Source organism: Roseimaritima multifibrata, from assembly GCF_007741495.1.
GTDB classification, from domain to species: domain Bacteria; phylum Planctomycetota; class Planctomycetia; order Pirellulales; family Pirellulaceae; genus Roseimaritima; species Roseimaritima multifibrata.
On the sequence record NZ_CP036262.1, the window covers coordinates 3,229,599 to 3,460,284 of the forward strand.

Consider the following 230,686-nt stretch of genomic DNA (forward strand, 5'->3'; position numbering starts at 1 on the left):
CGAACTGGTCGGCTGGATCCGCAAACAGGATGGGAGACACGCTATCCTGAATAAACCGTATTGGTTGTCCCCTGCTGAATTCGATCAGGACGGAGATTGCGGGCTGTCCGATCACGAAACGATCGAACGCTTGACCAGACATTTTCAGGAGGCTGCTCATCCGGTGCTGGTCAGCCATTTATGCGAATCCGATGGATTGTGGCAAGAAACATCGCGGACCTTTGTTGTGCCTGATCACTGGCCGGGGACAGGGTGATTGTCCTGCATAGGGCTCCGCTGACGTTCGACTTTAATTTTGAAATGAATCCATTGAATGGGGGAAACGATGTCTAGGATCTTCGCCTTGCTGTTGGGGACGTGCTGGTTGGCCGGATCGGTGCTTGCCGATCAAACCCAACCCGCCCAGCCGTCCAAGCCGAATGTGTTGTGGATCTATGTCGATGATATGAGCGACTGGATGGGATGTTATGGCGATTCACTCGCTTTGACGCCTAACATTGATTCGCTTGCCGAGGGAGGCGTCCTGTTTGAGCGAGCCTACATGCCCGCTCCGGTGTGCTCGACCACAAGATCGGCCTTGATCACCGGAACCATGCAGACAAGTTACGGCTTGCATCAGCATCGCACGATGATCAAAGAGGAATTGGCCGAAGGACTACTGACAGTTCCCGAGCTCTTTCGCCGTGCCGGTTACTTGACCTTCAACGAAGCGAAGGATGATTACAATTTCAAACGTGAGCGGTCGCTGATGTATTCCCCAGAATTTGAGCGGCCAAAAATAAATAGCCATCTGGTAGGGCGGGATCTGTCGTGGCTAAAACAACTTCAAGGCAAATCGTTCTTCGGACAGATCCAACTGAAGGGAGGCAAGTTTGGAGGCGAAACCGGAGCGAAGTTCCCCGCCGACAGTTTGGTGGCCGACGATGCGGTGTCCGTGCCACCACAGTATCCGGACCATCCCGTTTTCCGAAACGCGATCGCAAGACACTACGCTCAGATCGCCGAAACAGATGCTCAGGTAGGTGCCATCATTACCGCCCTGAAGGAATACGGGCTCTGGGAGAATACGTACGTCTTCTTCTTTACCGACCATGGAAGTCCGTTGCCGCGTGCGAAGCAGTTCTTATATGAGGAAGGGACCAAAGTTCCACTTATCGTGCATGGGACCGAATCCGATTCACTGGTGTCCGGGGGGGCATCCCGCCGGAGTGATTTGGTTAGTGGGATCGATATCACAATGACTTCGCTTGCCCTTGCCGACATTGCCATTCCGGACTTTATGGAGGGGAAGGATCTTTTTGCGGACGATTATCAGCCGCGTACCTATCTGATTTCTGCGAGAGACCGGATGGGGAACGCGATCGATCGCATTCGCTCCGTCAGCAGTCAGCATTTTCGATACATCCGAAACTACAAAACCGACCGAGCCCTCTTTCAACCGCAATACCGTGATGGATACGCGACCTTCGAAACGTTTCAGAAAATGCGCCGAAGAAATTTGCTCAGCCCGGTACAGGCATCGTATTTCGATTCTGAAAATCGTCCGGCGGAAGAGTTCTATGACCTTCGCGACGACCCTCACCAAGTCGTCAACTTGGCCGAAGATCCAAAGTACGAAACGGCGATTGCGGATCATCGCCGTTTCCTCCACGAGTGGGAGGAAGCGACCGATGACAAGGGACGCTATCCGGAAAGCAAAGAGTCACTGAAAGAGGTTTTTGAACATGCCGCGGGAAAGTGTGTGGCTCCGGAATTTGATTTTTTGCGTACCCAATAGCCAGTGCAGTCGCCGTTGGAAAGTTGAGTGACGCTTGCAACCGGCAAGGCAGGCATCGCCGGCGCTGTTTGGTTTCACGTTATTCGGCGGCGGCCAGTGACCGGTTAATCCATGCCCACACTTCAGATCGCGCCGAACTGGGAGGAAGCAGCCAACGGTCCGTGTGTGCTGATTTGGCTATCGAATTGGGAAACGCCCCCAAAATCTCGTTTGCGTTGATCTGCATAAATGACACGTTGTCGGGGGCGCCAATCGTTTGCTTGACAAACGAACGCGTAGCACGGATATCGCCGTTCTGAATGACAAGCAGCGGTCGATTTCCGATTCTTTTCAGCCGGGAGGCCGCCCGATGTTGGTATTCGGAAAGCGGTTGGCCCCACTCGGTTCCGCCCCACGACCGGACTCCGTCAAAATGATCATGCGTGACCATGATTGTCCAGAGTTTGGCGATTTCAGCATCATGGAGCCCGATGTAACTGACTCCGATAGCGCCTCGGGAAAAGCCACACAGGATCACCGCATTTGGGTCAGCGTTGTAGGTTTGGATGATCCGTGGCACGTTTAACTTGGCATACTCGACCGTCGCCAATTCGTCGCCCCACCAGGTCACTTCATTCTTCTGGTGATCAGCAGAAACGTAGGGAAGGGAAACCCAGATACATTTCCCGGCGGTCAATCCGTATCCCAGGGCTGCGTCCTCCGTTTGCCCTGTCGACCCGGACTGAGGGAACCGGTTGCCGGTGTATTCAAAGATGATCGGATACTGCTTCCCTGTTGGAGTCCAACCGGGAGGAAGGTAGATCGTATGGAAGACAGACGTCGACGCGAATTCAGGAGCCTTCACGACGACCCGTTTGCCAGCTGCTGGATCGCCTGAAGAGATGCCTGGGATCTCAAGCACCTGTTGCGAATCGACGTCCAGCGGTTGGTGGTCGCTTGCTTGTATGCCAAGTGCGGCATAGACGGCGATCGTTAGCACAAGAAGTCTTTTGTGCATGGTCAGGTCATCCCAAGATTCAGAGGTTTCAAGCGTAGACTTGAATTCTAATCTCGCAGAGACCCGACCAGCAAATTTGACGTCGACGCCGCCGGTCGATCACGACCGGCTGGTCGCTATTGTTGGCTAAAGGTCTGTCCGCGGAGGCTGTCGTCGCCACTCTCGTCGACGATGGCATCCAACGCGCCACTAAGCACATAGCCGTCCAGACGCGTGCGTGCTTGTGCCAGCCGGGTCTGGGACTTCAGGTACTGCAGGTTCGTATCGTAGTAGGTGCGGCGAGCGACCAGGACTTGGACGAAGCTGGTCTCCCCGGCGCGGTAGGCTGTTTCAGCCAGCTTAAGTCCTTCGGCCGCGTTGGGAAGGATTTCGTTGTTGTACATCGCGACCGCTGCGAGGGCGGAATCGTATTGCTGCGAAACGATTGCAATCCGTGCCTGAATGGAGTTTTCGATTCGTTGGACTTCGCGGCACGCTCGCATCAATTCGCCTCGAGCCGCTGAAAGATTGCCCTGGTTGCGGTTGAATACAGGGATCGGGGCTCCGACTTGAACATTGATAAATCCGGAATCGGTACCGTTATCGTGACCACCTGCAAGATTGAAATCGAAGTTCGGAATGGCTTGGATTTCCTGCCGGTCGATATTCGCTCGAGCTTGGCTGACCTTTGCTTGGGCCGCCTGGTACTCAGGGCTGGAGTAGACCGTTGTGGCGGTCAGTTCCGTCCAGTCCATGGCAACGTCGGTTTGTGGCAAAGTACCGATCAGGGGTGTGGGGCTAAGGTGAGGGCTACCCGCCAGGGCCGCTAGTTCTCTCCAAGCCGCAGAGTACGCGATTTCAGCTTGTTGCAGCACCAGATCGATTTCGTTCTTTTGAACCTTGGCCTGCACGATATCCAGTTGCGATCCTTCCAGTGCCTCCTTCCGCAGTTCCGAAAGTTCCAGACCCTTGTTGGCAACCTTTTGGAAGTCCTGAACCAATCTCATTCTCTCTTGAGCCGCCAATGCGTCGTAAAACTTAACGCGAACATCGGTGGCAACGCGATACTTCTGAGCTTCCAAATGCAAAAGCTGTGTACGCAGGGCCCGGTCGAGGACACGTCGATTCAGTTCAAGTTTGTCGGCGGTGATGATGGTCTGGGAAATGAAGACGGAGTGTTGATCGGTTCCCTCATCATCCAGTTGCGAACCGCTATATCCAATGGTTGGGTTAGCACGTAAACCAACCTGCGTTCGAAAGCCAGCCGCTTTGCGAGTCGTAGCGACCAAGGCACCGATGGTAGGGTTGTTGGTCAAAGCGAGGGATTCAAAGGCCTCAAGCGTCATCCCACTTGTTGGCTGAGCAGCCGGTTCGGAGTCGGCAGGGAACGGTGGGTCAGCAATCGTGAAGGGAACAAGCGCGGTCAGGTTGGACGCTTCGAAACCGCTGGCTTGAGCTACCGCGTTGGCTGTCTCCGAATCACCTGCCGAGGGTTCGCTCGCATCATGCGCGGTTTGCTGGATCGCTGTCGCTGCAAGGTCCTTTTGGGGAGCCGGTGGTGCGAACTGCGGCGGTATGTCGGCCGTCGTTTCGACCGCGGATTCGGTTCGGTCGAACTGGAATCGCTCGGCGATGGGGCGCATGGTGGAACAACCGATAAAGCTGGTTGTCGACGTGCACAGGATGATCTGAAATAGTCTTTGCCGTCCGATGTTCATATGGTTCACTTAGAGGTAGAGGATCTGTCCAAAGCGGAGTTCGAATCTTTTCGCCCTCTGGCTTGCTAGATCCTCAAGTGGAAACGGACCTGACGACTTCGAGAGGCAGCGCAATTGGACGGTTCGTGTGGCGTGTGTAGCGAACGACGAACGATTGGCTCGGGATACGATGCACAATCGCATGCTGCAGGAGGCTGTGTCCTGCGTTTGAGTTCGTCCCGTTCCACCACCGCGTTCGTGGCTGTCGACCGGCCGTCACAAAGCGGACACTGAGGCTTGTGTGGGGAGCGATCGCGGACGGAACAATGATCCGCGCCGGCCGCACCACCAGCAGCGTTGCATCCGGACGATCGATGGGCCGCGCAGTCGCATCCAGACATCTTGAACTGGTTGTTCAGGTGCGAGTGCGGACATCCATGACAAGAAATGGGAACATCGGCTAAGACCGATGCGATGGCCACGGCTAGGAGGGTCAATAAATGGATTGGTTTTCGCATCTTTGTTCGCCTCCACGTTTATTCGATAGCTGTTAGACCGTCTGGTAGCGGTTGTCCTAGTTGTTCTTCGGAGAAGGATGGTGTTGATCGATTGTTTTAAATGCATTTTGATTAAAGGGAGGATGCTCGGATGCCGCAGGACCAACACAATCGTTAAACTTCGCTCTTTGAGAATCAGAACAAGACGCGGGGATTCGTCCGATCTTGATGATCTAATTTCTATATGCTGGCGTTTTTAGAAAGGTATTCTGCCGATGAGTGAGCGAATTTCGGTTCTTCTGATGATTGGATCGCTGGCTGGTGGAGGCAGTGAGCGTCAGATGATCGGGATTGCGAAAATGCTTGATCGAACCAAATTTCGCCCTGTCCTGTTTTTGATCTACGCCTCAGGAGAACTGCTGAAAGAAGTGCCTGCGGACGTGCCGGTTTATGCCTACTGGCAGGACCAAAAGCCGTTTCGGTTCAACTATCCTGGCCGAATCCTGCGCGATCAGAAACGCTATTTAGAAAAGGTGCTTCGCAAGGAATCGATTGATGTCCTCTATTCCAGGACCTATCCAATGGCCTTGGTAGCCGGTCCTGTCACAAAGCGTTTGGGAGTTCCGCATTTACCGACGATCGTGGTCGACCCCGCGTCGATGCTTCGCGATTCGAAAGAACGCTGGATGCGGCTGAAGCTTTTGTTGCTAAAGCGGGCCTACCACGACAGCGAACTAGTCCTTACGGTTTCCGAAGGAGTTCGCGAAGCGGCGATCGCGTTTTACGATTTGCCCCCTCCGCATGTGCGAAGAATGATCAATTCGCTTGATCTAGAGCGTCTGGACCGATTGGCTGAACAACCATTTGACCATTTTCGGCCCGGACGATTTCACATCGTTCACGCCGGCCGCTTCGTGTCGCAGAAGGGGCATCGCTATCTGTTCGAAGCGATCGCCGAACTGGTGCGGCGAGGGCATCGCGAACTGTCGGTTCACTTGTACGGCGAAGGGCCCGACCAGGATTCGCTGCAGCAGTTGGTTGCGAAGCTTGGGCTGCAGGATCACGTTGAATTGAATCCCTACTTGGTCAACGTCCTGCCCGCGATCAAGAATGCCGACTTGTTCTGTTTGCCTTCACTGTACGAAGGAATGCCCAATGCTTTACTGGAAGCGGTTGCCCTCGGGATACCGGTTGTTTCTACCGACTGTCCTAGCGGCCCCAGGGAAATTCTGAATGAGGGAGAACTGGGAAGACTGGTCCCCGTCGCCGATTCCGTAGCGATGGCCGACGCCATCGCTGAGGTGATTGAGAACAAGCAGGCGGCTTTCGAATGGGCCGCGCGAGCCAAAAAAGAGATTCGTGCCCGATTCGATCCCGCGGCAGTGACGCCAGTTTTGGAGCAAATCCTCGAATCGGCAGTCGGGTCCTAGCGAGGCGCTGGACGGCTTGTGCAGGCTTTCATCGCTTCGAAACCTTCGGTGGTGAGCGAGTACCCACCCTTAAAACTTTCCGAAACAAGCAGGTCTCGGTCCGTCAGTGTTTCCAACGATTCGCGATGACGATCTAGGTCCGGTCCGTGGAAGCAAAGCATCTGACCGGGACGCATCAAAAATTCGCGGAAGACTCGGAGAACATTTTCTTCGCGGGTGGTCAGTGGAGCGTTGGGATTCAAGGTCTTTGCTGCGCGAGCCATAGAGAATGCCACATCAAGATTTATTGGGAGTTTGTTTGACGTTACCCATTCTACCTCGAACGCTAGCTTCGGAAAAGGATTAATCCTCGCTCGCAACGGCGATATCCGGTAAACAACTTGCCCGGGGATCCCCTAAGCCGACTGGTTGGTACAATTTGCCAAACCGAAGAAATGGCCCCAGCTGGCGGTTCACTGGCCGTCGGTTTTCGGTGATGTTGCGTACCCTTTTTGTCCTAAAGTCCTTTGTTTTGGTTCCCGATGACGATTTACCAATTGGGCGAGAAATGTCCCAAAATTGACCCCTCCGCCTATATTGCGGCCGAAGCGACGATCATCGGAGACGTCGAAATTGCCGCGGATGCGAACGTTTGGCCAGGAGCCGTCGCTAGAGGGGATGTCGAACCGATCCGCATTGGGGCTCGATCAAGTGTCCAGGACAATGTGGTGATGCACACCGACCCAGGATTTCCATTGCATATCGGCGAAGATGCGACGATCGGACATCAAGCAACGCTGCACGGGTGCACGATCGGACGCGGCGCGTTGGTCGGCATGCAGGCGGTCGTGTTGAATGGGGCCGAAATCGGCGAAGGATCGCTTGTCGCTGCGGGGGCGCTGGTCACCGAGGGCAAGTCCTTCCCGGCTCACAGTCTGATCCTGGGATCGCCCGCCAAGGTCGCCCGTCCTCTGAGAGAAGACGAAATCAAAAACATACAGGCGTTAGCTGCCAGGTATGTTGAACGAGGCAGAGACTACCGCGAGAACTTGAAACCGGTGACACCTCAGGAATAATTTGGTGTCGGCGGTTGGTAGTCATCGATATCGATTGATCGAAACCAATCGATTGTTTTCTGAAGGCCTTCGGAAAGGGGAGTGGTTGGTTCCCAGTCCAGTTTTTCTTTTGCCAGTCGAATGTCGGGCCGGCGACGCGTCGGGTCGTCGGTAGGAAGCGGTTTTTGGACCAGCTTCGATTCGCCTCCGACCTTCTCCATAACCATTTCGGCAAGCTGCCGAATCGTAAATTCGCCTTGGTTGCCGATATTGACCGGGCCTGCGAACCCTTCGGAATTGTTCATCATTCGGACGATGGCTTCGACCAAGTCATCACGATAGCAGAACGATCGAGTTTGCTCGCCGTCCCCGAAAATGGTGATCGGTTCGTTACGCAGAGCCTGCCGGATGAAGTTCGAAACGACACGTCCGTCGTAAGGGTGCATCCGTGGTCCGTACGTATTGAAAATGCGGACGATCCGAGCATCGACATTGTTGCTGCGGCGGTAGTCCATGCAAATCGATTCCGCCGCTCGCTTCCCTTCGTCGTAACAGGCGCGAGGGCCAATCGGGTTGACGCTACCGCGGTAGGATTCAGGCTGCGGATGGACGTCCGGGTCGCCGTAGACTTCGCTGGTGCTGGCTTGCAGGAAGCGAGCTCCACAGCGTTTGGCGATTCCCAACATGTTGATCACTCCCATCACGGACGTTTTCATCGTCTTGATCGGGTTGAACTGGTAATGGCCCGGAGCGGCCGGGCAAGCCAAATTGTAGATCTGGTCGACTTCTAAAAAGATCGGCAACGTGATGTCGTGACGAATCAGTTCGAAATTTGGGCGATTTAGAAGATGAACGACGTTGCTTTTTTGACTGGTGAAGAAGTTATCCAAACAAATGACGTCATGTCCTTCTTCTACCAAGCGTTCGCAAAGGTGAGAACCCAAGAATCCGGCACCGCCGGTCACCAAAATACGATGAATCATGCTAACAATTTTGGAATGAGTATTCGTTAGGACCGGCTAACGAGTGCGGTTCAGTACTATTCTGCTTAGATAGCACAAGGCTACTCGGTTCTGGCGGTGACGCAATCGGGCTAGACCGGACAAGCCGATTTTTGTTATCGGTGGCTTCAATCTGCCTCGGAAATCGTTGCCCCTCGCTGACGGCTTTGGCCGGCAGGATTTCGCTGAACACCGCAATTGCCATGAAAAACAGAACGCTCCCGATCCTTGCTGGCCTATTGTTCCTCTCGTCGGCTTGGACAGCACCCGCTTTCGCCCAGTCGGCTTTGCCGCAGGGCCCGTCCTTTCGCCTGGAAACGGAAATCTATGATGCCGACGGAAATACCCCGTTAGCACGGCATAAAATATTGTTTGATTCGGGCGTGATCTACGATTTGGAAGAGATGGGGGGCACCATTCAGACCATTTTCGATCCAACTCGCGAACGGGTCGTCCTGTTAGACACCAAAGCCCAGTTGCAGGCCGAGCTTTCGACTCAGCAGTTAATCGATGCAACCGTTCAGCTTTCCGCTGCCGCTAGGCAGAACAGCAAGGCCGCGGCGTTTGGTTTGGATGCAGAGGTGGTTCAAACCGGGGATCAATACGCCGTCAAATTCGGATCTTGTAAGTACGAAACGACCACACAGGAACTGTCTCGCCCTGAATTCGCCCATGCCTATCACGAATTAACGGTCTGGGCGGCCCGCTTGAACGTCCTTCGCCGAGTCGGCGTACCTCCTTTCGGCCGGATGGCACTGGGCGAAAAACTGTCCGCAGCCGGCCTTGTCCCGCTTGAATTGACGCTAAGCATCGACGAGGGATCGAAGGTTCAACGCTACCGAGCTCACCATTTAGTAATCGAGACCCTTTCGGAACTGGATCGTCGAGCGATTCAGAAAGTCGGTGACAACCTAGCCAATTTCCGAAAAGTCAGCTTAGAAGAGTTCCCCTCGGAATCGTAGGATCGGCTGGTTGTCGCAAAGAGCATCTGCCATGGTCGCAGACCTCCACAAACATCTGCCGCCCTCCGGGCTAAAGGCTTGTTTCGGTATCGAACCGGTGGTTCGCACCACCGGCAAGTATCTGTCGCCCTCCGGGCTAATAGGGCGAACCGAGTTCCAGCCGGCAGTTTATATCGGCGCCCGGCCAGCTTTGTCGTGCCACAGAGCGGTTTCCATCGGTGGAGATCAGACTGATCTCCACAAGCCCATTCCTTGGCCAGAACAAAACTTGGCTAGCCCGGAGGGCGACAGATACTTGCCGGCGGCGTCAGCCGCCGGATACCCTGCTTGAGCATTCTCAGCCCGGAGGGCGGCAGAACATCTGCCACCGGCGCCAAGCTCTACAGATTCTGCCGCCCTCCGGGCTAATGGGGCGAACCGAGTTCCAGCCGGCAGTTTATATCGGCGCCCGGCCAGCTTTGTCGTGCCACAGAGCGGTTGCCATCGGTGGAGACCAGACTGATCTCCACAAGCCCATTCCTTGGCCAGGACAAAACTTGGCCAGCCCGGAGGGCGACAGATACTTGCCGGCGGCGTCAGCCGCCGGATACCCTGCTTGAGCATTCTCAGCCCGGAGGGCGACAGAACATCTGCCATCGGCGCCAAGCTCTACAGATTCTGCCGCCCTCCGGGCTAAAGGCTTGCTTCGGCATCGAACCGGTGGTTTGCACCACCGGCAACCATCTGCCGCCCTCCGGGCTAATGGCTTGCTTCGGCATTGAACCGGTGGTTTGCACCACCGGCAAATATCTGCCGCCCGGGCTAATGGGGCAGTTATGCTGCCCCACGGGGTAGCATTATTTTGCTTTGGGGAGCTCGCACAGTTCTACCCAGTGACCGTCAGGGTCGATCAGGAAGGATTGCTGCGCGCCATCGGGACGCGTCTTGCGCGGCACTCGGCTGGCACCATGCTTTTCTAATTCTTTGCTCAGGTGAGCATCCCAAGCGTCTAGGTCTTCGACTTGGATTGCGATATGCGTTCCTCGGTGCCCCGAGTGAACATCCAGCTCGCGGTCTCCGATTAGATGGAGTTCCTGGTCGGTTCCGACCCGGAACCAAGCCCCTGGGAAATCAAATGCGGGTCGAGGCAGAACCTCCAACCCCAGTGCATCGCGGTAGAAAGCGATGCTACGTTCGACATCGGTAACGTGCAGGGCGACATGGTTCAGGTTGATCGTGCGCATCGTTGTGCCTGGACGAGAGTGGCGGTTGGCTCCGCCCGTGAGATTTTCAATCGTCAGCCCGGCGCACCTAGACGCCGAGCTGCGATTCGAACAGGTTGCCTAAACGTCTTTCCAGACTCGTTGTTTCGCACTTGCCAGGACGGCATCGCAAACTTTTTGCGTTTCCAGAGCATCGCGGAAATTGGGGCTGAACGGAGCGTCCGATTCCAGCGATTTTAGAAAATCGGCTACCTGATGAATAAAGGAGTGCTCGTAGCCAATCTGTAGTCCCGGTACCCACCAGTTGCCCATGTAGGGCTGGTCGCCATCGGAAACGTGAATGCTTCGCCAGCCGCGAACAATGCTGTCGTCGGCGTGATCGAAGTACTCCAGGCGGTGAAGGTCGTGCAAGTCCCAGCGAAGCGAGGCTTTTTCGCCGTTGATTTCAAGGGTATACAACGCCTTGTGGCCGCGAGCGTAACGGGTCGATTCAAACAGTCCCAGTGAGCCGTTGTTGAAGTGGCAGAGGAAGCTGCAGGCATCGTCGATCGTTACTGGGATTTTTTCGCCAGTGTCGGCATGCGTCCGTTCTTTGACAAAGGTTTCTGTCATCGCGGTGACGTCTTTGATCCCGCCGTTTAACCAAAGCGCGGTGTCGATGCAGTGAGCCAACAAGTCGCCGGTTACGCCGCTGCCAGCAGCTTCTGCATCCAGTCGCCAGGTGGCGGCACCACCGACAGGGACATCGGCGTTGATCGTCCAGTCTTGAAGGAAGTTGGCTCGGTAATGAAAGATCTTCCCTAGCCGTCCTTCGTCGATCAGTTGTTTGGCCAAGGAAACTGCGGGGACACGGCGGTAGTTGTACCAAACCATGTTTGGAACGCCGGCCGCTTCGACCGCTTCGCACATTTCTTCGCCTTCGGCGGTATTCATGGCGAGCGGTTTTTCGCAGAGAATCATTTTCCCTGCTTTGGCTGCTTCGATTGCGATCTCTTTGTGAAGGTTATTCGGGGTGCAGATATCGACTGCGTCGATGTCGTCCCGTTTCAGCAAAGCTCGCCAATCGGTTTCGATCGATTCATATCCCCAGTTCTTGGCGAACCCTTCCGCTTTGTCGCGGTTGCGGGCACACAAGGCCTTCAGCACGGGCTTGTATTCACAGTCAAAAAAGTTGTTGGCTTGCTTGTAGGCATTCGTGTGGGCTTTGCCCATAAAGCCATAGCCAATCATTCCAATGTTCAACGGTTTCATCAATTTTTCCTGTGCAAAAGTAGTCTGTGCAACGTGTGGGGTTGAGGGTTCTATTCTTGCCAGCCATGGGCGGCTTGGACTTCCAGCATCGACGCCAGGATCTTGTTCCAAGTGTCAGGTTTGGTCATCACCTCGTTGGGGAACATGCAACCGTCCCAGCAGATGTGTTTGATGGTTTTTAGGACGTCACCATGCTCGTCCCGCAGCCAAAAACCGGCATCCTTGGCGATATCCAATTTTCCGTTCGGGTCGTCTGGAAGGCAGTGACGACCGGTCTTGTCGTGGCTTCCCGTTCCATGCACGCTGGCGTCGTTTTGAGCGACGTGGAAATCGATCGTCCAGGGTCGCAGGGCGTGGGTCAGTTCCTTAAGTGCCGCCTCTTTGGCAGCCGTATCGCTCCAGTCAAAATCGGACGCGACGATGGCATCTTCTGGGGCGTTGTATCCCATCAGATAAAGCAGCGTGTGAGCCATGTCGGCTTGGAAGCCAAGGCGTTCGGGGTGTCCGACTCGCTCTAGCAGGTCGACCATTTTTCGCCAGCTTTGCATCCCGCCCCAGCAGATTTCGCCTTCGGCGGCCAAGCGTTCGTCGTACTCTTCGGCGATATCGCAAGCTGCTTTAAAGGTGTCTGCGATTTTGGACTGATTGCCTTCAGGATCTTTGACCCATTCCGATACGGACGACGCACTGTCCAGGCGAATGACTCCGTGCGGCCGGACGCCGATCTGACGCAGTTTTTGGCCGATTTGGCATGCCTTGCGGACCTGCGTTAAGAAGGCTTCAACCTCTTCGGGGCCGCCCATCGCAGGCCCACCACCGGTCGGTTCCCAGACCGGGGCAACCACGGTCCCGATGTCAAGGTTTCGTGAACGAACGCGCTCCGCTAGGTCTTCTAGTTCCGCATCCGTTGCGTCGATCGAAACGTGCGGATCAAACAGGAATAGGTCGACCCCGTCGAATCGGCGACCGTTGACTTCGGCACTGGCCGTCATGTCCAGCAACTGATCCAGTTCGATAATCGGATCGTCACCTTCGCCACCTTTGCCGACGACACCGGGCCAAGCTGCGTTGTGAAGTTTAGGGAAGTTATTCATTGCACACTCACAAGGGGAAAGGGGATTCGACTCATTCAGCCGCCAGATTCGCGAGCACCGTGGCGGAGTTATTCGGCCGCGGCACTCATGTTTAAGGCATCAACTTATCCTGCAGTCGCTCGGCAAAACTGTGAGTGGAATTTCCAGCCACAGTCTCCAAATTGCAACAAATCAACAGGCTCAGCTACCCGCTTTGGGGATGTTGTTGCCATGGACATCAGGGCCGAAGTAACGCAGGCCTACCAGAGGCTCACTGCCGGTGTTTTCGATTTGAACACCGTTGGTGGCGGCTTCGTGGGAGATAAAGACTTCGTCTTCGGTGTTTTCGCCGAAGTGGATCATCGCTGGAGTCTGCAAGTTCAAGGCGCCCATTTTGCCTTTACCTTGGACGGTGATCCATGAACTGGCGCCTGGATCGTTCAGGACGCACTTCGCACCCGGTTGGATGGTCAGTTCTTTGGCGCTGAACAACTGCTGTTTATCAACGGTCCCGTAAACGATCCACAAGTCTTCAAATTTGTCTCCGCTGTTGGCTTCGTCGCGGATCGGTTCCAAGTAATTGGAGTTCTTGAAATGGGTGTCCACATTGCGTTCCCAGTCCAGTTGTCCGACGATGAAGTCGAGGTCTTGGTGCTTTTCTTCTGGCATGTCCTTCACCAGCAACGACCAAGGGACATAACGTCCTTCGACGATCGACTGATACATGCCGAAGACATCGCTGCCCCACTGGGGTTCGTAGGTGCAGAGGCTGCCCGGAGCGTGCAGAACGCCTGGAGGGATCAACCAGCCGGTGCCTCGTTTCAGCCGATAGGCACGCGACAGATCAAGGATTCCGTTGTCGCCGGCATTCCAGTTTTCCAGGCACTTGCGGACATCTTCCTTGGTCGTTCCTGGTTCTAGGCCCATGAACGTATAGGCAAAGTTATTGTCGACGTTGTTCAGTTGAGGTGGGAAGTAATAGCTTTCGGGCTTCCCTTCTTGACCAACCAGTTTCGCATCTTCAAACGATTGATGCATATGGTGAGGAATCGGGCCCATGTTGTCGAAAAATTTCGAATAGACAGGCCAGCGATTGTACTTGTCGGCGATTGCGGAACCGATCAAGCGGGCACCCGCTTCTTCGACTGCGTCCTTGAGGAGGAACTTTTTGCCTTCAAACAGGCAGAAGCTAAGTCCTTCGTGCCAGACACGTCCCTCATTGGCCGCTTCGGTGGTACTTCCGAACCAGCGTTCGTCGATGCCACCGCGGTCGGCGCCGAAGCGGTAATAGTCACCTGGGTGCAGTTTGATCCTGCGTCCCGGGTGAAGAAAAGACCGTGGTACCCACGTTGGAGTCAGGCGGAGCAGGCCACCGCCAGCATCCAGAGCCGAATCAAGCAGAGATGCGACGCTGTCGCCTTTTACGAGGCCTTCGTCCAAAGCGATATTCATAGAGCCATATTCCAGTGAATCATTGAGTATGTGGGAGCACGATCGTTCGCTCCCTGTCAAAATTGTCTTTTGGTTTTTGGGGGTGCAAAACCAACCGTAGCTTGGCTGGGACGGAAGGCTTACACCCGCCGCGGTTTACCGCGGATGGGAGTGTTGTAAGCGGCCGGGGCGGACTTTTCAAGTCTGGGAACCGTTAGGGGGCCCTAGTGTTGCTATGTGATTCCGTATCAATTTCGTAACCATCGAGCGAATTGTAGTGGTTTTACAGGTTACAATATGGTTTAGGTTTCCCCTTCAATCTCCCGGGCCGTGCGAGGGCTACTTCGTGGCCTAGGATTAGATTGGTGGTCGGCTGAATACCGCCAACAGCACGTTCAGATTTATCCTCCCCTACGGATGCACTACCGATGATGCACTGTTTGATTCCGACATCGCTATTTGCTGCGACAGGTCGGGCAATTCTTACGCTTGCGACTCTGGCGGTTCCAGTGGTCGCTGTTGCCGCAGATTCCCTTCCCGAATTCAGTAAGGTTTCTGAGGGGTACGAAGAAATCGCCCCCAGTGATCAGCAGGATGTTAAAGGGCTGTTCAAGGTTTGGAAGCGAGAAAAAGACGGCCAGGTCATCGGGGAACTTCCTAAGAATTTTGCAACCAAAAAATATTTCCTCGCGCTGACCGTCAGTAGCGGAGACAAATACGCGGGGCTCCAGTCGGGCGATTGGGTGGTTCAGTGGCGTAAATATAACGATCGATTAGCGCTGATCGCACCCAATTTGACGATTCGTGCAACGGGGGATGATGAGGCCAAGGCGTCGGTAAAACGTCTGTTCACCGATCAGGTTCTGCTTGATGTGCCAATCCTTGCGACCGGCCCATCCGGTGGCCCCGTGGTCGATCTTGATTCATTGCTTGTCGGCAATGCAACAAAGTTCTTTGGCAACAGTGTTCGTGTAACCAACCCAAGGTTGGTCGCGCTTAAACAGGCAAAAGTCTTTAAGAAGAATATCGAATTGGCTTTTGAAATTGTTGGTGCATCCAGCAAGCTGCAGACCATTCACTATTCCATTAGCGAAGTTCCAGCGACCAACAACGGTTACACACCACGGGCCGCGGATGAACGAATCGGGTACTTCACAACCAGTTTCACCGACCTTGGTAAATACGATGATGATGAAACTCGAATTCGTTACATCAACCGCTGGCACCTTGAGAAACGTGATCCAAAGCTGAAGTTGAGCCCTCCCAAGGAGCCGATTCGGTTCTACATCGAACACACTACCCCCGTTCGCTACCGACGTTGGATCAAAGAAGGGATCGAATTCTGGAACAAGGCGTTTGAAGAAGTCGGCTTCGTCGATGCAATCGTGGTCGAGTACCAGGATGCTGCGACCGGTATCCATATGGAGAAAGATCCCGAAGACGTTAGCTACAACTTTGTCCGCTGGTTGAACAACGATGTGGGAACCGCGATCGGTCCCAGTCGCGTGCATCCCGAAACCGGGCAGATTTTAGACGCTGATATCATCCTGACCGATGGCTGGATTCGCCATTTCCGGTTCAATTACCACGACCTGATGCCCCAGTTGGCGATGGAGGGTATGGGCCCCGATACGTTGGCGTGGTTGGCCGAACATCCTAGCTGGGATCCTCGAGTCCGTTTCGCGTCTCCTTCGAAAGCGTTGCATCTTCGGCAGCAAGCGGCCATGGCAGGCAGTTTGCCGGCATCGGGTCACCCGTTTGCCGCTGCGGATCCGATGTTGCTTGGCGATGACGAGTACGACGGCCTTTACGGTCGCGTCAGTCAGAAGAATGGCCTTTGCATGGCCGCCAGCAGTCGAGGCATGGAAATGGCCCTGGCACGCATGAACTGGGCGTTGACCTTGCTTGATGATAAAGCGAACGACGACAAGAAGAAGGATGATGGCGAGGAGAAGAAAGAAAAGACTGACGAAGAGAAGAAAGAGGAAGTGACAAAGTCCGACAAAGATAAGGATGAAGCCAAAGAGGACGAATCGCTGCTGGACGGGATGCCCGAATGGTTCGTTGGCCCCTTGCTGGCTGACTTGGTGGCACACGAAGTCGGACATACGCTCGGTCTGCGGCATAATTTCAAGGCGTCGGCAATGTTGACGCTGGACGAAATCAATAGCCGCGATGTTAAAGGTAAGAAGACCATCACCGCTTCGGTGATGGACTACACCCCGATCAACTACCGGTATGAATCGGGAGAGATTCAGGGCGATTACGGCATGATCGATCTGGGCCCGTACGATTTCTGGGCAATCGAATATGGGTATGTCCTGGATGCGAAGAAGTTGCCAGGCATCTTGGAACGATGTACCGAACCAGCCCTCCAGTTTGCTACGGATGAGGACACCTCCGGGCCCGACCCGTTGGCAAGGCGATACGATTTCGGACGCGACCCGCTGGCGTTTGCCAACGAGCAAACCAAATTGGTGCAGTTGTACCGCGAACGAATCCTTGACGAATTTGTAGAGGATGGAGACGGGTGGGGAAAAGCTCGTCGCGCTTACGAACTGACCCTTGGTCTGCAGGTTCGCATGATCAACATGATGGCCAATTGGGTAGGTGGTACTTCCATCCATCGAGATCGCAAAGGCGATCCTGGTGATCGTGATCCTGTTGAAGTTATCCCTGCGGAGCAGCAGCGTGAAGCTTTGAAGTTTGTCATCGATCAGGCCTTCAATGACCAAGCTTTTGGGCTGAACCCCGAATTGTTGGCTCGAATGTCTGTCGATAAATGGTTGGATTCAAGTTCCCGTTCGCAAATCGCTACCGAAGGGGCTTGGCCGATCCATGATCGAGTCTTGGGTGTGCAATCAAGTGCATTGACTTTGTTGATGAATCCGACCACCCTGCGTGGTGTTTACGACAACGAGCTGCGTGTTGCAGCCGATGTCGATGTGCTGACTTTGCCGGAATTGCTTAACACGATCTCCGAAGCGACTTGGGCGGAACTATCCGCTGAATGTCCTGAGGATCGTGATGACCGTCGTCCGATGATCAGCAGCTTGCGTCGCAATTTGCAGCGTGAGCACGTTGAACGCTTGCTCGATTTGGTCCTGGCAACAAAGAGTCAGGGTGCAGCATCCAAGCCGATCAGCAACCTGGCTCGCCTGCACTTGAAAGAACTGCAAGGCAACATTCAGAAATCGCTGGAATCATGCGGTGACAAAATGGATGTCTATAGCAAGGCTCATCTTTCCGAACTGGACGAGCGAATCGGAAGCGCTTTGAAAGCGGGCTATACCTATGGTTCGGCGAATGCCGGTGGCGGAATCATGCAGATCCGGTTTGGGCAACCAACGGATCAGTCTCGCGACCAGGTTTTTCCCCAGTAGGAAAAGCTAAAAACCCAGGCGATCTGGTTCGGCATGTGCCGGGCTAGGGCCGCCGAGACGTTTTACGAAACACCACCCGGTTTCATTTAAGCCGGGTGGTTTTGTTTTGCCTTAAACGTGTTCTTCCGTCAGGGCCTTGCCCGTATTAATTCAGGTTGGCCTGCGAGGCGGTGGTGTTTTTAGAGTCGCCTTTCGCTCAAATCCCAATCCGCTGCGTACGTTTTGATGTTGCGCTTTTGGGAGTTGGCTACTTTGCTTCCGCCGGGCTTGTCCCGGTCCGGGGCAACAACTGGCAGCTACCCCCATGCCTCTTTGCCATTTCATCCTTCTCCGCCAGCCCCAAATCGCCTAGGCGATTTGGGGCTGGCGGAGAACAGCCTTTTGATCGCCCAATAAGGTAGTTGCCAGTTGCGAGTTCGCCGGGGCAAGCCCGGAAGCGGAACTCTTGATGCTTGGAGCTAAAAAGGTGCTGGAATAGTCGAATGATTTGAGGCATCAGCGAGAGTGCGGAAGACAGGACGATTGACCACAGCAATCACCTCAAAAGCGCAACCTCAAAATGCGTAAGCGAGGGATAACGGTCTGCTTATTCTATCCCTGGCTTACGCAGCGGGTTGGGATTTGAGCGGAAGGCGACGATCACTGAATCAGCACGTCGCGATCCGCGCGGCAAGTTCATTCGGTTTTCTATGCGGTTGCCGGACGTCTCGCGCCGTTCCGCTAAGAAAGTCGATGCCGTTGGGCTTCCGCGTTGAGGTGGGCTGGCGTCCCGTTGTTTAGCGGGCGTTGGAGATTTCGAATTCGATGCTCGACTGGCCGTATTTTTTGCCTTTCAGATCTTCCATGGTAAGTTCCATTCGGTACTTGCCATCAGCCAGTTGGCTGGGAAGGTGTAGACGATAGGCGATGAAGTAGTCACGTCGGTAGTTGTTACAGACCTGTTGGTCCGTTGGCAAAACCTTTTCCGCAATCCGTTTGCCAGAACTATCGAAGATCTCGTAAGAGCCTTGCAGTTGTGTTTCGTAGCCGGTGCTAAGCCGCTCCGCTGCGAAGCTATCGACTTCGCTGTAGAGGATGACCTGTTGTCCGGGATTGAACCGCATCGAATCGAACGTCTTAATTCGGCCGTACGATTCGACGTCGGTGCAGAAGGCAAGGTTGCGTACTTCCAATGTTCCTGTGGCTGCAGCGAGGTGGCTGACCGCTTCACGCAGTTGAGGAAGTGCGGTGGTCCATCGCCGTTGGGGGACTGGGTGACCTTGTGGGTCGATCGCGGTCCAGAGGGCTAGGACTTGATTGCGGAAAAATTCCTGTTCGCTGCTATCCAGTCCTTCGATCGGTTCGACCGCTTCGTCGATGCGACCTGCAAGCACCAGTTGCAGGCGATACCGCATGGCCTGCCGCATCTTGTTCGTGTCGTTGTCGTCCGTCGGGGCCGCCGACATCTGTTCCAGCAGGCTGGCCATCAAAGCCGCTTCGGAAACGGGGGCTTTGGGGGCGGCGGGCGTCGGTGTGGCTAGTTCGGCGGTAGGTTCGGTGGGTGCTGGCTCAATCGGAGATTCCGGCTGAGGTTCTGGGACGCCGGCGGGGGCTGCAGGTGGTTCGGCAAGGTCGGCGACTGTTTCTGTCGTCGCGGACTCGCTGCTGTGCGAAGTCGGCACCACGAATCCTGAAGCCGCGATTTCGTCGCTGATCGCTGTTCGGAAGGCGTCGGCGTTGGGGGCTGCTTGTTGGCTCTTTGAATCTTCTTTCATTGCGTCTGTAATGTTCGCAATGGTTGTCGTTTCGTTTGGCAGTTCTAGCGGCCGGTCGAACGGGTCGAGGTCAAGATCGGATTGTGTCGGCAGGTCGGGTAGCGGGTTGACCTTAACGTTCGATTGCTGCGATGCCAGCATCCTCCGGCGAGCCGCTTCTTGGACTTCGGGACCGGCATTCTGGAACGCTTGAAGCAGTGCTTCTGAATCCGCCAATGTCCCGCCGTCGATCGAGGCATGGGTATCGCTCAAGCTGGAACTAACCGCTGTCGATTCCGGAACCGCTGGCTTTTGACGTTCGGCCAAAAGGGTTCTTGGCTGTTCCGCAGCCTGTAGGGCTTCGGGACTGTTTTCGGTGACACGGACCGATCGATCCGCTAGTGGGCTTTGGCAGCCACAAGAGAAAACAATCAAAAGACCGCAGGTCAAATAAGCAGTAGGACCGCTGGAGTGCATCCGTGCCTCACGCAGTGGGTGTTTTAAGAAACGCAACGTCGCGGAAACTATCGAAAGCGTGCCGTCAAAGCAATAGCGATACCGCTTGTCGTTTGCTAACAATCACCAAGCTGGATCGTATTTTGGCCGCCAAAACGCTAGCAAATTGACCTGCCAAATGTTTTTTATTTTGACCTCCGTCGATTTCGCGTGGCTGGCAGAAGCGAGATGGCGGTTTCGGCGTCCTGGTTGGCCTTCGTAATCTGCGTAAATCTCCATGGCAACGGATGCCGGTATTTTGCTAACTACGAACTTCATTCCGTATCAGTATCGCTCAAGCCTGGGGATTCTCTCAGGTCACCAGTTTTTCCAGGAGTTCAAGGATGGCTTTCCGGCAAGATCAATGGCGTCGTCAATTTGTGACCGCGTTCATGCTAATTGGTCTTTGTTCCAGCTTGGGATATGCGCAACCTTTGCCAGGGCAGCAGCCTGTTTTCCGTCAAGCATACGAATCCGCTCCCGAACAAGAACGGAATGCCGCCGATGCTTCGCCGGTCGCTGCCAACCAAATCGCGTTGGCTGCAAACACAAAAATCCCCGAATCGACCGGAGCCCATCCTCTTGAGCCTGCGTTGAAGATGGCCCGCGAAAGCTTGCAGCATATTCAGGGTAACGTTGACGATTACACCGCGTTATTTGTCAAGCGATGCCGAGTCGATGGGGTGCTGCCTGAAATGCAGTACTCCAACGTCAAAATTCGAAATCGCAAAGTCGAAGCGGGGAAAATCAAGGTGCCGTTATCGGTGTACATCGATTTTCTAAGACCCGCGAAGGTTCGTGGACGCGAAGTGATCTGGGTTGAAAACAAAAACGATGGAAACATGGTCGTTCATGAGTCTGGGCTAAAGAATTTCATGAATGTCAATTTGGCTCCGGATAGCTACCTCGCAATGCGTGGGCAGAAACACCCGATTTCAGAAATTGGCATCGAGAACCTTGCCGTCAAACTTATCGAAACCGGTGAACGCGATTTGCAGTATGACGAATGCGAAGTCAAATTTTTTAACGACGCAAAAGTTGGCAAAGAAGTTTGCACGATGCTACAGGTGATTCATCCTGTTGAACGCGCTCATTTCGATTTCTATTGTGCACGGGTCTACTTCAGCAATGAACTGAACATGCCGATTCGCTATGAGTCTTGGTCATGGCCGGAAACTGCCGATGGGAAGCCTGTCTTGGAAGAAGAGTACAACTACGTCAATGTTAAAGTGAATGTCGGTCTGACCGACAACGATTTCGACACGGACAATGCTGAATATCGATTCTGGTAAAGACCGTCCATTTATCCTGCGGCGCCCATTCAGGTCGGACCGGCTGAAGCTTTGTTTGGACCGCTTGGGAAAAAGTCGCATCTTGTTTTGCACAAGGATTGTTTTCGGACGCTACTGTCGCTGTAGCGAAAGCGTCTCTAAGTGATTGACAGGGTTCGTGGGACTGCAGGTGATTGCTTGACGTGTTCCGCCTGGGAGCCGAGCGTTTGGGGCGATTCGATCCAGTCGAATGGATCCCCCGACGAACTTCCAGTCCCCGGCTGGAATGCGAAACGCCTACACGATTTCGTCATAGACGGATACTTCGTCGATCAGCAGTTGGAATCGGCGAAATTTCAGCCGTGAATCGAAATCGATCTGCAGTCGAGCTGGGTGCAGCGTGATCATCGAATCCGCTGTCCCGTTAGGGGAGGCTATCGGAGATCCCTGTTCTTGGCAGACGGGGATTTGGAAATCGATAGTTCTCTGTAAGGTGAGCCAGCTGATCTGCGACCAGAGTCTTTGCCCATTCAGCGAAATGCGTTGAAGGAACCACCAGCCGTTGTAGATCAGGATCCCCGTAAACGGACCGGATAGCTCGATCTCGCGGTAGAGGAATCCACCTTTCCGCCTCAGGGCGTTGTCGCCGTAGATCACTCCCTTGTGGATAACCGAAGGCGGACTCTGGTAGGGATTGGATGACGAGCTGGGGGACATTGCTGCTTCGGGACTTGGGTGGTGGTTTACAAATGGGCTTTGTTGACCAAACTGGTGCATCATCCGGTCCCTCGCCGACAATGTCTAGGAGTTTCTATGATCGATCTTCGTAGTGATACCGTTACCAGACCAACCGCCGAGATGCGGCGAGCCATGGCGGATGCGGTGGTGGGCGATGATGTGATCGATATCGATCCGACCGTCGCGGCGCTTCAAAGCGAAACCGCGTCGCTACTGGGAAAAGAAGCCGCGTTATTCATGCCCAGCGGTTCAATGGCCAATCAAATCGCAGTCCGTGTTCACTGTACACGAGGAAGCGAGTTTCTGTGCGAGGCCGATTGCCATATCTATCAGTACGAACAAGCTGCGTTTGCACAGTTGTCGGGGTTGGTGGCCAAAACCATTCAGGGAGACAGTGGTATTCTTCTCCCCAGCCAGCTGAGTGACCAGATTCGTCCGCACAACGATCATATGGTGCGGACGGAAATGATCACTCTGGAAAATACGCATAACCGAGGTGGTGGCACGATTCAGCCATTGCAGACGGTGATCGAAATTTGTGAATGGGCGGAGAAAAACGGACTTCGGCGCCACCTCGATGGGGCTCGGCTTTGGAATGCGATCGAAGCGACCGGCGTCGATGCGAAACAGTGGGCCGACCCATTCGATTCGGTGAGTGTCTGTTTTAGCAAAGGGTTGGGAGCCCCGGTCGGGTCGGTTTTGGCCGGTTCAAAGCCGTTTATCGCCGAGGCCCGTCGGACGCGTAAATTGTTCGGTGGTGGAATGCGTCAAGCCGGTATTATTGCCGCCGGAGCACTGCATGCGCTTCGGCACCATCGCCCGCGACTGGCCGTTGACCATCAGCATGCTCAGCGTTTGGCAGCGGCAGTGGAAGAATGTCCCGGCCTTTCATTGGGCGCCGCCGGGGTTCAGACCAATATCATCTTCGCTTTTATCGATCCGGCTTGGGGAACGGCGAAACAGCTGGTGGACCTGCTTCGTGAAGAACAGGTTGCGTGTATGGCAATGTTGCCCCAAGCGATTCGTCTGGTGACTCATATGGACGTTGATTCAGACCAGATCGATCGAGCCGCCGAGGCACTGCGAAAAATCATGGCTTCGGGGCCGGGAAGTGACGCTTCCGGATGCAAGTGAACGAAGCTCCGGATTTTTCGCGAAGGAGACTGACGCTGCTTTCTTTGGGGTTGGCGGTGTTGACGGTTGCCCTGCGCTGGTCTTTTTGCCACGAAAGTTTGTGGGTCGATGAACTTCATTCGGCGTGGGCTGTGTGGGATGAATTGGCTTTGGTGTCGGAGCGAAGTTCCGCGGGGAATCAGACCCCTTGGTACTTTTGGGGGCTGTGGGCTTGGAAGCAAATCTTTGGAGGCTCCGAAGTCGCTTTGCGGGCACCTTCCTTGTTGGCCAGTGCGATTTCTGTATTTGCGATCACCTGGGCGGCCGCGGTTCATTCGCGCCAATTCGTTGTTGGCTTGCTGGCAGGCGGCTTGCTGGCCGTTGAATTCCGCGCGGTCGAATTCGGCACGGAGGTTCGCGTCTATGCGCTCTTGATCGTGTTGTCGATCTTAAGTGCACGTGGATGGTTGACCGTTTTAGAAAGTTCGGAAAGTAGTGACGCGGTGGAAACGCCGTGGTCGCTGCCGTGGTTCCGCAAGGTTGCGATGATTTGGCTGCCTGGATTTGCCGCGGTCCTGCTCCATCCGACCGCTGCGTTGACCGTTGGCATGTTGGCCGCAGTCGGCGGTGTTTTGGGCATCACGACGCAAAAAAGAGTACGAACGGCGATCTACGCCGCCGCAGGAAGTATTGGGTTTGTGTTGTTGGCACTGGCTGTAAACGGGGTTGCGGTTCGTAACGTATGGTCGATTCGTCATCAGTGGGCTCAATTCGCGATCCCGCGATCAGGGATTGAACTATATCGAATGTGGCCGTGGCAACTTGTCATTGCGGCGGTTCTCGCTTTGATTGTCGTCGTCGTCGGTTGTCGTGTGTTCTGCGGGAATAGGGCGAAAACCGAAGGGACAAAACAACCGAAATCAAACGCAGCGCTGTTGTGCCTGGGGACGGTGCTGGCAGCGACGACGCTTTGCTGGGTGGTTGCCTTTTTGGAATGGTTGCCAATGTGGCATGTGAGGTATTTGATCGGGTTGTTACCCCTGATGATGTGGGGGACCGCGGATCTATGGGGAATCGTATTCGCGAAGATGAATTGTACGCGGATGCGGTTCTTGACTGCTTCAATGAATGGAGCCATCGCAGTCTGTTTGGTGGGATGGTTGGTTCATAGCCAAGGGACATGGTGGCTGTGGATGCCGACCAAACCAAATGTCCCCAACGTTGTCTTGCGAGGCGAAGATTGGCGAAGTGCGATCGCCTGGTTGCAAGATCACCGTCAAGCGAACGAGCCTGTCTACCTGGGGGCCGAGCTGATTGAATCGAGTCTGTTGACCGATGGAGTCGAAGATGCCTCCGCCGATCGCTTAAAGGAATACCTGTTGTTCCCGACTTCAGGTCCGTATGCAATCGACGTGAAGGAGCCCCTTGGTTTGGCGTTCCTCAGCATGCGATCTGATTTAAAACGGATTCTAGCTCCGTCGCCGCAGCAAGGGGTGAAAGTGCGATGGCTGGTCTACCGCATGGACGAAGCCTCTGTGGAACAGGCCTACAACCAAGCAAACCTGCCCGACATCGCCAGCCCAGCGATCGCCCGAACGAACGGGGCAACCGAAGCATTTGGCGGCGTCACGATCGTCCGCTTAGAAACGCAAGCGGAAGAGTGAACGCGGTGACGTATTGCCGGACTGTCCACGCTCTGGCGAGCGTAGCGACTTTTTAGTGTTGCCTTTCGCTTCGCAAAAGTAGCATTCGGGGAACGTTCTTTCACGCAGTGAAAGACGACTATCACCAAATCAACAGCCTCGATGCAGGATGTTGTTAACTGCGTTGGCTGTAAAAGAGCGAAGGCCAAAACTCTCCAGGCAGATCTGTCTGCACCGGAAAGGTTTTGGCCTTCGTTGGTTCGAATTGGCGTCGCGGATTATTTATGCGATACGCAGGATGGACTGGCCGATGGGCCGGCGAACGATGCGGAGACGCTTGCGCTCAGGTCCAGGTCGTATTGAATGCCGTCGCGTGTGTAGCTGAGCGAGTAGTTGAACGACTCACTCCCTAAGCGACCACCAAGGATTGCTGCGACTGGGTTGGAGTATCGAGTGAAGCTGCTGAAAAGGTTGGCAAACCCGTTCGAAGCACCACCGAAGTTACCGCCTCCGTAAGATCCGCCACCGGTGTACGAGCCGCCGAAGCCGCCCGAGTTGGATGAGCCGCCGCCGAAACGTCCGGCTCCGTATCCAGCGTTTCCGTAAGCACCAGCGAAGGAGCTTCCGAAGAATGAGCTTCCGTAGCTGTGGCTATTGAAGCTACTTCCGGTGTAACCACCGAAACGTCCGCCTTGATGGGCGTGCCCAAAACCGCCACTGCGGTAGTGACCACCGATTCCTGAAACGGCAGCAAGTTTGCTGTAGTGATCGCTTTTGCCCCAGCCGCTCTGACCGTGGCCGGAACCCTGTCCGACGCTCGATCCTTTGCCGCCGCTCCAGCCGTTCGACTGACCAAAACTTCCGCCTTGGCTATACGAAGGAGCGTAGGTGGTGCCGACGTATTTAGGCTGAAGATAGGTTGGCTGCTTGTAAATCGGGGCGGCGACATAGGTCGAGTAGACCGGCTGCACGACCGTCGAAATGACAGGCTGGATGATCTGCTTGATCGGCTGAATCACCGGTTGGGTGATGTGCTGATAAATGGTTTCCGTTTTCGTTGGCAAAACCTTTGTCGGCAACGTCGTCGACGAACCGGTGCTGGTTGAACCGTGCGATTTGGAATAAGACGACTGGTCTAGAAGTCCTAACTTTGCTTTTGCCAACGTGTTGATGCCAATGGCATTGGTGAGAGACCCGGTAGCCTCTGCAACCGTTGGAGCGGCAACCATGGCTGCCGTCGCAAGCAGGAAGGTGATTCTGGATTTCATTCTTGTGACCTTAGTCGTTTAACCGGATCGAGCACTTAATCAGTGCGTGGTCCGGTGCAAAAGCTGTGGTTTCATGATGGCTCCACAAAATGTGGAGAGGTTAAACCTTGCAGATAATGTAAACCAGTTAAAACAGGAGTCAATCGTAGAATAGGTAGAATCGCGACAATCGGATGATTGGGGGCAGGCGATTTGTTGTGAAGGATGCAAGATTTCTTCAACGATCTCCGCTTTGGCCGCTAGAATTGTCCCTCGACCGAAACGCTCACGGGACGCGTTTTTCACGCCTAAATGCTAAGTTTTAACCATGCGAAGGGAATCGGCCGCGACGCCTCATTCGTTCAAAAAGCGGATTCTCTTCCGTTTTTTGGCTGTCTGTGTGGCGCTAGCCCCTTTTGTGGCGGTGGAGTTGGTCCTGCGAATCTGGATGCCACTTCCTACTCGGCAATCCTTTGGTGGGGTGGATGATGACCCCCTTGTCGATTTGCATCAGCTTCGGCCCCTTTTCGAACCGTCGCCTGATCGGACGGAGATGCAAATCGGTCCGCAGCGGAGCAACTTTTTCCAGCCCGCCAGTTTTCAGCAAACCAAGCCCGAAAACGGTCGACGGATTTTTGTACTTGGGGGATCGACCGTGCAGGGACGTCCCTACGCGACCGAAACAGCATTTCCGAAACTGCTCGAAATTGAACTGTCGACTGCCTTTCCCGATATCGACTGGGAAGTAGTGAATTGTGGCGGAGTCTCCTATGCGAGCTACCGCTTGGACGTCATTGCCGCAGAGGTGCTGCGTTACGCGCCCGATGGACTGGTCGTCTACACAGGGCACAATGAATTCTTAGAGGATCGCACGTATGCGGGTTTTCATGCGATCCCTCGTCCCCTCGCCCGTGGATACGCGTTCGCTGCAAGGTCGGAATTGGTGCGACGCCTGGCCTGGATCGTTCGCCCCTCAGACGATCAGGAAAGGGCGGGGACCGCTGCGCTAATTCCTGAGGAAGTCGACGCACGCTTGGATCACGCTGGCGGATTGCAGGATTATCAGCGAAATCTAGACCATCATCGATCGGTTGTCCGACATTTCGAATTGACGCTGCGGCGGATTGCCGACCGCTGCCACAGGGCAAACGTCCCCCTTCTCTTGTGTGTACCCGCTTCCGACATCGTGGAGACCCCTCCGTTCAAGTCAACGCTTCCTGCCGACACGACGCCTGCGATGCAATCGCTTTGGCAACGGATGCATGATCCGGATCAATCGCCGGAAGTTCGCCTAAGGATGGCCGAACAGATCTTGGTGACCGATCCCGAAAACGCTGCGGCGAATTACTTGCTGGGGCGAGCAGCTTGGGAGCAAGAAGATTACGAAAACGCGGCTGCCTATCTGCTAAAAGCTAGAGACTTTGACGTTTGCCCGCTGCGGGCAACTTCTACGATGGAACAGATCGTTCGGAATGTGGTCCGCGAAGCCCCGAAGGATCAGGTTATTCGCCTGCTTGATGTGCCGCAGCTGTTTGCCAGCGAGGCATCCAACGATGTTTGTCAGCCCGCATTGTTTGTCGATCACGTGCACCCTCAAATTCATGGCGGCCACACACGAATCGCGGCGGAACTGTTCACACAGCTGAGCAGTATCGGTCCGCTTGGGCTGACCTCCTCAAAGGCTTCTTCCGAAGATCGTACGGCTGCGGTCAACGCCTACCTTGGCGGGATCAACGAAGCCTACTATCACCGCGGGAAGCAGCGGATCGAAGGGCTAAGGATGTGGGCAAAGGGGAGGGCGGGCGGCGACGGGAGCGACCGGTAAGGTAAAGCGGATGTTCGGTCGCGGACGTTCGCTACGACCGTTGCAGGCTTGAGAGGATTTCATCGCGAATCGCTTCGACAGAGGCTTGGTTCTCGATCGCGACGGTCGTCGTTTCCCCTAAACTGCGGAGGAAGGTTTCCTGCCTTCTGGCAAGCTGCCGCGTGTGGGCTTGAACCCGTTCGATCGTCTCATCCAGATCGACGCCATCGTTCAGATGATCGATCACTTCGGCGTACCCAACGGCCTGCGTGGCGGTATGGCTGAGCGGTTTCGGCGATTGAAGCAGACGTACGGTTTCCTCAACCAAGCCCGCTTCAAACATCGCGACGACGCGTTGGTCGATTCGCAGATGGAGCTGTTCTCGCTGACGCTGGCAGGCGAACACGCGGCACTCGGTCGGCAAACAGCGCTGCTCATGTTGCAGTTGGCGGTGGCTGAGCGGTTCGCCGGTCAGGAATGCGACTTCTAGGGCGCGCGTCATGCGGCGGACATCGTTGGGATGCAGGCGATGTGCGGAGAGGGGATCCACTTGGATCAGGCGGTTGCGAAGCGCCTCCAGGCCGTAGGTTTTTACATCGGCTTCGATCTGTTGTCGAAATTCCCAGTTCGCTGGCGGCCCCGGATCAAAGCCTCGCAAGATCCCCTTTAGATACATCGGTGTCCCCCCCACAAAGATCGGAGTCCGTCCGCGTTCTAGGATGTCCGCGACCGCTTTGTGGGCGGCTCGCAGATAACACGCCACGCTGAAAGGCTCGGTCGGATCGACAATGTCGACCAAGTGGTGGGGAACGGCGGCTTGCTGGGCGGCAGTCGGTTTCGCCGTTCCAATGTCCATACCGCGATAGACCGCCATCGAATCGAGCGACAGGATTTCTCCGTTTAACGATTCTGCCAACAACATCGCAAGTTCGGATTTGCCACTTGCGGTTGCACCTGTAATGACCCAGCACTTGTCAATTAGCGGAGGAAAGACGTTTGGGGCGGTCATGAGCTTGCAGTTCGTCAAGATTCGTATTGTCTGCCGAGTCTGTGAAACGCCAATCTTGGACGGGGCGCTTCAATTGTTCAAGTCTGGTTGACGGCGTTCACCCTGACAGTCTGTATCTACGGTACACTGGATGCTAGGTCGCGGGACGGTTCATCCGGGAGGCGTGCTAAGTGAATTGGAGAGCGAATGCATAGGCGAACTTGTTCCATTCTAGTGGTCTGGCTAGCCCTTTCTTTGGGGGGGATTGGTGCCGCCGTTGTCACGGCCGCCGATTTTGGCGCGGCACAGTCTCACTTTGATGCCGGTGAGTACGAAGCTTGCAACGAAATTGCCGCCGATGCGGTGGAGGCAGGGATTTGGAACGTCCGCTGGCCGATGCTGCTGATCCGTTGCCAGCTGACAACGGGCCAATACGCCGAAGCGTTGGAGACGTTCGAAGCGGCCAACAAACGGTTCACCTTCAATGCCTTACCCCTGCAAATCATGGGGATCGAAGTTTACCGGATGAATAACCTGCAAGAGCAGGCGGAACAGGAACGGGCGCGGATCGAAGGAAAAATCCGCCAGTCCCTGGGACGTTTCATGAACAAAGACAGTCTGTTGGCGATCGGACGGTACCTCGCAGATCAGGGGGAAGATGCACGGAAAATCTTAGAACTCTTCTATGACCGCGTGATTGAAAGCGATCCGAAATTTGCCGACGCGTACGTTGCGGCAACCGAGTTGGCGTTGTTGAAAAATGATTTCAAACTGGCGGCCGAAAATATCGAAACGGCGATCAAACTAAGTCCCGATGATCCTCAGCTTTACTTCTTAAAGGCGAAGGCCTGGGAACCGACCGATTCCCAGCAGGTAGAAGCAGCCCTGCAAATCGCGCTGGACAAAAACCCCAAACATATCCCCAGCTTGTTGTTGCTTGCCGAAAGAGCCATCGATGGTGAGCAATATCCTAAGGCGGAAAAGCGATTGGCCGAAATTCTGACAATCAACCCTCGCTTCCCCCAAGCGTTTGCGTTCCGAGCGGTGATCGCCCATCTACAAGGGAATGAAAATCTGGAAAAAGAAGAACGTGCGGCGGCGTTGGAAATCTGGGAACAGAATCCCGAAGTCGATCATTTGATCGGCCGTGAATTGTCTCAGAAGTACCGGTTCGCCGAAGGGGCTGAGTATCAGCGGCAGGCGCTTGTGCTGCAGCCAAGCTCTTCGCGGATCGCGTTTCAATTGGCTCAGGACCTTCTTCATTTGGGCGATGACGAAGCGGGCTGGGCGCTGGTCGAACAGACTCAGGAACAAGACCCCTATAACGTCGTTGCCTTCAACTTGATCAAGCTGCATGACGCGCTGGCTGACTACGAAGTGCTGGAAGAGGATGGCATTTTGCTGCGAATGGATAAACGCGAAGCCGCCATCTACGGCGATCAAGCGATGCAGTTGTTGCAAGCTGCGAAAAGCACCCTTTGTGCGAAATACGAAGTGCAGCCGGAGAAGCGTGTCATCGTCGAAATCTTTCCAAGTCAAAAGGACTTCGCGATTCGGACATTCGGTCTGCCTGGTGGCGAAGGGTACCTGGGAGTCTGTTTCGGGCGTTTGATCACGGCCAATAGTCCTGCATCGCAGGGGGCGGCCCCGGCGAATTGGCAATCGGTGCTATGGCATGAATTCTGTCACGTCGCAACGCTGGAAAAAACTCGCAACCGAATGCCGCGATGGCTTAGTGAAGGTATCTCCGTTTACGAGGAACGGCAGCAGAACCCTCGCTGGGGCGAACAGATGAACCCGGTCTATCGAGAGTGGATCCTGGGTGAAGAATTGACGCCTGTTAGTGAACTGAGCAACGCGTTTTTGACGCCCAAAAGCGCACTGCACGTTCAGTTTGCCTATTACCAGTCATCGCTGGTGGTCGATTTCTTTGTCGAACGCTATGGGCTGCCCGCATTGCTGAAAGTTCTGACCGACCTGGGCGCGGGGATGCCGATCAACGAAGCCCTGCAACGTCACTCGGGGTCGCTTGATGCATTGAACGCGGAATTCGCCGCTTACGCAGCGGAGATCGCAAACGCATACGGTCCCGAAGTGGATTGGGAGCGACCCGAACAACAACCGCTCGATTCGGAGCTGGCAAAGGCGTTGCTAAAGGAATCTCCGGACAACTACTGGGCGCTTCGCTTTCTTGCCAAACAAGCGGTGTCGGAACAAGACGCTGTCGCCGCTGCTCCGTACCTGGATCGATTGGATGAACTGCTTCCAGAAGATGTTTCCGACGGTTGTGCAACAGCGCTGCGAGCGGAACTGGCCCAACAAGTCGGGGATGGACCGAAGGAGCGTTCGTATCGTCAGCATTTGGTTGATCACCGTCCGGCGGACCTTGTTTCGCTGCGTCGTTTAGCAGAATTGGCTGCGGAGGAAGAGGACTGGCAGGCGGTGCGGAATGCTGCGGAAGCGATCCTTGCGGTCCAGCCTTTGTTACCCGATGGGCATCAGTGGTTGGCTGATTCTGGACAAGCGAACGAGCAGCCCGCCGATGTGGTTCGCGGCCTGCAAGCGCTTTCGAATCTGGATCCGGTCGATCCGGCGGGACTCTTTTTCCGCTGGGGAGAGGCTTTGCTGCAAATCGACCAACCGGCTGCGGCCAAACGAAAACTACTGATCGCTTTAGAGTATGCGCCTCGCTATCGCGACGCCTATCGGTTGCTGGATACTATTCCCTCGGAAGTGGAAAAGGAATCGCCATGAATCTATCTCTTCCTCTTATTTCCAAGCGATTGCTTGTGGTCGCCTGTTTAGGGATCGGGCTTACCGCCGCGACCGTGGTTGCCGTTGCCCAACGCGGCCGATTTCGCTCCGATTACCGAAACGTTGGTCGCAATGGCGTTCCTGATTGGGACGTTGATCGTCAGATGGAAATGGACACGTTCACGTTTGCACGCGTCCGGTACAATTCTTTCGGTCGAAGGGGGGGCTGGGACGTTGACTACCCCGACAGTGATCTCAATTTTTCACTCCGTTTGCAGCAGTTGACGTCGCTTAAAGTGAATCCAAATCCAAAGGTCTTGGATTTGACCGATCCAAAACTGTTCGATTACCCGTTCCTATATCTGATAGAACCGGGCGCAATGTTTCTTTCGCCGCCCGAGGTCGCTGCGCTCCGAAGGTACCTGCTAAATGGCGGTTTCTTGATGGTCGATGATTTTTGGGGGGACCAAGAATATGCCGTCCTCGCTGAAAATTTGAGCCGTGTGTTCCCGGATCGTGTACCCGAAGAAGTCCCGCTGGAACATGACATATTTCATTGTGTGTATGACCTGAAGGAACGTCCTCAAGTCCCTTCGCTGAACGCGGCCCGCCCTGGCAATTTTCATGGTGAATTTCGCCCTGGTTCCGATACCAGTCGAGCTATTTATCGGTCGATCACCGATGACGAGGGGCGGATCATGGTCTTCATCTGCCACAACACGGATCTCGGCGATGGCTGGGAAAGGGAAGGGGAGGACGCTTGGTACTTCGAAGAGTATTCGGTAAAAAAGGCCTACCCGATGGGAATTAATATCGTTACTTACGCCATGACTCACTGAGCCACCCGCCGATGCTTTCCGCGAAAAATATCTTCAAATCCTATCCCACCCCTGCGGAACCGCTGGAAGTCCTGCGGGATGTTTCGCTGGAATTGGACGCGGGCGAACGTTTGGCGATCGTGGGGCCAAGCGGTGCAGGCAAAAGTACGCTGCTGCAGATTCTGGGGACGTTGGATGCACCGACGTCGGGGACGGTGCAGATCAACCAAACCGATCCTTTTCAATTGTCCGAAACCGAGCTGGCTCATTTTCGTAATCGCCAAATCGGATTCATTTTCCAGGACCACCATCTGCTGCCACAGTTGACCGTTTTGGAAAATGTATTGATCCCGGCGCTGGCCATTGGCCGTCCGTCAGAAGAGACCATTCAGCATGCAACGGATTTGCTGGAAAGGGTTGGATTGGCTTCGCGATCGACTCACCTGCCCGGCGAACTTTCGGGTGGAGAAAAAGAACGTGTGGCGGTGGCTCGGGCGCTGCTGAACCGTCCCACCCTGATCCTTGCCGATGAACCTACCGGCAACTTGGACAGCCATACCGCTCAAGCGATAACCGATCTGTTGCTGAAACTGCAAGCGGAAGAAAACGCGATTCTGGTTACGGTCACTCATAGCAAGGATTTAGCCGCCGCGATGGGCCAGCAGAAAACACTGCTGGACGGACGGTTGTCATGACCGACAGTGGAACGCTGTAAAAAATCTAGTTTCAGATTCAAAACGCATTTTAGGCCCGTTTTCAGCTCCCGTATTGTGTAATATGGGAACTTGAAAACCCGAAGTTTTGTTTCTGAACAAGAGAATAGACGGCGAAAAAATCAGCATGAGTGCAATGAACAAAATCGTTTTGATGGGGGCGTTCCTCTCCCTGTCCGTAGGAAGCATGATGACTTCGGCCGCCCAGGCCGACTCTCCGCCCAACGTGGTGATGTTGATCAGCGATGATCAGGCTTATGACGATTATTCGTTTATGGGCCACCCCAACATCGAAACACCTCGGCTGGATCAACTGGCAAAGGAAAGCCTTACTTTCCGTAGAGGGTACGTCCCCAATAGTCTCTGCCGGCCATCCTTGGCGACGATCATCAGTGGCCTTTACCCGCATCAGCACGGGATTGTCGGTAATGATCCGCCTTATGCGGCTGGCCCCGATTCACCTAAAAACAAATTTGCCGACCCCAAATATTTGCCGATTCGAAACGCTTATCTTCAGCACATCGATCGGATGAATACCTTGCCCGATCGCTTGGCACCATTGGGATACGAGAGCCTCCAAACCGGTAAATGGTGGGAAGGTAATTTCAGCCGTGGCGGTTTCACACATGGGATGACCCACGGCGATCGCACCAAAGGTGGACGTCATGGCGATTTGGGTCTGGATATCAGCCGCAAAGGTATCGATGCGATTGATACGTTTTTGGACGAAGCGGTCGAAAACAAGAAACCGTTCTTCCTGTGGTATGCGCCGTTCCTGCCTCACACGCCCCATAACCCACCTGCTCGCTTACTAAATAAGTACAAGCAAAAGACCGATTCGGTTCCATTGGCGAAGTACTGGGCAATGTGCGAATGGTTTGACGAATCTTGCGGAGAGGTGTTGGATGCGCTTAGTGAACGTCATTTGGATGAAAACACCATCGTTTTGTATGTCACCGATAACGGTTGGATCAATCAGCTGGATTCCAGTCGCTATGCACCCCGTAGCAAACGAAGTCCCAATGAACGGGGCGTTCGGACGCCGATCATGATTCGCTGGCCAGGGCACGTCAAACCGATGATGGACGACAGTTCGCTTGCTTCGTCGATCGATTTGGTGCCAACCGTACTGAATGCTGTCGGGTTGCCTGCTGCCCCAGAATTGTCGGGTATCGATTTGCTGGATCCCAAAGCGGTCGAGAATCGCAAGACGGTTTACGGTGATATCTTTGAGCACGATATCGTCGATATGACCGACCCCGATCCGAGTCTTCGATACCGATGGGTGATTCACAACAACTGGAAGTTAATCGACCCCGCGGCACAGATGAATGAAAAGCCTCAGCTATACAACCTCGCCAGCGATCCCAATGAGGATAAAGATGTCTCGGCATCGCATCCCGAAGTCATGGCGGATCTCCAGAAGCGTCTAGATGCTTGGTGGACTCCGAAGGGTCACTAGGAACATTCAGGGCACGCTTTTGCTGTGTAGGCCGATGCTGTCGATTCGGAGGACCTGCACTTAATCGGTGACGGTTTCCGAATGGGGCGTGAAAGTCCGCGGCGCGACGGGTGCCGTCGTGACAATCAGGCAGCAGGCACCACCGTCTGGCGACGGTGGCTACGGCAGTCACGTAGCTACGCTCGCCAGATCGTGGACCGACCGGCGATACGTCACGGATGGATTTCACGTTCCCAGGAATCTCGCGACAGTGTTGGCTGGCTGGGGAGGCCTTGTTCGGCGAAGGAGACTCGCTGGACGTCTGAGGACGTTGACTTTATTTTGGCGTTATCGGATGCTCTTCTATCGAATTTTCGCCGCGGTGGGGGGATCTCGGTCGTAGAAACAATGGGCAGCTACCGATACCTAGACGCCCAACGCTATTGTCCTCCGCTAGCTTCGATGCTTCAGCGTTGCCGGCGAATCATGTCTCAGGCCGAACGCAGGCGGCCGTGCAAACGGGGCACCGTAGATCTTCGCCGCTTCTTGAATCTTTAAAGTTGCGTAACTGCAAAACCTCAAAAGAACCGTGAATTCCGATCATCGCCGGCTCTGGGATTATTATCTGCCGACGGGGACATTCACGTCACCTGAATCGATTAGTTTAGGGCGTAGGCGTGGCAAATTTTTGCTGGGCCAATACCATTGGTAGTTTGCCGGTTTCACCTAATCACTGCGACGCTGAAAATGTTTTACGTAGTTCTGTTGGTGTTTCTATTTATCGTGCTCTTTACGCTGGAATTTTTTATTCCCAGTGGAGGCGTTCTAGGGATTTTTGCTGCTGCGGCTTTGGTTGCGGCGATCATTATCGCTTTTACACACAGCGTAAACTTGGGCGTCGGCACGCTGGCTATTGGCGGTTTGTTGGTGCCGTCACTCTTTAGTGTGTTGATTCGCGTTTGGCCTCGTACTCCCGTTGGCAAACGGATGCTGAATTCGCCTATCGTTCAGGACCGATCTTCCGAATCGAATCCATTGCTCCATCAGGTGGGGATCGCCAAAACCGATTTGCTCCCGAACGGCAGCATCATTGTAAATGGGCGTCGATTGGATGCCGTCAGTCCCGGCTTTGCGGTCGATCGGGGGGCGGTCGTCGAAATCTACAGCGTGGACGGAGGGCGTATCCATGTTCGGCCAACGGATCGCCCCCTAACGAAACAACAGGGGCCCGATGTTGAAGGGGGAAGTGAGACCGCGTCGATGCACGATAATGGCAGCGAATCACCGCATCCCAGTCTGGAAACCCCTCTGGACGATTTTGGGTTAGAGGATTTCTTGGAACCGCCTACCTAAAGGCTGCAAGGGGGGCCCATTGGGGACGATGCGACGCTTTGCATTTGGTGATTGTCGTCAATCGCTCAGGACGTAAAAAACAATCCTTGGCGGTTCCCCAGTGGGATTGCTGCTGCTGCTGCTGCTGCTGCTGCTGCTGCGCGAAGAGGCATCAAAAAATCCCAACACGCTGCGTCAGCGAGGGATTGCGTTCCCGGTCCCTCGCTGACGCGGCGGGTTGGGATTTCGAAAGCCTGCGAGCTCGGAGAGACAGCTGCTTTAAATGCAATGCCAACAGCTTCCGAGACCACCAACGCGTCACTGATAGATTTGACGTCCCCCTGTGAAAGCTGCAGGGACTATCGTCTGACGACGGTAGCTACGGCAGAGAGGTCGCTACGTCCGCTGTGAGTGAACGCTCCCGCAAAGCTGCTTTCGCGGGCCGGAAGGCTACATTTTTAGGACCTTCTGGATGGCATCGCGACGGTCTGTGGCCTGCTTGGTCAATCGCGGCATTTTGGAAAGATAATTGAATTCTTCGTTCAGCAGGGCCAACCATCGAGGATCGCGTCGCTTGAGCAAGTGAGGGCCGAAGAGGACTTGAATTTCGGGGTTCTGATTGGGGTAGGCCGGGTCGCTGGTTTCGCTCGAACGTTGTAGGACCAGGATGTTGTAGGGCCAGTGTCCAATCGCCAGTTGTTCATCAATCAAGTGGAAATTGCTCTCCAGAGCCCATTGACGCACGTCCTCGGGACACCGATTGGGTTGGATGATCAGGCGGTCCGGGAGCCGAGCGGGAGCGGTTTGCAGGATGCGGACGATCGTGGCAGCTCCCATTCCGCAAATGCTTAAACTGTCCGCTTCGCCCGGCCGCAAACCGAGGACTCCTTCTGCAAACCGGACGTCCGCGTTCAGCCCAGCGAGCGTCGCTTGCGAATTTCGCCAGGGCTGGACTTTGTTTTCAATTGCGATCCCTTGTTCGATTCGCCCGGCCGTCAATAATGCTTTTAACAGATATGCGTGATCCGAACCGATGTCCGCATGAACACGGCAGCGAATTTGCTTGGCAACCGTTTTTAGGCGTTCGTCTAAGCGAGGCATCTGCGAATTAATTCAATGTATTGGAGGAAACGATCAGCGATGGAATGGTCCAAACTACCTGCCACACGAATGGTATGCCCCACCTGTCAACGTAAGTTTTTGCTCGATGAAACGAAAACGCCACCGTTCTGCAGCGAACGATGCCAGATGATCGATTTGGGCCGCTGGCTAAAGGAAGAAAACGGACTTCCTTTTGAAGGGGACCCTGGCGACACACCGGTGGAGTATCGCGAATAAGTGCTTCAGTGTTAGAGTGCTTCAGTATTATTGAGAGGTCGCACGGAGCCGAGTCACTATCGCGGAAGGACCTTTCCGATGGACCAGGTCTTTGTCCAGCGGATTTAGGTCTTTGTAGTACTGATGGAGCGATTCACGCTGTTCACTTGCGTCGGCCGATTCCTGTTGTGCATCAAGTGCCAGCACTAGGTAAGACAATGCCAAGGTTTGGAATACAGGCTGTAGCTGACCATCCTTGAGGATGTCCCGCATCAGTTTTTCCGATGCCTTCCATTCGCCTCTTTGCTGATAAAGCCTAGCAAGTTGAAGTTTGGCTTTGAGCGCGTATTCGCGGTTCGATTCACTTTCGCTGGGCGGATGTAATTCCCAAACCGCTTTCCATGCGGATGGTTGATCAACACTGGCCGCTTCCAAAAACTGGGCGGTTGCAGAATCCTTTACGGTCACCTGAAAAGAATCGGCTGCCAGCAGTTGGCGGATGGATGGCGGAGACCAACTGGCAGCAAATGCGGCTCCACTTAGCAGTCCGATCAGTGGCAATAGCCACAGTATCAGATTCCGCCAAACCGTGGTCCGCTGGTAGTTGGCGTGACTGTCGACCGCATACTGAAGCGCCATAGAAGCGGAGAGCTGGATCGTTGATTGGGAAAGCGATGACGCTTGATTGGTAACCCCCATTCGGATCGCTTCGGAAAGCTGTTGAGGCGTTTGGAAGCGACCTTCTGGATCTTTGCAAAGAAGCTTTTCAACGATGGTTACAAGCCAATTTGGCAAATCGTCACTGGCTCGACCGGCAATCAGACTTGGCGGGGCTTCGTGCAAGTGTTTTACTGCCATCGCAAGTGCATCATCCGCTTCAAATGGAGGCCGACCGGTCAGCAGGTGAAACATTGTGACTCCTAGGGAGTACATGTCACTGCGGATATCAACCGCTTTCCCTTGAACCTGTTCGGGGCTCATGTAACGAGGGGTCCCCATCGTCAACCCGACTTGGGTTAGTTCGGTCACCCCATCGCCCCCTTGCATCCGTGCCAGCCCGAAATCGGCGACTTTGATTTCGCCGCGATTGCTGACCATCACGTTTTCTGGCTTGATGTCGCGGTGAGTGATGTTGGCATCGGCGGCTGCCGACAGGGCCTCGGTGACGCCGATCAAAATCTTGATCCCATCGACAACCGAAAACGCCCCTTCCCGTTCCAGCTGTTCGCGAAGGTTGCGCCCGTCGACAAACTCTTGCACGATGTAGTGATGGGAATTCTGTTCCCCGACTTCAAATACCTGCACGATATTCGCGTGAGACAACCTTGCCACCGCACGAGCTTCGCGGCGGAAGCGTTCGACGTATTTGGCGTCTCTCGAAAGATCGCGGCGCAGTACCTTGATCGCAACTTGCCTACCCAGCGAAATCTGTTGGGCGACGTAGACGTCGGCCATCCCACCACGGCCAAGCCGGCGGAGGATTTGATAATCACCGAGTAGTTGCCCGGTAAGTTCCACACTTCCGTTTTCGTCCTGCGGACTTTTCGGAGGCTCTGCCCTCAATGGCGCATGTTCCGGGGTGACTCCCTTTTCCGGCTGATTGGGGGAGGACCCTTTAGGGTGATCTTGAGAATCGGTCATTCGGCCGCCGATTGGTGAGAGTCCAGGGACGATGGGGGCTTCGCAGCGGGAGGCGTGATTGCGACAACCTGATTTAGATTTCCGCTCCGGAAGCCTTCCATATCGACTGTTACGAATGAAAAGCCGATTTGTTTCAGGGCTTGAACCGTCTTCTGCCATCCTTCCGATTCTAGCAGTTGTGGCAACTGGCGATGGGCAATTTCGATCCGTGCCAAATTGTCCGCGTGGATTCGGACTCGCAGTGGAGAAAACCCTTTCGCCGCGAGAAACGTTTCGGCTTGTTCCACCATTTTTAGACGCTCGGGGGTCACTTCCACTCCGTAGGCAATTCGGCTGGAAAGGCAGGGGGACGCTGGAGCATCCCAAACCGATAGTCCCCAGTAAATCGCCAGCTGCCGGACGCCTCGTTTGTTGATCCCCAGATCGGCTAACGGTGTCCGTACGGCGACTTCACGCCCCGCTTCGATACCGGGACGGTGGTCCCCAAGGTCATCGGAGTTCGTTCCCGAAATGATGATTTCTGTTTGATTTTCTTTCGCGATATCACGAAGTCGCCGATACAACGTTTCTTTACAAAAGTAGCACCGTTGTTTGTCATTGCGGATGTATTCCGGACGGTCGGTTTCACTGGTAGCGACCGTCAGGTGCTGGATCCCGATTTGTCGTGCAACGTCGCGAGCGATTCGCAACTGCTTTGCGGACAGGCTTGGGCTGACCGCGGTGACCGCGATCGCCGATTCAGGCAAGACACGTGCCGCGGCCGCGGCAACGACCGCGCTGTCGACTCCACCGGAAAACGCAATGATGCATTTCCGATAGGTCGAAATATGTCTACACAATTTCTTCGCGATCACCGCGACGGATTCGGCAGAGTGAGAAGCGGACTGCGAAGGAGAAATCGTCACGAATACCTACAGGTCGGAAGACGGATCTGGAGTGGATCAGGAACCGAATCCCTTTCCTATGCGCCGGGCGAAACCGAGTCTTTATGTTAGCACGAATCGCTTTGGTAGGGAGGGTTCGCTAAGCTTCACAAATCGGTTCGGTAGGAAATAGACCGTCTACCTGTAGTGAAGGTCGGGCATCGCGCAATAGTGCAAGGTAGGACCAGACCACCCGACACAACCGTTGGACCCTACCGAGCCGTTTCAAGTTCGCGCCCGCTGCGTTCAACGAACTAGAAATCGAGGGATTGGAGGAAAGAATGGCGGCATTCCAAACCCTCCGAAAACCGCCGCTGACCACAAAGGTAGGGCCGGTTCGCCGTATCGAACGAGGACCTCGGCAACCCTTTCTAAGCAGCGGCGATGGGCTCCTTTGAGGGGCGATTGTGCAATGCCGCCCGCAGGTGCCAAGTCGATGGCATTGGGCGACCGTTGCCTGGAAAGACTGTGATTACCTGTCGGAGCGGCCGAATTCGGCTCTTACCCAGAAACCGCAATCCAATTGGCGGTGGTGCGGATCGATCAGTTCGGCGCGACGTGTGGATACCGACAGCCCTTCGCCGAACCTGTCTCGCAGCCAGCGAACAATGTCCCTGCCTTCAATCTGTTCGCTATGGCCTGTGATCAACATCGCCGTCCGAGGCCCGCTAAGCAATTGAATGCAGTCGGACAGCAATGGCCACAGGTCACGCTCCAGACGCCAGGCACTCCCTTTGGGGCCGTGTCCGTAGGCGGGGGGATCCAGGATGATCAATTGATAATTTCGTTCTCTCCGTAGTTCCCTTGCGACGAACTTCCGTGCGTCGTCGGTCATGAAGCGAACGGAGTCGCCAAAACCGGCCAAACCCGCCGCCACTTTTGCGGCATTCACATTCGGTTTTGCGGCGTCGACATGCGTTACCTTGGCTCCTCCAGCCGCGGCTGCAAGCGAACTCGCTCCCGTGTACGCAAACAGGTTCAGGGCGGAATCACAGCCAAGTTTCTGGGACGTTTCCGCTATCCACTGCCAGTTGTCGTATTGTTCGGGGAAGAGCCCCAGATGACCGTATGGCGTTGGTTGGACCGGCATGGAGAATCGACCGCAATCGATCTGCAAGTCCTCGGGCCAGGGGCGGTTGAACGTCCAACGGCGTTCGCTTTCGTGGTACCGCGCATCGACGCCGTCCCAAGTCGCTGCGTACTTGGGATGTCCGGCGGCCGCGGGCGACGGTCGGTCGATCACATAACCGGCTAAAGATTCTAGCTTTCGACCACGACCAAAATCGAGTAGTTGATAGGAGGACGCCACCGCTCTTATTCGTCACCCAAAAGGGCCAACGTATCGTCCACGGCACTTGGATCGATTTCCGATGTCCCTTCTTCTGTCAGATAGGTCTCCGCGGTCGCAGGCTGTGTGCCCGGTTCTGCGACATCGGCCATCGCAGAGTCGATTGCGTCGGTTCGCTGCTGAGCAATGGATGCCAAACTGCTAGACGTTTCAGGATTGTTGACGGAAATCGATTGGTTTTGACCCAAATTGACCGTCGGAACGACTCCGTCCCCAAGGCTGGCGGAGCTTTCTCCTTGTGGCTGAGATTCGCCGCTTGCCAATTGGGTACTGTCGGAGGTGGCGGCAGCGGTCGTTGCAAAGGCTTGTTGCAGATTGACTCGCAGCAGACGAACGTCATCGGAAAGGCCACGCACTTCATGATCGCTGGTGTCGCTGTCGATGTCGACCACTTGATGAACGCGTGTCCCGGAATCGTCGGTGACCGCGATATCGATTTCGGTCCCATCATCATTCATCGTAATGACCGGGTTGGTCAAATCTGAATTCTGTCCTGTAGGGAGCACAAACAGGCTTGTCTCTCCGGGAGAAACCGCCGCGAAGGTTCCTCTTGCCGGCGCCAAAGCCGCGGTGTCACGAAGCGACAGGAACGAAGGATGAATCTCTCCGATGAAGATCGCTTCCGCTTCACGGTCGCCGTCGGCTTCCGCACTTTCGAATGCAATCTGCTGAGCATCTTCGTTGCCAATCAAAAATGGAATCGCTGGGACTTCGACTTGGTAGCTGCCCGGCGCTTGGTCGGCAAAAGTGATCAAACCTGTGTTTGGGTCCGCGACTGCCGATACGCTAACGGAGTCGCCGAATTGAGTCGTGCCGGTCAACTGAGCCGTTAGAATCAGCCCACTATTCGGTAATGGCGCGGAGAAGACGAAATCCCTGGGGATGTAGTCCAAGACCGAGACGGTGATCACGCCCGTTGCGGTCAGGCCGCCCGCATCGGTAACGGTGTAGGAAATCGTTTCGGTTCCGACAAAACTTGCTGAGGACGGAGTGTATTGAACGGATTTGCCGTCCGCAGCGATCGATGCGGTCCCGCCGCCAGATGGAGTCCCAACGCTGGTGATCGTCACTACCTCGCTGGCACCATCGACGTTCGTCCCCGCATCGGAGGGGACGAAAACGGTCACTCCGCTTCCGCCTTTGACGATGCTTGTCGTTACATTGCCCCCCGGAGGCGCGTCGTTGGAACCGGTCACGGTAAAGGTGATGGTCCCTACTGCGGTCGCCCCGTTGGAATCGGTGATGGTGTACGAAATATGTTCCGATCCGAAGAAGTTGGCTGCGGGAGCATAAACAACTCGCGTACCGTCGCTCGACAACGAAACCGAACTTCCGTTGGAAGAAGATCCGACCGACGTGAGCGAAAAGGTTTCGTCGGGGTCGTCGTTAGAATCGTTTGCCAGGACGTCAAATTCCGCCGCTGCGGCATCTTCTTGAACGGTGAAGGCATCATCGACAGCCGTCGGAGGCGGGTTGGCGGTCGACACGCTGACCACGATGGAAGCCTGGCTGGTAAGCGTTCCGTCTGAAATCGTGTAGGTGAAAGTATCGCCACCGCTGAAGTCCGCGGGCGGAGTGTAAAGAATCGCTCCGCCACCCGCTTCAATCGTGATCGTCCCGCCGGCGGTAGAAGTACCGACGGCCGTGATCGTCAAGGTTTCACCCGTATCGGGCAGGCCCGAATCGTTGCTAAGCGGGGTCAGGCGATTGGCGGTTGAATTGCGGTCGACAGTAAACGTGTCGGGGACCGCGGACGGTGGGTCGTTAACCGCCGTTACCGAAATGGTTGCCGTCGCGGTTTGCTCGACTCCATTGGAATCTTGCACGACATACGTCAAGGTTTCCGTTCCCGAAAAATCGGATGCAGGCGTGTACTGAACATTGCCGTTCACCACGCTTGCGGAACCGCCTGAATCGGGAGTGCCGACACTTTTCAGACTTAGCGTTTCGCTTCCTGAATGGATGACATCATTTGCAACGACATCTAAGCTGTTGTTGGTGCTGTCTTCGGTGACCGTGAAGGAATCGTTTATGGCACTGAATGACGCGCTGATGGCCAAACTTACGCTGCCGAAGGCGACCTCATCAAATTCGATATCGTCTTCTTGGTTTAGCAACAAAAAGTCGGTTCCGTTGGTGTCCGGTTGGTTGGACGCAAACGTAATCTGCCCACTCTGTTTTGCGGTAAAGCGGATCGTGGCAATTTCTAATAGCGGCGGGTTAACGACGTTCAAGCGGAAACCACCAAGCTCGTCGATGATTCCATCACCGATCGTGCCCTGTACCAATGTAGGGACCAATTCCGTGTTGAATGTGATCGGGTTATCGGCGATCGGTTCCGCTAAAGCACTGTCGAAGGTGATGTCGGTGTAGGCACCAAACACGCCGTCGGCGAACGCATTGGAACGATTGTCGTTCGCGCTAAAATGAAGTAGGAAGTCCTGCCCCGGTGCCACCGAACTGATCGCGTTTCCGTCAAGGTCGGTCACCGTCAGGACAATCGACCCGATGGCCGCCGATTGGACTTCCACTTGGAAAGCTTGCGTTCGTGTATTCCCCGCACTGTCGGTCAGCGTAACCGCAAAAGACTGGCTTCCAAGTTGAGATTCTGTTGGAGTCCATTCGATTAAACCGGTCGCGGAATCGATGATCGCTCCGGTGGGGGCGGATGCTAAACCGTAAATCAATCCGGTTCCCTCTTCGGGATGCACAAGGTTGGCGGTGTAGAGCGATCCAACGTTGGCGGATTGAGGGATCGCGGCCGTGATCGTCGCCGGTGAGACGTTGTCGAACACCAGATTCAGGGCCGGGCTTTCGGCACTGTTGACGTTGTCACTGCCCCGTTGCCGAGCGGTGACGCTGTAGTTGCCGTTCCCAAGAGTTTCGAAGTTCTGCGTCGTGATCGAGACGGTGTCGCTGGTTGCCGATCCAATGCCGACGACCGTGCCGTTAACCAACAATTCAACAGTCGATCCAGGGCTGACGCCCGTGACGTTAAACGTCAGCGACGATGCGCCGGTGACGTTGTCGGTTGAACTGGTTCCGGTATCGCTGGCAGACGCAAGGTCGACCGACGTTGGTGCTCCGGTTGAAAACGAAACCGAAAGAAATTGGATGTCGATCGGAGTCGAATTGACGGTTGGCTGGGTCGCGTTGGCGTCCGGACGGACGGCGACACCAAGGTTGACAGTTCCTGAAAAACCGGCGGGTGGAGTGACGGTTACCAACCCGGTGGCGCTTACCGAGACGGTCGATCCGGAGGTGTCGGTTGCATCAATTTCCGCGATGTATTCGACCGCGTCCGCTTCAAGGTCGGTTGAGGAAAGCTGGAACTGCGCGGGGGTTCCTTGCGGGGCGACAACTTCAGGGATGTCGGCGAGGTAAGGTTGCGCATTGTACGTGTCCGCACCGACCGTCACGTTCACAACTTGACTGTACGAATTGCCGTCGGAATCGGTCACTGTAAAAGTAACCGTGGTGCTACCGGTTGAATTCCCGGTCGGGCGAAGCATGACGACCGAGTTTTCGGTATCGGTGAAAATGGTCGCTGATTCGAAAACGACCGGAGTGTCCGGCAATTTGTCGGCATTGACCGATACCCGGCTGATCCCTTCACGAACCTTTTCGCCTTCAACCAGCTGACCGAAAACGGAGTGGTTGAAGTCCAGTTGTTGGGCGTTCCCCTCCAGGATAAAGAACTGGCTGTCGTTGGTGTCGTCGGTCGATTTCGCGTAGGACAAAACCCCTCGCGTTGTGTGCTGCAATTCAGGATGGTACTGGTCGTCGAAATCGCCGAGGGTGGAACCGCCGGTTCCGTTGCCATTGGGGTCGCCACCTTGAAGGACGAAGGTGTTGTCGACGCGATGGAATGTCAGGCCATCATAAAATCCTGACTGAGCAAGTTCGATGACTCGCGAAGCGGGGCGTTCGGCTCGCTGTTCGAACAGCTCGAAGACCATTTCGCCATAGCCTTCCACGTTCAGTCGAAGACTGCGGTTCCCTTGCAGGACGATCGCTTCCAGCATGTCCGGATCGGCTACCGTTGCTGTCACGGTCAGCGGTCCGCCGTTGGGGTCGTAAGCATCGATGGGAACGTGAATCGGTGATCCGATGGCGACCGTTTGGTCTTCAACGTTGGCAAACGTTGGGTCTTCCGATTGAGGGATCGTGATTCCCGCATGGTCTGCGATCTGTTGCAACGTTAACAGGCCGGTTACCCGAGTCTGAGCATCAAAATCCCAGGTTGGATACACGGTGATCCCGTTTGCAGTGGCAACGGCATTGGGTTGTTGGCTGCCGTCGGTGACTTCAACAAACGGCAATTCGTTCTTGCCATCTTCGAACAGTTCTTTCTGAGCCGTACAAACTTCACACCAGTCGGCACCGTAGAAAACGACCCCTTGGTCTTTCAACAGTTTCGCAAAAGCGACCAAATCAACTGCTGGTTCGCCCTGAGCCGTTGAGTTGACGATGGACAATTGATCACCAGAGGAGCCGTCGTTCTGGTCGGTTTCTCCAATTCCGTTGGTCGAGAATAGTTCCACATCCCCTGCCAGCATCTGGCGCCCTTCAAGGGACTCAAGACGCAGGCCACGGCGTTTCGTTTCACCACTCGTACTGGTCGAATTACCCATCAGCAGGCGGCGCAAAAACGAGCGGCCACGGCTTCCAGCGGAATTGGAGCTAGCGAAATTGGACTTGGCGACCTGGGAGTTTCGTGGCGTCTGTGTCACGCTGAAAACCTGCAGAAAAAGGACTCGGTTTGGGCTGAATACCATCATGCCAGCCTACTTCCGGGAACCAGAAAAAAGGGTCCCGTACAGTTGGTTATATAGCTCTCGACAAAGAACACGCAGCATATTCAGTTAAATCATTGCAAACGTTACGGCTTAACATCGGGCTGCAACGTTAGACGCCAGCAATTGCGTATGGTTCCCGGATTTCAACGGGCGGTCCCGAAGAGGGGGAGGCTGGTTGCTTGCGGCGGGGGTGGCGCCGGCCCGAAGAAAGGGCTTTTTCAGTTCGTGTTGCGGGACTCGTTGCCTCGTCCACTACGTCAGGGAATGATGCAGCGTTCCAATGCTGGGTGAAGCGGTCCTATCTTGGTAGGAGACGTTTCAGCAAGTTAGATGAGTCCGCCAAGCCGTCCTGGTCCCATTTGGCTTTGCTACTGAAATCCCGCAAAACGGACGCAAATAGAATCGCACATCCAGCGGGAAAGGGGACGCTTTATCGTACCGGCACGCCCGGTACGGCACGCTTGCTGTCAGCAAGGTCGCGCTCCGTACCGTGGCCAGGATTTCAGTCACCGATCGAGACTAGACCTTGGTCAGCAGGTCTTTGATACCTGTCGACAGGATCGGGTCGATTGCAGGGGCACACCAGGCAACGCTTGCGGCATACCCGCCCTGCGGGAAGGCGTCCGCCGTTGGAATGTACCACGGGCCTCCGTCTCCATAGGCGGCGCAGGCAACGAATCGGTCTGGGGCTTCGGCTTGAGCCCGCAGTTGGTATTCGATGAAGCTTTCCGATGGTAGGTGGATCAACGAGACGTTGTTGAGGTGCAACCCACTAAGAGTAACCGGGATCTTCTTTTTGATTCGGCGTGACCACGCCACAGCGTAGGAAGGACGATTTCGATTGACGACGCGTTCTCCGTGATCGGAAATCTGTTGCATCAGTTTGTCTTCGTCTACCGAAGGATTGACCGGTGGCAAAATGTCTTTTGTCACCCAGCTGACCGAAGTGATCTCTTTCGGTTCTAACGCCTCTGAGGATTTCTGCATCCCGGTAAGGATCCGGTTCATCAGGATGGGACGCATTTCCTTCGAACCATCGTTGTACTTTCCTGCACCGATATTGCCGCCGCAGCCATTGAAGTACATGTGGGTGCAATCGGGTTCGGCGATTTGCATTTGTTTTCTAGCCAAACCGCAGAAATCCGAACTGACTCGACCGTCGCCGTAGTAGCTCATCGGATGGCAAGCGTAGTAGTAACAGGCTGCCACCTTTTTGTCTCCGTTGTAGAACGCTACCTGTTTCAGCATTGGGTCGATCAGACCTTCAGGATAAATCTGGTGCGCTGGCGATTTGGAACTGCTGCCTCGCTGCGAACGTACTTTTCCATCCAGCCCAATCAGCCTGCGGTTTCCGGCAACCTTTTCGACTTCCGCTTGTCCGGTAGCAACGTGGGTGACTGGAACCGTCGATTCCAATGCCTGTTGGGCTGCGGACTTTGCCGATTTCAGGCAGTTATCGAAGAAAGCTGGCTCGACCGTTAATGGCAGGTCCCCTTGGGCGGTGAGGATTTCATTGGCGTCCAAGCAGGCAAACGGTGCGTTGTGTTGGTGCACGCAGTGAACGGTGACTCGATCGATCGTGGTTCCCGCTCCATCTGCTAATGCTTGACGCCATTTGATATGGGCGGAGTTAAGCAATCCGGTCCAGTCGACGACACAGACCACGATTGGTTTTCCGCAGCCCTGCAGGACGTAGCCAATCGCTTCCAACGGATCGTCAACGGCTTCCACTGGTTTGATCCAACCTCCGCAAAGTGGATGTCCTGTTGGAGGAGTGACGTCGAATCGAAACAGACCGATGCTCAGTTTTCCCTCTTTTTCCGGGGCGGGGGCCGCGGCGGATGCCACGCTTGCGGCAATGCTTCCCGCAGCCGTTCCTGCGATCATGGTTCGGCGGTTGAATGAGCCATTAGAAGAATTGGGCATCGATGTTGCTCCAGTGAGGTACGCAAGGAAGGAAAATTGAGAGGAAGGGAAAACGCGGGGAAAGGTAGGATACAGCAGCCGCGAGGAGGCCGTGGTCCATGCTGGTCGAATCGTGCGGCCAGCTTGGATGGGGAAGTGGAGGGGAGGGCGGAGGTGGGAGAGCGGTGGCGGTGTTGATATGGATTGCGGTTGATGCGTTTACGGCGGACCAATTGTGTTACAGATCGTTACCAACTGGTCCCTTGGGGTTTGCTAATATAGGGGGGCTTCGTTTCAAAAATCCTCGCTGGGGCTCTGCCGATGAACCGCGCTTCGTTGTTTCGATTTATGTCAGTCTTCGTTGTCGTTTTGTCGGCGGCAATTATTGCCCCAGGAACGGCTGCACAAGCCCAGGGCAGTGGAAAGGCTTCCAATCCTGAAAACTTGAGCGAATCGATCGGCCCACTGTTGTCGATTCTCTCGGGCAATTCCGAAACGTTTGCAATCACCGCCGGAATCGATGTTCAAATCGATGACCGAATTCAACACGTAGACGCTCGATTGGTCCGCTTTGACAGCGAATCTTTCGACCTTCAACTTACGCACTCCGACTACAGTTTGCAAATTCGTCGACGTGCGAATGAGACCGCCTTTGCACTTCCTCACCATAAAGTTGTGTTTACGGGGGCTGGAAAGCTCGTCGGCGACGACCAGCTGGCACCGGGGGGGATGGCGGCAAGACTAATTGGATCGGGATCGGTCGTGGCCTTGTACGCGCCGGTGATCCTTGGGGGAGACCCCGCGGTCGTGTCGCAGGTGTTGACCAATTTAATCGACACCGAATTCGATTCGAGCCAGAACCGATGGCAATTCGATGACGATTTCTCGATGCAATTTAGCAATCAAAATCGAAATGTCGCGATTCAAGTGGATGGCGAACACTCGGCGGTTGTCAAAATTGAAACCAATCTGCCGGCAATGTCCGACGTCAATGACTGGCCCGGATATCAAATGGTTTCGTTGGAACGAAAAGAGATCGAGCGAACGCTTGCCCGAGGCGTCCGTCGAGCGATGGAGATTCTGCTTCCCTCACGCCAATTGACCAACCCGCCAGAACAGAACAAGACGGTTGAACATGGAGAATTGCGTTGGCAGGACGGGCAGCGTGTGGTGCTACTGCATGGGACGCCGGAGGAAGTTGGGTTTGCCCACGGGCAGTTGTTGAACAAAGAAGCACAACGGTGTATCGATTCCGTTCTCTATACCTTTGGGACGGTCAATACGATCCGCAACGGCACCTGGTTTCGCAATGATTTAGATCAGGCCTATCAGAGGCTCGCTCCTTTCATTCCAGAGGACCACCAAGCCGAAACGTTTGCGTTTGCTAAGGCGATGGAACTGGAACCCGAAACGGCTCAGGCGATCAACGTCTTTCCTGAATTGTTTCATTGCAGTGGATTTGCTCTGTTCGGTAAGGCAACGGTCGACGGAAAACTACTGCATGGGCGTGTTCTGGACTATATGACAACGATTGGACTGCAAGATTCGGCGACCACATTTATCGTTTCGATCGATGGGAAGCACGGGTTCGCGAATGTTGGTTATGCCGGATTCATTGGTAGCGTCAGCGGGATGAATGACCAGTCGATTTCGTTGGGTGAAATGGGAGGTCATGGAGAGGGCCAATGGGATGGTGTTCCGATGGCGACCTTGATGCGGCGTGCCCTGGAAGAATGCAGTACGCTGCAGGAAGTCCAACAGCTTTGGGAAACCAATCCACGGACCTGTGAATATTATTATGTTTTCGCCGACGGTAAGACCAACGAGGCGGTGGGCGTGATGGCGACTCCTGATTTGTTAAAATTCGTCCAGCCTGGTGAGGCGCACGAACTGCTGGGAGAAGGGATCGAAGACGCGGTCGTTTTGTCAGCGGGAGGAAGGCTTAAAACGTTGCGTCAACGCGTGCAGGAAAAGTACGGTAAGGTCGATGTCGACGTTGCCAAGTGGTTGATGAGCCGACCGGTGGCGATGTCTTCGAACTTGCATAACGTTTTGTTTGTTCCTCAAGACCTGATCTTTTATGTCGCGAACGCCAGCCATTCCGAACCGGCTGCGAACCGCCCCTATGTAAAAATGGATTTGGAGGCGTTGCTGAAATCGATGCCATCCCCGACGCTTTCTCCGTAATTCTTGTTTGGGAAGGAACCGAGGCACGGTTGCCTGCGGTTTGCAGTGAAAACGACTCTTGCTGTGTGGAATGCGATGCGTACTTTGCTTTTCCTGGTTTGCCTACTTTCGCCACTTTCGGTCTCTAGATCGGAGGCGGCGGAAAGTCTGGTATTGGATTCCTCCGAATTTTCTGCTGAAGATTCGCTGAAGGTTATTTCGGATCCGTCGGGGGACGCGACTGCCTGCTTGTCCGGACTGGCGTGGCCTCCAGGAAAGTTTATGGTTCAAACTGCGCCTCCCGTTTCACGGATGGCAGATGCATTGATTTCGTTTCCCTCACCGGTTCCCAGCGGAGATGCGAGGAATGACCGGGTTACCATGGAGTGGCATGCCGCTCGTGACAAAGAAGGGAAAATCGCGACCCGCCCTGCAGTCGTTGTTGTCCATGAATCCGGTTCCAAAATGGCGGTGGGACGTCTGTTTGCCATGGGGTTCCAAGCCAGTGGTGTGCATGCGTTTTTGATTCATCTGCCCTACTACGGCGAACGCTTAGGCTCTAATCAAAAACATGATCGCGTTCACTCTTTGGATTCGATGATTCAAGCGGTCACCGATGTGCGCAGAGCACGCGATGCGGTCGCTGCTCTACCCTTTGTCGAAAAACAACACGTCTCCGTCCAAGGGACCAGCTTGGGCGGGTTTGTGGCCGCGACGAGCGCCAGTTTAGATAGTGGTCCGGCCGGATCCGGATACGAGAACGTCTTTGTTCTATTGGCGGGTGGGAATCTGATAGACGTGATTCAGTCCGGTAAACGAGATGCCGCAAAATTCAAAGAGCGTTTGCTTCAGGCCGGTTTTGAAATGGAGCAGATTCGGGATATCGTTTACAACGTGGAACCGCTGCGGATTGCTCATCGCCTGAATCCGAAACGGACCTGGATGTTCACGGCGAATCAAGATCAGGTTGTCCCGCTAAAAAATGCACTCGCTTTGGCCGAACGTATCGGCTTGGAAGAGACGCACCATTTTCGCTTTGATGCGGACCACTACTCGGGAATCTATTTCGTCCCGATCGTGCTGAAAGATATGGTCGGTGCGATTGAAGCCTCGGCGGAGCCTGCCCCGCAATCGAGCTCGCTAGATTCTTAGCTCGGATTGTTTCGGGGGGAACGCGAACCTCGGTATTTTTTGTCTGCGACAAGTCCAGTCACTGACGAAAATACGGTACGATGTCGCCGAAACAAAAACGCCGCGACACGAATCGCGCTCTGTCTAGATTGAATTCCGGCCAGGTTGGTCGTTCGAATCCAATTCACGGCAGCCTTTGGTAAAACGTCAGGAAAAGGCGAATGGATGGTTCCAATGTTTAAGACAAATGCACCTCAAGATCTTGAGGAATTGGAAGAGCGGCTAAGTTGTCCGTCCGCTGCACTGGTCAATGAAATGGCTCAAATCGAGGGAGACATCTTGTTCCTCGGTGCTGGTGGAAAATTGGGGCCTTCGATCACGCGGATGGCGAAACGGGCGACTGACGAAGCGGGGGTCTCACGTCGAATTATTGCGGTATCAAGATTTTCGAACCAAGCGGCTCGTGAGCAATTGAACGCGTGCGGAGTGGAAACGGTTGCTGCCGATCTGATGTCCTCCGAACAACTCTCTGCACTTCCCGATGCAGCCAATGTCATCTTTATGGCCGGCCATAAATTTGGGATCGCTAACAATCCATCCAGTACTTGGGCGATGAATTCGTACCTTCCCGGTCGAGTCATGGAGCGATACAGCGACAGCCGTATCGCGGCGTTTTCAACCGGCTGCGTGTACGGGCTGAGTCCACTCACTCAGGGTGGCGCTATCGAATCCGATCCGCTGTTGCCGACCGATGAGTACAGCATGAGCTGCATTGGACGGGAACGAATGGTCGAGCACTTCAGCAAAGTAAACCAGACTCCCGCGACCATCCTGCGACTGAATTATGCGGTTGAAATGCGGTATGGGGTGTTGGTCGATATCGCCAGTGCGGTCTTCACCGATCAGCCGATCGATTTGACGATGGGATACTGCAATGTGATTTGGCAAGGCGATGCAAATGCGATGGCGTTGCGTTCCTTGGCCCTTGCCGATACCCCTGCATTCGCCATTAATCTTGTTGGACCTGAACTGCTTAGCGTCCGCAGAATAGCCGATAGTTTCGCACAAATTTTTGGCAAAGAAGTCCGGTTCACAGGGACGGAATCCCCCGAGTGCTTGCTCACCAATGGGAACCTTTGCCAGCAGGTCTTTGGGTACCCTCAAGTACCGGTGCAGGCGGTGATCGAGTGGACGGCCGAATGGATTCGCAGCGGTGGTCAAACCTTAAATAAGCCGACCGGTTTTCAAGTCCGCGATGGTAAGTACTAAAGCCCCAAAACAAATAATCGCCGCTTGATTTAGCAACCCGCTGTGTTGCGGATTGCTGTTTTAGTCGGAAGGGGAGAAAGATTGCAACCTTTCTCGCCGCCAAGGTAGTTTTAAGGTGCGTTCTTTCGCGGGGGACGTGAAATCAATTGGTTACGGTTTCCGAGTAGGGACCACCGTCTGGCAACGGTAGCTACGGCAGTCACGTAGCGACGCTCGCCAGCGCATAGACAAAACGGCAATAAGTCACCTATAAATTTCACGTCCCGAGCGAAATTCGACAAACCGTAAATCAACAAGATGTTCGGCAAGACCAACGATCCACTGGTTGGAAATCACCGAGCAAAGATCGGCTTCCAACCCTCGATAGTAGGATTGGAACGCAGATTTTCCCAAAGCAAAATGGGACGCTACCCCGTTCGCCAGCTTGTACGATTTGGGTCGTGTCGTTTCGCTTAGTTTTCATTCTGTAACACGAATAACGGATTCCGATGGACCATTCGACCCGCAGCCAACTTCTTGAAGGAATGGTGATTCCCGCTTCTCCATTGGCGCTTACCGCCGAGCGGAAAATCGATGTGCAGCGTCAACGTGCACTGATTCGGTATTACGCCGACGCAGGAGTTGGCGGGGTTGCCGTTGGCGTGCATACAACACAGTTTGCGATCCGCGATCCCAAGCATTCGCTCTTTCAGCCGGTGCTGGAAATCGCCGCCGAAGAGCTTCGAAATCAGGAACAACGGCTCGGTCGTCCTCTGCTGCGAATCGGTGGGATCGTGGGAAACACGAAACAAGCCGTTGCCGAAGCAACCTTGCTTCGCGATCTGGGATTCCAAGCTGGGTTGCTAAGTCTAGCGGGTCACTCAGCAAATTCGGTGGATGATTTGATCAACCACTGTAAAGAGGTCGCTGCCGTGATCCCCGTGATCGGTTTCTATTTGCAGCCAGCGGTCGGCGGAACACTGCTTTCGTATGAATTTTGGCGACGGTTTGCGGAAATTGAAAATGTCGTCGCGATCAAGATGGCACCCTTCAATCGCTACCAGACATTGGATGTGGTTCGTGCGGTAGCCGATTCGGGACGTGAAGACATCGCGATGTATACCGGCAACGATGACAATATTGTGATCGATCTTTTGACCGAGTATCGTTTTCCTACGCGGGAAGGGACGAAACGCATTTCAATCGTCGGCGGTCTGTTAGGCCATTGGGCTTGCTGGACCAAAAAAGCTGTGGAGTTATTTGACCGCTGTAAAACGATGCGAAAGGAATCGATGATCCCCAGGGAGATGCTGTCGCTTGCTAACGAGGTAACCGACTGCAATGCCGCATTGTTTGATTCGGCCAATGCATTTGAAGGCTGCATCCCTGGGATTCACGAAGTCCTCCGCCGCCAAGGTTTGTTGGCGGGAACTTGGTGCCTAGACCCCAACGAAAGGATGGGGCCCGGCCAAGCGGACGAGTTGACTCGCATCCAGGAATCTTATCCGCACCTCACCGATGACGAATTTGTCAAAGAGAATCTTGATCGATGGATGTCTTAGCGTTCGGTTGAAGATCGACGTTTTGGTCGTTCCGGTAAGAGGGGGGCAGGGCAACACTACTGGCGGAGCGGCGTGAGCCGCCCGGCAAGTACGCGCGGTTTCCAGCGCGGTGGCCGGACGGCTTGCGCTGTACCGCTAGGAAGGGATTCGGGCAACAAATATTAGCGGAGCGGCGCGAGCCGCCCGGCACGTGCGCGCGGTTTCCAACGCAGTGGCCGGACGGCTTGCGCCGTACCGCTAAGAAGGGATTCGGGCAACAAATATTAGCGGAGCGGCGCGAGCCGCCCGGCACGTGCGCGCGGTTTCCAACGCAGTGGCCGGACGGCTTGCGCCGTACCGCTAAGAAGGGATTCGGGCAACAAATATTAGCGGAGCGGCGCGAGCCGCCCGGCACGTGCGCGCGGTTTCCAACGCAGTGGCCGGACGGCTTGCGCCGTACCGCTAAGAAGGGATTCGGGCAACAAATATTAGCGGAGCGGCGCGAGCCGCCCGGCACGTGCGCGCGTTTTTCAGCGCGGTGGCCGGACGGCTTGCGCCGTACCGCTAAGAGGGGATTCGGGCAACAAATATTAGCGGAGCGGCGGGAGCCGCCCGGCACGTGCACGCGGTTTCCAGCACGGTGGCCGGACGGCTTGCGCCGTACCGCTAAGAGGGGATTCGGGCAACAAATATTAGCGGAGCGGCGCGAGCCGCCCGGCACGTGCGCGCGGTTTCCAGCGCGGTGGCCGGACGGCTTGCGCCGTTCCGCTAGGAAGGGGGCTTGGGCTCATGCCCCGTTTTGTTTAATTGTTGCCGCTAGACGATCAAATCGTGCACGACTTGTGCGGGGCGATTTGCGGTGATGATCTGTTCTTGGTTTCCGTGTGGATAGACCACTTCTTCATGGTTCAAACCAAACAGATGCATTACAGTCGCTTGGAAGTCATTTGGGGTGACCTTGTTCTCGATAACGTGGTGTCCAAAGTCATCCGTCTTGCCATACGTCAAACCGCCGCGAACTCCGCCTCCGGCCAGCCAAATGCTGAATCCCTGGCCATTGTGATCGCGCCCTGCTTTCTCTGGGGTTCCATGTTCCTGAGTGACCGGCAACCGCCCGATTTCTCCGCCCCAGTGAACCAAGGTTGAATCCAACATCCCTCGCTGACGAAGATCGGCGACCAATGCCGCTGCCGGCTGGTCGGTCTTTTTACAGATCGATGTCAATCCGGTTTTGATGCTGCTGTGATTGTCCCAAGGCTGACCGCTGTGGAACAATTGCACAAACCGAACGCCCCGTTCAACCAAACGTCGCGCCAACAAACAACGTGTGCCGTATTCGCGAGTCTCTGGGCGATCCAATCCGTACATGGTATGCGTCGCGGCGGTTTCTTGCGAAATATCCAAGGCATCTGTCGCCGCGGTTTGCATTCGGGCCGCAAGTTCATAGCTGGCAATGCGAGCTTCAAGATCCGATTCGCCTGGATGGGATTCCAGATGCTTCTGGTTCAGTTCTTGTAAAAAATCAAGATTCTGACGTTGGAATTCGCCCGCTAAATGTGGAGGCGGTTGCAGGTTGAAAATTCTAGGTTCCTTGGGCCGCAGGACGGTCCCCTGGAACATCGAAGGCATGAACCCATTGCTCCAGTTGGTCGCACCATCGACGGGATGCCCACCAGGATCTGCCAAGACCATAAAAGCTGGCAAGTCTTGAGACTCGCTGCCCAATGCGTAGGTCAGCCATGAACCAAAGGTTGGCCGTCCCAGCACCGCTGGAATTCCGCCATGGAAGTAGCGGATCGAAACTTCGTGACCGTTCGCTCCGGTGTGCATGCTGCGGATCATGCAAAGGTCGTCGACGACCCCCGCGGTATGTGGCAATAGTTCAGACAACTCCATGCCGCACTGGCCGTGCTTTTGGAATTGAAAGGGGCTGCCAAGTAGTTTTTTGCTCGCTTCATTGACAAACGAAAACTGGATGTCGCCGGTGTAATCCGTCCCATCGTACTTCGTGAGTTCCGGTTTGGGATCGGTCAGGTCCATGTGCGATGGACCACCGTGTTGGAACAACGAAATCATCGCCTTGGCACGTGGCTCAAAGTGCGGCTTTCGAGGTAGCAGATCGCTTGGCGGCGTCGCTTTTAGGACAGGGGGCTTCGCCATTGCGGATTCTTGAGCCAGCATCCATTGCAACGCCAAAGCACCCACACCCATTCCGGTTTGTTGCAGGAATTGGCGGCGGGTACCGGGGACCTTAGGGGAATCCATCGTCAGTCGCTCCGGAGTCATTCGATGTAGAGAAATTCGTTGGAATTGAGCAGCATTTGGCAGATGTTGACAAGGACTTGCTCTCCCCGCGAGCGGCCTGGCGATGTGCCTTGGCGATCACGAGACATCAGTACTAATTGATCGGCAGCAAAACGAAGCGCCATTTTTAACTCCGCTTCGCTGGCGGCGCGGGACAGAACAACTTCCCATGCCGCATTGATTTGGGCAGGTAGCAATTCAAGGTCCGATTCAGGGCCATGAAAATCGGCCACCGAGTCATAGGGGATCGGTTTTGCATCGGTTGGCGTGAAAGTCAATTTGAGCGGCCAACTGAAGGAGTCGGAAGTTTCATTGGCGATGCAATCGGTGACAAAGTCGATCGTTTCGCCAGCCTTCACTGCAAACGCTGGCACCGGGGTCTGCACCGGTCTGTTTTTGCTTTGCCAATCACCTTTCATTCCGCTTGACGAAAAAATACGCGAGCGGACGCCGTCTCCATTTGCACTGCCATGCTGCAGTGTTCCTGCAATGCTAAGTTGTCCGTCGGTCGGTGCGGTCCATCGACGGATCGCGGGGTGGGCGGGATTTCCAGGATGCCCGCCGCTGGCGTTAAGGATGGTCCAGCCGAATTTAGCGTCCGGAGCCGTTGGGCCCCCTTGCCATGAAGAGCCTGTGTAATGAGGCAGGTCGACAAAGTCGTTGATCACGCCAGCCTTCTCGTCTACTTTGCCGGATCCGTAACGCCAAGCGAGCGGCGGCATTTCTGGTAACCAGGATGCTATTGCCTGATCACCGGTAGGTGCTGTTTCGGCAGCTCGCTTGATCGCTTGGTCCGCGACCATGCCAGCTTGCTCGAGAACGAAAGCACCATTCAGCATCATCAATGACTGAGGCGCTACGGTCGTGACGGTCCGCACATCACAGTTGACACCCATCACCGGTGCATCAAACGTTTGCAACATGCCAACCGGTTGGCTTCGGCGGACGCGCGCGTATATGCTCCGCCGCGGTTGGCTAGCGTCGACGCGAACTTGCCCGGTTTCATCTTCCGCAACCGCTACCGGAGGCCCATAAAATTTCAGGTCAAGACTCCCGGAAACTGCCAGCATCGAATCACGCAGGATTTCGGCGTCAACGCGTTGTAGTGATTTGCGCCAATAGAATTGATTCTCCGCATCGATCGCTTCCCCTTCCGGCCGACGCAAAGAGCTCTGCCGCCAGGTTGTTGACGTTAAAATCTGCCGGTGTAGCCGTTTTAAACTCCAGCCATGCTTGACGAAATCGCTCGCCAACCAATCGAGCAATTCCGGGTGTGACGGCTTTTCGCCTAAACGCCCGAATTCGCCCGGTGTCGCTACGATGCCGTGCCCGAAGTGGTGCATCCAAATCCGATTGACGATGGCTCTAGCGGTCAACGGATTGCTTTCGGCTGTCAACCATTTCGCGAATGCCAGACGCCGGCCCGTCGTCGGTAGCTGAGGATCATTTACCGGGAACGTTACACGAGATCCTTCGGCGGAAGCGACCGTTAAGCCTGCAGGTTCAATAACTTGTTTCGGTTGATTGAAATCGCCACGGTGAAACAGATGGCTGACGGGAACATGGTTTGCGGGCTCGACGAACGCTTGGACGAATTGTTCGACAGGTTTGGAAGCTCGCAACTCGGCAATCTTTGCGTCGAATTTTTTCAATTCGGCAGCGGCGTCGGGGCGGTATTGATACAGAACACCGGGGGTGATGTTGATACTTGGATTATTGGCCAACAATTTGCTTTGTTCCGCATCCCGTTTGTCCTTTGGCGTTTCATAAGCCGTCCGCAATTGGGAACGGAGTGGTTCCTCGAACTTCAGCAGTTCTTGCTCGAACACCTCTTGGATGAACACCGTTTGTTGGGCGGCACGCTCGGCAGCCACACTGCTGACTTCGCTCTCAATCTTTGCTGCCGCAGCGCGATCTTGCTCGGTCGCGAGGGAAACCAACCTTGCAGCGGGCGGTTTCCAGGCCTGCCAATCCAACGCCGGTTCGAAAACGGCTCGCAGGGAAAAGTAGTCCGCGTGTGAGATCGGGTCGTAGCGGTGGTCGTGGCACTGGGCGCAGTGAACGCTCGAACCAAGCAACGTTGAACAAACAATTTGCAGCGTGTCGGCGATGACTTTGTTGCGAGCTTCGGGACTGTTGTCGCCGCTGCCCGTGCCGTCGGCTGCCATTCGCAGGAACCCGGTGGCGGTCAGCAGTTCAATCTGGCGCGGCGTCCAATCGCCTTGCTTGGGGCCAGCGATTTCATCGCCCGCAAGCTGTTCGTGGATGAATTCGTCGAATGGCTTATCTTCGTTTAAGGCTTGCGTCACATAATCGCGGTAACGCCATGCCCATTCCCGGTTGCTGTCGGCGACCGTGTAGCCGTCGCTATCGGCGTATCCCGCTGCATCTAGCCAGTGCCTGCCCCATCGCTCGCCATAGTGCGGCGACCGAAGCAATTCATCCACCAAGTTTTCAAACCAGAGAGGATCTTCGTTGTGCAGCCATGGTTCGATTTGCTCGATTGTCGGTGGCAGACCAAGCAAGTCGTTATAGACGCGTTGTACCAGCGTGAATCGATCTGCATCGTCAGAAAAGGTCAATCCGGCAGGCATCTGTGCGGCGATCAACGCATCGATGGGGGAGCGGATGCTCTTATTGTTTACGTAGGCCGGAACGGACACTTCCGCGATCGGTTGATAAGCCCAGTAGTTCCGCTCTTCTTCGGTGATCGGAATCCCTGGTTCCAGTGTTTTGGGTTCATCGCGCAGGGTTGCTGCGCCGGCTCGTATCCACGCTTCTAAAATAGCGATTTTTTCGTCAGATACCCGGGCATCGCCTGGGGGCATATCGCCGTCACGGACGCGTTGCAGCAACAAACTGACATCCGGGTCGCCCGGGACAACGGCTTCACCTGAATCGCCACCGGAAATCATTAGGTGGACGAGACGCAGATCCAGTCCGCCTTCCAATTCTTCCACGGCACCATGGCAATCGAAGCAGTACTCACGCAAGATCGGACGGATCTCGGTTTCAAAGTGAGGGGGCTCGGCAGCGTACGTCGATCCGCACGCGAGTACGAACAGACAGCTGACCACTACAAAACGATGGGGGCATCGTGAAGCCAACCAGAAGTGCATGGCGTCAATACCGATTCGGCGGGGCTGGGATTACGAGGCAGGTTTTCAGGCGGGGCTAGTCCAGTATGTGAACTAGACCATGTATTATGACGCCACTCACCACCGATATCAACGGCTTAAGGGACTATCTCGCCCAAAGGGATGCTTGGTCAGAAAGTTCCCGTGTTTTAGTGACCGTCGCCGGTGTCGCTCATGCTGGTTCCTTGAGAAACCCTGCGATCTAGGGGCCGGTGAGCAAGTCATTCGCCCAGTCCATTGGCAACTGTTGCAGTGAATTGGCGAGAGTGGCAGACCACCAAGCGGTTGTGGTTGCGAGATCGGCTTCCGTGTATCGGCGGAACGTGGGCACGGTGGCGTGGGTGGGCAGGACGGCGACATCAATCGGACAATCGACATCCGTCACGCTGGTGCGGGTGGCATCGAACGCCAACAGTGCCAAACCAATGGCCGTCTTCAGCGTCGTCTCGTGCGTCAACAGGCGGTCTAGGATGGGCTTGCCATAGTACGTACGTCCGATCACGAAGTACGGCGCGTCTTCGGCGGCTTCGATCCAGTTGCCTTCTGGGTATACGTAGAACAACTGCGGCATCGCATCGCCGAGTAGCCGTCCGCCAATGATCGCGTGCGAGTTGAACTTGTGGTTGGTGGACTGTAGGGCTTCACCGTCTTCGGCTTTGACACGGCGTAACTGCTCGCCGAACCGGTTGGCGACTTGATACAACCGATCGACGCCCTGAGGATCATTCCGCAAGGATTCATCCAGATAGATAATCGCTTTGTCGCGTACCGATCGCAGACCGCTGGTCATCGTGAACAGACTTTGACCATTGTGCTGGAATTCGGACAGCTTTTGCTTGTTCGATTGCTCGCCACCGCGGACGATGCGGGTGTCCGCCAGGGCAACGATTCCCTCGCGGACTTTGATACCGATACAAAATGTCATATTAAACTGACCGCCGTTTCCAAGTTTTTGGGGTCGAACAGGTCATCACCGGATTGTTGCTCGTTGGCCCACACTTCCATTTCGGTGCTTATTGTACTGCCTTTCGTCGGTACTTAACGCCCGTCGCCCGTGTATTTCATGGTGGCCCCTTGTGGCGCCTGCGGCCAAGGCGTTTCGCCTGGTGCCCATTCGGCGGGCTGGGTTTTGCGGATGGTTTCGACCAAATCAACCAGCCAGTCCGGGGCCTGCTTGTTTTCAGCTTGACCATAGACGTAGGGGAGGGGAGGGTCCATCAACAAGGTCTTTTCTCCTAGCGGCGGACGCTGGGCGGACAACTGATTCAGGCGGTCGGTTAGTTTTTTCACCAATAGAGGGTGTTCCGCTGTGATGTCGTTCTTTTCCGTTGGATCGGTCTTGATGTTGTATAGGGCTTGTCCCATCAACTTGAAGTCGCCGCTCCGGATCGTAGGCAGACGCACGCTACCACCCACTTCAAAAACGATTTCTGTGCGAGGGCTTGGTTTGCCTTTCAAAAGGACGTCGCTCATGTCCATTCCGTCGATCTTGTAGGGGCCTTCTACTGTGCCGCCCGACAGTTTGGCGAAGGTTGGAAGCATGTCGACCAAGTGCATCAAACCATCGTTCTTGGTGCCGGCTTCGATGCGTCCGGGCCATCGCATTACACACGGCACTCGCACCCCGCCTTCAAATGTCGTGTTTTTTGTGCCACGAAAAGGGTGGTTCATTTCTTCGGTCAATCCACCGTTATCGTTTGCGAAAACGACCAACGTGTTGTTGCTGAAACCATTCTGATCGACAGCGCCGATGATTCTGCCGATCGCGTCGTCCAGACACTTTAGGGCTGCCTGCCGGGCAGGGTATTGATCGGTGTAACGAGGGACTTCTTCAATTGGTCCATGCACTGCGTTGAAGGGGACGTACATGAAGAAGGGTTGATTTGCATCTTGTTGCATATTGGCGATTGATCGTTCGGTAAGCAAACGGACCACTTCATTGGCGATCAGGTCGGTTGTGTAACCCTGTTCCTGCAGAGGCTGTTGATTGCGGTGCCAGTCGTAGACGGCATACTTTGCCGGAGCGTTATGCGGAATCGTGTAGTGGTTGTAATCGATGCCCCAGGCATAATGCCCGTACTGGTGATCGAAGCCTTGCCCCATCGGCAGATTCTCAGGCAACCACTCGCCGCAGTGCCACTTGCCCGTGATGCTGGTGAAGTAACCCGCCTCGGAGAGCATTTCTGCAATGGTCTGTTCGTCGGTTGCCAACGCGTGGATTCGCCTAGTTTCTTCGCCCCGTTCGTTTTTGGCCAACGTCAGACCAAGCTTTTTTAAATAGCTGGGCTTGCCAAAGTCCTCGCTTCGCCAGTCCATCCAGTTGCGAAAAGCGTACCGGCCGGTGAGCAATGCACCGCGGCTAGGGGCGCAAACCGAGTGGGCATAGAACTGAGTCAGCTGCACTCCTTGAGAAGCCAGTTTATCGATGTTGGGGGTCAATTCGGGATCGCCACCATTAAACCCAGGTTCTGACCAACCCATGTCGTCACTCAGAATGAAAACGATGTTCGGTGGTTCGTTTGATTCGGCTTTTAGTGGCTTACTGCAGAGGGTTTGTGAGACTAATAAAGCAAATGCGGGAATGGCAAGTGCCGTCATTTGGTGTAGCAAGTGACGCGGAAGTGTTCGGCGGGAACCGAACAATCGTTGACTATTCGCCAGCGTTTTGACAAGGAATCTGCACATGTTGAATCCTCTTCTTGGGATGGTGGATGCTGCTTGGACTTTCAGTCAGCAGTGTCGCTAGCGTAGTCGTGGTCCAGCGCAGATGAATGCTCCGCACGCAAAAAGCAGGGGACCGGGGGCGGCAAACCGTGTATCGATCCTTGGATGACAAGAAACGTAACTTGGTTGCTAACCACAGTGTCGTCTCTGTCATTTCAAGAGTCAATTCTCGGCAGCAATCGGGCTGTCGCGAAGGTCGAATTCAAATGGCAAGGAATCGAAAATCCGATCGCCAGCAGCACGGATATTTGGCACTGGAAGTGAATCGATTGCTGCCTGGAATCTCGCATGGGACGTGAAAAAAAGGTGCGAGTGAGGTCGCATGCCGCCGAAATCCTAACTCACTGTGCAGCGGCATGTTGTTTTGTGATTGTGATTAAATCAACAAGCCGGCAAGCGAGTGACCGAAAAAGCCGACCGCTAGCTCTCCTTTGCGCATCTTGATGTTGCGCGTTTTGGGGTTGGTTACTTTGCTTCCGCCGGGCTTGTCTCGGTGCGAGGCAACAACTGGCAACTACTCCCATGCCTCTTTGCTATTTCGTCTTTCTCCGTCAGCCTTTTGATCACCCAATACGGTAGCTGTCCATTGCGAGTCCGCCGCGGCAAGCCGGGAAACGGAACTCTGGATGCTTGCAGCTTAAAAAAGTGCTGGAATAGCCGAATGATTTGAGGCATCCGCAAGAGTACGGAAATCAGGGCGACTGATCACAGCAATCAACTCAAACGCGCAACTTCAAAGCTTGCGGAGTGGGTTGGGATTCTGGTCTCTTGCCACACCACCGCGATCCGCTAGGAATCCGCCAACTTATAAATCGCACGTCCCCAGCGATCCGTTTAAAACAACTTTCCGAATTGCTTGATGGTGTGAGCTGGCTTGCGGTGCGGAACCGTTCAGACAATTGTCTTACAATGTGGGGCTTCGCCGCTCGGAAGTGCGAGCGGCGCCCCCTGTTTACTGTCGCCCCGTACGCGAGGGATTCCCGTTTGATCCTTTGCTCACGCGTCGAGGTATGATATTACGGACTTGTTCCGCAACGCCTTTCCCTTTTAATCGTCGGACGCATTGAATGAAGACGCTTTCACTCGCTGCACGCTTAATCTCTTCTGCTTTCGCTCGTACTGGCATATTGATCGCCTGCGTAACTGCGCTGTGGTGCGGTCCCGCTGTTGATTTGCATGCTGCTGAATTGCTCGTTGGAGCTGCACGTACCACGATCACGCCCGACGAACCCGTTGCACTATCGGGGCAGTTTCATACGCGGGTGGCCAAGGAAGTGGAAAGCCCCTGCACAGCAAACGTCCTGGTGTTGGAATCACGCGACGGTGATAAGTCGTTGGAGACGGCTATCATGGTTTCCTGCGACTTGGTGGTCATCCGTGAGGACGTGCAATCGCGGATCCGCACCGCAGTCGCTGCGAAGCTTCCCGAAGTCGATGTGCAGAAACTGTTCGTTAACGCGACGCATACGCACACCGCTCCGGTGATGGTCGAGGGCAAATATGTGCTACCTGCCGAAGGGGTGATTCAGCCCGCGGAGTACGTTGACTTTCTTGTGGAGCAGGTAAGCGGCGCGGTCGCGGAGGCTTGGAATGGGCGCAAACCCGCCGGTGTCAGCTGGGGGTTGGGGCAGGCTGTTGTGGCCCACAATCGCCGCGCAGTCTATGCCAACGGTTCGGCAGCGATGTACGGCAAAACGAACAAGCCCGAGTTTCGTGGCATCGAGGGATACGAAGATCATGATATCGACGTCCTCAGTTTTTGGGACGCCGAAAAGAAGCCGTTCGCGATGGCGGTCGATGTGGCCTGTCCCTCCCAGGAAGTCGAAGGTCGAAGAGCAGTCAACGCCGACTTCTGGCACGAGACCCGCGAATTGCTGCGGAAACGCTACGGTCAGCAACTTGACGTATTGGGTTGGTGTGGCGCAGCCGGCGACCAGTCGCCACACCTGATGTACAACCGGGCAGCCGAAACGCGAATGCTCAAACTGCGCGGCCTCACTCGCCTAGAGGAGATCGCCCGACGACTGGACGTGGCAGTGGAGGAAGCCAACTCGGCTGCCCAGAACGATATTCGCACCGACGTCAAAATGGTGCATCTGGTGCGAACGCTTAAACTTCCGGTTTGGATGGTCACCGAAGCCCAGAACGCGGCGGCCCAAGCTGAGGTCGATCGTCTTTCCAAGGATCCAGCGAACCAACGCAGGATGAATTGGCAAAAGAAGGTTACCGACCGGTACAAGGAGCAGAAAGAAGGTGATTTGTACGAGCGACAATTCCACGTCATCCGACTGGGGGACATCGCCATCTGCACCAATCCCTTCGAACTGTACACCGATTACGGCGTGCAAATTAAGGCCCGCAGCAAGGCAGTGCAGACGTTTGTAATCCAGCTGACCGGTGAGCAATCAGGGACCTATCTGCCGACAGTCCGTGCGGTCGAAGGGGGCAGTTACAGCGCCATCCCGCCAAGTTGTCCCGTCGGCCCCAAAGGAGGTCAAGCTCTGGTTGACCAGACGGTCGAGGCAATCAACTCTTTGTGGGACTAGTAAATTTGACACTGGTCAGAGGGTCATCGTCCGATTTGTTTTGATCATGATTCTCAGCGATTTTTTGTGCATTGATTTCCATACGACCCAGAGACGACATTATGCCCGCTACGTTTCGACAACGGTTTCTTTCCGGCGAACGCTTGCTGGGGACGTTGCTGAGCATTCCGTCCGGCGCTGTTGCCGAAATTCTTGCGGATACCGGATTTGACTGGCTGTTCGTGGATGCAGAGCACGGACCGCTAGAAGTCACCGAATTGCAAACGATTCTGCAGGTGGTCAGCCGCCGTGTCGCTTGTTTGGTGCGAGTCCCTTCGCAGAATGAAATCCCAATCAAGCGGGCGCTCGATCTGGGGGCGGCCGGCATCATTGTGCCTCAGGTCAATACGGCTTCGGAAGCCGAACGGATTGTCCAGCTCAGTCGTTATGCTCCGCTAGGTGCGAGGGGGGTGGGGATTGCGCGAGCCAGCGGTTACGGACTGAACCTGAAACCGTATGTTGCCACGGCCAACGACACGACAACCTTAGTCGTGCAGGCCGAGGATATTCGGGCCGTCGAAAACATCGAAGCGATTGTCAAGGTTCCTGGCGTCGACGGCGTCCTTGTCGGGCCTTACGATCTGTCGGCAAGTATGGGGCTGATGGGGCAGATCGATCACCCAGACGTGGTCGCGGCGATTGACCGCGTGACCGAAGTCTGTCAGGCGGCCGATATGAAACTCGGCATTTTTGGCGTCACCAGCGACTCCATTGCTCCATATCGCGATCGCGGCTTTACGCTGCTGGTAGCAGGAGTTGATACGATTGTTCTGGGCCACGGGGCCGCTGAATTGTTGCAGCAAATGAAGTCTTAATCATCGAGGATCAAACAACATGAGTTCAATGAAACCTTTTCTAAATCGAATCATCCCGCTCTTACTATTTCTCTCAATTTGTTTGACAGGAAATCTAAAGGCGGAGGACTTGCCGTTTCTGGAACCGCCGCAGTACATCGGTCCCGCCAAGGCGTTGCAGTCTGTGACGAATCGGGCCTTCGCGGGAATTCCAAGCCTCGCCGTTTCAAACGGCGGGCGGCTTTGGGCGACGTGGTATGCCGGCAAGACACCAGGCGAGGACCAGAACAACTACGTCGTCCTTAGCACCAGCGGGGACGGCGGGGCCACATGGAAGGAAGTGCTTGTGGTCGATCCAGATGAAGCGGGGCCGGTTCGTGCCTATGATCCGGAATTGTGGATTGCACCGGATGGAAAATTACGGCTCGTCTGGGCGCAAGCGGTGGGACACCTGGGAGACATAGCCGGAGTTTGGTTTTTGGAAATCGAAGATCCCGACGCAGCACAACCACGCTTCGGCAAACCGAAGCGGATTACCGACGGTGTCATGATGTGCAAACCACTGGTCCTGTCGACTGGCGAATGGGCATTGCCGGCTTCGACCTGGCGCGCGACCGATGAAAGCGCTCGGATGATTGTCTCGGCCGATCAGGGCAAAACATGGACGCGTCGGGGCGGTTGTAATGTCCCTAAGAACGTTCGAGCGTTCGACGAACACATGTTTATCGAGCGGCGTGACAAATCGATCTGGCTGCTTGTCCGCACGAAATACGGAATCGGCGAGAGCGTCTCCACCGATCGGGGAAAAACGTGGCCTGAACTGACTCCCTCGACGATCGCTCATCCCAGCGCTCGCTTTTTCATCCGGCGGCTCGCGTCGGGCAATCTTCTGCTGGTCAAACACGGCCCTATCGACAAGAAAACAGGCCGCTCGCATTTGCTGGCCTTTGTTTCCAAGGACGATGGCAAGACTTGGTCCGGCGGACTGATGCTCGATGAACGAGCAGGCGTCTCTTACCCGGACGGACAACAGGACGCCGACGGCGTTATCCACATCATCTACGATTACAATCGCACCAGCGACCGGCAGATCCTCTTTGCCAGTTTCCGTGAAGAAGATGCCGCTGCCGGCAAAGCTGTCACGGACTCGGTGAAATTGCGTCAACTGGTCAGCCAAGCGTCCGGCGGGCTGGAACGCAAGAAGGGAACGCCGTCTCCGGTCAAGAAACATAAAGACGGCAAAGCACTCAAGATTGAACCGGCGGGCGCACTCGCCATCGACGACGTTGCTGTCCATTCGTTCGATGTTGGCGCGACGCTGTTTACGGACCGAGGCTACACGATCGCGGAACGCCCCAAGGCCCTCGAAGGCACAGACTTTCTTCGCGTCCCGTTGGAAGGAAAGAAGGCGGTGCGTTGCGTGCGTGCCGGGATGGTCTATTTCTTAAGCCCAGAGCCCGGTCGAAACGGGGACAGCCAAAGCCAAGTATTGCTCGATCAAGGATTTGAAAAGGTTGCGTTGCCAGAGACGCGCCTATTCGATCCCAATCGTTCGGCAAATTATTGCACCCTTTATCAAAAGCAATGCAAAAAATCGGAGTCGATCGAATTCGGCAAATGGGCGGTCCCCGTCTTTTTTAGAAAGTAACCAATGGCGATGAATGCACGGTTGGAAAGACGCATGCTCCCTGCTGTTTTTCGGTTGCTCTGGATCGCGGCGCTGGCCTGCCTAGTCGCGGGATGTCATTCCGACGCAGAGTTTCCCTCGCGGCCGGTCACCTTGATCTGTCCCTGGTCTGCAGGTGGCGGAACCGACCGGTTAGCGCGTCAGGTGGCGGTTTTGCTGGAAGGGGAACTTGGTGTGCCGGTCAACGTGGTTAATGCAACCGGCGGCGGAGGCGTGACCGGGCACACCCGTGGTGCGGTGGCGAGTCCCGATGGCTACACCCTGACCATTGGGACGGTCGAACTGAACATGCTGCATCACCGCGGGCTTAGTGCAGTCCGACCGGCCGATTTCGAACCCCTTGGATTACTGAATCAGGATAGCGCCGCGATTTTCGTGCGTGCAGATTCCAACTGGATGTCCCTGGCCGATCTGGAACAATCGATCGCTGCGGCGCAGCGTCCTCTGAAGGCGTCGGGTACCGCGGCGGGAGGCATCTGGCATGTCGCCATGATCGGCTGGTTGGCAATGCGGGACCTGCCAACCGATAAGGTCACGTGGATCTCGATCAATGGCGCGGCACCGTCACTGCAGGAACTGATGGCGGAAGGGATCGATTTGGTATCCTGCTCGCTTCCGGAGGCAAAGCCACTGCTGGAAGCCGGCGAAATCCGCTGTCTGGGGGTGATGTCCCCACAGCGTTTGCCGGCGTCACCGGAGATACCAACGTTCGCCGAACAGGGGATCGACTGGAGTCTTGGAAGCTGGCGCGGCTTGTTATATCCCAAAGGGGTGCCCCCCGATCGCCTGGCAACGATGCGGACCGCTGTAAGAAATGTTTCACGCAGCGATGAATTCACGCGGTTCATGCAACAGTCCGGTTTTCATATCAGCCTTGCGGAGCCAGATGTCTTCACCGAATTGATGGATTCGACGGATCGTCGTTTTGGCGAAACGTTAAGCACCCCGGTGTTTGCCGAGGCAAATCGTGCCGCTGTCGGAGCATGGTTTTTTCCCGGACTATTAGGCGTGCTGGCGCTGCTCGTTGTCGTATCTGGATTCAAAAGTATCGGGTCTGCGGATTCAGGCGGCGTCGCAAGGAAAGGACCGATCATTTGGGTCGTTGTCGGGGTGCTGGCTTTTGTATGGCTCAGTCCGGTTGTGGGTTACTTAATCGCCACGGGGATTCTGCTGTTCGGTTTGATGTTCGCGTTTCGGGCTGGTCGCCGGACTGCGGCCGTGGTGACGCTGGTCGCCCCGCCGCTGCTCTACCAGATTTTCTCTGGGTTTCTCGGCGTCCCTCTGCCCTGGGGATGGCTCGGCTGGTGATGCCGGGCGGGATGAATCCATGAACGATCGAACGTTGTGTCGTAAAATGAAGCCGATAGACTTTTTAATCTGGGCGCTCTGCCTGGGAATGATCAGGAAATGAGCGAAGAGTTTCTCCAAGCGTTGAGCGACGTACTCGGACGTTGGGACATCTGGTTGATCGTCCTCGCGTCGGCGGTCTACGGCATCTTCGTCGGCGCGATTCCGGGGCTTACGGCAACGATGGCGGTGGCCCTGTTTGTCCCCATCGCCTATTGGATGGATCCGGTCGCGGCGCTGGCAGCGATTGTCACGATGGTGGCATGCGCGATTTTCTCCGGGGACCTGCCAACGGTTCTACTCCGCATCCCGGGGACTCCGGCATCGGCAGCCTATGCGGACGACGCGTATGCGTTTTCCAAGCGGGGAGAAAGTGAGCGTGTCCTCGGGCTGACGCTGCTGTGTAGCGCGTTCGGTGGTCTTGTGGGAGCGGTCGTGATGATGCTGGTGGGCCGCCAGTTGGCGCGGGTCGCCAGTTGGTTTTCCGTTACGGAGTATTTCTGGCTCTACCTAGTTGGCTTGGCCTGCGCGGTGCTTGTCGCCCATGGTCCGAAGAGTAAAGCCCTTTTGAGCCTGCTGCTAGGACTGTTCTTTTCCACCATCGGTCTCAGTGCGGCGCACATGGAACCTCGTTTCACCTTCGGCATTCCGTCACTGTATCAGGGGATCTCTTTCATTCCGGCAATGATCGGATTGTTCGGTCTGTCCGAAGTGTTGCTGATCCTGTCCAAAGGGGACGTTCGCAGTCTGTCCGCAACCAATCCGTCGCATCCGCGGCGCCGTTGGACTGCAGTACTTGCGTCCACGTTTCGTGAATTCGGCGATCGCTTCCGCCACCACAAGGCAGGCACGGCGCGGTCCAGCCTGCTTGGCATTCTCGTTGGCATGCTTCCCGGCGCGGGCGCCGATATCGCCTCGTGGGTGTCATTCGCCGCATCGAAAAGAGCCGCCTCCAGCAAGGATCTTACCGAGACTGAAACAGAGGCTCTGCATAGCATCGGTGACGCGACTACGGCGAACAATGCGGCTCTGGCGGGGAGTTGGATTCCGACGCTTGTGTTCGGGATTCCTGGGGATTCAATTACCGCGATCGTGATCGGGGTGCTGATGATGAAAAATGTGACCCCCGGTCCTCAAATCTTTGACGAGCAAAGCTCTCTCGTCTTTTCGATTTATCTGATCTTCTTTTTGGCGAATCTGATGTTGATTCCCGTTGGCTTTTTGGCGATACGGTTAAGCGGCAATATTTTAAGCATCCCCCGAGCGATTTTGTTTCCGATGATCATCGTGTTTTGCATCACGGGTTCGTTTGCGCTTAACGGCAGTTCCTTCGATGTTATCACGATGCTGATGATGGGACTGATCGGGTTTCTGCTAACCCGTCGAGGTTTCCCGCTTGGTCCTGTCGTTCTCGGGATCATTCTGGGAGGTCCCCTCGAAGAGCGATTCGTGCAATCGCTTACCGCATCCGAAGGGAGCCCCCTCGGGCTCGTCAGTCGACCGCTTTCAATGGTGCTGGCGTTCGTTTTCGTTGGATTTGTGGTTGCGATTTGGAGCTCCTCGCGGCAAGAGCGTCAACGCGACTCCGATACTGGTCTTCCCCCTTCGTGATGTGTCGTTTTCGAAACCATAACCCGCTGCCGGTTTAGTGATGGTCGTCTTTCGCTCGGGACCTGAACTTTATAGGTGACGATTTATAGCGTCGCCCCTTCGGGCCCGCATCCTACTTGAAGAGTTCCGTTTCCGGGTTCGCCCCGGCGGGCGCACGACTGGCAGTTATCCACATGCGCGATCGAAATGCGTTTCTTCGCCAGCCCGTAACGGGCCGGCGCACCATCAAGACGCAACTTCAAAAATCACGCGTCGGGTCACCGATTTCAATGCATCAAATAGGAACATCAGACGTGTCTATTTGAGTCATTCCGGAACGAGATCGGACGACCAACGGCCGCACAGTACGCGTAACTCAATGGACCCTTTCCCTTACTTCTTGCTTTCGATGTACTCTTGAACCTGTACCGGGACGTCGGTGCAAATGGCGTCCACGCCTAGGCCAAGCCCGAGGAAATAGTCGCCAAGGTTGTGACCCGGCCAGCCGGTTACAGTGAAACCCTGCTTCTGGGCTTGTTGGACGGCAAGGCGAGTGGTGCCTTCCATTTTAGCGGCGATTCGCTTGGATCCGATGGCCTTCGCCGCTTCCATCAGTTCGGGAGTCAGGGGGCCGCCCTTGATAAGCATGATGTCTGCTTCGGGATCGAGCTGTTTGATGGCTTTTAACGGGCGTTGATCAAACGAGGTGAAGATGTAGGTCGAACCATCGGGAACGAAGGCGGTGACAGCCTGGTGTAGTTTTGCCACGTAATCTTGGATGCGTGAATCGGAATAAAGATCTTTGTTGCTGGTCTTCATTTCGAATTCCACATACATGCCAGGTTTATCCTTCAGGTAGTCCAGCAGGGTATCTAAAAACAACAGCGGTTCATTTTGTTTTTTGGATCGGATTTTTTTGGCTTCTTCTGCGGTCAGATGTTCCACGGGCCCACTGCCTTGGTGCGTGCGATCTAGCGAATCATCATGCAACACGACCAGTTCCCCGTCGCTTGTCATTCGCACGTCCAATTCATAACCTCGGATCCCTTTCTCGTAGCTGCTCTTAAAAGCGAAGAAGGTGTTTTCCTCGAATTCATGTGCTCCTCCGCGATGTGCAAAATGGAAGGGCTTCTTCTCGTCTGCATTCGACTGCGGTACCCAGACGAAAAGTGGAAGACTGAGCAGAAAAATTGATTTGAGTGAGTTCATGAGATTGCTAGTGACTTCGGTATGGAGTGAATTTGCGAAGACATAATTCTAAACGCAATTGGGGCGGCTGAACAACGAAAAGTCGTTCGCGCAAAAGAGCGGCGATGGGAATGCCGTGGGCGGTAAGGCGGATGGGGCCCAAATCATCCAAGTCTTTTTCCGAATTGCCAGCCTTGGCAGCAAGTCATCAGCGGCGGTCACTTTGTAAAGCAGAATATCCCGCGGTTTGAGTGAGCATCACCGGGCCACTGAACCGGGTAAGCTTGTGGAGCGTTCCCGGGGAAAAGTTTTAGAAGCTGTGATGTTCGGCGCGTCTTCTGCTGCGGACACCTTCCTTGTCTGAACGATTTGTCAGTGAAGGCGCGATGTCGCAGCAAAATGCGAATCAGGTCAGGATGCGACGATCTGCTTGTAGGCGCGGCCCTCGTTTTGATCGATCCGTTCCGGGCGACCTTTGTGAGAATAAACCAATTGTTTATGGTCGACGCCCATCAAATGCAGGATGGTGGAATGAATGTCGTGGACATGCAGGCGATCTTCTACTGCATGCAGTCCCAGGTCATCCGTCGTTCCGTAGGCTTGCCCACCTTGGACTCCACCGCCGGCCATCCACATCGTGAAACCTGTTGGATTGTGGTCGCGTCCATTTCCTTTTTCGCTCATCGGTGTGCGACCGAATTCGCCTCCCCACACGACCAGTGTTTGATCCAGCAGACCACGTTGCTTCAGGTCCTGAAGGAGTCCTGCAACAGGTAGATCCATGCCACCGCACATCTTCGAGTGATTCCCTTCGATATTGGAGTGAGCATCCCATTTGCTACCCGCTCCGTGGTAACACTGGACAAATCGCACTCCACGTTCGACCAGTCGACGTGCCATTAACAAGTTGCGTCCATACCCTTCTGTCTTCTTATCATCGATACCGTACAACTTGTGCGTCTCGGCGGATTCTTGCGACAGGTCGACTGCTTCGGGAGCATGCGACTGCATTTTGAATGCGAGTTCAAAACTGCGGATACGGGCGTCCAGATCCGAGTTGTCCTCCCGTGATTCGGCGTGCTCACGGTTCAGACGCGAAAGCAAATCAAGTTCTTTCCGCTGCTGCGCTGTCGCGATATTCTTGGGAGGTACCAAGTCTGCGAACGGAGCCCCTTTTCGCTGCATCGTGGTCCCTTGATAGATCGCTGGCATGAAACCGGTACCCCAGTTTCGAGCCCCATTGATCACACGGCCACTCCCTTCTTGCATCACAACGAAGGCAGGCAGGTTTTCGTTTTCGGTACCAAGTCCATATGTCACCCAACTGCCGAGCGATGGTCGTCCGGCGAACTGAGTTCCTGTGTTCATTTGGCAGATCCCGCCAGAATGGTTAATACCATTGGTCCAACAGGAGCGGATGACGGCAAGTTCGTCGGCCATCTTTGCAGTGTGAGGCAGCCAATCGGACATCCACAGCCCACCCTCTCCATGCTGTTTCCATTTTCGTTTTGTCGCCATGATCGGTGAATCGAATTCGCCCATCGCCGTGATCACGCGACCAAAACTTTCAGGTATCGGTTCCCCGGCCAATTTGTCGAGTGCGGGTTTGGGATCGAACAAGTCCAGATGACTTGGGCCCCCATCCATGAACAGGAAGATTACGCTCTTCGCTTTTCCAGGATGATGCGTCAACTTGGCAGACAATGGTGATTTTGGCGACGATGTCGCGGCGTTTGCTTCGCCATTTTGCAACATGCCCGCCAAGGCCAACGCACCGAAACCTCCACCAGCCTTTAAGAGCATCTCTCGACGAGAGACAACATCGCGGCGTTCTTGATCAATCGACATAAATCACCTCATTGGAGCAAAGGAGTGCGTGGATCAGTGCAATGCGTGCTTGCATCGCAGGTGAAGCGGACGTCGCTTCGCTATCAGCCACCATGGCATGATGCTGATTTCCCGATTGATCCTGACCTAAATTCTTGACGTCTGTAAATGCAACATCAAACAGCGACTGAGACGTATCCGGTTGATCGGCGAACAATTCGTCCTGGTTTAATGCTCGCTGTTGAAGACGAACATTTTGAATCAACCCATCCCAAAGATGATGTTTGCCGCGACCACCAATTTCAATCGCCTGCTTGGATTGCACATTCCAGCGTGCTTGGTGAGCGACTTGAGCAACTTCTGGTTTGGCATCTGGTTTCGACAGATCCTTCAGATAGAACGTGATGCCTTCCTTGGCAGGGTTGTCCAAATCGATGGACACCGCGACGGAATAAGGCTTGTTCAATTCAAGCCGCAGGTTCGAAGCGACGACTTCGTATTCCGGTTTGCCGTTCGGATCCGTTCGTGAACCGATCAGCTGCAAGATCAAGTTGCGAGGCTTATAGCCACTCTTGGTGGAAGTCACTCCGAGCGACCAGCCAGGCTGAGAATTATTGCCGGTCCAGCCCGCGACGATCGTTCGCACGGAAGCGTCTGGGTACAGTGACTGCAGCATGACGGTCGCTTCAATTGTAAAGTCACCACCGCTTTCGGGATCATGCAACTCCTTCAGCGGGCCGACTTGGATAGACGTAGGTTTGTCGGGACTTAGCTGGATCGCGGAACCACCACTGGGTATCGCGGCAAGTCGATTCGGTGGTGTCGGGATCTTTGCATCCGCTTCATACGACTTGATGAACTCGGATGCTATCTCCAGTTCTTCAGGTCGGGGCGAGCGGAAATAGAGCCGCTGATAGGCTTCCTCCACCAGCGATTCAAGGCTGCTAGAGCCGGCGTTCGCGGTTAGTTTTCTCGCTCGATCGTGCAGCCACGGATTGTTCATCATCAGCAGCGATTGTGGCGACGTCGTCGTGCGGTGCCGTTTGCCTTGGCTTTCGACGCGGTCAGGAAAATCAAATACAGCCAACAATGGATCCAAGGCGTTTCGTTTAACCCTTTTGTAGACCGCTCGTTTTCCCGTTCCCATTTCATCACTGGCCGCGAGGAAGCAATCATGGATTTCTTCACCCGAGAGACGTCGCGGATTCTGACGCCACAGAAGGATATTTTGCGGGTCGAGCGCCGCTAGTTGATCGTCCATCTGACGTTCAGACGATTGTCGATAGGTCGCGGACGTCAGAATTAGACGGTGCAATTTTTTCATGCTCCAGCCGTCCTGCATGAATCGGTTGGCGAGCCAATCGAGCAATTCAGGGTGCGATGGCGCTGTTCCCAGCCGACCAAAATCACTGGTGTTCTCCGCCAGTCCACGTCCGAAGTGTTGTTGCCAAACGCGGTTGACCATGACTCGAGCCGTCAGCGGATTCTCTTTACTGACAATCCAGTTTGCCAGCGCGGTTCGCCGACCCGTCGATTGCAGCGCTTCAGCAGGAGGCTGTATTTCAGGGGTTTCGTCCCCTAAGACCACAGGGAATGCAGGCTCGATTGGAGTTGTGTCGTGCGAATCGAGAATGAAAGTTGGCGGTGCTTCGGGGCCGACATCGCTGGCGACGAATTTGATCGTCGGGAGAGGCTCTGGCTTCAAATCATCGAATTTCGCCAGCTCTTGCAATAGTTGTTGACGCTCGGCTTCTTTGGCCTCACCAAGCGCTTTCGGCAGTTCATCAGGCTTCAACACCAGTTGACGCATCATCAACGCCACGATTTGGTATTCGTAAGGACTGATCTCGTCACGTCGACTAGACGCGAGAGCTTGAATTTCCTTGGTGAACATTTTGAAGCCCTGACCACCTGCTTTCTTCAGCAGCATGGGCGTTTCGATTTCGTGCAGGCGTCGCCGGATGTCTTCGGTCGCTGCCTCCCAGATTTTCTGTTGCTCGTAATGCTTTGTGCGAGTGGAAATATCCGCAATCGGTTGGTCTTCGCGTGGTAGCAGAGGTGTAAAGAAAGAACGGAGGGCGAAGTAATCTTTCTGCAGTAGAGGATCAAACTTGTGATCGTGGCAGCGGGCACATTTTAGGCCTTGAGCCAAGAAGACATCGGACGTTGTTTCGGTAACGTCATTCAGAATTTGCGCCCACTGACCCTCGACGTCACGTTGGTTGTATTCGTAAATCCAGTGGCGTAAGTACATCGTGCCGATCAAGGCATCTCTGTTTCCCGGGTCGACTTCGTCGCCGGCAAGTTGTTCCAGTACAAAACGGTCGTAGGGTTTGTCTTCGTTAAATGACCGGATCACATAGTCACGGAAGTGGTGGGCTTCCGGACGCGCATGGTCCGCGTTGTATCCATCCGAATCGGCATAGCGGACGAGGTCCAGCCAGAATCTTGCCTGATTCTCACCATAGGCGGAACTTTCAAGAAGCTGATCGACAAGCGATTCGTACCATCCCTCTTCGCTCTCCAGCATCGCAGCGGTTTCATTGTTGGGAGGCAATCCTGTGATTGCAAAATGAACTCGCCGAGCAAGTTTTTTCGGCTTGGCTTCGGCAGCAGGGCTGACGCCATTCTGGACCAAACGCTGGAAGATAAAGTTGTCGATTTCGTTGCGACACCAGCCATTGTCGTCCACTTCGGGAACCGGGGTATCTCCAACAGGTTGATAGCACCACCAGTCGCGATCTTTTTGGTCGATCTTCGCAACTTTCTTCAGTTGAAGACCGTTGGGCCAGTCCGCTCCGGCAGCCACCCAGGCTGCGATGCCGCCCACAAGTGAATCTTCTAGTTGACCACTCGGAGGCATTTCGAACGATTCATAACGCAGGGCTTCAAGCAGCAAACTTTCATCAGGCTTTCCGGGAACGACCGCAGGACCGGAGTCGCCTCCTTCCAGCAAACCTTCCAGAGTGGTCAGGTTAAGGCCACCCTCTTGTTTATTGTCGTCATGACATTTGATGCAGTTCGTCAGCAGCATTGGTCGAACGTGTTGCTCGAACTGGTCCCGTTCCGCTGTAGTTGGTTCTTCAGCGATGGCAGGAAGTCCGCAAGCAAGCAGCGACGTTATCGTTAGAACGACAGGAAGGATTGACGACGATAGCCAATCCAAGCCGAGGCGAGAGGATCGTTTGAGAACATTCCCACGGTCATGGGCTAGGTTACCAGCCACTTGAGTGAGGTGTTGTCCGGCAATTTTCATTCTAATTCTTCCTCTGGCAGGCCAGCGATGAAAACAGGGTCGACATAATGACCATCGTCAAGAGCGTCCTGAATAAATAGTCCTTCGGCGACCTCACCGCTCGCATATCCCAGGTCCGAGAGATCAATCCCGACGGCTAGGCCGCGAAATTTGTTGCTTTGTTGTTGCGATGAAGTCTTCAATGAATCGAGATCCTCGAGCGATCTCGCCGTTTCCGCAAAAAAGTGAACATGGAAACCCGTCAATACTTTTGTTTCGGTGGATTCCATTGTCAGGTCGTATTTTCGAATCGTGTACGACTTCAGCCCGTCGCGGAACTTAAGCGGGCTGACGTGGAACGGATCACCATCAAGAGGGGTTCCGAATGTTTGTAAATCGAAAAGAATCACATCCGCTCCGGGACCATTGACGACCGGGCGGTCGAATCGAATTGCCATTCCAGGCGTTCCCGCATCCCCTTCCAAGACCGGATCGGTGGTCAGTGGGTCGACGCTCCCAGCAGGATTGATCACGCCCGTAACCAGGCTGTTGTCCACAAGAGACTTAAGTCGCTGCGATGGGAGGGTGACCCCGCCACAAAGGAACGGTCTAGCCTTGGTCGCTTTGAACGAGGTGATCCGAGCAGGAATTAGGGAATCAACGGGAAGCTGAGTTACTTTGCCGCCACGTTGAACGGTCACGCTGATCAAGTTTTCAGCACCTCCGTCCGGTCCAAGGGTTGTCTCATAAGAAACAACGCGGTCAGGCAATTGGCGTCGGTAGGAATTCGCTTCAAACGGGACCTTCTCATTCGCGTAGGCCCCTGCTGTCACAAACCTTTTGGCTTCCCCGCCGGCTAACCGTTCCACCGAATCGTCGGCATCGGATGAGTCTGCCGTTCGTTGAACGTTATAGATATCTGCCGCCCCTTCGATTACTTGCACTTCCGTTTCACTTGTTTCGCCGACGTTCACGGAAAACCGGGTCCCTCGATCGACCACGCGGGTCACCGGCGTTTCCACAAGAAAGCCTTCGGCTCCCTCGGGTGCGTGCACCGAGCAGCGACCGACATCCAATACCAAACTCTCGTTTGATGAAACGTGAAATACCGCTGGTCCTTCAAGGATCGCCGAAGCCCCCGTAGGAAACAAAATCTCAACAAGACCGCTCATGAGTACGTACTCACGCTGCGGCGGGAGCACTTCACCCACAGGCGGAGAAAGTTCGCCGAAAAATTTCGCATGCGAACTACTGGCAAGGTGAACTTGTCGCTCTGCGATGGCATTACCGAGTGGCTGCGATTCAACAACCGCAACCTGGCCCTTCAGTCGAAATGCGAACAGTGTGACAGCGACAAGAATCAACGCGGCCAAAATCCAAGCAGGCTGAGAGACAGTAAAGTAATTCCTTCGCTTCTCCTGCTGTGAGGACTGCAAAGTCGCATCTTGAGTGTCGACCTGCGACATCACCTGGCTGACGAATTCACCCTGGCTTTCCGGTAACTGGGCTAACGTCTGGCGAACGAATGCATCTTGTCGCGAAGGGGACTCCGCCGCAATCAGTCCAAGTAGCCGATGCGTTTGCAATAAGTCAGCGGCGCGCGGAACGAAGCCTTCGTCAGAGGAAAGCAATTGGTGAAGTTCCTCAAGCCCATTCTCGTCAAGCTCACCCTCTAGGTAATCCGTCCATAGATCGGCGAAACGATCTTCGTTAATCATGAGGGCACTCCTTCTATTTTAAGGCTTGCATCCATGCAGTCCTGTGCGAACTCACTTCCAAATGATCGCTTATCTTGGCGCAGCAATACCCTGAAAACAGCCGTTTCACCATGCGAAACAGGCTGCAGTGCAACTGCGACTTTTCGATCATCGGGTATGGAGTTAATGCTCATCTCATTGGGATATGGCAGCAGGGCGGGAAAGGTTACCCCCCAATTCCGCTTTTCTTCAAAAAAGCTCGATTTATCGCTTCCTAATTGAAAATTTGGATTTTTTACACGTCATACGTACCCCAGTGTTGACTGAAAAATCAGTTAGCTTTTCCGCAGGCATTGGTCGCACGGCGTCTTGGACATCAAAATCGCAGTATCGCCGGTGCAGTTGTGGTTCACCGCGGTAAAGGCTGCGGATAATGAACAAGGGGCGATATTGTAGAACAATTGTTCGGCATTGCGAACGTTGGCGGCGGTTTAAGGGCTAGAATCCGTCCACATCCGCTCCCATGACGCCGGTCAGCAAAAATGTGCAACCGTCCAGCGGCGTTCGTCTTTGGCGACGTGAAGCCTCACTGTGAATGCCGTTCTGGTTGGTGGAATCGGAATGCACCCGGTTTTTGCTCGATTCAAGCGATTGCAAATGGAGAAAACATGGTTTCATTGAGATTTCGGAAGAAAGAAAATGAAGCGACTGCGTTGCAGAGGCGGATGATGCCTGCGCGGTTGGTAACTTCATCATAATCACGCCAGGATGTCCTTTACGATCTTTCCTTCCACATCCGTGAGCCGGTAGTCACGCCCGGCGTGCCGGTAGGTCAGTTTTTCATGATCGAATCCCATCAGGTGCAGGATCGTGGCATGGAGGTCATGAACGTGGACCGGTTTGTCGACCGCGCGGAGCCCGATGTCGTCGGTGGCTCCGTGAACGACACCCGATTTGACGCCAGCACCAGCTAGCCACGAACTGAAGGCCCATGGGTGATGTTCACGACCTTTCGCTTCCGCCGTATTGTTGAAGGGAGTGCGGCCGAATTCCGTGGTCCAGACGACTAGCGTATCGTCCAACAGACCGCGGCGTTTCAAATCCTTCAGCAACGCGGCGATGGGTTGATCGACGTTTTGGGCCAGAGGGACGTGAGTCATCATGTCGCCGTGCGCATCCCAGTTTCCTGACGAACCGGTATCGATCAGTTCCACAAAGCGTACGCCCCGTTCGACCAAACGCCGAGCGGCGAGGCACTGCCAGCCAAACCCGGACGTTTGGCCTCGCTGTAAACCGTAAGTCGCCAGTGTTTCATCGCTTTCTTGTTTCAGGTCGAACGCATCCGGGACGGCCATCTGCATCCCGAAAGCGGTTTCGAAGGTCCGCAATCGTGCGGCCAACAATGGGTCCGCATCGCGAGTGGCAAGGTGGGCTTCGTTGGCCTCGCGGAGGGCGGCGAGTTCCAGTTGCTGGCGATCGGCCGGAATCCGCGGTGCAACATTAGCCACCGGGTCTGCGCCAGGAACGACAAGGGTCCCCTGATGCGCACCGGGCAGGAAGTCGCTGGCGTAGACCTGTGTGCCGGCATACGTCTGTTTCGGTGCGATAACCACGAATCCGGGTAGGTTTTGATTCAGGGATCCCAAGCCATATGTTGTCCATGATCCGAGGCTGGGACGCGACTGTGTGAAAGACCCCGTATGCATCCCGAGTGTGGCGTTGTAGTGGTTCGAGTGCGACGTATGCATCGAACGAATCAACGCGATGTCATCCACACACGATGCGATGTGAGGAAACAGGTCGCTCACCTCCGTGCCACATTCCCCGCGTGGCGAAAATTCCCACTGGGGGCGTTTCAAATAAATCCGTTCATAGCCGGCTCGCCCCTTGATTTCGGGATGGTCGGCTTTGATCTCTTTGCCGTGACTGCGAACGAGTTCCGGCTTCGGATCGAAGGAATCGACGTGCGACACGCCTCCGGTCATGAAAAGGAAAATCACCCGCTTCGCCTTCGCGGGAAAATGAGGCTCGCGAGGCGCAAGCGGACCAGCTTCCTCGGCCATCAACTGCTGCATGATACCGGGAAACAATATCGATCCGGAGACCGCAGATTGCACAAATTGTCGACGATTTTGAAAGGGACGTTTCATCCGTCTTGGAACCTTTGAACAATGATTGTCCGATTGGAAATCGAACCGTTTGGGGACGCAGTCGCTGCTGATGTGGTTAGTCCAGGTGTAGGAATTCATTGCTTGCCAGCAGCACCCGTGTCTGGGCCGCCCATTTTTCGTCCTGGGAACCAGGGTAGCTGGCGATAAAGGCTTCCACGCGATCTTGTTCGGCAGAGGAGGGCGGACGTTGAAATAAGGTTCGGTAAACCTCTGTCGTTCGCGCGTGGTCGTCGGTCAGCTTCCTCAGACGCGTTGCCAGGGCGGCAGCGGAATTATGAAAAAACGGGTCGTTTAGGAAATACAGAGCCTGCGTGGGAACGGTGGTCATCTGCCGCTCGGGCGTGCTGGCGTTGGGATCGGCGCCGTCAAACAAAGCGAGAAACGGATGCCTTCGCTGACGCTGCACCATCAGATAGGCACTTCGTTTGGTGGTGTCATAGACGGCGTTGAACGGAGTGTGCTGGCTAAAGGTCCACGTCGATTCCGGTGGAAACGGGTGCGCTTCGGCGGGTGTGGGATCCAGTTCTCCGGAGGCCACAAGCAGGCTATCACGGATCTCTTCCGCGTTCAGTCGGCGACGGTTGAAGTGAGCGAGCAGACGGTTGTCAGGATCGGTCGCCGTTGGCGAAACGCTACGCCGTTGATAGGCCGCCGTGTGGATAATCAGTCGGTGCATCGCTTTCACACTGTAACCACTGGCAACGAACTGCGACGCCAGCCAATCGAGTAACTCGGGATGGGTGGGCGCCTCACCGCGGGACCCGAAGTCGTTGGGAGAACGGACGAGGCCATGTCCGAAGTGCCACTGCCAGATGCGATTCACCATCACTCGTGCAGCGATCGGATGATCTGCGATCCAATCACCAAGTTGTCGCCGACCGCTTCCAGCACCCTCGGGAACCGAATCGCCGCCGAAGACGGACAGCCAACGGCGAGGCACCTCGTCGCCCAATTTTTCCGGATCACCACCCTGCTGAATACGTGCGTTTGCCGGGGGCGAATCCACCACGGCATAAGCGACGGGAATCACCGGCGGAGGCTCGGTTTCGCCAGCCCCGGCCATCGATGCCGTTCCGATCCGGGTGAGCGCTGGGCCGATGTCGGGCGCAGCGATGTGATCCAGCTGAAATGCGACGCCATCCAGTTCAGCGGGATGCACGTCTGCCACCCGGCCCGCAATGCTGACCTGGCCGTCCAGCGGGCTAATCCACGCGACCGCGACCGGGCGGTTTGCCCCCGGATGGACAAAGAACGACTCCGCGGCCAGCTCCGTCCAGACCATCACCGGTTGGTCGGCCGTGTTGACGAACACCGAAGGCTCGCTGCCGATACTCCATTTTTTCAATGCGAGGTTTCCGTTGATCGAATCGCTCTTCTCGTTAAGAAACTTCGGGCCGTCGGTCACTTCAAGGAAGCACCAGTTGCCGCCGTCGTTTCCGTTCTGCGGATTTTCCTGCGTTAGGATTTGAATGAAATCGCTGACCCTCCATTTGCGTTGGGTTCCGGCGGTTTCGGTGATTGTCCATTCCACCAGCGTGGAATCTCCGCCATGCCCTGCGTTTGGCGAAACGGTCAGCTGAAGAATCTCCCCCTTTCGCACGTGGATGTGCTGCAGCGATTGACGCGCGCCCTCAGCGAAAGAGACCGACGCTCCTTCATTGATATGCGACGATGAGAGCGTGTGCGTCGTCTCCTTTGCAAGGACGCTGATGGTTTTCGATTCGGCAGCGATCGATTCCATCCGCTGTTCTTTCTCGGCTTCGGCGACTGCGATGCGAGCATTCCAAGGTTTCATCAACGCATCCACGCCCGCCTGAGGAAGCAGCGGTACCAGGTCGCGAGGCTGTCCTATCGGTTCACAGCCTGGGAAAGCGAAGCGAGTGCTGCTGAAGATGCCGGAGAGCGCGTAATAGTCCGCCGCCGTGATCGGATCGTACTTGTGATCGTGGCAGCGAGCACATCCCGTGGTCAGCCCCAGAAAATTTTTGCCCAGGTTGTCGATCACATCCTCGTGCATGAGATGGATGTCTTTATCGATGTCGTGGCCGAAACGCCGCGCTATCGCGAGGTAGCCGGTGGCGATGATACCCTCACCTCGCTGCGTCTGGTCGCCGTTGGCACATAGAATGTCGCCGGCCAGTTGCCAGCGAACGAAGTCGTCGTAAGGCATGTCACGGTTGAAGGCGGCGAACACCCAGTTTCGATAACGCCATGCGTGGGGCAGCGGCCGGTCGGTGTTCTCGCCCGCCGTATCGGCATAGCGAACCACATCCAGCCAATGACGGCCCCATTGCACGCCGTACTGCGGAGACGCTAGAAGACGTTCGACAACATTCGTGAACGCATTCAGTGATTGATCTGCGATAAAGGCGTCGACTTCCGCGGGAGTCGGCGGCAGGCCCGTCAGGTCGTACGTTGTCCGTCGAATCAGCGTTCGCTTGTCGGCGATCGATTCGGGTTCCATATCGTGTGCTTTAAGTTCACGCAGGATGAACGCATCGATTTTCGCAGGGGTCGGCAATTCCTCAGCTGTCGGCAAGGGTTGGAAGGCCCACCAACTTTTGGCGTCTGTCAATTTCATGCCGCCCAATTTCGGAGCAGCGACGCGCGGATCGTGCGCGCCCATGGCGACCCATTTGGTAAGGAGATCAATTTCGTCATCCGTAAGCTTGCCTCCCTTGTCGGGCGGCGGCATTTCCAGCGAACCGTAGTTCACTGCCTCGACCAGCAGGCTGTCGCCCGGCTTCCCCGGCACAATCGCTGGTCCCGATTCGCCTCCCTTCTGCCAGCCCGCGCGAGTGTCCAGCGAAAGGCCCCCCATGGTCTTTGTGCCGCTATGGCACTCGTAACAATGTTTGATTAGCAGCGGCCGCACGTTCGATTCGAAGAACGCGTCGTCGTCCGCTGCATCGGTGGGCGCAGTGACCAGCAGGAAGGCTGTCAAAAGTAAACAGAGTCTTTCGATCATAAGCCTGATTTAGACCTCCTCGAGCATGGTTTTCGCGTCGCCGAACGTCTTTGGATGGACGTCCATTTTATCCATCATCGAAAGGAATAGCCTGCACAATTGTCGTTCTGGTTTTTCCTTGTAATCCAGGACGCGGCCTCCCTGGATGCGGCCGCCGGCTCCGCCTAACAGGATCACTGGCAGCTGGTCGTTATCGTGTTTCGCGCCGGCCATCATGCTGGAACAGTGCATCAGCATCGTATTGTCCAGGAGCGTTCGCTCACCCTCTTGAATGGAGTCCAATCGTCCAGCGATGTATGCCACCTGCTCCATGAAGAACTGATTGACTTTCAGCCAGTCCTCGCCGTCGGAATGTGACAACAGGTGATGGATCATGTAATCGATCCCGTGCTGAGGTTGTTCGACGCTCTTTAGATTCGGGAACCTCAGGGCGCTGTGATCGTTATTCAGTTTCAGCGTCGTGATCCGCGTGGTGTCGGTCTGGAATCCGAGCACCAGGATGTCGCTCATCAGTCGCATGTGTTCGGCGATGTCCTGCGGGATGCCGTCTGCGGGGCGGCCCATGTTCGGTTTGTCGAGAGTCGGACGCCACCCCTGAATGTCGCCTCGTATTCCAGCGTTTTCGATGCGGGTTTCTACTTCGCGGACGGAATCAAGATACTCATCCAGTTTGCGTTGGTCGCCGATACTGATGCGGCGTCGTAGGTCCTGTGCGTCCGCCAGCACCGCGTCCAGTACGCTCTTGTCTGCGGCGGCGACCTCGTCTTTGAACAGGCGGTCGAATGCGAGTGCAGGATAAAGCTCGAGCGGCGTCGGCGTGGTGGCTGAATTCCACGAAATGTGCGAGCTATACAGCATTGAGTAGTTCTTGTGGACCGACGGGTTGGAATGTTCGCAGCCCAACACCAAGCTTGGCACCTTTGTCGATCGCCCGTAGCTTTGCGCCAACAATTGATCGAAGCTTGTTCCCGATCGAATCTCGCCGCCCGATGCGATCGGCGCACCGGACAGGATGTTCCCGGTCTGCGAGCTGTGGATATTTCCCTTCCTCGCTTCTTCATGATAAAGGCCACGAACGAATAACAGCTTCTCGCGAAAATCGCTCAGCGGCGCAAGCGCCTTGCCAAGTTCCATCTCGCGGCCTTCACCCTTCGCCCACCAATGTTGCGAATGAAAACCGTTCCCCGAGAACAGCACGGCCAAACGAACCGGCGCTTCGCTAGCCGATGCGTTCGATCGCGGTTGGTCGCCCCAAACATTGAACGATTCCAACCACGGCAACGCCATGCTGACGCCCACACCACGTAGAAAGAAGCGTCGCGAGAAATGATGTTGGTTCATGTTGGTTGTTATTGGGGATTTGATGAAATGGTGAGGGTTGGTTCAAATTGTTGTCCGCGGATTTTGCGGAACTGGGGACTTCGGACGATTTGTTCAATCGCGGTGCTGATGCGATAGTCGTTCGATTTGAGTTGCTCGATTAGGTCGTCCAGCAGTGGTTTGTCTGACAGCTGCACGCTTCGTCCCAGAGAATAGCCGAGTAGTTTGCGGCAGAATTGGCGGAGGAAGTCGTCTTGACGTTGCTCCAGGAGGTACGTTCGGAGCCCATCCATACCATTTAGCTCGCCTCCACCTGGCATTTTTGCCAGGGTGTCGATCGGAAGTCCGGCGGCATCTTTGCTGCGTGATCTGCCAATCGCATCAAACCCCTCCAAGGCGAACCCAAAGTGGTCGATACGATCGTGACAGCGAGCACAACTGGGGTCACTGCTGTGACGTGCGATCATTTGACGTTCCGTCAGACCTTCGGGAGCTTCGTCCGGCAGGATTGGCACGTCTTTGGGCGGTCGTGGAAGTCTCTCGCCCAAAAGGACTTCGCTGATCCAGTTGCCTCGCAAGATCGGGCTGGTGCGTGATGCACCACTCTGCTTCGCAAGCGTCGCGGCAAATCCAAGCATGCCTCCGCGACCGTGAGCTCGCATGCCGTCGACTCGCTGCCAGTCGTCGACCGGTAATTCTTTGCCCGGAAGGTCGATGCCATAGTGTTTGGCAAGGGCGGCGTTCATGAAGGTATGGTCGGCATCTAGCAACGACAAAATCGACCGATCTTCCTGGAATAGATCCATCAGGAAACGAACCGTTTCTTCTTGCATCTCGTCACGCACATCGACGAACGTGGGGAAATGCCGCTCGCTCTTTTCATCCAAGGTTTCCAGATCGCGAATGTGCAGCCATTGGCATCCGAACTCGGTCGCCAGTCGTCGAATTTTGGCGTCCTTCAACATGCGACGGGTCTGTGTGATCAGTACGTCGTCGGAATGTAGTTTTCCGGATGCGGCGACGGCGCGTAGTTCTTCGTCGGGAGCCGAAGACCACAGGAAATAGCTCAGCCGCGTCGCCAGTTCCCAGTCGCTGACCGGCGCGGAAGTCGAACCCGCTCCGGCCGCCTCGCCACGATATAGAAATGCAGGCGACGTCAGCACCCGCGACAAAAGCAGCCGGACCGCATCCTCGTGGTCGACGTCTTTCGTTCGCAGTGTTTGATAAAGTTCGTGCAGGGCCTTCGTTTCCGGTTCGGTCAGCGTACGTCGCCAAGCCTTCGACGCAAAATCGATCACGGCCTGAACCTGGACCGGTTGGACTTCCACAAGCTGTTTTCGAAACTGCTCGGCGCCTCGCATGATCGGTTCCCGCAGCGGCTCCAGACGTTTGTCTCCGTGCGGGGCATCGGGACCGTCCTGGGTCGAATACTCCCAGATCTGTTCGAATGCGTCGACCAATGTGAGTGCGTCTTGACTGACAAAATGCAATTCCGCCCACAAACGATCCAGCGTTGCGTGTTGTTGATCATCCAGCATCAATTGCGACAGCAGGCTGTCTTCGCGGTGAAACAACGTTAGGGTCACCACTTCGTCGACGGGGACGATGGTCGTGTAACAGACGGCGGCGGGAAACAGCTGACGGAAATCTTGAAATGCCGCTTCGAATCGCTGGCGGGCCTCGCTTCCATCGTGCACTAACACGGGAGCAGCGAACGCCATCGACGGCAAGCTGGATGTCCATGCCCCATTCAGTTCCTCGGAGTTGCTCGAACTGGGACGCAGCGGCGTGATGGCCGGTTCCGTGTTGGTTACCTGGACCTGAACGCTCGCTTCGCCACCGCTGGTCGGATGCAGACGTCCTTCCACAACGAACTCTGCGCCGTCGACTAGGGACGCGGGAAGGCGGATTTCCAATCGTGACGGAGCCTGCACGCACAGACTTTTCGCAGCGACGTCACCGTCGCTGGGATGTTTGCCAAAAAGGGCTGGATCGATACCGTATGGGGAATCGGATGTGTTGTCTTGCATGTCGATGGGCAAACGGAATGCTGATGCCAGCAGCGGCCCCGTGAACGACAGCAGTTGTTGATGGGCTGTTCGATCGGGCGAGTCGGCTGGAAGCGTTTCGAATTCCCGCTGAAGGAGGTTCTGCACTTCAGCAGCGAGACGCGAGCGTTCTTCGGTATCTTCACTGCGACGCCACCGATCCAATAGCGACTGACTGGGAAGGTTCGCCGTAACGGCGTCCGTTTCCGGTTCACCAAAGAAATGCCAGACTTCGCGATTGCCAAATCGGTCGGCGTGTGGATTGCCTGCCAAAATGTCGGGGACGACGTCTTTGGCCAAATCCCATTCTTTCTCCGCACTCTGGATTGTCAATTCGATCGCCGTAAGATCGCAGACGTGGCTTCCCTGGCCCGGACCAATCACCAGTGTGACCAGGTCGCCAGCCTGCACGTTCACGTTTTCGAAACGTCCCACACTGCTGACTTCGTTGCCTGATGTAACACCACCGGCAAGCGAATCCCGTCGGTTCCCTTTCCGAACTTCAAGTTCCCAAGTCACTCCATTGCCGCAGGCGGTGTGCGCATCCTGAACGCTTCCGCTGATCGTGACGTTTCCCGCTTCCGGACAACGCCAGGCAATCACCGATGAGAGAGTCGGCGAGGGGTGGGTGGCAATGCTGTGTGGCTTCATTGTGCCAGGAATTTGGACCGTCGCATCGGATGAATTTGCGAGCACGCTATAGGCCTGTTCGCCACTCCAACCTTTGATGAAGTCGTAGCTGGCTAGGCTTTCCGTTTTTCCGGTGAGGAGTGTCCCGATTTTCGCCTCGCCCGTTGCGTTGACGCCAAGATAGCTAAGCCAATTCGAAAGGAGTTCACGATCGACGCCATGCTTTTTCGCAAGGGACGCAATATCGACAGGTTCTTGTGACAGCTGGGCCTCATGTGCGGCCGCCAGGCATTGAGGCACCGTCGAAGCGATGGCTTTTCGCCGTATCGTCAGCTGATGGACTAGGCCACGCAAATCCTTTAGAGGCACATCAGGCTTTCCGGCGGAAACAATGCGCCCGTTTTCCCACAAGGCAAAGTCATGCTGATTGCCGTCGCCCGCATCGTCAGCCGATAAATAGATCACGATGTCCCCACCGTCGGCAGGCGCTGCCAGCTTCATACGGAACTCCTGTTGCGACGCAAGCGGCGTAACGGGCTCCATCCATGCCTTCGGACCACCTGCTTTTCCCAGATGGCCGATGTTTGTGAATCGCCATAGAGAGTGCTGCCACGGTTCGATATCCGCGACGGTCAGTTTTCCGTTTCGCCACTTCGCACGCAAGCTGTCAAAAAGCAACGACGGCTGTTGGTCATCGAGCATTTCCCATAGGAGCCCGAGATACTTGGCGTTTAAGTTGTCGTCGCGGGCGACTGAGTCGATGGTCATGGTTCCGTCGGCAACAGCATCGCGGTGCTGGAAGAGTGCCGCAAGGCATTTTTCCAACGGAATGCGCCCGCCGCCGTTGTGCACGACGCCCGTTCCCCCGACGTTTGTTTCTTCGTCAATGGTCACGGTAAACCGGCGATAGAAATCGCGGATTCGGGCCAGCGATTCGTTCGTCCAATCACGCCGCGAGGTGGACGGCGAAAACCGCATCCCGCTTGGCAGAAGTACCACGTGATCGGAAACCTTTTGCGCCGCGTCTAGGTATTTTGTCAAAAAGGAGGGAGACATCACCAAAGCCGCCCCCGTGTTTGTGAACCCCTCGCCGGCAGCTCCATCGGCGGGAAATTGCTTCGCCGGATCAAGCGATGCGATGCCCGTTAGATCACGCAACGTGTAGGTGTACTCCCTATTCGAAAGCCGCCGCAGTACGACTTCACCGGGATCGCCAGCACTGGCGAGTGCCAATTGATTTAATTTTTCCTGCAGCACCGTTGTTAGTTTCAACTTCAGCGGATCTGGCAGTTGCGGTTCATCTTTCGGAGGCATTTCGCCATCGGTAACCTGAGCCAGAACCTGCTCCCAAATTTTGGGATGGACTTCATCCGTTTGCGATTTCGCAAACGGTTCTAAATCCAACTCGCCCTCTTTCCGTTCCGTCGAGTGACATTCAACACAGTACTGACGCAGGATAGGCTGGATCGTCTGTTCGAATTGTCCCTCCGCGCCATTTGCGGTGCTGACCAGGAAAAGGGCCATCGCGATAAGGGGGCAACCCAACACACGAATCCTCCGGTCCGGCGGTAGAGTCCTCCAGCGTTGAAACGTTAAACGCCTTTTCCATGCTTTCGAACAAAATGGAACGACAGCTGCGATAGGACGCTCGGCACTTTGTGGAGGGGCGATTGCCACACCGGTTTCGCGATGATTCGGGGGGGGCTGAGTCATACTGCAGCGCTCCTGAGCGGTCCCGATGGATGCTCGACGGTTGCGGAGGGGAGGGACGTGGGGGGAGCTGTTTCTGGAGGCAACCGAAATGCGATCGCTAAAGCACTTGATGTGCGTGTGGAACTTCTAATGGGACGTCTGAACGCGATTGGATTCAGTTCCGTTAGTAACCGTTTGATAGTGGTCGATGTTAGCAGAAGTTGTCTGCTGATGGGGCGAACATTCATGTCTCCAGCTCCGCCATCGGAAGCCATTCACGCCAACTGAGGATATGTTCGCGTGTCAGTTTTTCGCAGGCGGCGGCGGAGCGGTTTTGGAAACAATCCAGGATCCCTTCGTGTGAACCAGCCGTGTCGACGCGTGTGTCCAATTCCCGGTCACGATGCTGCTGGTGCAGATAGCCCAACCAGAGTTCCAGTTCGGTACGGAGGGAACGCCACAATTTCAGAAGCCGTGTGTTACCGGATGCTTCCACGATCAATTGGTGAAAGTCTAAATCTAACCGGGTAACTTCATTCAGCGAATTCGCCTTTCGGGTCGCCGAGATGTTGTCTGAGAGCAATTGCTGCTGTTTTCGGCTAAGCGGAAAAGCCGATCGCGCTGCGGCCGGTTCCAGCAATAGTCGCATCGCAAACAGTTCTTCGAAATCTTGAGGGGTCAGCTGTTTGACGACCGTCCGTCCGGTCTCGGTAAACTCGAGCAGTCCGTCTCGCTCCAATGCCGCAAACGCCTCTCGCACCGGCACACGGCTAACCCCCAGACGCTTTGCCTCGGCGGCTTCGGCAAGGCGAGTTCCCGGAGGAAGTTGGCCGTCAAAAATTTCCTGCCGCAGACGATCCACAGCGGAAGCGGCAAGGGTAGAAGTATTTGTATGCATCATTCGGTATACCATACAGGGAAACGGTATACCGTCAAGTAAATTCTATTCTTTACCCTGAAGAGACGTTCTAGCGAGCGTGGATACGCTCGCTGGAGCAACGGGGCCGTAACCAGCCGCCGCTCAGCGATGGTCGCTGCGTTCGATCCGTCTTAGTCGGACGGATGGTCGCCGACCGCGGTTGACCGAGGTTGGTAGAGCAGCCAGTAGGCTGCGGGGATGACAATCAACGTAAAACTGGTCGATGTGAGAATGCCGAAAATGATCGCCCAAGCGAGTCCCGAGAAAACGGGGTCTAGCGTGATGACCCAGTTTGCCAGCAGCGTCGTCCCTGCCGTCAACAGAATCGGCCGTGTGCGAACGGCGACGCTCCGGATGATCGATTCGCGAAGATCGTGTCCTTCGGCTTCGGCTAGGTGAATGAAGTCGATTAACACGACAGAGTTTCGGACGACGATGCCTGCTAGCGCGATCATCCCGATCATCGCAGTGGCGGTAAAGAAGACGGGGTTGGGATGACCACCAATGGGCTTGTCCATGATGGCATTTAGTAGCCAAAAACCGGGCAAGATGCCGATCATGGAAAGCGGTATCGCGGTCATGATTAGCAATGGCAGAAGACGCGATCCGGTTTGAAACATCAGGATTATAAATATTCCCAGTAACGCTGCTGCGAATGCGAGTCCAAGGTCGCGGAATACGTCCAACGTGATGTCCCATTCACCTTCGCCGGACCAAACAATCGAGTATCCACTTGGAACAAACCAAGGAACACCACCGCCCAATTTCAACCAAGATCGTTCGTCGAGCGGGATCGGTTGGACGCCGTCGGCGACTGCTGCCGGATCCGAGTTTACGGTGATGTTTGTCGTGCCACCGGTGCTCAGCGGCATCGGCTGGCGATCGTGCTCGATATCCATGATCGCATCGGCTGGCGGTCGTCCCGCGACTTCGGCGTACACATAAACCACACGGCGGAGGTTTTTGTGATAGATCGTTTTGTCTTCGATGGTTTGTCGGAATTTACCTAGCGACCCTAGCTGGACGATTTGCCCTTCGTTGCCTTGGATGTAGATCTCTTCCAATTCGTCGAGTGCCGAACGGTTTTCGCGTGGTAGTTTCAGTTCCACCCACAGCGGTTCGATTTCGCCGGGCAGGTGCATGACCGTCGCCTTGTTTCCGCTCAACACAGCCTCGACGGTTTCTGCAATCGTTTGCGTTGAGATCCCTGACAGTGCCGCCTTCGGTTTGTCGGTTTCAAACACGAACCGTGTTTGGTCATCTTCGGCACTCGTGTCCAAATCGACCAACCCAGGTTCAAGCTCAAGACGCTTTTTGACGTTCCTAGCAAGGGCGATTTGTTGCGAGTAGTTACTTTCGGGCGGACCGTAGACTTCCGCCACGATCGACGACAGCACGGGAGGACCCGGCGGGACTTCCACCAACTTGACGTTTGCATTCATCGAATCGGCCAGTTTGCCGATGTCGTCGCGAATCCGCAGAATCAATTCATGGGATTGCTGAACACGATGGTCTTTGTCAACCAGATTGACTCGGATGTCAGCGATATTGTTTCCTTGGCGAAGAAAGTAATGCCGCACGAGGCCGTTGAAGTCGATTGGCGAACTGAGCCCCACGAAGACTTCATAGTCCTTCACCTCGGACAAACCACCGACGTAGTTGCCCAAGCGACGGGCCACCGCGTCGGTTCGTTCGAGGGTCGTCCCTTCGGGCATGTCGATGACCAACTGAAATTCGTTTTTGTTGTCATACGGCAGCATCTTGATCGGGACCATGCGGAACACCGGCAACAACATCGCCGCGATCAGCATGACGCCGATTGCCAGCAACACGCCGTAAGCCATCCCGCGTCCTTTCAAGATCGGCGAAAGAACCAATCGCGAAAGTCGGTACAGCGGCATCTTGGTGATGTCGTATTCACTGGTCTCTTTCGTGTCGTTCAGTTTCTTCAGCGATACCATGGACAACCATGGTGTGATCACGAAGGCGACCAGGGTAGAGATCGTTACCGTCAGTGGGACGTTTAACGCCATCGGTCCCATGTAGGGCCCCATCATGCCGGTGATGAACGCGAGTGGAAGGAAGCTTGCGATGATCGCCAGTGTCGACAGCAATAATGCCGGGCGAACTTCCTGGACGGCCCGCAAGACAGATTCGCGCGGAGGCAAGATTTTCATTGCAAAGTATCGGGCAATGTTTTCGACGTCTGTGATCGGATCATCAACCAACAGCCCCAGCGAGAGGATGAGAGCGAACATCGTGACTCGGTTGATCGAGTACCCGACCATCAGATTGATGAACAGAGTCAAACTGTAGCAAACCGGAATCGCGAGCGCGATCACCAGTGCTGGGCGCCAGCCCATTGTCAGTCCGATCAATCCGATCACTGTCAGGACGGCAACCGCCAACCCTTCGACCAGCTCGTTGACTTTGTCATTTGCGGTTTCGCCGTAGTCGCGGGTGATGCGGTATTTCACTCCCGTCGGGAGATGCGATTCGGCAAGGCTTTCCATTTTTTTGTGGACCGCGCTGGCGACTCGTACCGCATTGCTGCCTTTGCGTTTGGCAACGGAGATATTGACGGCAGGGAATACGTCCGACTTGGCAGAGGATGGGCGTGTCGCCGATTCCAAAGACTGGTCGCCGGGCCCAAATCCGACCCAACTGTAACTCTCCGCTTCGGCTGGCCCGTCGATCACCGTCGCCACGTTCTTCAAGTAGACCGGGCGGCTTCCGTTGACGCCGACGACCATTTCATTCAGTTCGTTGGCATTGCGGAAAAACGTTCCGGTTTCCACATGGAACGATTGATTTTGTTGCTCAAACTGGCCGTTGCGATGCGTGACATTGCTGGCCCGCATCGCTTCGGCAACCTGCAAAGGCGAGAGTTGATGAGCTGCCATACGTTGAGTGTCCAGTTCAACGTTGATGCGTCGAGGTCGTCCCCCGATTACTTCGACGCGATTTGTGTTCGAAATCGACTGCAATTCGTGTTGCAGTTCTTCGGCAATCCGGCGCAGTTCATGGTCACCGTAGCGTTCGGGTTGCTCGGACCAGAGAGTGGCGATTACGATCGGCACGTCATCAACTTCGATCGGTTTAACGACCCACGACTGGACCGATGGCGGAATCATGTCGATGGATGAATTGATTTTGTTGTATAGCTTTACCAGCGAATCTTCACGATCTTCGCCGACGTAGAACCGTACGGTGACGGTGCACGACCCAGGGCGTGACATCGAATAGACGTATTCAACCCCGTCGATCTGGTACAGCAGTTTTTCGATGCGATCGGTGACCTTGCGTTCGACTTCGAACGCCGAAAGCCCTGGAGCCGAAACCATCACATCGGCCATCGGCACAACGATTTGGGGTTCCTCTTCACGAGGCGTCAGGTATAGCGAGGCGGCCCCCAACATCAGCGAAATCACGATCAACATGATCGCCACGTCGCCGCGGAGGAAGACTTCCACAATACGAGTCAGAAGCGGGGAATCGTCCGATAGGGCTTGCGGATCACTCATTGTCGACGTCTCCTTCAGACGAGCCACGATTGTCGTCTGAATGCAGCACCACCCGTTCCCCTACGTCGACGCCGCTTAGAACTTCTTGCCGTCCTGGCATTCCCAGGTTGCCGGTTTTAATCATACGCCGCTCAACGATTCCGTCAGGCAACACGACGTCCACGAATTCCAATTGCCCGATACGCACCACGGCGTCGGTGTTCAGGCATAGGTGGCGACGAATTCCTGCAGGAATCAGCAATCGACCGAACATCCCTTCGTACAAGTCCTCTGATTTTGGAAGGCTCGCTTTCACTAAGAAGGATCGGCTTGGTGCGTCCGCCTGCGGAACGATTTCGTCAACGGTAGCGCGGTAGACTCGGTTCAGTGCGTCCACTTTCACATCCAGTTCGTCGCCGGGCCGCAATTTCACTGCCAGATGTTCCATGACCGGAGCCTCCAGTCGCAGCGAGGTTTCGTCGTAGAGCGTTAGGATCGGCTGCCCGGGTTGAGCGATGTCGCCTGGTTCGGCGGTGCGGTCGACAATTCGGCCGCTTTTCGCTGCGGTCACGGTCGCGTACGAAAGCATGACTTCCGCCTCGCGGACGGCTTGCATCGCACGGGCTTCGTCAGCGATGGTCACCTGAAGGTCCCGGCTAGCGTCGTCGAAATCCGATCGCGATGCTGCGTTCTGTTCCTGCAGTGACTGCACTCGCTCAAATTGCTTTTCTGCCTGCTCGCGATTCGCCGTAGCGGCTTCCAACGCTCGCTTTGCTTGAGCCAATCGGCTTTGGTATTCCTGGTCGTTTAAACGAATGAGCGTTTGCCCCTTTTCCACTTGATCGCCGGCGGTGACCGTGATCTCTTCGATGGTTGCCATCAGCTTGGCCGAGACAATCGTCCGGCTGGATGCCTTCAGAGTCCCGATCGCTTCTTCAATCGTTTCTTTGTCGACTTCATGAACCGTGTCCGTTGTTTGGTTGCCTAACCTCCCGCCCGCTTGAGGCTGCCAGCCCGGTTCGATCTTTTTCTCGAACATTCCCGACAGCCAAGCAACTGTGGCGATGAGGACGCCCATCGCTGCGATCATGCCGATCACCTTCGAGAGTCCGAAGAAGTTTTTTTTGAGGGCTAGCTTATTCAAAATTCCGTCTCTCGATTGGATGACTTGATACCACATTCAACTGGAGGGTCCGAACGGAATGGTTTCTCAGGCCATCCGTCGACTTCGTTGAAGTGCATTTCAGGTCCGTCGGGTAGGGCACTGTCTTTTGTCAACGCATTTCTTTTGTGCGTCGCCTAATTATGTTCGCGTCACAGTCGACGGGGTTCTTGGATCGTTTGGCTTTGGCTTTGCGGTTGGGGAATCCGGAAACGCGAAAGAGGCTTCAACGTTTGCAACGGACCACTCGATCGCAGCCTGCGAAGGAATGGGCGGCTGGAATTAACTGGCAGGTTTCTCGACCCAGAACCACCCACGCAGTTCGCCCTCTTTGAAATCGGTTGCATGATCGTTTGGATAGAGCTTGGCCAATTGGCTACTGATCATTGGAGGCATCTGATCTTTCGGACCATGGCACATCAAACATTCAGCCTTCAATTTGATCGGAAGCAACGCAGCCGAATTACCATTGGTGAGCGACACAAACTGCGGCGTGTCTACCTTGGCCTCCGTCATCGCTTTGGCCCAGGCTGGCGGTTGATTATTCGGATTTCGTAGTCGTACGCCCGTCCTACCAATTTTAAGGGCGTGGCTTTCACTGACATCTGCGGCCATTTGGGGAGCCTCTTTCTGGCATACCTCAATCGCACCGGCCGGCCCCTGGTTGCCCATCGCTTCGGTCAATCGGCCGGAGAGCGTTTGAAACAACGCGTCCTTTGCCGCAAGCATGGCTTCCTTCTGTTCGTCGGAAGGTGTTTCGCCTTCAATGATGGCGACGGTTGCGGTTTCCTCGACCGCAGCTTCTTCAGCGACCGGAGACTGTTCCTTTTGGCAACCAACGTTTCCCAGTAAAACAACTCCCATGGCCGAAAGCACCCATAGGGAGACGGTTAGTCGTACGTTCATCAATATTTTCCCCGTTGAAGAACGACCCCGATTTCATGCTTCCCCGACGGAGCATCGCAAACGAATTGAAGTCGTATTCTTAAGCCAAATTCTCAGCCATTCCGCATTCACTTGGAATGAAACCTGTTCGTATTTCAAATCACGTTGCACGCCGCATACCGAACACTCACGATCCGAGATTTGTGTCTGTAAACGGAGTCACGCAGGCTTTTCGCTTGGGGGGAGCGTGCGGTTTGCAACCACAAGGTGTGCTCATGCGGACAGATAAGGCCGCGCCGAGGAACCAAGATCCTTCCGGCAACGCTCGTGCATCGACACTGTAAACAACGCTTGAGAACTTTCCGGGCTCCTTCGCAAAGACGCCAGGCATGAGGGGAAACGCATTTCGATTGCGCAACCGGGTAGCTGCCAGTGGTCAGCCCCCGGCGCAAGGCCGGAAACGGAACTCTTCGGTAGGCTCGGAGGGGCGAGGGAAGCCAGACTTTCGTCGCTTATAACCTTCAGGTTCCTCGCGAACGAACGTCCTTTTGCGGAGCTACTTTCGCGAAGCGAATGGCTACAATCTTTCCCCGCTTTTCCATTAAATAGACAGGTTGCGAGCCGTCCGGCAATCGGACTGAAAACACAATAAATTCGCTGGTCGTGATGCGTCGGTCCGCTATGAAAACCGCCCGTCGTGCCAAAGTCGCTGGCATTGGGCGGTTGGTCTGCGTTACGAATCGGCAGACAGCGATTCGTGTTCGTGCTAACTTTATTTGGCTTCGGTGGAGAGCGAGTCTTTCAGTTGTTGGAAAGAAGCTTTGTGAAGCGTTTCGTGTCCCCCGTCAAAAATTTTCAACGATCCGAACTTTGCCGTTTTCGAGAAAACCACTTGGCGATCCTCTAGCATTTCCGTATCGGTTTGGGCGGGAACGTTTAGCGATAGCAGATCGACTAATTCTTCCGGGGAAACCGCGTCCTCGGGCGAACCATAGTGTTCGACCAAACGGTTCCAGAAACGGATCGAATGCGAGATGGGAACGCTACCGGTTCGGCCATCTAACAGACCCGCATAAATACGAATCTCCGATGGTGCTTCGGCCGGAAAATCCCAATGAATGGGGGAGCGTTTTTTGCATTCGGCGGTATTAAGCGATCCGGCTGTTTTGGTACCAGACGGGGAAGTACTTGCGATCACATCATCGGCATACTTAGACCCTCGGCGGCGGGATTCGTGATACCAGTCTTCGATGTCCGAAATCGGCACCCATGCTTGGCAAGCTTGCAAATCGTGTTTGGAACGCAGAAAGAAACCGAGTGTTGCCAAACCGCCGCCCGAGCCTCCCACAACTAAAATGTTTTCGCGGTCCACGTTGCCGTGTTTCAGGGCGTAGTCAATCGCATCATCGATGTCCGCAAGGGCTTTGTCGCTCATGCAGGCGTCGAAACTGCGATTGGGACCGCGGAAGTTGGGATGGACGTAATTCCAGTCCGCAGCGATCGCCATTTCTTCAAACGGAGTTTTCTGGCGAAAATCACCCGACCAGCTATGCAGGGCAACGATCAGTGGCGCCGGCTTTGATTTGGTGGTTGCGTAGAATTTAGACGGTTGAACCGATTGATCCACCGTGGAAACGATCTCAACTTCCCGGGCCTTGGGAGGGGAAGGTTTGGGCGACGGACTCCCTTTCGCGTTGATCGCGTCTTTTTTGAGGGCGTCGGACGCGACCGATGGGGATTCGAATCCGAGCGACAGGCCAGCGGCCAGACCCAGGACTAACAACGGGAGGAATCCCGATCGCTTCGATGTTGCAAATTCTGTTAGACGGGCGTCGTGATCGGTGGGGCGGTTTCGTTGCATAGTGCTTGGATCGTTTCGAAGAGCTTTTCGGGTTGAATCGGTTTCGAGATATACGCGTCCATCCCCGCTTCTTTGCAACTGGCCCAGATTTGATCATCGCTGTGAGCCGTCATTGCAACGATCGGGAATCGCCGCGCGCCTGTCGGTATGTCTCGCATCCGTATCATTCTAGTAGCTTCGATGCCGTCCATGCGAGGCATGTCGACGTCCATTAAGCAGATGTCGAATTCTTCCTGGTCAGCGATTTCGACCGCTTCGACTCCATCTTTCGCAAGGACGGCGACGTAAGCCTGCATTTCGAGGATCCCGGAAATGACCTCGCGATTGATTACTCCGTCCTCGGCGACCAAAATTCGAGGACTGCGAGTGCGTGAGGGAGGATCCGTCGACACCGGTTCGTTGAACGTCTCCGTCGGTTCAGGCGATCGTTCTATTATCGTTTCGTTTTTAGGGGCAATTGCCGGAACCGGGGCGTCGTCGTCGGACACCTGGCGTCGAGGATATTGAAGCATCTCAGCCGCTGCGGCAAGGATTTCCGGACACATTGCAGGTGACCGAATCTCGGTAAGCCATGGGACGGCGGGAACCGACGCGGTCGACGTTCCCGAACGTATCCAGAGGGTCGGCGTTTTAGTTGTACTGCAGTGATTCCAAACTTGGTCCGGAATTTCACCACTGCAGATAATCAAATCCAATTCACTCTCCAACATCGTGTCGATGGTCGAGGGAGACGTATCCGCTGGATTTGGTGAACATGCCATCGTTTTCGCCTGAACCGGTTTCAACGCATTGGCGATGGCATGCTGTGATGCCGGCAGGGGATCGATGATCATGATCTGTGGAGGCGGAAAGATTGCGATCGGTTCAACCAGTCGGTCCTGGTTCACCGTTGGCATCACCAAGGTAACGGTGAACGTACTGCCGTTGCCGAATTCACTTTCGACATCGATCGTACCTTCCATTCCCTCTGCCAATTCGCGGCAGATTGCCAATCCCAGACCCGTTCCGCCATACCGCCGCGTCATACTGCTATCGGATTGGGAGAAAGATTCGAAGACCTTATCGATATGCTCATGCGCGATGCCAATTCCGCTGTCCTGGACAGTGAACTGAATCGTGCTACTGCGACTGCTTTCCTCAACCGTGCGAATCGCCAAACAGATGTGTCCGGTTTCCGTAAATTTGATCGCATTGCCGACCAGGTTCATCAGAATCTGACGAATGCGAGAGGGATCGCCGATGACCGTACGTGGGAGGAATGGATCGAGATCACAGACCAGTTCCAGATTCTTCTGCCAAGCGGACGCCGCTAACAGGCGACAGACTTCCCCGGCGACCTGGGATAGGTCGGTTGGGATCTGTTCCAGTTCCATCTTGCCCGCTTCCAATTTGGAGAAGTCAAGCAGGTCGTTGATCAGTGTCAACAACGATTGGCCGCTCAGTTCCACTGAATTTAGGTAGCCAATCAAACGTGAATCCTCGGTCGCTTTCGAAGCTAGGCACGTCATTCCAAGAATACCGTTCAGCGGAGTTCGAATTTCATGGCTGATGGTCGCCAAGAATCGACTTTTGGCTTCGTTTGCGGTGTTCGCTTGAACGATGGCTCGCTTTAGGTTGTCCTCGGTAGCAAGTAATTGTTCGTTGCTGACCGTCAGTTGGCGAGCGCGATCTTCAGCGGCCTGAGTTCGTTCTAAGACCCGTTGTTCCAAGGTGTCGTTGATTTGCTTCAAGCGAAGGAAACCATCCGCGTTTTCTAATGCCGCACCAGCGATCGTTGTCACGAAATCTGCGATGCGCTGCTCGTCGCAACCGTAGAGGTCTTTCAAATCGTAGTGAGTTACCAAAATGATGGCGACAGGATCCCCATGGAATGCAATGGGAGCCGCGATGGCGCTTCCCGTCGTCTCATGGAGTGGTGACGGATCGGGAGCGGTGCAGACCGCCTGGTGGGTCGCGAGTGCTTGTTCGATCAAATGATTATATTTTGTGACCCGGGCCTGGGCTCCGGAATCATCGATGTCTTCGGATAGGATTTCGGTGGTAATCTGATCGCCACTGACCTGGATTTTGACGATGTCGACATGTTGTCCTCGAAGCAACCGCCGTGCGGCGTCTCGAGCCTCGGCGTAGACCAGATCGGCCGAAAGTGCCTGAGCGATACGTCGGCCCGACTTGAGGACGTTCGAAAATCGATCCGCAAGCGATAAGTTTGCGGTCTGCGTTGCGGTTTGCGGCGACGGTTCTGTACTCGATGAATAGAGCGATCTTAGATGCTCCAGGCGTCCCGCCAATGTTTCCGGAAAACCATTTTTGGAAGAGTCGCCGAAATGATATAGTTCATCGAAAGCTTCAAGCGTTTCCAGTTCTTCGCATGGCATCCCCATTCGCGAAGCGACCTTTTGGCTTTTAGCAAAACAGGCGTGTGCCGCTCGCGTTTTGCCTTGGATGGCATTTAGGATTCCAAGTTCGCGCAAAGCATGCGGAAGGTCACCGGGGAACTTGCGAGCCATTGCGACGGCTTTTCGAATCGCCTTGTTGGCAGCCTTGAAATTTTTCTTGTAGCGGCGACCATCGCGGCGATTCGTTGCTTCCAGCCGCAGCCGGTAAGCGGTTCCCAGCCAAACAAAGCAAGGGAAGATGTAGGTGTTTAAGCTCCCCGCGTTGTTGCAGTAATCGATCGCATTCCTGAGCGTTTTGATGGCGTCGTCGATCCGGTTGTGATGCAGCAGAACACGGGCGAAACCAAGTTGTGTCTGTGCGTGGCTTTGGGCGTCCGGACGGTAACGGGCCGCTTCTTCGGTGATTCGCTCTAGCGGGAGGGTCTCGGGCAAGGCTCGAGCCCAGACGTCCAGGATAATACCAGTCGACTGGCGGTCGCCGACATTTCGGGCGGATTCGTAGACTTGGATCGCGGTGGTTACCGCTTCGTCCAGACGACCGGTTCGGTAGAGAGCATTGGCCTTTTGGTATTTGGCCATGTTCATTTCCCACACGTCACCAGTTTGCCGTAGCAGTTCAACGGCGCGTGAGGAGTCGGTGATCGTCGCTTCGTAATCACCTTCGGCTAATTTGACAACGCCTTTATAGTCAAGGCTTTGCCCTTGGCCCCACATATCCTCCTTTTCTGTTCGGATCTCCAGCGAACGGTCCAGGTAATGGTTTGCTCGCGTAAACCACCGCACCAGACTCATCGCAGGGCCGTGCTCGCTATAGACAAGTGCCAAGGTTAACGAAGGCGGAAAACGCTCGGCGTCGTTCATTGATCGCAGGTGATTGCTTAGCGTCCACAATTTGTGGCGGCTGAACCAATAGACGTGGGAGAGCCGGCTGAGGAGCTGCAAACGAAGTTGATCAACTTCTGAAAGTTCCTTGTTGCGCACAACCCAATGGGCGGGGAGAAGGCTATGGCAAGTTTGCACAACCGTTTGCACAACCAGACTGCCAAGCATCGCTGCGAAGGTCTTGGGAACTTGAACCCCGATCGCCGTCAAAGCCAACTCATAGTGCGTTGCGGCATCTGCAAACCGACCACGCTTAAAAGCCACTTCGCCGATCTTTTGTTGAACCCTGGCCTGATCGTGTCGGTCATGGGCGATTTCGAGAGCCTTGAACAGGTATTCGGAAGCCTCCTCGTACTTGCCCGCAAGTAAACAAACATGCCCCAACCGTTCACAAACGATGAACTCCGCTAAAGGTGCGTAACGCTCGACCCATTTTAACGCGATGCGAAACTGGTCATACGCGACCGATAGCGAGTAACGCTGACGCGCAATGTTGGCGGCCTGCATCGCGGTTTCAAACGCCTTCAGACCCTTTCCGGCGGCATCATAATGATGGGCCAGATCAAAGTAGTTGGTCGGATCGTGTTTCAGGAGAAAACGGACGGCACCGAGGTGGATGTATTGTTGTTCATCGTCGCGCAGGTAGTGCTGCATCTGGTGATGAATTTGATTTGCAGCGAAACAGAACCAACCTGGGCGCGGATCACGCCACAGCAAACGACGATTTAAGGCGTCGTTTGTCATGTTGATCGTATCGGCAAGACTCTGTTCGGAGATCGCGGCAAGCAGTTCGACGTTGAATTGCTCACCCAACACCGCGGCGATTGCCAGCAAGCGGCGATGATCCGGCGTTAAGCCAACCACTTGTTCATGGAGAAGTTCTGCAAGGGAATCGTCGCTGCGCAATGCTTCGTGAAGGGGAGTTTGTGCAATCCAACCGGAATTCGAACTGGTGACAACCTTCTGACGGATCAATCGGTTCAGGACGGCGATTGCCATTGCAGGATCCCCATCGGCTACTCGGGTGATCGACTGAGTAATCGTCGGATCCATTTTCCCGGCAGAGGACTGCAGACATTTCTCGACCTCGGCCTCCGAAAGGGGAGCCAGCTGAATGCAGTTGGTTTCGGAATAGGGCCGCAGCGTGTAGGTAACGTCGGCCGTTACCGCGCAGTAGAACGGATTGTGCTGTTCTTCGGCGGCAAAATCCATAACCGCTCGGATCACTGTCCGAGTGAAATCATCGGAGCTGTCCAGTTCATCGAAAAGAAGCGCGATTCCACCGGTTGCACCCGCGATCACTTCGAGGAGTGCGGTCAATGCATTCGCGGCGCGTTGACTTCCATGGGCTTCAATTCCAATGGTCCATTCCGCTTCAGGCCAAAATGCCGATAGCTCCGGCAGCCATTCGCTGAGGATTGGAGCATGCAACTGTGTTTTGGCGGAAACCTTTTTAGCAAGTTCGGGGTCATTGAGGCAAAGGCTGGTGATTTTCTCAAGAACCGGTTCAAGCGACTGCAACGGTTTTAGTGTTGACGTTTTCGAAACACTACCGCGAAAGACGTTGAAGCCGCCTGCCTTTGCGTCCAGACTGACCTCATCGAGGAATAGTCGACGTTGATTGACATCGACGCCAGTGATCACGGTGACGATCCCTTCGCCGTTCTGAGCCGTCTCAAGCCCGGTCCGCACCTGTTCAAGTTCTGCATCGAAACCGATCAACGGCGTCTCAGCCAACTCCTGGCGAACGTCTTGAGTACCGATCGCAAACGATCCAAAAACCGTGGGGTCGCGATGAAAGAGGAGGATCTGTTCCAGGTCATGCGTTAGTGCGGCACCGGATTCGTATCGGTTGCGGGGATCGCGTCGGAGCAGCCTCGCAACTAAATCATCCAATGCTGCGGGGACCCGAATGCCTAGCTCTCGCAGACGAGCCGGTTCGATGCACAGTTGCTTTTCAAAGTAGTCGCTTGCGTTTTCGGCTTCGATAAACGGACGCCCGGCAACCATCCCATACAACAAAGCTCCCAACGAATAGAAATCGGAAGCTGCCGTCAGCGGGCGCGAAATCAATCCGCTCGCCTCAGGCGATACAAATCCCAGTTCATCCAGAGAGACGTCATGGGAAAATTTCAGATCCCCTCCGCTGATCGGTCTTTCGCGGATTTCAATATTAAAATCAGTATCGAAAAAGACGGTTCCGCTACTCAGCCAACCGTGGATGCGAGATCGCTGGTGCCATGATTCCAGGCAACGGGAAAGCGAAATGGCAATTTGTAGGGCATGGTCAAGCTGAAAGCAGGTCTTGAACATCCGGCTGTTCAGGGATTCCCCGCTGGGGGCGTCAAGAATCCGCGACACCCGTCCGTCATTGTCCCAGAATCGACGTTGCTTCAGACTGCCCTGCGGCTGTTGTTCTGCGTTGTGACGCCACTCGTTGCGAATGTGGCGAAACGTATCCGCTGAAACGTCTCGCGATTCCAACCACTCGGCCCAGTAATGGACGCCCGAGGAGCGACTTTCGACAAGAAGACTTTTGATCGGACCGAAGCTCTCATGATCCGAGTTCGACTGGCCCGAGTTCGATTGGCCCGAGTTCGACTGGCCCGAGTTCGATTGGCCCGAGTTCGATTGGCTTGGGCCCGCATGGTCCAAGCCAGCGTCGATCGAAACAGGTGCGCGCCCGGCCTTGGATTCATCCCGTGACACGTAGTCATGGAATTCAGTCAGGTTTACGAAGGCCGTTGTCATTTCAATGTCATTGTTGAGGCGCAATAGGGCAGCAACTCGTACAAAGGAATTACAAAACTTCATGACGCTCCATCGGAAGTCCATTGCAACGTTGCAATCTTTTTTTCGATGGAGAGGTTTCAATACAAGTTATATTGCGGCTGCCCGATCTAACCCTAGGTCTGCAAATTACCTCCCGGCAGATTTTCTGCGGAAACCCGTACGAAATATTGACATAGTTTGCCGGGGTTGTTGCCCCCGCGAGCGAGGGTGACATCGTCTGTCATGCCGCGGAATGCCTTTTTGGGCCCTGGAGCCTGACATTTGCCAGGAATTTGGCGTTTCGATGCGGATTCGCTCTGCTTGTCGGAATCGGCACGACCGTTGCAATTGAACCAAATTAGCACGATTTCTCTTATTAAAGAAAGGAATTTTCGTGCCGCTGCTAGCAAATGTTTTTTAAGAGCGGGGGGTAGGTGTTGACATTTTTTTCAGCCTTGAAATATTGCAGCCGTCGTACTGACAACGGAGCGTCTCTGACATGATTGTTGGGCCCCTCCGATGTGTCACGAATCTTATCTGTAGACCACCGCCGGGGCTCGCCTAATGAGAATTGCTTCAACGAACAATGGAAAACGAGTCGTTGGTTCGAGTCGTTTAAATACAGCGAACAGCAATAAGTCGACCGGAGAAAAAACTTCAGAGACGCAAGCTCTGGTACAGGGAGAGCAACGGCTGCTTACGGTTTTAGATAGCGTCCAAGCCGATTTTGAAATCCCTTCGGCCGATGCCAACGAAATCGCGATGGCCGTCGACCGACTGTTTCATGAACTCCGCTCAATCCGTCAAAGCGTTAGCGTGCAGGAGTGGAAGGCTCTGATTCAAATCGGCAGACAACACCCGGTTTGCAGTCTGGTGCACCAAGATCCGTTTACCGCTCGAGCCTTCAACAAGCCGCGTGGGTATGCCGGGGATGCCGTGATGATGGATTACATCTATGGTCGTGAAGAGGATTGGGAACGCCCCGCGGCAACCCGTCTTGGAGAGGCGATCTTTCGCTATACGACCGGCGCACCCGCATCTGCAGGCGTTCGGGAAAGACGTTGTTACGTCGCCGAACTGTTGGATGGGATCGCCAAACGCCAAACCAATCAGGAAGTTCTGGCGGTTGCCGCTGGTCATTGCCGTGAAGCAAGTCTTTCGCTTGCCATACGACGTCAACAATTCGATCGCTTTGTTGCGATGGATGCGGACCAAGAAAGCTTAGAAGAAGTTCGTCGGTGTTACGGCAGATTTGGGATCGACCCCGAGGTCGCAAACATCCGTCAGATGCTGTCAGGGAAAATCAAACTCGGTAAATTTGATGTGATCTATTCGACGGGGTTGTACGATTATCTCGCCGAATCGACCGCGGCCCGGCTGACCGCCAACCTCTTCGAGTGTTTGAATCCCGGCGGTAAATTGGTGATCGCCAATTTCTTGCCCGAGATCCGCGACATCGGCTACATGGAAATGTTCATGGACTGGCATCTGATCTATCGGGATCGAACCGATATGCTTGGGTTAGCAAGCCAGATCCCAGTATCCGCAATCGGAGAGATTCGATTGGTAGCGGAACCCAACGATAATATCATCGTGATTGAAATTTCAAAACGATAGTTTGCCAGCAGATAGCATTGGGTGAGAATCATCACAAGCCTTCTTAGCGGAACGGCGCAAGCCGTCCGGCAATCGGTTCTGAAAACACACGCATGGGCCGGAGGGCTCGCGCCCTGCCGCTAAGAAAGTGCGGACAGTCTTCTTAGCGGAACGGCGCAAGCCGTCCGGCCATCGGTTCTGAAATTGCACGCATGGGCCGGAGGGCTCGCGCCCTGCCGCTAAGAAAGTGCGGACAGTCTTCTTAGCGGAACGGCGCAAGCCGTCCGGTCAATCGGTTCTGAAAACACACGCATGGGCCGGAGGGCTCGCGCCCTGCCGCTAAGAAAGTGCGGACAGTCTTCTTGGCGGAACGGCGCAAGCCGTCCGGCCATCGGTTCTGAAATTGTACGCATGGGCCGGAGGGCTCGCGCCCTGCCGCTAAGAAAGTGCGGACAGTCTTCTTAGCGGAACGGCGCGAGCCGTCCGGCCATCGGTTCTGAAATTGCACGCATGGGCCGGAGGGCTCGCGCCCTGCCGCTAAGATAGTGCGGACAGTCTTCTAAGCCGTCCGGCCGGGGCTGCTTAAGGTCTCAGCGTTTCCCAGCTGATTTAGCCAAGCCCAAAAAACATCCACGCACTAGCCGGTCTTCCTCTTCGTACGATCACGACCGTTCGCATGCTTCTCTAGCGAGTCACTAGAACCGACGTTGTGCCCCTACGAAGATCATATGGGTTTGTGTCGTGATTTTTGCGTTCGAGAAATCACCACCTGCATAGACGCTTTGCCCGGTCAACACTTCGGGCGCGAATGCAAATTGGTAGGCTCCGTCCAGTTCCCATCCACGATGTTCCAGCCCGTATCCGATCGAAAAGTGGTGCTTTAATGTCGTCTGCAGGTAGGTCGTCGTTGTGTTTGCTGGGACAGGATTGTCTTGGTATCGATAACCACAACGGAAGGTTTGTGAGTCAGTAACATCCAGCTCGTAGCCGGTGCTCACGATGATCGCGTCCTTCCATTGCAGCGGAAAGACTTCGTGAATCGTTGGACCGACAACGGCACGGTGAACGGGGCTGGTTGGATTGGTAAAGGTGAGGTTTAGATTGTCGAACGCGCTTGACCAGTCTTCCCACTCAAGGTCGACACCAAACCGTTGACGGGAATCCAATTTGTGTTGGATCCCGATTCCAACCGAACGTGCCCACGTCATTCCCAGTTTGATGTCGTAATAACTAAATCCTAATGGGCCAGCTAAAACTCCCGCTTGTCCTTCGGATTCAAAGCGGTTTTCGCTCTGGTAGTTGATGCCGATGGTTGTCTTATCGGTTAGCTGGTACTGGGTACCAAGTGACCATGTGAAAGCGGTTCCGGTTGCCTGTAAATCCAGGTTGGTCGGAGTTCCTGTAAGCGGAGCGGAGTTTAGGAAGTAGGGGCCTTCCAGTTCCACGTGACTGATCGCAAGTCCGATCGTTCCACCGACGGTCCAGCGGTCCGTCAAGCGAACCGAGGCTCCTGGCAACAGTCTTGCCAGTGCACCAAACGATTTGTAGGTTTGCGGTCCGGGAAGAAACGCAGGTCCGTCAAGCTCGTAATCGGAGGCAAATCCAGCCGGTGTGAACGCACCGAAACCGACAACAATGTCTTCGTTCAGTCGCTTGCCCAGCATCAGGTAGCCGAGGCCTGTTGGATGATCGGCGGCATTGGTGCGACCATTATCGGAATCGCGGTAGGTCAGGTTGGTGAATAGGCCAGCTCCTCCGACGTCAATAAACGTATCACAGTTGTCGCAGTCGCCAATCAGCCCTTGGATTCCCGCAGCGTTATCCATCAAGAGGACTCCGTTGTCTTGGAATCCAAGATTGACGCCACCTCGCCCTGCTTCTCGTGCTGAAAGTGCATTGCTGATCGTTCCCGCAGCGTTTAGCTGTCCATCGCTAACGCATGACAAAAGGGAGAACACGCACATCCATACGAACCAACGACCCTGTAATAACATTTCCCCGCCCGGTAGTTCTTGAGTTGATAAGAGCGGGGACTTCATCGATGCGTACGGAATGGATCGATCGTTTCGTCAGAACCGGTACCGCAAGAAACTTTGGAATGCCTCCGCGGCATACCGATTTCGATACCTGATCCCGAATGGAAAACGTGACTCAAAGCCAAATTTTGATGAAGCGCCGAGGAGTGGCGACAGATTAGTAGCGGACGTTCAAGTGGGGCGACCCGCTTGGAGTAGTGATTCGAATAGTAAAGTCTCTTCGAATCCGTTTTGTCCGGGAACCTATTTGTGGATGATCCTCAAACCGCCTGATTGCCTAAAACGCCACTCGAGTGCAGTTGCAGGTCGGTGGCTGTCCTGTTGAATCGGATTCAGCAATTGTTCAGGTACTGCTGAATTCGTAAACTAGTGAAGGAGGCTGGTGCGGGGGGTGCGGCCTGAATCGATTAGAGCGTCTGTAGTGAAGAAACAATTTCCAGATTGCGTTTGAATCGCGGCAAGAATTCAGCATCTTTACGTTCGGCCGATTCGTTGAAATCGGTTTTGATCTTTCGGAAGAAATCTTCCAAGCGTAGGAATGCCTTCACGATATCGGGATCAAAATGGGTGCCAGCGCCCTCTCGGATGATCTGCACTGCTTTTTCGTGAGAGAAGGCCTTTTTGTACACGCGTTCGCTCGTTAAGGCGTCATAGACGTCGGCCACGGCAACAATTCGTCCACATAGTGGAATCTGTTCGCCTGATAGTCCTCTAGGATAACCCGTCCCGTCCCAGCGTTCGTGGTGGGTAAGAGCAATCTGGTAGGCCATTTTCAGAACGGTCGCTTCAGGATGAGCGTCGACGACACTTTGCAACGTGTCGGCTCCGATCTGCGAGTGCATCGACATGATTGCAAATTCATCGTCCGTTAGCTTTCCTGGTTTTAACAGGATGCGATCGGGGATCCCAACCTTGCCGATATCATGCAGTGGGCTGGATTCATAGATCGATTGGATGTAAATCCCGTCGATGACTTCTTTGTAATCTTCCCAGCTGGACAGTTCCCCGCAAAGGGCTCGACAGAACTCACGGATCCGCTCCAGGTGGCTTCCGGTTTCATTGTCACGGCTGTCGGCAAGCTTTGCCAAAGCAAAAATCATTAACTCGCGACTTTCTTGCAGCAGCAACCGCTCGCCCGCTCGAATGCGCATTCTCAGTTCACTTGGGCTGAACGGTTTGGACATATAGTCGTCCGCACCCGCATCCAAGCCCTCGATAACGCTTTCGGTGTCACATCGTCCAGTCAGCAGGATTAGGTAGGTGTAATCGCACAAACTCCGCTCTCGAATCTCGCGGCAGAGTTCGATTCCGTTCATGCGAGGCATTTCGATATCGGAAATGACAATGCGGAATTTCCCCGTCCGGACATGGTGAATCGCTTCCACGCCATCGTTGGCAATGGTTGTTGGATACCCATATTCCGTCAACGCATGTTGAAGCGTTTCCGCTGCGATCGGGTCGTCGTCGACGACGAGTACATGCGTGTTTTCAGTCGATAGCTTATCCTTCATGATTTTTCCCCGTGAGACTCTACAGTCGGCGGCGATTGCGGAAATTCGGCAGAGACATATTTCTCAATGTCACGGTGCAGGCTACGCAATTGATCGAGTAAATCGAGCTGTTGCGACGTTTGCGCCTGTGCTGCGTCCGATTCCAGCATTTCGGCAACCTTTGCGATTGGTTCCGATGCCATTGTTTGCGCCGTGCCCCGATGACGATGCGCAAGAGAACGAATGCTCTCGCGGTCTCCCAGTCGGATTGCGGATTCAAGTAGATCGCATTCTGATACGGAATTTTCGACAAATCGATTTAGCATTCTGCCCGCCATTGCGGCGCTGCCTAGCATTCGTGCAAGCAATTGCTCACGATCGATGACCGGGGACCCGGTTGGATTTGTTTGAATCATGAAATTCGGTTCGATTAGAAATTTGCCCAGCTCCAGGAATCTGGAGCACATGGTTTCTCACCACGTCCAGTAAACGCTAGCTTTCAGTTAAACAGAACCGGTGCGAAAACTTGTACGGATTGCAAATCTTGGGTCTGGCGGGGACGGAACCCCCTGTAAGTAATCCGTCCAGCCCCTACATTCGGTAGTTGAAATGGCCTTCGCGATTCAGGAATGCGAATAAATGAATCCGCTGCATTCATGTGAAACCGCTTTAATCGCGGAAATACTCGGTTTTATCGAATCCCATATAAGAGGGGGAGGGCGAAGCCCAATGCCATCTGCTTTCTTAGCCGAACGGCGTGACCCGTCCGGAAATCGCATCGAAAACAGTATGAACCTGCCGGGCCGCTTGCACCGATCTGCTAAACAAACCACCCGCAGATGCCAAGGTCGCTGACTTTGGGCCGAAGCCTTATGGGGCGCAGGTGAGAATCATCACGCCCAGCAGTATCGCTGCGACACACCATGCCTTGGGACGCCATTGGGCTTCCTGCAAATACCTCGCTCCGTAGGCGAAGGCGACGACCACACTGCAGCGACGCACCGTGGAGATGACCGAAATAAGGGCTTCGGGGTCGGCGACCGCGGTGAAATAAAGCATGTCGGCCGTTAGCAAGAGCGGACTGATTGCCAGGATCGACCAGTGGAAGTGAAAAGGTTTTTCGGATCGTTCGCAAAAGAACCACCACAGAAACAACGGAACCATTACCGGAACGAGGTAGATACTGAACCATGCCTGAAGCGTCGCAGGGGGGATAAGTGCGGTTTGCAATAAGTATTTATCGTAGATCGAACTAACGGCCCCACTTAGCGTCGCCAAAATCATGCAGCCAACCCAACGGTCTCGACGGAAATTGATTCCCTCGCGACTGCCAAGAATCGAAAACCGCCAGAACGCCAACAACACAATCGCAATCCCGACCCACTGTCCCATTGAAGGACGTTCGCCAAGAAAAAGCGTGGCGATGGCAATTGTCCACAACGGGCTGCTGGATCGGATGGGGGCCGCGATCGATAGTGGCAGATGTTTTAACGCGAACAATGAACAGGTCCAGGAGAACCCGACCAGGATGCTTTTTAAAACAATCAAGCCGTGGCTGTAGTAAGACAGCGGTTCGACGCGCAGGCGTGTTATGGGCTGCGACGTCGGGTCAACGGATGCCCAGGTCACCAATGGAATCCACAACAGAGCACCAACGCAGACACTGATCAGTAGGACCGCAGGGACTGCGTTGCCGTGTGCAGCCTTCTTCTTGGTGATGTCGTAGATCCCCAACAACAGCGACGAACCGACAGCAAGCAGGATCCAGTTCATCGACAAACGGCTTGCTGTCGTGCTTTCTTATGGGGCTTCGTGGGAGGGGGGGAAAGCCAAATCGCCTTAGCTGTCTATTGCGGCTTCCCGCAGTGGGGGCAAATGCCGTGGTTTAAATCTTTCCGTCGAGGCCCATTTGATAATACTTGTGGGTGATCTTGTCTTGGTTTTCAAGCAGCCAGTCGATCGAAGGTTGGTGATTCATCGCTTTGTGGATCGCTTGCGCCATCGCTTTACGATGAATATCAAAGAGCGCTTTATGATCTAAGTTGTCTTCTTTGATCACTCCAGGGTTTAACCAAACGCTACAGATGATGCCCAGGTCGTTGACCTTGTCCTTGGGAAGGTCTCCGGCACGTACCGCGTCCAGCACGCCGTTGGCGATCGCCGCTTGCACGGTTCCCATCAGAATGTTGGTGTACCGACTGTTTTTCACGGTCACCTTGCTGACGCATAGGGTGACGGGACGGACTTGAATGTCGGTGTTCAAAATGGCAAACACCTTCGAATGGCCCATCGACTGGTCGCCGGTCAGCGTAGCCAGTGCGGTCCCCACGGGACCGTCCAGTTCGCCAATCACCACTTCGGGTTCCGCCGCGGTAAAGGGGGGGCCACCAGCGACAAGCGATTCACCCGTACGAAGAACAATGCGTTCAGACATCAAAAGTCCATCCAATTGAGCAGTAGGAAGTTACCGGGAAAAGGGGGAACCGGATCCCACCTTTCGCAATCCTGATTGCTTGACGTGCCATTTTAACGGTTGCATCGTCACGCGATTGATTTGGGGCTAACAAGAAACCAATAAACCCCGTCCGGCAGGTCGACTACCGTAACTTCCGCCCGGAATGCTCGCAACCGACCCTCCTAGCCGGACGACCATTCGTGCCCGCGATGACTTCGATTCGCAGCTTATTCACCGACGCCGGATGTTTCCTCGGCGAACACGTGGACCATGTTCAACCGGTTCCGGCTATCGTTTTACCACTTTGCGTTCTTGGTTTGTAGGAGATCTGCTTACACCAGGTTCATGAGATTTCAGGCAGACGCAGACGGACCGAACGGCCATCACCGCAAACCTCAACCGAGTCAACCACAAGCGATTTTCCGTCGTATAACCGCGAACCATCGTTTGCGGAGCGTTTCAGACGCCAGCTATCGACTAAGTCGTTCTTCGGGTCGCGTGCCAATTCTGAATCGACAGGCTGATTGAACCGTAGCGTCATCCCACTCTCTTTGGCTTCAAGGCCTATCGGCAATAAGGTTTCCGCACCGGTATAAAGAATCCGGAGCAGGCCGCCACGACGTTCCGTTCGGTTACTCCCCCATGCGTTCATGCCGCAGGCGTACATCAGACCGGTTGTTGGGTGAAACCACGCTCGCATGACTCCTGTAGGGAATGAAGGTCGCGGCAAACGACAGATACCTCCCTGCCAGGTATCTCCGACCTTTTTCATGAGGGATTTTATAAACCTTGCCAAAGCCGTAGGACCGATTCAGCAGAGAACCTTTGAGTGGACCCCAGGAATCTCCTTCCACTCAAAACCATTCCGAAGGCGATCGATCGATTGCTTTGTTGGGCCAGCAGCGCGGTTGTTCGATGGCGTCGTCACTGGAATCCTCGGGGGGACCGTAATCGTACATGTTTCCATAAAAGCCAACTTCTGTCACTCGATCAATGCGGTTCATCGGTTGCCAGGCTACTTCTTGATCGGTCACGAAATAGGATCCATCCGGATTCTGGCAAATTCCATTGGCAGCCCGAAAACCGTTGGCGAGAATTTTCGCGGAGCGGCCATCTGCGTTGAACTGGTGGGCGTTGTCAAAGCTTTCTTAGAAATCGGTTTCGCCGTCGCCCTTTAGATCATTCAGGATCATGATCTGGTCGCGACAGGTTTCGAAGTTTCATCTGCTAGAACGAAAAAGATTCCCATCGCGATCACACAGGGCGGAATGGTCCATTTCAAGATAAAACCAAATGCCGGATGCCAGTAATTATTGCCTGTTGAAACCCCCTCGTTGCGGTTTCTAGCGCGAACGGCCGCAGGTTCCATCATCTCCTGTCGGGGCGAACTTCGCAGTCCCGTCCGCCAATGCGAAGGAGCGACTGGGGACAGGATCGCCGCAGTGCAAATAATGATTAGGAAAAGAGAGAGGAACATCCCGCAGACGAACCCTACAAACGCTCCGATGCCTCCCGACTTTACTCCCTGCATTACTTTTGATGAAAAACCACTCGATTGTGAAATCGTTGGGGAGGCATCCGTGTCGATTTTGCTCGGCGACGTCGGTTCTTCTTCGTAAACACAATTGGAATCGTCGACTTTGTGCGACTGATTTTCGGAGCGTCGAAGCAGGGATGGGATTCGAATCACGCCGACTATAAAGCCAACGGTCCAGCCGACCGCAGGCATGTAGGCACGAACGCTTTTCGTTTCCAGTGTTACAAAACCACTTACCAACCACGTCAGCATCGCAAATTGTGAGAACACAATTACGCCCATGATGCAGAGCATGGACGTTTCCAGCAGCCATCTTCCAGTTTGGAATACGATTGTGACCGCGATGTTGCCCCAGTACGGGCCGTTTTGAAATCGGCGACTAAGCATCATTCAACTTCTTTGGAGTGTGCTGGATCCCCCTCATGTAGGAAACAGTTTAATCCATTTGCGAAGAACGGTTTGCACCCGTGACCATTCATGTCGGTGATATCGGCCGCACCGTTAGATAAATAGTGAATTGAAAGTAAGCCATCGAGCCGTCAACAAGGTGAATGTCAGACAGCCCCACCAAATGGTTCGCCGAGCAAGCGGGTACTGGCGAAGCCAATAGAGAAGGCTGATTGCGATTCCGGTAATCGTCAATTTGGCGATGAACAAGGTCAAGCCATTTTCAATCAGTTGGCTTCCTAGTGGATTCAGCTCTCGTGTCGCTCCTGTTTGGTATGCAAGGACGGTCCAAACTAGATCCAATAGTGACATCAGCCCGGCGATCGCAAGGAGCGTGATGGTGGTCTTTCGGTTCGCGCTTAACCACGCATCCTTCGATTCCGGAGTCGCTTGTTTTGGAGCCGCGGACGCAAACACCGCTTGCGAACTGGTCATCAGGTTTCCCAAGGCGACAACAACCAGTAAGAATGCAAAAATCGTGAGCGGCAACTGTAGACGTGCTGTCCAGCGGTTTGCTTGGGATGCATAGTAGTTCGATCGCTTAATGCTCTCGATTCGATCGATGTGCTCGCCGGCGCGTTCTTCAAATTGATCGGAATATTCCATCTCTTGGATTCTCGCTATCCACGTATCGCGATCGGGTCCCTTTGTGATCAGGGTGTCGATGTCAAGATCGTCGATCGCGGCGGGATCGTCCGCCGTGGCAAGTTGCAGAAATTCGAAGGTTGTTTGCCCGGGGGCGATGGCAACTGACGGTTTCGAATCGTTAAGCAGCATTGCTCCGTCGGATCGCAAGTCTCCAAGTTGCATCGCAAACCGTTGCCAGGGATCAAGCGGGCCCGCCTCTGAACTGCGGAATTTGCCTCTCCCACCATAGCGTCCAAATGAGGAATTTTGAGACGATTGACTCGAGAGGTTGAACGCATCTTCCGCGTAGACCGTTCCGTTGATCTTAAAAGAATCGGAGAAAAATTCGATTCGATAGGGTGTGGGGACATACTGGCCATTCACAAATAGATAGCCGTTTTCGGTATCGATCGTTGGCATGTCCGTTGAAAACGCGCCGGAGGGCCGAGCGGCGCGTTCGCGCGGCCTATTTTGCTGCCCCAAAACCTCGCCCGCGCAGCACAACCACAGGATCAGCACCAATCCAGAGAAAACGTTTGTAAAGGTCGATCGAAAGTTCGCACAGGACACGCCGAAGCTCCGTCAGGTTGGCGCACGGTTGAGGCATTTGTTATTGAAACTCCGTCAACGCCTAAAGGTTTCGGGGCTTGTGTCCCTTCCGGAAAGATCGTCCGGTGCATAAACGATTGAACCGCCCGCAAGATCTGGCCAATAGAGCCTACTTTTGACGGTTGTGGAGATGCCCGAATCGTTCGCTGGACGTTACCGGCCGACGCTATTTGACGTTGCCGACGCTAATTGACGTTGCCGTCGCGGCGACGTTGCGTTGCGTGAGCATCGGAGGCGATCGAGCGACGATCGCCTGCCGATTTAGTGCCTGTCTACTTTCGAGCTGCTGGGCGCTAGACCTCTGCCAGTGTCGTGGTGCTATCGGCAAAACTATCGGTTTCAACACCCAGCTTTTGCAGCATGGTTAGATAGAGGTTTGAAAGCGGCAGTTCCTCGTAGGCCATCTTTGCTCGCCAGCCGGCATCGGTGCTGATTCCAGCGGTCGCTTGATGGTCTTCGTTCCCCTGCCCGTACTTCAGGTACTGCCCATGTTTGAAGCCCATGTTTTTCCCCCCTGCGAGGATCAATGGATAGTTGCGTGAAAGGTGGAAAGCACTCGATGCCGATCCGAAAAGGAGTAACGTGTTGTCCAGCATCGTCCCGTCGCCATTGGGTTCGGATGTCGATTTTAGCCGAGCCACGAAACGCCCAAATTCTTCGCTAAGGAAATGACAATAGGTTCCGAAATTCTTCCAGCCGTCCGGTTCCTTGGTCGCATGGGTCAGCTGATGAGTTAATTTGAAACCGACAGCACGGGCGAGGTAGTCGCTGATTCCAATGCCATTTTCGCGGCCAAGCTGATAGGTCGCAACACGAGTCGAATCGGTTTTGAAGGCCAAGTAGATCAGTTCATACATCGTACGCAAATAGTTGCGTGGATCTTCAGGCGTGACATCCAGATTCAAGTGGTCGACATTGACCTGAGCAAAAGGAATATCCATCCAATGTTTTGCTTTTTCAACTTTGATCTCGGTGTCTCGAACCGACTGCAGATATTCATCCAGCCGCTTCTGATCGTGACCGGAAAGGCTCCGTTTTAGGGATTGTGCGTCGGCCAGAAGGTAGTCCAAGGCACTTTCGCTCATCGCCAATCGGCGCGCCGCCCCTTCGTCGTTTGCTGTAAACAGCATGTCGAAGATGCGTTTGGGGCGATGTTCCGCCGGAATCGCACGCCCGTTGCGGTTGAAGGAGAGCGTTTGCGCGCCGCGTGGTGACCCCGTGCCACCATCTGTGGAAAGAACAAGCGAAGAGAAACGGGTGTGCTTCCCCGTCTGCTCCGCAAATAGTTGGTCAAGGGAGATGCTGTTGTGGTAGTCGCCGTTGTTTCCCGTATGGGCCCCGGTCAGGAATTGATCCGCGTTTCGGTGACCGTGGATGTCTCGCACGCCCGGATGCGAAAGCCCGCTAAGAATCGTGATCTCGTCACGCAGCGGTTCCAATGGATCAAGACATTTGGTCAGTTGGAAGTCCTTTCCTGATCCGTGAGGAAACCATGCCCAGTCCTGATAGGCCGGGTCTTCTTTTAATGGCATCGGGACGCCATCAGGAATATAGAAAGCGGCGAATCGCTTTTTGTTTTGGGACTCGGCGGGTGAAGTCGATCCGGCAAACGATTCGAACGCGGGTAACGCGAGGGCAAACCCACCCATCCCACGTAGAAAGAGTCTGCGGTCTAGTCTTGAGATTCTTACGCTCATCGTTCACCTCCGTTGCATGAATAATTGCGGTGCATTCTATTTAGCCTGAAAAAGCTCACTCGTAACGATCAGTGAGACCAGAGTCGAAAGACCATCGCCCTTCTGACGGAGCTGGGCAGTGATTTGATCGATACTCGATCGGTCAGCAAAACCGAGCGGACGCCCGAGGCCAAAGGTGGTCAATTTGTGCACCATCGCTCGGCAGAATTGGTCTTGGCGGTTCGCCAGTAAGTACCGCTTTAAACCGTCCACCCCGTCAAGTTTCTGTTGGTTGAACAACCGACTAGACGCATCAACCGGTTTGTCTTTTATCTGGTCACGCCAAAGTCCAACCGCGTCGAAGTTTTCAAAAGCAATTCCCCAGGGATCAATTTTTGCATGACAGGAAATGCAGGCAGGATCATTCCGGTGATTTTCGATTCGCTCTTTGACCGTCATTTTGGCGATTTCTGGATCGGCTATATCAATTTCAGGGACCGCCGCCGGGGGAGGAGGCGGAGGGTCGTTTAGCAATCGCTCCAGCAGCCAGATGCCTCGCTTGAGCGGGTGGGAATCCTTGCCGTCAGAATTCATCGCCAAGAGACCGGCTTGTGTCATCAAACCGCCTCGACGATCGTTCGAGGCAAGCGACACCTTGCGAAATGATTTGCCATGCACATCTTGCAGTCCGTAGTGCATTGCCAACCGCTCGTTAACCATCGCGTAGTCCGCATGCACGAAGTCCAGAACACTTCGGTTTTCCGCCAGCATCTGCTGAAAGAAGGCGATGGGTTCCTGTTGCATCGCGGTTTTCAGTTCGTCATCAAAGTCCGGGTAGCTCGCCTTTTCGACGTCCAGATAGTCAAGCAGTTGCATGCCCAACCATTGCCGCACGAATTGCTGAACGAACCGTTCGCTGCGCGGGTCGGCCAGCATCCGGTTCGTCTGTTTAAGAAGTGTTTGGTGGTCATTCAGCTCTCCGCGTTCCGCCAGATCGAGCAGTTCAGCATCGGGCGTGCTGCACCAGAGAAACATAGACAGCCGGGTGGCGAGTTCGAAATCGGTGAGGGCTTCGGATTTTGTCGCCTGAGGACTCTCTGCAATGAGGTATAGAAATTTCGGCGAGGCCAGCGCAGTTGCCAGTACTTCGATCATCGCTTCTTGGAAATCTTGGCACTCGGGACGGACGCTTGTGAACAACGCGAGTTGTCTATCGATTTCAGCATCGGTTACTGGGCGTCTCCATGCACGGGGCAAAAATGCGGATAAAATCTCCCGCGCGTAGGCAGGTTCGTCTTCCTTATTGTCACTGTCGATAAAAATACGAGCATGCGATTCCGGAGGCCACTGCTCGTAAACAGGAGTCGCGATCTGGAGCGAAAGGATCTCGATTTCCGATTCCTGACGGTTTTTGCGTCCTGAGTAACTGTTCTGAAGAATCAGGTATTCCGTAGGATTGGGCAGGTCGCCCAGTTCGGTGACTCCCCGGTAGTTGTTCCGTGGAATTTCTGAAAGAGGTACATCCCACCGGTAGTACGCTGGCTGATCGGGGGAGGCCAGGATCGGAACATCCCGGTCGTCGACCCGTTCGCTGGTTCGGGAGTCATTCGATGGCTGGTAACCAAAACGAAGTCGCAGAGTCGGGGGACTTGGGCTCTCCATCGACACACGCGATGCCAGCACACGAATGCGTAGGGTGCCTCTGTCGGGCAACTGATCACTTAGGTCGATGCGATGTTCGTTCCCCGGGGGCAGCAGCAGAACTTTGGAAGATTCGACGGGGGGATCGGTCAGCTGTTTGCTGGGGAGGTGAGCCATCCGTCCGCCGTTGTACTGATAGGCCGCCCGATAGGTCTCGCCGGTTGCCAAGTCGCGGTATCGGGGCCCGCGTTTCAGATCCTGCGGTTTCTTATCATTACGCTCTTTTACCAAAGCGGCATCCATCGGAATGGAATAGTACAAGTTGTCGGGGCGTGGGCCGCGAACGACTGCCTTCTGTAAAGCCTGTCGTCCAATGGCACGGTAATTGACAAATTGTTTTACCGACATTTGCAGCATCTCCGAACTGTTCTCAAACCCATCTTCAGAAATGGTTTCCGGCGAAAGATCGTTGGCAAACTCGTATGGCAATCCAAGCAGATCCTGCAAAGCGTAGTTGTACTCGTACCGAGTCATACGCCGGAAGGAAGTGTGGTTGCGATCGTTTCGATGAACCTGAGACGCCGTCTGGAGTTCGATCGAAAGCCAGTCAATGATCTGGCCGCGGGCATCACCGGCAAGCTGAAATTCATTTCCTTCGGGAGGCATTTCACCATTGCTTAAAACATTGATGACTTCGATCCACCAATCGGCGTCGCCACCGCGAATCATATCGGGCGCTAAAGTATCGACTCGAAATCCGCCCTCTTCTTTTTCTGGGCCATGGCAGGGTACGCAGGATGCCTGCAGCAGCGGTTCGATCGTCGCGTGGAATTCGGCAGTGTTCGCTTTGGGGACCTGGTTTGTTGGTTCCTGTACCGATGCCGTTTTGCGATAGCCTGATTGAAGACGCCCGCGAATCTTAACTTCCTCGAGGGTCGGCAGACCGTCTTCACCCGATGCCGAAGAAATCGATAGGCAAAATCCCATAAGAGAGATCAGAAGCAACTTGCAGAAGTCTCTTGCGGTTCTATTCATTCAATTGAATCGGCGGGGATTTGATGCGATTGGCGGGAGGCACTACTGCGGGGGGGCATCACTGCGGGGGGCTGCAACGATTATTTGTGCCTAAATCCCGTATAGGGCCAGTGCTAATGATCGTGTTGTCCTCTGACAGTGTACCTAAAACGACGGGATTATGGGTGCTGTTTCGCAGTGTGATTCCCGATGCCCTGTACGATTTAGGAGCAAATCGCGAGAAATGAGACTCGTAGCCCGCGGGAACCCGCGGATAATCAACGCAAAGAAAATCGAATCGAAGGGGATAGCCGACGACGATTGGACGAGGCGTGTCGGCAATGGCGTCGTCAGGACTGGCCAAATTAATGGTGTGGTTGCGCCCCCGGATGGCAGCCAAGACGTGGTCGCCCAGTCCGTGCGGAGCGGGCTGAACCGTCAGTTCGATCTGCTGGGACGTATGCGAATCGGAATGGATGTATAGCAGCGGGCCATAGGCGGCATTGCCGCGAGAATTCTCAACGACACCGCGACTGGGCAACGAGTAGCCCTGGACAATACAGTCCTGCACTTCGCAATTCTTAACCGTAGCGCTTTTCGCCATGTACAATTTGATTCCACCGCGACTCTTTCGCACCTGGCAGTTCTCGACGGTAACGTGGCCGGATCCCGAATACGCCCGAATCCCATCTTCGGTTAGATTTAGCATGTGCGCTTTGGGGATCGGAAGTCCTTTCACTTCTTTCGGCCACTGCAGTTCATAGTTGAATTTTTTAGCAAGGTCACCTTCCTCGGTTTCCAGATACAGATCGTCACTGCGGCGAACTTTTCCTTCCACTTGAGTGTTTCGCACCATCAGATCATCGCCACCTTGGACGAAGATTGCGTGACCGAACGACTCCATCTGAATTTTGCATCGATCGATAAGGGCTCGGTCACCGCTGATTTGAATCCCGCTGTGCTTTTTCAACCGTACGGCACTCCCGGCTCCGATCCCGTACATGTTTCCATAGCCGTAGGGGAAGGAACCTCGAATGGTGAAACGGCAGTCAAGGATCTTGGCGTCGTCACCGCTGATACTCACTTCGGTCATGCTGCCAGAGGGGTGGTAGCGTGAAGTCTGGTTGTAACTTCCGAAATCGGTAACCTCGGTCATCCCGTCTGGGTATTGATTCTCGAAGGTGCCCCCTTTCAAGGTGATATGATCGCCGGTGATCTTGTAAGCGGCCCTTCCGTGGGGGCCGGAAGAAGTCATTTTCCTAAGCGTGCTTAACGGCATTAGGAGTGTGACGCCCGATAGATCAAAATGATTGTTGGATCCGGATAAATAGAAGGCGGTTTTACGGTCTGCCAAATCGGAGACGACGTAACTGCCCGGCTTCATGACAACCCGTTGATTACTTTTCGCCATCGCTTCTCGCAATGCTTCTATCGAGGCGACCTGAACCGTCGAAGCCAGCGCAGTGTCGTTACTCGCCTTTGACGCTTGCTCGTTCGCCGGCTCCAAAGCATGGACTCGAAAATTTGTATAAATGTGGTGGGTTCCGACCATGCGGAAACCGAAGAATCCTTGTTCGTACGCAGGAAAACGGTCAAGGTCGTAAACCGCTTTTGGGTTCGTAGGTTTCCCTTCAGGATCGCGGCCTTCCAGCTGAATCGAGTCGCCACGGGCAATTTCGTAGACAAGTTTTTCGTCGACGATGTACTGGACGACGTCGTCGTAGGCGACCAGTTGCACGGACATCACTTTGTCCGGAGTGATGAGATAGCCGGGCTGCTCGTCTTTGCTGGTGAGCGCTAGATGGTCGATCGGTTTGTCGTCAACGCTACGCGGATAACGGCGCATTCGCGTGGTGCGATTGGCGACCGCTCCGCCGCCACCGGTGCTGGCGTAGTATCCATGGATTTTGTCGTAGGAACTAAATTTGCCGCTGTATCGATCCGCATCAAATAACCCCGCCCTAGGGTCGGCCGGATCTGTCGCCATCCAGAAGTTGTTGATGTCTCGAGGTTGAACGCCCTTGATGGCTGGATGCGGCGTCGGGCAAATAACATCGTAGGAGATAGTAATACGCGTCGGTAAGTTTCGTTTGAACCAGACCGTGCAGCCGCGCCCCGGCAACAGGCAGTCAAGCGAATTATCGCGAGCAACAACCTGTGCGGGCGGAAAACCATCTCGCTGCTGGATTTGGACCTCCCAGTCATCCAGGGTCGCAAAATCATCTTCAGCGATAAGTGATCCGATTTCAAAGAGGTCAACTCCGCGGCCAACCACAATCGGTTCGCCCGCAGCACACCATTTGCCACTTAAAGGGAGGGCAAGACCAACCAGTAGCAACCATTTCCAGTTCATATCGCAAGGCTCATCTAAAGTCGTGTCGGACCCGCACCAGCAGTATACCCCGAATGGGATAGGCATTTGGAAATGACGCGGTTCAGCCCGTTCGGTCTTCTAGATAGAAATGCCGTTCCGGCGAACACAACGAACAACAAGTAGGCCGGACCAAAGAGCAATAGCGATGCCGTTCCGGCGAACGCAGCCGATTCTTCGTTTGCCGTTTTTTCGTCGCCGACTCGCTCTGCGAGTCGGCATATACGCCTCGAAGGTCCGCCTCGAAGCAAGTAGGCCGGACCAAAGAGCAATAGCGATGCCGTTCCGGCGAACGCAACGAACAGCAAGTAGGCCGGACCAAAGAGCAATAGCGATGCCGTTCCGGCGAACGCAGCGAACAGCAAATAGGCCGGACCAAAGAGCAATAGCGATGCCGTTCCGGCGAACACAACGAACAGCAAGTAGGCCGGACCAAAGAGCAATAGCGATGCCGTTCCGGCGAACACAACGAACAACAAGTAGGCCGGACCAAAGAGCAATAGCGATGCCGTTCCGGCGAACGCAGCCGATTCTTCGTTTGCCGTTTTTTCGTCGCCGACTCGCTCTGCGAGTCGGCATATACGCCTCGAAGGTCCGCCTCGAAGTTCCCTGCGATTTATAACGGACCGATTTGTAGGCCTCTAAGCGGAATTGGCCCCATGCCAGCTTGTCCGGCATGAAGCAAAGATTTGAAGTTAGATCAGATGTGTTGAACAACTCCCGCGTCTGGTTCAGCTTGCCGCTTTCAGCGGCAAGCTGAACCAGACGCAATACGAGATGAGTGATCGCTTCTAATTTCAAATCTTTCGTTCCTGTCGGATAAACCGACAAGGGGACGCAGTGCCAGGGCTTTTAGCGAGTCAATATTTGTTGGACGAGCCCGGCGGAAAAAAACAGCAAATAGGCCGGACCAAAGAGCAATAGCGATGCCGTTCCGGCGAACGCAGCGAACAGCAAGTAGGCCGGACCAAAGAGCAATAGCGATGCCGTTCCGGCGAACGCAACGAACAGCAAGTAGGCCGGACCAAAGAGCAATAGCGATGCCGTTCCGGCGAACGCAGCCGATTCTTCGTTTGCCGTTTTTTCGTCGCCGACTCGCTCTGCGAGTCGGCATATACGTCTCGAAGGTCCGCCTCGAAGTTCCCTGCGATTTATAACGGACCGATTTGTAGGCCTCTAAGCGGAATTGGCCCCATGCCAGCTTGTCCGGCATGAAGCAAAGATTTGAAGTTAGATCAGATGTGTTGAACAACTCCCGCGTCTGGTTCGGCTTGCCGCTTTCAGCGGCAAGCCGAACCAGACGCAATACGAGATGAGTGATCGCTTCTAATTTCAAATCTTTCGTTCCTGTCGGATAAACCGACAAGGGGACGCAGTGCCAGGGCTTTTAGCGAGTCAATATTCGTTGGAGCGAGCCCGGTGGAAAAAAACAGCAAGTAGGCCGGACCAAAGAGCAATAGCGATGCCGTTCCGGCGAACACAGCCGATTCTTCGTTTGCCGTTTTTTTGGCCGCCGACTCGCTCTGCGAGTCGGCATATACGCCTCGAAGGTCCGCCTCGAAGTTCCCTGCGATTTATAACGGACCGATTTGTAGGCCTCTAAGCGGAATTGGCCCCATGCCAGCTTGTCTGGCAAGAAGCAAAGATTTGAAGTTAGATCAGATGTGTTGAACAACTCCCGCGTCTGGTTCGGCTTGCCGCTTTCAGCGGCAAGCCGAACCAGACGCAATACGAGATGAGTGATCGCTTCTAATTTCAAATCTTTCGTTCCTGTCGGATAAACCGACAAGGGGACGCAGTGCCAGGGCTTTTAGCGAGTCAATATTTGTTGGACGAGCCCGGCGGAAACAAACAGGGGCCCACAGCCCGCCGAAATCACTAACACGGCGTATCACTTGCCAGAGGGGCAAAAAGAAACGGGGCCTTCGCCGAATTGGCAAAAACCCCGTAAATAATCAATGCGGCCGAGAGGACTCGAACCTCCACGGGATTAACTCCCACTAGGCCCTCAACCTAGCGCGTCTGCCAGTTCCGCCACGGCCGCGTTGCTTATGGAGAAGAATCCTGCATTCGGCTCGAATCGTCAACGCCCCTTAGGGGCTCTGATTCGTAATTCGGCGATTTTTTTTTGTCCGCTTACGCTTTGCCTGTTGGTTGCCCGTGAAATACCGCTAATCGCTTTCATTCGCATCGGCGGTCGGCCGCTTTTCTCTCTCGCGGCGATTCTCAGCCGATGCAAATTGCCAACCAGCGCCGTTAGGGTAAACTAGGGCAATCCTTCATTGACTTGTCGGTTTGGTTTGGCTTTCGTTGCTCTCCATTCCATGCGGTCTTCATTTGCTTGTGTTTTCCATCCTCTAGGTGTGCTCTGACTATGCCCATTGCTGTTGCTTGTCCTTGCGGTAAAAAAATGCAAGTGAAGTCAGAATTGGCCGGCAAACGGGTCCGCTGCCCTGCCTGTAAAGAACCGATCCGTATTCCGGATGCGGCTCCAGCAGTGGCACCGCCGGCTGCGGCAATGGGGAACGACCTGTCGGACCTCTTTGAAGAAGAAGGAATGGCCCAACGCCAAGGTGCCACCTGCCCGAATTGCACGAAAGATATGAAACCGGGGGCAATTCTGTGCCTCAATTGTGGCTTCAACACCCAGACCGGAGAAAGCGTAAAGGGTTACCAGACCGAGGCCGAACGGACTTTGCTGGGCCATACGCTGCTCGATAAGGCTCACTCCGATATGGAGAATGAGGTGGTGATGCAGAAGAAGCTGCAGGGTGTGGGGATGCCGTGGTGGATGCTGTTAATCATCCTGATGATTGTTACCGGCGTGGCGATCTCTCTGGTCATCGGCGTCAGTGCGCTGACTTCGGAAGATAAAGAATCGTCTCTGTATCGGCCTTCTGGTTTCACGACGCTCGCAACGACGGTTCAGCCGGAACCGTTCGATCCCGCGGCGTAAACTATCGGCCGGGGGCTTGCATGTGCGCCGGTAATGTTCCTGGCGAAGCATGCTGCAGTTCGGCATCGATTTCCATCGTTTTGGGCCATACTTTGATATAGGGTAGCGACACGTTCATACCGGGTTGCCCGTTCGGTTGTGTCTGTTTGAACGTTGCCGCCTTCCGTCCGTCACCCTCGATCATGAAAAGGTCTTTGGCGGCTGCATACGAAGCGCGTTCGCCTGAGCAATCGAATAATCCTCGTTCGTTGCGGGCTCGAAAGATAACGCCTCCGAGGGCTTCGATTTCCAAGGCACCCAACTTATTGGTTTTCGTAGGATCGCTGCTGATCATGCCAGCCGTTCGCGGATCGACTTGATTTCCGGCCACATCGGAGGGCAGCCGAGATTGGGCGATCCGTAAGATTTGGCAGTCGATCGTCGCTTGCCCGGCTTCCAACGAGGTCATTTCGGTGGCTTCGAACGTCGATTCCCAGGAGACCACCGGGCTGATGCCGATACGAACCCCGTTGTGGAAGCGGAGTTCTTGTTGGTTCAAATCACCTTCCATCTTTTCAGCGAATACCAAGTGAGTTCCCATCAGGCCGCCCTGTGGAACAAACTTTGCCAACGGACCGTCTGGGGCGGGGACCGACCAGTTTCGATACCAACCAGGACCGGGAGCCTCAAGTAGACCCGTATTCGGTTTTAGCGTTAATCGAGGCATATGGAGAACATGCCGCGCGACCAACTGATTCTTGTCGTTGGATTGGTCTGCCGTTAGGTAGACCGGTTTGCCTTCGCTGCCGATTAGGGAAACATCGTTTAGCTTTGCTTGGCGACCGGTTTCGGGACTGGCGATTTGGACGGCCTGGTCAAGCGTAATGGTCATCCGGTCGCCGGTCGCGATCATGTTCCAAGGAGTCACGCTGTTCTTTGCGGGTGCCTGTGCACGATCGGATTTTGCCGGAATCGTTTCCACTTTGGCGGTCAATTGCACTCCGCCGGACAGTTCAATCTGTTGTCCGTCAAAGTACATCTCGCCGGCCCAGCTACACCTTGGTGGAGCCGTCCACTTCATCGTCGCGTCGGGACCCACCGGTAGTAGGCCGGAAGGCATCTGGCACTCTCCCGCTTGATTGATCCAGACGTAGTTGTCGCTTGTGCTGACGCGAATCAAAGGGCCGATGAAGTAACCGTCCCCTAAATCAAACCGAGCGGGGTGCGTTACGTCCCCATTGATCTGCATCATGTCGTGCCCCCCTTTGCTGACAATGCGAAGCTTATCGCCAGCGACCTTTAGGGGCAGGACCGATTGCGGCGTCGCGAGTTGATGGTCCAAGCGGACGTTGCCCATCACGCTTAGATCGCTGCTGGTGACTTCGTTGTTCACCAACGTGATGCTAGCGTGCATCGAATCGGCGGTAAGTGTCGGTCTTGGCCGGGCGACAGGAGAGACCGAATCTTCGGAGTCGTCTGGCTGACGAACCCAAAGTCGCTTCTTTTTTCCGGACGCTGGATTCAATTTAAGTCCCGGCGGAACGGTTTGATCCGTTTCGGATTCCGGCAGGATCGTAAAAAACAACTGAAGCAATTTTGTTTCGGCATACATCAGGGTTGTGTTAAAGACGACGTTGCCCGTGGCGGAGGCTTGCTCCGGTTCAAACGTCGGCATCCCGCTGGCTTTATCGATACCGTTGGTCGCTGGAGCACCGGGGGGGCTCGCGGGTTCCGGTTTTTGCCGGAAAGTAAAACGCAGGATGTCGGCAAGGATTTCGCCGCCATCGGCAAGCGTGGTGGTCACTTTCCCATCGACCAACAGTTCGTGTTTGCCGGGCTCTGGCAGTGGACGTAACTGCACGCCTTTGTTCCAGCGAACGGTTTTTACAGCCATCGCGTCGTTGGTTTTAAAGTCAAGCAGACCACTCCCTTTGCAGTCCAGCGTCCCGATCTGAGTCGGGTCCGAGGCTGAAAAGTGGTAGGCAAAATCAGTGACCTGGAAATTGATGTCCTGGTATTGGATTCGAACTCCGGCACTTCCTTGGACTCGAACCGTTCCTTCATCGGTATCGTAGACGACGCTCTCCGCGACCATTTCGGCTTCGGCCGTTGGAAGTTTTGCGATCACTGGCTGTCCGATCGCTTCGATTCGTTTAAGCCAATCGGCGGTCGACGTGCGGTCGATGTCGCCGGCAAGCGGATTATTGAATTCGATCGTAACCGCATCGCATTCGATTAGGTCTTCGGGCCCTACATGCGGTTGGTGCCGGATTTGAACGGCGTCGCGCAGCCTAAGAAGATCCGTTGCAAAGTCAAAGGTAACGCGTCCGGCGCACTTGATCGATGCGACTCCATTAGGAACCACCGTGTTGGGATCGTCGGTTTTTTTTCGTTTGCCGGGAACAGGCATTTGCAAACGGTCCAAGTAGACCAGTTCCATGCTGTCTAGGATCGCAAGTGGCGATTGGCCACCGGACGTTGGGATCGATCCGCCACCCGCCAGACGGATTTCAAGATTGCGGCCAATCAGGACGCTTTCGCCCCATCGCAATTTCAATTCTTCGTTCGTCCAGATCCGTTGGTTATCAATCCCCACATCTTTGGTCTCGATTTCCAGCTGATCGCGGAGCGGGATCGATTGGCCATGGATCGCGGGGGCGGAACGAATGGTGACTTTGCCAACCAGCTGCCCGCTTTTGATTGGAGGGGCTTTGCTGCCCATCACTTCTAGAGGTTCTGAAAACGTAACGTCTGCACCTTCGGCCGCTTCCATGATGATCGGAGGGGCGCCGCTACGTCGCATCACCACCGCGACCGGCCAGACTCGCCACTGGGTGGGGGAAACCTGTTTCCGTTCGCCGAACAGAATGACCCCTTGGTCTTTTAACGAAAGGCGTTTGCGTGCGTCATGTTGCCAGGTCCCTTCAGCAAACATCAGTTCAACCACGGACGGTTCGGCGCTGTGGTTGATATTGCTGATCGGTGCAAAGGTGACCTCTTCCTGCTTGATCCAACTGACAAACGTCAGTTGATAGACAACCGTTAGCAGGGACAATAAACCCAGGGCAAGCGAATAGTTCAGTAGCTTGGAAGGCATCTTGGGTTTAGTGCAGTGTCGAAGAGGGGGCGGACAAGTTATTTGGCTTGGATTTCAGCGATTTCATCCCAGCGGTCCAACGCTCGAAGCAGTCGCTCGATGACTTCACGAACCGCGCCATGGCCGCCACTCGCTCGCGTCGTCCAGGTGGCGACGCCGCGGACGTCTTGGCAGGCATCTGCGACAGCGACCGGCAGTCCAATACGCTGCAGAACAGGTAAGTCAGGCAGGTCGTCGCCGATATAGCAGGTTTGCTCGGGGGTGAGCCCAAAACTTTCGATCACTTCGGCCGCGGCGGGCCACTTATGTTCGAAGCCCTGCCGGACCGTTTCGATGCCAAGTTCGGCAGCACGAATTCGGACAATTTGACTGTTCCGAGCCGTCAGAATGCCAAACTTGAAACCGGCTCGTTGCCAAAGTTTAATCCCCATGCCGTCGCGCACGTGAAAGGCTTTGCTTTCGATCCCGGAGTTGTCAAAGACGATTTGACCGTTGGTCAAAACACCATCGACGTCCGACAAAATCAGTTGAATATTCGATGCGATCTCGCAATCGCTGACAAGGACGCGGCGGCTCATTGGGGCCTCGATGGGTACATTGCGACGACGTTGTGTTGAGGTTCCGATAGCGATACCACATCCGTAATGTCTAGCAACCCCACTGGACGCCCCGAGGGATCCAAAACCGGCAACTCGCTGATCTTACGTCCCGCTAAAAGGGAGATTGCTTCCCCCAGTAGAGTGCCGCTCTGCACGGTTTGAACCTGTTTGGTCATTACCTCTTCAATCGGCCCATCCAAAAGATTGTCATGTCGCCTTTGCAGCATACGTGCGAGATCGCTATCGGTGAATAAGCCGGCCAGACGGCCATCGGCATCGACCAACATGACCGCTCCGGTTCGCCTAGCGGTTTGATTCGGGTGCGGCACCGACGGCGCGATCGTTTCTCGGACCGTGGATGTTGCCGTGGCGATTCGGCATTCGGACAGCGGCCGCATCAATTGTTCGACTTTGGTTAGTTTTTTGCCCAGGCTTCCGCCCGGGTGGTAGCGAGCAAAATCGTGGCGAGAGAATCCTCTCAGTTGGCTAGCGAGAAGGGCAATCGCATCGCCGACCGCCAACATCGCCGTTGTGCTACAGCTGGGGGCCAACCCCAGTGAGCAGGCTTCGTCGTGTTTCCCAAGGCAGACCACGCAATCGGACGCCGCCGCCAGCGGGTTGTCGTCGGCGGAGGTAAGGGCAATCAGGTAGCTGGCTTGTTGGCGAAGGGCAGGGAGGATCTGAAGGATTTCGTCACTCCTTCCACTATTGGAAAGTGCCCAGACGACATCGTCTTGGCGGACCATTCCAAGATCCCCGTGGATCGCTTCGGATGGGTGCAGGAATTGCGCCGGAGTTCCGGTGCTGGCAAGCGTGGCAACCAATTTTCGTCCGATCAGTCCCGCTTTACCGATTCCGGTGACAACGACCAAACCCTTGGCTTCGGCGGAGATTTCGGCCGCGCGAACAGCATCCATCGACAATGTCTTGCTGATGGTTTGAAGGACATCCGCCTCGCTACGAACGATTTCGCGTGCGTAGCGAAGACGTTCTAACGCGGTTTCGAGGGGGCGTGGCGTAGCCGCCGATGGCGAGTGGACTGGTTGTGGCTCGGTCATCCTTGACAAATGCCATTGAAATAGAGGCTTCGGCTGTTGAATTCGGGGACGGTGACAGGAGTGTACAGCCGATCGAATGGCAAGAACAACAGGAGTTTCTCGGTAAAGAATCGATCAGGTTCCGAAACTTTGCAGGCTGTAACCACACGGCAGGTAACGACTTAGCGAACGCTGGTTCAGCGGACATCGAATCGAGCGGGAAAGAAGGCCAGGGCGGTCGTTCATTGCTTGAACCGGGGGACCTGCTAGGTGCAGCAACGGAAATGCCTTAAATCCGCAGTCGCGGTGCATTCGTTGTCAAAGTTGCGTTTCGATTTACGGGGAATTGATCCATTCTTAACCTTCGCACCGGATCGCCTTTGGGTCGAATGTTTTCAGGTGCCTTTGTTCTAATTCGGAGCTTTTTGCGGGCAGATATTTTGGTGAAAATAGGGAGTGAGGCCGTTTGGGGGGCCACCACAGTTGTCAAGCGGTAATAATAACCAGTGTCGTGTTGGCTATCGCGGTTGGTTTGGGTGTGCGTTTCGGGGATGAGTGGGCAGCAAGCTTTTGCGCCGCATCTTGTCTTTGGCGGGGACCAAAACTCTTGCCGCGTGGCAGATGCGATCTTGTCGAAACGATTAGGACAATAGGGAACGTTTTGTCGCTAGGCCCTGAGGGCTCGAAGTCCTGTTTAGAGAACGGGGCGAGAGTCATTGCTGTTTGTTGTCCGGACGATTGATATCAGGATGAGATTCGATCAAAAATCTTGCTTATCTGTTTACCCAAACGAGAAACGACATCCAATGAATTTGAAATCACTCGTCTACTCATTGATCGCGGGAGCCCTCTTTTCTGTAGGGGCTTCGGCAGCGGACAAACCGAACATTCTTGTGCTCTGGGGCGATGACATTGGTCAATCCAACGTCTCTGCGTACACGCGAGGGCTGGTTGGCTATCGCACACCCAATATCGATCGCTTAGCGAACGAAGGAATTTTGTTCACGGACTACTATGCAGAACAATCGTGTACTGCCGGACGGTCTTCCTTCATCATGGGGCAAAGCGTTTTCCGCACCGGCCTTTCAAAGGTAGGGATGCCAGGTGCAAAAGAAGGGATGAACATTCTTGATCCGACCATCGCTGGGATGTTGAAGGATCAAGGCTACGCGACCGGTCAATTTGGCAAGAACCATCTTGGTGACCGTGATGAGCATTTGCCGACCAACCACGGCTTCGATGAATTTTATGGCAACCTCTATCACTTGAACGCTGAAGAAGAGCCCGAACTTCGTGACTACCCCAAGGATCCAGAATTTCGCAAGCGATATGGACCGCGTGGAGTCATCGATTCCAAAGCGGACGGCGAAATCAAAGACACCGGCCCATTGACCAAGAAGCGAATGGAAACGGTCGATGACGATACCTCTGACCGAGCGATCGATTTCATCCAACGTCAGGTCAAAGCGGGCAAACCGTTTTTCTGCTGGTGGAATGGAACACGGATGCACTTCCGGACCCACGTCAAAGAAGAGCTTCGCGGAATTTCTGGACAAAATGAATATGGTGATGGCATGGTTGAACATGACATGCACATTGGCAAATTCCTAAAGGTCCTTGACGACCTGGGAATCGCAGACAACACGATCGTTCATTACGCAACGGACAATGGCCCTCATAAAAACACTTGGCCTGATGCCGGAGTCAATCCGTTCCGCGGCGAAAAAAATTCTAACTGGGAAGGCGGATGGCGAGTCCCATGTGCCATGCGTTGGCCTGGTGTTATCAAACCAGGGTCCGTTTCCAATGGCATCGTTCACAATATGGACATGTTCCCAACCTTCTTGGCGGCTGCCGGAAAGACAGATATCAAAGAAGACCTGAAAGATGGATATTCATCGAAAGCCATGGGGCGTGACTACAAAGTCCACCTTGATGGTTACGACATGACCGAGCATCTAAAGGATCCGGACAATGTCGAATCTCCACGAAAAGAGATCTTTTACTTTTCCGACGATGGAGACCTGACCGCGTTGCGATACAACGACTGGAAAATGATTTTCATGGTCCAGAAGTCTCCTGGAACGCTGAATGTTTGGCAGGAACCGTTTGTTCCGATGCGTACTCCGTATCTGTACAATCTTCGTCGTGATCCGTACGAATTCGCGACCGTCACCTCCAATACTTACTATGACTGGTTGCTTGACCATGTTTTCTTGATGGTGCCGGCTCAGGACTTTGTCGCGGACTTCTTGGAAACATTCGACGATTTCCCGCCACGTGCAAAGGCGGCCAGTTTCTCGCTTGATAAAGTGATGGAAGCGATGTCCACCGGCGCTGCTGGCGCCAGGTAACATTGGACGTTCCACACGCGGCTACATTGTCCCCGGGGGGATCTTCCTCCGGGGACATATTTATAGATAGGCATTTATTACACAAACGGATGTGCTGGATACATGACACCGCGTGATCATTTTTTGAATATCAGTGAACATCTCAATCAGGCGATCATCGGTCAGCAGGAGGTTGTCGAACGTCTTTTGATCGCGATTCTTGCCGACGGTCATGTTCTGATGGAAGGACTGCCCGGCGTCGCGAAAACGCGGTCGATCAAAACTTTGGGAAAGTTGATTGAAAGCCAATTCAGTCGCGTTCAATTCACGCCCGATCTGCTTCCTTCCGATGTGACGGGATCCGAAATCTATCGTGAGCAAGATGGGAGTTTCGATTTTCAGCCAGGCCCTATCTTTGGGAACCTTGTACTGGCGGACGAAATCAATCGAGCTCCTGCGAAAGTTCAGGCGTCGCTGTTAGAAGCGATGGAAGAACGGCAAGTCACCGTGGCAGGCAAAACGCACAAGTTGCCCGACTTGTTTCTCGTTTTAGCGACCCAGAACCCAATCGAGCAGGAGGGGACGTATCCGTTGCCGGAAGCGCAGATGGACAGGTTTCTGTTGTACGTGAATGTGCCCTATCCGCCGGCTGAAAATGAAGCGGCGATTTTGCGGCTTGTCCGAGGCGAGAAAACCGGCACGGCAGCGGAATCGCCTGAGCTGACCCCACAGGATGTTATCTTTGCGGCAAGAAAAGAAGTTGCCGCAATCCACGTTGCTGAGTCGGCTGAGAAATATATGGTCGATCTGGTGATTGCGACGCGTCAGCCGGACCGATTGGAAGGAGATTTGGCGAATTGGATTCGACTGGGCGCCAGCCCTCGGGGAACCATTGCATTGGACGCCGCGTCGCGGGCACACGCTTGGCTAAACGGTCAAGACTTCGTTTCGCCTGAAAATATTCGGGCCGTCGCCAGTGCTTGCCTGGCCCATCGCATTCACCTCTCCTACGAAGCCGAAGCAGCGGGCCTGACTCGAACCGATGTTATGGAATCGCTTTTGAAAGCGGTTGTGCCACTCTAGAATTGTTTGCTTTCCTTACTTGGAGAGGCGCTGCCACATGACCGCTCGGATTACAATCTCCTTGGAAGGCTTGATCGGCCTGAAAGCCAAGGCCCATGGTTTCTCTTTTTTGCCGCGGCAACCGATCGGCTCGCTTCTTTCCGGCCGGCACCGGTCGCGATTGCGCGGGCGAGGCTTGGACTTTGAGGAACTTCGACACTACGTTCAAGGCGACGACGTTCGAGCGATCGACTGGAAGGCGACCGCTCGTCTGCGATCGCCGCATATACGCGTTTTCAGCGAGGAGCGTGATCGGCCGGTGTTGCTTGTCGTCGATCAGCGACAAGATATGTTCTTCGGAAGTCGACGTGCGATGAAGTCCGTGGTGGCTTGCGAACTGGCGGCGTTGGCCGCCTGGAAATCGCTTGCGACAGGTGATCGCGTCGGCGGAATCGTCTTTAATAATCACAGCTTAAAAGAAATCCGACCTCATCGTAGTCAGGGGCGAATCCTACAGTTTTTGCAGGAATTGAGCCTTCAAAACCAGATGCTTGTCAAACCTTCACCGGAGCCCTCGACGGTCACCCTGAACCAAGCCCTAGAGGCAGCCCAACGCCACGCGAAACATGATTACTTGGTCGTTTTGATAAGCGATTTGTCAGGCGCGGATCAGCAAACGCAGAAATTGGCGACACAGATTGCGGCACATAATGACATGATGGTGGTTGCCGTGTACGATCCGCTTGGGATCTCATTGCGTTCACAGCCCGGGATGTTTGCTTCGGCCAATGGGCAAAGAATTGAAGTCTCCGCTGGTTCCGGATTCCCTCAAGCATTTCAGGACGCCTTTGAGCAATTGCTTGAACACTGGATGACCATCTTTCGTGCCCTGAAAATTCCTGTGCTACCGATCGCAACGGAGGAACCGGTTGTGGATCAGATTCGCCAACTGTTCGGGCAGCATGGAGTGACCGGATGAAGATCGATGCCGATCCGACGGACCTTTCTAAACTGAACGATATCGTGGTTCCGCCCGATGTCGCTTGGTGGCCGCTGGCGGTGGGCTGGTACCTATTGACGGCGGTCGTGATGGTTTGCCTAGCCGCGTTTGCGTGGCAGCGTTTCCGAATGTGGCAAACGAACGCATACCGCCGTGAAGCCCTACGGCTGTTAGCGTCGGCGACCGACAGCCGGGAGGTCGCAGAATTGCTGAAGCGTACGACGATCGCCGTGTTACCACGTTCCACCGTTGCCGCAAAAACGGGAACCGGTTGGGTGGATTGGCTTTGCCAGCAATCGCCACAGCCGATGTCCGACGCGGTTCGAAACGCCCTTTCACATGGATTGTACGCTCCGGCCGCATCGGTTCGTGCAGACGAACGACAGGAATTTGTGGCAGTTCGTCAGTATGCAGAGGCGTGGGTAAAAACGCATCGTCCGCTGGGGGATGACGCAACATGTTGACCTTCATGATGGCATGGGCATTTGTGCTGCTTCCTTTACCTTGGATGCTCCGCTGGTTGTTGCCTCCTGCGGTAAGAGACCAACCAGCGGTCCAAGTTCCGTTCGGCGATCGCTTACAAACCGCCTCGAAAGGGAATCTTGCCAATGCGGTACTGCCAAAACGAGATCTGAAACATTTGTTTTTCATCTTGGTGTGGGGCAGTGTGGTGGTCGCACTCGCGAGGCCACAGTGGATTGAACCTCCGGTCACGAAAGATAAACCGACACGCGATCTATTGCTGCTGGTCGATCTTTCGGGTTCGATGCAGGAGGAGGATTTTACAAACGAAGCGGGGGAGAAGGTCGATCGCCTATCGGCCGTAAAAGATGTGGTTGGGGATTTTCTTGCGAATCGCAAAGGGGATCGAGTTGGCTTGGTCGTGTTTGGTGACGCCCCTTTCCTGCAGGCTCCGTTTTCGACGGATCTAGATATCGCTAAAAGACTTTTGAATGAGACCGCCGTCGGAATGGCCGGGCCTCAAACGGCACTCGGCGACGCGATTGGTTTAGGGATTTCACTTTTCGAAAACAGTGACGCCCCTACGAAGACGTTGATCGCTTTGACCGATGGGAACGATACGAAAAGCCAAGTACCGCCGGTCGAAGCGGCGCGGATCGCCCAGCAACGCGATATTCGCATCTACACCGTCGCGATCGGAGATGCGGAGACCGTCGGCGAAGACAAAATTGACGAAATCTCTTTGCGAGAAGTTGCCGAAGAGACAGACGGCAAATTCTTTTTCGCTGCAGACCGTGCTGAGCTGAAAAATATCTATGCCGAATTGGACAAACTGGAGACCAAAAAGGTCGATGTCGTCAGTTTTCGTCCACGTCGAGATCTCTACTTTTGGCCACTCGCATTTGCGCTATTGTGCTCGGCACTTGATAAAGGGTTTGTAGTCCTCCGCAGTCGTAGGGTGCATGCGGTTTCAACCGATACCGCTGGCGTTCGAGTGCTTGCCTCCACCGGGAAATTGGAGGTGATTCAGCGATGAACGGATTCGGCATTTTGAGTGATTTTCATTTTCTACGTCCTTGGTTACTGCTTGCCCTACCACTGGTGACGGTGTTGTGGTGGTTCTGGCAACGGCATTCTGATCCGCTAAAAGGTTGGCGTGATCAGATGGATGAGGACCTTCTGATCGCTTTGACGGTGGGCCAAAGCAAGACGAAGCTGAACGGTGAGGTTTTGATTCTTTTGGTTTGGTGGCTGATGGTTTTGGCGATCGCCGGACCGACATGGAGGTTGGAGCCAAGCCCGTTTGCTGACGATGCCTCGCCGTTGATGTTGGTGTTAAAAGCGGACCAGAGCATGGACCGCCCAAATCCGGCGCCTGCGCGACTGGAGCGCGCCAAACTGAAAATTGCGGACATCGCCAAAACGCGTGCCGGTCAACCGCTGGGATTGATCGTTTACGCAGGCTCGGCACATCTTGTCCTTCCTCCAACAAGAGATACGGACGTTGTCGTTCAGATGGTCCGCGATATTGAGACAGGTATTATGCCCAAACCTGGAGACCGACTGGATGAAGCGATCAGGGAAGCGGGGATCGATATGAAGGATCAAGGCGGGGCAGTGTTGGTCCTCGCGGATTCAATTGCAACCGACGCGGGCCAACTGCGAAAGGCTTTGACGGCGATTCCAAACACTCCAGTCCATGTTTTGGCGATCACTCCGCCTGGGTCTCCCGAATACGGGACGCTTGAGACAGCTTGCCAAGCAATGCACGCGACCATGCACGATCTTTCGATCGATGATTCCGATGTCGATGCAGTCATCCGATCGGTCGCACGTTCGCCTCAGTCAAAGGCAGGGCAGAGTACGAACCGTTGGCAGGAAGCCGGCTGGTACCTTGTTCCGGGGATCGTGTTGTTACTGGCCTTTAGCTTGCGGCGGCAGACCAGCCCGAAAGCGGAGATGACCTAATGAAGACGTGGATTGTTTTGGCTGCGATTTCATGGCATGGACTCTGGTTCACGGCGGATCAGTATGGACACCGTCTGTTCCAAGACGAAAAGTTCCAGCAGGCCGCAGAGGCGTTTGAAGATCCGATGTGGCAGGGGACGGCATGGTATCGGTCAGGAGAATTCGAGAAGGCTGCCGCAGCCTTCTTGTTGGTCGATACCCCTCAAAGCAATTTCAATCGCGGAAACGCATTGTTGTTCAGTGGGAAATATGATCAGGCAATCGAGAGCTACGAACGCTCGCTAGAGCAGCAGCCCGGATGGGAGCAAGCGGTCCAGAATCGAAATCTAGCGATCGCGCGTCGCGATATGCTAAAAAATGAAGGCGGAGATTTGGGGGATCAACAGGTCGGAGCTGACAAAGTCGTTTTTGATGCAAAGAAGCCGATCAAGGAAGGCGAGGAAACCAAAGTCGATCCGGAAAATGCCAGTCAAGATAATCAGGTGCAGTCGCTCTGGCTGCGAAGGGTACAAACGAAACCAGCAGACTTCCTAAAGGCTAAGTTCTCCTATCAGTTGGCAGATGAAGGAGAAACGAAATGATCCATGTTAGGCCTTTATCGTTGCTTCTGGTTTTCTTCGCGCTATCGGGTTTAGCAGAGATCCCGACAGGTCACGCGTCGCTGCTTGCGGCGGAAGTCGATCCGGTTGAGGTCGTGTTGCCGAAGGATAACGCTTGGGTGGGGCAGAAAGTGTCGTTCTCGATCCAAGTGAAAGCGATGGGGTCGTTTACGGGAGCAACCAATTTTTCTCTTCCGCAGGTACCGCGAACGTTGATTGTTGAAATCGGTAGCCCTGTCGTTTCATCAGAGACGATTGGGGACGATAGCTGGTTCATTCGCACTCATGAGTTTGCGATTTTCTCTCAGCAGGCGGGTACTGTCTCGATTCCTGCAATCCCGGTGCGGTATAGCAGTCGCAATGGGTTCACCGGGCCCGCCGTCGACCGCGATGCTTCGACGAAAGCATTCACGATTCAGCTGAAACAGCCTCCGGGCACCGAGGATGTTGGAGTTTTGATCACAACCGATCAATACGACGTTACCGAAAAATGGTCGGTCTCGGGCGATACCGCCGTGCAAGGGGACCTATGGAAACGGACGATTCATCAGCAAGCGGATGCAATGACCGGAATGGCTTTGTCGCCTCCGCCAACGGAGTCGATCGAGGGTTTGAAAATTTATACCGGTTCGCCTCAGACCTCGGACAAAACCGAGCGAGGCGATTTTACCGGAACGCGTATTGATCAGCTCTCCTACCTGTTCCAGAAACCAGGAACCGTATCCATACCCGCAATTGAATACGTATGGTGGGATCCAAAAAAAGAAAAACTGCTGCGCAAGACTTTGCCCCAGGTGAATGTCCATGTAACGCCCGCGCCGTCTCTTCTTGAGGAGGAAGAGGATCAAACGGCATCGCTCCCCTGGCTGGCGATTGTCGCGGTGACTTTGTTGTTGTTGGCGACTTTCATGGGGCGAAGGTTATTGGCAAAGTGGATCAGAAGGGCATGGTTGACGGTCTATCCAGAAGAGAGCCGGATGACGCACCGGCTGCTGAAGGCGTGTCGATCCAATGATCTTGAATCGGCGTGCCATTACTGGATGCAATGGAGCGAAATGCACGATGCTGGCTGTGGATTTCCGGATTCTTTAGAGGCAGCGGTCACCGACATGCATCGGCATCGCTACGGCACGCCGGGACAGGAGGCTTGGAGTGGTAAAGAAGTTGGCGCCGCAGTAACGGAGTATCGTCGTCGGTTAAAACATCCCAAAGAGAGCCCCCCGACAAGCTCGCTCCCCTCGCTGAACTGAAAAATGTAGGTGGGCGACGGCAATCACAAGCAGGGGCTTTTTCGTGAAGCGGAGCAGGTCTTGACGGTTGTTTTCGCTGGACGATTTAGTATCTGTTTAGGTGGATTGTCTGTTGGGCTTGATGTGGTTTTGCGAACCGCAGGCTTGCGACCTGCAGTTGGTGTTGCGGCTCTTGAAAAACGTCTTGCTGCGGGTGAACGCCGCACCGAAAGGTGACTACATTAAGGGCCGTGCGATTGGTAGCGTTTCGCTATTTCCGTACGTGCTATTGATTGGTGCCGGTTCTAACCCTTCCTGTTTTCGGGACGAGATTTCTGATGTTTGCCATTCGTGCTGCTGTTCTGATTCTTGTGGTTCTGTTGCAGGTTCCGTCTGGACATGCTGATGAAAGACCTTCGATGCAGAGCGTTGAAGCTTTTTTGCAAAAATCGGTAGAGAAGGGGAGTGTCGCCGGAGGCGTGTTGTTGGTTTACCATCGTGGTGAACCGATTCTTGAAGCTCCGTTTGGCTTTGCGGACTTGGAAGCTGGCAAACCGTACAAGATGGATACACCGGTCATTATTGCATCGATCAGTAAACCATTAATTGGAACGATTCTGTTCCGCATGCAGGAAGCGGGCAAGCTGAATCTGGATGCACCGATCACCGAATACTTGCCCGAATTTGCCGACCCGCAAATGAAATCGGGTGAGCCCTCGCCTCGGCCGCCCAAAGTCGGAGAATTGTTGACGCATACCTCGGGCTTTCGCTCAGACTATGAGGACGGCGGACGGATTTGGTTTCAGGACTGGACAAAGGAACGCCCGCTCTCTGAAGTGGTCGCCGGAGTCGCAAAGAACATTCCGCTGAACCGCGTGCCTGGCACAAAGTACGCTTACAGTGGAATCGGGACCGATGTCGCTGCACGCATTGGTGAAGTGGTTTCTGGAGAACGACGCAACGCTTTCCTGCAATCAGAACTTGCGGAACCGCTGCAAATGGATCACACCTTCTACTTCGCGAAGACGCGCGTCGATGCGCTCCCCGAGGGGATGCCGATTCGGTACTACCGTGGAAGCCGGAGCGGGAAGTTGCTGCGATACAAAAAGCGTCTGCCACTGGACGACGAATTCTATAGTTCGTCAGGTGGGACGGTCGTTTCAACAGCTGAAGATCTCGGTCGTTGGTTACTAATGCTCCGCAGCCGAGGCATCTTGCCGGATGGTAGTCGCTATCTATCGGCAGCATCGATGGACGCGATGCTCCATCCTGCACCGCTTGGATACAACGCAGCGGGTGGCTTATTCATCCGCCGAAAAAATGACCAAGGCGTTCCTGTGCTTTACGCTCACACCGGGTCGAGTGGAACCAACGTTTGGATTGATTTCGAACAGGACGTGATCGGTATTATGCTGACTCAAACAAGGGCGTCTGATATCAAACCGTTCAGGATAGAACTGCAGGATCGAGTGACGAAAGCGGTGGCGAGTGAGTACCTGGAACCGGCAGTTTCGAAATAGGTCCGGCCAGCGGTTGCCGGAACGGCATCGCTGTCGCTCTTTGGTCCGGCCTACTTTGCTAATATCAAACCGTTCAGGATTGAACTGCAGGATCGAGTGACGAAAGCGGTAGCGAGTGAGTACCTTGGAACGGCAGTTTCGAAATAGGTCCGGCCAGCGGTCGCCGGAACGGCATCGCTGTCGCTCTTTGGTCCGGCCTACTTTGCTGATATCAAACCGTTCAGGATTGAACTGCAGGATCGAGTGACGAAAGCGGTGGCGAGTGAGTACCTTGGACCGGCAGTTTCGAAATAGGTCCGGCCAGCGGTCGCCGGAACGGCATCGCTGTCGCTCTTTGGTCCGGCCTACTTTGCTAATATCAAACCGTTCAGGATTGAACTGCAGGATCGAGTGACGAAAGCGGTGGCGAGTGAGTACCTGGAACCGGGAGTTTCGAAATAGGTCCGGCCAGCGGTCGCCGGAACGGCATCGCTGTCGCTCTTTGGTCCGGCCTACTTTGCTGGCCCAGCCGGTGGCGGACATTACGGGGTTCCCGCGTGAGCAGCGGCAGCGGTTATAATAATCGCTTGCGATCTTTGCTTTGTCACTGCAGTTTTGGAGTTCCCCGTGATGTCAGTTCGACTTTCTTTTGCGGTTGCCTCGGTAGGCTTCCTGCTGGCCGCCGGTTTGTTTCGGTCGATGCCGTCTGATGCTGCGGAAAAAGACCTTGCCAGTCCCAATTTGGTTGTCTTCCTGGTCGATGACATGGGAGTAATGGACACCTCGGTTCCGTTTTTGACGGATGAATCTGGCAAACCGAAACGCTACCCGCTGAACGACTATTATCGAACGCCGAATATGGTGCGATTGGCGGAGCAGGGGATTCGGTTTAACAATTTTTGTGCGATGAGCGTCTGCTCGCCGACGCGCATTTCGATCATGACCGGGCAGAACGCGGCTCGACATCGAGCCACCAACTGGATCAACCCGGACAAGAACAACGGCGGACCGCTTGGTCCGCCAGAATGGCAATGGGAAGGGTTGGAAAAGAAGGACGTGACGTTGCCCGGCGTCTTGGCCGATTCCGGTTACGAAACGATTCATATCGGAAAGGCCCATTTTGCGCCTCGAGCCATGGACGGAGCCGATCCACTCCACCTGGGGTTTGACCGGAACGTAGCGGGCGCCTCATTTGGGGCTCCCGGTAGCTATTACGGGATGAAGAATTATGGCAATGGACAAAAAAGGCGTTCCCATCATGCCGTCCCACATCTTGAAGCCTACCATGGGACGGAGACTTTTCTTACCGAAGCATTGACCATTGAAGCGAAGAAGCAACTCGATCAGGCGATCGAAACGAAGAAGCCGTTCTTCTTGCACATGGCTCACTATGCTGTGCACGCTCCGTTTGATTCCGATCCCCGCTTCGCGCCGAACTACAGTGAATCAGGCAAGCCTGCTAACGCGCAAGCTTTTGCGACGTTGATTGAAGGGATGGATCGCTCCTTAGGCGACCTGTTGGATTATCTAGAGCAGGAGGGCGTTGCCGAGAACACTTTGATTCTGTTCTTGGGAGACAATGGCTCGGACGCACCACTTGGGCACCAGCATGCGGTTGCCTGTGCGGCACCGCTGCGAGGCAAAAAGGGATCGCATTACGAAGGGGGCATGCGAGTTCCGTTCATTGCAGCTTGGGCAAAACCGAATGCAGCAAACAGCCTCCAGCAACGTTTCCCGATTGCCGTAGGAAAGATCCAGCCTCAGATCGCATCGGTCGAAGACATTTTTCCAACGTTGACTTCGCTGGCAGGTGCTGCAGTTCCCGATGAGCATGTCGTGGATGGATACTCGTTGGCGAAACTGGTTAGCGGCGTGCACGACACTGAGCGACCGGAATCGTTTCTAATGCATTACCCACATGCACCTCACCGCAGCGATTATTTCACCAGCTACCGGGACGGAGACTGGAAGGTGGTTTACCACTATGTCCCCTCAGAGGTTTCGAACGATTCACACTATCAACTATTTAATTTGGTCGAAGATCCGTTCGAATCGACCGATTTGTCAGAAACCGAACCGGTCGAGTTGCAACGCATGATGGCAAGGTTAATCGAAGAATTAGAGTCGCATGAAGCACTCTATCCCCTGCAAAACCAAGATTCCAAACCAACCGAGGTTCGTCGACCAAAGATGCCATAGGGAAATGGCAGCCTCGTAGCTCCGCCTCTCCGAGGCGGAGAGCTTATCGAGCACGAGTCTCGGAGAGACTCGCCTACGTGCCATTGCGTTCCGGTTCAGTCCTCGTAGCTCCGCCTCTGTGATTAATTCTTCGAAAGTAAAGGATGCTGCGTCTTACCCATCCATTTCTCAGTGCTCTTCCCTAAAAAACTTCCATCGCGGATCGGTTTTGGGGAACAAGTAGTTTTTCAGGCATTCGTTGTCGGGTATCAACTCCGTCTGGATCATTAAGACGTGACAGCGTCCGGAATCAGGCACCTGCTCTCCGTCGACTTTGGGCCCAACGTAAGGCTTAGGAGTCAAGACAAGCAGCGCCTCGTCTTGATTCAGGCGAGTTTGAATCGCAATCGATTCGGAAAGGATCGAAGGAACTTGAATCGTAATATCACCATCGGGTTGATTGGTCGCTAGTCGTGGCAGATTCGCAATTCGGACGTCGTTGATCTCTGACGCCGTGACGACCGCTTGCAGATCAATCTGCTGGGTATCTGTGACGCGAGCTTTCAGACGAACTTTTATGCCTTCTTCAAAGATAGAAATTTTCGGTTCGAGAGCGCTTTGCTTTTCACCATGAACGATTGCAACGTCGGTTACGAAGGGGCGCTGGACGATGTCACTAATAACCGCAGACTGCCCGTTGAACAAAGTAACATTTGGAGACTGCATTAGGTTGGATCGCGTGTCGCCATGAAAAGAGTTAATCAGCTGTTCAATTTCGGAACCGTTGATCTTGCTCGTACGTATTGGTATGGCAAAGTTATGTTCGATACCGTACGGGCTGTTTGCAGTCCCCTTTTCCGTTTTGACGTCGTTTGAAAATGTGGCTTCCCACGCTTCTTGGTTATCGATACTTGGTGGTGCGGTGGGGCGACTGCAGCGGGTGTCTTCGTCCACCGTTGACCAATCAATTTCGTTCAGTGTCCGAACGTTTGTTTCGATGAACCACATTCTGGTCGTTATTTGCCACAGACCTGTCCGCTCGAACTCCGTCAGACGGCTTTTCATCAACGTCTCTTGTTGCGGGGTAAGGACGGCCGTCATTACTCCGTCAAGAATTTTGTTCTCGGTTTGATTCGGACCGGAAACCGGAAGGAGCCCAAAGTAGTTTGTGACGAACTTCTCGGCGTCGATGCCTGGCTGCAGTTCCTCCGCTTTCCGAAGCGAGGCACTTACGTCGATGGAAACCTCTCGGGCTTCGGATCGGTCCAGCTCCCATTCAGAGGAGATCGTCAACGGTGGCATTTTGGCCTCGGTCAATGCGACGTGAAAATCGGGAATCTGCTGTCGTCGTGTGAAGATCGGTTCGGGCACCTTCGCGTCGGTCAGGCCGCTGGCAATCAGGATGGCGAGGACTGGCATCATCATCATTCTGGCGGCCCATGGTCGCTGGGGGCGTTTTGTTACAAGCGATTCGATACGCCCCTTCAGACCACGCGGAAGCGCCATGGCAAGCAGACCAACCGTTGCGACTTGCTGTGCGGACGTATGGCCCGTCGCATACTGCAGCAGCAAATCGCCGTAGCCTCTAACGTTCACATCGCTTAGATCTTTTGTTGCTATTTCGTCAGCGGCGCGTTCAATGTTGTGCTGAAGCTTCGCGTACGCGATCCAGGAAAGAGGATGAAACCAGTGCAATGTTCGAGCGATGCCCGCGACGAATAGCACTAGCGAATCCCGGCGTTTGATATGTGCCAGTTCGTGACGCAGAACCCAGTCGAGTTTCTCGCCTGACAGCTCTTTTCGCCAGTCGATTGGAAGGCAGATGACAGGACGCAGCAGTCCGAAAACCGCTGGGGCCTCCAGTGCCGCGACTTCTTTTACTTGCGGACGTCGGCCAATTCCAATTCGATCACATGCACGAAGGGTTTGGTCAACGATGCCCTGTTCTTCGATGGTGCGACAGCGAGAAAGCTGTACGGTAAACCTGACATAGGAAATCAAATTCTTCACTATGGAAAAAGCAATGCCGATTGCCCAAACTGTCAGAAAACCGATTGCGAGGATTGGGACGAGAGCTTCCCAAACGGATTCTTTTGGGGAAATCGGTCCGCTGCGGGAATGGTGTTCAGCTGGATAAGAATAGGTCAGTTGGCTCTGATTTGCGTACGCGTTTGCCTTTTGTTTGTATTCGGCCGTATCGTCTGAGGTGACTTCAGGAAGTGTGGAAGTGCGTCCTGACTCCATAGGTGTGAACTTGTTCATTCGTAGCGAGTTGGGCTCCGGTTCGGATTTGGATGTCGCCAGAGAAACAATCGTACTGTCGATCTTTACGGATACTCCGAATGGAGTCGCAGGCGAAATCGGCATCAGCAGCCGAGCCACAACTAGCATCCACAGCAAGCAAATGTATTTCGCGGGGATGCGTTTCCGCAGCACCCGGTCCAGGATCAGCACGGCGATGAATACTGGCAGCGTCCGCCATGCGGCCAACCCCAACCAAAAAACGGCCCACGCCAAACATTCAAAGACTTCCATAATCATTCCTTTGATCCCTTCTTGTCCGAAATTTTGGAGTTCAATAACTCGCGAAGCTCAGCCAGTTCATCTTCGCTCAGCTTCCCGGTCTTGACTAAATGCAAGAGTGCCGGTGCCGCATCGCCGCCGAAAACTCGATCGACAAAGGAACGGCTTGCTTTCCGCACACAGGCACTGCGTCGGACGGCCGCCGTATAGCGATACTTCTTGCCAATCAGTTCCGTGTTCAGTGCTCCCTTTTTCACCAATCGGTGAAGCATGGTCTTGATGGTCGCATCGGACCACCGGTTGGCCGTTCCCAAGGCAGCGATCACATCGCTTGCTTCAGTTGGCTGGGAATCCCAGATGAGATTCATCACAATCCATTCCGCGTCTGATAACTGCACAAGATCTTCCTTTTCTGATGACAGATGTAAACAGTTTACGTCTGTAAACGGTAGGTGTGCAAGAGCAGTTGGATCACAACCTGTTTCCTTGTCGATTCGCAGGCTGTCGATTTAGTGAGTCCGAAGAATCAATATCGTCTTCCGCTTTGCGAAAGTAGCGTCTACGGGGGATGTTTTCGCAGGGGACGCGAAAAGGTTAAGTACGATTTCCGAACTGGTTGCTCCAGTTTGTTTCCGCCGGGCTTGTCCCGGTCGGTACAACAGCTGGCAGCTACCTGAATGCCTACTCCGACTCGATCCTTCTCCGCCAGCCCCGAATCGCCTAGGCGATTCGGGGCTGGCGGAGAACCGCATTTCGATCGCACAAGAGAGTAGCTGGCAGTTGTGAGCCCGCCGGGCAAGCCCGGAAACGGAACTCTAGCAATCAGAATTCCAAACCTTGGCTTCAAGCCAGGCAAGCTGGCATGGGGCGTGTTTTCGCGGCCAGGTCGTTCCCGCGTTTATTGCACTTCGATCGCGATATGCACTACTTCTTCAGCGTCATGGTGTACTCGACGATGTCGACCAACTGTTGCACGGTCAGCAGACGCTGCAGGTCTTGCGGCATGATCGAATTCGGCTGCTTCTGAAATAGCTCGATCTCGTCGGCTGCGAATTTCCGATCGATCCCTTCGGCTGTCCTTAGTGTTGTGGAATCGTCGGTTTCACTGATCAGCAACCCCGTAACGGCGTCTCCAGCGTCGGTTACCAGAGTGTACGATTCATAGTTGTGGCTGACCGCTGCGCTGGGATCGAGAATGGAAACGTACATCGCTTCTCGAGACAATTTGCTGCCGATTTCGGAAAGGTCTGGGCCGACATCTTTGCCAGTTCCTTTCACTTTGTGGCATTGGATGCATGTCCCGGTTGTTGCAAACAAGGTTTTTCCATTACCTGCGTTGCCTTTACGCTTTACCAGTTCGGCGATTGTTGGCAGCGGTTGGCTATCGGCGGTCGCGGGTAACTGCAAATGCTCGTCCGCGCTTTTGCGGATCGCATCGTCACGTGAAGAGAGCAGGGCATTGGCTGCGGCAAATTCCAGTTCTTTGGGAAGCTTCTTTGCGATGACCTTTTTTAGAATGCGGCGCTGAGCATCGATACGGTGTCCGATCGCCGTGAGCGCGGCGACGCGGAGGGCCACCGGTTGGGCGTTGTCGTCGATCAAAGGCATCAGGAGTGGCAGACATTGCTTCCCTCCGGTGCGGCCAATGAGCTTCAACGCGGCGATCGCTTCCTCCTGATTTTCCGACGCGATACGCTGTTCCAGTAGGTTTTGCTTATTTAACGTAAACAGGATCGACGCGGCGCGAACGCCTGCGGTGTCATCAGGATGTTTCACCGCAAAGTCAGCCAAGTCGTCTGCCAATCCGATCAGTTTGAATCGTTCGATTAGGGCGAGGCCTTGTTCGGATCCAAAGTCAGCTTGCACGTACCGCAGCACGGCGGCTTTCGCTGGCGGAGAGGATTCGATGTCAAAGTTCTGCAGACGCGTGACCGCCTCGACAACCATTTTGTCTTTGGCGGTCACTTCCTGCGTCTGCATCGCCATCGTGACATCGCTGGCAATCCCGACAAAGCATCCTAAAACGATCGCGCAAAATCGACCTTTCAGTCCGCTGTGATGCGACACGCTGCGAAACTTCGGCATCAATAGTTTTCTCATTACAGTCCCAGTAGTTTTAGCAAAGCCGCTTCTTTGGCAGGTCCCTTATGGAAATCGAAAGCACGCATGTATCGTGCTTGCTCGGCTTCCTTCAGGTTCGGATCTTGCAAGATTTTGACCAGTAAGGGGAGCGATTTGTCGGAGCGAAGTCGCCAAACAAGGTCTCGGCCTGCTGGGGTGTTCCAGTTTCCGTCGACCATCTCCATCCAGGCATCAAAACAAGCATCGTCCCGTCCGGATGCAGCGATCCCGAGGGCTTCCAGGTACCAGCGATCTTTGCCGTCGTATTGAATCGCAAGGTCTGCCCACCATGTTGGCATCTGATCCGACGCATTCCCTCGCAGGGCGATCAGAAGTTCGCGGCGCACCTGTGGTGAGGCATCGTTTATTGTTCCGCCAAGATAGGTTTGTGTGTCCAGTTTCAATTGCCGAGCGAGACGAATCGCGACGATTCGCAGATTGGAATCTTTATCGGCCAACGCCATTTGCACGGCTTGGTTCCCATGCCCTTCGATTTTGCCAAGCAGCCAAAGTGCGCGAGCTCGATAGATTGGGTCCGCCGACTCCGCCATCTTCAGCAGTGCAGGGACGGCCTTCTCGCCCATCGCGTGCAGCGATTGCCAAGCTTGAAAACGAGCTGCCGCGTTCGGGCTGTGCAAGCCGACGATGGCCCCGTCAACGGTCGAGAAATCGAACGCGGGAACCTTGTAAGTGCCATCGTGGTCATACGGGGTAATCCGGAACAGACGTCCCCGTTCTAGGTCTCCCATTCCGTGTCCACCAACGCCGGGGTCGTACCAGTCGGCAATGATCAGCGATCCGTCGGGAGCGATTTTGACATCGGAGGGGCGGAACCATTTGTCGGTTGTCCCGGTCAGGATGTTGCGAATGGTTGCTGTGTATCCGGCTTTGTCTTTTGCCAGAATGTAGCTGCGGCAGACGTTTGGTCCAGCGTCACAGTGCAGCAACTGGCCGCGGAACATCGGCAATAGGTCTCCTTCGTAGACCGCGATCCCGGTGGGAGATCCAGCGCCCGTCTGCAGAAGGTTAGGGACGACGCCGGGATCATTTAGATGCCAGTGTCGTTCAGGAATGTTGGGGCTCATCCCCGTTCGCTCGGTATTCCAGGCTTGCCCGGTCATTTCATCCTTGTATCCGAAATTGCCGAATTCCATTACGTAGTTGATGCGGACGCTTCGGTTGCCATCGTCATCATTGTCGGATTGCCAAATGGTTCCGTAGGAATCGACGGTCGCCATCCAGTTGTTGCGGAAATTCCAGCCCAATGTCTCGAATTCACTGCCGTCCAGGTTGCAGCGAAAGACCATTCCTTCCTGGTACGGTTTACGGTTGGCCGTCACCTCGTTTCCAGCGACATCGATGATCGGGTTGCCATCACGATCTTTGATTTGACGACCGTTGTTACCAAAGTTGAAGTACAGCTTTCCATCGGGGCCGGCCATCACTGCGTGGATGCCGTGGTCATGTTGGCTGCCGCCGATCCCGGAAAATAGGACTTCCTTCTTTTCCGGTTTATCGTCGCCGTCCGCGTCGGTAAAGACCAGTACCTGGGAACCGGCGGACACGATAACGCGATCGCCCAAAACGCAGACTCCGTGCGGCGAATCGATATCGGTCCCTTGGTAGAACACCTTTTGGCTATCGGTTTGCCCGTCGCCGTCGGTATCCTCCAGGATCAGGATTCGGTCCCCTTCGGGCCGTTTTCCTAGATGCCTACGGTAATTGACGATTTCGCAAACCCAGACGCGGCCACGAGCATCGATGTCGATATTGGAAGGACTGAGCAGTTCGGGCTCTGCAGCGAACAATGAAGCCGACAGGCCCACACCGACTTCTAGGCCATCAAGTGCCGCAGAAGCTTCGTGCGAGGCTCCACCGGTCAGTTCGCTGAGAGGAGGCGATTGATCGTAGACCAGGAATCGCACCGAGGCTTTGCCTGCCTGATCGATCCCGCCGTTATCAAGGCCGCCACGGGCGACAAATCGGTCGTAGCCTGCAGGCAGATCGAACACAATCGTTGAATTCGCGTGGGTGCCGATGCCGTAGGCAACCGGTTGGCCTGCGATCCGCAGGTCCTTGCCACCTGCATTTTTGTTCTTTTGAACTTTGCCCCACTGCGAATCGGCAGACTTCCAGTTCAGGTCGGTCAGCTTCTTTTCGCCGCTCGGTCCCACCAACCGTGGTTCGGCCCAGTCGCTCCAGTCAAAACTAAAGCCATCGCCACCATCGGTGACGACGAGGAATAACTGTTTCGCACCTTTTAGCGGGACATCGATCGCGACCGAATGTCCCGGAGTTTTTTCGCTAACGACTTCGCTACGAAAGAGGGGCGTTACGCTTTTTTTTTTGCGTCGGTCGAAACGGTGGCCTTGCGTTGAATCTTGCGTCCCACTTTGGGCTGGGCTTCAGCCTTGGTGGCGCTGACCTTTTTGGCCGCTGGCTTGGGCTCGTCTTGGTTTTCTTCTAGCTGGGACCGTGAAGGGTCATCGGTTTTGACACCGTTTTCTGGCACGGTTCCGTGGGCCGTCCAGACGATCGCGTTAAGAACGGCGGTACGGAAATCTTGTTGACCCCAGTTCCAGTGGAAGTGACCGCCAGTGAACCCGAACCCACGTCCGCCACCGTCTCGTTCCGAAGCCCAAGCGACGTGCTGGATTTCGTTGTTAGCAACCGCTTTGCGGACCGCTGGATTGCCACTGTGCGGGCCGTCGGGACGACGTAGAGTTGTTTCAGGTGGGTGAGCGGAAAGGATCGGGGTGACGCCCTTCATGCCATCGCGAAATCGCATGTGGTAGTACCACTCGTCATTAATCGTGAACGGTTCGACGCCGCGAGAAATCGGGTGGTCGGGAAAGCTTTTGAATTCCGCGTCCCAGTGAGGGTTGACCGACCAATCGGCTTCAAAATATCCACCCATCCACTCCAGAAACGCGTCGCCAGGTTCTCCTTTAGGTGTTTCGACTCCGTAATGCAAACAGACCAGGCCAACGCCTTGATCCATCAGTTGATCAAATTCCTTCAGGTGAGGATTCAGCAGATGACGTTCACCACCGTCGCAGTAGACGACGACCGTATCGGCGTCTTTCAGGGCTTCAACGCCTTCTTCGGGCCAGCCTTGTCGAAAAACTTTGACGTCGTATCCGGGCATCGCTTCTTTCAGCGAATTGGCCAATAGCAGGCAACCTGCGTAGTGCTCATGCGAGCCATAACCGTGGCTCGGTTTCCCGGCCAAGAAAACGACTTTCTTGCCGTCCGATTTGTCGGCACTAACCTCTTTTTCGGCAGGAAGTTTTTTCAGACGGACATTACGGAATTGGACTTTCATCGGAGGACCCGCGTGGACTTGCAACGCCAGGATTCCGGTTGCACGACGCTCTTCAGCATCGTTGTCGATGCATTCGCTGGTCACTACACCATTGATTTTGTGCGTGAAGTGAAAACCATCGGCAACGACGGTGTACTCGTTCCAGTCTTCGCTTTTGATCTTCTTTTGGATCGCATCAGAATCACCGACCGAGGCGACCACGTTGACTTTGAATTTTCCGTCTTCGCGAGTCAATTCCGTTTTTTGACCGCGGTCGGCGAGGATCCCACGAAAACGTTCGCCGTAAAGGATGCCGGAGTAACGTTTGCCCGATTCGAAGTCGGCTTGATAGCCACCGACAACCCACTTCGATTCTTCTGGATCAACTTCAAAGCTCCGGTATTGAACTCCGGAATTTCCGCCGATCAGTTTGTATTCAAACTTGAGTTCAAAGTTTCCAACTTCACTGCCGCGATAGATCAGGAAAGTGTTTCCCTTCGTCGGTTTTTCGGCAGTCGTTTGGCCGGTGATCGCTCCATCTTCAACGCTCCAGAAAGCTGGGTTTCCGTCCCAGCCATCGAGAGTCTTGCCGTCGAAGATCGGCACGAAACCATCTTCGGCAAAGGTCGCCTTTGGAAGCGCGAAGGCGAGGGTCGCCAAGGAGAGTACTAACGCAAAGGTTCGCATGGCAGTTGCTGTTTACTCGCACCTGATTTAGGAAAACGAGCCTCAAGGTGGGAATGTGGGAGAACGCGACGTACGGCCAGACTAAAAGGCTAATCGATCGCCTTACTCCGGTCAACTTTTGCCGCTTTTTGGGGGGGGCGGGGGGTGGAGACACGGAGACACGGAGACACGGAGTTGGGAGTTGGGAGTTGGGAGTTGGGAGTTGGGAGTTGGGGGGGCGATTGTCCAGTGCCATCTACTTTCTTAGCGGAACGGAGCGAGCCGTCCGGCATTCGCTTTGAAAACACAATGAACCTGCCGGTCGGCTTGTGCCGATCCGCTAGGAATACCGTCCGCAGATGCCAAAGTAGATGGCATTGGGCGATTGCCCGACGGGCGGATTCATTGGTGACGTTTTTAACCCTGCCCATCCGAGTTTGAGTGCGGTGCTTTTAGCCCAGCGGGCGGCAGATATTTGCCGTTGGCGTAAGCCAACGGAAACCTTGCGTGCGTGCGCAGTTAAGCCCAGCGGGCGACAGACCAGAGTGGTTCTGTCGCCCGCTGGGCTTTCCTTTTTGCGATTCCCACTCCGGCGGCTGACGCCGCCGGCAAGTATCTGCCGCCCTCCGGGCTACGTTCAATCGGCCCCAGGGAGACTCGTCAACGGCTGTAAAGCCTTCATATATAGATTTCACATCCCGCGCGGAAGGCTACGTGCTTGCTTCGCTTCCCAATCGCACGACGGCCCGTGACGCGGTGGGGGAGCATTTCGGCAGCCAGGGATGCCCTGACTGCCTGCTTGCGAAATCTTGCGGAACCGTTTGAGTTGGCCGCCTTGATTAGCCTTCTAGTTCGCGGGCCTTTGCCATCGCGTCTTCGGCCAACTGGATGTATTCCTGCTCTTGGGTGCCTGCCCAGGCTCGTTGATAGGTGACGCTGAGGGCGGTGTAATTGAACGCGTCGGTAGGCTCCAGTTCGCAGGCCTTTTTGCCGTGTTCGATCGCTTCGGTATGTTGCCCGGTTTTGGTGTAAACGCGTGCCAGCGCCAGGTGCCCCAGCACGAAGGAGTCGTCTTGCTTGACGATCCCTAGCAGACCTTCGATTGCGGGTTGGTATTCTTCGTTGTCGATTAGCTTTTCGACTCGGTCGTACTCTTCATGAATATCGGTCATCGGGAATCTCTTGGGATCGTCTGATGGAAACGGAGGGATACAAAAAAATGCGGCGGACATCTCTGCCCGCCGCATTCAATCACTTGTTTAAAAGTGGCGGTCTTTCAAAGACCTTATTTGTTCAGTGCAGCTTGAGCAGCAGCAAGGCGAGCGATTGGCACTCGGAATGGGCTGCAGCTGACGTAATCCAGTCCGACGCGATTACAGAAATCGATCGACGCTGGTTCGCCACCGTGTTCGCCACAGATGCCGATTTTCAATTTCTTCTTGACGCTACGTCCCTTGGTGACTCCGATTTCAACCAACTGACCAACGCCAGCGACGTCGATCGACTGGAATGGGTCACATGGGAGAAGATCGTTTGCCAAGTAGTCAGGAAGGAACGTGTTGACATCGTCACGGCTGTAACCAAACGTCATCTGCGTCAGGTCGTTGGTGCCGAAGCTGAAGAAGTCGGCGTATTCGGCGACTTCGTCTGCGGTCAAAGCGGCACGTGGGATTTCGATCATCGTTCCGATCAAAATCTTCAGGTCGCCTTCGAATTTCTTCTGAGTGGTGACTTCTTCGATCGTGGCTTCAACGCGTTCGCGAAGAACTCGTAGTTCAGCAGCGGTTCCGATCAGTGGGATCATGATTTCCGGCTGAGCGTCGATGTTTTTGCCGGCACATTTAATGGCGGCTTCAACGATGGCGCGAACCTGCATTTCCAGGATTTCTGGATAGGTCACGCTCAAACGGCAACCACGGTGACCCAACATTGGGTTCGATTCGTGGAGCGATTCGGTGCGACGACGCACGTCGGCTGGCTTGACGCCAAGTTCCGCTGCCATTTCTTTCTGAGCCTTGTCTTCGTGAGGCAAGAACTCGTGCAATGGTGGATCCAACAGGCGGATCGTTACAGGGCATCCGTTCATGGCTTTGAAGATGCCTTCGAAGTCTTTCCGTTGGAACGGAAGCAGTTTCTTCAGGGCGGCACGACGGTCTTTTTCGTTGTCGGCCAAAATCATCGACCGCATGTGGGTGATGCGATCGCCTTCGAAGAACATGTGTTCGGTACGGCAAAGGCCAATGCCTTCGGCTCCGAAATCACGGGCTCGCTTGCTGTCCGCAGGCGAATCGGCGTTTGTACGAACTTTCAATGTGCGGAACTCATCGGCCCAGCCCATCAATTTGCTGAAGTCGCCCGACAGCGTTGGCTCTTGAGTTTCGACTTCGCCAGCCATCACTTCGCCGGTCGTTCCGTCCAAACTGAGGACATCTTTTTCTTTGAAGGTCCGTCCTGAAACGGTGATCTTCTTTGCTTTTTCGTCGATCTGAACATCGCCGGCTCCGGCGACGCAGCACTTGCCCCAACCACGAGCAACCACAGCGGCGTGACTGGTCATTCCGCCGGTGCTGGTCAGAATGCCGGTTGCAGCGTGCATGCCGTCGACGTCTTCAGGACTGGTTTCTTTACGAACCAGGATCACTTTTTCGCCTTCGGCCGCACGGGCTTTGGCGTCTTGAGCGTCAAACGAAAGCGTTCCAACAGCGGCACCTGGCGAAGCTGGCAAGCCGCGAGCCAAAACGTCGGCGGCGTTGCGAGCGGTCGTTTTGAAGCTTGGTAGAAGCAACTGAGTCAAATCGTTTGCTGGAACGCGAAGGACAGCTTCCTTCTTGTCGATCAGGTTTTCTTTGACCATGTCGCAAGCGATCTTGACCGCAGCGACTCCGGTCCGTTTGCCGGTACGAGTTTGCAACATGAAAAGGGTTCCCTTTTCGATGGTGAACTCGATGTCCTGCATCTCTTTGTAGTGAGTTTCCAAAGTGTCCTTGATTTCAAGCAGTTGCTTGTGGACAGCTTTGTTCCACTTGGGCATCTCAGCGACAGGTTGTGGGGTACGAATCCCTGCAACAACGTCTTCGCCCTGAGCATTGATCAGGAATTCGCCGAAGAACTTGTTTTCGCCGGTGTTTGGATTGCGGGTGAAAGCAACGCCTGTTCCCGAATCGTCGCCCATGTTGCCATAGACCATCGACTGAACGTTGACGGCCGTTCCCAGCAGTCCGCGAATGTTTTCGATTTGACGATAACTGACGGCTCGAGCGGTGTTCCACGATCCGAAAACCGCTTCAACGGCGAGCGAAAGTTGCTCGATTGGATCTTGAGGGAATGGCGTTCCCGCGTGCTTTTCGAATACCGTTTTGTACGCTTCGCACAATTCCTTCAGACCTTCTGCAGGAACGTCGGTGTCATCGCTAACTTTGTATTTCTTTTTGATCTTGTCGAAGGCAGCTTCGAACGTGTGGTGATCCATGCCCATGACAACGTCACCGAACATGTTGATCAGGCGACGGTAGGCGTCGTATGCAAAACGGGCGTTGTTGGTCTGCTTGGCAAGACCTTCGGTCGCGGCGTCGTTCAACCCTAGGTTCAGGATCGTGTTCATCATTCCGGGCATGCTGACGGCAGCTCCCGAGCGAACCGATACCAGCAATGGGTTGGCGTCGTCGCCAAATTTCTTCTTCAGTTCCTTTTCCATGATGGCAACTGCCTTGTTGACTTCTTCAATCAAGCCAGCAGGTAGTTTTTTGCCATTTTTGTAGTAGGAGTCACAAACTTCGGTCGTGATTGTGAATCCCGGAGGGACGGGCAGTCCGATAGCGGTCATCTCGGCTAGGTTCAAACCTTTTCCGCCGAGCAGGGATTTTGCTTTCCCGCGTCCTTCGGTCTTAGTTTTGCCGAAGTAATAGACCATTTTACTAGGAGAAGCCGCTTTTTTTGCCATGTTTTCCTCGAGGTTATGGATCAAGCCGCCAGTCAAGATCAACTGACGCTCAAAAGGTCCGTTAAAGCTCGTCGCTCCTTAACGGCGTAAATGCAACCGAAATCGGACGAGCCATTTGGGCACGAATTTAGAAAGCGGGTACCTGAACGTCAATGCTACGCAGGCAGGATTGACCGGTTAGGTTGTCCGGAACGGCCGGTCGAGCCGATTTTAATCTCCAGCTTGATCGCTGGCTCCCGCTGGTTTGCAGTACGCCTTGGCCAGTTTTTCGATCACTTCGGCGACCGCAGAACGGATCGAATCCGGCCCGACGACCTCCGCGTCCGCTCCCAAAGCCAAAACCTTCGGCAAAACTTCACGTGGATGTGAGGTCGGAACGGTCAGCAGGAAGCAATCATCCGACTGTTTTTCCAGTTGTTGTTCGGGGTGCCAAGGATCCTCGCGGACCCAGGCGGCCGCTCGCTTGCCAAGCCGAATGGTGACCGGAGTCGGGGAATCGCCCGAGAAAATCCCGATACTGTTCTTCAAATGCTTGGAAACGTCGACTTCGGGGTCCGGTTTGAACCACTCGTCCAAGGCGGTCGCTTTGTGAAAACGGTCCAGTTTCCAGTGCCGCATCCGCTGCTCGGGGTCGGTCACTTCCGCCGCCGCAGCGACCACGTAGAGGCTGGATTGGTAGACCGCCAAGCCATAGGGTTCGATCATCCGAGTCGTTATCGGGCGTCCGACGGACTCGTAATCGATCTCCAGGATCCGGTGCTCAGCGATCGCTCGATTGATCGTCCGCAGCATCCCTTCCTGTTTGTCATAAGATTTGGTGGGGCCGCCCATCACGTGGACACTGCGTCGAAACCGCTGGTAATGGTCCCAGACGCCATCGGGCATTTCCTCTTGGATTTTATTCCAAAAAGATTCGATTCCCTTCCAGTACTGAGTCCCGGCAAGCGGGAAAAGGAGATCCCGGCCGATTGAAAGCGCAATCAGCTCGGTCGCGGTCGCGGTGATCTTATGAACGCCCCGTTCGGTGCGGCCCAGCTTGTAGACTTTGCCACGCTGGAGAACTTCATCTTGGATGTCAAATCCAGCCGCCATCAAGGCTTCCAGGTCTCGGCGAACGGTCCGCTCATGGAGCGAACTCAAGCCAAGGTCTTGAACCAAGTCATCGCGGATCTCATCCAACGTCCGCCCAAACCTCGCCATTTCCAGCAGCTGCAAAATCTTGTGCTGACGAATCAATTGTTCATTGCGTGCCATCCGAAAAAGCCTCCCGCTGCGGACATCCAATAAGACACAATCTGTACGCCCGTAACTTTACCCAGCCTCTAGGGACAAAGAAAGGGAGTCGGGAGTCGGGAGTCGGGAGTCGGGAGTCGGGAGTCGGGAGTCGGGAGTCGGGAGTCGGGAGTTGGGAGTTGGGAGTTGGGAGTTGGGAGTTGGGAGTTGGGAGTTGGGAGTTGGGAGTTGGGAGTTGGGAGTTGGGAGTTGGGAGTTGGGAGTTGGGAGTTGGGAGTTGGGAGTTGGGAGACACGGAGACACGGAGTTGAGTACTTTGATCATTGTTGACGAGGAAAAATCCACAAACGGGCATATCCCAGCTTTCAAAGCAGTAATCTTAGACCGCAACCCCAACGTCCCCGCGCCGCCTTCACTCCTTCACTCCTTCACTCCTTCACTCCTTCACTCCTTCACTCCTTCACTCCTTCACTCCTTCACTCCTTCACTCCTTCACTCCTTCACTCCTTCACTCCTTCACTCCTTCACTCCTTCACTCCTTCACTCCTTCACTCCTTCACTCCTTCACTCCTTCACTCCTTGTCTCCTTGTCTCCCCGCTCCGCTCCGCTACACCTCCTGCGATTGGACCATCCATAGATGCTTCTCTAGACCCGCTGAGATTCCGATGCAGAGGTCTTCGCTGATCGGGTCTAGGTCGCCTAGTTTTGCGATCGAGTTTCTTAGTTGATCGACGGTCGTCTTTAGAGCGTCGGCGACCAGGGAAACCGTGGTGGGCGCTTTCTGGAATCCCTCGGGGTATTTTTTTAGTTTTGATTTGTCGCTTACCGTCGACGAGCGACCGTCGGGCGCCGCGCCAAGTGTGCTAATCCGCTCTGCGATTTCGTCGCTGCCTTCGCGAACGGATTCGATGATCTCATCTAATTGAAGATGGACCGATCGGAAACCTCTCCCCACAACGGACCAATGAGCCTGCTTTAGGAAGAGGGCTAGATCGATCACGGTGACTAAGTTTGCCTGCAGCAATCCGACGACTTTCTTCTGTTGGTCGGCGGGCAAAATCTCGCGTTTCATTGTTTTTTTGTTGGTCGCCATTCAATTGGGCCTTCTAAAAAGTGGTGTAAAAGTCAAACGGATTCTAGGTGGTCGATGTCGATTGGGCATCTCTATCCGTATGGCGAGGAGCGTTCTCTTTTGACTCCTCTGACCGATTTCCAGGCAAGATGATCGGTTGGAATGCGAATCTTGATTGGATTGCGCGAAAAACCATCCAAGCCTCTGTTTTCGGCTTGTTGGTACGGATATTGCATATCCCGTACCTCTGAAAGCAGAAATTGCAAACGGACGATTTTCTTTCGCAATCGCGACGTATATTCGCAAACCGGGCGATTCAGCATTTACCTCTAAAGGAATCAGACATGTCGACGAAGGAAGAGCTAAAAGGCCAGTGGAACGAAGTCAAAAGCCGCCTGCAGGAACGTTGGGGGCAATTGACCGAAAACGATTTTCAGCAACTTCGCGGCGAAGCGGGTGAGCTGGTTGGTGTGGTTCAGCGAAAAACCGGAGCGTCGAAGCAAGAGATCGAAGCGTTTATCTCGGACGTCGCTCAGCGAGGCGAAAGCTTTGGTCAAACGGTCGCAAGTAACGCCCAGCAATACGCCGGCGACGCTCAGGAAATGGCCGGTCAGTACGCTGACGAAGCGGCTCGTTACGCTCGTGAAGGTTACGGCCGGATCGCGGAGGCGAGTGGCGATCTGTCGAAGAAACTGGCTCGTACCGTCCGCGAACGTCCAGCCGAATCACTGGCGATCGCTTTCGGTGCCGGGATTCTAGCGGGCGCCGTTCTGCTGATGGGCCGGCGGAACCGCTAAATCCGTTTTAACCGCATCGCACTCCTTCCATTTGTTTCACAACAGCGAGAACGAAAGATTTCAACGTGGCAACCTCGGTGACCGAAAAGCAAGCAGCTGCCATCCGCCAGAAAATGGCGGAGATCCGTACAGGTCTCCCCGATGGCATGGATGAAGTGCGTGAAGAGGTCAGCAACTTGACCGATTGGAAATTTTACGTTCGTAAGTATCCATTGGTCGTGTTACCCGCGGTTGCGGTCGCTGCCTACATGGTCGTTCCGCCCATCGTGAAATCATCGACAGGACGGGCAACCGGTCAACGCGACTCGGTAGCAAGCGATCGTTCCGAAGAGACGCCTGTTGTCAAAACTTCGCTGCTGGCGGGGTTTGCCGGAGCCGCTTTTCGGTTCGGTGCGAGGACCGCGGTGACTCTTGCTTTGAACCACGTTTCAAGAATGGCGCAAAAAAACGATGATCGCTTTTGATAGATCCCCAGCCGAAAACTCCCGCACAGGAAATTTCCCCATGGGAGATCCCCACTTGGAAACGCTCGAACGGAATGACCGATGTCGCCCGCCAGCCGGGATCGCATCGCCATCCGATCGAATGAACCGTTTTCCTTCCAGCGTGCAAGATGTGTTGGAACGACACCCGGTTGTAGTGGTCGCTGCGGTGGCGGCACTCGGTTTAACCGTCGGTTGGATCGTCAAACGGGGAATCCGCTAAGGCGGTCTTCTTGTTGTTGCTCTCTCCTCCCCCAATAAACGGTAATTCAATGCAACCCGACTCCGGCTTTAAGCGTGTCATCAGGGACGTCGCCGATCTATTTGATCTGCAAGTTCAGTTGTTCACGCTGGATAGTCGTGATGCGATGCGGCAGATCGGAATCGCGTTGGTGGTTACGCTACTGGCCACCTGCATTTTTATGACAACCTTGACCGGTTCCTTGTTTACAGGAGCTTGGGCCCTGCATGAGTATGCCGGTTGGACGATGGCCCAAGGGGTCGGCACGATGTGCCTAGTCGGATTGGCGCTGACTCTAGGAGCGGCTGGTTACGCATATCGTTTGCTCGTTCGAGCATTGGCTTCGCTGGATGAACCGAAGCGGGAATTGGTGGAGAACCTACGTTGGCTGAAGGCCGTGATTGTCGAACCCAATACGTCTGCAAGGAATCAACTTCGCCGCGACTCTTTCCAAGATCCGTACGCCTCGGCGGGGCCGAGTATTCCGCCAGGGGATAACCGATTTTAGTGGGAGTTTTGAGTTTTGAGTTTCGCGGTGATTCTCTTTCCCTATCGAAAAGCGATGGACGCATCCAACCGCATTTCGGTCTGATACGGGCCACACAGTCCAAGACATAACCGGCCTGATCCTATCGGGCCTATGCGGACGCGCGGCTTGCGTACTCGCTGCTATCCGACGCGATCAGCTGCCCGGAGTGCAACTGAAGACGTTTACCGTTGGGGCCTGCCAACTGCTGCAGGTGGCTGCGGCGGATCATCTGCAGTCCAGGAGCGTACGTCGTTCGGTAATGGAGGTCCGCGTTCGTGCCGGCGGCCCGCAACCGACGTTCTAGAGGCCCCTCGATTTCTTGAGGCACCGTTTGCAGTCGAGCCGCCACGATCGAAGAGTCACTACTTGTCGCGTAGAGTTTGCAAAAGTCTTCGATCACCATCGGCGTGTCACTCTCCTGGATAAAGATCAACTCTCCGGTCGCTCTCTCCAGGCCCGTCTGTCCCGCCGCCTCTAAGCCCCGGGGACGCACATGCCGCATCACTCGCAGTTCCGGGTGACGAAGCCGTAGCGAATTGACGGCGGGGGTTGTGCGGTCCATGCTGCCGTCGTCCACAATGATCAGCTCGACCGTCTCGTCAACCACATCGGCAACCAGCGTCAGTACCCGCCAGACTTCGTTTGCGATCCGAGGCTCTGCATTGCGAACCGGCAGAACGATTGACAGTTTTGTTGGGAGAGATGGCATCGCTTAACGGTTCCTTTACGTGTCGGAGGGCAATCCATTCAAAGGACTACATCGACAAGCGACGCAGTGCGACCTAATCGCATGCAAAACTTTCACGTTTACGGCACCTGTAGCGATCCCGCGGAGTCTCCGGATTGTCTCGCAATGCAGTGAGATCCCCTAAACCGCCCTGGTAAGTGTCGCCTTTCAATCCGCGAAAGTACGTCCCTTTGGAGCATTTTTCGCGGTTGAAATATTTCCCGGTTTTGGTTCTGGCTGGGAGCCGCGCCTGCTAATTTTTACAACCGCGAAACACACGAAATATGCGAAAGAGAGTTTCCTGAGGGACGTGCGATTTATACGTCGGCGGTTTACCAGAGGATTGCAGTGATGTGGCAAGAGGCCAAAATCCGAACCTGCTGCGACATATTCGCAACCTATAAGTTGCACGTCCCAAAGGAATGAAATCATTTTTCGAATCGCTTCCTTCTTTCGCGTCTTCTGCGTTTTTCGCGGTTGAAATATTTCCCGGTTTTGGTTCTGGCTGGGAGCCGCGCCTGCTAATTTTTACAACCGCGAAATACACGAAATACGCGAAAGAGAGTTTCCTGGGGGACGTGCGATGTATACGTCGGCGGTTTACTAGAGGATTGCAGTGATGTGGCAAGAGTCCAGAATCCCAACCCGCTGCGACTTATTCGCAACCTATAAATCGCACGTCCCAAAGGAATGAAATCATTTTTTGAATCGCTTCCTTCTTTCGCGTCTTTTGCGTTTTTCGCGGTTGAAATATTTCCCGGTTTTGGTTCTGGCTGGGAGCCGCGCCTGCCATTTTTTACAACCGCGAAATACACGAAATACGCGAAAGAGAGTTTCCTGAGGGACGTGCGATTTATACGTTGGCGGTTTACGAGAGGATTGCAGTGACGTGGCAAGAGTCCAAAATCCGAACCCGCTGCGACTTGTTCGCAACCTATAAATCGCACGTCCCAAAGGAATGAAATCATTTTTTGAATCGCTTCCTTCTTTCGCGTCTTTTGCGTTTTTCGCGGTTGAAATATTTCCCGGCTTTGGTTCTGGCTGGGAGCCGCGCCTGCCAATTTTTACAACCGCGAAATACACGAAATACGCGAAAGAGAGTTTCCTGAGGGACGTGCGATTTGTACGTTGGCGGTTTACGAGAGGATTGCAGTGATGTGGCAAGAGGCCAAAATCCGAACCCGCTGCGACTTGTTCGCAACCTATAAATCGCACGTCCCGAGCGAACGGCAACAAGACTATTCGTGACGGTTTGCCAGCCTGTCCACGCTCTGGCAAGTCTAGCTACGGGTGCGGTATTGCCAGGAGCGATGGCACCATGTTGCGAGCTCCGGCGGCCCGGCCTATCGTACCAGGTGTTGTCCGCTCGACGTTTTTCCAGCGAGCTCCGCGATCGAGTAGGCTGGACTCTGTCTCTCATTCCGCTTTCCTGTCGACGACCTATGTCTCTCCCTGCTGATTCCCCGGCACTTCCTGATTTCTCACGCGGCCATAACGGTCTCTTGCCTGCGATCGCGCAGGACGCCGACAACGGCGATGTCTTGATGCTGGCCTGGATGAACGAAACGGCTTGGCGTCAGACGCTTGAAACCGGCAAGGCAACCTATTTCAGCCGCTCAAGAAATTCGATTTGGTGCAAAGGGGAGACCAGCGGGCACGTTCAAGAAGTGGTGGAAGCTCGGATCGACTGCGATGCGGACACGATTTTGCTTCGCGTTCGTCAGGCCGGAGCCGCCTGTCACGATGGCTACCGGAGCTGTTTCTACCGGACTCTCTCCGCCGATTCCAAGGTGCAGATCAACGCGGAAGTCTTGGTCGATCCCGATTCGGTCTACAAGAAATAGTCGTCGGATGCATGGGGCGACGAACGGTCGGCCGGTCCTACTGGGCAAGGGGGCGGTCCTGCTTCCATTCTCGGACCACCCTTTTCAGCACTGCCATCATCGGCCACGATAAGCGACTTGCCAAAATTTTGGGGGTTGGCCGATCGGCGCGGCCCCTGTCCTCCCTATCTCAACCATGACAAGGTAGAACCCGCCATGAGTGCTGATGCGCAACTAAAAACCTTAGGTATCGAACTGCCCGAAGGCCCAAAACCGATCGGCGTCTACAAATCGATCGTCGTTACCGGCGGAATGGCTTATCTGTCGGGCCACGGGCCGCTTCAGGCTGACAAGACGTTGATCACCGGGCGTCTTGGTGAAGACATGGACGTTCAAGCCGGCTACGACGCCGCTCGTCTAACAGGCCTGGGCATGCTGGCCACGCTTCGCAACGAACTGGGAAGCCTGGACCGCGTGGTACGGTTGGTCAAATTGCTTGGCTTGGTTCGCAGCACCGACGATTTCGACCAACAGCCAGCGGTTATCAATGGCTGCAGCGAACTCTTCCGTGACGTCTTCGGCGAAGAAAACGGCGTTGCCGCTCGAAGCGCCCTCGGAACCAATTCGCTTCCGGGCAAGATCTGTGTCGAAATCGAAGCGATTTTTGAAGTTAAATAGTCAAATCGCTGAAACGATTTCGCCCCGCGATGGTCAGCGCATAAAAAAACGTCACCGCAAGTTTGACTTGCGGTGACGTTTTTGCTGTCCGGTTAGGACTGCCGAGAACTTATTCGCGTGGGCGAATCGCTCCGGTCAGGCCGCTGTAATCGATCCGGTCTTCGTAGTGCCAAAGTGGCTGACCGCTTTCAACGCGGCTACGAAGAACTTCGATCTTTTCCGACGATCCGGCAGGAGCGTCAGTGCGGTTGAACTCGTCATTTTCGTTTGGGACGAAGTCTTCGTCGTGTCCATAACGCAAAATGGCTTCAAATACGTTCTTGCAGTTGTTCATCATTCAGTCCCTTAAAAGTGGGGCTAGAGGATTGGGAGATATATGTGGGTGTTCGATTAATTAAGCGGGAGCTTTCGACGCAACCCGAAAATGTTAGATAGGGAGCCAAGCGGGCGAAAACTTTTTGTTTTAATCAGATGAAGTAGAACGTGAGCGTCCTGGTTTCAAGCCCGTCGTGCTTGGTATGCCTAGAGTATCGCCGAGAATTCCATTAGGTCAAGAAAAATGTCGTTGCCCAGTGACTGAATCAAGCCTTGGCACGGCATCCTTGTACGGAAGAAAGACCGCCGATATGCCCTGTTTTGTCCGGAAAACCCTTGCTTGGTAGATTCCTCCCCCCCGACCCACTTCACCTAGCTTGAAACCGAGTCTGAACTTCGCAAGGGTAGGGATCATTCCTCTAAACGCATGATATGGATCGTTCATGCCGCGTTCCGTGGACATAGACCCTCTTGGTGCGGAGTTGCTTTCAGGTGGGCGTCAACCCTACTTGCAAAATTTATGGGGATTTTCACTAAATCTTGATTCGGGTTAAACCTAGCCATATCGGCCCTCAAAAAATATTTTGGAAAAGATCCTTTTTCGTTTTGACAGATTTGAGATCGCGTGCCCTCAATACTGGTTTTCTTGATAACGCTTCCCTATTTCGCCCGATCGGACCGCCCATGTGGACACATACTGAAATTCGACTTCCCGCTTTCCCTCGAGGCTTCCACTTGGTGACTCGGCACGTTCTAGCGGCGATTGACGATCTGGAGACCGTCGAAGTTGGCCTGCTGCATTTGTTCATCCAGCACACAAGTGCCTCGCTAACGCTGAATGAAAACGCCGATCCCACGGTCCGAGTCGATTTCGAGACCGCCATGAACCACCTGGTCCCCGAAAGCTTGCCCTACGAACACACGCTGGAAGGACCGGATGACATGCCGGCCCACGTGAAAGCTTCCCTGATGGGCAACAGTCTGACGCTGCCGATCTATAGAGGCCGCCTAAGCCTGGGGATCTGGCAAGGGATCTATCTCTGCGAGCATCGCGACCACGCAGGCTCGCGAAGTTTAATCGCAACCATCCACGGCGAAACAAAATAGAGAAACTCGCTCGCCCCAAACCTCTCTTCCTAGCAACACGCCGCAAGCCGTCCGGCCCAATCCGCGTCCTACCCCACAAACCGGCCGGACGGCTCGCAGCGTTCTTTCCTAGCGGAAGCGGCTTGTTGATTTGATTGAAGGCGGAGGAAAATTTTAGCCTTTTGCTCTGGGCAAGTAGCTTTTAAGGAGCGTTCTTTAGCGGGGGACGTGACATCACGTAGATGAAGGGCTTGCAGCCGTTAAGGGTTTGCAGCCGTTAACGAGTCTTCCTGGGGCCGAGTGAACACGTAGCCCGGAGGGCGGCAGATACTTGCCGGCGGTGTAAGCCGCCGGAGCGGGAATCGCGAAAAGGAAAGCCCAGCGGGCGACAGAACCACTCTTGTCTGTCGCCCGCTGGGCTAAAAGCACCGCACTCAGACTCGGCTGGGCAGGGAAAACTCTATAACTGAAGGGTTTGCAGCCGTTGACGAGTCTTCCTGGGGCCGAGTGAACACGTAGCCCGGAGGGCGGCAGATACTTGCCGGCGGCGTCAGCCGCCGGAGTGGGGGTCGCGAAAAGAAAAGCCCAGCGGGCGACAGAACCACTCGTGTCTGTCGCTCGCTGGGCCTATTTGCGCACGCCGCAAGCCGTCCAGCCCGATTCCTCTCCCACCCCACAACCGGCCGGACGGCTCGCGCCGTTCCGCTAAAAAACTCAATACTCAAACCTGCCGCATCGCGTTACTCCTTTCGCTTAATCCACCGACCCCTGAACGTCCAATGGCGTTGATTTCCGAATCGGTTTAGGATTACGCCGCTTTTTGCTGCTAGCCTGATCGACTGGGCAGGCAATACAAAAAATACAAAACTCTTGGTTACCAAAGGGCAGATCCGATGTTGCGGACTCGACTGTGGGGCGTGCTTCTCCTCTGTTTCCTTGGATCCGTGGTTCCGGCAAATTTACTCGCGAAGGATACGACAGTGAAGATTGAATCGTCTGCTTGGGGAAAGACCTCCGATGGGACTCCGGTTACCCGCTACGTTTTGACCAATTCACACGGCAACAGCGTCGGCCTGACCGACTGGGGAGCCACGTTGCTGGAGGTGATCGTTCCCGACCGTGACGGGAAAAAAGCCAACGTGAATCTCTCTTTTGATTCTCTGGACGGCTACCTAGGCTCGCACCCGCATTTTGGTGGGACCATTGGGCGGTTCGCTAACCGGATCGCCAAAGGGCATTTCGAAATCGATGGCAAATCGTATTCGCTGGTAATCAACAACGGACCGAACCATCTGCATGGCGGTAATACCAGTTACGACCATCGGATGTGGAGCTGCGAAACGTTTGAAGAAGCAGCGGGGGCCGGAGTTCGCTTTACGCTGGTCGATCCCGACGGCTATGAAGGTTATCCCGGGAATCTGACCGTCGTCACCGAATATCGCTGGAACGACGCCAATGAACTGACGATCCAGTTCACCGCAACGACCGACGCGGCAACGCACGTCAATCTGACGAACCACAGCTATTGGAATTTGGCCGGAGCTGGTAGCGGGTCCGCGATGGGGCATGTGGCGGCCATCGAAGCGGACGAACTTCTGGACGTCGATGAGACGCTGATTCCGACGGGAACGTTTAACAGCGTCGAAGGAACTGTCTTTGATTTCCGCAAACCGACCGCGTTTGGTGATCGAGTCGACCAACTGCCAGCGACCAGCGGGTACGACCACTGCTACGTCGTCCGAGGCACCGTAGGGGAACTGCGAGCGGCAGCCCGAGTCGTCGAGCCCAAAACAGGCCGAGTCCTCGAGATCGAAACGACTCAGCCCGGCATGCAGCTCTACACCGCCAATCACCTGCCCGGAAACGATTCGTCCGCGGGCGCCGGAGGCCACGAAGCCTTTTGCTTAGAGACTCAAGGCTATCCCGACGCCCCCAACAAACCAACCTTTCCAACAACGCTCCTAAAGCCAGGCGAGACCCTAAAAGAAACCACCATCCACCGATTCTCGGTAGACAACTAAAAAGAGGGAACCACACGCAACAAGGCAGCAGCCGAAAAACCTGCCAAACCCCAAGGAGACACACAAATCTCCGTGTCTCCGTGTCTCCCAACTCCTTCACTCCTTCACTCCCAACTCCTTCACTCCCAGCTCCCAACTCCCATGCCCCTCCCCCCGTTCCGAATAGGCAACGTCGCGATCGACTTCCCCGTCGTGCAGGCCGCGTTGTCTGGCTACAGCGATCTACCGATGCGGTTGATCGCGCGCGAATTCGGAGCTGGTTATTCGGTCTGCGAGGTGATGCTGGACCAGTTTTTGTTGGCGGTCAAGAAGCGGCAGAAGACCAAGCACTTCCTGGACATTCACCCGGACGAACATCCCGTTGGCGGCCAATTGATGGGCGCCGAACCGGAACAGTTTGCCGCGGGGGCTTTGCGGTTGGTCGAGGCGGGGTTCGATGTGATCGACATCAATTTCGGCTGCCCTGTCAAAAAGGTGTTGGGAAGGTGTCGAGGCGGTTTTCATTTGTCGCAGCCCGCCGTCGCTATCGAGATCATTCAGCGAACTCGTGATCTGGTTCCCGACTCCATTCCCGTGACGGTGAAGATGCGCCGTGGGATCGACGATTCTTCGGAAGCCCGAGACCAATTTTTTCGGATTCTCGATGGAGGTTTCGCCGCCGGCTTGGCGGCCGTCACGGTCCACGGGCGGACGGTCGAGCAGCGGTACATCGGTCCCAGCCGCTGGGAGTTTTTGAAAGAGGTGAAGCAGCACCTTGGCAAAGACCGGATCGTGCTGGGAAGCGGCGATCTGTTTACCGCCGAATCGTGCATACAGATGATGCAGGAAACGGGCATCGACGGAGTCACGGTAGCCCGAGGAGCGATCGGGAATCCGTGGATCTTCCAACAGGCTCGAGCCTTAGCGGCGGGGCAGCCGATGCCACCGCCGCCCACGTTGCACCAACAGGCCGCCGTCATCGAACGCCACTTCCAGTTGTGCGAACAAACCTACGGAGAGGCTCGAGGCCCACTGTTGATGCGGAAGTTCTGCATCAAGTACACCGCTAGCCACCCCGACGGCGACACCGTCCGAGCCCGCTACACCAAGATGCGAACAAGAGAAGATTTTGCAGCCATCTTGGCCGACCACTATGGCGAAGACGGACCAGGCCAATACGTCTCAGCATCCATCCACAAGCAGCAGTCAGAATAGATGCCCAAGTAGGATAGGCTGCCAGCCTGTCGATTCAATCGAGTCCGCAGACGAGTGTCCCCTTTCGCTCCGTGAAAGTAGCGTTAAGCACACATCCTTTCGTGGAGCGAAAGGCGGCACGCACGAAATCGACAGTCTGCATAGCCAGCAGGAATGCTACCCATCGATCAGCTCAACGTCGCCCGTGCAAATAGCACGACGAGCCATCCTTTAGTACGCGATAAAACATGGATAAGGCTGTCAGCCAAAGTTTGCAGTTCGGGACAATTTGAACAAAGACCAAGACCGTCCCCGATCCATTGCCGTCTCATACAAAAATTATCACCCCGCTAGCCGCAGCGTTTTTTCGTTCAATCATCGATCCGCCATGGAATCCAACATGACAGCTCAGCATCTTTACTTAACCGGCTATCGCGGCTGCGGGAAGAGTTCCGTAGCAAGGTCGCTAGGAATGCAATTGGGCGTCGACGTCATCGATTTGGACGAGGCGATCACCGAAGAGGCGGGCAAGACGATCCCCGAAATTTTTGCCACTGAAGGCGAAGCCGTTTTTCGAGACCTAGAGACAAAGGTATTGGCGGCGTTGGCAGATCGTCCCAACAGCGTCGTAGCCCTTGGAGGCGGCGCGATCCTGAGACCCGAGAACCGAGCTCAAATAGCAAGGAGCGGCCGCTGCGTCTGGCTGCAGGCGACTCCCGAGACGTTAGCCGCAAGGATCGCCGTCGATGAAGCGGAGGGCCCCGTCCGTCCCAGCCTGACCGGCAAGTCGCCAGTAGAAGAGGTCGCCGAAGTCTTAGCATCCAGAATCGACCAATACGCATCCGCCGCCGATTACCAAGTCACCGTAGACGAAGCCAAGATCGAAGAAATCGCCGAAGCCATCCTAGACTGGCTAGACCAGCAATAACCACTCTTCATAGCGGAACGGCGCAAGCCGTCCGGCCTCCCCGCACCAATCCAAAACGAAAACCAAAACCACTCTTCTTAGCGGAACGGCGCAAGCCGTCCGGCCGCGCACCCCAATCGCCAACCACCCCCAAAGGCGATCCCCGCACCAATCCAAATCCAAAACCACTCTTCTTAGCGGAACGGCGCAAGCCGTCCGGCCGCGCACCCCAATCGCCAACCACTCCCAAGAATCCACCGCTGCGTCATCTTTCCCCCACTGAAGAATCCCCCACACACCAGAAACATCCAACCACCGAATCAAACCCAACCAAACAACCGAGCTCTATCAGCACCAAAAATCATCTCCACTGCGAACCAAACAGCGTGATTCGGGTCAAAAGAGAGTCCCCCGGAGTGAAAAGGGAGCATCAAGAGCCCCAATCAGGGGTTGACAAAAAAAAGAATCCCGTTGAATCGCAGAAAAAAGGTTGGCGATATTGCAGGCACGCGACCGATCGATTAAATTCCCACGCATGACAAGACAAGGGCGACCGAGTCGAGTCAATTGCTACAATCCCCTGTAGCTCAGTTGGTAGAGCAGGCGGCTGTTAACCGCCTTGTCGCAGGTTCGAGTCCTGCCGGGGGAGCTGTTCCGCAAAGTTGCAAAACGAGGCGGAGCGAAGAAGCTTAAAAAGCCGAGATTTACATCTCGGCTTTTTTGCTTGGTAAACGGTGTTTCAAGTCTTTAAATGGTCCTCGCCGCTTGTCAATCAACCGTTTTGGGGCAAGCGAGAGTGCCTGGGGTAAAGCGGTGCGGGAAGTCCGAAACCGTTTCTCCCAGAAGATGGTTTCGGGACGCTCTGGGAGAACAAAAAAATGTTCTTCCTTGATTCGAACACGAGTAGAATAGAAGGTTTGACTTGCGAAGGAGTTTTCGATGTCGACCGCACCTGCACCCTCCACGCTGTTCGATGAAATCGCAACCCTGTTTGCCTCCGCGCCATCGCCAGCCAGCATTCTCGAATTTCGGCCTTCCCGCTCGTCGATCGACCGGGCAAATCGACTGCTGGAGCTAAATCGTGAAAACGCTCTCGACCAAGCATCACGCAGCGAGCTTGAACAGTTCGAACAAGCCGAGCTACTGATGCGTTTAGTCAAAGCCAGGATCCGGGTCAATCAAAGCAAAGAACGACCGCCTCGATGAGCGAGTACGTTCCTGCACCGCTACGCCGTGCGATCCGCCAGCGCGCAAACCAGCACTGCGAGTACTGTCTGATCCACGAAGACGACGTGTTGTTGTCTCACGAACCGGATCACATCATTGCGACTAAGCACGGTGGCAAGACGAGCGAAGCAAACCTCGCCTGGACCTGTTTTCTTTGCAACCGTGCCAAAGGAAGCGATATCGCCTCGATCGATCCGGAAACGAACGAGATCGTGCGACTATTCTCTCCTCGAAGCGAAGCTTGGGAGACGCACTTCGATTTACAGTCCAACGCAAACGTTTTGGGCAAAACGCCCATCGGCCGTGCAACCGTGGCTCTCTTAAAACTAAATCGAGTTCCGCAGGTCGAAATTCGAAGAACGCTAATGGATGCAGGACTCTACCCACCATTGGACGATTCATCGATGTCGGACGAATCGTTGTAAAGCGATCGAGACAATCATGGCACGGACCTGCACAATTCAGCAGCAAGAGGTCCAGCAGCATTCATTTCACTTAGCGACGGACGCCGGGAATTCTAATTTCGTTTGGTCGTGACTTCGACAATCAGAGTGACTTCGCGTCAAACACGCTACTGACTTAATTCACGGAGTGCTCGATTGTATCATCAAGTTTCAGGGGATGCTCCTGTCGCACATTCCTAGATCTGCATCGACTAAACTTGTCGTCTTGTACCAGAAGCATCATGAATAAGGGCGAAAGGCATGGCGAATAAGGAATCCGGGTTTGCTGTTGTTGATGTAGAGACCACGGGATTTGGCAAGGGCGATCGCGTTATCGAGATCGGCATTGTGCTTCTTGATCATAGTCTGCGGTTCGTAGATGAATACGAGACATTGATTGATCCTGAGCGTGATCTTGGACCAACACATGTGCATGGCATCACACCGAAGATGATCTCAATGGCACCCTCTTTCAGTGAAGTTGCTCCCGCGATTGCGAACCGGATAGGTGATCGGATAATCGTTGCTCATAACTTGATTTTTGATGAGCGAATGCTCGGCCAAGAGTTTGGTCGCTTGAATTCGATCTTTGATCCTGGAATGGGCATCTGCACGTTGAAACTGACGAAACAAAGGTTGCCGGCCGCATGTCAGATGCTCGGCGTAGAGCCACCAAAGCATCACCGTGCCCTCGCGGATGCCCGTGCGAGTGCCGGACTGTTGAAGGCGTTGAAACCGCAATGCGGGGGCGAGCCATTGAGACTTGAGAGTGTGCCGGGCGAGATGTCGGTTCGGACTCACCGCCGGTGTGCTGATGAAGGCACGCTCGTGTTTGATAGGCTTCTAAGTCGAGTTATTTACACCGAAGGTGATACTCGTTTACTTCAGTACATGGACCTGCCCGACTGGGGGCTCGACGATCATGTGTTGACCTTGGACGAACGCCTGCATCTGAATTTCTTAGCGGAGGAACTCTCCCTTACCGACTCGGAAATCGCTAGCGCGCATGAACAATACTTTCAAGCGATGATCGTGGGGGCAAAAAAAGACGGCGTGGTCACCAGAGAAGAAAACGCTGCATTAAAGCGTGTTGCTAGTGCTTTGGGAATCGAATCAGGCCGCGTTCCTCCCGTTACCGAGGCTCAGTGTGATTGCGACGCTATCCCTCAGGGTGCCTCGATTTGCTTCACCGGCAGTTTCGTCGATTCGAACGGTAGAAAACTACCGAAAGCCGAACTTGAGAAACTAGCAACCGATTGCGGGTTTTCCGTTGTCGCGAATGTCACCAAATCAAAATGCGATATAGTCGTTGCCGTTGACCCGTCATCGTCGTCTGGTAAAGCAAAAAAGGCTCGGGAATTTGGCAAGCCCGTCATCGCTTCCCAACAGTTTCTTGATCAAGTAAAGAAGTAGGAAAACGGATGTTTCGTCGATTTCTCAAAGGTGCGTAGTCGGCAGACCAATCCGATTTGGTTGAGGTGCGTTTGGTGCCGACCCGTAAACTCTGGCGGTCTTTTATAAGGTCGATCAACGATCGCTTCCTGCGACGGATGTAGGAACACCGCCCACTTGTCTCAGGGAGCATTGAGTGCTCCTCGTAACTGATCGACGTCCGACATGATCCGAAAGCGACTGATCGCGTCCGGGTGAGAGAACGGATCGACGTCTTCGCTGGTGTGAACGGGTTTCGGTGGCGTGACGCCGGTTGCCAAATCCAGGACCGCTTCGGCGGCTTCCCGAGGCAAATGATCGACGAGTTCAGATAGTGTGTCCTCGTTGACCGCCAGCACGTCGTCGATCCATTGCTCCGGCACTCCATACCCCAGCAGATCATCCGCGGAGACTCGTGACAGCAACGATGGCTTCGGCGCCAGAGTCACTTCCTGCTCGACGTATTTTGGGATCTCTATCTCACGAACGGTTTCACGAACCTCCACCAACTGAGCAGCCCCAGTTCGCGGATGCCGTTCGATCCGCCCATGCGTGGGCAAAAATCTTGTTAGTTGGTCGTGAACCGCAATTTTTATATGATCTCGATTTACGGGCGGGCCTTGCCATTTTCAAACAAATCCCGCAGGGCATGTAAATCCTCGGCACCACGAACAATCGCCATCGTGAATTCCAGACCGATCCGAACCCAAAGTCCAAACAGGATCGTTGCAACAATCGTCCCTACGTAAATGATGACGTGCAATCGAAATCGTTCGAGTTTCTCTAAGACAGGGGACGGGGCAAAAACCGGCGACGGGATGTTATCTACTTGTGGGATACGAGGACGTGCGATAGCAGCAGACTCGTCGCTGTCGTGCAGTTCGCCAACAATAAGGGCAATTGTCCCGAGGCCGGAAAGCGTTACTTGGAATGCTAACACCGCGACTACAATCGCCCATGTCACGCGGATGATGTAGGGCGTCACGAAATATCGGAACCGAAAGTCAAAGATCGCTGCAAATGCTCCTAGCCAAGTTGTTGGGATCGTCGGACGGTTGGACATGCGTCGCAAGCGAGTGTTCCGTTGTTGCTCGCCTAAGCTCTCAAGCCCGTGAAACTCATTGCTCGGGGTGGTCTTTGGCGGCTTCGGTAACGCTTCAGCAACGAATCGAACGCGAAGCGCTTTAACCCATTTGTTTTGGGTATGGACTGCATGTCGAACTTCCGTTTCATCTGTAATGTTTCCTTGTGCCGCTGCTGCTGCCAGATCAGCTTGTGAGTAGGGGCCGTGCTCGATTCGATCACGGTGTCGTAAATACCAATCATCTTTAGCCATTAATGCTCTCGGTTGTTGTTCGTCGCACGCATCATGGTTACGCCTTCCAAGCCAGTTAACGCCAAGCATGAAGCAGAAGCAGCGATATTACTGCGGGATTGGAAGCTCAATTTTGTCTGTGGTAACTATTCTAACTACGCTCGGTCGTTCCGTTCTGCTGAGCAGTGAAACGAGCGGGGACAGTGCTCGCAGGTTTTCCTGAGCAGCCAACCATCCGGAACCAACCTCGCTTCCTGCGGATTCGGAGGAGTTGATTCTGGGCGGTTCATTCAGATCACATCGCCCGCTCAAAAAGATCCGCTTCGAGCATTTTCTTGAAGTGCAATGAAGTCTTGTTTGCGAGATAATCGGAATTTAAATGCAATCCCACTTCGATATTTCTCTCTTGGCCAGCCTCGGTAAAGTTTGCTGAAGAAATGAAGACGTGACGTTTGTCGACGATCACACATTTTGCATGAAGCGACGATCGTATGCGTCCTTCGTCAGCGACGCTGCGAGGGTCGTAGTAGACCTTGGGCAAGCGACTTCCCTTGGGCCACTGTGTTGTCTTAAATCGTTCGACGAACCGCGACACGAGAATCTCCGACCTGGTGGTGTCTCGATCTGGACGGGGAATATTGAGAAAGAACTCAACGTCGAGTTCAGGGATTTCGTTCATGCGCGTCGCTAACGCCTCAAAAACCATCTGGCCTTGATAGATCGCGTATCCGACTACCATCACACTTGTCTTTGCGTGCGCGAACAGTTCTCGGACGACCACGGACGTATCACGATTGGTGATGCCGGGGGCTTCCGGGCCAGACGTGACGAGATCGATTTCGCCCATTCGTTGGTCGGAGCTGACGACGCGATCAGCGAGAATCAGTTCGACACAAGCAGCGACTTGGCCAGCGTCGAAGGAATGATCCGCCAAGACATTGATCACGGAGACAATTCGTTCAACGGAGCTCTCTGAAATTAAGCGGCGGAGTTGCAACGCCGAGGTTGGCACGGAAATGCGCCCCGAACGCAAACCCAGGACGAGCGAACGTAGGTCTGCGTTACTCAGTGCTGAAAAATCCCCATTCATTGCTTAGCGAGCCCCGAAAAACTCGATTCCAAGGTTATCGACTGTCGGTACGACCAAGGCGCGATCCAGAAATTCGTTGTGTTGTTCGCAAGACGTTTCCGAGATCAGCAGACATCCATGACAAGCGGCACCGTGTAGAAACCGGCGTTCGTGCTGGTTCGCCGGTTCGTGTTGTGCACAAACGGGATCATTTGAGCAAAGTTCACCCATTTCCAAGGCGCCTCGAACGTGCTCGTGAATCCGCCGACCGACCTGAATTAAGCCGCCGAGCGTACCTTCAGCGTCAGAGGAGCCCGTGTATAGCAACACGCCGTAGCCGACATCGGGAATCGTGTAGATACGCTCCCGAATAGAACTGGCTGGGTAACCACATTCGAGAGAGACGGACGTAATTAGCATGTGTGCGAATGAATGAAACAGCACATACGGCAGCAATCCACCTTCCTCAACGAACTTTTTCGTCGCGCCGGTGCGTTCCGCTTTCCATTCCTCATATCCGCCCAACAATCGCATTCCCCGAGCCTGAACTTCGGGGCGTGTTGCCCAATTTTCGACTACTTCCTTTTTGAATTGAATGAAGATGCCTTCCCCACGGTTCTCTACAGCGGGCAGCCATGTGATTTCACGAGCCAAAGACGCTCGCCGAACACCCATTTCCAACTCGCCGTCAATGTCCGGCGAAACAGCCTCGAATCGCGTAAAGCCGACCTGGGCCATCACTTCGCGTAGCCGGTGTACCAGAACGATCCGTTCGACAGACTCCATCCAGGGCTTCTCCCAAACCTTCTTGGGCAGCGTCCGTGCAAAGAAGTTGCCGTCCGGCTTGTCATCGCCAAGTTCGTCCTTGCTGGCGATCAGTGTTTCCATTTCGGCTTGCTTGATCGTCTTTGGTGGCCCCGCGGATTGCCCGCGTCGCATTTTGACTTCGGCGAACACCTCTTCATTCTTGTAGCCATCCAGGACCGCGTTGACCTTGGCTTTCTTTCGTTCGTATTTCAGCTCGCTGACGTCCTCGACTTCACCGATGAAATCCCAAACCAGTTCGACTGCTTCTCGAAGCTCAACGTTCCGATCTGGCAACGAAATCACGCTCATTAGCTGCGTGAAATAAGCGTTGCTCGCCGTTCGGATCAGAAGGCGATTGGATTCGCCGCATTTCTCGTTCGCGTACGCCCCCAACCATGGACGCTTGCCGTCACACCGCAGCATCGTTTCGGGCTGTTCAATCGCCAAAGCCATGCTGCGTTCGGCCTTACCGCATTCGCAGCGGATGTAGACCTCCGCCAAGTCACCGCTCGTCCCACGCTCTTCAATCCACAGCTGGCGTCGACATTCGGTGTTTCCACCATGAACGAAGTTGTACCAGTCGATGTCACCGATGTGCCCGTTACGGCAAGCACGTACAAAACGAACCGGGACAACACTGCGTCTCTTGCGATTGTCGTCGACAAACTTGCCTTTGGTCAGCATGTTTCGATGCACCAGCATCCGCGCACGCACCAGGCCATAGCTGGCGTCACGATCCACGTCCTGCGTGATAAACCATTCGGGAAATTGCCATGCGGTAATGCCCGTTTGGGGTGCAGTTGGATCATCATTGTCCGGCGGCGGGCTGAACAGCTTCAGCACTTGCAGCGGGGGATCAAAGAGCTGCTTCAATTTTTCGACGAGTCGAGGTTCGATGACTTCGTCGCCGCCGCCCGACCATGAATCGAGACCGCCAATCAGAACCGAGTGATTGGGCAGGTCCATCATTGAGCCTGGACCAAACGATGTGATCAACTGACTCTGTCGAATCTGGCCGTGAGGACGGGCTCCGGGTTTTCTGCTCATTGCTCATCCTCCGCGTCGATTTCAACACCGTCAATCGTCTTCAGCCACAAATTCACACTCGGTTCCACGTCACGCATGGAACGGTTGGCACGAAACTTCTTATGACGAGGCGGCAACGTTTTTAGCTCGGGGTTAAGGAACTCGTAGAGTAGACGCTGCGCACTCCCCACTTCCGTTTGATACTGCAACGCGCCGCCAGTGTCATGAAGCTCCTTCGCAATTGTGCTCCATGTATCCAGCAGATCCTTGCAGCGATCCATGACCTTCTGACGTAGTTCCGCCGCATCGGTCGAGGACGAATCGTAGTGGGTTTCTAATGCGCGGTCCGCCAGTTGCTCGATCGCAAACTGCAAACTTGGCATTTCCTTCAAAATCTCGGTCGCACCACGGGGTGGCGTCATTGGCAAGTGCCCGTGGCGTACCAATGCGATGAACGTGCCGGCAAGACCGCGATCGAGTGCTCGCGGCGAGAATGGCGTCACGCTGGTGGCTTCGACACTGCGATAGAACGATTCATGGAAGGCTGCGAAACGCTCGTAGTGCGATCGGTCACGAGGTCGGTGAATGTTCAGGATCGTGATCACGAGGCCCGGACGCGTGTCGTCACGACCGACGCGGCTGGTCGCTTGAATATACTCACTGCTCGTCTTGGGCTGTCCAAAGCAAACCATCAAACCAAGCCGAGTGATGTCCAAACCGACTGAGATCATGTTCGTCGCGATCGCTACATCGACTCGGTCTTTTCCTTGGAAGGGTTGCTCGAGCCGTCGCTTTGCCTCGGAAACCTTATCCGTACTCACCCGACTGGTCAATTCCACCGGCTCGTATGCGATCGTTCGGTCCTTAAACAAACCTTCCATTTCACCAACACGCTTGCGACTGCCTCGGCCCGTCAGCTGTGTTCGTACTTCGTCTTCGATCAGTCGACGTGCGCCACCGAGTTCTCGCAAACTGTTGAAGTAGCCAAGCAGAGTCATGTACGGATCGGCCGGATTGGAATCGGCTTTCGCGCCGCCGCATTCCTCGTATGCTTTTTGCGATGTCGCCAGCAAAGCCAGATACAACCGCAACATGATGACCTTGGGGCTGCGTCCCTGAGCCGCGATGCCAACGTATTTGCGAGCGTTGCTTTCAGATGTCGAGTGGGTGCGGGCAAAGAACGAATCGCGGATATCCGGACCGGGTGGCGGGAACACGTCCACGTCCGGACGATTGAACAAAGATCGAATCTGGCTGAGCGCCCGCCGGACCGTCGCCGTCGATGCGATGATCTTAGGCCGAACATCCTGTCCGTCGACTTGAATCGTGGACAGCTCGTCCAGTGCCGTCTCATAGAGGCCAACCATGGTTCCCAGCGGACCTGAGATCAAATGCAATTCGTCTTGAATCACCAGGTCCGGCGGGGGAAGACGATCAACCGGTAGCGGACGCCCCGAGCTCGTGTCGCAAGGACCATAGAATCCCTCCGAATCCACTCGGTCAACCTTTCCAAAAAAGCCACCGACTTCGCCCGTCCACGGCATCGCCGCAAACTTATCAACCGTCGCGATCAGGAAGCATGGCAAACGGCGGTAGATTGGCTCGTCGACCGAAAGAATTGGTAGGGGATTACCGCGTGAAAACTCACAACGGCGATTCGCGCATGTGACTCGCAAGTCCGTTGGATTGTCGGTGTTGGGCACCAACTGAAACGAGTTCGATTTGAACTTGGTTCCACACCAAGGACACTCCTCCAGCGGAATCGGAGACGGCTTTCGGTCATCATTCTTGAACGCGATCGTTTTCGCTCGTGCGGAATCGCGATTGCTCTCACCCTTGCGTCCCATTCGATTAGGAGTCGCCGCTCGGCCCACCCACAATCCGATCTCAAACGGCCATTGGCCTAGCTTCTCGACATCTTTCTGTCGCTCCAACTCCAGCGCACAAATCAAAGCCGCTGCACGTCCGAGTTGATCCAACGTCAACAGTCGAAGTGTGTACCGCATTAGCACGCTCAATCCCGCCGACGTCAGGCCGGGATTGCGCAATCGTCTGAGCACCAGCGTGAATGCCGCCAATCCCAGGTATGCTTCCGTCTTACCACCACCGGTTGGAAAGAACAGCAAATCGACCAGTTCACGATCGTGGCTAACTGGGTCCGCGATTCCCTTCAAGTTCATAAGAATGAACGCCAACTGGAACGGTCGCCAAGCCGGCGTGATCTCTTCGGGCGCCTTGTTCAACTGCAAGGCCAAGCGACGCCGGCCCTGAGCCGCCATTGTTCTGTTCGCAATCCGAAACGCTTCCAAGCAATCGGGATCCGCCAACAGCTCGATGCCCGCTTGAATGCGTTTGGCGGCCAAGCCTGCACGGTGCAAAAGCTCTTTGGCGGTTTCCAGTCGCCGCGGTGAAAGCCCCGCTAGCCCGGCCGATTGCTTTTCAATCCAATCGCGGTAGCTGCTCGCGAATCCGCCAAGTTGCTCGATCGCGTCATCGCCATCCCGCAGGAATGCGAGCGTTTCCATGTTCAGTGTCACGCCATCGATCTTTGACGGAGCCACTTTTTCGACTTCGGCGGTGGGCAGATGGCAAGTGCGGACCGTCTTGCAATGCCCGTCTTCGATAACCGACTCCGTCGCCACGCTATGTCCAACGGAGAACTCGAATGAGTCGCGATACTGCAAATCCGAAACACGCTCGTCCCAATCATCGCTTTCCAGGCTATGCAAGTTGGGGCGAGCGATGAACGTGGTGTCGCTCTGGACCTCCAATTCGACCTGAAAGATAAATCCCTCATCACGCACTTCGTCCGGCGAAGCTTTGCGTCGGTTGACCACGAACATGGACAAGCTACGCGTTCCCTTGGGCAGCCCGCCTTGAACGTCACTGTCTGGGACACCACGAAGCGACCAAACAAGCTCGACGCCGCGGCTGCCGGGAACCTCAACCACACCCTGTGCGGGAATCTTGCTGCCCAACGCGACCGATACGATATCTTCATGCGGATTGCGACGCCACTGGACCGGAGATCCTTGCTTGGATCCTTCTTCCTGCTCGACGCGCAGGTACTCGCCAAAACGAACGATCGCTTGCAGCTCACGAGTCTCCGCAGGAATCAACACGCTTAGCCCGAGACTGCTCGGCAAATACGATCGACGAGCGGCCGACTTTTCCGGCTCCTCGTTTTCGTCCACGCCGGCAACTGCAGGAGCCTGATCGACGTCATCGTCGCTATTGGGATCGAACCGTTGTTCTTCATCAGCATCGGTAGGCACCAAGAACCCGGTCAGATACCAACGCGAAGGAGCCTGCGGCAGAACCTCACGATGATTGCCCAATGGTCCCGAAGGACCGATCAAATCGACCTGCAACGCATCCAGCAACGATTGGCGGACTTGGATTGGCTCGGTGCTCATCGGAACGGCTTCATGCTCGGTTGTCGAAACTGCAGGGTTTGGGAGAGCTAATTGTATCAGCCCTGAGCCCTCTAAACAGACGGCGACGTCTGACGGTTCACGACCCGCTGGAAGTCTTCCCAAAATGATATCCAGCGATTGCGTCCAGCAATCTGAATTCGGGAGCAACCTGCTGATCAGAATAGCCAGCCACAATCAAAAGCAACGCCGCGATTATGATCAGCGGAAACCCAAAGAATCGAATCGTCGCCTCGGACGTCCATTCCGCTTTCGACGACTTCAGGTGCAGATGTTGGAAGGCGAATAAGCGCCGTCAAAGACAACGACGAACCGAGCCAGCGAACCGAGCGACCGAAGCCTTTGAAATACCTGTAAGCAAAGGTCCAATGCGAGCTGGTGCTTGGTACGAAATCCCCATTGATAACGGGCTTTGACAGCTTCGATGTCTACCTTGCGAACGTACAGCCGCGACAGCAGCGGCAAGGCGATCACGCCAAAGACCGGATGCGTAAGGACCATCGCCAAGCAGACCCAGTTATGACCGTAGAGCCAATCACCATCACCCGGACCGGGCGTCGGGTTGTGGTGAATGTTGGCCGCTTCGACGTGCCGTCCGTAACGCTTGGTCGGCGAATCATCCAAGGCCAATGTCCAATAGCCGTCTTCGCCGGGATCGAATCGCTTGAAGATCACGCGGATCAGCGGCAGCATCAAGGTCGCGGCACCTCTGCCAACCGAGGCGAGCAGATCATAGAAACGGTCCCAGTCGTCTTTCACACCAGCGGCGAGAAACCAGCTTGCGGCCGTCCGGCTGCCACTGGCGAGAATCATTCCGGCGATCACAATGGGCAACCGAAAGACAATTCGAGCATCAAGTCTCTCGCTGATCGAATCGGTCAAGCTGGCGAGGTTACCATGCAAAGGCACGTTAGCTGCGGTCGTTCGTCTTCGCTGATCATTTCGCCGGGCCAGCCGATTTCGCTTGTCGTGCTGAGAGGACCTGGACTTGTCGGCATGTTGAGCTTGTGGCGGTCGACCGCTGGGTTTACGATTAGCCATCCTTGGCCCCGTGGTGACTGGGAGTGTTTGAGAACCTCCATTTTCCACGCGGGCCTTTTTCGTTACTACATCAATTCTCAGCTGATCTCAAGTCTTCTAAAGTGCAGTGCGTAGTAAATTCCGTTTTTTGTAAAACGTTACGTCAAGCCCAAGATTTTGTACAATATTCACGAGATCAGCTCGATTTCAGGAACCGTCCTGATCACCTTCCGTAGCCGGGTAACGGCAAGTTTGTTGGTCGGAATCCTGGGGGGCTAGCAGCCGATGACGTCGTCGGAAAGCCCAGCGGATCGTCAGTACCTGATTCAGGATTTGGAGCCCGCAGTAGCAACCGAGGAAAACCAGCAGTGCGTAAGAAGCGGTGAGCCACGCTTGATTGAGATAACGAGTCGTTCCGAAGGTCCAAAGCAACACGATGTAACCGAGCAAGCCAAGCAGTGAAACGACGGTCCAGACGTGGTGATCCACCAAAGTTTCTGCTACCACCTCGACCTTTTTGTCCTTTGCCCAAGTGCCTGCCGCCTGGATGTAGAAGAACAGCGTCGAGAGGACGAACCCAAAGACAATGCTGGTGACACTGAGCAAATCACTGAAATGGGAGCGGATGCGGTCAATCCAAGTTGGGTCGATGTGAATCCAGTAAGCCATCCCTACCGCAATCACGATCGCCGTCCAAAACTCACCGTCACGGTAAAGTCGCCAATCAAACGCGACGTTTCGAGCGAATTCGCCAATCTCTCTATACATCGTCGGTCATCTTCCCCATCGCTTCAAAGAACTTATCCAAAGCAGAATGGTGCGAGACATTGCCATCTTGGGTTGTTTCTAGGTACTTGTACTGCGATTTGCCATGGCTTTCCGTCGACACACGTTTGCGTTCGCCGTCGACGTCACCCTCAACAATGGCTCGCCCTAACTTGTTCTTTTCGTAGGCTTCTTGCATCGCGGCGATGATGCCATCATTCTTGGCGAGTGAGGCTCCACGCCTGGCGTTCATCTTAATTTCCGCTGATTGAGCGTCTGAGTCTCTCGCTTCGGGACCCAACAAGTCTTCGTAGTCGCCCCAGCCTGGATTGGGGCGATTAATCCGCACCGAAGCAGACGCGATTCGCTCCATCGAGGTCACCACCTCCAAAAACGAAGCGTCGGCCTCAAGTTCCAAGCTGACTGATATAGGTTCATCGGTATCCACTGTTGCTCTGACGGTGATCGCCTCGTTATCCGGGTGCTCGATCAACCACTGCAAATAGTGCTCCATTTTCGACGGCCACGTACCTGACTGAACACGTTCGACAAGCATCACATAACGATCGTCAAGCTGCTTTCCCATGGCATGAGTCCAGTGAAGAAGTGCCTCAGACTCGGTTAACGGATTTTCGGAGATTGACATGTCTTGGGTGTCGAGCACTTCCGGTCGTTCGCCTTCAGCAAATGAAAAGAATTGAAACCAGAGGTTTCCTTTGGTGGTTTTCAATTTATCCAAGGCATGGCGTTTCCCACCTGGGGAAAAGATCCGATTGTCCCGAGTTTCCAGATTTGACCACAGCTTCATCAAAAATTTCTGATAGTCAGCACCATCCTCCATACCTGAAATCGTCAGGCGATAGAGTTCAAGCTTGCGTCGTTTCGGTTTCGGTCGGGTCGTTGCCATGCTGGGTTGCTGCTCTCGTAAAAGTCAATTAGTTTTTGAGGGAACGGGGGTAAAGAATAAAGCTGCTAAACAACCGGATTCAGGGCGCGCCATATTCTCGCCAGTTGTTCAAAACGTTAGCTTCAACAACCGTCCTTCAGGCTCGCGGCCGTGGAGGATGAGGCGGGTGTGGGGTTCGTCTTGGGTGCAATAGCTGGGTGGGGCTTTGGTGGTGGTGACGATGTGCTGGAATGATGGTGGCGATTCGCCGAAGCAGCTTTCGAGGTAACAGGCCACGTCGAAGATGCGTTTGAACAAGGGCATTTCCATCTCGCCTTCTCGGGGGCTGTCGTGAATTAAGAACCTTGGGTGGTTTCCGATTCCGGCGATACTGGCCATCACACAGGCCAAATCGAATGAGACGACCGTTGCCATCGCGCTGAGCGCTCGGCCGCCTGGGGTGAGCTCCTTGGCCGGTTTGGGCTGGAGTCCCTTACCATCGACTTGGATCGTGCCGGTCGCGGACTCTTTGAAGACGCGTTGCAAAACTTGGGTGTAGGCAACGGAGGCTTGGGACACACACTGCAAATGATCCATTGCTTCGCGGGCGGTTTCTTGCCTTGCATTGGACACATCGACGGCTTTGGCGAGATCGGCGACCGCCGTGTTGTGCGAAGCGGATTCTTTGGTGACGGTGTCAACTCGCTTTGCGTCAACAACGTGCTGTTTCCATCGGCCGATCTGTTCGTTCAGTTTGGATTCGCTCTCGGCCAGCTTAGACTTAGCGACTTCGAGTTCTTGGTTAGCGTTCTCGAGTTCTTTTTTAAACGCTTCGCAGGCATCGTTCGCTTGCTTTGCCTGCTCTGTTTGCTGACGAACGGTTTCTTCCGCATCCGACTTCTTCTCGTCGATGGACTCATCTTGGCCAAGTTCTCGATGACGTTGCAGTTCTTCCCGAAGCTTACAGGGGTCTGCAGGACACTTATTCAGAAGCGGTGGCTCGGCTTGGACTTGTTTCAAGTCTCGCTGATACTTCTTGGAAGACGTCAAATTGCCGGATGCTTCACCGGCGGCTCGGTTGGCCTGATCCAACTTGGATTGGATGACGGACACTCTTGTCTCTAGCTTCGCAACTTGCGTGTTCTCCCGAACTTCTCGCAGCAGTTCGTGGCTCTGGGCGAGCATGCTCTCAGCCCGCAGCGTCAAAGAAGGCGTTGGCTCATTGCTGAACAGGTCGCTCTCCTTGGCGGGTTCGTCACTGACAACTTTTGGGCCTTCCATTGAGTCTCGGAGGCTTTCTTCTCGCAGGGTCGCTGAACGCGAATGTTTTTCAGCGGCTGCTTTTGCTTTCCGTTGTTCTGACTGCAAGTGGCGGTGCTCGTTTCGTAGCTTGGCTTCGTCTTCGCTCATCAATCCGCAGAGCCATTGCATCATCAACTTGTTGATGTTCAGGTCTCCCGGCTGGCCCAGGTTCGTACCCGCGTGTCGCCATTCGTTGGCTTGGCGATAACCGCATTCGCAATCGCGGGCCAGCCATCCGAGAACATCGGCCCAGCGAGGCAGGCGATCTTTGGCAATCTCGAATCGCGGGAGGTCACCGACAATGACTCGGTCAATCTGTTTCAGGAATGACTTAAACGGAATCGTCTCGACAGCATCATCGAAGGCGTCCTCCCAAGCATCACTCTTGACGACGATTGACGCGGCTGGTTCGTGGTCGTGAAGCGGACGACGAACGATCCAGTCGTCGCCATCAACACGCCAGTGCGCGACCACCACGCCACTCGGAACCACTTTCGCCAGTTCCGCCTGTGATTCCTCGGCCGCATAGTTGGCTTCACCGGCCGTGTAGCGGATCAATCGCATCAGCAGCGTTTTGCCAACACTATGGGCGACCACGTCTTCTTCCAGATCAGACCGCTCCTCGGTGCGAATGATGTTCAGACCGCACTCAAACGGAACCTTGCGAATCCAATTGGAAGGGTTCGGATCGTGCAGAATGACCAATTCGCGAATCCAGACAAGCGGCTCCGTGCGATTGGCATTGGGAATCAAGTCCTCATGCAGAGGAAACAAGACCGGGTCTTGCATCGGTCACCCCCTCGTTGACAGTTGCCAAATCGTTGCCGTCTTCGATTGCCCGCTCGAAGATCGCTTTGGTTTCTTCCAGTGCCGTTTGATCGGCGGCGGATAGATCACCAAGCGGCGGTTGCACCGATCCGATCTTCAGAACCTGTTGAGCCGTGCTGGGATGCTTCTCCAGATACTTCTTGTCGATCAGACCTCCGATCAAGGCGTCACGTCCGGCGTCGGTACGAGGGATCGTCTTTGGCGGATCGTCCACACCCAACCGCGACTTGCGGAGCTTCGGTGATCGCATGGCAATGAAGGCTTCATCAACGGCACGCCGGGTGATCAAGCCGAAGTAGCGAACGATCATCAGCACGACGGCTTCGTCGCGATCGAGCTCATCAAATAGCGGCGTTGCTTCGGTTCTCTGCGGCTTTTTAGATTTCTTCTTATCTTCCTTGCTTTCTTTCTTCTCTTCTTCCTTCTGCTTGCCTAGCAGTTGTTCTTCTTTGTGGCGTTGTTCGTTGAGTTCGAGGAGGCGGGCGAGGACTTCGTCGCGGAATTCGTCGGGCCAGCGGAAACGCCAGGGCTTTTTCTTTTTGGACTTTTTCTTTGCTGCGGGCGGCCCCGCGTCAGCATCGTCTTCTTCCTCTTCGTAGTCGAGCAGGAACTCACAGCGAGCGCTCTCGGCGAGGTCGTCCCAGCCGTAGGCCCGCAGCACCGCTCCATCCATCAAACCGTGAAGACGACGAAGCTCTAAGATGCCCTCCGATTGCTCATGCGGATCATGAAACCGGTTGTAAATAGAGGTTAGCCCCTCCTTTTGGTCTAACATCAGTGTCGATCGAAATTCGCAATAGTCATTTCCGATTCGTTCAACTCCTTGGATCGAATCAGTTGACGGAAGTGGATACGTCTCGAAACAATCAGTTGGCGTATACCGCAGGTCGTCTTTCATTGATGATCCAAAACAACGCGCCCACATTTCGTGGCATCGCGATTGCAAGACGGCGAACAGTCCCAGCGTATCAAACGCAAAAACGCGAAGTGATTGCGCGTAAACATAGTTGCCTGGCAAGAAGGCAAATGAATGATGTGGACTCGTCTCAGCCGTGACGATTAGACGTTCGAGACCAGAAATTGATTCAAACATCTCGTCTCGTCTGCGCCCGAACTTCCACCAAAAGGCGCGGAGCTTCTTCTCACTCTTCTTCATGCGTTCAGGTTTTACCTTCTCAGTCGCAATCTCGACCAATTCCGGCCATTTCGAGAAACATTCTTCAAGTGGCCTGTTCCCAAAGTTGATTACGTATCGTGAGGGTCGATGACGTGGGTCGTTGTTAAGTTCTTGGCCTCCGATAAAAGGCGAGACTATGCTAACCTTCGATTGCGACTCACTTCGCAGTTGTTCAAGTACAGCAATTGGCGTGGCTACACCTTTTGAATCGTCGTCATCGAATGTGAAACCCATTCCGTTGATGTCAACGCCTTTGAAACACAGCCCACAGGACGTGTTAAGTGTGTGTGGGTTTTTGTTGCCCCCTGATGTGAAAAGAAAAGCCGTGATTTTTTCAACGGGCTTTCCGTCGAGCACAGGATCACTGGTGGGCAGATGTTTGGCAAAAAACACCTGACTCACAACGACGGCAGCCTCCCCCGGCCATCGCATTCTGCGAATAGCGTTGTAAATTGTTCCACCATGTTCGCAGATGTACGCGAGCCCAGTTTGGCGAGTGTCTCCTTGGGCAATCGTGTTAGACGCAATAAGTCCCGAAGTCCCAGCGCTGCGAATCTTGCTAAAACACTGTCGAAAGAAATAAGCAACCAAGTCACCGTTGCCGTGTGACTCTGGCGTCATGGCCATGATCCAGTCAAGAAACGGTTTTCCAACTGCGCCGCTTATCTTGCTTCCTCCCAAGAACGGCGGATTCCCCACAAACGCATCGAACCCGCCATTCTCCCTCGCAAACACTTCAGGAAACTCAATCTCCCAATGAAACGCAGGGATGGGGTGCGAGCCTGCGCGCAGCCGCGCGGCGGCCTGGCCCAAAACGCGACGCGACTCGAAATCTACGGGAGTGGTGAGTGATTGGTGGTGAGTGGTGAGTGTCTGGTTGGATGACTTATTGCTGATGCTGGAAAGATACGAACTGGCGAGCCCGAACAGGCGTTCGACTTCCTCTTCACGCTCCTTCTTTTTCTGACTCGCAAAGAAACCGCTCACACATGCATCGCCCACCAGACGGATCAGGTCCAGTGCCTCATCGCTACTGGCCATCCTCGCTGCCTGATCGCGATACGGCACATCTTCGCGGGCGTTGAGGATTTTGGCTCGCGCTTCGGTCGCTCGATCCAGACGACGCTGAATCAGGTCTTCGCCAAACTTCTTCTGCTTTTTAACTTCCCAATGGAAGCCAATGATTTGCTCGCGCGTCAGACCCACCAGCGAATCGCCGTGACGCAGGGCATGGTCTAGAAACGTGAAGGCGTGGTCTTTGGCCAGCGTCACCAGCCATAACGAGAGTTTGGCCAGATCGACCGCCATCACATTCTTGTCCACTCCGTAGAGACATCGCTGGGCGATCAGACGGCGGGCGTAAAGCACTTCGTCTTCATCGGGGGGGATGAGTGGTGGGTAGCGAGTGGTGGGTGGAGAGTGAGTCGGCGAATTTTTTTCCTCGCCACTCTCCACACTCCCCTCGCCACTCGAATGCGCGTACCACGCTTTGATTAAATGATCGCCCAACTGGCGGCACGCTTCCACCAGAAAGGCTCCGCTGCCCATCGCCGGGTCGCAGATTTTTAGATCGAGGATTTGGGACGGGTGAGGTGTGCCTATTTCGCGGGCTGCCTGGGCGTGCTTGATCTTCCGTTTGGAGGCGCGGATTCGTATGTCGATTTCACCCTGGGTAAATTTCTTCTTGCGGTCTTCTTTGGTTGGTTCCCAGACCGTGGGGAGGTCGGCCGTGGGGTCGCAGAGCTGTTTGAGGATCGGCTCGAGTGTGGTGCGGACGATCGGCTCGGTCAGGGAACGAGGGGTGTAGTGCGATCCACTGCGGCGGCGCTCGTCGGAGGGCTGAAGCACTATGGCACCGGCTGGGACGACTCGCGGCGTGACTTTCTTAGCGATCTTCTTGTCGAGTGCGGTGAGCAGTTCTTCGATGTTGGTCGCGGCCTTGAGCAGTTTGGCATCGGCCGTACCGACTTTCTGATCTGCGTTTTCCTTTAGCCACTTGCCTCGGTCTTTGCCCGCTGTTTCCAACAACTCGTCCAGATCAATCGTCGCTGGTGCTCCATGCGACTTGACTGGCTTGATCGCGATCGACTTGCCGGTGGCAACCTGCAAGTTGAATCCCATCACGGTTTCGTAAACGCTACCGATCTGTTCGACGTCGAGTGTCCGGTAGCTGAGCCTTTCACCGCCGAGGATCAGCAGGTTTTTCAGGACACGAAAGACCGTTCCGTCGCTGACGCGAGGAACTTGGGGTGGAGGATTTTGGGTGGAGTGTTGTGTGGGGTGACTGGAGTGTGTTTTTGGTTCGTCACTCTTCACCCGCCACTCGCTACCCTCCACATTCGTCTCACTCTTCACCCGCCACTCGCTACCCTCCACATTCGTCTCACTCTTCACCCGCCACTCGCCACCCTTCTCTCCAATGATTTGCGAAGTCCTGCCAGCATTCGGCTGATTTGGTCGCTCAGCGAAAGGAGCTTCTTCAGTTCCGGCTCCGGTAGCAACCCGACTCTTTGGCATAGCATCAGATGCGTCTCCACTTCCATCAGCGAGCCCCTGGCGATCCCGAGAAAGTTCAGGAACTCTTTGGTTCCCTTGCGACCCTGTCCCTCCGCGATGTTCGCTGGAATCGACGCCGCCGCTCGGCGTATCTGGCTGGTCATCCCGAATAGCTCTTCCTTCGGAAACGACTTGGTCACCCGATAGCACTCCACCGACAGGTCCATCGCCTTCTGCCAGACCTCCAGGTCCCGATAACTCTGTACTGTCATTACGGTTCTCCACACGTGTTGCAGCACGATCCTTTTCACTCCACTCACCACTCTCCACCCGCCCCTCCAAGAAAGGGTACCTTTCTGGATCAAATAGGTATCCTTTTCGGGCGGGCAGTTTGAATTCGCCGTGCTGCCCGCCTTCGTAGACCAAACGGAACAGAGTGATGAGTTGGCTCCACGCGCCAAACCGCTGATCCATGGTGTCCGGGAAGCGTCCATCGTCTTCTCTCAAACGCTCAAACAGCCCGGTGACGCTGTAATAGTTGCTGTAGACCGGATCGCTGGACAACAAGTCGCGATCTTCGGAGTAGAGCACAAACACCAACCGCATCAGCACGGTCAGCAGTCCAGAATAGACTTGGTTGGGATCACGAGCCAACACATCAGACAGCAGGTCGCCGTTCCGGACGTCGTTTGCCGCTTGAAAGCCACGCATCAATTCGTAGAGCGCCGCCAAGACCTGTTCAGCCAGTTCCGTCGAGACCGTGTTTTGATACTTGCGGCTGTTGGTCAGTATCGCCGGCAGCCGCTGGCTGTCCCCCATCGAGAACATACGCTCGGACGATAGCAGCATGTGCAGCGCGGCGAACATCGGCCGACCGGCGACTTGCGCCATTTCGGCAACGTTGAACGTCGCGTAGCCGCTGGTCTCGCCACGAGGCGAGTAGACGAGTCGCAGCGAGCGTCCGTTGGACAATATTCCAATGGGAACTTCAGTCTCTCGCAACAATCGCTCGAATTTGGCCTGAGGCGACGCGTTCCAATGGCGACTGTTATCCGAGTCACCGGCATCATCCAAGTCCGTGCCGGTCGCTAATTCCTGGATCAAAAGCTGCCAAGGATTCTGATCTTCCTCGGGTTTGAAGACGGGGACTGCATGCGTCGGTCGGAGCGTCTCGCTGTACTGAGGCAAGACAACTTCCAACTTCGCCATGTCGCCGTGTAGGATTTCACGAGCGGGCACGTCGATCAGGTCCATCGATTCCCAGCCCAGGACGGCTTGCACGAATTCGCGTAGGTCGCGAATCTCCGGTTGCGTTACGCCGGCGTCGTCTTGCACCAAGCATTCTAAGAACCGCGCGTGCTCTCCCAAGACGTTTTTATTGACGTAACACTGAGCCTCCAGCATCGCCGGGATGGACACGACCAAGCCCACGGGCTGGACATAGCCAAGCCATTCAATGTGAGCAAATTCTTCGGGTGATTTAGCCATTGTTTTTGGGACGGTCGCTGTTTTGGCTAAGCTCGGCACGAGCTTCGGAAGCGGACAGGCGGACAATTTTTCCGTCACGCCACACGATCACGTCGGTGCCGGTGCGTTCAGCTCGCAAGACGGCTTGTTCGCCGGCATCATGACACGCTGCGGCAATCTTCTCGTCCACCGAGAGTTGATCTATTTTATGGTTGGGTCGAATCATGATTCACTTTCCCATTTAGAGGTGATGGCGTTCCATAGCTCGCTATCGGCCACACGCGACTTGCCATCAAGGCGGCGCCAGATAGTTCGAGGGGGTGTAACCGCGCCGTTCAGCACCCATGCGTCATCGACGAGATGTAGGTAGAAGTGCTGCAAATTACTCAAACCACGCGAATAACGGCGGCGAATATCGGGTTCCGGGATATTGTGTCCGCCCTGGGCAACTCGCCCTGCAACGCGCTCAATTGCCATTTCTTCGCTGGGCAGCCAAAGGAAAAATAACGTGACTGCAAATCCGCTCTCACGCCACGCTGGAATGCGTCGTCGGTAACTGCGTCCGGCAAGGGTAGTTTCCAAAGCAAAACTATTCGAACCAGATTGCAATTCATCGAGTCGCTCCAGAAAGATCTCCGAGGCTTTCAGATTTTGTCTTTCCGGGGCAAACGGCGATAAACCTGAAGCAATTAGATCTGCATTGAGGAACTCGTCACAGTCAACGTAACGGCAAAGGTAGCTCTCGACAAATGTCGATTTGCCCGCGCCGTTTGGTCCCGCAATGATGCTGATCGTTTTTTTCATTTTTCCCATGCGTTACCCCGTGGCCGGCCAGAGGTAGACTAATCCAACCGGTTCGATCCGTTTGGCCTGGACGTTGTAAATGCTGGCGATGCGATCGGGCTCGGTTTTGAGTTCGCCACGCAATTCGTCAAGACGCTTTGCCCAGTAGCGTTTATTGGCATCGAGCTGCAGTAGTTCGTCGTCGATCTCACCGAAGTCGAGTCGCATTTGATTCGGGTCGAGCTTAGAGATCCGCTTCATCGTGCTGGAAATGTGTTTCTGTTGCGTTTCCAGAATCTCTCGCATCGCCTTGGCTTCGGCAGTACCGCGCGCGGCCAGTTTCTTCTCTGCGTCAGCGGCGTACTCTTCGCCCCGAATTTCTAGATGAGGAAGCAGGTCGCGAATGTCACCGGCAGCAGCGTATTGCAGTTGCTGCGTGACTGCAGGTGTCAGCTTGACTCCGCTGGCTTTCAGTAAGGAATCGTCTAGCAAACCCATTGTCTTCGCTTCGGCGTCTTTGGCGTACGGCGAGAGCGGCCCCTTCCGAATGCTCGGATCGGACCAGCGGGCCGTGACGGGAATGAGCTCTTCGTGCAAGCGAGCCGCTCCTTCACCGTATAGAGCCAATCGTCCGAGTAGGATGACACGGGGAATCGAGTCCGTGGCCTGAGCGAAGCATGCACGCGACAGGTCGTGATGGACGAAGCCTTGAGCGGTGAATCGACCGAGCAACCGCTGGACGACCCGTTGTTCAAGATGCAAGTGAACCAGGTCGTTACCAACGACGCCGGGATCTTCAAAGACAACGGGACGAATCGGCGACGATCGCCGCCACTCCCACAGTTTCTGGTCTCGCTTTCGCGGCACCCGCAGCGTGTCCATCGTTTCGGCCCAAGTCGGGTCGGCACCAGAACGTTGGTCGATGGCTGGAAAGGTAAAGCAGCTGGCTCCGTTGTCGTCTTTCGTCTCGTCGAGCGTCTCGGTCCCGAGTAGGGCCAGCGAACACGAAATCGCCGATTGAAAGTGTTCATCGCTCAACCCGATACTCTTGCGAGACTTTTCAAGGAGCGTCCGAAGTCGGTCTATTTGCTCTCGGAGCTCCGTTTGACGCTCTCGCGACGCTTCAAGTTCGTCCTCGATCGCGGCACGGTGGTACTCGTCAATATCAGTGGAGTCGATTTCTGCCTCGAGGTCGTTAATCGTACCGTGGCGAATACCGAGGCTCATGGACTTGGTCAGTTTCGCGTCGATGACTTGCGATAGACTTCCGAGCTCTTTCTTGATGGTCTCCGTCTTGCGAATCAACACTTGCAGGATTCGGTCTTCGGGACGCTGGGTGTAAACGAAGTAGTGACAGAAGACTTCGTCCTTGGCTTGCAGCTTTCGGTCGATCCGCCCGTTGCGCTGCTCCATCCGGCTAGGGTTCCAAGGAACATCAAAGTGAAACAGGTTGTTACAGTGAGCCTGCAGGTTTAGGCCTTCACGAGCGGCATCGGTTGCGACCAGAATTCGTACTGGATGTTTGCGCGGGTCGGTGTTGAACGCCTGTTTGATTTCTTCGCGTTTGGGTGGTGGAGTGGGACCATGGAAAATATTGATCCGAGCATCCGCTCGGTCGCTGCCTCTGATCGCCGCCTCCAAGCGATTGACGAGATAGCGTTTGGTGTCGTCGTACTCGGTAAAGATTAACACACGGGTGTCGTTCCACTGGGCGTTTTTCTTGCCGAGGTCGGGACACATGTGTTCGCGGATCCACTGGATCAGCTTCTCGGTTCGAGCGTCCGTTTTGCTTCGCGACTGCTCGGCGACATCTGTCATCTGTTCGAGCAGTTCCTGCTCACGAGAGAACAGCCCCTTGGAAGCCACGTCACCGGTTGGCCCGACCGTCGCGGCCGAGACAGCTTCGACCTGTATTGCGACCTCGTTTTCCATTTCCTCTTCGGTCAACGTCGCCCGTTCGTCATCGCTGTCGACGCTGCCGGAAAGTAGGTCGGCTGAACGCAAGCTTGGAGCGCGATCGAGGGATTTGACACGATACGACTCAGGTGACTCAGCAGCGAACGACAATTGCCCTGTATCACTCGCTTGTTGGTCGATCTTGAGATGCTTGTCCCATTGGCGTTTGACCGTATTGCGATGCACTTTTAGCGTTTTCGCAAAAGCTTCGATGGAAGAAAGCAAGCGCTGCTGCAGCCCGGTGATCAGCAAACCAGAAGCCGCCTGTTTGCGTTTCGTTTCTTTTTCAAGACGCTCTTCACGAGTTTGTCTGTATTCGTTAAGCAAACGCGAGAGCTTGAGTTCTGGGGCATCTTCCGGCAGCCCTTCGATCGTGACTTGAACAACCCGGCGTTTGGGGAAGCCACCCTGGATCTCGCGGATGTCTTCTTTGATACGGCGAACGATGGTTTCGTCTCGGTGCTTCGCGGAGACGGGAACGCCCCGACAGAAGCGTTGCGGGTCGAGGATTTCCAACAATGCCGAAAAACTGTTGGAATGGCCGTTGTGCGGCGTCGCCGACAGAAACAGCCGATGCTCGAAACGTGGGGCCAAATCGCGTACCGACCGGGTGATTTGGGAGTCGATGGCGTACTTCTGACCGCTGGATGGTGCGGCGTGGTGGGCTTCATCAAGAATGAACAACGATCCGCTACGGAACGAGCCAAGGTGATCGCGCAGTGGGCCAGCGTAAGCTTCATCGATGAGTAAACGATGAGAGATCAGGAAACGCGTGTGTGTACTCCATGGGTTTACACTGAATCCACGTTCACGCCGAACACGCTTCATGTAGTCCTTGTCGAGAATCTCGAACGTCAATCCGAAGCGAGCTTCCAATTCCTCTTTCCATTGCAGCAGCATGGAAGGCGGGCAGGAAACAAAGATTTCGCGGACCTTTTTACGCAAGAGCAGTTCGCGTGCGATCAATCCAGCTTCGATCGTTTTGCCCAGGCCGACGTCGTCAGCGATGAACAAATTGACGCGAGGAAGCAGCAACGCTTTGCGTAGCGGCTCCAATTGGTAGGCGTCCAGTCGGATGCCGGCTCGGAACGGCGACTGAAACAGTTTCGGGTCGGTCGACGTAACGCAGTTCCACTTGAGTGTGTTTAAGTAAGCGGCGAATAACTTTGATTCGTCGAAACCTTTTGCGGCGATCGTTTCCCAGGCCTCACTGGTCAACACCTGCGGGTCGAGCTCTTTTTCCCAAAGAACTTCAAGCGGAGCGCCTTGGTTGTCGTCATCGACGCAGGACAATTTCACCAGCGTGCTGTCAGCGACCCGTTTCGGCTTGATGATCTGCTCGACGAGGTAGGTTCGCTGGCGAATACGAGCGATTTGCCCAGGCTGAAGTGTTTTGATGGTGGTTGTCATGCTGGTCATCCCGCCGTGCGGCATACTCGTGTTTATTTTCCTGGCTTCTTGGCGGAACGCTCAATTCGTTTCAGGAACTGATCCAGGTCGCGACGCTTAAACAGTCGATAACCGTTGGCCGGATTGCGATGAACCGGAATCTTTCCGTCCTTGGCCCAAGTGCGGATGGTGTTTTGGGACACGCCTAGTATTTCCGCTGCTTCAGCGGTCAATGCGTATTCACAGAGTTTGGTCATGGCTGAATCCTCGTGTGCAATATGCCCCCGAATCGTCAGCGGGACAGTGTACCAAACCCTGCAACGCCGTGACACCATGTCCGCAGTGCGCTTGCGACAATCTCTCGTAGTCCGAAAGACAAACCTTATCGCGTTTCTAGCGAGTTCGCGAAATTCGCTTCGGAGAGTAAGCTCACTCGATTCGCTGAATGAATGGAACCCTGACGCAAGCCAGTGATTGCCCGCTTCTGGAAATTTCCCCAACACTATGCAATGCATTCTTCCGACGTTCCAGCTTGACTGCATCGGACGGTATGGCAGTGTCAGCAGTAGATCGCCGACATACTAGCGATTGCTTCGTCGGATTGTCCGCATTGACGAGCCCACAGAAATCGACGTTGCTCTGAGTGTTGGACAGCCGGCTCTGTCGCTAATGTCTGGCTGATCGTCGACTATCATGAATCAACGGTGAACTGTTCTCATGCCGCGATTGAGGTAAACGTAGCAGACGCACACCGGCCGCCGACGAGCATTCGCGATGTGACACGGTGTTGGCGCATCATTGAGCTCCTTCATGTTAGATCGAAGAAGTTGACGCGTCACGTTTTCGGGGCAGATTATATCCCGCGCCCGCTAGCTGGCTTATGGAAGTCGATATTAAGCATGGGCTGCCGTTGTTTGACTCGGGGCATGTGATGCATGTGCATCAGGCAAACGCAAACGCAAAGGCAAAGGCAGCCAGCAGACCGCGCCGCGGGGCAGTGCGGCAACAATCTACTGACCACCAAACCTTTTAGCGTATCAGCTTTCCGAGGCGTCGCGGATATCTCCGGTTTTTCAAGACTGGCAAATTCGCCAGTCTTGATAGGCATTGCCAGTGCCTCCCCTCGTCACCCAACGTGTGCAATTCCTGATTAAAGATCGCGAACAGTTTGCCTCCTTCCAATGGATGAACTAAGATACCACCTGAGGGGCAGTTCTTCTTACGAATAGTCGCTTTCGGTTCCGTCACCTTCGGCTCGGGATCTCGTATACTTTCCGTCGACCAGACCAAACTGTCCCCGATTTGATTTTTTGAGACCTGATTTTTGTGGCTATTCAAGGAAACCTGCTCCAAGTGCTCGTCAGTTTGGCGAAGATTCACAGAAGTAACGGCGGCGGAATTGGAAGGCTGTTCTCTGTGAAGAAAATCAGCGAATTTTCGTTGGAAATATCCGATCTCGATGGTTCAGCGGATGATTTTCGCAACGCAGGTCAGCGATCAACTTGCGAGACGGCTAAGTTAAATCAACCGGTCGCAAGATTCTTTTTAAACCCAGGGCAACCCCCGCAACCCGGCGACGATTTGGTGGCGTTGGGCGTGACAGCGATGGAAATGCGTCTGGGGGCATCGAAATGCCCGTCAACGGAAAAGTTGTTCGGTCAAGAATATCGCAACGCACTATTGCAAAAGTTCGGACGTCGATTCTTAGCGTCTCCCGAGGATCGGCTGATCCGAACATTGGTAAGCATCACAGACCCATCCATCGCTGCAGGAGATCTTTTGGGCAGCCATGTGCGTCATGTCCGTTTGACACGCGACGGTGGCATCAAGTTGATGTCCAATATCTCGTTCGCCCGCCATTCCAAGCTTGCAGTCTTCGCTATGGTTGCATTGGGTGGTTTGATGTACTGGTTTCTAACGACCCGGGAAAATCGTGTTCGCAGTGAATACGAGCGGGCGAAAGTTGAGCACCAGCTAAGCAAATCGGACCTGGGTAGCAAAATTGATGATGCTCGTACGGAACTTGCCAGCATCAAAGAACGGCTCGCCGCGCGTGAAGAACAGGGCGATCCTATCGAAGAGCGTTTCCCGAACAAGTTTCAGAACGATCCGAGATACCTGACATTCAAAGATGAACCCGTGTTTGCAAGTTCATCGTTTGTCGAGCTGTTGGATCGAAACGATCACTCACGTGCAGAGAAAGATAAGATCGAGAAGTGTTTGAAAGAGTTGGGGGATGCCTGGCGGGTATGGAAAGGCCTGATCATTGGGGCGAAGCTGCAGAGCGACTTAGAAATAGAAATCAGTGGCGAGACCGATGTCCAGGTCGAAAAGATCCTGCGGGCTTGGATAAAGACGGTGAATCGTGGCGGCCGTTACCCAATCCGTCTGGTCTCCGCAAGATATCCTAAAAATTTAGTTGGGTATCCCCTGCGATTGACGCTGACGAATCAAGCCAACAGTGATGCGATTGAATGGAAGGCAGGTGCGAACGGGAAGTTTGGCGAACCAAGCCAAGTAGACTTCAAATGGAAGTTGGGCGAGCCCGTCGAGGTGTGTTTGGAATCTTTCTCGAACTGGAATTGGAACTGGAACAACAAACACGTATCGCAGTACGACGGTGCTCTATCGCTCTTGAAAACTGAGCTTGCCCCGGAGACTGAAGGTCCATTTCGAATTCAATTCGAAATTGAAAATCCACCGGGCCCACCGCTCAAATTGGTGTCTAGCCAGGTTGAACCAATAGAGCCGAATGGACCGCAAGGGTCCGATTCTATTCCAAAGCCGAAGCCTGAGGGGGGCCCGATAGACCTACCTTTTGACCCACTTTCCGAATTCAATTGACAACTCACCGCGGCCAATCTTCACCATTAGAAAGTTCTGATCATGCGACCACTCGTCTTGCTATTCATTATCTGCGTCTCTGCCACATCGTTCGTAGTGGCAGAAACGCCAGCGTCGAAACCCAAATTCGCACCCGTTAAATCGAGCGAACTGCTTGAGCGATATCCTACCGGCAAAAAGTGGCAGTCCCTAGCAGTTGCGCGTGTTGATGGTTCAGCGGAGAAGTCAGACTGGGGACTTCAAGGAACCGTCAATTTTTTGCAAACGAATCGGTATCAAACATTGGTGACGGTCGTGCAACATGATCAAAGTGGTGAAACTCACGACATCAAATTGCGAATCGATGTGATCGATGCCGGCTCGACCAAAATCATCACCGATCGAAAGCTTCGGTTGGTTGGTTTCGACGCGAGCGATCCATTATTCAAGCTGGCGATTGAGAATGGAATCAAGCTGGGCACGTCCGTTTCGCCTCCGGCAAGGGTTGCCCAGATGGTGCTGCAGAAGTGGGAAGAAATCGACCCGGGATACCAAAAAACACTCTCTCGGGTGGCGAGTGCGGTCGGACTGCGAATCGAGGACTACACAAAGGACGAGGGCACTCGATTGCTAGATGAACCCCGGATATATAGCGGTTGTTCATTCGAAGCTAGATGGGTCAACGGATTTGGATTTGTAGAGCCCCCCACGCAGGTGGGCAGTCCAGACGGACGTCGCGTCGTGCTCTCTGTGGAAGATCTGCAGCAATGGGCAGCAGGAGCCGATCCATTGGCCAGTCTCTACATATTTCCTTCGCTAAGAAAGCAGTTAGGAGATCGTTGGACCCTGGACGCCAGTCGTGCCACGTCCGTTTTTTCAGGTCGCGGAGATGCATCCAGCCGTGGTGAAATCAATCTACAGTATCGTCGCGATGGCGATTACGACGGCGAGAAGGTACGCGAGCTGTCGATTACGAGTGGCAATGTCGATGTGACGGTGCGTGGCCAAGACCGAGATACGCGGTATCAAATTCATTCGATGGACGGCTATATGAAGGTCTCGCACGATGACGCAATGTTGCGCAACGCTTATGGCACCGGCAAGTTTGGGTATTCGTCTTTTTCGACTGATCACCTGTTGTTCAAGGCTTCCATCAAAAGGGACGTCAACTCGGATTGGCGATACGAAGCTGATCGCCTGCAGAATCAGGAGTGAACCGAGTGCCTGATTGGACCAGCGAAGAGTCTGGAATCTGTTTCGTTTGCAATCACGCTTTAGAGGTAAACGAACGGTGTCCTCGTTGCAGCGCGCGAGCGAACGATCGACCGGCGGAGATGAACTGGCCGCGACCCAGCAATCACAGAATTGATATAGCCGAAGGTACGCGAACCTCATCGGAGTGGAATGCGTCGCGTTTATGCCGGCATCCCGGTTTGGATCGACCGCTGGAAGTGAACCAAGGTCGCGCTAGGCTGGTTTCGGAGCAAGACGTCAATTACGAAGGCGTTCTGGACGCCAACACGCGTGTTCTGTTGTGGTGTCCCCCCCATGATAATCGTCAACTTTACGTTCGTATCGTTCGCGAGATGCCCAGCGAAGATTCCTGGATGACCGTTCGCGGTAAAGTCACCAATCAAGACGTTCTGGCCGCCGGCGACTTGTTGACCATCGGACAATATGCCTGGGTATTGCATGTTTACGCAGAAGGCAACGGTGTTGGGTTGGAGCCCGTCGATCCGATGCATGGGGCTACGATTGAGTTTAACGATTTGCAAGTGGGCAATCGCTTAGACATCGATCACCTTGGCATCGGTGCGGGTGAATTGGTAGCGGTGACCGGCCCGAGTGGTGCCGGCAAATCCACGTTGATCACCGAGTTGGCAGGGCATCGGTGTGGTAGGGGCGAAGTTCGTATTGGCAACGTGTCTCGGAACGAGAGCCATGATCCCGCAATCTATCAAATCGCCTATGTGCCACAGCAAGACATCGTTCACGCTGACTTGACGATTGCGCAGCAGGTAATCGATTACGTCGGATTGACTTGTTCAGCACCCGCCAGCGACGAAGCCGAACGCGCTTTAAGGATGGTTGGGCTACGAGATTTGACGATGCGGTTTCCTGACCAAATTTCGGGCGGACAACTTCGACGGGCGCGCTTGGCCGCTGCGATCTCGCGCGGTCCGACCGTACTGGTGTTGGATGAACCCGATAGCGGGCTTGATCCCGCGACCGCAGCCCTCATCCGCGGCCTTTTAAAAACCTTTAGCTTACTGGGCATGACCGTCGTCACGATCACGCATCACTACCAAGAAATGACACTGTTTGATCGTGTTATTCGCTTGCAAGACGGCAGGGTGACGCAGAACCACGGCCCTGATCTGTCCTCCGGTGACTCAACAAATGGTCTCGATGTTTCCAATCAGAATGACGGGGACAATCGCCCATCCTGGTTGAGCCAGATGGCTCGGTTGGTGAAGCGAGAAGGTCGCTTTCTATGGCAAGGACAACTGCTGGATCGTCTCCAGCCCTTGCCGCCCGATACGTCAATCAAACGACGGGGGCAACGACGCTTAGTGGAAGTCGCTGGATTACTAACGCGACAGTTGATGATTCTTACTGTTTGGATGCCGTTGCTTTTTGCGATCAGCGTTGCAGTTGCATCGCCGACCGTTGAGAACGGATTACGATCACATTTGGTTGGCTTTCTGTCAGTGCTTTCTGTCATCTGGATGGCCGCCAGTGCATCGCATCTGTCGTTCACGTCCACTTTCAAGCGAACCCAATTTGAACGATTGCAAGGCTTGAACGCCTACTCGCTATTGCTCGCCAAAACGATCGTGTTGTCATTTGTAGGAATTGTCCAAACGTCAATCTACCTTTGCTCTTTGATTCTGATTCGCCATGCTGTCCTTGGTGAACCTGCGTTCTATGGCAAGCTTGATACGGGCGATGGGGTTGGCGTGGTTGCGATTCATGAACGTTTCTTCGATCAACTAGATGAGCACGTTTGGTACGTCTATGGAGTGCTGATCCTGGTCGCGGTGGCTGCAACTCAATTGGGTTTGCTGATTTCGGCGGCGTCGCGCGGCCGTTCTCGAGTGGCGGCCGTTGTCCTTCCATTGGTGATGATGTTTCAAATTGTTTTTTCGCCGTTTGTAATACGCGCGGACCAAAGCAAGCTACCGGCAGAGGACGTCTACGCGGGGTTCTGGTGGCATAAAGACTGTGAAGGAATCGCTGGTTGCCCGTCTAGATTGATTCAATATCAAGCGTCTGGGCGGTATCTTTGCTCGTTGTGCGAGGAACGAGCCGAGGATGGAGATTCATCTGAATTGGATGATCGCGATATTTCCGATCGGATCGCAGACAATTCTCAGGTGCCGTCCCGGTTCGCCACAGGGATCTCACTGGCGTCGTTGACTCGGCACGCGGACCTGGCGACGCGTCCGTTTCTGGGAGCATCGAATACTGAACAAGACGAAATTAATCAAAAAGCGGATGTGGCGTTCTGGGAGATTTACCTTGCTGACCTCACAGCCAAATTTGGTTGGGGAACCTTGCTGGGCATGGCGATCGCATTTCATACAGCGACCTTGCTGTTGAGCGGTTCGATTCGCATGCCCAGATTCCGAGCCAAGAAAAGCAGCAGGGCAACAATCATTTACTTGGTTTTATGCTTTGGAGCGTGTGGGGGCGGATCCTTGGGGTTTGCCCAAGAGGTATCGGATCAATCCGTCCTGCCAAATCTCGAAAAGGAAACGATTAGACTGCCTGTGCGAGATGGGAAGTACGATGCCTCCTCCATTGGCCAACTGAGTCATCAGGCAGAAACCGATACCAAAACTGCCGTTTGGATTCCCTTAACAGAGAAAACGAAAGCCGGGCTGTGGTTACTGAAGTTGGCTGGCACGATCAAAGACTACCAGGTGAGTGACCGAGAAATTCGTTTGTCGATTCCATCGGGTGACGACGCTGGCAAGGATTGGTCTGATGTTCGTAAAGCGCTTTTTCCACCGCAACTGATTGGTGTGGATGAGATCGGCGAGCATCGTCAATTGGTAATTTTGATTCACGGGCTCGAAGGCGGTCGTTCCACCTACCGCTATTTAAAGCCGATGCTTGTTGAGGCCGGTTGGTACCCCCTTGAGATGGTCTATCCCAATGATGGTGGGATCAAAGAACCGGCCGAGTTTTTGCGAGATCAGATTCGCGAGATAGCTGTATCACACCCGAACTGCCGAATTGCGTTGATCTCTCATTCCATGGGTGGGCTGGTGGCTTGGTCCGCGCTGAGCCGTGAAGCACCCACGGTTGTGACCGATTTGTTTACATTGGGAACGCCATACGCCGGTTCATGCATGGCTCATTTTCAATCCGACTTGGAACTTGTTGATGTGGCAGCCCGCTTTCTAGCATTTGACCGAGCCAGTTGGGAGATAGAACGCGACGGTTCGGGGGAAGCAATCGAAGTGCTGCGACCAGATAGCGTCTTGCGAAGGGAATGTTTGGCAAATGAGTTGCCGTCTCATGTTCGCGTTCATATCGCCGCAGGTAATAGTGGTCCTATCCAATCGAGTGATCGCCAGCGTTGGACGTCTGGACTGCAACGACGCATTGAATTGGAATCGACCCCACCAAGATTGGTGGAAGACTTTAAAGTCTTGTTGGAAGCAGAGGAAATGTTGGACGGTTTAGGCGACGGTGCCGTCACCGTCGCCAGTGCAATGGCAGCCCCTCGATTCGACAGCCGAAAGGTGTTCCGTGTCTCGCACACCGGACTGCTGCGAGTCGACCGCAACGACGATATCAAACAGTGGCTGATCGACCTGCTTGGCAGTCGTTGATAGCTCGCGTTTACAGACATGAAATGGTTGGCAGTCTATGGACGCGTTGGACGCTCGTGTAATCTGCGAGTTCAAGACGGAGCCAAGCATCCGGCACAGACGAAAGAAGCAAGAAGTGAAACCCTGTCAGATCCGTATTAGTCAACCAGTTGTAGGCTGGCACACCATCGAAAGATAGCGCAGCAACCCAAGGCAGCAATCGCGAAGTCGGGCAACGTTGGCTCGAACGGATTTGGACAATCATAGCGACGTTCTCAGAACACGCCCAATCGCTACTGGATGTTCTGCGGAGTTCGCTGCATCACCTCTTTCGCGGCGAGCATCCACCGACCTAACTTCCCAGTGGTCTGAATCGATCGTCTTTCCAAGTCAGCTGTCTCAATGTTCGCGCCGAGCTGTGAACCGTTGCTTTTCAGGGGCATGGCAGGGGAAAAGCTGCTTTTTCCATCCTACGGCTACGGCTACGGCGAGGCTTTAGGCTGCCCCTGGTTCACCATCCCCCTCACAATCGCCAGTAGGTCACCGCGTTGGCTTTCATTCAACTTGTGCCACGCTGTCAGTAGGTCGTCGGTTTGAACCTCTCCCTGCACCGATGACACCGCCCAGGACACCGTCGATTCTGATTGGCCGTTATTTCCTAGCGTTTCAGCAGGTTGTGAGAGTCCTGCCGGGGAAGCTGATTTGAAATTGCGAAAGCTCTCGCAAACCAGTTAACGCCCGCGGTCGCATGTCGACCAGCGGGCGTTTTTTGTTTTCGCCCTATTTCTGGCGGTGTTACTGGTGCCACGGCCTTCGAACCCTGAGTTCTCGGTTTCGCGGCGAGAGTCCGGACTGACAAACTCGACCTCTCTGGTTCGCCTCACGCCCCAAAGACTCCGTGCGAGAACTCTCTGGATCTCTACCCGCGACAGTGCTGTGGCTCACGCCGCTCGAATTGGTTTGCGAGCCGGTTTGCGTGGTGGCGTGCTCTTCGGCGCAGCCAGCGAAGCGGTCGGGAAAAAACAAATCTAAGTAAAACTGCAGCCGAAGGTTCTCGGTGTCCTCCTCGGGGGAGCGGAGGAATCTCACTATCTATCAGGCGAAATCCCACGTCCTTAAACGGCCGTAGGCTGCTTTTGACCGATTCTCGGGGGATTGATCAGCGAATCCCGAAAAAATTGTGAGATGGTTTCGTCCTGGTAAGTGGAACCCTCGACGGTCAACTTACCGAAACCCAAATCCCAAAGCCAATCAAGATCCGCCATGCTTCAAAATCGTTTTACCATCATGTTCGAAATCGCCTTCGTCTTTGCCGCGGTCTCATTCGCCCCAAATTCCAGCGAGGCGGCCCTTGTGATCGATATTCAAGAAATCGGCAGCGACGTCGTAGCGACTGGGTCAGGAACTGCAAACCTCGCGGGACTGTCTTTTAATTTTGATGGGGGTGGGACCGCGTACATGGAACCATCGTCTACGGATATCCAGATAGGTGGACCGAATATGGTTGATTGGTATTCAGCGACCCTAGAGCCCACTAGTTTTGGAACAGGTATGCCATCGGTTCCCGATCTAATTACAGGGCCAAGGTGGGGAGTTGCCAATGGATATCTGTTGGTACCAAAGGACTATGCGTCAGGAACTTTTCTATCCAGCACTTCCACGTGGAACAACACGACCCTCGCGGATCTTGGTGTCACGTCAGGAACCTACACTTGGACTTGGGGGGCGGGAAGCGATCAGGACTCGTTGACCCTAAATGCTGGCGGCACCACCGCAGTTCCCGAACCGTCTTCATTACTTTTGATGGGGCTCGCATGCGGTGGCTTAATGTACCGCCGAAAGTCGCATCGTGAGCTGAAAAACAGGCGGCGATTCCTGCGGAACCCATCACGCATCCATCCTTGATCGCTGCCGAATTCAAAATCCTGGCACACGATATTTAACAATTTCTCGGACCTCCTCTTTGTCGCCTGCATTCTTGCCTGAGCAGGCGAATTTCAATATTTTCTATTGGTAGAGAAAGAAACCTTGATAAGCAAAACTTTTTCTGGGCTGCTGCTTGGCATTTTGATAGTCGCCTTTCAGGTTTTCGGGGACGGTGCATCCGCGAGAGAACCTCAAGACCAAAGTACTGCAGGCCAAAGTGCTCAAGACAGCGCCTTGCCCGCAGACTGGATTCTGGCGGCAGAGGCAAGCTCGGGACTCTATTTCCTCGGCCTGAACCGAACAGATGGAATTCAAGCGAACGCCGTTAATAGCCTTCGTGGCTCTTTCAAGCCAGGAAAGCCTAAGCTCAACCGAGCTTACAAAGAAATCTTCAATGTGGCAGGCGAGCATTTTAAGGCAATCGAATCGTTGGACTCCACTGAGGAAGAAAACGTTTGGAAGGCAAAGATGGAAGTGCTGGAACTGTTAAGCGATAGCTCTGATACGCAAGTTCTTCAATCCTTCGTAAACGCGGCGCAATCCGCTACAAATCTGGGTCTGGCAATTATTGAAGTCAATAAAGCGAGAAAGGAATTGACAAAAGTCTGGCGTGAAAGGGTCTTGCCCGCGATCCAGCATTTCAGCGGCAGTGAATCGGAAAGCCCACTTATTGATGTGAATGTTGGTTTTCTTCGCCGATCGGTTTGGGGGATGACGAAGAACGTTTCTGGCAAAGACTTAAACAACGTAACGCTCAACCTGCAGATTGTACAAAGCAACAAATATCAGCTGCCCGAACGAGTCTATTTCATTCGATCTTGGCGAGCTGGCGAGACGATCTACCTGAATCCATTTACGGGCCACGTCATTCTGACACCGGACTCCGATGCGAAACCGATGAACAACGCGGTTGTTCATTTCAACGTTTGGTCGGACGAAGGCTCGAATTCTAACCAGCCGGCTAAGATCGTTGCTGGGTATGGTGTTCGGGATCCGTTTGTCAATAAATTGGTTCGACCAAATCAGAAATTCGTAAGCGTTTCCGATGACGAAATATTGGTGTTGTCGCTGACTCGCGTCGGTCCGACTAGAAATGGGACTCGCGCAATTCGGGCAACGATGCAAGTCACTTCGCTGAAGAACAAGAAGAAGTCAACGACGACACTTCAGGGGGCGTGGACGGAGAATAGGAAGTCGATGAACGGGGCCCATCCTGACACCGTCTACTTCACATTGGTGGGACCTTCAAGCAATAACGCTCGCAGGAAAAACCCTCGAACTTTTTCTCCAAGGCAGAATGCTACGACGTTCAGATGGACCAGTGACGGTTGCAAAATTAATTGGAATGGCAGGAGCCACGTCTTCGTGCCTGTTCCATAATCGGAGGAACGCTTTCATCCCTGTTTTTGTAAGTGGGGGCTTTTGAAATTTAGTGGCTGATCGGTCGTAACCAACTAGGAACGGTTCATCTGTCTAGCGAATTTTTGATCTCTCCCACCGGCGTACAGCCGCAATGGCCACAGGAGATCATTCGTCCTGAACAAAATCACGTGGTGCCCGCTGGCGTTTCCGTGTTCGACGTTGTTGTACCTTGTCCCAAAGCTCTTTGGTGACCCGCGGGGTACGAACATTGTCAGATTCTTGCTCGTCGCTCTGGTAAGATTGACGCTTGGCGTTCTGCTTTTGACGAGAGTTCTGGCTGCCTGATAATCGATCATCCCAGCCAGTTAGCCAGTTAGCCAGTTAGCCAGTTCGTTGTTGTTGGCGGTTGTTTTTCGGTGGATAATGGTCGCGTCCGACGAAATGGGCCCTCGCCACTCGTGTCGCCCGAGATCCGTTCTCCGATAGCAGGATCTCCCAATATCAGGGGCTTGCCCCGGTTCGCTGGTCTCCTTCATCCTTTTCCTCTGTGCGGTGTTTTGTATGAGCTTTTTGAAATGTGTTGGCAAATGCACCGCCGTGTTTGCCTTGACGTCTGTGGTCAGTGTCACTAGTTCTGCGTTCGCGCAGACGGGCGTCAATCAACTTAGCGAAGCCGAAAAACGGAGTGGATGGACTTTACTGTTCGATGGAAATTCCGTTGATGGCTGGCGAAACTATCAACAGGACTCCATCATCAAGGGCTGGAAAGTCGTCGACGGGGCCTTGGTCCGCTCTGCAAAGGGCGCCGGCGACATCGTCACCAAGGAAAGCTACGACGCGTTTGAATTGCTGCTGGATTACAAGATCAGCCCCGAGGGAAACAGCGGCCTGATGTTTCATGTGACTGAAGACAATCCCAAACCATGGCAAAGCGGCCCCGAAATTCAGATTCAAGACAACGTGGACGGACATGATCCACAAAAGGCCGGCTGGCTGTATCAGTTGTATCGGCCGACGGTGCCGAATTGGGTGCAAGACAAGACGCTGGTCGATTCGTCACGTCCGGCCGGACAATGGAACCAAATCTATTTGCGGATTGCGCCACAGGGCTGCGAAGTCTGCTTGAACGGTGTCCGTTATTTCAGGTTCAATGTGGGCGATAAAGATTGGAATCAAAAGGTCGCGTCAAGCAAGTTCGCGAAGTTCAAAGCGTTTGGCAAAGCAGGCAACGGACATATTTGTTTGCAAGACCACGGCGATGAAGTTGCGTTTCGCAATATCAAAGTACGCCGCATCGCCAAAGACGGTAGCGTCCCCCAACCCATTGACGGCAAGCTTGACCTAAACCGTGAACTCGCCTTTCCCAAATTGGAGTGGGACCAAAGAGAAGCCGTTGACGAAAACGGAAAACTCCAGGCGCTGCGCATCATCGAATTGACGTACGCCAAAGACGACAGCAATCGGCTGTTCGCCGCGTCGCAGCATGGTGAGATCTGGACCTTCGATAATAACCCTGACGTCACCAAGTCCCATCTCGTGATGGACATGCGATCCGAAGTGGCCGCTTGGGATAGCGGTGGTGGCAATGAGCAAGGCCTTTTGGGGCTGGCAATGCACCCTGAATTCAAATCGAATCAAAAGTTCTATCTCTACTACTCGGACGCCGACAACGCTCGATCCGTGGTTAGCGAATTTACGATGTCCAAAGATGATCCAAACAAAGCCAATGCAAAGTCCGAACGTGTGGTGATGGAAATCGCACAGCCGTACAAGAATCACAACGGTGGCAGTATCGAATTTGGTCCCGATGGTTACCTGTACATTGGGCTGGGTGATGGTGGCGACCGCAACGACCCCAAAGCATCGGGGCAAGATCTTTCGCAGTTGCTCGGTTCGATCTTGCGTATCGATGTCGATCATCCCGAAGGGGATAAGAACTACGGTATTCCTAGCGACAATCCGTTTGTTAAAACGACAGGAGCACGACCGGAGATTTACGCGTTTGGATTACGCAATCCCTGGCGACTTGCCTTCGACCGCCAGACGGGCGACCTGTGGATGGGGGATGTCGGCCAAGAGCTCTGGGAAGAGATCAATGTAATTACCAAAGGGGGCAACTACGGCTGGAGCAGTCGCGAGGGAACCAATAGTTTTGGAAACCGTCCCGTCGTCGCCGGCATCAGTGACCCGATTGACCCGGTGTGGCAATACGATCACCGCATCGGCCGGTCGGTGACCGGCGGCCGCGTGTATCGAAACAAGCGTCTGCCGCAGCTGGATGGCAAGTACCTGTATGCCGATTACGTGACCGGCGTGGTCTGGGCGTTGTCATTCGATCCCGCAACTAAACGGGTGACCGCGAACGAACAAGTGATCCCCGAAGGCACTCAAGTCCTAGCGTTTGGCGAAGATCAAACGGGTGAAATCTATTACTGCACCGAAAGCACCCGCGGCGACTGTATTTACCGATTCGCACAGTAGGTTGAACCCAATCGTTGGGGCGAGTTTCATTTTCGATCGTGGAGGAGCTCGATATTGTCAAGTTCGTTTGAGCCGCCGGGTGGTAGTCTGGGTTTAGATACAGGTTCGGCATATAAGGGAACGTAGACAGCAAGGAACCGGGGCTATCGCCCAAACGGCTCAGTTGGTTGGAGACAGCAAGCAACCGGGGCTATCGCCCATGCGGTTCAGTTGTTGGAGACAGCGAGAATTCAGGAACCGGGGCTATCGCCCAAACTGCTCATTTGTTGGAGACACCAAGCAACCGGGGCTATCGCCCAAACGGTTCGGTTTTTTTGGAGAGAGGGCAATGGAAATACATGATGAACCTGTTGGTTTTTTTATTACGTGGACTGTTTATGGCACCTTCCTGCAAGGCGATTCGCGATGGTGGAGAAAACGAGACGTTGGGGAGCGTCCGCCACAGCCACTTCTGGAACAATGGCATCGAGATCGACTGACGCATGATGTCATACTTCTCAACGACGACCATCGTAAAAGTGTGGAATCCGAAGTTGGATTCCATTGTCAGAACCGCGGTTGGAAGCTTTGGGTTGTTAACCCACGAACCAACCATGTTCACGTCGTGGTGACGGCTCCAGGATTTGCAGGAGATAAAGTTCGTAATCAATTGAAAGCGAACTGCACTCGAGGGATACGAGAGATTGACGATCGCTTTGTTGATCGTCCGGTCTGGTCCATAAAAGGTGATGTCGAATTTCTGAAGACGGACGATGACCTGGAACGAGTGATTCTGTACGCGAGCGAGGCACAGGACCGCATGGAGCGAGGAAAATGATATGAGCCGTTTGGGCGATAGCCCCGGTTTTGTCAGCCGGGATTTAGGAACCGGGGCTATCGCCCAAACGGTTCGTTTGTTGGAGGTTTTTGTAAGCCAGGATTCAGGAACCGGGGCTATCGCCCAAACGGGTCGTTTGTTGGCGGTTTTTGTCAGCTAGGATTCAGGAACCGGGGCTATCGCCCAAACGGTTCGTTTGTTGGCGGTTTTTGTCAGTCAGGATTTAGGAACCGGGGCTATCGCCCAAACGGCTCGTTTGTTGGCGGTTTTTGTCAGCCGGGATTTTGGAACCGGGGCTATCGCCCAAACGGCTCATTGGTTGGAGGCAGGCAGGATGTAGATTAACACAATGACCAATAGCTGACTCAGCGCGAAAATCTGAAAGCGACGGGCGAGAAAAGGACGTTTTGAATCCTGGTGAGGTTGATGATTTGCACATCGACGCGTTGGCTTATGTCTTTCAGAGACGTGTTCGCCGGAGGTGAGTTTTGGTTTTTCGCGTGTTTGGCGTTTTTCGCGGTTGTTCCTCCTGCAGAATGATTGTCCGTCTGATTGATGAACCGCGAAAGAGACGAAATACGCGAAAGCAGTTATCGGGAAGGGGCGCGTGAATCGTTGAAAGATGATCTCCGTGAGGACAGACTCTGTTCTCCGAGTTCTTTCAATTTTGTCAGGGCAATCGATGGCGAGACCATCATGGATGAAGTTAGTCTTTTGGGATCACTGGGACTCCTTCCTGCTTCTAAAACCGAACCGACCTTTCACGATTGCCTAAGAGGGCATCTGCGGTAAATGGACTGTGAAGTTAGCTTGCCGGGGCTGTGATGTTTTCTCCAAGACGTACACGTCCGTGAGCTAGCTGTCGCCGCGTGTGAACGAAGCACTCTTGCTTTGCTTTGTTATTCGTTGGGGATGGAACCTGACCCGAATTGTCCTTTTTTGCTTGGTGGTTTTGGCGCGGCGGAGCCGGGGGGAGATTGTGAGTTTAGCGACCAATCGTAGTCTAGAAATGCGACGGATGTTTCGTTGCGCGAAGCTCGGAGTATTGCTTGCTTGGTCGTCTCGTCTTGGACTCGGTTGGCTAGCCATGGCAGGTAGCCGCCGACTTGGTCCCAGTCGGTGCCGTACCAGTCCAGCAGCGGACTCAACTTGAGTGTGTCGCTGGGCGCGTCATACGTTACGTATTTCGTTTGGTTTGCGAACTGGATACTTTGGTCCTCTAGTTGTTTTGTTAAACGCGTTCCTGCATAGGCTTCGGCTCGGATCGCTGGGCAGCTTTTGGCTGCGCAAACTAAGGCGACGTGTATCCGGGGCTCATTGAATCGCTTTCGGATCAATTCGTGCTCGATCTGGTTTAGACTGAGCGTCTGGCCGTGCAGGATGTGTTCTTTCAGATCAAAGAAGTCGATACCCTCGCCTTGATAATTCATCACCGAATCACGAATCTTGTGGGTGATGACACCATTGATGACAAACGCATTGTAGGCATTGCACAACAGTGCCAACTGATCCGCCGACGTGGTCAGCTTTCCGGGGTCGGCTTCGGAGAGCTGTCGCAAGTAAGTGCGGAAAATGTGATCGCGAGCGATTCCGTCGTAGTCTACCAAGCCGTTCTCTACGTACGTCTTGAGTAGGTAATCCCATAACGCGTGGTCGACGCCCGATGCATCGGGATGCGGCGTCGGCTTGGTCGTCAACTGCACCTCATGGAACGCTTTGGCTGCGACGACGATCGGCACGGAGAACGAAACGATCGCTAACCAGAAAAAGGGACCGTAATAGGAAACGCTCTTTTTATTCATTGGATTGTTCCTGCATTTAGCTACTGTTTGTTGTGGTTTGGCGTCATCGGGCTACTTCACGTTTGCGAGGTTTAGCCAATGGAGGATCGACGATCGGAAGCGATGGGGTTGCTTTCTGTTTCGCGATAGGTAGATCACCTAGATGCAGAATCTCCATCGGGCAGCGGACAATACACTCATTGCAGCCGACGCATGGCGAATCTTTTAGAGTGATCGGTTCCCCTTTTAACGCGCTCGATTTGATGTCGATGCCCATTTGGCAGTACTGATTGCAAACGTTGCAATCGATGCACTTACCTTTCTCGGGAGTGATTTTGAACTGCGACCAGCGTCCCCAAAAGTTCATCCAAAACGCCAGCGGGCACCACATCCGGCACCATACTCGTTGTCCGAGAAATGGATACAAGCCAATCGCGACCGCTCCAGCCAAAGCCGTTCCAACCCACAAGTTGTATTGGCCCAGCGGTCCCTCAAATCCGTACAGATCGGCGATCGTTGCAGCGGTCGCTAACGCGATGAAGATGAACCCCATCCGCTCCATCTTGCGGGGCATATCCCCTTTGGGCCCGCGATGGCGAAAACCATTGCCGACGGTTTCCGCGAGCGCACCACACGAGCAGATGTACGAACAGTAAATCTTCCCCCAGCGAATCGTCACCAGCGGGATGACGATGAAGGTGAGCACGGCAGCCCAAACCACACCCACGACGGCAACGGTATGCCACCAGGCGGGATCGCCGGGACCGACCGCTGGATCGACATTAAAAGCACCCATGTTCAATGGCCAGGCATTCAGCGATCGAGTGAGCAACGGTGTCCACGGATTGCGACCAATGAACACAGCTAGAAAGGTCGGAATCCCCCACCATAAAGTCCACTGCGTCGCGATGATCGTCAGGTTCCGACGCCAGATGAGTCGGTGATTCGTCTTGATCGCCCAGTACAAACCGAACCCCGCGATCGCCGAGAAGTAAACCAGATAGTAGAACCCATACGCGTTGCTGAAGTACTTGGGGACAATGTTGTACATCCAAGTAAAGCCTGGCACGAAATAGGGGCCAGCGCCTGCTGCCGATGGATCGAGTGTGAGTACGCTGGGGGCAACGAGCGATCCTGCATACAGCAAGCCACCGACGATCAGCATCGGGGTGGAGTAGGGGATGTTGAACAGGGCAGCATGCCCACGCGCCTGCATGTTTCCGTTGATCAGTTTTAACGCCAGCAGCGCAAGCCAAGCGATCGGCAGGACCGTTCCTAGCAGAAACGCAGCAAATCCCAGTTGAGTCGACCCGATGAGTGACTCCATCCCCGGCACCAACAGTTTGCCCTCTGCCGCCGCATCGGAGTGAAGCACAAAGTTTTTAGAGTAGAAGTAGACAAAAATGCCGACCAGCAATCCGGCGATCGACAAAGCGAATCGTTTAGCGGTCCAGACGCCGTCAAGTTCCAGCCCCATATCCATCAGGAAATCGACAGGTGGAAGCGTCCCAATTTGCACGATCACATGGTCGTTTGCTAATGTTCGCAATTGCCCATCGATTTCGATGTCTACTTGGTCGTCATGGATCGCTTTCAGGTTGCTCCGGTAGAGGATTTTGAGCTGACCATCACGTTCAGCCTGTTCAACCAACCGGCGGTTTTCTTCCTTGGATCGAAAGAGGTCATCGCCGCGATAGGAAAGCGTGACACGATTGTGCGGCATCAACAACAGGGCTGCTTCGATCGCTGAGTTCCCGCCGCCAACGATCACGATGTCGGCATCGTTGTAGTCTTCCGGAGTGTGGAGCCGGTAGGTAACTTTTTCAGCGTTGTCTGAACCGGGACAATCGAGCAATCGAGCTTGTCCTTGGCGCCCCACCGCGACCAGGACCTGCTGCGTCGGAAACGATTTACCGGATTTTGTCTCGACCTGGAACTGCCGCTCGCCAATTTTTCGAACTCGCTTAACTTCCGTCTCTTCCTTGATGTGCAATTGGTTCTCGGCAACCAAACGATTGACGCGGTGGAGAAACTCGTCTTTGTCCAAATCTTCATCGAACTCAAGTTTGCTTTCGTTGCGAACGAATTGGGGCTCGGCGTAGACCTTTTTGCCGGGCGGAAAGCTGCGGACCGTGCTGGCAACTTTGTTGCGTTCCAGCACGACATACTTCAGCCCGCGCTCTTGCGCTTCCATCGCTGCGGACAATCCGGCGGGCCCCGCACCGATGATGACAAGGTCTAGGCGACCATCCTCCGCTTGGGAACTCCCATCGAACTTCATCTTCGCGATGACGCTGGCACCCTGATTCGCGGCCACCTTGACCAGCGGCAACCCCGTGACGTCGCCAATCACGTAGATGCCTTTGACGCTGGATTCGAAACGTCCATTAACGATCGGGAGGATTTCCTGCGGTGGGACCGTGGAAAAATAGGACTTCGGCTTGCGGTCCGCTGTGGGGGCTTTCACAGACATCGTACCTCCATGTACGCATCGATTGGTTTCCCGAAATTTGAACGAGGCTTAGGATTCCTGTCTGAGGTTAGCGGGAATCCCAAGCTAGGTTTTGGATTATGGGATTTTCTCGGTCGCTGTCTGTGAAGTGGCTCACCGATAGGTGACTATGTGCAGCACATCGATGCGTCACACCGTGAACATCTCGCCCCGCACCGTGAAGCTACGCTGTAGCGAATCCGACAACGCGACATGGTCGTTTTAGCTCCACAAAACGACCAATGTTCTCGAGGAGATGCCCAAGAGCGTTCAGCGCCAAAGCGAAGGGGGCTTGCTTGAGATCTGGCAAGCCGAACCGAACGAGGACGCCGACAGAGCATTTGAAGTCTCTATTGAAGAATTCGGAGCCGAGTCCGCTGCCGCTTGCGAGTGCTTGAGAAAAGACCGCGACGTTCTGCTGGTGTTCTAAGATTTCGCAGCCGAGCATTGGAGCCACCTGCGAACGACTAACCCATTCGAATCCACGGTTGCGGCAACCCGCGTGCGTCATCGCAAAACCCAAGGGAACGGCACTAGGCGTGCAAGCCTCACGATGATGTTCAAACTTGCAGAATCCGGCTTCAAGAAATGGAGACTCCTGAACTGCCACCATCGACTCGCATTCGTCATTGAAGGACGGTTCTTCAAAGCCGGAATCCTGCAGGATGAAATCGCCGCCTAATTCAAAAATTCAAAACACAACATTTGACAATCGCTCCGGATTGGGGTGATCGATTCATCAAACGGGGGTCATTCCACCCGTGCAGCCATAGACTTCGGCTGTGACGTAGCTCGCTTCTGGACTAGCCAACCAGACGTACATCGGAGCCAGTTCGGCTGGTTGCGCCGGTCGCTCAAACAGAGTGTTTGCTCCAAAATTTTCGAACTTGTCTTTCGGCATCGAACCGGGGATGAACGGTGTCCATACGGGACCGGGAGCGACCGCATTGACGCGAATGCCCCGTTCCATAGCGAGCTTTGCCATCGCTTTGGTCATTCCGATCATCGCTGACTTCGTCATCGCGTATGGCAGCAAGTACGGTGACGGGTTGTAGCCCTGAATCGAGACCGTATTGATGATGCTGCCTCCGGGGGGCAACCGATCCATTGCCGCACGCGACAACCAAAACGGTGCGTAAACGTTTGTCTTGAATATTCGGTCAAAGACTTCGGTTGAAAAATCCTCGAGCGTTTCCTCAACGACTTGGAAAGCCGCGTTGTTGACCAGGATGTCCAGCGATCCAAGCCGGTCGCACGATTGTTCAATCAATTCCTCGCAAAACGACTCTTCACGCAGATCGCCGGCGATGACGACGGCTTTGCTTCCGGCCGCTTCGACAAGTGTCTTCGTTTCAGCCGCATCACTTTCCTCCGTCAAAAAGTTGATGACGACGTTGGCCCCTTCACGGGCATACGCTACCGCGATCGCGCGGCCAATGCCGCTGTCGGCTCCGGTCACGACTGCGTTCAATCCTTTCAATTTCCCTGAACCGCGGTAGTTCTGTTCGCCGTGATCGGGTTTCGGTTTCATGTTCGCGGTCGATCCAGGCATTGCAAATGGCTCTTGCTGCGGGAACGGCGGCTTTGCGAACGCTTCACGGGGATCGACCAATTCTACATCGGGAAGGGTCTGCGTTTCTTGTATGGTATCCATCGAATTGTTTCCTTTGTTTCTCTTGGTTGAATTCGTCGTTCCGGGCTCAGACGGTTTGCTGCGCGTGCTTCCCTTCGGCGATCTCTTCGATCACCTTCTCGCAGAACGCTGGCAAGTCGTCTGGGTTGCGACTAGTCACGAGGCCCTGGTCGCATACACATTGTTCGTTCACCCAATCGGCACCAGCGTTGACCAGATCCGTTTTTAAGCTGGGCCATGAGGTCACACGCCGGCCTCGGACCGCGCCGGCTTCGATCAACGTCCACGGTCCGTGGCAGATCGCTGCGACGGGCTTAAGCTGTTTGAAGAAATCGCGAACGAAATCGACGGCCTCGTCATTAACTCGAAGGGCGTCCGGGTTGAAGACTCCGCCGGGCAGTACCAAAGCATCGAAGTCCGATGCACTGACATCACCGACGCAGGAGTCGACATCAAATTGTTCACCTTTTTCGTCGTGGTGGACCCCTTGGACTTTGCCGGAATGGATTGATACCAGCCTGACCGTTGCCCCGGCAGCTTTGACGGCGTCCCAGGATTTGGTCAGTTCGACCTGTTCAAAACCATCGGTCACGAGGAACGCGACGGTTTTGTTGCTGAGTTTGGAATGCGACATGAAAGGTCTCCGTGAGTGATTTGTGAAGGAAAAGGCGTGACGATCCCGCTAGGTCTTTGGCCCGAGGTGGATCAGTTTTTTGTTGACGAATTCAAGGATCCCGAGGTGTGATAGTTCTCGTCCGTAACCCGAGTTCTTGATTCCACCGAACGGGAGTTCGGCCTGCGAATTGGTCGGTTGGTTGATGAACACCATTCCGGTTTCAATTCGTTCGGCGACACGTCGGCCTCGTTCGACATCGGTGGTGTAGACGCTGCCACCGAGTCCATACGAAGAGTCGTTTGCCAACTCAATCGCTGCTTCTTCATCTTTAACCACGTAGACCGTTGCGACCGGGCCAAAAAGCTCTTGGTCGTAGGTCGGCATGTCGGGTGTCACGTCGGTCAGGATGGTCGGATTAAAGAACGCACCTTCACGGTTCGGTCGATCGCCTCCAAGCAAGACGGTTGCTCCCGCGTCGATCGTGGCTTGAACCTGATCCAGTAATTGAACTGCCGCACCTTCGGTCGACCACGGAGCGAGCGTGGTGTCGTCGTCCATCGGATCGCCCATTTTCATTTCCGACATCGCTTGCTTGAATTGCTCTAGGAATTCATCCGCGATCGATTCGACGACAATAAAACGTTTGGCAGCAACACAGGATTGACCGGCGTTGACCATGCGGCCCTCAACAGCAAGCTTGACCGCTTTCGTTAGGTCGGCATCGTCCAGCACGATGAATGCGTCGTTGCCGCCCAACTCCAACACGGATCGCTTCAGATTTTTCCCAGCCAATGCCGCGACCGCCGCGCCGGCTTTTTCGCTGCCGGTTAACGACACGCCTTGCACTCGAGAGTCGGCGACAATCGGATCGACGAACTCGCTAGGGATAAATAGATTCGTGTAGACGCCCTCGGGTAGACCGCTTTCTGCGAACAGGTTCGCGATGGCATCGGCACACTGCGGGACGTTGCTGGCGTGTTTGACCATCACCGTGTTACCTGCCATGATGTTTGGCGCGGCGAACCGTGTGACCTGATAGAACGGAAAATTCCAAGGCATCACACCGATTAAAACGCCGATCGGTTCAAAGTGGATGTAGGCGTCCGCCTGGACGTCCTTCATCGGCTGGTCAGCCAGGAACCGCTCGGCACCGTTCGCGTAGAATTCAGCGATCTCAGCACAAAATTCGATTTCTTTGCGGCTTTCAGAAATTCGTTTTCCCATGTCGCGGGTAATCAGGCGGGCGAATTCGTCGACCCGTTCACGCAATTGATGGGCGAAATTCAAGATGATTCGTTTTCGATGATCGATGCTGGTTTTTCGCCAGGATCGGTAGCCGTCGTCGGCCGTCGCGATCAAGTCGGTAACCTGATCCTTGGAAAGAGGTTCAAACGTCTCGAGCGTCTCGTTTGTGGCCGGATTGATGCTGGTGATGGTCATGATTTGGCTCCTGTAGCCCCATTTCAGAAAAAAGGTCGTGGTAGATCGGCACGCGAAGTTACGCGCCTTGGATTTTGCCGATTAGCTTTCGTGTCGCGAAACGCGGCAGCACGCTGCTCCCGATCACCATCAAGCGGTTCTTCCAACCGGGAATGACGACGTCTTCGTTATTGCGGAAGCCTTCGTATCCGGCCTTGGCGACGACGTCGGCGGACATGGTCTGCGAGGAAAACATGGATAGCTTGCCCATGCCCGAATCGTCGCCGAAATCCGATTCGGTCGCACCTGGTTCCAAGCAGGTCACGTGTAAATCAGTGTCGGCAAGCTCTTCGCGAATCGCTTCCGTGAAAGACAACACGTAAGCCTTGCTGGCGTAGTAGACCGCCATATTCGGACCGGCCTGGTAGGCCGCGATGGAACCGACGTTTAGAACTCCGCCGGAATTCCGTCGGACCATGCCCGGCAACATCTTTCGCGTCAGGCGAGTCAAGGCAACAATGTTGACCATCAACATGTCCGTTTGCCGTTCGACCGAGAGATCAGCAAGTTTGCCGAGTGCTCCGAAGCCCGCGTTATTAACGATAGTGTCGATCTGAAGGCCGCGATCTTCAATGCGGTCACACAACCGATCGACTTGGTCGATCTTCGAGAGGTCACTCGGAATCACCGTTGCGGTGACGCGATGCTTCTGCCGAAGGTCATTCGCCAATTCGTTCAGCTTATCTTCGCTGCGAGCGGTGAGGACAAGGTCATCCCCACCAGCCGCAAATAGCTTGGCGAGTTCCAAGCCGATGCCGGACGATGCGCCGGTAACGAGAGTGATTGGCATCTTCTTAGACCGTCGTGCCGCGACGGCCGGTGATTAGACCGATGACAAACAGCACCAGGAATACAAAGAATAGCACCTTGGCGATCATCGCAGCGGTACCGCCGATGACGCCAAAACCAAGAGCACCAGCAATCAATGCGATAATCAAAAAAGTCAAAGACCAGCCTAACACAGCAATCTCCAGAAAAGTAAGGACGTTCGCGGAGTCTTGAACGCCAAGACCCCGGTGAGTATCTGAAATGAAGATGCATTTGGCATGCCAAACTTTTGCCAAAGATCGATCGAGTTGGAACCACGGTGTTGGGTGGTTAACTATTAAAACGTGTGTCGCGCCGCGATGCCTGATTACCGCCCATACTGGTCCTTCAGCGATCGATGATTGATCGGATCATGGAGTCACGTCAAAGAAACGCCTTCGGTCTTCGATGATCGCGCCGCCTGATCTTTGTTTGCATGAATCAATGTTGGTTCATTTCAAGCACGATCCGTTACGTCACCTCTCCCACTAATTTAGTAGCGGTCGCAATTCGCCAAAAATCTTGTGATTCGCTCGCCGACCATCGGTTGAATTCGAGGAGAGCGTTGACACCATCGACCGAAGCGGTCTTCCCAATTCTCTTCGAGCCGAGATACGCGCATTCGAAATTCGGTCTTCTTTCCGTTTCCGATTGCACAGGAGAACCGCGCACCGTCAATTCGGCGGTTCGGCTGGACTTGTGTCTTTGTTCCGGCTGCAGCGTATGATCGGTTCATTTCGCCGGACATCTTGTCTATGGAGTGCTAAGCACGCCGGATCATTATTGCAACGCTCGCGTCGAGTCCTTGCTGCCATGACCGCGTTTCCTTGCCGGTGGCGATTCTTCTAAGCGGTGTGGATCGCAGTTGAGCGGCGGTATTTGAAGGTATGCGTACGCTTGACGCGTCGCATCCGTGGTCGTTGAACCTGCCGAGGCGGCGGCCCCAGGACCGGAAGGAGCAACTGATGCCACACCATCGATGTCGGACGACACCGCTTTGCTGACCGTATCGCCGACTGAAGCTGCGGCATCTTTGGTCGATTCCCAAGGCGAGTTGCAAGCATCGCCCGTCGCGTCAGCGGCGTTAGACGCTTTCGCTTTCGCTTTCGCTTTCGCTTTCGCTTTCGCCTTGTCCATCGTCGATGGCTCGGCTTGGCTGATAGTCCGGTAGCTTTCCGGGACAACAATCGATGATCCGTTTTCACTAACGCGATTGTCAAAGGGCCGCGTGGCAACGGTCAACGTCGGCATCAAGCCACGGGACAAGCCGGTTTCATTGTTTTTTGGGGGGAAGCTAACTCGCGTAAGTTAGGGTCGCGCGACATCCGCGACGGGCGCGTGTGGACGATGCAACCAATGTGGCAAGCGGCATGACGATTGCGTCGATCCTTTGTGAAGTCACGAAAACTCTCTTCACCACGGTCGGGGACATGCGGATGAGCGACAGCAGCAATCGACTTGTGGGGGCAACCGATCCTTCAGTGAATCGACGGGTTTCGATGGAACGAGTCCGGGTGAGGGAAACTGATCGGGAAAGAGCGGATGACGCACCGGATCGGTACCTGAGAGCTAGCACCACGTTCATCGCAGCAGTACTGGCACTCGGCGTCCTGAACATAGCGTCCGATTTATTCGTGCCGATTGTTGTCGCGTTGCTTGCGTATCTATCGCTTCGGCCGTTCGTGGCTATGCTTTGCCGACACCACATTCCGCAGGCTGCCGCAAGTGGAGTGGTCATCACGGGTTTGTTTTTCACGCTTGGCATCGTCACCTCGCTACTGTACTCGCCGGCGCAACAGTGGATGCGCGCCGCGCCTGAAGATTTGGTGAAGGTTCGCGATAAGTTTCGCGAAATCGCTCCGCCATTGACGGCAATTGACCGGGCTGACGAAGTAATCGGTAAAGCGACCACTCCCGTCCACGATGGAAAAGCAGAGGTTACCGTGGAAGTTGAAAAACCCTCCATGGTCGACGAATCGGTTTTGATCAATCAAACCGGCCAGTGGTTGGCGTTTATCGCTGCCATCGCGGTGTTGACGTTCTTTATGCTTTCGACCGGCGACGACTTGCTAAATCGGATGTTGGGAGTCTTGCCAGACGCATCGACTCGCGACGACGTGCTCGAAAAGATCGCTGACATTCAGCACAGCGTCGGGAAGTACCTTGCGCAAATTACCTGTATCAACATCGGACTGGGGATCGCCGTCACGTTGGTGATGTGGTTGTTGGGGATGCCGACACCAGTGCTGTGGGGAGTCATAGCAACACTGTTCAATTTCATCCCCTATGTTGGTCCGTTGGCGGCCACCGTGATCGTTTTTCTGGCAGCTTCTAGTTCGTTCGACACGATCGGACGTGCCATTCTCATCGCTTTGGCGTTTTGGTTGACGACCGCGGTCGAAGGTCAATTCATCACCCCTTCGATTTTGGGCAAGACACTAAAAGCCGGTCCCGTTGTGGTGTTGATCGCGGTCGCATTCTGGGGATTCCTGTGGGGATTGCCGGGTGTGTTCTTAGCGGTGCCGTTGCTGATCGTGCAACGCAAAGTCCTAGCCAGTTTTAGTGCCACCTATCCACTTGCCGCGGTGCTCGGCGAAGACCCCTGTCGTCCCGACGAAGTTTGCGAACCGGTGAAAGAGGATCAACCGATCGCAGAGTTGGCGTAGCGGTTTTCGCCAGCCTGCCGACTGACAGTCTCGTGAATGTTTCACCGACAAAAGCAAGCCTCTTCGTTGATTTCAATTTGTAGTTGTTCATTTTCCGTGTAGCAATTTTCAATTGCTACGCCACGCAAAACGGAGACTATTGGAACACCTTTTGCGTCCACCCCGAGCAGATAAGTTACTTTCCATTTCGTTCCTCTCTACACCAGAGTAACCTTCCATGCGTTCCTTTTTTCGCCACCTGACCCTTGGCTGCGGACTCGCCGCCGCCTGTTTTGCCTCCCAAGCCCAAGCCGATGAAATCCGCACCGGTGATGGACTGATTTCGCTTTCCGCCGAGATGCCCGACGAAGTTCGTATCGGAGAATCGTTCGAGTACGAAGTGAAATTGTCCAACGCATCCGACAACGTAGTCCTGCACGACATCAAGCTTGAGCAACGTAAGACGAAAGGCTTGAGCATCGAATCGGTTTCGATGAAGAACCAGGGCAAGCAAAACGACAGTAAGAAAGAGTCGACCGAGTCATCTTCGTCTAGCAAAGAGATGACCGTTTCAACATTGAAACCGGGTGACAGTCGAACGTTCTTGGTCAAAGCGACCGCGGATGAAGAAGGCAAGCTGCATAGTTGCCTTGAAATCGCTAGCTATACGCCGGCCGTTTGCCTTACCAGCCAAGTTGTGAAACCGCAACTTGAACTGACCAAGGTCGCACCCGAACAAGCCAACCGATGTAGCATGATCGAGTTGGAATATGCGCTTAAGAATGGAGGCAGCGGCGACGTTGGTCCCGTGAAGGTGACCGATTCGCTTGGCGAACATCTCGCCACGATCGAGGGCAACAGCGAGCTGAGTTTCGAAGTCGACGGCTTGGCCGCCGGCGAGACTCGCGAATTTGTCGCACGTGTCTACGCCCAAAAACCTGGAGAATTCTCAAGCCGCGCCGAAGCTACTGCAACGAACAGTGAACTTTCATCGCGTAGCAAAGAAACCACCACGAAAGTGATCTCGGCCGACTTGGCCGCCAAACTTAACGGGCCTAACCGTTTGTATGGTAACGAACTGGCGACCTTTACCGGCGAAGTCACCAACACCGGAAACGTCGCCGCCGAAGACGTCCGCGTCAAAGTGATCGTGCCCGCTAAGTCGAACCTAGTCGACATCAGCGAACCTTCGATGCGGCAAAAGTCGCCGAGCGAAGATGACTCGAAGGAGTCAAGCAAAAACGATGGCAACAATCAACCGACGATGGCATCCAAGCAGGGCGAAAACTCGTCCGCCAACGGAAACAGCGACAGCGAACAGTCGCAGAAGTCTGAAATGGAAATGACGGAAAAAGAGCTCACGATCGCACGATTGGAACCTGGTCAAACGGCAACTTTCGACTACGCCGTGCGAGCCGGTGACATTCAAGAGATTCCGAGCAAAATCGTGGCAACATACGTTTGCACCGTGGACTCAGCCGAGGATCAAACCAAGTCAACCGCTCGTGCTCAGTCAATGGCTGTGGCAACGGTGAAGGTTGTCCGGTTGCCAGCGATGCAGTTAATGGTTGTTGACGATGAAGACCCTGTGATCAAGGGCGACCAGGTCGTTTACACCATCCGCGTTTGGAACGAAGGGGACGCGCCGGATAACAACGTAAAACTGATCGCAGAATTGCCAGAAGGTTTGGAATTCGTCTCGGCCGATGGCCCAACCGAGAACAGTCAGGATGGAGCGACCATTCAATTCGATCCGATCAAGACGATGGAACCGGGCGACCGCGCGGACTACAAGGTGACGGCCAAGTGCCAAGGTAACAAAAGTGTACGCTTCGCTGCGAAGCTGACCAGCAAGAAGTTGCCTGCGGAAGTTTCTGCCGAAGAACCAACCCGCCTGTTTAAGCGATAGATGCATCACTCGCGTGTCCCGCCATCGATGGCGGAACTCGCCTCCTAATTTCAAGAGCCCGTCCGACCAAGTCGGGCGGGCTTTTCTGTTTGCCCAGCGAAGCTGGCAAACCCAGTCGATGCTTTCCACCGACCAAGCCCTGTTCACGGGGAATTGAATCCGATTCGCAAGGGTTCCGTGGGTGACTGCGGGTCTGAAGGAAGCGATAGGAAGAATGTAGTGCGTAGCGAAAGCGCACCCGATACGGCAGGTTGCTCGGACGAGCTTGCAAAAAGTGGCGATGTCCGATTCATGAATAGGAGCAACAAGTGACTGGGGACGTTATCAGATTCAGGGAGTCAGCACAGTAACTGGGGAGACCTGGATCCATCGCCGCGCTAGCTCCCCCAAAGGCGAAGCGTGAGAAGCAGATAGGCCGTGGCAAGGGGCAACTAAAGGCGAGGCTGATGTGGTGTCAGGAGTCAGATGATCCCGTAGTAGTGGGTAAGTCGCGGCCTGTGAAAGCTGGCAACAGTCTGGAGGAGAAAACCGTGATGACATCGAGCAAAGCAGCGGAGGAAACCGTGGCAAGCCTCGGTGGACGGCTTTGGCTCAAAAGGCCATCGCTGGATGCGAAGGGGTGAAGTTTTACGAGGGAGACTGGAAAGAAACGATCTGCACCGACAACCAGCAGCCGACATAAGCCCGAGAGACTCAAGGCTGGGGGGGAACGGTCCATGATGGCGATCCGGGGAACCGGCAAGTTGTCCGATATGCCGACGACATTCTGATCCTGTGCCGGAGCGAAACGGGGGCTCGTCATGCAATGGCAGTAGCAAGCGAAATTCTGGAAGGTGAACTAAAACTGACCGTCAACCGCGACAAGACGCACCTGACGCACGCCAGTTGTGGCGTGAAGTTCCTGGGCGTCATGATCGGCTCGGTGCACACCCGCATCGATCCGAAGAAAGTCGCGGCATTCACGTTGAAGGTCAAGTTAATCACACGTCGTACCAGCCCAGTCAACCTGGCAAAGGTCATTGCTGACCTGAACCCGGTGCTGCGGGGGTGGGGCCACTACTTCCGGATGGCGAACTGCAAGGCATTGTATCGTGAGCTGGCAAATTGAATTCGGCGTCGTCTGTGGGCCAAACAACTCGCGTTGTGGAAGAAACCGAAACGGCTGATTTGGCGTTTACGTCAGGTCGGCTTCAAAGGTGAAATTCAGAAGATGCGAATGACCGCGTGGCGAACGTCACGCAGCTCCTATGCCAGTTTCGCCATTGATAATGGTCACCTGGTTGAGCTTGGCCTGTTCGATCTAGCGTCGATTGAGACCGGAGTCTTTCCTCAGGCATCCTGAATCTCGTAAAACAGGAGCCATATACGGTCCGGTACGTACGGTTCTGTGAGAGGGCTGAGTCAGCGGTAGCACCGCTGGCTCACCCTACTCGATTGTTTGACATGATAGATGTCCAGCGTTGTCGAGACGTTCTAGATTTTTGTTTCCGCATCGACCCGGTGCATTGCATTTATCGAACTGTAAGCCATCGCACATACGCAAGGTTCGCAGATTCGTATGGTACGTCCTGGATTGCAACGGCGGGTGCCAGAGTGGAATGTTTCGCTCAGCATCGGTCGTTGATTGTTATCGTTTTCGGTCCCTCTGTGTGTCGGCTCACGTTGCCGACGGACTTTCAAAGCCGAAATGGAATAGGACAGGATTTCTTGTTCCAAGCTGACCATTGCTAAATTTATGTAAGGATGCCAATCAATGTCTTTTAAAATGCTCGCTAGTACGTTCGTTGTCGGCGTTGCTGCGTTTGGATGCTTTCTTCTTAGTGGATGCCGCCAATCCGGAGGCTATTACGACGGCAGTTCCTCCTCTTCCTATTCTGCCCCATCACAGAGTTACTCGGCTCCGGGCGGTTCTGGGACACGTTCTGCGCCTGTTGGCGGTTCGGGTACGCGATAACGCATTGGAGGAAAAGAGAGATGAAACAATTCTTGATTCAACGGTACGGTTGGCGGAGCGTCGGCGTTGCATGCTTGGTCGTATTCGCAGGTGGTCTTGGCGTGCGGTCGTTGCTTTCTAACCAAGAACCGACGGTTATGACGAAGCCCGTTTCAACGGACGCTGACGTCGACCAGATTTACACTAATCACGAGCCGGTAGGTTGGGTGTTCGGGCGCGTGGTCGGTTTTCAAGGTGCAGATAAGCCCATGCTCCCGCACCGATCCCGTCCGTCAATGAATAGAACATCATTCGCCAGGCCTGCGAAACCTTAGAAAGGCATTGCCTGGCGTTTCACCGTCCAGCAAACAGTTCTCGCATTCGAAAGGAATTTGGTCCGATGCAATCAGCCTTGTTCAGCGAGCAGCAATTCGCCAAGTCGTCGATCTGTCCGCAGTTTGCCGTTGCCGCTCAACCGGTCGAATCCTCGCTTCGCTACCGTGATGAATACTCGACTTGCTTACAGAAGGAGATTCCGGAAGAAATCATCGAGCGGTATTTTGGGGGCGAAGGCCGCACGCCCTGCGTACGCTTTGGTGAAGTGGTGCTGGATTTAGGAGAACGCTAAATCGTCGTCAATCATTCGAAGGTGTCACGTCGCGTGGGCCGTGGGGACTTCGACTTTTGGCATTCGACCAACACGGATGCGCTCGATGCTAGGAATGCCGACAGGAGGGGCAGATGTGTATAACGAGCAACTGCATTCGATCATTGAAGACGGAATGGTGGGGTACGTCTGTGGCATCGCTGGGGCAGGGGACGCGCGATTTACCAGTTGGCGGTTTGCTGGCGAATTGCAGCGGTGTGACAAGCGACCGAAATACCAAACCGCTGAGTAAGCGAGGGATAGCGGCCTGTTCTTTCCGTCCTTCGCATACGCAGCGGGTTAGGGGCTTGGCTGCCTGTCACTTATTCGCAACTCATTTATCTTACGTTCCGAGAAACCTCGCCATACTTTCGCATTGGCCTCCACACTGTTGAATTCGGGGGCGAGCTGGGCGACTGGTCTGGAACACTGATGACCGGGTGATTGGTGAAGGCTTGCAATTCGACGATATCGGCGGCTTTGGTGACGCCTCCGCAACGCTCAATCGCCGATTGCATTCTCATGATACGTCAGATTGTCAGGACTCTAGAAAACGGTTTTTCTGTTGCGCAACCGACACAAATTTTCCGGAAATGATTTACCGCAACCTGACCATTTGACTCTCGAACCAAATCTCGGCTGATCATTCGCAAACGGGATGACCACCGTTGGAGCGGCGTTGGTTAGGCATTCGAGCGTTCTGTCGTGAACGAAAGGCTATAAAACGTTTCAATCAGCAAGCCGAATTGCATTTCTCAGATCCGGGGCTGGAACATTTCCACGGGTTTTGAGTGCCACTGCATTCACCGACGTGACCATTGGTAACATAGTGCTGGCCAATCTCTCAATGATTTTTTGCTAAACCATTCGACGGATGTCTGAACCAAATGTTGGAAAGGCAAACAAGGTGGACTTGATGTCGGTCGCGGTCAGGCCATGTTTCATTGCCAGTGCAAACAGATTGATCGTTTCCTCGGCACCTGGACCTAACAGATGGGCGCCGAGAATCCTATCGGTTTTCTTGTCAACGAGTACCTTGTACCCAGCACAGCGTTGGCCATGCTTGCGAACCGATCCCCACGACGACGTATCGTCGTGTCGGACTTCAACGTCATGTCCTTTTTCGGCCTCTAGTTGTGACATTCCGATCGCCGCGATTGCGGGAACCGTAAATGCGACTTGCGGTATGTCGCCGTAATCGGGGCGATTTAGTGGCTGTTCTGCGAACAAATTCTTTACGACCACCCTCGCCTGTTCGTTGGCCGTTGGGGTTAATCGCGGTTGCGGGCATTCGACACAGTCGCCAGCGGCATAAACGTTTGGATTGCTTATGCTCTGCATAAAATCGTTAACCTTGATTCCTCGGTCGCCAAAGTCGACCTCGCCGACGTTCAGCTCCATGTTTTGCAAGTTGGGGACTCGACCTGCACCGTGAACGACCAAGTCCGCCAACACAGTCTTCTCACCTTTGGAGGTGTAGTACTTGACTGTCGTGGACTGGCCAACTTCGTCGGCGCTGATTTCCGTTACTTTTGCATCCGTGATTATCTTCATGCTGTGTGGTGCGGAATAGTCGACCAACTGTGCCACCAGATCAGGATCGAAGGGCTCCAGGACTCGGTCGCCGCGCTCGATTACCGTTACATCGCATCCGTGCCTCGCCGCTACACAAGCGAACTCCAACGAAATATAGCCACCACCGACGAAAGTAATCCGATTGGGAAGCGATGAGAGTTCAAAAAAAGCATCACTGAGCATCGCGTGCTGGCCGCCCGGAATATCAAGTTTTCGCGGAGATGCACCGACTCCGACGAAAATTCGCTTGGCTGTCAGCTGCGTTTCTCCAACGCGTATTTCGTTGGGGCCAGCAAACGAAGCGAGTCCCGAGTACGTTTCAATCCCACGTTTCTGATAGGAGGCTTCTGTCTTGTCGGCGACCGGATCCGTAAATTCACGTTTGAATTCAAGCAAGTTTTGCCAGTCAATTCGCATTGCTGGGAACTCAACTTGTTTACCCTTTGCTCCACGAGCACGATCTACCAAATTCGCCGCATTCGAGTAGACTTTTTTGGGGTTACAACCGCGAAGTGCACACGCGCCGCCAAACTCTCTCGCCTCGACGACCGCGACGCGTTTGCCAGCCTCGCGGGATTTCGTGGCGACCGTGGATGCAGACGGTCCGGTCCCGATTACGATCAGATCAAATTCGGCGTTGCTCATGGCAGTTCGATGTCCAATCCGTGATTGATCCGATTGGTGAAGTTCGCCAGTGCAACCGTGGCCGCTAACGTAACCAACTGCGTGTCATCAAGAAACTCTTTTAATGTCGATACGATCTTAGGATCGACGGTAGCTGTTTTCGTCAACTCTTCGGAGTACGCCAGCACCGCTTTCTCGTGGTCGCTGAACGTATCGCTGGCAGCATAGTCGTCGATTGCGGCAAGTTGCGCATCGGTCGCCCCCGCTTTCTTAGCCGCCGCCTTATGGTAGTGCGAGCAATACTCGCATCCGTTGACCTGCGATGCTTTGTAGTACGCAAATTCGCGAAGCTTGTCAGGCAGATCATTGAGGATGCCATCGTTAATCTGAGTGGTTCCTCCAAGGACGTCGGGCTGGTGGGCAAGCGTGCTAAAGATGTTCAGTGACTTCCCGAATTTTTTCTCGATTGCTTCCAAAATGGGTTGTGAATCGGCAGGGGCGTCAGCGGTCTTTAGAGGGGCAACATGTGGCATGATCGGACCTATGGCATTGAGGGAAAAGTTACTACTCGGAAACGAAAGATGTACGCAAACAGCGCGCCGCTAATCTGTCGTAATGGAATTTGTTAACGAACGGTTTGCGAGCGCATCGTGTTTAGCATGATTTCTATGGGTACGGCGGAAATTGGTCGAAGCCCATTTGGGAACGTCGGAGTTCTAGCGACGGTCACGACGGGTCAGGCGGATGTAGCGTGTCGATCACCCTGGCCAGAACCATCATCTTGCGGGTGTTGTCGATGCAAAAGGGAAAGGGCCAACCAGTCGTCCTGATCGCATTCCATGTCGTTGGCGGCGATTGGAATGATGGGGAGCCAACGTGCTGACACGACAAATGCGATGGCTAAGATGCCTGGCGATTAGGTTTACGTAGAGGATTCCGGCCGGAGTGAGCGTTTCGATTCTTCCGCCCACCAATCCGCATAGGGTGTATTACTTGCAAGGTGACGATTGAAATCGGTGTCGTCATTCCACCAAGTTGGTCCGCGTTCGCCCAACGCGACCTTTGCAGCATCAACATCTCTCCTAGCTTCCTCTAACGATAGGTTATCACCTGATCGTTTTGCAGCCTTCACCGCGCGTCTAGCGGACATCAAATCTCTGACAAGACGACCAAGAACCGCCTCGCTTAGACGCGGATCACTTTTTCGCCATAACCTTCCGGCGACGACGAAGTATCTTCCATCTGGAGTCGTTGGATAGTCCATTGGCCCGCTGGCGGGAGTGTGATCGGATTCGCCGGGAATCTCACTACAGGAAATTCAGAGGGGGATTGAGCCGTTGCAAAATCCTCCTTCTACAACGCCGCCGTGGTCTTTTCTGATCGATCTGACTTAGCGGAAGTTTCCTCGGGTTCTTTGTCATGCTCGTCGTCGTCGGGCTGGGCAACGGCACCGACCACGGGGTAGCTCACGCCGTGGTTCGTTTGAATGGGGCGCAGGCGGTTGTCTTTCTGGGAATTCATGTCACTCTCCATTTGGGGATCTATCCTGAATCTGATAGCAAGGAGAAAGATGCAAACAGCGTGCCGATGCGCCATGTGATTTAACAAAAATTTGTTTGCACGAAGCGTCGATTGCGACGAGTGCCGATCCTTGTGGAATACCGCAGCTACCGCTTAGGAACGCGAGAGTGGTAAATGACGGTTTCCCAGTGTGGTCGGAAGCCAACGAAGCGACGAGTGTCGTCGTGAAAGTAGGGTTGGAAGGTCCAACGCCTGACGACGGTCGCTACGTCTGACAGGTAGTTACGCGCGCCGAAAGCGTAGACAGACCGGCGAGACGTTACGAATCGATTTCACTCTATGTGGGCGGTATTCAGGCACATTGGGTGTTGTGCGAGCGGCAAAGTCTGCAAGGAGGCTGGTGCTACACCGCAAGAATGACGTCGGAGCCATTTCATGATGGTACCAACTTGGAGCCTGATACCGTTTGCGTTACCTCAGGATATGCATGCAATCGCCTGCTGTCGCAAAACCTGAACAGGTGGGGATTTTTTCCAGAGATGATTCCCACGGTGTTGTCGATTTCTCCCGAATCCGACAACGGAAGGCGACAGGCAGCAAGCAGTGTTGCCAACTCAAACCACTTCGTTGGTATAGCCGTATCTTACCGATCGATCCAAAGTTGATCTAACCGGCAAAGTACGCGAACTACCCTTCGCCAAATCGCCCTCGTGAGCGTTGGCGGAGATCGCAACGACTTTGGGGCCGATAAACGGGACGCGGATTTCTTGCTGGAACCCGATGCCAGCTGGCGAACCGTTCGGGCAGGTTGTGCTACTCACGGGCAAGCAGTTTGGAGCCTGATGGCGAGCGGTCAACAGCAACCGAATGATCACACAGGTGGGGACGTGCCGGATGAGCAAACCGATTTTTGACTGCGATTGCGTCTTTGCACGCGATAGCCTGCGTACAGGAGAGGTGGGCGGCGATAGTCTCTCGCGATAGACCCATTTTCAACGGATTGTGAAGACCGAATTCGGCCTTCAATGAGATGCCCAGGGAGTTGCTTGTTGTCCGCGGGACGCTGAACGCGATCAGACGTCGCGGGGAGCATTCTGAAACGATTGACGAATCGCCGCTTAGCGGTTCTGTGCGTGATGGTCCAATTAGGCACTAAGCCGGGTCTGCGATTATCTTTCCCGTTCGGTGGTCGACTCTATGCAGGCGAGTCACATCGCCCGATGGACCACTGGCGGATTTTAAAGAGACCAACCAATAAGGGTCGTTAGGGACGTTCGCATCCACCATCGCGCGAAGGGTTTCCGGATCATGCACACCGTTCTCGCTATACAATTTTGCGTAGAACTCCTTTTCCCGCCGAATCTTCGGCGTGTCAAAGAAGACCGCTGAACACTTTGTGCCTGGCGCAATATTACCGAAGTGTTCAATGACAATCATGATTGCCTTTTTTTGATCCATTTCTTGTTTTGTCAATTCTTGCTCCCGCGATTGACACTTGCTGAACTGAAAATCGTAGCCTGTTAAGGGACCAGTATAGGTTAGTAGTCTAGCGATGGGAGCGGTTCGGATTTCAAACCGGCATGTGGTTATCTGCCAAATGTAAGACCGACTGGACCAGTTCGGAAACGGAACGGTTTCGGTTTCCTGCGGGGGCGGGGGACTGACATCGTTCATTCCAGACGATGCGGAGCCGAAGCAACCGGCGTTGGTGCAGAGGCCGGAAATACGTTGCTTACAGACTGGATGCCCCTGCTGGAATCTCTGCTGGATCGATTGCGGACAAGAGGAATTGATCTTGCCTGTTAGAGGATCGGGGGTGTTCGTTTGGCGTTCTGGGTGGATTGGCCGCGAGTCACTTGCCCGATCGGTCCTAGTTCGTTTTGCGCGGCGTTTGGTTCTCTGACGCCATGGCTGGGCAACCCATTGAGAAGTCGTCTGTTCGCCTTGGATTGGATTTCTGTCAGCACTGTGTGGATATGTATCAAAACTGGGTGGTCGAGATTGGACTCTTAGCCTCGTTCAATTCCTGATCGCGATTGCGTTTACTCTTCCGTAGAGGTTTTTCGTTAGAGGGTTCGCGGTTAAGAACCGCGAGAAGGCTGGCGTAAATCCATTGATAAAACGACTGTCGACGTCTTGATGAATTCCTCTTTGATCGCGTCCTGTGATCGGAAGACAGAAGGATGAAGCAATGAAATTGACACCGATGATGAAGAATCGAACATCGGTTCTGTTTGTGGCCAGTATTTAACTTGCCCGATCGGTCGGCACGCGATTTCCAGTCACAACAAGTGATTGGGAAAAGGGGGCTTTCAATATGAAGTAGACCGAGATGATTGCGGAGCTTTCAGAGCAACGAATCGACAACGTTTGGCGATCCTATTCTGCTTATTCAATTTCAACCGCGGGCAATGACTGTTTCCGCAAGCTTCCAGTGTCATTTGCAACTAGGATGCGCTATTCGATAGCAGGCTGATTTAGATTGACAGGAGAATTTCTTCCGATTAGATTCTGGGGTCGTACTTGTTTGTTTCGTTCAAAAAATCGCTCCCCAGCTGATGCTTCAGACTTTCTACCGTAAGCCCGTCCGAATGCTAACCGAGATGATGCTTCTCGTGTTGATGCTTTGGCCTGCGCCGTTCCCGGTGGGACATAATCATAACGATCTATCGTTGCGAGTCTCGGATCAACAGATGGATTGCCATCTAAAATTCCACCACGGCGGTTTCGAGAACTCGGATCGCTGGCCGGCGGATTGGCATTGGCATTGGGTTTTCCCTATGGACGGTCACGAGGACTTGGGCGGCGTTGACTTAATGGCGCAGACCGAACCGTTTGCGTTGGGACAGCGATTGGATTTTCCAGTATCTGCTTGTGTCTTGCGAATCGAATCGGTTCCATTGAAGCAGTTCTTTGCAAGGCCCTTTCTGCCGGCAAACCGCCAGCATTCTTTCCAAAACGTCGCGCTACTCCACAGCCGGCAGTCTCTGCCCGAATTCTTGGGTGTCGTTCGCTGCTAAGCGTTCGTTGATCAAACAATTCGCTTGATCATCTGGGTTTTGAATCCGCGTCGGTAAACCATTGCGCGACTTGATATCGAACCCAGACGGCAGCTTCCGTTTCGTACGTGTGTCCGTTTTGCTGGCCGGTTCCAGCGAACGATTTCCACGCACATCGGCCGTTACGCTTTCGGGGCGTCAGATTGGCTCGACGCATTTCAACTACGAACAACGCTTTTTAGACAAGTAACCAACCACCATGAATCCTTTTGAACATGTAACGGGTATCCAATGTCGCTTGTGGCGCGCATGGTTGCTTCCCGCGATGATGGCTGCGACATTGATTCCCTTCGTGTCTGCAACGGCTCAGTCGACAGTGGCGGAATCTGTTGTCATTCTGCCGAAAGACCAGTGGCAAGCATCAGGAATTCACATTGAACCAGTGCAACGCAACGCATTCACAAAAACGCTGCATCTGACCGGAAAAATCTCGCTTAACCAGGATCGTGTTGCACATATCTATTCGATGGTCGACGGGATCGTGGATGATGTTTCAGTTAGTCTGGGACAAACCGTCAAAATGGATGATTTGCTTGCAGTGATCCACAGTCGAGAAGTCGGTGCGGCGAAGTTAGAACTCTATCAAGCCCGCTTGCAATTGGAGCTTGCAGAAACGCAAAACGAACTGCAGACAGCGATCGCAAAAAACACGAACGAATTGCTAGTTGCCCTGAGAAGCAACATGCCAATCGCGGAAATCGAAAAGAAGTTTCGTGACCGGCCAATGGGCGACTATCGTGAGCGAGCGTTGATTTCATACGCTGCCTTTTTAAAATCTGCCGCTGACGTTTCGCGACTTGAAGGAGTATCGCAGTCCGGGGCCGTGTCAGGCAAAACGCTGCTGGCGGCAACCTCGGGTCGAAACGCCGATCAAGCAACTTTTCAATCTCGGATCGAGCAGATTCAATACGAATTGCAAACGTCCACTCTAAAAACGTCCCAGGCTGTAAAAGAAGCCGAGGCGAAAGTCCTGGTGGCCGTGACCGGTTTGCGGATTCTGAACGTTGATGCCAAGGAACTGAACGAAATTGATCCTGCTAAACAAGGCGAGGCGTTATCTCACTACGCGATCCGAGCTCCCTTTGACGGAACCGTACTAACCAAAGATGTTGTCCTGCGAGAGCAAGTTCGTCCTGATGTGATGTTGTTAAGCATTGCTGACCTTTCGACTGTTTGGGTGACGGCGAACGTCTACGAAGAACACCTGCCACTTTTGAACTCTTTCAAAGACCAAACGATTACGCTTCGCAACGACGCACTGCCCGATCGCAAGTTCACGGCCAAAGTTTTTTATACCGGTGACATCATGGACGAGGCGACACGAACCATTTCATTGCGGGCGATCGCTGACAATGCGAATCACGATTTAAAGCCCGGAATGTTCGTCAACATCGAATTGCCAACCGCTCAGCCGGCAGAATCGATTGTCATTCCCAATTCGGCCGTCCAGCAACACGAAGGCAAGTCCTTTGTGTTTGTATTGAAAGGCGACGATCAGTTCCTCCGGCGGAATATCACCGTCGGGCCTACCAGTGACAAGACCATCGTCGTGCGATCAGGGCTTCGCGAAGGCGAGTCGATTGTGACCGGCGGCGGCTTCATTCTGAAGTCACAATTGCTGGCCGAATTGTTGGGAGACGAATAACATGATTAATCATCTAATCGATTTCTCGCTTAACAACCGGTTCATCGTCATTCTGTTGTCGCTTGCGATCCTAGGCATGGGGTTCTTCGCCGCCGCCACGATTCCGCTGGACGCCGTTCCCGATCTGACGAACGTCCAAGTCCAAGTGCTTACCAACTCGCCGGCGCTCGGTCCGGTCGAAGTCGAACAGTTCATCACGTTTCCGATTGAGAACGCGATGAGCGGGATCCCCAAGGTAGACGAAATCCGTTCCATCAGCCGTTTCGGATTGTCAGCGGTGACGGTTGCGTTCGAAGAAGGAACGGACATCTACTGGGCACGCAATCTGATTAGCGAACGTTTACTAAAAGCTCGCGAAGACATTCCGCCTGGGATGGGGACGCCGGAGCTTGGACCGATCGCGACGGGAATGAGCGAAATCTATCAGTTCGAGGTGCGCGCCGAACCGGGTGCGGAGCAATCGTTGACCGATCTTCGCACCGTTCTGGATTGGCAAATCGCGTTCCAGCTGCGGAGCGTGCCGGGGGTGATCGAAGTCAACACCTTTGGCGGCGCTCTCAAAACTTATGAAGTGCAGATTGACCCCGCCAAATTGCAGAACTACGACGTTTCCTTAACTCAGATCATCGAAGCACTGGAACAAAACAACGGAAACGCGGGCGGTGGCTACATCGCTCACAATGCCGAACAACGATTGATTCGTGGTGAGGGTCTGGTCAGCTCGTTAGACGACATTCGGATGATCGTTCTTGACAGCCGCGAAGGTACTCCGATTCGCATCGCGGACATCGCTAACGTCGAATTTGCTCCGATGCTGCGTCAAGGTGCCGTCACTCGCGATGGAGATCGTGAAGCGGTAATCGGCATGGTGATGATGCTGATGGGTGGTAACTCGCGGCAAGTGGTCGGAGACGTCAAAGCGAAGATCGCCGAGATCCAAAAGACACTTCCCGAAGGTATCGTGATTGACACCTTCTATGATC

The 230,686-nt window shown here is 54.5% G+C and carries 160 protein-coding genes, 2 tRNA genes and 3 pseudogenes (2 of these 165 only partly in view); 70 read left to right on the forward strand and 95 right to left on the reverse strand.

Annotated features, from left to right (window positions below):
- On the forward strand, positions 1-256 hold the 3' portion of the coding sequence (locus tag FF011L_RS11760; RefSeq protein WP_145351850.1) for a DUF1853 family protein. It extends 578 nt beyond the left edge of the window; 256 of the gene's 834 nt are visible here — the last part of the coding sequence; the start codon falls outside the window, past its left edge; it ends in the stop codon at positions 254-256.
- 69 nt (positions 257-325) lie between these two features.
- Positions 326-1,777: a sulfatase family protein gene (locus FF011L_RS11765; protein WP_218933156.1), complete on the forward strand. Its 1,452-nt coding sequence runs from the start codon at positions 326-328 to the stop codon at positions 1,775-1,777.
- A gap of 79 nt (positions 1,778-1,856) precedes the next feature.
- Here FF011L_RS11765 and FF011L_RS11770 read toward each other — a convergent pair whose 3' ends face one another.
- Both FF011L_RS11770 and FF011L_RS11775 read right to left on the reverse strand, forming a co-directional pair.
- Positions 1,857-2,774, reverse strand: coding sequence for a hypothetical protein (locus FF011L_RS11770; RefSeq protein WP_145351852.1), 918 nt, complete (start codon positions 2,772-2,774; stop codon positions 1,857-1,859).
- 116 nt (positions 2,775-2,890) lie between these two features.
- Entirely contained in the window at positions 2,891-4,471 is a 1,581-nt protein-coding gene (locus FF011L_RS11775; RefSeq protein WP_246109912.1) for a TolC family protein, read from the reverse strand.
- Positions 4,472-5,222: 751 nt separating this feature from the next.
- Here FF011L_RS11775 and FF011L_RS11780 point away from each other — a divergent pair.
- Entirely contained in the window at positions 5,223-6,377 is a 1,155-nt protein-coding gene (locus FF011L_RS11780; protein ID WP_145351854.1) for a glycosyltransferase, read from the forward strand.
- Here FF011L_RS11780 and FF011L_RS11785 read toward each other — a convergent pair.
- Complete coding sequence (locus FF011L_RS11785) at positions 6,374-6,640, reverse strand: hypothetical protein (protein WP_145351855.1); 267 nt, start codon at positions 6,638-6,640, stop codon at positions 6,374-6,376. The two genes, FF011L_RS11780 and FF011L_RS11785, sit on opposite strands and share 4 nt — an antisense overlap.
- A 258-nt stretch (positions 6,641-6,898) precedes the next feature.
- Between FF011L_RS11785 and FF011L_RS11790 the strand changes: the two genes are divergently transcribed.
- Entirely contained in the window at positions 6,899-7,432 is a 534-nt protein-coding gene (locus FF011L_RS11790) for a gamma carbonic anhydrase family protein (RefSeq protein ID WP_145351856.1), read from the forward strand.
- Here FF011L_RS11790 and FF011L_RS11795 read toward each other — a convergent pair.
- Positions 7,423-8,394, reverse strand: coding sequence for a UDP-glucuronic acid decarboxylase family protein (locus FF011L_RS11795; protein ID WP_145351857.1), 972 nt, complete (start codon positions 8,392-8,394; stop codon positions 7,423-7,425). The two genes, FF011L_RS11790 and FF011L_RS11795, sit on opposite strands and share 10 nt — an antisense overlap.
- Positions 8,395-8,615: 221 nt before the next feature.
- On the opposite strand from FF011L_RS11795, the gene FF011L_RS11800 reads away from it, so the two are divergent.
- Positions 8,616-9,374, forward strand: coding sequence for a hypothetical protein (locus FF011L_RS11800; protein ID WP_145351858.1), 759 nt, complete (start codon positions 8,616-8,618; stop codon positions 9,372-9,374).
- Positions 9,375-10,210: 836 nt separating this feature from the next.
- Here FF011L_RS11800 and FF011L_RS11805 read toward each other — a convergent pair.
- The 4 genes from FF011L_RS11805 to FF011L_RS11820 form a co-directional block, all read right to left on the reverse strand.
- Positions 10,211-10,597, reverse strand: a complete 387-nt coding sequence (locus tag FF011L_RS11805; protein WP_145351859.1) for a VOC family protein — start codon at positions 10,595-10,597, stop codon at positions 10,211-10,213.
- Between the two features lie 99 nt (positions 10,598-10,696).
- A complete protein-coding gene (locus FF011L_RS11810) occupies positions 10,697-11,827 on the reverse strand; it encodes a Gfo/Idh/MocA family protein (protein ID WP_145351860.1) in 1,131 nt (376 codons plus the stop codon).
- A gap of 50 nt (positions 11,828-11,877) precedes the next feature.
- A complete protein-coding gene (locus FF011L_RS11815; protein WP_145351861.1) occupies positions 11,878-12,921 on the reverse strand; it encodes a sugar phosphate isomerase/epimerase family protein in 1,044 nt (347 codons plus the stop codon).
- Positions 12,922-13,101: 180 nt separating this feature from the next.
- Entirely contained in the window at positions 13,102-14,352 is a 1,251-nt protein-coding gene (locus FF011L_RS11820) for a cupin domain-containing protein (RefSeq protein WP_145351862.1), read from the reverse strand.
- A 407-nt stretch (positions 14,353-14,759) separates the two neighbouring features.
- Between FF011L_RS11820 and FF011L_RS11825 the strand changes: the two genes are divergently transcribed.
- Complete coding sequence (locus tag FF011L_RS11825) at positions 14,760-17,714, forward strand: zinc-dependent metalloprotease (RefSeq protein ID WP_246109879.1); 2,955 nt, start codon at positions 14,760-14,762, stop codon at positions 17,712-17,714.
- Positions 17,715-18,490: 776 nt separating this feature from the next.
- Here the strand turns inward: FF011L_RS11825 and FF011L_RS11830 are convergent.
- Positions 18,491-19,960, reverse strand: a complete 1,470-nt coding sequence (locus FF011L_RS11830; protein WP_145351863.1) for a hypothetical protein — start codon at positions 19,958-19,960, stop codon at positions 18,491-18,493.
- A gap of 326 nt (positions 19,961-20,286) precedes the next feature.
- Between FF011L_RS11830 and FF011L_RS11835 the strand changes: the two genes are divergently transcribed.
- Complete coding sequence (locus FF011L_RS11835) at positions 20,287-21,234, forward strand: DUF1571 domain-containing protein (protein WP_145351864.1); 948 nt, start codon at positions 20,287-20,289, stop codon at positions 21,232-21,234.
- Positions 21,235-21,510: 276 nt separating this feature from the next.
- On the opposite strand, the gene FF011L_RS11840 is transcribed toward FF011L_RS11835, so the two are convergent.
- Positions 21,511-21,993 carry a hypothetical protein gene (locus tag FF011L_RS11840; RefSeq protein ID WP_145351865.1) on the reverse strand — a complete coding sequence of 161 codons (483 nt, stop codon included), beginning with the start codon at positions 21,991-21,993 and terminating at the stop codon, positions 21,511-21,513.
- Positions 21,994-22,026: 33 nt separating this feature from the next.
- Between FF011L_RS11840 and FF011L_RS11845 the strand changes: the two genes are divergently transcribed.
- Positions 22,027-23,085, forward strand: a complete 1,059-nt coding sequence (locus FF011L_RS11845; RefSeq protein ID WP_145351866.1) for a threonine aldolase family protein — start codon at positions 22,027-22,029, stop codon at positions 23,083-23,085.
- On the forward strand, positions 23,082-24,728 hold the full coding sequence (locus FF011L_RS11850; protein WP_218933157.1) for a hypothetical protein: 1,647 nt from the start codon (positions 23,082-23,084) through the stop codon (positions 24,726-24,728). Before FF011L_RS11845 ends, FF011L_RS11850 begins: the two co-directional genes overlap by 4 nt.
- Before the next feature lie 257 nt (positions 24,729-24,985).
- On the opposite strand, the gene FF011L_RS11855 is transcribed toward FF011L_RS11850, so the two are convergent.
- On the reverse strand, positions 24,986-25,975 hold the full coding sequence (locus FF011L_RS11855; RefSeq protein ID WP_145351868.1) for a hypothetical protein: 990 nt from the start codon (positions 25,973-25,975) through the stop codon (positions 24,986-24,988).
- A 307-nt stretch (positions 25,976-26,282) separates the two neighbouring features.
- Here FF011L_RS11855 and FF011L_RS11860 point away from each other — a divergent pair, with 307 nt between their 5' ends.
- The gene (locus tag FF011L_RS11860) at positions 26,283-27,779 is read left to right on the forward strand and encodes a GSCFA domain-containing protein (protein ID WP_145351869.1); all 1,497 of its coding nucleotides are present in this window, start codon (positions 26,283-26,285) and stop codon (positions 27,777-27,779) included.
- Positions 27,780-27,810: 31 nt separating this feature from the next.
- On the opposite strand, the gene miaA is transcribed toward FF011L_RS11860, so the two are convergent.
- A complete protein-coding gene (gene miaA, locus FF011L_RS11865; protein WP_145351870.1) occupies positions 27,811-28,767 on the reverse strand; it encodes a tRNA (adenosine(37)-N6)-dimethylallyltransferase MiaA in 957 nt (318 codons plus the stop codon).
- A 186-nt stretch (positions 28,768-28,953) separates the two neighbouring features.
- On the opposite strand from miaA, the gene FF011L_RS11870 reads away from it, so the two are divergent.
- From FF011L_RS11870 to FF011L_RS11890, 5 genes are all read left to right on the forward strand, one after another.
- Complete coding sequence (locus FF011L_RS11870; protein WP_246109880.1) at positions 28,954-31,500, forward strand: peptidase MA family metallohydrolase; 2,547 nt, start codon at positions 28,954-28,956, stop codon at positions 31,498-31,500.
- Positions 31,497-32,339 (forward strand): DUF4159 domain-containing protein, encoded by an 843-nt coding sequence (locus tag FF011L_RS11875; RefSeq protein ID WP_145351871.1) that lies wholly within the window; start codon positions 31,497-31,499, stop codon positions 32,337-32,339. The genes FF011L_RS11870 and FF011L_RS11875 overlap by 4 nt, the downstream gene beginning before the upstream one ends.
- An 11-nt stretch (positions 32,340-32,350) precedes the next feature.
- On the forward strand, positions 32,351-33,013 hold the full coding sequence (locus FF011L_RS11880) for an ABC transporter ATP-binding protein (protein ID WP_145351872.1): 663 nt from the start codon (positions 32,351-32,353) through the stop codon (positions 33,011-33,013).
- Positions 33,014-33,185: 172 nt separating this feature from the next.
- Positions 33,186-34,493: a sulfatase family protein gene (locus FF011L_RS11885; RefSeq protein ID WP_391560933.1), complete on the forward strand. Its 1,308-nt coding sequence runs from the start codon at positions 33,186-33,188 to the stop codon at positions 34,491-34,493.
- Between the two features lie 726 nt (positions 34,494-35,219).
- Entirely contained in the window at positions 35,220-35,825 is a 606-nt protein-coding gene (locus FF011L_RS11890) for an NfeD family protein (RefSeq protein WP_145351874.1), read from the forward strand.
- Between the two features lie 429 nt (positions 35,826-36,254).
- On the opposite strand, the gene FF011L_RS11895 is transcribed toward FF011L_RS11890, so the two are convergent.
- Positions 36,255-36,905, reverse strand: coding sequence for a tRNA (adenine(22)-N(1))-methyltransferase (locus FF011L_RS11895; protein ID WP_145351875.1), 651 nt, complete (start codon positions 36,903-36,905; stop codon positions 36,255-36,257).
- A gap of 69 nt (positions 36,906-36,974) precedes the next feature.
- On the opposite strand from FF011L_RS11895, the gene yacG reads away from it, so the two are divergent.
- On the forward strand, positions 36,975-37,142 hold the full coding sequence (gene yacG, locus FF011L_RS11900) for a DNA gyrase inhibitor YacG (protein ID WP_391560934.1): 168 nt from the start codon (positions 36,975-36,977) through the stop codon (positions 37,140-37,142).
- 27 nt (positions 37,143-37,169) lie between these two features.
- On the opposite strand, the gene FF011L_RS11905 is transcribed toward yacG, so the two are convergent.
- The 5 genes from FF011L_RS11905 to FF011L_RS11925 all read right to left on the reverse strand — a co-directional run bounded on the left by FF011L_RS11905 (position 37,170) and on the right by FF011L_RS11925 (position 47,758).
- Complete coding sequence (locus FF011L_RS11905; protein WP_218933158.1) at positions 37,170-38,762, reverse strand: serine/threonine-protein kinase; 1,593 nt, start codon at positions 38,760-38,762, stop codon at positions 37,170-37,172.
- Positions 38,759-39,667: an ATP-dependent sacrificial sulfur transferase LarE gene (larE, locus tag FF011L_RS11910; RefSeq protein ID WP_246109881.1), complete on the reverse strand. Its 909-nt coding sequence runs from the start codon at positions 39,665-39,667 to the stop codon at positions 38,759-38,761. Before larE ends, FF011L_RS11905 begins: the two co-directional genes overlap by 4 nt.
- 490 nt (positions 39,668-40,157) lie before the next feature.
- Entirely contained in the window at positions 40,158-40,994 is an 837-nt protein-coding gene (locus FF011L_RS11915) for a class I SAM-dependent methyltransferase (protein ID WP_145351878.1), read from the reverse strand.
- 5 nt (positions 40,995-40,999) lie between these two features.
- Positions 41,000-45,814, reverse strand: coding sequence for an Ig-like domain-containing protein (locus FF011L_RS11920; RefSeq protein ID WP_145351879.1), 4,815 nt, complete (start codon positions 45,812-45,814; stop codon positions 41,000-41,002).
- A 537-nt stretch (positions 45,815-46,351) separates the two neighbouring features.
- Complete coding sequence (locus FF011L_RS11925) at positions 46,352-47,758, reverse strand: hypothetical protein (protein WP_145351880.1); 1,407 nt, start codon at positions 47,756-47,758, stop codon at positions 46,352-46,354.
- A gap of 327 nt (positions 47,759-48,085) precedes the next feature.
- On the opposite strand from FF011L_RS11925, the gene FF011L_RS11930 reads away from it, so the two are divergent.
- From FF011L_RS11930 to FF011L_RS11945, 4 genes are all read left to right on the forward strand, one after another.
- Positions 48,086-49,924, forward strand: a complete 1,839-nt coding sequence (locus FF011L_RS11930; RefSeq protein ID WP_246109882.1) for a C45 family autoproteolytic acyltransferase/hydolase — start codon at positions 48,086-48,088, stop codon at positions 49,922-49,924.
- 75 nt (positions 49,925-49,999) lie between these two features.
- Positions 50,000-51,055 carry an alpha/beta hydrolase family protein gene (locus FF011L_RS11935; RefSeq protein ID WP_145351882.1) on the forward strand — a complete coding sequence of 352 codons (1,056 nt, stop codon included), beginning with the start codon at positions 50,000-50,002 and terminating at the stop codon, positions 51,053-51,055.
- 213 nt (positions 51,056-51,268) lie between these two features.
- Positions 51,269-52,303: an NAD-dependent epimerase/dehydratase family protein gene (locus FF011L_RS11940; RefSeq protein ID WP_145351883.1), complete on the forward strand. Its 1,035-nt coding sequence runs from the start codon at positions 51,269-51,271 to the stop codon at positions 52,301-52,303.
- Between the two features lie 488 nt (positions 52,304-52,791).
- Positions 52,792-53,844, forward strand: coding sequence for a dihydrodipicolinate synthase family protein (locus tag FF011L_RS11945; protein WP_145351884.1), 1,053 nt, complete (start codon positions 52,792-52,794; stop codon positions 53,842-53,844).
- Between the two features lie 795 nt (positions 53,845-54,639).
- Here FF011L_RS11945 and FF011L_RS11950 read toward each other — a convergent pair.
- From FF011L_RS11950 to FF011L_RS11965, 4 genes are all read right to left on the reverse strand, one after another.
- Positions 54,640-56,088 carry a DUF1501 domain-containing protein gene (locus FF011L_RS11950; protein WP_145351885.1) on the reverse strand — a complete coding sequence of 483 codons (1,449 nt, stop codon included), beginning with the start codon at positions 56,086-56,088 and terminating at the stop codon, positions 54,640-54,642.
- Between the two features lie 17 nt (positions 56,089-56,105).
- Positions 56,106-59,246 carry a PSD1 and planctomycete cytochrome C domain-containing protein gene (locus tag FF011L_RS11955; protein WP_145351886.1) on the reverse strand — a complete coding sequence of 1,047 codons (3,141 nt, stop codon included), beginning with the start codon at positions 59,244-59,246 and terminating at the stop codon, positions 56,106-56,108.
- Positions 59,247-59,466: 220 nt separating this feature from the next.
- Positions 59,467-60,189, reverse strand: a complete 723-nt coding sequence (locus FF011L_RS11960) for a proteasome-type protease (RefSeq protein ID WP_145351887.1) — start codon at positions 60,187-60,189, stop codon at positions 59,467-59,469.
- Between the two features lie 113 nt (positions 60,190-60,302).
- Positions 60,303-61,949 carry an arylsulfatase B gene (locus FF011L_RS11965; RefSeq protein WP_145351888.1) on the reverse strand — a complete coding sequence of 549 codons (1,647 nt, stop codon included), beginning with the start codon at positions 61,947-61,949 and terminating at the stop codon, positions 60,303-60,305.
- Between the two features lie 1,106 nt (positions 61,950-63,055).
- Here FF011L_RS11965 and FF011L_RS11970 point away from each other — a divergent pair.
- From FF011L_RS11970 to FF011L_RS11990, 5 genes are all read left to right on the forward strand, one after another.
- Positions 63,056-64,534: a hypothetical protein gene (locus tag FF011L_RS11970; protein ID WP_145351889.1), complete on the forward strand. Its 1,479-nt coding sequence runs from the start codon at positions 63,056-63,058 to the stop codon at positions 64,532-64,534.
- A gap of 101 nt (positions 64,535-64,635) precedes the next feature.
- Positions 64,636-65,388 (forward strand): HpcH/HpaI aldolase family protein, encoded by a 753-nt coding sequence (locus FF011L_RS11975; protein WP_145351890.1) that lies wholly within the window; start codon positions 64,636-64,638, stop codon positions 65,386-65,388.
- A 19-nt stretch (positions 65,389-65,407) separates the two neighbouring features.
- Entirely contained in the window at positions 65,408-67,015 is a 1,608-nt protein-coding gene (locus FF011L_RS11980) for a sialidase family protein (RefSeq protein ID WP_246109883.1), read from the forward strand.
- Between the two features lie 3 nt (positions 67,016-67,018).
- A complete protein-coding gene (locus FF011L_RS11985) occupies positions 67,019-68,362 on the forward strand; it encodes a tripartite tricarboxylate transporter substrate-binding protein (RefSeq protein ID WP_145351891.1) in 1,344 nt (447 codons plus the stop codon).
- Positions 68,363-68,461: 99 nt separating this feature from the next.
- A complete protein-coding gene (locus FF011L_RS11990; protein ID WP_145351892.1) occupies positions 68,462-70,012 on the forward strand; it encodes a tripartite tricarboxylate transporter permease in 1,551 nt (516 codons plus the stop codon).
- A gap of 372 nt (positions 70,013-70,384) precedes the next feature.
- Here the strand turns inward: FF011L_RS11990 and FF011L_RS11995 are convergent, their stop codons facing one another.
- The 17 genes and pseudogenes from FF011L_RS11995 to FF011L_RS12070 form a co-directional block, all read right to left on the reverse strand.
- Positions 70,385-71,200: a glycerophosphodiester phosphodiesterase gene (locus FF011L_RS11995; protein ID WP_145351893.1), complete on the reverse strand. Its 816-nt coding sequence runs from the start codon at positions 71,198-71,200 to the stop codon at positions 70,385-70,387.
- A gap of 390 nt (positions 71,201-71,590) precedes the next feature.
- Positions 71,591-73,027: a DUF1501 domain-containing protein gene (locus FF011L_RS12000; RefSeq protein ID WP_246109884.1), complete on the reverse strand. Its 1,437-nt coding sequence runs from the start codon at positions 73,025-73,027 to the stop codon at positions 71,591-71,593.
- On the reverse strand, positions 73,017-76,262 hold the full coding sequence (locus FF011L_RS12005; RefSeq protein WP_145351894.1) for a DUF1553 domain-containing protein: 3,246 nt from the start codon (positions 76,260-76,262) through the stop codon (positions 73,017-73,019). The genes FF011L_RS12000 and FF011L_RS12005 overlap by 11 nt, the downstream gene beginning before the upstream one ends.
- A complete protein-coding gene (locus FF011L_RS12010) occupies positions 76,259-77,959 on the reverse strand; it encodes a FecR domain-containing protein (protein WP_145351895.1) in 1,701 nt (566 codons plus the stop codon). The genes FF011L_RS12005 and FF011L_RS12010 overlap by 4 nt, the downstream gene beginning before the upstream one ends.
- A 477-nt stretch (positions 77,960-78,436) precedes the next feature.
- Positions 78,437-78,616, reverse strand: coding sequence for a hypothetical protein (locus tag FF011L_RS12015; RefSeq protein WP_145351896.1), 180 nt, complete (start codon positions 78,614-78,616; stop codon positions 78,437-78,439).
- 80 nt (positions 78,617-78,696) lie between these two features.
- Positions 78,697-80,088, reverse strand: a complete 1,392-nt coding sequence (locus FF011L_RS12020) for a DUF1501 domain-containing protein (RefSeq protein ID WP_145351897.1) — start codon at positions 80,086-80,088, stop codon at positions 78,697-78,699.
- Between the two features lie 76 nt (positions 80,089-80,164).
- A complete protein-coding gene (locus FF011L_RS12025) occupies positions 80,165-83,077 on the reverse strand; it encodes a PSD1 and planctomycete cytochrome C domain-containing protein (protein WP_145351898.1) in 2,913 nt (970 codons plus the stop codon).
- Positions 83,078-83,086: 9 nt separating this feature from the next.
- Complete coding sequence (locus FF011L_RS12030) at positions 83,087-84,418, reverse strand: DUF1552 domain-containing protein (RefSeq protein WP_145351899.1); 1,332 nt, start codon at positions 84,416-84,418, stop codon at positions 83,087-83,089.
- An 8-nt stretch (positions 84,419-84,426) separates the two neighbouring features.
- A complete protein-coding gene (locus tag FF011L_RS12035; RefSeq protein WP_218933160.1) occupies positions 84,427-88,620 on the reverse strand; it encodes a DUF1592 domain-containing protein in 4,194 nt (1,397 codons plus the stop codon).
- A 391-nt stretch (positions 88,621-89,011) separates the two neighbouring features.
- Positions 89,012-89,668 carry a GntR family transcriptional regulator gene (locus tag FF011L_RS12040; protein WP_218933161.1) on the reverse strand — a complete coding sequence of 219 codons (657 nt, stop codon included), beginning with the start codon at positions 89,666-89,668 and terminating at the stop codon, positions 89,012-89,014.
- Positions 89,669-89,817: 149 nt separating this feature from the next.
- Positions 89,818-93,210, reverse strand: coding sequence for an efflux RND transporter permease subunit (locus tag FF011L_RS12045; protein ID WP_145351902.1), 3,393 nt, complete (start codon positions 93,208-93,210; stop codon positions 89,818-89,820).
- Positions 93,203-94,369: an efflux RND transporter periplasmic adaptor subunit gene (locus FF011L_RS12050; protein WP_145351903.1), complete on the reverse strand. Its 1,167-nt coding sequence runs from the start codon at positions 94,367-94,369 to the stop codon at positions 93,203-93,205. The genes FF011L_RS12045 and FF011L_RS12050 overlap by 8 nt, the downstream gene beginning before the upstream one ends.
- A gap of 264 nt (positions 94,370-94,633) precedes the next feature.
- The gene (locus FF011L_RS12055; RefSeq protein WP_145351904.1) at positions 94,634-95,257 is read right to left on the reverse strand and encodes a c-type heme family protein; all 624 of its coding nucleotides are present in this window, start codon (positions 95,255-95,257) and stop codon (positions 94,634-94,636) included.
- Positions 95,258-96,008: 751 nt separating this feature from the next.
- Positions 96,009-97,097 carry an alpha/beta hydrolase family protein gene (locus FF011L_RS12060; protein ID WP_145351905.1) on the reverse strand — a complete coding sequence of 363 codons (1,089 nt, stop codon included), beginning with the start codon at positions 97,095-97,097 and terminating at the stop codon, positions 96,009-96,011.
- Complete coding sequence (locus FF011L_RS27225; protein WP_391560935.1) at positions 97,058-98,878, reverse strand: ATP-binding protein; 1,821 nt, start codon at positions 98,876-98,878, stop codon at positions 97,058-97,060. The genes FF011L_RS12060 and FF011L_RS27225 overlap by 40 nt, the downstream gene beginning before the upstream one ends.
- 1,716 nt (positions 98,879-100,594) lie before the next feature.
- Positions 100,595-103,213: pseudogene (locus FF011L_RS27230) on the reverse strand (tetratricopeptide repeat protein); the annotation flags it as partial.
- Positions 103,214-103,284: 71 nt separating this feature from the next.
- The gene (locus FF011L_RS12070; RefSeq protein ID WP_145351907.1) at positions 103,285-103,515 is read right to left on the reverse strand and encodes a DNA-3-methyladenine glycosylase; all 231 of its coding nucleotides are present in this window, start codon (positions 103,513-103,515) and stop codon (positions 103,285-103,287) included.
- A 199-nt stretch (positions 103,516-103,714) separates the two neighbouring features.
- Between FF011L_RS12070 and FF011L_RS12075 the strand changes: the two genes are divergently transcribed.
- A complete protein-coding gene (locus tag FF011L_RS12075; protein ID WP_145351908.1) occupies positions 103,715-104,767 on the forward strand; it encodes a class I SAM-dependent methyltransferase in 1,053 nt (350 codons plus the stop codon).
- A 674-nt stretch (positions 104,768-105,441) separates the two neighbouring features.
- Here FF011L_RS12075 and FF011L_RS12080 read toward each other — a convergent pair.
- From FF011L_RS12080 to FF011L_RS12105, 6 genes are all read right to left on the reverse strand, one after another.
- Positions 105,442-106,785: an OmpP1/FadL family transporter gene (locus tag FF011L_RS12080; protein WP_145351909.1), complete on the reverse strand. Its 1,344-nt coding sequence runs from the start codon at positions 106,783-106,785 to the stop codon at positions 105,442-105,444.
- A 404-nt stretch (positions 106,786-107,189) separates the two neighbouring features.
- Positions 107,190-108,293 carry an HD domain-containing phosphohydrolase gene (locus FF011L_RS12085; RefSeq protein ID WP_145351910.1) on the reverse strand — a complete coding sequence of 368 codons (1,104 nt, stop codon included), beginning with the start codon at positions 108,291-108,293 and terminating at the stop codon, positions 107,190-107,192.
- Positions 108,290-108,688, reverse strand: coding sequence for an Hpt domain-containing protein (locus FF011L_RS12090; RefSeq protein ID WP_218933162.1), 399 nt, complete (start codon positions 108,686-108,688; stop codon positions 108,290-108,292). The genes FF011L_RS12085 and FF011L_RS12090 overlap by 4 nt, the downstream gene beginning before the upstream one ends.
- Before the next feature lie 454 nt (positions 108,689-109,142).
- The gene (locus FF011L_RS12095) at positions 109,143-110,045 is read right to left on the reverse strand and encodes an EamA family transporter (RefSeq protein ID WP_145351912.1); all 903 of its coding nucleotides are present in this window, start codon (positions 110,043-110,045) and stop codon (positions 109,143-109,145) included.
- A 112-nt stretch (positions 110,046-110,157) separates the two neighbouring features.
- Positions 110,158-110,706, reverse strand: coding sequence for a formaldehyde-activating enzyme (gene fae / locus FF011L_RS12100; protein WP_145351913.1), 549 nt, complete (start codon positions 110,704-110,706; stop codon positions 110,158-110,160).
- A gap of 364 nt (positions 110,707-111,070) precedes the next feature.
- The gene (locus FF011L_RS12105) at positions 111,071-111,499 is read right to left on the reverse strand and encodes a hypothetical protein (RefSeq protein ID WP_145351914.1); all 429 of its coding nucleotides are present in this window, start codon (positions 111,497-111,499) and stop codon (positions 111,071-111,073) included.
- On the opposite strand from FF011L_RS12105, the gene FF011L_RS12110 reads away from it, so the two are divergent.
- Positions 111,498-111,905: a hypothetical protein gene (locus FF011L_RS12110; protein WP_145351915.1), complete on the forward strand. Its 408-nt coding sequence runs from the start codon at positions 111,498-111,500 to the stop codon at positions 111,903-111,905. The two genes, FF011L_RS12105 and FF011L_RS12110, sit on opposite strands and share 2 nt — an antisense overlap.
- A gap of 11 nt (positions 111,906-111,916) precedes the next feature.
- Here FF011L_RS12110 and FF011L_RS12115 read toward each other — a convergent pair whose 3' ends face one another.
- From FF011L_RS12115 to FF011L_RS12145, 7 genes are all read right to left on the reverse strand, one after another.
- Complete coding sequence (locus FF011L_RS12115; protein WP_145351916.1) at positions 111,917-112,651, reverse strand: hypothetical protein; 735 nt, start codon at positions 112,649-112,651, stop codon at positions 111,917-111,919.
- Positions 112,652-112,765: 114 nt separating this feature from the next.
- Complete coding sequence (locus tag FF011L_RS12120; protein ID WP_145351917.1) at positions 112,766-113,908, reverse strand: DUF5658 family protein; 1,143 nt, start codon at positions 113,906-113,908, stop codon at positions 112,766-112,768.
- 332 nt (positions 113,909-114,240) lie between these two features.
- Positions 114,241-115,644, reverse strand: coding sequence for a DUF1552 domain-containing protein (locus tag FF011L_RS12125; RefSeq protein ID WP_145351918.1), 1,404 nt, complete (start codon positions 115,642-115,644; stop codon positions 114,241-114,243).
- A 36-nt stretch (positions 115,645-115,680) separates the two neighbouring features.
- Positions 115,681-118,251 carry a DUF1592 domain-containing protein gene (locus FF011L_RS12130; protein WP_218933163.1) on the reverse strand — a complete coding sequence of 857 codons (2,571 nt, stop codon included), beginning with the start codon at positions 118,249-118,251 and terminating at the stop codon, positions 115,681-115,683.
- Positions 118,252-118,357: 106 nt separating this feature from the next.
- Positions 118,358-120,631: a right-handed parallel beta-helix repeat-containing protein gene (locus tag FF011L_RS12135; RefSeq protein WP_246109885.1), complete on the reverse strand. Its 2,274-nt coding sequence runs from the start codon at positions 120,629-120,631 to the stop codon at positions 118,358-118,360.
- A gap of 763 nt (positions 120,632-121,394) precedes the next feature.
- Positions 121,395-121,985, reverse strand: coding sequence for a hypothetical protein (locus FF011L_RS12140; protein ID WP_145351921.1), 591 nt, complete (start codon positions 121,983-121,985; stop codon positions 121,395-121,397).
- Between the two features lie 623 nt (positions 121,986-122,608).
- Positions 122,609-122,693, reverse strand: a tRNA-Leu gene (locus FF011L_RS12145).
- A gap of 366 nt (positions 122,694-123,059) precedes the next feature.
- Here FF011L_RS12145 and FF011L_RS12150 point away from each other — a divergent pair.
- Positions 123,060-123,605, forward strand: a complete 546-nt coding sequence (locus FF011L_RS12150; RefSeq protein WP_145351922.1) for a hypothetical protein — start codon at positions 123,060-123,062, stop codon at positions 123,603-123,605.
- Position 123,606: 1 nt separating this feature from the next.
- Here FF011L_RS12150 and FF011L_RS12155 read toward each other — a convergent pair whose 3' ends face one another.
- Genes FF011L_RS12155 through FF011L_RS12165 form a run of 3 tightly spaced genes read right to left on the reverse strand, consistent with a single transcriptional unit; the run spans position 123,607 to position 128,338 of the window.
- Positions 123,607-126,681, reverse strand: a complete 3,075-nt coding sequence (locus FF011L_RS12155; RefSeq protein WP_145351923.1) for a hypothetical protein — start codon at positions 126,679-126,681, stop codon at positions 123,607-123,609.
- Positions 126,682-126,719: 38 nt separating this feature from the next.
- Positions 126,720-127,259 (reverse strand): KdsC family phosphatase, encoded by a 540-nt coding sequence (locus FF011L_RS12160; protein ID WP_145351924.1) that lies wholly within the window; start codon positions 127,257-127,259, stop codon positions 126,720-126,722.
- Complete coding sequence (locus FF011L_RS12165; protein WP_145351925.1) at positions 127,256-128,338, reverse strand: KpsF/GutQ family sugar-phosphate isomerase; 1,083 nt, start codon at positions 128,336-128,338, stop codon at positions 127,256-127,258. The genes FF011L_RS12160 and FF011L_RS12165 overlap by 4 nt, the downstream gene beginning before the upstream one ends.
- A 2-nt stretch (positions 128,339-128,340) precedes the next feature.
- Between FF011L_RS12165 and FF011L_RS12170 the strand changes: the two genes are divergently transcribed.
- The 11 genes from FF011L_RS12170 (at position 128,341) to FF011L_RS12220 (ending at position 140,668) form a co-directional block, all read left to right on the forward strand.
- The gene (locus FF011L_RS12170) at positions 128,341-128,610 is read left to right on the forward strand and encodes a hypothetical protein (protein ID WP_145351926.1); all 270 of its coding nucleotides are present in this window, start codon (positions 128,341-128,343) and stop codon (positions 128,608-128,610) included.
- A gap of 513 nt (positions 128,611-129,123) precedes the next feature.
- Positions 129,124-130,671, forward strand: coding sequence for an arylsulfatase (locus FF011L_RS12175; protein ID WP_145351927.1), 1,548 nt, complete (start codon positions 129,124-129,126; stop codon positions 130,669-130,671).
- Between the two features lie 102 nt (positions 130,672-130,773).
- Entirely contained in the window at positions 130,774-131,733 is a 960-nt protein-coding gene (locus FF011L_RS12180; RefSeq protein ID WP_145351928.1) for an AAA family ATPase, read from the forward strand.
- Between the two features lie 37 nt (positions 131,734-131,770).
- A complete protein-coding gene (locus tag FF011L_RS12185; protein WP_145351929.1) occupies positions 131,771-132,691 on the forward strand; it encodes a DUF58 domain-containing protein in 921 nt (306 codons plus the stop codon).
- The gene (locus tag FF011L_RS12190; RefSeq protein WP_145351930.1) at positions 132,688-133,176 is read left to right on the forward strand and encodes a DUF4381 domain-containing protein; all 489 of its coding nucleotides are present in this window, start codon (positions 132,688-132,690) and stop codon (positions 133,174-133,176) included. Before FF011L_RS12185 ends, FF011L_RS12190 begins: the two co-directional genes overlap by 4 nt.
- Positions 133,170-134,210 (forward strand): vWA domain-containing protein, encoded by a 1,041-nt coding sequence (locus tag FF011L_RS12195; RefSeq protein ID WP_145351931.1) that lies wholly within the window; start codon positions 133,170-133,172, stop codon positions 134,208-134,210. The genes FF011L_RS12190 and FF011L_RS12195 overlap by 7 nt, the downstream gene beginning before the upstream one ends.
- The gene (locus FF011L_RS12200) at positions 134,207-135,142 is read left to right on the forward strand and encodes a vWA domain-containing protein (RefSeq protein ID WP_145351932.1); all 936 of its coding nucleotides are present in this window, start codon (positions 134,207-134,209) and stop codon (positions 135,140-135,142) included. Before FF011L_RS12195 ends, FF011L_RS12200 begins: the two co-directional genes overlap by 4 nt.
- Positions 135,142-135,723, forward strand: coding sequence for a tetratricopeptide repeat protein (locus FF011L_RS12205; RefSeq protein WP_145351933.1), 582 nt, complete (start codon positions 135,142-135,144; stop codon positions 135,721-135,723). Before FF011L_RS12200 ends, FF011L_RS12205 begins: the two co-directional genes overlap by 1 nt.
- The gene (locus FF011L_RS12210) at positions 135,720-136,991 is read left to right on the forward strand and encodes a BatD family protein (protein ID WP_145351934.1); all 1,272 of its coding nucleotides are present in this window, start codon (positions 135,720-135,722) and stop codon (positions 136,989-136,991) included. The genes FF011L_RS12205 and FF011L_RS12210 overlap by 4 nt, the downstream gene beginning before the upstream one ends.
- A 317-nt stretch (positions 136,992-137,308) precedes the next feature.
- Positions 137,309-138,490, forward strand: a complete 1,182-nt coding sequence (locus tag FF011L_RS12215; RefSeq protein ID WP_145351935.1) for a serine hydrolase domain-containing protein — start codon at positions 137,309-137,311, stop codon at positions 138,488-138,490.
- 609 nt (positions 138,491-139,099) lie between these two features.
- Positions 139,100-140,668, forward strand: a complete 1,569-nt coding sequence (locus FF011L_RS12220; protein WP_246109886.1) for a sulfatase-like hydrolase/transferase — start codon at positions 139,100-139,102, stop codon at positions 140,666-140,668.
- 168 nt (positions 140,669-140,836) lie between these two features.
- Here FF011L_RS12220 and FF011L_RS12225 read toward each other — a convergent pair whose 3' ends face one another.
- From FF011L_RS12225 to FF011L_RS12270, 9 genes are all read right to left on the reverse strand, one after another.
- Positions 140,837-143,182, reverse strand: coding sequence for a M56 family metallopeptidase (locus tag FF011L_RS12225; protein ID WP_218933164.1), 2,346 nt, complete (start codon positions 143,180-143,182; stop codon positions 140,837-140,839).
- Between the two features lie 2 nt (positions 143,183-143,184).
- Positions 143,185-143,568, reverse strand: coding sequence for a BlaI/MecI/CopY family transcriptional regulator (locus FF011L_RS12230; RefSeq protein ID WP_145351937.1), 384 nt, complete (start codon positions 143,566-143,568; stop codon positions 143,185-143,187).
- A 526-nt stretch (positions 143,569-144,094) separates the two neighbouring features.
- A complete protein-coding gene (locus tag FF011L_RS12235) occupies positions 144,095-145,255 on the reverse strand; it encodes a c-type cytochrome (RefSeq protein WP_218933165.1) in 1,161 nt (386 codons plus the stop codon).
- A gap of 14 nt (positions 145,256-145,269) precedes the next feature.
- Positions 145,270-147,465, reverse strand: coding sequence for a PVC-type heme-binding CxxCH protein (locus tag FF011L_RS12240; protein ID WP_246109913.1), 2,196 nt, complete (start codon positions 147,463-147,465; stop codon positions 145,270-145,272).
- A 158-nt stretch (positions 147,466-147,623) separates the two neighbouring features.
- Complete coding sequence (locus FF011L_RS26835; protein ID WP_145351939.1) at positions 147,624-149,282, reverse strand: DUF1080 domain-containing protein; 1,659 nt, start codon at positions 149,280-149,282, stop codon at positions 147,624-147,626.
- 818 nt (positions 149,283-150,100) lie between these two features.
- The gene (locus FF011L_RS12250; RefSeq protein ID WP_145351940.1) at positions 150,101-150,433 is read right to left on the reverse strand and encodes a tetratricopeptide repeat protein; all 333 of its coding nucleotides are present in this window, start codon (positions 150,431-150,433) and stop codon (positions 150,101-150,103) included.
- A gap of 113 nt (positions 150,434-150,546) precedes the next feature.
- Positions 150,547-153,201, reverse strand: coding sequence for a pyruvate, phosphate dikinase (gene ppdK / locus FF011L_RS12255; RefSeq protein ID WP_145351941.1), 2,655 nt, complete (start codon positions 153,199-153,201; stop codon positions 150,547-150,549).
- A gap of 210 nt (positions 153,202-153,411) precedes the next feature.
- Positions 153,412-154,455: a helix-turn-helix transcriptional regulator gene (locus FF011L_RS12260; RefSeq protein WP_145351942.1), complete on the reverse strand. Its 1,044-nt coding sequence runs from the start codon at positions 154,453-154,455 to the stop codon at positions 153,412-153,414.
- A gap of 587 nt (positions 154,456-155,042) precedes the next feature.
- Positions 155,043-155,528, reverse strand: coding sequence for a Dps family protein (locus tag FF011L_RS12270; protein ID WP_145351944.1), 486 nt, complete (start codon positions 155,526-155,528; stop codon positions 155,043-155,045).
- A 323-nt stretch (positions 155,529-155,851) separates the two neighbouring features.
- Between FF011L_RS12270 and FF011L_RS12275 the strand changes: the two genes are divergently transcribed.
- The 4 genes from FF011L_RS12275 to FF011L_RS12290 all read left to right on the forward strand — a co-directional run bounded on the left by FF011L_RS12275 (position 155,852) and on the right by FF011L_RS12290 (position 157,535).
- Complete coding sequence (locus tag FF011L_RS12275) at positions 155,852-156,304, forward strand: CsbD family protein (protein ID WP_145351945.1); 453 nt, start codon at positions 155,852-155,854, stop codon at positions 156,302-156,304.
- Between the two features lie 65 nt (positions 156,305-156,369).
- A complete protein-coding gene (locus FF011L_RS12280) occupies positions 156,370-156,768 on the forward strand; it encodes a hypothetical protein (RefSeq protein WP_145351946.1) in 399 nt (132 codons plus the stop codon).
- A 40-nt stretch (positions 156,769-156,808) separates the two neighbouring features.
- Positions 156,809-157,009 carry a hypothetical protein gene (locus FF011L_RS12285; protein ID WP_145351947.1) on the forward strand — a complete coding sequence of 67 codons (201 nt, stop codon included), beginning with the start codon at positions 156,809-156,811 and terminating at the stop codon, positions 157,007-157,009.
- Between the two features lie 49 nt (positions 157,010-157,058).
- Positions 157,059-157,535 (forward strand): phage holin family protein, encoded by a 477-nt coding sequence (locus FF011L_RS12290; RefSeq protein WP_145351948.1) that lies wholly within the window; start codon positions 157,059-157,061, stop codon positions 157,533-157,535.
- Between the two features lie 130 nt (positions 157,536-157,665).
- Here the strand turns inward: FF011L_RS12290 and FF011L_RS12295 are convergent, their stop codons facing one another.
- Complete coding sequence (locus tag FF011L_RS12295; protein ID WP_145351949.1) at positions 157,666-158,265, reverse strand: glycosyltransferase family 2 protein; 600 nt, start codon at positions 158,263-158,265, stop codon at positions 157,666-157,668.
- A gap of 1,460 nt (positions 158,266-159,725) precedes the next feature.
- On the opposite strand from FF011L_RS12295, the gene hisI reads away from it, so the two are divergent.
- Positions 159,726-160,127 (forward strand): phosphoribosyl-AMP cyclohydrolase, encoded by a 402-nt coding sequence (gene hisI / locus FF011L_RS12300; RefSeq protein WP_145351950.1) that lies wholly within the window; start codon positions 159,726-159,728, stop codon positions 160,125-160,127.
- A gap of 195 nt (positions 160,128-160,322) precedes the next feature.
- Positions 160,323-160,784: a RidA family protein gene (locus FF011L_RS12305; protein WP_145351951.1), complete on the forward strand. Its 462-nt coding sequence runs from the start codon at positions 160,323-160,325 to the stop codon at positions 160,782-160,784.
- 109 nt (positions 160,785-160,893) lie between these two features.
- Here the strand turns inward: FF011L_RS12305 and FF011L_RS12310 are convergent, their stop codons facing one another.
- Positions 160,894-161,118 (reverse strand): hypothetical protein, encoded by a 225-nt coding sequence (locus FF011L_RS12310; protein WP_145351952.1) that lies wholly within the window; start codon positions 161,116-161,118, stop codon positions 160,894-160,896.
- A gap of 665 nt (positions 161,119-161,783) precedes the next feature.
- Between FF011L_RS12310 and FF011L_RS12315 the strand changes: the two genes are divergently transcribed.
- From FF011L_RS12315 to FF011L_RS12350, 8 genes are all read left to right on the forward strand, one after another.
- Complete coding sequence (locus FF011L_RS12315) at positions 161,784-162,206, forward strand: secondary thiamine-phosphate synthase enzyme YjbQ (RefSeq protein ID WP_145351953.1); 423 nt, start codon at positions 161,784-161,786, stop codon at positions 162,204-162,206.
- Between the two features lie 872 nt (positions 162,207-163,078).
- Positions 163,079-164,206 carry an aldose epimerase family protein gene (locus FF011L_RS12320; protein ID WP_315851708.1) on the forward strand — a complete coding sequence of 376 codons (1,128 nt, stop codon included), beginning with the start codon at positions 163,079-163,081 and terminating at the stop codon, positions 164,204-164,206.
- Between the two features lie 141 nt (positions 164,207-164,347).
- A complete protein-coding gene (locus tag FF011L_RS12325; RefSeq protein ID WP_145351954.1) occupies positions 164,348-165,400 on the forward strand; it encodes a tRNA dihydrouridine synthase in 1,053 nt (350 codons plus the stop codon).
- Between the two features lie 379 nt (positions 165,401-165,779).
- A complete protein-coding gene (locus FF011L_RS12330) occupies positions 165,780-166,307 on the forward strand; it encodes a shikimate kinase (RefSeq protein WP_218933167.1) in 528 nt (175 codons plus the stop codon).
- A 555-nt stretch (positions 166,308-166,862) separates the two neighbouring features.
- Positions 166,863-166,935: transfer RNA gene (locus tag FF011L_RS12335), tRNA-Asn, on the forward strand.
- Between the two features lie 290 nt (positions 166,936-167,225).
- A complete protein-coding gene (locus FF011L_RS12340) occupies positions 167,226-167,492 on the forward strand; it encodes a hypothetical protein (RefSeq protein WP_145351956.1) in 267 nt (88 codons plus the stop codon).
- Positions 167,489-167,938, forward strand: a complete 450-nt coding sequence (locus tag FF011L_RS12345) for an HNH endonuclease (protein ID WP_145351957.1) — start codon at positions 167,489-167,491, stop codon at positions 167,936-167,938. Before FF011L_RS12340 ends, FF011L_RS12345 begins: the two co-directional genes overlap by 4 nt.
- Positions 167,939-168,217: 279 nt before the next feature.
- The gene (locus tag FF011L_RS12350; RefSeq protein WP_145351958.1) at positions 168,218-169,369 is read left to right on the forward strand and encodes an exonuclease domain-containing protein; all 1,152 of its coding nucleotides are present in this window, start codon (positions 168,218-168,220) and stop codon (positions 169,367-169,369) included.
- A gap of 161 nt (positions 169,370-169,530) precedes the next feature.
- On the opposite strand, the gene FF011L_RS12355 is transcribed toward FF011L_RS12350, so the two are convergent.
- From FF011L_RS12355 to FF011L_RS12435, 15 genes are all read right to left on the reverse strand, one after another.
- Positions 169,531-169,947: a hypothetical protein gene (locus FF011L_RS12355; RefSeq protein WP_145351959.1), complete on the reverse strand. Its 417-nt coding sequence runs from the start codon at positions 169,945-169,947 to the stop codon at positions 169,531-169,533.
- 47 nt (positions 169,948-169,994) lie between these two features.
- Positions 169,995-170,723 carry a DUF4282 domain-containing protein gene (locus tag FF011L_RS12360; RefSeq protein ID WP_218933168.1) on the reverse strand — a complete coding sequence of 243 codons (729 nt, stop codon included), beginning with the start codon at positions 170,721-170,723 and terminating at the stop codon, positions 169,995-169,997.
- Between the two features lie 274 nt (positions 170,724-170,997).
- Complete coding sequence (gene drmC / locus FF011L_RS12365) at positions 170,998-171,792, reverse strand: DISARM system phospholipase D-like protein DrmC (protein WP_145351961.1); 795 nt, start codon at positions 171,790-171,792, stop codon at positions 170,998-171,000.
- Positions 171,793-171,795: 3 nt separating this feature from the next.
- Positions 171,796-173,625 (reverse strand): DUF1998 domain-containing protein, encoded by a 1,830-nt coding sequence (gene drmB, locus FF011L_RS12370; RefSeq protein WP_145351962.1) that lies wholly within the window; start codon positions 173,623-173,625, stop codon positions 171,796-171,798.
- The gene (gene drmA, locus FF011L_RS12375; protein ID WP_145351963.1) at positions 173,622-177,020 is read right to left on the reverse strand and encodes a DISARM system helicase DrmA; all 3,399 of its coding nucleotides are present in this window, start codon (positions 177,018-177,020) and stop codon (positions 173,622-173,624) included. The genes drmB and drmA overlap by 4 nt, the downstream gene beginning before the upstream one ends.
- A gap of 279 nt (positions 177,021-177,299) precedes the next feature.
- A complete protein-coding gene (locus FF011L_RS12380; protein ID WP_145351964.1) occupies positions 177,300-178,079 on the reverse strand; it encodes a transposase in 780 nt (259 codons plus the stop codon).
- Between the two features lie 186 nt (positions 178,080-178,265).
- Positions 178,266-178,826 (reverse strand): hypothetical protein, encoded by a 561-nt coding sequence (locus tag FF011L_RS12385; protein ID WP_145351965.1) that lies wholly within the window; start codon positions 178,824-178,826, stop codon positions 178,266-178,268.
- Complete coding sequence (locus FF011L_RS12390; protein ID WP_145351966.1) at positions 178,819-179,730, reverse strand: hypothetical protein; 912 nt, start codon at positions 179,728-179,730, stop codon at positions 178,819-178,821. Before FF011L_RS12390 ends, FF011L_RS12385 begins: the two co-directional genes overlap by 8 nt.
- 108 nt (positions 179,731-179,838) lie before the next feature.
- Entirely contained in the window at positions 179,839-181,800 is a 1,962-nt protein-coding gene (locus FF011L_RS12395; protein ID WP_145351967.1) for a hypothetical protein, read from the reverse strand.
- The gene (locus FF011L_RS12400; RefSeq protein ID WP_315851710.1) at positions 181,769-185,137 is read right to left on the reverse strand and encodes an Eco57I restriction-modification methylase domain-containing protein; all 3,369 of its coding nucleotides are present in this window, start codon (positions 185,135-185,137) and stop codon (positions 181,769-181,771) included. Before FF011L_RS12400 ends, FF011L_RS12395 begins: the two co-directional genes overlap by 32 nt.
- Before the next feature lie 269 nt (positions 185,138-185,406).
- Positions 185,407-186,006, reverse strand: coding sequence for a four helix bundle protein (locus FF011L_RS27130; RefSeq protein WP_315851711.1), 600 nt, complete (start codon positions 186,004-186,006; stop codon positions 185,407-185,409).
- A 986-nt stretch (positions 186,007-186,992) separates the two neighbouring features.
- Positions 186,993-187,205 carry a hypothetical protein gene (locus FF011L_RS12420; RefSeq protein ID WP_145351972.1) on the reverse strand — a complete coding sequence of 71 codons (213 nt, stop codon included), beginning with the start codon at positions 187,203-187,205 and terminating at the stop codon, positions 186,993-186,995.
- Positions 187,202-187,792, reverse strand: a complete 591-nt coding sequence (locus FF011L_RS12425; protein WP_218933169.1) for an AAA family ATPase — start codon at positions 187,790-187,792, stop codon at positions 187,202-187,204. The genes FF011L_RS12420 and FF011L_RS12425 overlap by 4 nt, the downstream gene beginning before the upstream one ends.
- Positions 187,793-187,795: 3 nt before the next feature.
- Complete coding sequence (gene drmD, locus FF011L_RS12430) at positions 187,796-191,128, reverse strand: DISARM system SNF2-like helicase DrmD (protein ID WP_145351973.1); 3,333 nt, start codon at positions 191,126-191,128, stop codon at positions 187,796-187,798.
- A gap of 32 nt (positions 191,129-191,160) precedes the next feature.
- Positions 191,161-191,364: a MerR family transcriptional regulator gene (locus tag FF011L_RS12435; RefSeq protein WP_145351974.1), complete on the reverse strand. Its 204-nt coding sequence runs from the start codon at positions 191,362-191,364 to the stop codon at positions 191,161-191,163.
- A 1,159-nt stretch (positions 191,365-192,523) separates the two neighbouring features.
- Between FF011L_RS12435 and FF011L_RS12440 the strand changes: the two genes are divergently transcribed.
- The 8 genes from FF011L_RS12440 to FF011L_RS26280 all read left to right on the forward strand — a co-directional run bounded on the left by FF011L_RS12440 (position 192,524) and on the right by FF011L_RS26280 (position 205,499).
- A complete protein-coding gene (locus FF011L_RS12440; protein ID WP_145351975.1) occupies positions 192,524-193,951 on the forward strand; it encodes a hypothetical protein in 1,428 nt (475 codons plus the stop codon).
- A 42-nt stretch (positions 193,952-193,993) separates the two neighbouring features.
- Positions 193,994-195,145: a hypothetical protein gene (locus tag FF011L_RS12445; protein ID WP_145351976.1), complete on the forward strand. Its 1,152-nt coding sequence runs from the start codon at positions 193,994-193,996 to the stop codon at positions 195,143-195,145.
- A gap of 119 nt (positions 195,146-195,264) precedes the next feature.
- Positions 195,265-198,774: an ATP-binding cassette domain-containing protein gene (locus tag FF011L_RS12450; protein ID WP_145351977.1), complete on the forward strand. Its 3,510-nt coding sequence runs from the start codon at positions 195,265-195,267 to the stop codon at positions 198,772-198,774.
- A gap of 1,242 nt (positions 198,775-200,016) precedes the next feature.
- The gene (locus FF011L_RS12455) at positions 200,017-200,658 is read left to right on the forward strand and encodes a PEP-CTERM sorting domain-containing protein (RefSeq protein WP_145351978.1); all 642 of its coding nucleotides are present in this window, start codon (positions 200,017-200,019) and stop codon (positions 200,656-200,658) included.
- Between the two features lie 123 nt (positions 200,659-200,781).
- Positions 200,782-202,059, forward strand: a complete 1,278-nt coding sequence (locus FF011L_RS12460; protein ID WP_145351979.1) for a hypothetical protein — start codon at positions 200,782-200,784, stop codon at positions 202,057-202,059.
- A 543-nt stretch (positions 202,060-202,602) separates the two neighbouring features.
- The gene (locus tag FF011L_RS12465; protein ID WP_145351980.1) at positions 202,603-204,522 is read left to right on the forward strand and encodes a PQQ-dependent sugar dehydrogenase; all 1,920 of its coding nucleotides are present in this window, start codon (positions 202,603-202,605) and stop codon (positions 204,520-204,522) included.
- Positions 204,523-204,850: 328 nt separating this feature from the next.
- Positions 204,851-205,339 carry a hypothetical protein gene (locus FF011L_RS12470; RefSeq protein ID WP_246109887.1) on the forward strand — a complete coding sequence of 163 codons (489 nt, stop codon included), beginning with the start codon at positions 204,851-204,853 and terminating at the stop codon, positions 205,337-205,339.
- Position 205,340: 1 nt separating this feature from the next.
- Positions 205,341-205,499, forward strand: coding sequence for a hypothetical protein (locus tag FF011L_RS26280; RefSeq protein ID WP_218933170.1), 159 nt, complete (start codon positions 205,341-205,343; stop codon positions 205,497-205,499).
- A gap of 739 nt (positions 205,500-206,238) precedes the next feature.
- Here FF011L_RS26280 and FF011L_RS12475 read toward each other — a convergent pair.
- The gene (locus tag FF011L_RS12475) at positions 206,239-207,141 is read right to left on the reverse strand and encodes a DUF547 domain-containing protein (RefSeq protein WP_145351981.1); all 903 of its coding nucleotides are present in this window, start codon (positions 207,139-207,141) and stop codon (positions 206,239-206,241) included.
- Between the two features lie 43 nt (positions 207,142-207,184).
- A complete protein-coding gene (locus FF011L_RS12480) occupies positions 207,185-209,593 on the reverse strand; it encodes an NAD(P)-binding domain-containing protein (RefSeq protein WP_145351982.1) in 2,409 nt (802 codons plus the stop codon).
- A gap of 244 nt (positions 209,594-209,837) precedes the next feature.
- Here FF011L_RS12480 and FF011L_RS27330 point away from each other — a divergent pair.
- Positions 209,838-210,293, forward strand: a pseudogene (locus FF011L_RS27330) (transposase); the annotation flags it as partial.
- Positions 210,294-210,350: 57 nt separating this feature from the next.
- Here the strand turns inward: FF011L_RS27330 and FF011L_RS12485 are convergent.
- From FF011L_RS12485 to FF011L_RS12510, 6 genes are all read right to left on the reverse strand, one after another.
- Positions 210,351-211,265 carry an SDR family oxidoreductase gene (locus FF011L_RS12485; RefSeq protein WP_145351983.1) on the reverse strand — a complete coding sequence of 305 codons (915 nt, stop codon included), beginning with the start codon at positions 211,263-211,265 and terminating at the stop codon, positions 210,351-210,353.
- A 46-nt stretch (positions 211,266-211,311) separates the two neighbouring features.
- The gene (locus FF011L_RS12490) at positions 211,312-211,878 is read right to left on the reverse strand and encodes a type 1 glutamine amidotransferase domain-containing protein (RefSeq protein ID WP_145351984.1); all 567 of its coding nucleotides are present in this window, start codon (positions 211,876-211,878) and stop codon (positions 211,312-211,314) included.
- A gap of 48 nt (positions 211,879-211,926) precedes the next feature.
- On the reverse strand, positions 211,927-213,300 hold the full coding sequence (locus FF011L_RS12495; protein ID WP_145351985.1) for an NAD-dependent succinate-semialdehyde dehydrogenase: 1,374 nt from the start codon (positions 213,298-213,300) through the stop codon (positions 211,927-211,929).
- 58 nt (positions 213,301-213,358) lie between these two features.
- Entirely contained in the window at positions 213,359-214,129 is a 771-nt protein-coding gene (locus FF011L_RS12500; RefSeq protein WP_145351986.1) for an SDR family NAD(P)-dependent oxidoreductase, read from the reverse strand.
- Positions 214,130-214,133: 4 nt separating this feature from the next.
- Entirely contained in the window at positions 214,134-214,403 is a 270-nt protein-coding gene (locus FF011L_RS27335) for a DUF1328 domain-containing protein (protein ID WP_449314211.1), read from the reverse strand.
- Positions 214,404-214,926: 523 nt separating this feature from the next.
- Complete coding sequence (locus FF011L_RS12510; RefSeq protein WP_145351987.1) at positions 214,927-215,412, reverse strand: hypothetical protein; 486 nt, start codon at positions 215,410-215,412, stop codon at positions 214,927-214,929.
- A gap of 104 nt (positions 215,413-215,516) precedes the next feature.
- Here FF011L_RS12510 and FF011L_RS12515 point away from each other — a divergent pair, with 104 nt between their 5' ends.
- From FF011L_RS12515 to FF011L_RS12540, 6 genes and pseudogenes are all read left to right on the forward strand, one after another.
- The gene (locus FF011L_RS12515; RefSeq protein WP_145351988.1) at positions 215,517-216,812 is read left to right on the forward strand and encodes an AI-2E family transporter; all 1,296 of its coding nucleotides are present in this window, start codon (positions 215,517-215,519) and stop codon (positions 216,810-216,812) included.
- 217 nt (positions 216,813-217,029) lie between these two features.
- Positions 217,030-218,700 (forward strand): COG1361 family protein, encoded by a 1,671-nt coding sequence (locus tag FF011L_RS12520; protein ID WP_145351989.1) that lies wholly within the window; start codon positions 217,030-217,032, stop codon positions 218,698-218,700.
- 748 nt (positions 218,701-219,448) lie between these two features.
- A pseudogene (locus tag FF011L_RS27030) lies at positions 219,449-219,604 on the forward strand (reverse transcriptase domain-containing protein); the annotation flags it as partial.
- Between the two features lie 6 nt (positions 219,605-219,610).
- Positions 219,611-219,808: a group II intron maturase-specific domain-containing protein gene (locus FF011L_RS27035; protein WP_261342567.1), complete on the forward strand. Its 198-nt coding sequence runs from the start codon at positions 219,611-219,613 to the stop codon at positions 219,806-219,808.
- 1,225 nt (positions 219,809-221,033) lie between these two features.
- Positions 221,034-221,261 (forward strand): hypothetical protein, encoded by a 228-nt coding sequence (locus FF011L_RS12535; RefSeq protein ID WP_145351991.1) that lies wholly within the window; start codon positions 221,034-221,036, stop codon positions 221,259-221,261.
- Between the two features lie 85 nt (positions 221,262-221,346).
- Positions 221,347-221,532 (forward strand): hypothetical protein, encoded by a 186-nt coding sequence (locus FF011L_RS12540; RefSeq protein WP_218933171.1) that lies wholly within the window; start codon positions 221,347-221,349, stop codon positions 221,530-221,532.
- Positions 221,533-222,137: 605 nt separating this feature from the next.
- Here the strand turns inward: FF011L_RS12540 and FF011L_RS12545 are convergent.
- The 6 genes from FF011L_RS12545 to FF011L_RS26840 form a co-directional block, all read right to left on the reverse strand.
- Positions 222,138-223,499 carry a dihydrolipoyl dehydrogenase family protein gene (locus FF011L_RS12545; RefSeq protein ID WP_145351993.1) on the reverse strand — a complete coding sequence of 454 codons (1,362 nt, stop codon included), beginning with the start codon at positions 223,497-223,499 and terminating at the stop codon, positions 222,138-222,140.
- Entirely contained in the window at positions 223,496-224,011 is a 516-nt protein-coding gene (locus FF011L_RS12550; RefSeq protein WP_145351994.1) for a carboxymuconolactone decarboxylase family protein, read from the reverse strand. The genes FF011L_RS12545 and FF011L_RS12550 overlap by 4 nt, the downstream gene beginning before the upstream one ends.
- 389 nt (positions 224,012-224,400) lie before the next feature.
- Positions 224,401-224,628 (reverse strand): hypothetical protein, encoded by a 228-nt coding sequence (locus FF011L_RS12555; protein WP_246109888.1) that lies wholly within the window; start codon positions 224,626-224,628, stop codon positions 224,401-224,403.
- Positions 224,629-224,831: 203 nt separating this feature from the next.
- Entirely contained in the window at positions 224,832-224,999 is a 168-nt protein-coding gene (locus tag FF011L_RS26285) for a hypothetical protein (protein WP_218933172.1), read from the reverse strand.
- 614 nt (positions 225,000-225,613) lie between these two features.
- Complete coding sequence (locus tag FF011L_RS12560) at positions 225,614-225,901, reverse strand: hypothetical protein (protein WP_145351996.1); 288 nt, start codon at positions 225,899-225,901, stop codon at positions 225,614-225,616.
- A 250-nt stretch (positions 225,902-226,151) separates the two neighbouring features.
- Positions 226,152-226,673 (reverse strand): hypothetical protein, encoded by a 522-nt coding sequence (locus FF011L_RS26840; RefSeq protein WP_246109889.1) that lies wholly within the window; start codon positions 226,671-226,673, stop codon positions 226,152-226,154.
- 1,584 nt (positions 226,674-228,257) lie between these two features.
- Here FF011L_RS26840 and FF011L_RS12575 point away from each other — a divergent pair.
- Together FF011L_RS12575 and FF011L_RS12580 are read left to right on the forward strand one after the other, a co-directional pair.
- Positions 228,258-229,703 (forward strand): efflux RND transporter periplasmic adaptor subunit, encoded by a 1,446-nt coding sequence (locus FF011L_RS12575; RefSeq protein WP_145351998.1) that lies wholly within the window; start codon positions 228,258-228,260, stop codon positions 229,701-229,703.
- Position 229,704: 1 nt separating this feature from the next.
- Positions 229,705-230,686, forward strand: partial view of an efflux RND transporter permease subunit gene (locus tag FF011L_RS12580; protein ID WP_145351999.1) — the beginning only. The gene runs 2,138 nt beyond the window's last position; the window shows 982 of its 3,120 coding nt (coding positions 1-982); it begins with the start codon at positions 229,705-229,707; its stop codon lies off the right edge, out of view.

What these genes read in the sequence shown, in the direction of transcription:
- FF011L_RS12130 (WP_218933163.1), bottom strand. Translation starts at nt 118,251, where the DNA reads ATGGGATTTTGCCTATCGATTTCTTCGGCATCGGGTGAAGACGGTCTG.
- FF011L_RS12295 (WP_145351949.1), bottom strand. Translation starts at nt 158,265, where the DNA reads ATGCCATCTCTCCCAACAAAACTGTCAATCGTTCTGCCGGTTCGCAAT.
- FF011L_RS12180 (WP_145351928.1), top strand. Translation starts at nt 130,774, where the DNA reads ATGACACCGCGTGATCATTTTTTGAATATCAGTGAACATCTCAATCAG.
- FF011L_RS12320 (WP_315851708.1), top strand. Translation starts at nt 163,079, where the DNA reads ATGTTGCGGACTCGACTGTGGGGCGTGCTTCTCCTCTGTTTCCTTGGA.
- FF011L_RS12420 (WP_145351972.1), bottom strand. Translation starts at nt 187,205, where the DNA reads ATGATTCGACCCAACCATAAAATAGATCAACTCTCGGTGGACGAGAAG.
- FF011L_RS11800 (WP_145351858.1), top strand. Translation starts at nt 8,616, where the DNA reads ATGAAAAACAGAACGCTCCCGATCCTTGCTGGCCTATTGTTCCTCTCG.
- FF011L_RS11930 (WP_246109882.1), top strand. Translation starts at nt 48,086, where the DNA reads ATGTCAGTCTTCGTTGTCGTTTTGTCGGCGGCAATTATTGCCCCAGGA.
- FF011L_RS11925 (WP_145351880.1), bottom strand. Translation starts at nt 47,758, where the DNA reads ATGCCCAATTCTTCTAATGGCTCATTCAACCGCCGAACCATGATCGCA.
- FF011L_RS11775 (WP_246109912.1), bottom strand. Translation starts at nt 4,471, where the DNA reads ATGAACATCGGACGGCAAAGACTATTTCAGATCATCCTGTGCACGTCG.
- FF011L_RS12210 (WP_145351934.1), top strand. Translation starts at nt 135,720, where the DNA reads ATGATCCATGTTAGGCCTTTATCGTTGCTTCTGGTTTTCTTCGCGCTA.
- FF011L_RS12490 (WP_145351984.1), bottom strand. Translation starts at nt 211,878, where the DNA reads ATGTCGCATTCCAAACTCAGCAACAAAACCGTCGCGTTCCTCGTGACC.
- FF011L_RS12125 (WP_145351918.1), bottom strand. Translation starts at nt 115,644, where the DNA reads ATGAGCGTAAGAATCTCAAGACTAGACCGCAGACTCTTTCTACGTGGG.
- FF011L_RS11820 (WP_145351862.1), bottom strand. Translation starts at nt 14,352, where the DNA reads ATGAATATCGCTTTGGACGAAGGCCTCGTAAAAGGCGACAGCGTCGCA.
- drmC (WP_145351961.1), bottom strand. Translation starts at nt 171,792, where the DNA reads ATGAATGGGGATTTTTCAGCACTGAGTAACGCAGACCTACGTTCGCTC.
- FF011L_RS12535 (WP_145351991.1), top strand. Translation starts at nt 221,034, where the DNA reads ATGCAATCAGCCTTGTTCAGCGAGCAGCAATTCGCCAAGTCGTCGATC.
- FF011L_RS12090 (WP_218933162.1), bottom strand. Translation starts at nt 108,688, where the DNA reads ATGATTCAAACAAATCCAACCGGGTCCCCGGTCATCGATCGTGAGCAA.
- FF011L_RS11995 (WP_145351893.1), bottom strand. Translation starts at nt 71,200, where the DNA reads ATGAACTCACTCAAATCAATTTTTCTGCTCAGTCTTCCACTTTTCGTC.
- FF011L_RS11860 (WP_145351869.1), top strand. Translation starts at nt 26,283, where the DNA reads ATGCGAAGGGAATCGGCCGCGACGCCTCATTCGTTCAAAAAGCGGATT.
- FF011L_RS12160 (WP_145351924.1), bottom strand. Translation starts at nt 127,259, where the DNA reads ATGAGCCGCCGCGTCCTTGTCAGCGATTGCGAGATCGCATCGAATATT.
- FF011L_RS11810 (WP_145351860.1), bottom strand. Translation starts at nt 11,827, where the DNA reads ATGAAACCGTTGAACATTGGAATGATTGGCTATGGCTTTATGGGCAAA.
- FF011L_RS12575 (WP_145351998.1), top strand. Translation starts at nt 228,258, where the DNA reads ATGAATCCTTTTGAACATGTAACGGGTATCCAATGTCGCTTGTGGCGC.
- FF011L_RS12165 (WP_145351925.1), bottom strand. Translation starts at nt 128,338, where the DNA reads ATGACCGAGCCACAACCAGTCCACTCGCCATCGGCGGCTACGCCACGC.
- FF011L_RS12215 (WP_145351935.1), top strand. Translation starts at nt 137,309, where the DNA reads ATGTTTGCCATTCGTGCTGCTGTTCTGATTCTTGTGGTTCTGTTGCAG.
- FF011L_RS12260 (WP_145351942.1), bottom strand. Translation starts at nt 154,455, where the DNA reads ATGGCACGCAATGAACAATTGATTCGTCAGCACAAGATTTTGCAGCTG.
- FF011L_RS12015 (WP_145351896.1), bottom strand. Translation starts at nt 78,616, where the DNA reads ATGAAACCATGTTTTCTCCATTTGCAATCGCTTGAATCGAGCAAAAAC.
- FF011L_RS12110 (WP_145351915.1), top strand. Translation starts at nt 111,498, where the DNA reads ATGAGGGATTTTATAAACCTTGCCAAAGCCGTAGGACCGATTCAGCAG.
- FF011L_RS12475 (WP_145351981.1), bottom strand. Translation starts at nt 207,141, where the DNA reads ATGAATAAAAAGAGCGTTTCCTATTACGGTCCCTTTTTCTGGTTAGCG.
- FF011L_RS11780 (WP_145351854.1), top strand. Translation starts at nt 5,223, where the DNA reads ATGAGTGAGCGAATTTCGGTTCTTCTGATGATTGGATCGCTGGCTGGT.
- FF011L_RS26285 (WP_218933172.1), bottom strand. Translation starts at nt 224,999, where the DNA reads ATGAATTCCCAGAAAGACAACCGCCTGCGCCCCATTCAAACGAACCAC.
- FF011L_RS12155 (WP_145351923.1), bottom strand. Translation starts at nt 126,681, where the DNA reads ATGCCTTCCAAGCTACTGAACTATTCGCTTGCCCTGGGTTTATTGTCC.
- FF011L_RS12060 (WP_145351905.1), bottom strand. Translation starts at nt 97,097, where the DNA reads ATGCAACGAAACCGCCCCACCGATCACGACGCCCGTCTAACAGAATTT.
- FF011L_RS11840 (WP_145351865.1), bottom strand. Translation starts at nt 21,993, where the DNA reads ATGATGCACCAGTTTGGTCAACAAAGCCCATTTGTAAACCACCACCCA.
- FF011L_RS11990 (WP_145351892.1), top strand. Translation starts at nt 68,462, where the DNA reads ATGAGCGAAGAGTTTCTCCAAGCGTTGAGCGACGTACTCGGACGTTGG.
- FF011L_RS12020 (WP_145351897.1), bottom strand. Translation starts at nt 80,088, where the DNA reads ATGAAACGTCCCTTTCAAAATCGTCGACAATTTGTGCAATCTGCGGTC.
- FF011L_RS11835 (WP_145351864.1), top strand. Translation starts at nt 20,287, where the DNA reads ATGGCTTTCCGGCAAGATCAATGGCGTCGTCAATTTGTGACCGCGTTC.
- FF011L_RS12275 (WP_145351945.1), top strand. Translation starts at nt 155,852, where the DNA reads ATGTCGACGAAGGAAGAGCTAAAAGGCCAGTGGAACGAAGTCAAAAGC.
- FF011L_RS12095 (WP_145351912.1), bottom strand. Translation starts at nt 110,045, where the DNA reads ATGAACTGGATCCTGCTTGCTGTCGGTTCGTCGCTGTTGTTGGGGATC.
- FF011L_RS11950 (WP_145351885.1), bottom strand. Translation starts at nt 56,088, where the DNA reads ATGGATTCCCCTAAGGTCCCCGGTACCCGCCGCCAATTCCTGCAACAA.
- FF011L_RS11770 (WP_145351852.1), bottom strand. Translation starts at nt 2,774, where the DNA reads ATGCACAAAAGACTTCTTGTGCTAACGATCGCCGTCTATGCCGCACTT.
- FF011L_RS12030 (WP_145351899.1), bottom strand. Translation starts at nt 84,418, where the DNA reads ATGAACCAACATCATTTCTCGCGACGCTTCTTTCTACGTGGTGTGGGC.
- FF011L_RS12040 (WP_218933161.1), bottom strand. Translation starts at nt 89,668, where the DNA reads ATGATGCATACAAATACTTCTACCCTTGCCGCTTCCGCTGTGGATCGT.
- FF011L_RS12310 (WP_145351952.1), bottom strand. Translation starts at nt 161,118, where the DNA reads ATGAACAACTGCAAGAACGTATTTGAAGCCATTTTGCGTTATGGACAC.
- FF011L_RS11975 (WP_145351890.1), top strand. Translation starts at nt 64,636, where the DNA reads ATGCCCGCTACGTTTCGACAACGGTTTCTTTCCGGCGAACGCTTGCTG.
- FF011L_RS12380 (WP_145351964.1), bottom strand. Translation starts at nt 178,079, where the DNA reads ATGGCTAATCGTAAACCCAGCGGTCGACCGCCACAAGCTCAACATGCC.
- FF011L_RS12085 (WP_145351910.1), bottom strand. Translation starts at nt 108,293, where the DNA reads ATGAAGGATAAGCTATCGACTGAAAACACGCATGTACTCGTCGTCGAC.
- FF011L_RS11870 (WP_246109880.1), top strand. Translation starts at nt 28,954, where the DNA reads ATGCATAGGCGAACTTGTTCCATTCTAGTGGTCTGGCTAGCCCTTTCT.
- FF011L_RS26840 (WP_246109889.1), bottom strand. Translation starts at nt 226,673, where the DNA reads ATGAACGATGTCAGTCCCCCGCCCCCGCAGGAAACCGAAACCGTTCCG.
- drmB (WP_145351962.1), bottom strand. Translation starts at nt 173,625, where the DNA reads ATGAGCAGAAAACCCGGAGCCCGTCCTCACGGCCAGATTCGACAGAGT.
- FF011L_RS12330 (WP_218933167.1), top strand. Translation starts at nt 165,780, where the DNA reads ATGACAGCTCAGCATCTTTACTTAACCGGCTATCGCGGCTGCGGGAAG.
- FF011L_RS11895 (WP_145351875.1), bottom strand. Translation starts at nt 36,905, where the DNA reads ATGCCTCGCTTAGACGAACGCCTAAAAACGGTTGCCAAGCAAATTCGC.
- FF011L_RS12220 (WP_246109886.1), top strand. Translation starts at nt 139,100, where the DNA reads ATGTCAGTTCGACTTTCTTTTGCGGTTGCCTCGGTAGGCTTCCTGCTG.
- FF011L_RS11785 (WP_145351855.1), bottom strand. Translation starts at nt 6,640, where the DNA reads ATGGCTCGCGCAGCAAAGACCTTGAATCCCAACGCTCCACTGACCACC.
- FF011L_RS12000 (WP_246109884.1), bottom strand. Translation starts at nt 73,027, where the DNA reads ATGTCGATTGATCAAGAACGCCGCGATGTTGTCTCTCGTCGAGAGATG.
- FF011L_RS12190 (WP_145351930.1), top strand. Translation starts at nt 132,688, where the DNA reads ATGAAGATCGATGCCGATCCGACGGACCTTTCTAAACTGAACGATATC.
- FF011L_RS26835 (WP_145351939.1), bottom strand. Translation starts at nt 149,282, where the DNA reads ATGCGAACCTTTGCGTTAGTACTCTCCTTGGCGACCCTCGCCTTCGCG.
- FF011L_RS12395 (WP_145351967.1), bottom strand. Translation starts at nt 181,800, where the DNA reads ATGCAAGACCCGGTCTTGTTTCCTCTGCATGAGGACTTGATTCCCAAT.
- FF011L_RS11880 (WP_145351872.1), top strand. Translation starts at nt 32,351, where the DNA reads ATGCTTTCCGCGAAAAATATCTTCAAATCCTATCCCACCCCTGCGGAA.
- FF011L_RS11805 (WP_145351859.1), bottom strand. Translation starts at nt 10,597, where the DNA reads ATGCGCACGATCAACCTGAACCATGTCGCCCTGCACGTTACCGATGTC.
- FF011L_RS12450 (WP_145351977.1), top strand. Translation starts at nt 195,265, where the DNA reads ATGAACTGGCCGCGACCCAGCAATCACAGAATTGATATAGCCGAAGGT.
- FF011L_RS12105 (WP_145351914.1), bottom strand. Translation starts at nt 111,499, where the DNA reads ATGAAAAAGGTCGGAGATACCTGGCAGGGAGGTATCTGTCGTTTGCCG.
- FF011L_RS12485 (WP_145351983.1), bottom strand. Translation starts at nt 211,265, where the DNA reads ATGGATACCATACAAGAAACGCAGACCCTTCCCGATGTAGAATTGGTC.
- FF011L_RS12390 (WP_145351966.1), bottom strand. Translation starts at nt 179,730, where the DNA reads ATGGCAACGACCCGACCGAAACCGAAACGACGCAAGCTTGAACTCTAT.
- FF011L_RS11985 (WP_145351891.1), top strand. Translation starts at nt 67,019, where the DNA reads ATGGCGATGAATGCACGGTTGGAAAGACGCATGCTCCCTGCTGTTTTT.
- FF011L_RS11890 (WP_145351874.1), top strand. Translation starts at nt 35,220, where the DNA reads ATGTTTTACGTAGTTCTGTTGGTGTTTCTATTTATCGTGCTCTTTACG.
- FF011L_RS12400 (WP_315851710.1), bottom strand. Translation starts at nt 185,137, where the DNA reads ATGGGATTCAACTTGCAGGTTGCCACCGGCAAGTCGATCGCGATCAAG.
- FF011L_RS27130 (WP_315851711.1), bottom strand. Translation starts at nt 186,006, where the DNA reads ATGGACGCTTCCCGGACACCATGGATCAGCGGTTTGGCGCGTGGAGCC.
- FF011L_RS12270 (WP_145351944.1), bottom strand. Translation starts at nt 155,528, where the DNA reads ATGGCGACCAACAAAAAAACAATGAAACGCGAGATTTTGCCCGCCGAC.
- FF011L_RS12425 (WP_218933169.1), bottom strand. Translation starts at nt 187,792, where the DNA reads ATGGGAAAAATGAAAAAAACGATCAGCATCATTGCGGGACCAAACGGC.
- FF011L_RS11935 (WP_145351882.1), top strand. Translation starts at nt 50,000, where the DNA reads ATGCGTACTTTGCTTTTCCTGGTTTGCCTACTTTCGCCACTTTCGGTC.
- FF011L_RS12360 (WP_218933168.1), bottom strand. Translation starts at nt 170,723, where the DNA reads ATGGCTAAAGATGATTGGTATTTACGACACCGTGATCGAATCGAGCAC.
- FF011L_RS12135 (WP_246109885.1), bottom strand. Translation starts at nt 120,631, where the DNA reads ATGAACTGGAAATGGTTGCTACTGGTTGGTCTTGCCCTCCCTTTAAGT.
- FF011L_RS12385 (WP_145351965.1), bottom strand. Translation starts at nt 178,826, where the DNA reads ATGTATAGAGAGATTGGCGAATTCGCTCGAAACGTCGCGTTTGATTGG.
- drmA (WP_145351963.1), bottom strand. Translation starts at nt 177,020, where the DNA reads ATGAGCACCGAGCCAATCCAAGTCCGCCAATCGTTGCTGGATGCGTTG.
- FF011L_RS12045 (WP_145351902.1), bottom strand. Translation starts at nt 93,210, where the DNA reads ATGAGTGATCCGCAAGCCCTATCGGACGATTCCCCGCTTCTGACTCGT.
- FF011L_RS12175 (WP_145351927.1), top strand. Translation starts at nt 129,124, where the DNA reads ATGAATTTGAAATCACTCGTCTACTCATTGATCGCGGGAGCCCTCTTT.
- FF011L_RS12205 (WP_145351933.1), top strand. Translation starts at nt 135,142, where the DNA reads ATGAAGACGTGGATTGTTTTGGCTGCGATTTCATGGCATGGACTCTGG.
- hisI (WP_145351950.1), top strand. Translation starts at nt 159,726, where the DNA reads ATGTCTCTCCCTGCTGATTCCCCGGCACTTCCTGATTTCTCACGCGGC.
- FF011L_RS12075 (WP_145351908.1), top strand. Translation starts at nt 103,715, where the DNA reads ATGAGAATTGCTTCAACGAACAATGGAAAACGAGTCGTTGGTTCGAGT.
- FF011L_RS11845 (WP_145351866.1), top strand. Translation starts at nt 22,027, where the DNA reads ATGATCGATCTTCGTAGTGATACCGTTACCAGACCAACCGCCGAGATG.
- FF011L_RS12150 (WP_145351922.1), top strand. Translation starts at nt 123,060, where the DNA reads ATGCAAGTGAAGTCAGAATTGGCCGGCAAACGGGTCCGCTGCCCTGCC.
- FF011L_RS12200 (WP_145351932.1), top strand. Translation starts at nt 134,207, where the DNA reads ATGAACGGATTCGGCATTTTGAGTGATTTTCATTTTCTACGTCCTTGG.
- FF011L_RS12005 (WP_145351894.1), bottom strand. Translation starts at nt 76,262, where the DNA reads ATGAAAATTGCCGGACAACACCTCACTCAAGTGGCTGGTAACCTAGCC.
- FF011L_RS12305 (WP_145351951.1), top strand. Translation starts at nt 160,323, where the DNA reads ATGAGTGCTGATGCGCAACTAAAAACCTTAGGTATCGAACTGCCCGAA.
- FF011L_RS12010 (WP_145351895.1), bottom strand. Translation starts at nt 77,959, where the DNA reads ATGATTAACGAAGATCGTTTCGCCGATCTATGGACGGATTACCTAGAG.
- FF011L_RS12455 (WP_145351978.1), top strand. Translation starts at nt 200,017, where the DNA reads ATGCTTCAAAATCGTTTTACCATCATGTTCGAAATCGCCTTCGTCTTT.
- FF011L_RS12555 (WP_246109888.1), bottom strand. Translation starts at nt 224,628, where the DNA reads ATGTCCGCTAGACGCGCGGTGAAGGCTGCAAAACGATCAGGTGATAAC.
- FF011L_RS11955 (WP_145351886.1), bottom strand. Translation starts at nt 59,246, where the DNA reads ATGCACTTCTGGTTGGCTTCACGATGCCCCCATCGTTTTGTAGTGGTC.
- FF011L_RS12550 (WP_145351994.1), bottom strand. Translation starts at nt 224,011, where the DNA reads ATGCCACATGTTGCCCCTCTAAAGACCGCTGACGCCCCTGCCGATTCA.
- FF011L_RS12445 (WP_145351976.1), top strand. Translation starts at nt 193,994, where the DNA reads ATGCGACCACTCGTCTTGCTATTCATTATCTGCGTCTCTGCCACATCG.
- FF011L_RS11980 (WP_246109883.1), top strand. Translation starts at nt 65,408, where the DNA reads ATGAGTTCAATGAAACCTTTTCTAAATCGAATCATCCCGCTCTTACTA.
- FF011L_RS11815 (WP_145351861.1), bottom strand. Translation starts at nt 12,921, where the DNA reads ATGAATAACTTCCCTAAACTTCACAACGCAGCTTGGCCCGGTGTCGTC.
- FF011L_RS12225 (WP_218933164.1), bottom strand. Translation starts at nt 143,182, where the DNA reads ATGGAAGTCTTTGAATGTTTGGCGTGGGCCGTTTTTTGGTTGGGGTTG.
- FF011L_RS12470 (WP_246109887.1), top strand. Translation starts at nt 204,851, where the DNA reads ATGGAAATACATGATGAACCTGTTGGTTTTTTTATTACGTGGACTGTT.
- FF011L_RS12055 (WP_145351904.1), bottom strand. Translation starts at nt 95,257, where the DNA reads ATGAACGTACGACTAACCGTCTCCCTATGGGTGCTTTCGGCCATGGGA.
- FF011L_RS12050 (WP_145351903.1), bottom strand. Translation starts at nt 94,369, where the DNA reads ATGTGGTATCAAGTCATCCAATCGAGAGACGGAATTTTGAATAAGCTA.
- FF011L_RS12250 (WP_145351940.1), bottom strand. Translation starts at nt 150,433, where the DNA reads ATGACCGATATTCATGAAGAGTACGACCGAGTCGAAAAGCTAATCGAC.
- FF011L_RS12325 (WP_145351954.1), top strand. Translation starts at nt 164,348, where the DNA reads ATGCCCCTCCCCCCGTTCCGAATAGGCAACGTCGCGATCGACTTCCCC.
- FF011L_RS12435 (WP_145351974.1), bottom strand. Translation starts at nt 191,364, where the DNA reads ATGACCAAACTCTGTGAATACGCATTGACCGCTGAAGCAGCGGAAATA.
- FF011L_RS11855 (WP_145351868.1), bottom strand. Translation starts at nt 25,975, where the DNA reads ATGAAATCCAGAATCACCTTCCTGCTTGCGACGGCAGCCATGGTTGCC.
- FF011L_RS11905 (WP_218933158.1), bottom strand. Translation starts at nt 38,762, where the DNA reads ATGACCGATTCTCAAGATCACCCTAAAGGGTCCTCCCCCAATCAGCCG.
- FF011L_RS12025 (WP_145351898.1), bottom strand. Translation starts at nt 83,077, where the DNA reads ATGATCGAAAGACTCTGTTTACTTTTGACAGCCTTCCTGCTGGTCACT.
- FF011L_RS12515 (WP_145351988.1), top strand. Translation starts at nt 215,517, where the DNA reads ATGACGATTGCGTCGATCCTTTGTGAAGTCACGAAAACTCTCTTCACC.
- FF011L_RS12285 (WP_145351947.1), top strand. Translation starts at nt 156,809, where the DNA reads ATGGGAGATCCCCACTTGGAAACGCTCGAACGGAATGACCGATGTCGC.
- FF011L_RS12495 (WP_145351985.1), bottom strand. Translation starts at nt 213,300, where the DNA reads ATGACCATCACCAGCATCAATCCGGCCACAAACGAGACGCTCGAGACG.
- FF011L_RS12080 (WP_145351909.1), bottom strand. Translation starts at nt 106,785, where the DNA reads ATGAAGTCCCCGCTCTTATCAACTCAAGAACTACCGGGCGGGGAAATG.
- FF011L_RS12115 (WP_145351916.1), bottom strand. Translation starts at nt 112,651, where the DNA reads ATGCTTAGTCGCCGATTTCAAAACGGCCCGTACTGGGGCAACATCGCG.
- FF011L_RS12235 (WP_218933165.1), bottom strand. Translation starts at nt 145,255, where the DNA reads ATGCCGAAGTTTCGCAGCGTGTCGCATCACAGCGGACTGAAAGGTCGA.
- FF011L_RS11945 (WP_145351884.1), top strand. Translation starts at nt 52,792, where the DNA reads ATGGACCATTCGACCCGCAGCCAACTTCTTGAAGGAATGGTGATTCCC.
- FF011L_RS12520 (WP_145351989.1), top strand. Translation starts at nt 217,030, where the DNA reads ATGCGTTCCTTTTTTCGCCACCTGACCCTTGGCTGCGGACTCGCCGCC.
- FF011L_RS12350 (WP_145351958.1), top strand. Translation starts at nt 168,218, where the DNA reads ATGGCGAATAAGGAATCCGGGTTTGCTGTTGTTGATGTAGAGACCACG.
- FF011L_RS11875 (WP_145351871.1), top strand. Translation starts at nt 31,497, where the DNA reads ATGAATCTATCTCTTCCTCTTATTTCCAAGCGATTGCTTGTGGTCGCC.
- yacG (WP_391560934.1), top strand. Translation starts at nt 36,975, where the DNA reads ATGGTATGCCCCACCTGTCAACGTAAGTTTTTGCTCGATGAAACGAAA.
- FF011L_RS12185 (WP_145351929.1), top strand. Translation starts at nt 131,771, where the DNA reads ATGACCGCTCGGATTACAATCTCCTTGGAAGGCTTGATCGGCCTGAAA.
- FF011L_RS11960 (WP_145351887.1), bottom strand. Translation starts at nt 60,189, where the DNA reads ATGACATTTTGTATCGGTATCAAAGTCCGCGAGGGAATCGTTGCCCTG.
- FF011L_RS11825 (WP_246109879.1), top strand. Translation starts at nt 14,760, where the DNA reads ATGATGCACTGTTTGATTCCGACATCGCTATTTGCTGCGACAGGTCGG.
- FF011L_RS12340 (WP_145351956.1), top strand. Translation starts at nt 167,226, where the DNA reads ATGTCGACCGCACCTGCACCCTCCACGCTGTTCGATGAAATCGCAACC.
- FF011L_RS12315 (WP_145351953.1), top strand. Translation starts at nt 161,784, where the DNA reads ATGTGGACACATACTGAAATTCGACTTCCCGCTTTCCCTCGAGGCTTC.
- FF011L_RS11920 (WP_145351879.1), bottom strand. Translation starts at nt 45,814, where the DNA reads ATGATGGTATTCAGCCCAAACCGAGTCCTTTTTCTGCAGGTTTTCAGC.
- FF011L_RS12465 (WP_145351980.1), top strand. Translation starts at nt 202,603, where the DNA reads ATGAGCTTTTTGAAATGTGTTGGCAAATGCACCGCCGTGTTTGCCTTG.
- FF011L_RS12345 (WP_145351957.1), top strand. Translation starts at nt 167,489, where the DNA reads ATGAGCGAGTACGTTCCTGCACCGCTACGCCGTGCGATCCGCCAGCGC.
- FF011L_RS11940 (WP_145351883.1), top strand. Translation starts at nt 51,269, where the DNA reads ATGTTTAAGACAAATGCACCTCAAGATCTTGAGGAATTGGAAGAGCGG.
- FF011L_RS12290 (WP_145351948.1), top strand. Translation starts at nt 157,059, where the DNA reads ATGCAACCCGACTCCGGCTTTAAGCGTGTCATCAGGGACGTCGCCGAT.
- FF011L_RS27035 (WP_261342567.1), top strand. Translation starts at nt 219,611, where the DNA reads ATGATCGGCTCGGTGCACACCCGCATCGATCCGAAGAAAGTCGCGGCA.
- FF011L_RS11970 (WP_145351889.1), top strand. Translation starts at nt 63,056, where the DNA reads ATGAAGACGCTTTCACTCGCTGCACGCTTAATCTCTTCTGCTTTCGCT.
- FF011L_RS12500 (WP_145351986.1), bottom strand. Translation starts at nt 214,129, where the DNA reads ATGCCAATCACTCTCGTTACCGGCGCATCGTCCGGCATCGGCTTGGAA.
- drmD (WP_145351973.1), bottom strand. Translation starts at nt 191,128, where the DNA reads ATGACAACCACCATCAAAACACTTCAGCCTGGGCAAATCGCTCGTATT.
- FF011L_RS11765 (WP_218933156.1), top strand. Translation starts at nt 326, where the DNA reads ATGTCTAGGATCTTCGCCTTGCTGTTGGGGACGTGCTGGTTGGCCGGA.
- FF011L_RS12545 (WP_145351993.1), bottom strand. Translation starts at nt 223,499, where the DNA reads ATGAGCAACGCCGAATTTGATCTGATCGTAATCGGGACCGGACCGTCT.
- FF011L_RS11885 (WP_391560933.1), top strand. Translation starts at nt 33,186, where the DNA reads ATGGGGGCGTTCCTCTCCCTGTCCGTAGGAAGCATGATGACTTCGGCC.
- FF011L_RS11965 (WP_145351888.1), bottom strand. Translation starts at nt 61,949, where the DNA reads ATGTGCAGATTCCTTGTCAAAACGCTGGCGAATAGTCAACGATTGTTC.
- FF011L_RS12480 (WP_145351982.1), bottom strand. Translation starts at nt 209,593, where the DNA reads ATGTCTGTGAAAGCCCCCACAGCGGACCGCAAGCCGAAGTCCTATTTT.
- FF011L_RS11795 (WP_145351857.1), bottom strand. Translation starts at nt 8,394, where the DNA reads ATGATTCATCGTATTTTGGTGACCGGCGGTGCCGGATTCTTGGGTTCT.
- ppdK (WP_145351941.1), bottom strand. Translation starts at nt 153,201, where the DNA reads ATGGCAAAAAAAGCGGCTTCTCCTAGTAAAATGGTCTATTACTTCGGC.
- FF011L_RS12540 (WP_218933171.1), top strand. Translation starts at nt 221,347, where the DNA reads ATGCTAGGAATGCCGACAGGAGGGGCAGATGTGTATAACGAGCAACTG.
- miaA (WP_145351870.1), bottom strand. Translation starts at nt 28,767, where the DNA reads ATGACCGCCCCAAACGTCTTTCCTCCGCTAATTGACAAGTGCTGGGTC.
- FF011L_RS11790 (WP_145351856.1), top strand. Translation starts at nt 6,899, where the DNA reads ATGACGATTTACCAATTGGGCGAGAAATGTCCCAAAATTGACCCCTCC.
- fae (WP_145351913.1), bottom strand. Translation starts at nt 110,706, where the DNA reads ATGTCTGAACGCATTGTTCTTCGTACGGGTGAATCGCTTGTCGCTGGT.
- FF011L_RS26280 (WP_218933170.1), top strand. Translation starts at nt 205,341, where the DNA reads ATGAGCCGTTTGGGCGATAGCCCCGGTTTTGTCAGCCGGGATTTAGGA.
- FF011L_RS12195 (WP_145351931.1), top strand. Translation starts at nt 133,170, where the DNA reads ATGTTGACCTTCATGATGGCATGGGCATTTGTGCTGCTTCCTTTACCT.